This is a genomic window from Pelagibius marinus, assembly GCF_014925385.1.
Lineage (GTDB): Bacteria > Pseudomonadota > Alphaproteobacteria > Kiloniellales > Kiloniellaceae > Pelagibius > Pelagibius marinus.
Genome location: NZ_JACSDK010000015.1, coordinates 1 through 223,264, shown reverse-complemented (window position 1 = coordinate 223,264; position 223,264 = coordinate 1). Strand labels below are relative to the sequence as shown.

General features: G+C 66.1%; 208 protein-coding genes, 4 tRNA genes and 1 pseudogene. 120 read left to right on the top strand and 93 right to left on the bottom strand.

Annotated elements, in window-relative coordinates; translation table 11 throughout:
• Positions 1-83: 83 nt before the first annotated feature.
• The 3 genes from H7X47_RS18820 to H7X47_RS18810 all read right to left on the bottom strand — a co-directional run bounded on the left by H7X47_RS18820 (position 84) and on the right by H7X47_RS18810 (position 2,910).
• Entirely contained in the window at positions 84-308 is a 225-nt protein-coding gene (locus H7X47_RS18820; protein WP_193370275.1) for a hypothetical protein, read from the bottom strand.
• 148 nt (positions 309-456) lie between these two features.
• Entirely contained in the window at positions 457-975 is a 519-nt protein-coding gene (locus H7X47_RS18815; protein WP_193370274.1) for an acyloxyacyl hydrolase, read from the bottom strand.
• Between the two features lie 150 nt (positions 976-1,125).
• The gene (locus H7X47_RS18810; protein WP_193370273.1) at positions 1,126-2,910 is read right to left on the bottom strand and encodes an AMP-dependent synthetase/ligase; all 1,785 of its coding nucleotides are present in this window, start codon (positions 2,908-2,910) and stop codon (positions 1,126-1,128) included.
• 233 nt (positions 2,911-3,143) lie between these two features.
• Here H7X47_RS18810 and H7X47_RS18805 point away from each other — a divergent pair, with 233 nt between their 5' ends.
• From H7X47_RS18805 to H7X47_RS18795, 3 genes are all read left to right on the top strand, one after another.
• Complete coding sequence (locus H7X47_RS18805; RefSeq protein ID WP_193370272.1) at positions 3,144-4,934, top strand: M3 family oligoendopeptidase; 1,791 nt, start codon at positions 3,144-3,146, stop codon at positions 4,932-4,934.
• Positions 4,935-5,084: 150 nt separating this feature from the next.
• Positions 5,085-6,974 (top strand): PHA/PHB synthase family protein, encoded by a 1,890-nt coding sequence (locus H7X47_RS18800; RefSeq protein ID WP_193370271.1) that lies wholly within the window; start codon positions 5,085-5,087, stop codon positions 6,972-6,974.
• A 50-nt stretch (positions 6,975-7,024) separates the two neighbouring features.
• On the top strand, positions 7,025-8,458 hold the full coding sequence (locus H7X47_RS18795; RefSeq protein ID WP_193370270.1) for an ABC1 kinase family protein: 1,434 nt from the start codon (positions 7,025-7,027) through the stop codon (positions 8,456-8,458).
• Positions 8,459-8,468: 10 nt separating this feature from the next.
• On the opposite strand, the gene H7X47_RS18790 is transcribed toward H7X47_RS18795, so the two are convergent.
• The 3 genes from H7X47_RS18790 to H7X47_RS18780 form a co-directional block, all read right to left on the bottom strand.
• A complete protein-coding gene (locus tag H7X47_RS18790; RefSeq protein WP_193370269.1) occupies positions 8,469-8,999 on the bottom strand; it encodes a hypothetical protein in 531 nt (176 codons plus the stop codon).
• Positions 9,000-9,077: 78 nt separating this feature from the next.
• Positions 9,078-10,598: a pyridoxal-phosphate dependent enzyme gene (locus H7X47_RS26465; RefSeq protein ID WP_193370268.1), complete on the bottom strand. Its 1,521-nt coding sequence runs from the start codon at positions 10,596-10,598 to the stop codon at positions 9,078-9,080.
• 200 nt (positions 10,599-10,798) lie between these two features.
• Entirely contained in the window at positions 10,799-11,122 is a 324-nt protein-coding gene (locus tag H7X47_RS18780; protein WP_193370267.1) for a hypothetical protein, read from the bottom strand.
• On the opposite strand from H7X47_RS18780, the gene H7X47_RS26565 reads away from it, so the two are divergent.
• Entirely contained in the window at positions 11,106-11,255 is a 150-nt protein-coding gene (locus H7X47_RS26565) for a response regulator transcription factor (protein WP_193370266.1), read from the top strand. The two genes, H7X47_RS18780 and H7X47_RS26565, sit on opposite strands and share 17 nt — an antisense overlap.
• A gap of 156 nt (positions 11,256-11,411) precedes the next feature.
• Positions 11,412-11,687: a hypothetical protein gene (locus H7X47_RS18770; RefSeq protein WP_193370265.1), complete on the top strand. Its 276-nt coding sequence runs from the start codon at positions 11,412-11,414 to the stop codon at positions 11,685-11,687.
• Here the strand turns inward: H7X47_RS18770 and H7X47_RS18765 are convergent.
• Both H7X47_RS18765 and H7X47_RS18760 read right to left on the bottom strand, forming a co-directional pair.
• A complete protein-coding gene (locus tag H7X47_RS18765) occupies positions 11,665-12,291 on the bottom strand; it encodes a 3'-5' exonuclease family protein (RefSeq protein ID WP_193370264.1) in 627 nt (208 codons plus the stop codon). The two genes, H7X47_RS18770 and H7X47_RS18765, sit on opposite strands and share 23 nt — an antisense overlap.
• The gene (locus H7X47_RS18760) at positions 12,288-13,193 is read right to left on the bottom strand and encodes a sulfotransferase family protein (protein ID WP_193370263.1); all 906 of its coding nucleotides are present in this window, start codon (positions 13,191-13,193) and stop codon (positions 12,288-12,290) included. The genes H7X47_RS18765 and H7X47_RS18760 overlap by 4 nt, the downstream gene beginning before the upstream one ends.
• Positions 13,194-13,526: 333 nt before the next feature.
• Here H7X47_RS18760 and H7X47_RS18755 point away from each other — a divergent pair, with 333 nt between their 5' ends.
• The 15 genes from H7X47_RS18755 (at position 13,527) to H7X47_RS18685 (ending at position 31,672) form a co-directional block, all read left to right on the top strand.
• Positions 13,527-14,744, top strand: a complete 1,218-nt coding sequence (locus H7X47_RS18755; protein WP_193370262.1) for a Re/Si-specific NAD(P)(+) transhydrogenase subunit alpha — start codon at positions 13,527-13,529, stop codon at positions 14,742-14,744.
• A gap of 5 nt (positions 14,745-14,749) precedes the next feature.
• Entirely contained in the window at positions 14,750-15,160 is a 411-nt protein-coding gene (locus H7X47_RS18750) for an NAD(P) transhydrogenase subunit alpha part 2 (protein WP_193370261.1), read from the top strand.
• Positions 15,161-15,175: 15 nt separating this feature from the next.
• Positions 15,176-16,576, top strand: coding sequence for an NAD(P)(+) transhydrogenase (Re/Si-specific) subunit beta (locus H7X47_RS18745; RefSeq protein ID WP_193370260.1), 1,401 nt, complete (start codon positions 15,176-15,178; stop codon positions 16,574-16,576).
• Positions 16,577-16,739: 163 nt separating this feature from the next.
• Positions 16,740-17,789 (top strand): cobalamin biosynthesis protein CobW, encoded by a 1,050-nt coding sequence (gene cobW, locus H7X47_RS18740; protein ID WP_193370259.1) that lies wholly within the window; start codon positions 16,740-16,742, stop codon positions 17,787-17,789.
• A gap of 11 nt (positions 17,790-17,800) precedes the next feature.
• Complete coding sequence (gene cobN / locus H7X47_RS18735; protein ID WP_193370258.1) at positions 17,801-21,571, top strand: cobaltochelatase subunit CobN; 3,771 nt, start codon at positions 17,801-17,803, stop codon at positions 21,569-21,571.
• Positions 21,571-22,206 carry a cob(I)yrinic acid a,c-diamide adenosyltransferase gene (gene cobO / locus H7X47_RS18730; protein ID WP_319633634.1) on the top strand — a complete coding sequence of 212 codons (636 nt, stop codon included), beginning with the start codon at positions 21,571-21,573 and terminating at the stop codon, positions 22,204-22,206. The genes cobN and cobO overlap by 1 nt, the downstream gene beginning before the upstream one ends.
• The gene (locus H7X47_RS18725) at positions 22,206-23,747 is read left to right on the top strand and encodes a cobyric acid synthase (protein WP_227010608.1); all 1,542 of its coding nucleotides are present in this window, start codon (positions 22,206-22,208) and stop codon (positions 23,745-23,747) included. The genes cobO and H7X47_RS18725 overlap by 1 nt, the downstream gene beginning before the upstream one ends.
• Positions 23,748-23,812: 65 nt before the next feature.
• Positions 23,813-24,859, top strand: a complete 1,047-nt coding sequence (locus H7X47_RS18720) for a sirohydrochlorin chelatase (protein WP_193370257.1) — start codon at positions 23,813-23,815, stop codon at positions 24,857-24,859.
• Positions 24,856-25,506 (top strand): precorrin-8X methylmutase, encoded by a 651-nt coding sequence (locus tag H7X47_RS18715; RefSeq protein ID WP_193370256.1) that lies wholly within the window; start codon positions 24,856-24,858, stop codon positions 25,504-25,506. The genes H7X47_RS18720 and H7X47_RS18715 overlap by 4 nt, the downstream gene beginning before the upstream one ends.
• Positions 25,507-25,511: 5 nt before the next feature.
• Complete coding sequence (cbiE, locus tag H7X47_RS18710) at positions 25,512-26,729, top strand: precorrin-6y C5,15-methyltransferase (decarboxylating) subunit CbiE (RefSeq protein ID WP_193370255.1); 1,218 nt, start codon at positions 25,512-25,514, stop codon at positions 26,727-26,729.
• The gene (cobI, locus tag H7X47_RS18705; RefSeq protein ID WP_193370254.1) at positions 26,726-27,433 is read left to right on the top strand and encodes a precorrin-2 C(20)-methyltransferase; all 708 of its coding nucleotides are present in this window, start codon (positions 26,726-26,728) and stop codon (positions 27,431-27,433) included. The genes cbiE and cobI overlap by 4 nt, the downstream gene beginning before the upstream one ends.
• Entirely contained in the window at positions 27,427-29,265 is a 1,839-nt protein-coding gene (gene cobJ, locus H7X47_RS18700) for a precorrin-3B C(17)-methyltransferase (RefSeq protein ID WP_193370253.1), read from the top strand. Before cobI ends, cobJ begins: the two co-directional genes overlap by 7 nt.
• Positions 29,262-30,026, top strand: coding sequence for a precorrin-4 C(11)-methyltransferase (gene cobM / locus H7X47_RS18695; RefSeq protein ID WP_193370252.1), 765 nt, complete (start codon positions 29,262-29,264; stop codon positions 30,024-30,026). Before cobJ ends, cobM begins: the two co-directional genes overlap by 4 nt.
• 134 nt (positions 30,027-30,160) lie before the next feature.
• Positions 30,161-30,694: a universal stress protein gene (locus H7X47_RS18690; RefSeq protein ID WP_193370251.1), complete on the top strand. Its 534-nt coding sequence runs from the start codon at positions 30,161-30,163 to the stop codon at positions 30,692-30,694.
• Between the two features lie 171 nt (positions 30,695-30,865).
• Complete coding sequence (locus H7X47_RS18685; RefSeq protein ID WP_227010607.1) at positions 30,866-31,672, top strand: MBL fold metallo-hydrolase; 807 nt, start codon at positions 30,866-30,868, stop codon at positions 31,670-31,672.
• An 8-nt stretch (positions 31,673-31,680) separates the two neighbouring features.
• Here the strand turns inward: H7X47_RS18685 and H7X47_RS18680 are convergent, their stop codons facing one another.
• The 4 genes from H7X47_RS18680 to H7X47_RS18665 form a co-directional block, all read right to left on the bottom strand.
• Positions 31,681-32,955 carry an LssY C-terminal domain-containing protein gene (locus H7X47_RS18680; protein ID WP_193370250.1) on the bottom strand — a complete coding sequence of 425 codons (1,275 nt, stop codon included), beginning with the start codon at positions 32,953-32,955 and terminating at the stop codon, positions 31,681-31,683.
• A 78-nt stretch (positions 32,956-33,033) separates the two neighbouring features.
• The gene (locus H7X47_RS18675; protein WP_193370249.1) at positions 33,034-34,116 is read right to left on the bottom strand and encodes an adenylate/guanylate cyclase domain-containing protein; all 1,083 of its coding nucleotides are present in this window, start codon (positions 34,114-34,116) and stop codon (positions 33,034-33,036) included.
• 14 nt (positions 34,117-34,130) lie between these two features.
• Positions 34,131-34,493 (bottom strand): group I truncated hemoglobin, encoded by a 363-nt coding sequence (locus tag H7X47_RS18670; RefSeq protein ID WP_193370248.1) that lies wholly within the window; start codon positions 34,491-34,493, stop codon positions 34,131-34,133.
• A 78-nt stretch (positions 34,494-34,571) separates the two neighbouring features.
• Positions 34,572-34,943, bottom strand: coding sequence for a cyclic nucleotide-binding domain-containing protein (locus H7X47_RS18665; RefSeq protein ID WP_193370247.1), 372 nt, complete (start codon positions 34,941-34,943; stop codon positions 34,572-34,574).
• A gap of 200 nt (positions 34,944-35,143) precedes the next feature.
• On the opposite strand from H7X47_RS18665, the gene H7X47_RS18660 reads away from it, so the two are divergent.
• Entirely contained in the window at positions 35,144-35,617 is a 474-nt protein-coding gene (locus H7X47_RS18660; RefSeq protein WP_193370246.1) for a GreA/GreB family elongation factor, read from the top strand.
• Positions 35,618-35,635: 18 nt separating this feature from the next.
• Here the strand turns inward: H7X47_RS18660 and H7X47_RS18655 are convergent, their stop codons facing one another.
• Together H7X47_RS18655 and H7X47_RS18650 are read right to left on the bottom strand one after the other, a co-directional pair.
• Complete coding sequence (locus tag H7X47_RS18655; RefSeq protein WP_193370245.1) at positions 35,636-36,490, bottom strand: universal stress protein; 855 nt, start codon at positions 36,488-36,490, stop codon at positions 35,636-35,638.
• Between the two features lie 15 nt (positions 36,491-36,505).
• The gene (locus H7X47_RS18650) at positions 36,506-37,990 is read right to left on the bottom strand and encodes a SulP family inorganic anion transporter (protein WP_193370244.1); all 1,485 of its coding nucleotides are present in this window, start codon (positions 37,988-37,990) and stop codon (positions 36,506-36,508) included.
• Between the two features lie 505 nt (positions 37,991-38,495).
• Here H7X47_RS18650 and H7X47_RS18645 point away from each other — a divergent pair.
• Positions 38,496-39,761 (top strand): ATP-grasp domain-containing protein, encoded by a 1,266-nt coding sequence (locus H7X47_RS18645; RefSeq protein WP_193370243.1) that lies wholly within the window; start codon positions 38,496-38,498, stop codon positions 39,759-39,761.
• A 36-nt stretch (positions 39,762-39,797) separates the two neighbouring features.
• Entirely contained in the window at positions 39,798-41,780 is a 1,983-nt protein-coding gene (locus H7X47_RS18640) for a hypothetical protein (protein ID WP_193370242.1), read from the top strand.
• A 9-nt stretch (positions 41,781-41,789) separates the two neighbouring features.
• Here H7X47_RS18640 and H7X47_RS18635 read toward each other — a convergent pair whose 3' ends face one another.
• From H7X47_RS18635 to H7X47_RS18625, 3 genes are all read right to left on the bottom strand, one after another.
• Positions 41,790-43,646 carry an adenylate/guanylate cyclase domain-containing protein gene (locus tag H7X47_RS18635; protein ID WP_193370241.1) on the bottom strand — a complete coding sequence of 619 codons (1,857 nt, stop codon included), beginning with the start codon at positions 43,644-43,646 and terminating at the stop codon, positions 41,790-41,792.
• Positions 43,647-43,802: 156 nt separating this feature from the next.
• The gene (locus H7X47_RS18630; RefSeq protein ID WP_227010606.1) at positions 43,803-44,567 is read right to left on the bottom strand and encodes a cobalt-precorrin-6A reductase; all 765 of its coding nucleotides are present in this window, start codon (positions 44,565-44,567) and stop codon (positions 43,803-43,805) included.
• Complete coding sequence (locus tag H7X47_RS18625) at positions 44,564-45,673, bottom strand: cobalt-precorrin-5B (C(1))-methyltransferase (protein ID WP_193370240.1); 1,110 nt, start codon at positions 45,671-45,673, stop codon at positions 44,564-44,566. Before H7X47_RS18625 ends, H7X47_RS18630 begins: the two co-directional genes overlap by 4 nt.
• Positions 45,674-45,743: 70 nt before the next feature.
• Here H7X47_RS18625 and cobA point away from each other — a divergent pair, with 70 nt between their 5' ends.
• The 6 genes from cobA (at position 45,744) to H7X47_RS18595 (ending at position 52,795) form a co-directional block, all read left to right on the top strand.
• Positions 45,744-46,583 carry a uroporphyrinogen-III C-methyltransferase gene (gene cobA / locus H7X47_RS18620; protein ID WP_193370239.1) on the top strand — a complete coding sequence of 280 codons (840 nt, stop codon included), beginning with the start codon at positions 45,744-45,746 and terminating at the stop codon, positions 46,581-46,583.
• A complete protein-coding gene (locus H7X47_RS18615; RefSeq protein ID WP_193370238.1) occupies positions 46,580-47,935 on the top strand; it encodes a cobyrinic acid a,c-diamide synthase CobB in 1,356 nt (451 codons plus the stop codon). The genes cobA and H7X47_RS18615 overlap by 4 nt, the downstream gene beginning before the upstream one ends.
• Positions 47,936-48,252: 317 nt before the next feature.
• Positions 48,253-49,098 (top strand): mechanosensitive ion channel family protein, encoded by an 846-nt coding sequence (locus H7X47_RS18610; RefSeq protein ID WP_193370237.1) that lies wholly within the window; start codon positions 48,253-48,255, stop codon positions 49,096-49,098.
• 145 nt (positions 49,099-49,243) lie between these two features.
• Positions 49,244-51,280 carry an AsmA family protein gene (locus H7X47_RS18605; RefSeq protein WP_193370236.1) on the top strand — a complete coding sequence of 679 codons (2,037 nt, stop codon included), beginning with the start codon at positions 49,244-49,246 and terminating at the stop codon, positions 51,278-51,280.
• The gene (locus H7X47_RS18600; protein WP_193370235.1) at positions 51,277-51,789 is read left to right on the top strand and encodes an LEA/WHy family protein; all 513 of its coding nucleotides are present in this window, start codon (positions 51,277-51,279) and stop codon (positions 51,787-51,789) included. The genes H7X47_RS18605 and H7X47_RS18600 overlap by 4 nt, the downstream gene beginning before the upstream one ends.
• Positions 51,790-52,015: 226 nt before the next feature.
• Entirely contained in the window at positions 52,016-52,795 is a 780-nt protein-coding gene (locus H7X47_RS18595) for a DUF2189 domain-containing protein (protein WP_227010605.1), read from the top strand.
• Here H7X47_RS18595 and ccoS read toward each other — a convergent pair.
• From ccoS to ccoN, 8 genes are read right to left on the bottom strand one after another with little or no spacing between them, the layout of a single operon-like run.
• A complete protein-coding gene (gene ccoS, locus H7X47_RS18590; RefSeq protein WP_193370234.1) occupies positions 52,792-52,998 on the bottom strand; it encodes a cbb3-type cytochrome oxidase assembly protein CcoS in 207 nt (68 codons plus the stop codon). The two genes, H7X47_RS18595 and ccoS, sit on opposite strands and share 4 nt — an antisense overlap.
• Positions 52,995-55,394 carry a heavy metal translocating P-type ATPase gene (locus H7X47_RS18585; protein WP_227010604.1) on the bottom strand — a complete coding sequence of 800 codons (2,400 nt, stop codon included), beginning with the start codon at positions 55,392-55,394 and terminating at the stop codon, positions 52,995-52,997. Before H7X47_RS18585 ends, ccoS begins: the two co-directional genes overlap by 4 nt.
• Entirely contained in the window at positions 55,382-55,879 is a 498-nt protein-coding gene (locus tag H7X47_RS18580; RefSeq protein ID WP_193370233.1) for a FixH family protein, read from the bottom strand. Before H7X47_RS18580 ends, H7X47_RS18585 begins: the two co-directional genes overlap by 13 nt.
• Positions 55,876-57,372: a cytochrome c oxidase accessory protein CcoG gene (ccoG, locus tag H7X47_RS18575; RefSeq protein ID WP_193370232.1), complete on the bottom strand. Its 1,497-nt coding sequence runs from the start codon at positions 57,370-57,372 to the stop codon at positions 55,876-55,878. The genes H7X47_RS18580 and ccoG overlap by 4 nt, the downstream gene beginning before the upstream one ends.
• 25 nt (positions 57,373-57,397) lie before the next feature.
• On the bottom strand, positions 57,398-58,267 hold the full coding sequence (gene ccoP, locus H7X47_RS18570) for a cytochrome-c oxidase, cbb3-type subunit III (protein ID WP_193370231.1): 870 nt from the start codon (positions 58,265-58,267) through the stop codon (positions 57,398-57,400).
• A gap of 2 nt (positions 58,268-58,269) precedes the next feature.
• Complete coding sequence (locus H7X47_RS18565; protein WP_193370230.1) at positions 58,270-58,419, bottom strand: cbb3-type cytochrome c oxidase subunit 3; 150 nt, start codon at positions 58,417-58,419, stop codon at positions 58,270-58,272.
• Between the two features lie 12 nt (positions 58,420-58,431).
• The gene (gene ccoO, locus H7X47_RS18560) at positions 58,432-59,160 is read right to left on the bottom strand and encodes a cytochrome-c oxidase, cbb3-type subunit II (protein WP_193370229.1); all 729 of its coding nucleotides are present in this window, start codon (positions 59,158-59,160) and stop codon (positions 58,432-58,434) included.
• 13 nt (positions 59,161-59,173) lie between these two features.
• Positions 59,174-60,667, bottom strand: a complete 1,494-nt coding sequence (ccoN, locus tag H7X47_RS18555) for a cytochrome-c oxidase, cbb3-type subunit I (protein ID WP_322096517.1) — start codon at positions 60,665-60,667, stop codon at positions 59,174-59,176.
• Between the two features lie 578 nt (positions 60,668-61,245).
• Here ccoN and H7X47_RS18550 point away from each other — a divergent pair.
• Both H7X47_RS18550 and H7X47_RS18545 read left to right on the top strand, forming a co-directional pair.
• Positions 61,246-63,387, top strand: coding sequence for a S9 family peptidase (locus H7X47_RS18550; RefSeq protein ID WP_319633633.1), 2,142 nt, complete (start codon positions 61,246-61,248; stop codon positions 63,385-63,387).
• A gap of 4 nt (positions 63,388-63,391) precedes the next feature.
• Positions 63,392-64,090 (top strand): glutathione S-transferase family protein, encoded by a 699-nt coding sequence (locus H7X47_RS18545; RefSeq protein ID WP_193370227.1) that lies wholly within the window; start codon positions 63,392-63,394, stop codon positions 64,088-64,090.
• Positions 64,091-64,105: 15 nt separating this feature from the next.
• On the opposite strand, the gene H7X47_RS18540 is transcribed toward H7X47_RS18545, so the two are convergent.
• Positions 64,106-65,017, bottom strand: coding sequence for a LysR substrate-binding domain-containing protein (locus H7X47_RS18540; RefSeq protein WP_193370226.1), 912 nt, complete (start codon positions 65,015-65,017; stop codon positions 64,106-64,108).
• Between the two features lie 122 nt (positions 65,018-65,139).
• Here H7X47_RS18540 and H7X47_RS18535 point away from each other — a divergent pair, with 122 nt between their 5' ends.
• Positions 65,140-65,364, top strand: a complete 225-nt coding sequence (locus H7X47_RS18535) for a hypothetical protein (RefSeq protein ID WP_227010603.1) — start codon at positions 65,140-65,142, stop codon at positions 65,362-65,364.
• A gap of 11 nt (positions 65,365-65,375) precedes the next feature.
• Here the strand turns inward: H7X47_RS18535 and H7X47_RS18530 are convergent, their stop codons facing one another.
• Complete coding sequence (locus H7X47_RS18530) at positions 65,376-65,906, bottom strand: winged helix-turn-helix transcriptional regulator (protein ID WP_193370225.1); 531 nt, start codon at positions 65,904-65,906, stop codon at positions 65,376-65,378.
• A 91-nt stretch (positions 65,907-65,997) separates the two neighbouring features.
• Here H7X47_RS18530 and H7X47_RS18525 point away from each other — a divergent pair, with 91 nt between their 5' ends.
• Positions 65,998-66,396 carry a nuclear transport factor 2 family protein gene (locus tag H7X47_RS18525; protein ID WP_193370224.1) on the top strand — a complete coding sequence of 133 codons (399 nt, stop codon included), beginning with the start codon at positions 65,998-66,000 and terminating at the stop codon, positions 66,394-66,396.
• 203 nt (positions 66,397-66,599) lie between these two features.
• Here the strand turns inward: H7X47_RS18525 and H7X47_RS18520 are convergent, their stop codons facing one another.
• From H7X47_RS18520 to H7X47_RS18510, 3 genes are all read right to left on the bottom strand, one after another.
• Complete coding sequence (locus H7X47_RS18520; RefSeq protein WP_193370223.1) at positions 66,600-67,631, bottom strand: anti-sigma factor family protein; 1,032 nt, start codon at positions 67,629-67,631, stop codon at positions 66,600-66,602.
• Positions 67,628-68,221 carry a sigma-70 family RNA polymerase sigma factor gene (locus H7X47_RS18515; protein WP_319633632.1) on the bottom strand — a complete coding sequence of 198 codons (594 nt, stop codon included), beginning with the start codon at positions 68,219-68,221 and terminating at the stop codon, positions 67,628-67,630. Before H7X47_RS18515 ends, H7X47_RS18520 begins: the two co-directional genes overlap by 4 nt.
• A 279-nt stretch (positions 68,222-68,500) precedes the next feature.
• Positions 68,501-68,767, bottom strand: a complete 267-nt coding sequence (locus tag H7X47_RS18510) for a hypothetical protein (RefSeq protein ID WP_193370221.1) — start codon at positions 68,765-68,767, stop codon at positions 68,501-68,503.
• 401 nt (positions 68,768-69,168) lie between these two features.
• On the opposite strand from H7X47_RS18510, the gene H7X47_RS18505 reads away from it, so the two are divergent.
• Complete coding sequence (locus H7X47_RS18505; RefSeq protein ID WP_193370220.1) at positions 69,169-70,458, top strand: CHASE2 domain-containing protein; 1,290 nt, start codon at positions 69,169-69,171, stop codon at positions 70,456-70,458.
• A gap of 127 nt (positions 70,459-70,585) precedes the next feature.
• Entirely contained in the window at positions 70,586-70,891 is a 306-nt protein-coding gene (locus tag H7X47_RS18500) for a hypothetical protein (protein ID WP_193370219.1), read from the top strand.
• A gap of 37 nt (positions 70,892-70,928) precedes the next feature.
• Here H7X47_RS18500 and H7X47_RS18495 read toward each other — a convergent pair whose 3' ends face one another.
• The 3 genes from H7X47_RS18495 to H7X47_RS18485 form a co-directional block, all read right to left on the bottom strand.
• Entirely contained in the window at positions 70,929-71,498 is a 570-nt protein-coding gene (locus tag H7X47_RS18495) for a queuosine precursor transporter (RefSeq protein WP_193370218.1), read from the bottom strand.
• A gap of 128 nt (positions 71,499-71,626) precedes the next feature.
• The gene (locus H7X47_RS18490) at positions 71,627-72,796 is read right to left on the bottom strand and encodes a DUF1501 domain-containing protein (protein WP_227010602.1); all 1,170 of its coding nucleotides are present in this window, start codon (positions 72,794-72,796) and stop codon (positions 71,627-71,629) included.
• 7 nt (positions 72,797-72,803) lie between these two features.
• Positions 72,804-74,261 carry a DUF1800 domain-containing protein gene (locus tag H7X47_RS18485; protein WP_227010601.1) on the bottom strand — a complete coding sequence of 486 codons (1,458 nt, stop codon included), beginning with the start codon at positions 74,259-74,261 and terminating at the stop codon, positions 72,804-72,806.
• A gap of 134 nt (positions 74,262-74,395) precedes the next feature.
• Here H7X47_RS18485 and H7X47_RS18480 point away from each other — a divergent pair, with 134 nt between their 5' ends.
• Both H7X47_RS18480 and H7X47_RS18475 read left to right on the top strand, forming a co-directional pair.
• Complete coding sequence (locus tag H7X47_RS18480; protein WP_193370217.1) at positions 74,396-74,989, top strand: TapB family protein; 594 nt, start codon at positions 74,396-74,398, stop codon at positions 74,987-74,989.
• A 219-nt stretch (positions 74,990-75,208) separates the two neighbouring features.
• Entirely contained in the window at positions 75,209-75,670 is a 462-nt protein-coding gene (locus H7X47_RS18475) for a GcrA family cell cycle regulator (protein WP_193370216.1), read from the top strand.
• 57 nt (positions 75,671-75,727) lie between these two features.
• Here H7X47_RS18475 and H7X47_RS18470 read toward each other — a convergent pair whose 3' ends face one another.
• Positions 75,728-77,308: a gamma-glutamyltransferase family protein gene (locus H7X47_RS18470; RefSeq protein WP_193370215.1), complete on the bottom strand. Its 1,581-nt coding sequence runs from the start codon at positions 77,306-77,308 to the stop codon at positions 75,728-75,730.
• Between the two features lie 184 nt (positions 77,309-77,492).
• On the opposite strand from H7X47_RS18470, the gene H7X47_RS18465 reads away from it, so the two are divergent.
• Entirely contained in the window at positions 77,493-78,050 is a 558-nt protein-coding gene (locus H7X47_RS18465) for a retropepsin-like aspartic protease family protein (RefSeq protein ID WP_193370214.1), read from the top strand.
• 25 nt (positions 78,051-78,075) lie between these two features.
• Here H7X47_RS18465 and H7X47_RS18460 read toward each other — a convergent pair whose 3' ends face one another.
• Positions 78,076-79,488 (bottom strand): amidase, encoded by a 1,413-nt coding sequence (locus tag H7X47_RS18460; protein ID WP_193370213.1) that lies wholly within the window; start codon positions 79,486-79,488, stop codon positions 78,076-78,078.
• A gap of 220 nt (positions 79,489-79,708) precedes the next feature.
• On the opposite strand from H7X47_RS18460, the gene H7X47_RS18455 reads away from it, so the two are divergent.
• Positions 79,709-80,002, top strand: coding sequence for a hypothetical protein (locus tag H7X47_RS18455; RefSeq protein ID WP_193370212.1), 294 nt, complete (start codon positions 79,709-79,711; stop codon positions 80,000-80,002).
• Positions 80,003-80,059: 57 nt separating this feature from the next.
• Positions 80,060-81,331 carry an amidase gene (locus H7X47_RS18450; protein WP_193370211.1) on the top strand — a complete coding sequence of 424 codons (1,272 nt, stop codon included), beginning with the start codon at positions 80,060-80,062 and terminating at the stop codon, positions 81,329-81,331.
• A 15-nt stretch (positions 81,332-81,346) separates the two neighbouring features.
• Here the strand turns inward: H7X47_RS18450 and H7X47_RS18445 are convergent, their stop codons facing one another.
• Positions 81,347-83,548, bottom strand: a complete 2,202-nt coding sequence (locus H7X47_RS18445) for a PAS-domain containing protein (protein ID WP_193370210.1) — start codon at positions 83,546-83,548, stop codon at positions 81,347-81,349.
• Between the two features lie 224 nt (positions 83,549-83,772).
• Positions 83,773-84,288 carry an adenine phosphoribosyltransferase gene (locus H7X47_RS18440; RefSeq protein WP_193370209.1) on the bottom strand — a complete coding sequence of 172 codons (516 nt, stop codon included), beginning with the start codon at positions 84,286-84,288 and terminating at the stop codon, positions 83,773-83,775.
• Positions 84,289-84,564: 276 nt separating this feature from the next.
• Between H7X47_RS18440 and H7X47_RS18435 the strand changes: the two genes are divergently transcribed.
• On the top strand, positions 84,565-85,905 hold the full coding sequence (locus tag H7X47_RS18435) for an aspartate aminotransferase family protein (protein ID WP_193370208.1): 1,341 nt from the start codon (positions 84,565-84,567) through the stop codon (positions 85,903-85,905).
• Entirely contained in the window at positions 85,902-86,753 is an 852-nt protein-coding gene (locus H7X47_RS18430) for a beta-keto acid cleavage family enzyme (protein ID WP_193370207.1), read from the top strand. The genes H7X47_RS18435 and H7X47_RS18430 overlap by 4 nt, the downstream gene beginning before the upstream one ends.
• 174 nt (positions 86,754-86,927) lie before the next feature.
• Here H7X47_RS18430 and H7X47_RS18425 read toward each other — a convergent pair whose 3' ends face one another.
• Positions 86,928-87,461 carry a copper chaperone PCu(A)C gene (locus tag H7X47_RS18425; protein WP_193370206.1) on the bottom strand — a complete coding sequence of 178 codons (534 nt, stop codon included), beginning with the start codon at positions 87,459-87,461 and terminating at the stop codon, positions 86,928-86,930.
• Between the two features lie 110 nt (positions 87,462-87,571).
• The gene (locus H7X47_RS18420) at positions 87,572-88,006 is read right to left on the bottom strand and encodes a DUF2946 family protein (RefSeq protein WP_193370205.1); all 435 of its coding nucleotides are present in this window, start codon (positions 88,004-88,006) and stop codon (positions 87,572-87,574) included.
• 401 nt (positions 88,007-88,407) lie between these two features.
• Here H7X47_RS18420 and H7X47_RS18415 point away from each other — a divergent pair, with 401 nt between their 5' ends.
• The 6 genes from H7X47_RS18415 (at position 88,408) to spbR (ending at position 95,652) form a co-directional block, all read left to right on the top strand.
• Positions 88,408-89,388 carry a TAXI family TRAP transporter solute-binding subunit gene (locus H7X47_RS18415; RefSeq protein WP_227010600.1) on the top strand — a complete coding sequence of 327 codons (981 nt, stop codon included), beginning with the start codon at positions 88,408-88,410 and terminating at the stop codon, positions 89,386-89,388.
• 96 nt (positions 89,389-89,484) lie between these two features.
• Positions 89,485-92,082: a TRAP transporter permease gene (locus tag H7X47_RS18410; protein WP_193370204.1), complete on the top strand. Its 2,598-nt coding sequence runs from the start codon at positions 89,485-89,487 to the stop codon at positions 92,080-92,082.
• Positions 92,083-92,097: 15 nt separating this feature from the next.
• Positions 92,098-92,526, top strand: coding sequence for a universal stress protein (locus H7X47_RS18405; protein ID WP_193370203.1), 429 nt, complete (start codon positions 92,098-92,100; stop codon positions 92,524-92,526).
• A gap of 64 nt (positions 92,527-92,590) precedes the next feature.
• A complete protein-coding gene (locus H7X47_RS18400) occupies positions 92,591-93,478 on the top strand; it encodes a formylglycine-generating enzyme family protein (protein WP_193370202.1) in 888 nt (295 codons plus the stop codon).
• Positions 93,479-93,550: 72 nt separating this feature from the next.
• A complete protein-coding gene (locus tag H7X47_RS18395; protein WP_193370201.1) occupies positions 93,551-94,309 on the top strand; it encodes a DUF6969 family protein in 759 nt (252 codons plus the stop codon).
• A gap of 218 nt (positions 94,310-94,527) precedes the next feature.
• Entirely contained in the window at positions 94,528-95,652 is a 1,125-nt protein-coding gene (gene spbR, locus H7X47_RS18390; RefSeq protein WP_193370200.1) for a SpbR family protein, read from the top strand.
• A gap of 92 nt (positions 95,653-95,744) precedes the next feature.
• Here the strand turns inward: spbR and H7X47_RS18385 are convergent, their stop codons facing one another.
• The 4 genes from H7X47_RS18385 to H7X47_RS18370 form a co-directional block, all read right to left on the bottom strand.
• Positions 95,745-97,115: a TRAP transporter large permease gene (locus H7X47_RS18385; RefSeq protein ID WP_193370199.1), complete on the bottom strand. Its 1,371-nt coding sequence runs from the start codon at positions 97,113-97,115 to the stop codon at positions 95,745-95,747.
• Positions 97,115-97,735: a TRAP transporter small permease subunit gene (locus H7X47_RS18380; protein ID WP_193370198.1), complete on the bottom strand. Its 621-nt coding sequence runs from the start codon at positions 97,733-97,735 to the stop codon at positions 97,115-97,117. Before H7X47_RS18380 ends, H7X47_RS18385 begins: the two co-directional genes overlap by 1 nt.
• Before the next feature lie 153 nt (positions 97,736-97,888).
• Positions 97,889-98,950, bottom strand: coding sequence for a TRAP transporter substrate-binding protein (locus H7X47_RS18375; protein ID WP_193370197.1), 1,062 nt, complete (start codon positions 98,948-98,950; stop codon positions 97,889-97,891).
• Between the two features lie 224 nt (positions 98,951-99,174).
• Positions 99,175-100,227 carry a TAXI family TRAP transporter solute-binding subunit gene (locus tag H7X47_RS18370; protein ID WP_193370196.1) on the bottom strand — a complete coding sequence of 351 codons (1,053 nt, stop codon included), beginning with the start codon at positions 100,225-100,227 and terminating at the stop codon, positions 99,175-99,177.
• A gap of 314 nt (positions 100,228-100,541) precedes the next feature.
• On the opposite strand from H7X47_RS18370, the gene H7X47_RS18365 reads away from it, so the two are divergent.
• Positions 100,542-100,618: transfer RNA gene (locus tag H7X47_RS18365), tRNA-Pro, on the top strand.
• A 122-nt stretch (positions 100,619-100,740) separates the two neighbouring features.
• Here the strand turns inward: H7X47_RS18365 and H7X47_RS18360 are convergent.
• Complete coding sequence (locus H7X47_RS18360) at positions 100,741-101,910, bottom strand: 2Fe-2S iron-sulfur cluster-binding protein (RefSeq protein ID WP_193370195.1); 1,170 nt, start codon at positions 101,908-101,910, stop codon at positions 100,741-100,743.
• Between the two features lie 22 nt (positions 101,911-101,932).
• Complete coding sequence (locus H7X47_RS18355) at positions 101,933-103,612, bottom strand: ethylbenzene dehydrogenase-related protein (RefSeq protein ID WP_193370194.1); 1,680 nt, start codon at positions 103,610-103,612, stop codon at positions 101,933-101,935.
• On the opposite strand from H7X47_RS18355, the gene H7X47_RS26560 reads away from it, so the two are divergent.
• A complete protein-coding gene (locus H7X47_RS26560) occupies positions 103,562-103,741 on the top strand; it encodes a (2Fe-2S)-binding protein (protein ID WP_367575731.1) in 180 nt (59 codons plus the stop codon). The two genes, H7X47_RS18355 and H7X47_RS26560, sit on opposite strands and share 51 nt — an antisense overlap.
• Here the strand turns inward: H7X47_RS26560 and H7X47_RS18350 are convergent.
• The 3 genes and pseudogenes from H7X47_RS18350 to H7X47_RS18340 all read right to left on the bottom strand — a co-directional run.
• Positions 103,737-104,972 (bottom strand): annotated as a pseudogene (locus tag H7X47_RS18350) (sensor histidine kinase); the annotation flags it as partial. The gene H7X47_RS26560 and the pseudogene H7X47_RS18350 overlap by 5 nt on opposite strands.
• A 384-nt stretch (positions 104,973-105,356) precedes the next feature.
• The gene (locus H7X47_RS18345; RefSeq protein ID WP_193370192.1) at positions 105,357-105,788 is read right to left on the bottom strand and encodes a rhodanese-like domain-containing protein; all 432 of its coding nucleotides are present in this window, start codon (positions 105,786-105,788) and stop codon (positions 105,357-105,359) included.
• A 152-nt stretch (positions 105,789-105,940) separates the two neighbouring features.
• Positions 105,941-106,444, bottom strand: coding sequence for a pentapeptide repeat-containing protein (locus tag H7X47_RS18340; RefSeq protein WP_193370190.1), 504 nt, complete (start codon positions 106,442-106,444; stop codon positions 105,941-105,943).
• Positions 106,445-106,948: 504 nt separating this feature from the next.
• Here H7X47_RS18340 and H7X47_RS18335 point away from each other — a divergent pair.
• A complete protein-coding gene (locus H7X47_RS18335) occupies positions 106,949-107,218 on the top strand; it encodes a hypothetical protein (RefSeq protein ID WP_193370188.1) in 270 nt (89 codons plus the stop codon).
• Positions 107,219-107,261: 43 nt separating this feature from the next.
• Here the strand turns inward: H7X47_RS18335 and H7X47_RS18330 are convergent, their stop codons facing one another.
• Positions 107,262-108,284, bottom strand: a complete 1,023-nt coding sequence (locus H7X47_RS18330; protein WP_227010599.1) for a polyprenyl synthetase family protein — start codon at positions 108,282-108,284, stop codon at positions 107,262-107,264.
• A 241-nt stretch (positions 108,285-108,525) separates the two neighbouring features.
• Between H7X47_RS18330 and H7X47_RS18325 the strand changes: the two genes are divergently transcribed.
• The 4 genes from H7X47_RS18325 (at position 108,526) to H7X47_RS18310 (ending at position 110,822) form a co-directional block, all read left to right on the top strand.
• Entirely contained in the window at positions 108,526-108,744 is a 219-nt protein-coding gene (locus tag H7X47_RS18325) for a putative signal transducing protein (RefSeq protein ID WP_193370187.1), read from the top strand.
• Positions 108,741-109,487 carry a tRNA1(Val) (adenine(37)-N6)-methyltransferase gene (locus tag H7X47_RS18320; protein ID WP_193370185.1) on the top strand — a complete coding sequence of 249 codons (747 nt, stop codon included), beginning with the start codon at positions 108,741-108,743 and terminating at the stop codon, positions 109,485-109,487. Before H7X47_RS18325 ends, H7X47_RS18320 begins: the two co-directional genes overlap by 4 nt.
• Before the next feature lie 123 nt (positions 109,488-109,610).
• The gene (locus H7X47_RS18315) at positions 109,611-110,498 is read left to right on the top strand and encodes a S49 family peptidase (RefSeq protein ID WP_193370184.1); all 888 of its coding nucleotides are present in this window, start codon (positions 109,611-109,613) and stop codon (positions 110,496-110,498) included.
• Positions 110,499-110,552: 54 nt separating this feature from the next.
• Positions 110,553-110,822, top strand: coding sequence for a hypothetical protein (locus tag H7X47_RS18310; protein WP_193370182.1), 270 nt, complete (start codon positions 110,553-110,555; stop codon positions 110,820-110,822).
• 17 nt (positions 110,823-110,839) lie between these two features.
• Here the strand turns inward: H7X47_RS18310 and H7X47_RS18305 are convergent, their stop codons facing one another.
• A complete protein-coding gene (locus H7X47_RS18305; RefSeq protein ID WP_322096512.1) occupies positions 110,840-111,475 on the bottom strand; it encodes a LysE family translocator in 636 nt (211 codons plus the stop codon).
• A gap of 206 nt (positions 111,476-111,681) precedes the next feature.
• Here H7X47_RS18305 and H7X47_RS18300 point away from each other — a divergent pair, with 206 nt between their 5' ends.
• The 3 genes from H7X47_RS18300 to ppdK all read left to right on the top strand — a co-directional run bounded on the left by H7X47_RS18300 (position 111,682) and on the right by ppdK (position 117,498).
• Positions 111,682-112,605, top strand: coding sequence for a glycine--tRNA ligase subunit alpha (locus H7X47_RS18300; RefSeq protein WP_193370181.1), 924 nt, complete (start codon positions 111,682-111,684; stop codon positions 112,603-112,605).
• Entirely contained in the window at positions 112,605-114,743 is a 2,139-nt protein-coding gene (glyS, locus tag H7X47_RS18295; protein WP_193370180.1) for a glycine--tRNA ligase subunit beta, read from the top strand. The genes H7X47_RS18300 and glyS overlap by 1 nt, the downstream gene beginning before the upstream one ends.
• A gap of 85 nt (positions 114,744-114,828) precedes the next feature.
• Positions 114,829-117,498: a pyruvate, phosphate dikinase gene (gene ppdK, locus H7X47_RS18290; RefSeq protein ID WP_193370178.1), complete on the top strand. Its 2,670-nt coding sequence runs from the start codon at positions 114,829-114,831 to the stop codon at positions 117,496-117,498.
• 172 nt (positions 117,499-117,670) lie between these two features.
• Here ppdK and H7X47_RS18285 read toward each other — a convergent pair whose 3' ends face one another.
• The 4 genes from H7X47_RS18285 to H7X47_RS18270 form a co-directional block, all read right to left on the bottom strand.
• Positions 117,671-118,042, bottom strand: a complete 372-nt coding sequence (locus tag H7X47_RS18285) for an ankyrin repeat domain-containing protein (protein WP_193370177.1) — start codon at positions 118,040-118,042, stop codon at positions 117,671-117,673.
• A gap of 306 nt (positions 118,043-118,348) precedes the next feature.
• Positions 118,349-119,179, bottom strand: coding sequence for a peptidoglycan-binding protein (locus H7X47_RS18280; protein ID WP_193370176.1), 831 nt, complete (start codon positions 119,177-119,179; stop codon positions 118,349-118,351).
• 150 nt (positions 119,180-119,329) lie between these two features.
• Positions 119,330-120,160 (bottom strand): class I SAM-dependent methyltransferase, encoded by an 831-nt coding sequence (locus tag H7X47_RS18275; protein WP_193370175.1) that lies wholly within the window; start codon positions 120,158-120,160, stop codon positions 119,330-119,332.
• Between the two features lie 92 nt (positions 120,161-120,252).
• Entirely contained in the window at positions 120,253-120,480 is a 228-nt protein-coding gene (locus H7X47_RS18270; RefSeq protein WP_193370174.1) for a histidine kinase, read from the bottom strand.
• Positions 120,481-120,641: 161 nt separating this feature from the next.
• Here H7X47_RS18270 and H7X47_RS18265 point away from each other — a divergent pair, with 161 nt between their 5' ends.
• Positions 120,642-121,727 (top strand): AlbA family DNA-binding domain-containing protein, encoded by a 1,086-nt coding sequence (locus H7X47_RS18265; RefSeq protein ID WP_193370173.1) that lies wholly within the window; start codon positions 120,642-120,644, stop codon positions 121,725-121,727.
• Between the two features lie 84 nt (positions 121,728-121,811).
• On the opposite strand, the gene H7X47_RS18260 is transcribed toward H7X47_RS18265, so the two are convergent.
• Positions 121,812-122,300 carry an Hsp20/alpha crystallin family protein gene (locus H7X47_RS18260; protein ID WP_193370172.1) on the bottom strand — a complete coding sequence of 163 codons (489 nt, stop codon included), beginning with the start codon at positions 122,298-122,300 and terminating at the stop codon, positions 121,812-121,814.
• 212 nt (positions 122,301-122,512) lie between these two features.
• On the opposite strand from H7X47_RS18260, the gene meaB reads away from it, so the two are divergent.
• Entirely contained in the window at positions 122,513-123,433 is a 921-nt protein-coding gene (gene meaB / locus H7X47_RS18255) for a methylmalonyl Co-A mutase-associated GTPase MeaB (protein ID WP_193370171.1), read from the top strand.
• Positions 123,434-123,546: 113 nt separating this feature from the next.
• Here meaB and ygfZ read toward each other — a convergent pair whose 3' ends face one another.
• Positions 123,547-124,458: a CAF17-like 4Fe-4S cluster assembly/insertion protein YgfZ gene (gene ygfZ / locus H7X47_RS18250; RefSeq protein ID WP_193370169.1), complete on the bottom strand. Its 912-nt coding sequence runs from the start codon at positions 124,456-124,458 to the stop codon at positions 123,547-123,549.
• A gap of 159 nt (positions 124,459-124,617) precedes the next feature.
• Here ygfZ and H7X47_RS18245 point away from each other — a divergent pair, with 159 nt between their 5' ends.
• Together H7X47_RS18245 and H7X47_RS18240 are read left to right on the top strand one after the other, a co-directional pair.
• Positions 124,618-125,574: a glycosyltransferase family 9 protein gene (locus H7X47_RS18245; protein ID WP_193370167.1), complete on the top strand. Its 957-nt coding sequence runs from the start codon at positions 124,618-124,620 to the stop codon at positions 125,572-125,574.
• A 126-nt stretch (positions 125,575-125,700) separates the two neighbouring features.
• On the top strand, positions 125,701-126,468 hold the full coding sequence (locus H7X47_RS18240; protein WP_193370166.1) for an NYN domain-containing protein: 768 nt from the start codon (positions 125,701-125,703) through the stop codon (positions 126,466-126,468).
• A 26-nt stretch (positions 126,469-126,494) separates the two neighbouring features.
• Here H7X47_RS18240 and H7X47_RS18235 read toward each other — a convergent pair whose 3' ends face one another.
• Entirely contained in the window at positions 126,495-127,430 is a 936-nt protein-coding gene (locus tag H7X47_RS18235) for a glycosyltransferase family 9 protein (RefSeq protein WP_193370165.1), read from the bottom strand.
• Positions 127,431-127,653: 223 nt separating this feature from the next.
• Between H7X47_RS18235 and H7X47_RS18230 the strand changes: the two genes are divergently transcribed.
• From H7X47_RS18230 to H7X47_RS18205, 6 genes are all read left to right on the top strand, one after another.
• Entirely contained in the window at positions 127,654-128,433 is a 780-nt protein-coding gene (locus tag H7X47_RS18230) for a hypothetical protein (RefSeq protein ID WP_193370163.1), read from the top strand.
• 41 nt (positions 128,434-128,474) lie between these two features.
• Positions 128,475-129,527: a glycosyltransferase gene (locus H7X47_RS18225; RefSeq protein WP_193370162.1), complete on the top strand. Its 1,053-nt coding sequence runs from the start codon at positions 128,475-128,477 to the stop codon at positions 129,525-129,527.
• A gap of 23 nt (positions 129,528-129,550) precedes the next feature.
• Positions 129,551-130,900 carry a dihydroorotase gene (locus tag H7X47_RS18220; RefSeq protein ID WP_193370161.1) on the top strand — a complete coding sequence of 450 codons (1,350 nt, stop codon included), beginning with the start codon at positions 129,551-129,553 and terminating at the stop codon, positions 130,898-130,900.
• Positions 130,901-131,089: 189 nt separating this feature from the next.
• On the top strand, positions 131,090-131,947 hold the full coding sequence (locus tag H7X47_RS18215; protein ID WP_193370160.1) for a hypothetical protein: 858 nt from the start codon (positions 131,090-131,092) through the stop codon (positions 131,945-131,947).
• 283 nt (positions 131,948-132,230) lie between these two features.
• Complete coding sequence (locus H7X47_RS18210; RefSeq protein ID WP_193370159.1) at positions 132,231-132,920, top strand: DUF6345 domain-containing protein; 690 nt, start codon at positions 132,231-132,233, stop codon at positions 132,918-132,920.
• A 13-nt stretch (positions 132,921-132,933) separates the two neighbouring features.
• Positions 132,934-133,881 (top strand): hypothetical protein, encoded by a 948-nt coding sequence (locus H7X47_RS18205; RefSeq protein ID WP_193370158.1) that lies wholly within the window; start codon positions 132,934-132,936, stop codon positions 133,879-133,881.
• Positions 133,882-133,935: 54 nt separating this feature from the next.
• Here the strand turns inward: H7X47_RS18205 and H7X47_RS18200 are convergent, their stop codons facing one another.
• Positions 133,936-134,997 (bottom strand): lipid A deacylase LpxR family protein, encoded by a 1,062-nt coding sequence (locus tag H7X47_RS18200; protein WP_227010598.1) that lies wholly within the window; start codon positions 134,995-134,997, stop codon positions 133,936-133,938.
• Positions 134,998-135,364: 367 nt separating this feature from the next.
• Here H7X47_RS18200 and H7X47_RS18195 point away from each other — a divergent pair, with 367 nt between their 5' ends.
• The 11 genes from H7X47_RS18195 (at position 135,365) to H7X47_RS18145 (ending at position 144,161) form a co-directional block, all read left to right on the top strand.
• The gene (locus tag H7X47_RS18195) at positions 135,365-136,480 is read left to right on the top strand and encodes a porin (RefSeq protein WP_193370157.1); all 1,116 of its coding nucleotides are present in this window, start codon (positions 135,365-135,367) and stop codon (positions 136,478-136,480) included.
• A gap of 144 nt (positions 136,481-136,624) precedes the next feature.
• Positions 136,625-137,794 carry an acetyl-CoA acetyltransferase gene (locus tag H7X47_RS18190; protein WP_193370155.1) on the top strand — a complete coding sequence of 390 codons (1,170 nt, stop codon included), beginning with the start codon at positions 136,625-136,627 and terminating at the stop codon, positions 137,792-137,794.
• Between the two features lie 9 nt (positions 137,795-137,803).
• Positions 137,804-139,390, top strand: coding sequence for an acyl-CoA synthetase (locus H7X47_RS18185; protein WP_193370154.1), 1,587 nt, complete (start codon positions 137,804-137,806; stop codon positions 139,388-139,390).
• The gene (locus H7X47_RS18180; protein WP_193370153.1) at positions 139,387-139,905 is read left to right on the top strand and encodes a PCC domain-containing protein; all 519 of its coding nucleotides are present in this window, start codon (positions 139,387-139,389) and stop codon (positions 139,903-139,905) included. The genes H7X47_RS18185 and H7X47_RS18180 overlap by 4 nt, the downstream gene beginning before the upstream one ends.
• A complete protein-coding gene (locus H7X47_RS18175) occupies positions 139,902-140,288 on the top strand; it encodes a PCC domain-containing protein (RefSeq protein WP_193370151.1) in 387 nt (128 codons plus the stop codon). Before H7X47_RS18180 ends, H7X47_RS18175 begins: the two co-directional genes overlap by 4 nt.
• Positions 140,289-140,317: 29 nt before the next feature.
• Entirely contained in the window at positions 140,318-141,304 is a 987-nt protein-coding gene (acuI, locus tag H7X47_RS18170) for an acrylyl-CoA reductase (NADPH) (RefSeq protein WP_193370150.1), read from the top strand.
• Positions 141,305-141,308: 4 nt separating this feature from the next.
• Entirely contained in the window at positions 141,309-141,983 is a 675-nt protein-coding gene (locus H7X47_RS18165; protein ID WP_193370148.1) for a class I SAM-dependent methyltransferase, read from the top strand.
• 18 nt (positions 141,984-142,001) lie between these two features.
• The gene (locus tag H7X47_RS18160; RefSeq protein WP_193370146.1) at positions 142,002-142,910 is read left to right on the top strand and encodes a lipid kinase; all 909 of its coding nucleotides are present in this window, start codon (positions 142,002-142,004) and stop codon (positions 142,908-142,910) included.
• Complete coding sequence (locus H7X47_RS18155; RefSeq protein WP_193370145.1) at positions 142,907-143,341, top strand: hypothetical protein; 435 nt, start codon at positions 142,907-142,909, stop codon at positions 143,339-143,341. Before H7X47_RS18160 ends, H7X47_RS18155 begins: the two co-directional genes overlap by 4 nt.
• 128 nt (positions 143,342-143,469) lie before the next feature.
• Positions 143,470-143,649, top strand: coding sequence for a PLDc N-terminal domain-containing protein (locus H7X47_RS18150; protein ID WP_193370143.1), 180 nt, complete (start codon positions 143,470-143,472; stop codon positions 143,647-143,649).
• Between the two features lie 143 nt (positions 143,650-143,792).
• Positions 143,793-144,161: a hypothetical protein gene (locus H7X47_RS18145; protein ID WP_193370141.1), complete on the top strand. Its 369-nt coding sequence runs from the start codon at positions 143,793-143,795 to the stop codon at positions 144,159-144,161.
• Positions 144,162-144,165: 4 nt separating this feature from the next.
• On the opposite strand, the gene H7X47_RS18140 is transcribed toward H7X47_RS18145, so the two are convergent.
• Positions 144,166-145,419, bottom strand: a complete 1,254-nt coding sequence (locus H7X47_RS18140; RefSeq protein WP_193370140.1) for a winged helix-turn-helix domain-containing protein — start codon at positions 145,417-145,419, stop codon at positions 144,166-144,168.
• A 299-nt stretch (positions 145,420-145,718) separates the two neighbouring features.
• Between H7X47_RS18140 and H7X47_RS18135 the strand changes: the two genes are divergently transcribed.
• From H7X47_RS18135 to H7X47_RS18125, 3 genes are all read left to right on the top strand, one after another.
• Positions 145,719-146,378 carry a peroxiredoxin gene (locus tag H7X47_RS18135; protein ID WP_193370139.1) on the top strand — a complete coding sequence of 220 codons (660 nt, stop codon included), beginning with the start codon at positions 145,719-145,721 and terminating at the stop codon, positions 146,376-146,378.
• A gap of 37 nt (positions 146,379-146,415) precedes the next feature.
• Positions 146,416-147,306, top strand: a complete 891-nt coding sequence (locus H7X47_RS18130) for a sulfurtransferase (protein ID WP_193370137.1) — start codon at positions 146,416-146,418, stop codon at positions 147,304-147,306.
• A gap of 86 nt (positions 147,307-147,392) precedes the next feature.
• Complete coding sequence (locus tag H7X47_RS18125; protein ID WP_193370136.1) at positions 147,393-148,121, top strand: MBL fold metallo-hydrolase; 729 nt, start codon at positions 147,393-147,395, stop codon at positions 148,119-148,121.
• Positions 148,122-148,176: 55 nt separating this feature from the next.
• Here H7X47_RS18125 and H7X47_RS18120 read toward each other — a convergent pair whose 3' ends face one another.
• Positions 148,177-148,575 carry a response regulator transcription factor gene (locus H7X47_RS18120; RefSeq protein ID WP_227010597.1) on the bottom strand — a complete coding sequence of 133 codons (399 nt, stop codon included), beginning with the start codon at positions 148,573-148,575 and terminating at the stop codon, positions 148,177-148,179.
• A 157-nt stretch (positions 148,576-148,732) separates the two neighbouring features.
• Complete coding sequence (locus H7X47_RS18115; RefSeq protein WP_193370134.1) at positions 148,733-150,343, bottom strand: helix-turn-helix domain-containing protein; 1,611 nt, start codon at positions 150,341-150,343, stop codon at positions 148,733-148,735.
• A 234-nt stretch (positions 150,344-150,577) separates the two neighbouring features.
• Here H7X47_RS18115 and H7X47_RS18110 point away from each other — a divergent pair, with 234 nt between their 5' ends.
• From H7X47_RS18110 to H7X47_RS18080, 7 genes are all read left to right on the top strand, one after another.
• Positions 150,578-151,921 (top strand): substrate-binding protein, encoded by a 1,344-nt coding sequence (locus tag H7X47_RS18110; protein WP_193370133.1) that lies wholly within the window; start codon positions 150,578-150,580, stop codon positions 151,919-151,921.
• Between the two features lie 117 nt (positions 151,922-152,038).
• A complete protein-coding gene (locus H7X47_RS18105; protein ID WP_193370132.1) occupies positions 152,039-153,055 on the top strand; it encodes a branched-chain amino acid ABC transporter permease in 1,017 nt (338 codons plus the stop codon).
• Between the two features lies 1 nt (position 153,056).
• A complete protein-coding gene (locus H7X47_RS18100) occupies positions 153,057-154,205 on the top strand; it encodes a branched-chain amino acid ABC transporter permease (RefSeq protein ID WP_193370131.1) in 1,149 nt (382 codons plus the stop codon).
• Positions 154,206-154,215: 10 nt separating this feature from the next.
• Positions 154,216-154,971 (top strand): ABC transporter ATP-binding protein, encoded by a 756-nt coding sequence (locus H7X47_RS18095; RefSeq protein ID WP_193370130.1) that lies wholly within the window; start codon positions 154,216-154,218, stop codon positions 154,969-154,971.
• Positions 154,968-155,729: an ABC transporter ATP-binding protein gene (locus tag H7X47_RS18090; RefSeq protein WP_193370129.1), complete on the top strand. Its 762-nt coding sequence runs from the start codon at positions 154,968-154,970 to the stop codon at positions 155,727-155,729. The genes H7X47_RS18095 and H7X47_RS18090 overlap by 4 nt, the downstream gene beginning before the upstream one ends.
• A gap of 191 nt (positions 155,730-155,920) precedes the next feature.
• Positions 155,921-156,157, top strand: a complete 237-nt coding sequence (locus tag H7X47_RS18085; RefSeq protein ID WP_193370128.1) for a hypothetical protein — start codon at positions 155,921-155,923, stop codon at positions 156,155-156,157.
• A complete protein-coding gene (locus H7X47_RS18080) occupies positions 156,136-157,179 on the top strand; it encodes a proline racemase family protein (RefSeq protein WP_227010596.1) in 1,044 nt (347 codons plus the stop codon). Before H7X47_RS18085 ends, H7X47_RS18080 begins: the two co-directional genes overlap by 22 nt.
• A 251-nt stretch (positions 157,180-157,430) precedes the next feature.
• Here the strand turns inward: H7X47_RS18080 and H7X47_RS18075 are convergent, their stop codons facing one another.
• The 14 genes from H7X47_RS18075 to H7X47_RS18010 form a co-directional block, all read right to left on the bottom strand.
• Complete coding sequence (locus H7X47_RS18075) at positions 157,431-157,619, bottom strand: hypothetical protein (protein WP_193370127.1); 189 nt, start codon at positions 157,617-157,619, stop codon at positions 157,431-157,433.
• A 227-nt stretch (positions 157,620-157,846) separates the two neighbouring features.
• Complete coding sequence (locus H7X47_RS18070; protein WP_193370126.1) at positions 157,847-159,094, bottom strand: calcium-binding protein; 1,248 nt, start codon at positions 159,092-159,094, stop codon at positions 157,847-157,849.
• A gap of 595 nt (positions 159,095-159,689) precedes the next feature.
• Positions 159,690-159,899 (bottom strand): hypothetical protein, encoded by a 210-nt coding sequence (locus H7X47_RS18065; protein WP_193370125.1) that lies wholly within the window; start codon positions 159,897-159,899, stop codon positions 159,690-159,692.
• 237 nt (positions 159,900-160,136) lie between these two features.
• Entirely contained in the window at positions 160,137-161,711 is a 1,575-nt protein-coding gene (locus tag H7X47_RS18060) for a bifunctional aminoglycoside phosphotransferase/ATP-binding protein (RefSeq protein ID WP_227010595.1), read from the bottom strand.
• A gap of 109 nt (positions 161,712-161,820) precedes the next feature.
• Positions 161,821-162,354 carry a peroxiredoxin gene (locus H7X47_RS18055; protein ID WP_193370123.1) on the bottom strand — a complete coding sequence of 178 codons (534 nt, stop codon included), beginning with the start codon at positions 162,352-162,354 and terminating at the stop codon, positions 161,821-161,823.
• Between the two features lie 32 nt (positions 162,355-162,386).
• The gene (locus H7X47_RS18050) at positions 162,387-163,490 is read right to left on the bottom strand and encodes a hypothetical protein (RefSeq protein ID WP_193370122.1); all 1,104 of its coding nucleotides are present in this window, start codon (positions 163,488-163,490) and stop codon (positions 162,387-162,389) included.
• Positions 163,491-163,625: 135 nt separating this feature from the next.
• On the bottom strand, positions 163,626-164,417 hold the full coding sequence (locus H7X47_RS18045) for an enoyl-CoA hydratase/isomerase family protein (protein WP_193370121.1): 792 nt from the start codon (positions 164,415-164,417) through the stop codon (positions 163,626-163,628).
• A 161-nt stretch (positions 164,418-164,578) separates the two neighbouring features.
• Positions 164,579-165,208 carry a hypothetical protein gene (locus tag H7X47_RS18040; protein ID WP_193370120.1) on the bottom strand — a complete coding sequence of 210 codons (630 nt, stop codon included), beginning with the start codon at positions 165,206-165,208 and terminating at the stop codon, positions 164,579-164,581.
• Positions 165,209-165,587: 379 nt separating this feature from the next.
• Complete coding sequence (locus H7X47_RS18035) at positions 165,588-166,520, bottom strand: DMT family transporter (protein WP_193370119.1); 933 nt, start codon at positions 166,518-166,520, stop codon at positions 165,588-165,590.
• 154 nt (positions 166,521-166,674) lie between these two features.
• Positions 166,675-167,067: a GFA family protein gene (locus H7X47_RS18030; protein ID WP_193370118.1), complete on the bottom strand. Its 393-nt coding sequence runs from the start codon at positions 167,065-167,067 to the stop codon at positions 166,675-166,677.
• Between the two features lie 97 nt (positions 167,068-167,164).
• Positions 167,165-167,965: an NAD-dependent epimerase/dehydratase family protein gene (locus tag H7X47_RS18025; RefSeq protein WP_322096511.1), complete on the bottom strand. Its 801-nt coding sequence runs from the start codon at positions 167,963-167,965 to the stop codon at positions 167,165-167,167.
• Between the two features lie 84 nt (positions 167,966-168,049).
• Positions 168,050-169,330: a TRAP transporter large permease gene (locus H7X47_RS18020; protein WP_193370117.1), complete on the bottom strand. Its 1,281-nt coding sequence runs from the start codon at positions 169,328-169,330 to the stop codon at positions 168,050-168,052.
• A gap of 6 nt (positions 169,331-169,336) precedes the next feature.
• Positions 169,337-169,888 carry a TRAP transporter small permease gene (locus H7X47_RS18015; RefSeq protein WP_193370116.1) on the bottom strand — a complete coding sequence of 184 codons (552 nt, stop codon included), beginning with the start codon at positions 169,886-169,888 and terminating at the stop codon, positions 169,337-169,339.
• Positions 169,889-169,968: 80 nt separating this feature from the next.
• The gene (locus tag H7X47_RS18010; RefSeq protein ID WP_193370115.1) at positions 169,969-170,973 is read right to left on the bottom strand and encodes a TRAP transporter substrate-binding protein; all 1,005 of its coding nucleotides are present in this window, start codon (positions 170,971-170,973) and stop codon (positions 169,969-169,971) included.
• Positions 170,974-171,167: 194 nt separating this feature from the next.
• Between H7X47_RS18010 and H7X47_RS18005 the strand changes: the two genes are divergently transcribed.
• The 6 genes from H7X47_RS18005 to H7X47_RS17980 all read left to right on the top strand — a co-directional run bounded on the left by H7X47_RS18005 (position 171,168) and on the right by H7X47_RS17980 (position 177,040).
• Positions 171,168-171,902, top strand: a complete 735-nt coding sequence (locus H7X47_RS18005; RefSeq protein ID WP_193370114.1) for a FadR/GntR family transcriptional regulator — start codon at positions 171,168-171,170, stop codon at positions 171,900-171,902.
• 127 nt (positions 171,903-172,029) lie between these two features.
• Entirely contained in the window at positions 172,030-172,935 is a 906-nt protein-coding gene (kdgD, locus tag H7X47_RS18000) for a 5-dehydro-4-deoxyglucarate dehydratase (RefSeq protein ID WP_193370113.1), read from the top strand.
• Between the two features lie 25 nt (positions 172,936-172,960).
• Positions 172,961-174,088 (top strand): mandelate racemase/muconate lactonizing enzyme family protein, encoded by a 1,128-nt coding sequence (locus H7X47_RS17995; protein ID WP_193370112.1) that lies wholly within the window; start codon positions 172,961-172,963, stop codon positions 174,086-174,088.
• On the top strand, positions 174,085-174,984 hold the full coding sequence (locus tag H7X47_RS17990) for an amidohydrolase family protein (protein ID WP_193370111.1): 900 nt from the start codon (positions 174,085-174,087) through the stop codon (positions 174,982-174,984). Before H7X47_RS17995 ends, H7X47_RS17990 begins: the two co-directional genes overlap by 4 nt.
• A gap of 110 nt (positions 174,985-175,094) precedes the next feature.
• Positions 175,095-176,741, top strand: a complete 1,647-nt coding sequence (locus H7X47_RS17985) for a S41 family peptidase (RefSeq protein WP_193370110.1) — start codon at positions 175,095-175,097, stop codon at positions 176,739-176,741.
• An 89-nt stretch (positions 176,742-176,830) separates the two neighbouring features.
• Entirely contained in the window at positions 176,831-177,040 is a 210-nt protein-coding gene (locus H7X47_RS17980) for a dodecin (protein WP_193370109.1), read from the top strand.
• Positions 177,041-177,047: 7 nt separating this feature from the next.
• On the opposite strand, the gene H7X47_RS17975 is transcribed toward H7X47_RS17980, so the two are convergent.
• Entirely contained in the window at positions 177,048-178,283 is a 1,236-nt protein-coding gene (locus tag H7X47_RS17975) for an MFS transporter (RefSeq protein WP_193370108.1), read from the bottom strand.
• A gap of 673 nt (positions 178,284-178,956) precedes the next feature.
• On the opposite strand from H7X47_RS17975, the gene H7X47_RS17970 reads away from it, so the two are divergent.
• Positions 178,957-179,814, top strand: a complete 858-nt coding sequence (locus H7X47_RS17970) for an OmpA family protein (protein WP_193370107.1) — start codon at positions 178,957-178,959, stop codon at positions 179,812-179,814.
• Positions 179,815-179,938: 124 nt separating this feature from the next.
• Complete coding sequence (locus H7X47_RS17965; RefSeq protein ID WP_193370106.1) at positions 179,939-180,799, top strand: OmpA family protein; 861 nt, start codon at positions 179,939-179,941, stop codon at positions 180,797-180,799.
• A 38-nt stretch (positions 180,800-180,837) separates the two neighbouring features.
• Here the strand turns inward: H7X47_RS17965 and H7X47_RS17960 are convergent, their stop codons facing one another.
• Genes H7X47_RS17960 through H7X47_RS17950 form a run of 3 tightly spaced genes read right to left on the bottom strand, consistent with a single transcriptional unit; the run spans position 180,838 to position 182,980 of the window.
• Positions 180,838-181,698: a hypothetical protein gene (locus tag H7X47_RS17960; RefSeq protein WP_193370105.1), complete on the bottom strand. Its 861-nt coding sequence runs from the start codon at positions 181,696-181,698 to the stop codon at positions 180,838-180,840.
• Positions 181,698-182,777: a hypothetical protein gene (locus tag H7X47_RS17955; RefSeq protein ID WP_193370104.1), complete on the bottom strand. Its 1,080-nt coding sequence runs from the start codon at positions 182,775-182,777 to the stop codon at positions 181,698-181,700. Before H7X47_RS17955 ends, H7X47_RS17960 begins: the two co-directional genes overlap by 1 nt.
• Positions 182,774-182,980 carry a hypothetical protein gene (locus H7X47_RS17950; protein WP_193370103.1) on the bottom strand — a complete coding sequence of 69 codons (207 nt, stop codon included), beginning with the start codon at positions 182,978-182,980 and terminating at the stop codon, positions 182,774-182,776. The genes H7X47_RS17955 and H7X47_RS17950 overlap by 4 nt, the downstream gene beginning before the upstream one ends.
• A 105-nt stretch (positions 182,981-183,085) precedes the next feature.
• On the opposite strand from H7X47_RS17950, the gene H7X47_RS17945 reads away from it, so the two are divergent.
• On the top strand, positions 183,086-183,298 hold the full coding sequence (locus H7X47_RS17945) for a hypothetical protein (protein WP_193370102.1): 213 nt from the start codon (positions 183,086-183,088) through the stop codon (positions 183,296-183,298).
• A 398-nt stretch (positions 183,299-183,696) separates the two neighbouring features.
• The gene (locus H7X47_RS17940) at positions 183,697-184,254 is read left to right on the top strand and encodes a hypothetical protein (protein ID WP_193370101.1); all 558 of its coding nucleotides are present in this window, start codon (positions 183,697-183,699) and stop codon (positions 184,252-184,254) included.
• Between the two features lie 151 nt (positions 184,255-184,405).
• Here H7X47_RS17940 and H7X47_RS17935 read toward each other — a convergent pair whose 3' ends face one another.
• Both H7X47_RS17935 and H7X47_RS17930 read right to left on the bottom strand, forming a co-directional pair.
• Positions 184,406-185,257, bottom strand: a complete 852-nt coding sequence (locus tag H7X47_RS17935; RefSeq protein WP_193370100.1) for a papain-like cysteine protease family protein — start codon at positions 185,255-185,257, stop codon at positions 184,406-184,408.
• A tRNA-Thr gene (locus H7X47_RS17930) sits at positions 185,232-185,306 on the bottom strand. Before H7X47_RS17930 ends, H7X47_RS17935 begins: the two co-directional genes overlap by 26 nt.
• Positions 185,307-185,518: 212 nt before the next feature.
• Between H7X47_RS17930 and H7X47_RS17925 the strand changes: the two genes are divergently transcribed.
• From H7X47_RS17925 to H7X47_RS17860, 14 genes are all read left to right on the top strand, one after another.
• Entirely contained in the window at positions 185,519-185,704 is a 186-nt protein-coding gene (locus tag H7X47_RS17925) for a hypothetical protein (protein WP_193370426.1), read from the top strand.
• 163 nt (positions 185,705-185,867) lie between these two features.
• On the top strand, positions 185,868-186,422 hold the full coding sequence (gene dcd, locus H7X47_RS17920) for a dCTP deaminase (RefSeq protein ID WP_193370099.1): 555 nt from the start codon (positions 185,868-185,870) through the stop codon (positions 186,420-186,422).
• A 27-nt stretch (positions 186,423-186,449) separates the two neighbouring features.
• Positions 186,450-187,739, top strand: coding sequence for a UDP-N-acetylglucosamine 1-carboxyvinyltransferase (murA, locus tag H7X47_RS17915; RefSeq protein ID WP_193370098.1), 1,290 nt, complete (start codon positions 186,450-186,452; stop codon positions 187,737-187,739).
• A 37-nt stretch (positions 187,740-187,776) separates the two neighbouring features.
• Entirely contained in the window at positions 187,777-188,316 is a 540-nt protein-coding gene (locus H7X47_RS17910; protein WP_193370097.1) for a DUF2948 family protein, read from the top strand.
• A gap of 151 nt (positions 188,317-188,467) precedes the next feature.
• Positions 188,468-189,142, top strand: coding sequence for an ATP phosphoribosyltransferase (gene hisG / locus H7X47_RS17905; RefSeq protein WP_437126585.1), 675 nt, complete (start codon positions 188,468-188,470; stop codon positions 189,140-189,142).
• Complete coding sequence (gene hisD / locus H7X47_RS17900; RefSeq protein WP_193370096.1) at positions 189,132-190,439, top strand: histidinol dehydrogenase; 1,308 nt, start codon at positions 189,132-189,134, stop codon at positions 190,437-190,439. Before hisG ends, hisD begins: the two co-directional genes overlap by 11 nt.
• A 42-nt stretch (positions 190,440-190,481) precedes the next feature.
• Entirely contained in the window at positions 190,482-190,979 is a 498-nt protein-coding gene (locus tag H7X47_RS17895) for a UPF0262 family protein (protein ID WP_193370095.1), read from the top strand.
• A 6-nt stretch (positions 190,980-190,985) separates the two neighbouring features.
• Positions 190,986-191,429, top strand: coding sequence for an arsenate reductase ArsC (locus H7X47_RS17890; protein WP_193370094.1), 444 nt, complete (start codon positions 190,986-190,988; stop codon positions 191,427-191,429).
• A gap of 216 nt (positions 191,430-191,645) precedes the next feature.
• Positions 191,646-191,864, top strand: coding sequence for a translation initiation factor IF-1 (infA, locus tag H7X47_RS17885; protein ID WP_193370093.1), 219 nt, complete (start codon positions 191,646-191,648; stop codon positions 191,862-191,864).
• 16 nt (positions 191,865-191,880) lie between these two features.
• The gene (locus H7X47_RS17880; protein ID WP_227010594.1) at positions 191,881-192,501 is read left to right on the top strand and encodes a Maf family protein; all 621 of its coding nucleotides are present in this window, start codon (positions 191,881-191,883) and stop codon (positions 192,499-192,501) included.
• A gap of 8 nt (positions 192,502-192,509) precedes the next feature.
• Positions 192,510-193,703 carry a ribonuclease E/G gene (locus tag H7X47_RS17875; RefSeq protein ID WP_193370092.1) on the top strand — a complete coding sequence of 398 codons (1,194 nt, stop codon included), beginning with the start codon at positions 192,510-192,512 and terminating at the stop codon, positions 193,701-193,703.
• Between the two features lie 4 nt (positions 193,704-193,707).
• Positions 193,708-193,941 (top strand): DNA gyrase inhibitor YacG, encoded by a 234-nt coding sequence (locus H7X47_RS17870; RefSeq protein ID WP_193370091.1) that lies wholly within the window; start codon positions 193,708-193,710, stop codon positions 193,939-193,941.
• Between the two features lie 2 nt (positions 193,942-193,943).
• Positions 193,944-194,900, top strand: a complete 957-nt coding sequence (locus tag H7X47_RS17865; protein WP_193370090.1) for a S1C family serine protease — start codon at positions 193,944-193,946, stop codon at positions 194,898-194,900.
• 215 nt (positions 194,901-195,115) lie between these two features.
• Positions 195,116-195,191: transfer RNA gene (locus H7X47_RS17860), tRNA-Phe, on the top strand.
• Positions 195,192-195,213: 22 nt separating this feature from the next.
• On the opposite strand, the gene H7X47_RS17855 is transcribed toward H7X47_RS17860, so the two are convergent.
• Entirely contained in the window at positions 195,214-196,356 is a 1,143-nt protein-coding gene (locus H7X47_RS17855) for a tyrosine-type recombinase/integrase (RefSeq protein WP_193370089.1), read from the bottom strand.
• Between the two features lie 551 nt (positions 196,357-196,907).
• On the opposite strand from H7X47_RS17855, the gene H7X47_RS17850 reads away from it, so the two are divergent.
• The 3 genes from H7X47_RS17850 to H7X47_RS17840 all read left to right on the top strand — a co-directional run bounded on the left by H7X47_RS17850 (position 196,908) and on the right by H7X47_RS17840 (position 199,612).
• On the top strand, positions 196,908-198,014 hold the full coding sequence (locus H7X47_RS17850; RefSeq protein WP_193370088.1) for a Fic family protein: 1,107 nt from the start codon (positions 196,908-196,910) through the stop codon (positions 198,012-198,014).
• A 61-nt stretch (positions 198,015-198,075) separates the two neighbouring features.
• Positions 198,076-198,306 carry a hypothetical protein gene (locus H7X47_RS17845; RefSeq protein ID WP_193370087.1) on the top strand — a complete coding sequence of 77 codons (231 nt, stop codon included), beginning with the start codon at positions 198,076-198,078 and terminating at the stop codon, positions 198,304-198,306.
• A gap of 217 nt (positions 198,307-198,523) precedes the next feature.
• On the top strand, positions 198,524-199,612 hold the full coding sequence (locus tag H7X47_RS17840) for a DUF4238 domain-containing protein (RefSeq protein WP_193370086.1): 1,089 nt from the start codon (positions 198,524-198,526) through the stop codon (positions 199,610-199,612).
• Between the two features lie 398 nt (positions 199,613-200,010).
• Here H7X47_RS17840 and H7X47_RS17835 read toward each other — a convergent pair whose 3' ends face one another.
• The 3 genes from H7X47_RS17835 to H7X47_RS17825 all read right to left on the bottom strand — a co-directional run bounded on the left by H7X47_RS17835 (position 200,011) and on the right by H7X47_RS17825 (position 204,123).
• A complete protein-coding gene (locus tag H7X47_RS17835; protein WP_193370085.1) occupies positions 200,011-201,486 on the bottom strand; it encodes a UvrD-helicase domain-containing protein in 1,476 nt (491 codons plus the stop codon).
• Positions 201,476-203,230 carry an ATP-dependent nuclease gene (locus H7X47_RS17830; protein WP_193370084.1) on the bottom strand — a complete coding sequence of 585 codons (1,755 nt, stop codon included), beginning with the start codon at positions 203,228-203,230 and terminating at the stop codon, positions 201,476-201,478. Before H7X47_RS17830 ends, H7X47_RS17835 begins: the two co-directional genes overlap by 11 nt.
• A 545-nt stretch (positions 203,231-203,775) precedes the next feature.
• Positions 203,776-204,123, bottom strand: coding sequence for a plasmid mobilization protein (locus H7X47_RS17825; RefSeq protein WP_227010592.1), 348 nt, complete (start codon positions 204,121-204,123; stop codon positions 203,776-203,778).
• A gap of 684 nt (positions 204,124-204,807) precedes the next feature.
• Between H7X47_RS17825 and H7X47_RS17820 the strand changes: the two genes are divergently transcribed.
• Positions 204,808-205,722: a nucleotidyltransferase and HEPN domain-containing protein gene (locus H7X47_RS17820; protein WP_193370082.1), complete on the top strand. Its 915-nt coding sequence runs from the start codon at positions 204,808-204,810 to the stop codon at positions 205,720-205,722.
• A 19-nt stretch (positions 205,723-205,741) separates the two neighbouring features.
• Positions 205,742-207,064: a hypothetical protein gene (locus H7X47_RS17815; protein ID WP_193370081.1), complete on the top strand. Its 1,323-nt coding sequence runs from the start codon at positions 205,742-205,744 to the stop codon at positions 207,062-207,064.
• Positions 207,065-207,334: 270 nt separating this feature from the next.
• Here the strand turns inward: H7X47_RS17815 and H7X47_RS26150 are convergent, their stop codons facing one another.
• Both H7X47_RS26150 and H7X47_RS17810 read right to left on the bottom strand, forming a co-directional pair.
• Positions 207,335-207,469, bottom strand: a complete 135-nt coding sequence (locus H7X47_RS26150; RefSeq protein ID WP_264373101.1) for a hypothetical protein — start codon at positions 207,467-207,469, stop codon at positions 207,335-207,337.
• Between the two features lie 285 nt (positions 207,470-207,754).
• Complete coding sequence (locus tag H7X47_RS17810; RefSeq protein ID WP_193370080.1) at positions 207,755-211,378, bottom strand: P-loop NTPase fold protein; 3,624 nt, start codon at positions 211,376-211,378, stop codon at positions 207,755-207,757.
• A gap of 501 nt (positions 211,379-211,879) precedes the next feature.
• Here H7X47_RS17810 and H7X47_RS17805 point away from each other — a divergent pair.
• Positions 211,880-212,302, top strand: coding sequence for an endonuclease domain-containing protein (locus H7X47_RS17805; protein ID WP_193370079.1), 423 nt, complete (start codon positions 211,880-211,882; stop codon positions 212,300-212,302).
• A 191-nt stretch (positions 212,303-212,493) separates the two neighbouring features.
• Here H7X47_RS17805 and H7X47_RS17800 read toward each other — a convergent pair whose 3' ends face one another.
• The 3 genes from H7X47_RS17800 to H7X47_RS17790 are packed head-to-tail and all read right to left on the bottom strand — an operon-like array spanning position 212,494 to position 214,211.
• The gene (locus H7X47_RS17800) at positions 212,494-213,183 is read right to left on the bottom strand and encodes a hypothetical protein (protein WP_193370078.1); all 690 of its coding nucleotides are present in this window, start codon (positions 213,181-213,183) and stop codon (positions 212,494-212,496) included.
• A complete protein-coding gene (locus H7X47_RS17795) occupies positions 213,170-213,817 on the bottom strand; it encodes a helix-turn-helix domain-containing protein (RefSeq protein WP_193370077.1) in 648 nt (215 codons plus the stop codon). The genes H7X47_RS17800 and H7X47_RS17795 overlap by 14 nt, the downstream gene beginning before the upstream one ends.
• The gene (locus tag H7X47_RS17790; protein WP_193370076.1) at positions 213,801-214,211 is read right to left on the bottom strand and encodes a type II toxin-antitoxin system RelE/ParE family toxin; all 411 of its coding nucleotides are present in this window, start codon (positions 214,209-214,211) and stop codon (positions 213,801-213,803) included. Before H7X47_RS17790 ends, H7X47_RS17795 begins: the two co-directional genes overlap by 17 nt.
• A 94-nt stretch (positions 214,212-214,305) precedes the next feature.
• Between H7X47_RS17790 and H7X47_RS17785 the strand changes: the two genes are divergently transcribed.
• Positions 214,306-214,381: transfer RNA gene (locus tag H7X47_RS17785), tRNA-Thr, on the top strand.
• Positions 214,382-214,535: 154 nt separating this feature from the next.
• Here the strand turns inward: H7X47_RS17785 and H7X47_RS26555 are convergent.
• The 3 genes from H7X47_RS26555 to H7X47_RS17770 form a co-directional block, all read right to left on the bottom strand.
• Positions 214,536-214,799, bottom strand: coding sequence for a DUF3892 domain-containing protein (locus H7X47_RS26555; RefSeq protein WP_319633639.1), 264 nt, complete (start codon positions 214,797-214,799; stop codon positions 214,536-214,538).
• Between the two features lie 451 nt (positions 214,800-215,250).
• Positions 215,251-219,768, bottom strand: a complete 4,518-nt coding sequence (locus H7X47_RS17775) for a hypothetical protein (RefSeq protein WP_227010590.1) — start codon at positions 219,766-219,768, stop codon at positions 215,251-215,253.
• A 524-nt stretch (positions 219,769-220,292) separates the two neighbouring features.
• Positions 220,293-221,438, bottom strand: a complete 1,146-nt coding sequence (locus H7X47_RS17770) for a hypothetical protein (RefSeq protein WP_193370074.1) — start codon at positions 221,436-221,438, stop codon at positions 220,293-220,295.
• Between the last annotated feature and the right edge of the window lie 1,826 nt (positions 221,439-223,264).

Sequence of the window (223,264 nt, the reverse complement as noted above, 5' to 3'; positions counted from 1 at the left end):
CCGCTTATCCGGGCCGCGGTCGCGCAGCGTCCCAGGGCCAAGAAAGAGGCTGATTTTGCTTGGAGGCAGCAGGGCGGCGCCGGTCAGCCGACGGTCTTGCCGATCGCCGTGCGGGAGCACTTGACCTTGACGTACTCGTCTTCGTGCCTGGCGGCGAGGGCGGTGCCGGCGAGATAGGCCTGGCCGTTGAGGCCACAGAGCCGTGCGTCCGGGGCTTCAGGGCCGTTGATGACGCTGACGGCGCTGTCGACCTGGCACTCGGACGGCGCCAGGGCTGTGGAACACACCAGAATCAAGACTTTGAACATCTATCGATCTCCCGGCGGGCCGGGGGGACTCCCAGGGTGTGAAGGGCCACACAACCGCAGGTCCCACGGATTCAGCCGGATTTGGCTGCTCGAAACCGCCTTTTCTGCGGGTTCCAGGTAATCGCCCCGGCGGGCGACTTCAAGGAGTCTAGAACAGCACGTCCAGCGGCAGGTGGTAGTAGAGGTTCAGCACCTCGACGCCCGGGTTGTCGTCGGCGACGCTGGCGTTGGAGGTGTGGCTGAAGGAGACGGCGAGGCGTGACTGGTTCTCGAACTGGTAGCCGAGCTCCACCTGGCTGCGGATCTCGAAGACGCTGCCCAGGTCCTTGCCGTCGCCGTCCTCGTAGAGGCCGGGCGCGATGCTGCCGGTCAGCACCACGGTGTCGAAGAAGGTGATGTCCATCAGCACGCCGATGCCGCCCCAGACGCTGCCGTCCGATGTCGCTTCGATGCCGCCCCAGGGCTTCAGCCAGAGGAAATCCTCGCCGTGGCGGTACTCCAGGCGGAAATCCACCGCCTGGTCGTCCTGCTGGACGATGTCGTACCAGCCGACGCCGCCGCTGATCACTGCGGGCGTCTCGTTGAGGGCGACCTGTGCCGCCGCGCGTTCACTGGTGGTCAACAGAACAGCGCAAAGCAGCGCACTCAAGAGCGCCAAGCGTTTCATCACCTTAGGATTCCCCCGAACCAGAAATGACCTAAACTCGCGCGATTCTCGCCGAAAACGCCCTTGAGGGCAAGGTTCACATCGGTGACGGCGGCAACTTTGGCGGGCCTATGCCGGGGCTCGTCCGCGCAGCGCGCTATTTACCAGGCGCTAATACAGGCTCTCCAACACCTCGCCATAGGCGTCGTTGATCTTGTGGCGGCGGATTTTCATGGTCGGCGTCATCATGCCGTTCTCCACCGAGAAGGGCTCGGCGAGCACCGCGAATCGGCGCACCTTTTCCAGGGAGGAGAGGGAGGCGTTCACCCGGTCTACCACTTCCGATAGGGCGGCGCGGAAGTCCGGGTCCTCCCGCAGGGCGTGGGGGTCCCGCTTCTTGCCGTTGCTGCGGCACCACTGGGCCGTGAACTCCTCGTCGGGCACCAGCAGCGCCACCAGGTGGGGGTGCTTGTCCCCGAAGACCATGGCCTGCTGGATCTCGCGCTGCAGGGTGAGGAATCCCTCGACCCGGGCCGGCGAGACGTTGTCGCCGCCGGAAAAGACGATGATGTCCTTCTTGCGGTCGGTGATCTTCAGGTAGCCGTCCTCGTCGAACTCGCCGATGTCGCCCGTGTGCAGCCAGCCGTCCTGCAGCGCCTGATAGGTGGCATCCTCGTCGTTCCAGTAGCCGGTCATCACCAGCTCGCCGCGCACCAGGATCTCGCCGTCCTCGGCGATCCTCACCTCAACGCCCTCGAAGGGCGGGCCGACGGTCTCCAGCTTCACGTTCCAGGGCGTATTGACGGAGACCACCGGCGCTGTCTCGGTCTGCCCGTAGCCCTGCAGGATCGGCAGGCCGAGGGCGGTGAAGAACAGGCCGATGTCGTAGTTCAAGGCGGCGCCGCCGGAGACGATGGCCTTGATGCGCCCGCCGAAGCGCTTGCGGACCTTGTCGCGCACCAGGCGCTCCAGCGCCAGGTCCTGCAGGCGTTCCCACAGGGTCAGGCTCTTGGGGTCGAGATAGCGTTTCTGGCCCAGCTCGACAGCCTTGTAGAACAGCTTGGCGCTGAGGCCGCCTTCCTTGTCGATCCGACGGCGCATGCGCAGATGCATCGTCTCGTAGAGGCGCGGCACGGCGGTCATGATGGTGGGCCGTGCTTCGGCCAGGTTCTTCTGCAGATGCTCGATGCCCTCGGCGTAGTAGATCTCGGCGCCGATGGTGATGGGGAAGAACTGTCCGGCGGTGTGCTCGTAGGAGTGCGACAGCGGCAGGAACGACAGGAAGACTTCGCGCCCCAGGCCCAGGCGCTCCAGCACCTTGTAGGCCCCCATGCAATTGCAGAGGATGGCGCCGTGGCTGAGCATCACGCCGCGCGGCACCCCGCCGGTGCCGGAGGTGTAGATGATGCAGGCGGTGTCGCCGCGCTCGGCGCGCCCGGCCACCTCGGCCACGTCGTCGGGCTGCTCGCGGCCCTGGGCCAGCAGTTCTTCCCAGAGGTGCAGCGGCACGGCCCCGGCCTGGGCGCGGCGCAGGTCTTCCATGCCCACCACCCACTTGCAGTTCGCCGCGTCCAGTACCGCGGGCAGCAGCCGCTCGGCCAGCGCGCGGGTCGAGACGATGGCGCCGACGGCGCCGCTGTCGGTCAGCACGTGGCGGTGGTCGCTCGCCAGGGAGGTGGTATAGGCCGGCACCGTGATCGCGCCGGCGGCCATGATGGCCAGGTCGGCGATCAGCCATTCCGGGCGGTTCTCGGCCACCAGGACCACCCGGTCGCCCGGCTGCAGGCCCAGCGCGCGCAGGCCGCGCGACAGGGCGCCCACCTGCTCGGCGATCTCGCCCCAGCTCTGCGGGCGGAAGCGGCCGTCTTCTTTGTGCCAGAGAAAAGGCGCGTCACGCCGCTTCGCTGCCTGGTCGAAAAACACCGTGGTCAGCGAACGGCAGGCCTCAAAATCCATAACTTCTCCCCTTGTGGTTCCGGATTCCCTGAGCGGGATTCTGGTCCGGAACCGCCGATTACTGCGTCTCGATGTCGCGGCGATATGCCCCGGGCGGCGCGGCTTTGCTCTTGGCGATCCAGTATTTGCGGCCTATATCGCAGAGGGTCAAGACGGTCTGGCCCGCATCTTAACCTTTTCCTGCGAATGTTGGACCGGCCGACAGCCCAGCGAGCAGACCTGAAGGTGCGTTCTTGAACCTGAAATCCGTGACCGACGAAAACCTGGGCGAGTTGCCCGCCTGGAACCTGGCGGACCTCTACGCCGACCTCGACTCCCCGGCGCTTCAGGCCGATCTGGAGAACGCCGCCGAGCAGGCCAAGGCTTTCCACGCGCGCCACGCCGGCAAGCTGGCCGGTCTGGACGGGGCCGCGCTGGGCGCAGCCATTGCCGACTACGAGGCGATCCAGGAAACCCTGGGCCGGGTCATGAGCTTCGCGCAGCTGGTCTACTCCGGCGACATGAGCGATCCCAAGATCGGGCGATTCTTCCAGTCGATGCAGGAGCGCTGCACGGCGGTATCCACCGAGCTGGTTTTCTTCACCCTGGAACTGAACCGCATCGACGAGGCGGAGCTGAAGGAGAAGTTGAGGTCGCCGGAACTGGGCCGCTATGCGCCCTGGCTGCGCGACCTGCGCGCCATGCGCCCGCACCAACTCTCCGACGAGATGGAGCGCCTGCTGCACGAGAAGTACGTGGCCGGGCGCGCCGCTTGGACGCGTCTCTTCGACGAGACCATGGCTGGCCTGCGCTTTCCCTTTCAGGACGAGCAGCTCACCTCCGCCGAGATCCTCAACCGGCTGACCGAACGCGAGCCGGCGGCGCGGCGCGAAGCGGCGAAGTCCCTGGGCAAGGTGCTCGGCGACAACGCCCGCGTCTTCGCGCTGATCACCAACACCCTGTCCAAGGACAAGGAGATCGAGGACAAGTGGCGCAAATTCCCGCGCCCGGTGTCCTCGCGCAACCTGGCGAACTTCGTCGAGGACGAAGTGGTCGACGCCCTGGTCGGCTCGGTCCACGAGGCCTATCCGCGGCTCTCGCACCGCTACTACGCGCTGAAGGCCAAGTGGTTCGGCGGCGACACGCTGCCCTACTGGGACCGCAACGCGCCGCTGCCCGACGACGACGACCGGATCATCCCCTGGCAGGATGCGCAGCGCCTGGTGCTGGACGCCTACAACGACTTCTCGCCGGCCCTGGCGGCCATCGGCAAGCAGTTCTTCGAGAAGTCGTGGATCGACGCCCCCGTGCGCCCGGGCAAGGCGCCGGGCGCCTTCGCCCACCCCACGGTGCCCTCGGCGCATCCCTATCTGCTGCTGAACTACCAGGGCCGCGCGCGCGACGTCATGACCCTGGCCCACGAGCTGGGCCACGGCGTCCACCAGGTGCTGGCCGGCCCGCAGGGTCACCTGATGGCGGACACGCCGCTGACCCTGGCCGAGACCGCCTCGGTCTTCGGCGAGATGCTGACCTTCCAGTCCATGCTGAGGGCCGAGACCGACCCCAAGCTGCGCAAGGTCATGCTGGCCTCCAAGGTGGAGGACATGCTCAACACCGTGGTGCGGCAGATCGCCATGCACGAGTTCGAAACCCGGGTGCACGACGAGCGCCGCTCCGGCGAACTGCTGCCCGAGCGCCTGGGGGAGATCTGGCTGGAGACACAGAAGTCGAGCCTCGGCCCGGCCATCGCCTTCGACGACGACTATCGCAACTACTGGGCCTACATCCCGCACTTCATCCACGTGCCGTTCTACGTCTACGCCTATGCCTTCGGCGACTGCCTGGTGAACTCGCTCTATGCGGTCTACGAGGGCGCTGCGGCGGGCTTCGCGGAGAAGTACCTGGACATGCTGCGCGCCGGCGGCAGCAAGCGCCACAAGGAACTGCTGGCCCCCTTCGGGCTCGATGCTTCCGATCCGGCCTTCTGGGCGCGGGGCCTGCAGCTCGTCGAGCGCTTCATCGGCGAACTGGAAGCGATGGACTAGGCCGGCGACCCGTTCGTGTGCGAACGGAGCCGGTGCTCGGTTGAAGTGATCTGGCTCAAGGAGCCGGTCGCAGTATTGCCATCTACTGTCCCTAAACTAGGCCCGGAGCCGACTATCGGGCATCCTGCTTTCTGTGCTTAGGAGGCCGCCATGGCGGCGAAGAAACCTTCCCTGAAACTGGCCGCCGAGGGCGGCAAGGCCCTGCCGGGGCCTTGTGTGCCGGATACGCCGACCGAAGCGCCGGATCTCGCGCGCCTGCCGGACGTGGCCGGGCACCAGACCGGCGTCGAGGTGGCGCCCAGCCCGCCGCCGCTGCCCGGCGTGCTGGGCGGCGACGCCCTGGACCGCATGCTGCACGCGGGCCTGGCCCGGATGACGGCGGGGATCTCGCCGGCGGCCCTCGGCCTGGCCTACACCGACTGGTGGATGCACTTGGCCGGGGCGCCCGGCAAGCAGGCGCAGCTCATGCAGGAGGCCTGGTCCGAAATGGTGCGTCTGGCCCTGAGCGCGGCGCGGACGGCCAGCGGCCAGGCCTGCGAGCCCTGCATCCAGCCGGAGCACGGCGACAAGCGCTTCCAGGACGAAGCCTGGTGCCAGCCGCCCTTCGACATGATCGCCCAGGGCTTCCTGCTGACCCAGAAGTGGTGGCAGCAGGCCACCACCGGCGTGCGCGGCGTCTCCAAGCACCACGAGGCGGTGGTGTCCTTCGCCACGCGCCAGCTGCTGGACGTCTTCTCGCCCTCCAACTATGTGCCGACCAACCCGCTGCTGCTGCGCGAGACCCTGGAGCAGGGCGGCGCCAACCTCTACCAGGGCTGGCTGAACGCCCTGGAGGACATGGAACGGCGCCTCACCGGGCGCGGCCCGGCGGGCACGGAGAACTTCCGTCCTGGCAAGGAGCTGGCGGTGACGCCGGGGCGGGTCGTCTACCGCAACGAGCTGATCGAGCTGATTCAGTACAGTCCGCAGAGCGGGCAGGTGCATCCGGAGCCGGTGCTGATTGTCCCGGCCTGGATCATGAAATACTACATCCTCGATCTCTCGCCGGAGAATTCGCTGATCCGCTTCCTGGTCTCCCAGGGCCACACGGTCTTCGCGATCTCCTGGAAGAACCCCGGCGCCGAGGACCGCGACCTGGACATGGACGACTACCGGCGCCTGGGCGTCATGGCGGCGCTCGACGCGGTTGGCGCCATCGTGCCCGACCACAAGGTCCACGCCGCGGGCTACTGCCTGGGCGGCACGCTGCTGTCCATCGCCGCGGCGGCCATGGCGCGCGACAAGGACGACCGCCTGAAGACAGTGACCCTGCTGGCCGCGCAGACCGACTTCACCGAGGCCGGCGAGCTGATGCTCTTCATCGACGAGAGCCAGCTCACCTACCTGGAAGACATCATGTGGTCGCAGGGCTATCTGGACACCACGCAGATGGCCGGCGCCTTCCAGCTCTTGCGCTCCAACGACCTCATCTGGTCGCGCCTGATCCACGACTATTACCTGGGCCGGCGCAGCAACCAGACCGACCTCATGGCCTGGAACGCCGATGCAACGCGCATGCCCTACCGGATGCATTCGGAATACCTGCGCCGCCTCTTCCTCAACAACGATCTGGCCGAGGGCCGCTTCGAGGTGGAAGGGCGGCCGGTGGCTCTGACAGATATCCGCCAGCCGATCTTCGCGGTCGGCACCGCCAAGGATCACGTCGCCCCCTGGCGCTCGGTCTACAAGATCGTGCTGCTGACCGACACCGAGGTGACCTTCCTGCTGACCAGCGGCGGCCACAACGCCGGCATCGTGACCCCGCCGGGCCATCCGCGCCGCATCTACCAGACCGCCCGGCTGCGCGACCACGAGGGCTACATCGACCCCGACCGCTGGCGCGAGTCGGCGCCGGTGCACAAGGGCTCCTGGTGGCCGGAGTGGCAGGCCTGGCTGGCGAAAAACTCGGGAGCGCCGGTCGATCCGCCGCAGATGGGCAAGGCCGAGGCCGGCTATCCGGCGCTGGAGGCCGCCCCCGGCCGCTACGTGCTGCAGCCCTGACACGCTGAGGGCCCTGGACTTCCGGGGCCGGCGCGCCCACCTTCTAGGGCATGCCCAAGCACGAAAGCCAAGAGCAGGACATCGAAGAAACCGAGGCCGACAGCCCCGAGACGGACGGTGAGGCCGGCGAGGACTTCGGCGCGGAGGACTCGCGCCTTTCCGGCCGGGTGCGTCGCTACGCCAAGGTCGGCAGCTCCGTCGGCGGCCTCGCCGCCCAGGTGGTGGGCGCCCGCTATCTCGGGATGGGTCTCGACCGCGGCAAGCATTCCTCGGAGCTGAAGGCGGCGCTGGGCGGCCTCAAGGGACCGCTGATGAAGGCGGCGCAGATTCTCGCCACCATCCCCGACGCCCTGCCGCGCGAATACGCCGAGGAGCTGCGCCAGTTGCAGTCCAACGCGCCCTCCATGGGCTGGCCCTTCGTCAAGCGGCGCATGCGCAGCGAGCTGGGCGCGGACTGGGAGAAGAAGTTCACGTCTTTCGAGCGCGAGGCCGCGGCCGCGGCCTCCCTGGGGCAGGTGCACCGCGCCGTCGCCCTGGACGGCCGTCTCCTGGCCTGCAAGCTGCAGTACCCGGACATGCTCTCGGCCGTGGAGGCCGACCTGCAGCAGCTGAAGATCCTCTTCGGCATCTACCGGCGCTATGACCGCGCCATCGACCCCTCGAACATCTACCACGAGCTGTCGGAGCGCCTGCGCGAGGAGCTGGACTACGAGCGCGAAGGCCGCCACATGCAGCTCTACCAGGACATGCTGCGCGACGAGAAGGGCGTGCACGTGGCCGACCTGCTGCCGGAGCTCTCGACCAAGCGCCTGCTGACCATGACCTGGCTGGAAGGCCGCCCGCTGCTCGACTTCGTGAAGGGCGAGGTCTCGGTGGAGCAGCGCAACGCCGTCGCCATGAACATGTTCCGCTGCTGGTACGTGCCGTTCTATTTCTTCGGCATCATCCACGGCGACCCGCACCTGGGCAACTACACCATCCGCGAGGACGGCACGGTGAACCTGCTGGACTTCGGCTGCATCCGCGTCTTCCCGCCGAAGTTCGTCAAGGGCGTCATCGACCTTTACTTCGCGCTGGAGCGCGACGACCCGGAGCTTGCGGTGGAGGCCTACCGCACCTGGGGCTTCACCGACCTGTCAAAGGACCTGCTGGCGGCGCTCAATCTCTGGGCGGCGTTTCTCTACGCCCCGCTGCTGGAGGACAAGCCGCAGAAGATCATGGGCGAGCAGGGCAGCCTCTACGGCGCCAAGGTAGCCGGCGAGGTGCACAGGGAACTGCGCCGCCTGGGCGGCGTGAAGCCGCCGCGCGAGTTCGTGCTCATGGACCGCGCCGCTGTCGGCCTCGGCTCGGTCTTCATGCACCTGGACGCCGAGATCAACTGGCACCAGATGTTCCACGACCTGATCCGCGACTTCGACGTCAAGCAGCTGGAAAAGCGCCAGAAGAAGGTGCTGAAAGCCCGCGACCTGCCGCTGCCGAGTTAGCAGGCGCTTTCTAGTTCGTGATCTGAAGGGCAGCGCATTCGGTGTGGGGCGGCAATCCGAAGGGGCCTTTATGCTTATCCGAGGGCTCAGGTGGCCAACGGCTACCTGGTTCGCCCAGCGCTTTTGCGTCTTTGCAGGACATCTTCACGATCGCACTCGAGCACGTAAGGCCTATGAAATCGTTGTTGGCGTCGAAGTCGATCGAAATGAACTCATGAGTCCTTGTCGCAAAGGGAAAGCACTTTATCTCGCTTTCCTTCAAAGGCAGCCACTCAGAGACGTAAATTGCACATCCCGGATCGATGCCATCCGCTATGTACGCCTTCACGCGCGGCTCGTAGGCGTGATCCACGAGTTCAACGGAGTCGAAGCTTAGGCCTTTGCCTCTTAGGAAGCCGACTGTCTGATTGAGATCACTATCTTCTCTCATTCCCGCTTCGATCTTCCGCCAGGCCTCCCCGTGGCAATCGCTTGCGGACTCGGCCCGCGCGCCCAGGGGGTGAAGAGCCATAAAGCAGGCAAGCAGAAGTATACGGAGCATGGTTCTCACCCGATTGAATTGCAGCCGGGAGATGATACCTCAAATTGCGTCGCTGGCCAGCCTGCGCGGGCGTGGCGCTTACTCCGCCGCTTCGTCGCTCTGCGCCACGGCCTGGCGGGACTGTAGCCAGGCCGGGAAGAAGCCGTAGGGGTCGAGCTGGGCCTTCCTGTCGTAGGCGGCCCCGCTTTCGTCCAGCAGCTTCTGCAGTTCGCCTGACTTGTAGGCGTCGAAGACCTCCGTGCAGCCGCCGACCAGGGTGCCGCCGACGAAGATCTGCGGGATGGTGCGGATGCCGGTCCGGGCGCTCACCGCGGCGCGGATGCGTCCGCCCATGTTGTTCTCCTGCAGCGCCACCGAATCGAGGTCGACCGAGCGGTAGTCGATGCCGAGACGCGCGAAGAAGCGCCGCACCGACCAGCAGAACTCGCACCATTCCAGGGCAAACATGACCACCGGCTTGTCCTTGTCGCCCAGGACCTCGGCCAGGTAGGCCTCGGCCTCGGCGTCGTCCGTTGCCGCGGCGGCGGCCGGCTTCGCCTCTTCGGGCTTGGCGGCCGGCGGGGCGGAGGGCTGGTCGAAGCGGGCCGTCGGCGTCGACTTGGAGATCTCGATCTCCTCGGCCGTCATGTCGACGGAGATGTGCTCGAAGAGGACCGTGCTCAGGTAGCGCTCGCCGGTGTCCGGCAGCATGCAGAGGATGGTGCTGCCTTGCGGCGCTTCCTTGGCGATCTGCAGGGCGCCGGCCAGGGTGGCGCCGCCGGTGATGCCGCAGAGGATGCCTTCCTTCAGCGCCAGCTCGCGCGCCAGGCGCAGCGAGACCTCGCCGCCGACCGGGACGATGCGGTCGACGTGGTGCTCGGCCAGGGCGTCACCGGTCAGGCGCGGGATGAAGTCCGGCGTCCAGCCCTGCATGAGGTGCGGACGGAACAGGGGGTGGCTCTCGCCCGGCGTTTCCGGCATGGGGATGCCGCTGCCCAGGATCGGCACGTTGTCCGGTTCGCAGACGATGATCTGTGTATTCGGGCTCTCCGCCTTCAGCACGCGCGAGACGCCCTTCAGGGTGCCGCCGGTGCCCGAGCCGGTGACCCAGTAGTCGAGCGGCGTCTCGGCGAAGTCCTCAAGGATCTCGCGCGCCGTGGTGCGCGAGTGGAAGTCGGCGTTGGCCTCGTTCTCGAACTGGCGGCAGAGGAACCAGCCGTGCTTCTCGGAAAGCTCGACCGCCTTGTTCAGCATGCCGGTGCCTTTTTCCGCCGCGGGGGTCAGCACCACCTTGGCGCCGAGGAAGCGCATCAGCTTGCGGCGCTCGACGCTGAAGTTCTCGGCCATGACGATGACCAGGGGATAGCCCTTCTCGGCGCAGACCATGGCCAGGCCGATGCCGGTGTTGCCGCTGGTCGCCTCGACCACCGTCTGGCCGGGCTTCAGGGCACCGCTGCGTTCGGCGTCCTCGATCACGCCCAGGGCCAGGCGGTCCTTTACCGAGCCCATGGGGTTGAAGGCTTCCAGCTTGGCGTAGAGGTTCACGCCCTCGGGCGCCAGCTTGTTGATGCGCACAGCCGGCGTGCCGCCCACGGTCTCCAGGATGCTTTCGTATTTCATTGGCGACTTGGTCCTTCTTCGGGTCAGAGGCGCCGCAGCGGCGGCAGGCCGACAGAGCGCTATCAGGCGACGTCCCGCGGCGGCTGGCAAGGTTTCAATTGAAACAGTTTTTCGGCGCTGCGGCGGCACAAAAGAAACAAGCTGCGCCAAGGCCGCGGCACGCTTGACGTACCGCGGCCCGGCGTTGGCTGCGCAGAGGTTCAGGCGGCCATGAGCGGCTGCAGCGCCTGGTTGATGCGCTGGGCCTGTTGCTCGTTGACGAGATTGCCGAGGATGCGCAGGAAGGGCCGGTGCTGTGCGCCGGAGAGGATGTACTGCCAGCGGTAGGCCGCGAGAATGCCAGCGAAATGCCGGATGCGGAGTTCGTCGAGCTGGACCCGCGCAACCACATCGTCCTGAAGCAGGAACCAGCCTGGGCGCGCTTCAAGGAGGCGGTGCTGGACTTCACCGGCCGCGCGCCGGCCCAACCTCGCGGCGCTGTCCCGGCGCGAGCGGGAGATCCTGGAAATGATCTGTGCCGCCAAGTCCAACCGGGAGGTCGCCGCTGCACTGAACCTCTCCGAACCTACGGTGCGCAACCACGCCTCCAACCTCTTCAGGAAACTGGGGGTTAAGTCGTGCGCCGAGGCAATGCTCTATGTGGGATCACGGAGCTAGGCGCAGCCGGCTTTTCCATAATTCTCGTATTGTTATCTAAGATTTAACCCAGGTTTGCGAGACTGTCGCATCGCAAGCGATTGAAGCGGCGGACTCTGCCCGATGTCTCTGGTTTTTCCCATCGAGCGAGAAACGCGGACCGCAAGGCGATTCCGCGTGATCCTCAGAGGTGACGACTTTCTGGTGCCGGGACCCGAGGCCGGCGATCAGCCCGAACGCGTGGGCTTCTACATCGTGCGCACCTCGGTGGCCGATGACCTGGCGACTGCCGGGAAGCTGGCCCTCTTCGACTTCGAGACCGAACTGCGGGTCTCGCAGAAGATCGACAGATGCTTTCTCGAACTCGGGTCGCTCGCGATCGAAGAAACGCGTCCCCTCGCTGACGACGAAGAAGACGTCGCCAGCGGCTTCATCTTCTATTCGATGACGTGACGGTCTCGTCCGGTGCATTCATCTGCAGCAAGGTGCGCAGCAGGTTGGCGTAGCCGCGAGCGTCGTCGATGGCGAAGTGGCTGTGCGGTACGTGGCCCAGCCATTCCGGCGGATAGCCGCCGGTGAAGCAGGCGCTGAACTCTCGCCCGCTGCGCCCGGCGGCGAAGGCCTGCAGGCAGAGCCCGGCGGTGTAGAACAGCGGTTCGCCTTCCCAGGGGCCTTTCAGCATGCGGATCCCCTGGAAGCGTCGCAGGTAGTGGTCGATCCAGGCGCCGTCGAAGGCCAGGGGGTGGGCGGCGAAGATTGGCTGACCCGGCAGGCCCCGCAGCCAGTCGACGTAGTCTTCCATCACGGTCTGCGGCGGCTGGGGGTTCGTCGTCGCGGCGGCCCAGGCTTCCGGGAAGCTCTTGAACCAATCCATCGTGGTGGCGTTCTCCCCCGCGTCGGGCAGGGTTTCCAGCACCGCTTCAAAGGTGTCGATCTCGCCGCCACCCGCATCTACGGCGACGGAGGCGAAGGCCAGCATTGAATGCTCGCCCGGCGTCGGCCCGTTCACCTCGATGTCGGTGACGACGTAGACGGGGTTGGGCAGCGGATATCTCATACTTCGTAGCCGGCGGCGGCGAGGGCCTCGCCCGCGACCTCGCAGTAGAGCCTGTTGCACTCCTCGTCGAAGTGGTTCTTCCAGTCGCCGGCGATGCCCTTGCGCAGGAAGCTCTTGGGGTCGGCCTCGCCGGGCCGGCGCCCGCCGGAGGCGACGGTGAAGGCGTTGCGCGCGACCACGTCGGCCACGGTGGCTTCGGAAGCGTCGCAGCCGAACCATTCGAAGAGCCGGGTCATCTCCCCTTGCGCATCTTCCAGCAGGCTCTCGTAGCGCACGGCGAAGTGGCGGCCCGGGAAGTCGGCCGCGTCCTTCCGGAACTTCGCCATGGTATCGCGCCAGGTAGCGGCGTGGCCCTGGATGCGCCCCAGGAAGTCGTCGCGGTTCTCCGCGGCCAGGGGCTCGCGCTCCGGGTAGAGGTGGAACCAGAGGGAGACGTAGCAGTCACGCCCGTCACGGGTGGTGGAAACCATGCGCATCTCCGGCAGGATGGCCCGCCAGGCGACCAGCTCGCGCTTGTAGTCCGGGTCCTTGTCGCCGATCCACTTCAGGGCGCCCAGCTTGCCCGCGGCCTCGGCCGCGGCGCGCAGGGCGCCCAGGCGGTCGAGGAAGAGGTACTGCATGACGGCCCGCGCCTGGGCCTGGGTGAGGGGTTGGTAGACCGCCTCCTCCTTGTAGATCTTGGCGTTGGTCTTGGTCAGCGCCTCGTTGTAGGCGCGCATCGCCGGGCCCAGCTGAGTCAGGAAGACATTCAGCTTGCTCTCGCCGCCGCAGGCGATTTCCGGGTGGCTGTCCAGCATGCGCTGCAGCCAGGTGGTGCCGGACTTGGTGACCCCCGTCACGATGAAGGTGCCGATACCCTCCAGCAGGTTCTGGAGCTCCTCGGCCCCTGACAGCAGTTTCACGTCGCCGGTCCTCACCCTCTGGTGGACTATTCGCTGTTCCTCTTATCGGCCGGACCGCCGGTTGTCCACCGCCCGCCGGGCCGCTCCGGTCTGGCCGTCAGTCCGCCACTGCGTCAAGAGGTCGCCTAACCGGTCTGATTGGTCGCCCACAAGCAAAATAAGGTTGAATCAAGCCGTTCTGGCCGTCATTAACATGGGCCGCCTTAGATCAAAGTACCGATTGCTTTGACTAGGGGGGACTTCGTACTAGTTCTTGGCGGTCCGAGGGCCTCTCGGGCGGCATTTTGGGTATAATCGGGCACATTTCGGGGCACACAAGGGGACAATCCAGGTATGAAGATCGCTATTCCCAAGGAACAGCGCCCGGACGAGTCACGCGTCGCGGCGTCGCCTGAGACAGTGAAGAAGCTCATCAACCTGGGCTTCGAGGTCGCTGTCGAGAAGGGCGCCGGGCTGGGCGCGGCCATTCCCGACGAGGCATACGAGAAGGCCGGCGCGACCATCGCCGCCGACGCCACCGTCGCCTTCGGCTCGGCCGACGTGGTCGCCAAGGTGCGCCGGCCGCTGCCCGAGGAGACCAAGGGCCTGAAATCCGGTACCCTGGTCATCTCCATCATGGATCCCTTCCGCGCCGGCGACGAGTTGAAGCCGCTGCAGGAGGCCGGCGTCACCAGCTTCGCCATGGACCTGATCCCGCGCATCACCCGCGCCCAGTCCATGGACGTGCTGTCCTCGCAGTCGAACCTGGCCGGCTACAAGGCGGTGCTGGACGCCGCGGCGGTCTACGGCTCGGCCTTCCCGCAGAGGATGCCGCCGCCCGGCACCGTGCCGCGGGCCAGGGCCCTGGTCATGGGCGCCGGCGTCGCCGGCCTGCAGGCCATCGCCACCGCCAAGCGCCTGGGCGCCATCGTCTCGGCGACCGACGTGCGCCCGGCGGCCAAGGAGCAGGTGGAGAGCCTGGGCGGCAAGTTCGTCGCGGTCGAGGACGAAGAGTTCAAGCAGGCCGAGACCGCCGGCGGCTACGCCAAGGAAATGAGCGACGAGTACAAGAAGAAGCAGGCCGCGCTGACCGCCGAGACCATTGCCAAGATGGACATCGTCATCACCACCGCGCTGATCCCGGGCCGCCCGGCGCCGAAGCTGATCTCCAAGGAGATGGTGGAATCGATGAAGCCCGGGTCGGTGATCGTCGACCTGGCGGTGGAGACCGGCGGCAACTGCGAACTGTCTGAGCCCGGCAAGGTCGTGGACCACAATGGCGTGAAAATTGTCGGCTACGTCAACGTGCCGAGCCGCCTGGCCGCCGACGCTTCGGCGCTCTATGCCCGCAACATCTACAACTTCATCGAGCTGCTGGTCGACAAGGAAGAGAAGAAGCTGGCGGTGAACTGGGAGGACCAGATCGTCGCCGAGACCTGCGTCATCCGCGACGGCAAGCTCGTGCATCCTGCTCTCGGTGGCGAAATAGAGACTCCCAAGGAGGAGGCTCCCGCCGAGCCGGCAGCCGAAGAGGAAAAATCCGATGACTCTAGCGACGGACAGGGAGGCTGACGTCCATGGCCAACCAAACCTTCTCTGAACACGCCGCAGAGGTTGCCAACCAGGCGCGCGACCTTGCCGACGAGGTGGCGTCCCTGGCGGTCGAGGCCGGCCGCATCACGGCGGAAAGCACCGCCGGTCAAGGCTCCGGCACCCTGGTGGTGGGCCTGACCGTCTTCGTGCTGGCGGTCTTCGTCGGTTACCACGTGGTCTGGCGGGTCACCCCGGCGCTGCACTCGCCGCTCATGGCGGTGACCAACGCCATCTCCTCGGTGATCATCGTCGGCGCCCTGATCGCCGCCGGTCCGGCGGAGTTCGGCTTCAGCGAGGTCATGGGCTTCCTGGCTGTGATCCTGGCCTCGGTGAACATCTTCGGCGGCTTCATCGTCACCCAGCGCATGCTGTCCATGTTCAAGAAGAAGAAATAAGGGGGCTGGACAATCATGAACGCTGATCTCGCAGCGCTGCTGTATCTCGTCGCCTCTGTCTGCTTCATCCTGGCGTTGCGCGGCCTGTCGCACCCGACGACCAGCCGCATGGGCAACATCTACGGCATGGTCGGCATGACCATTGCCATCCTCACCACCCTGGCCCTGCCGGGGGTGGTCAGCTATTCGCTGATCGTCGCCGGCATCCTCATCGGCGGCGCCATCGGCACGGTCATCGCCCTGAAGATCCAGATGACGGCCCTGCCGCAGCTGGTGGCGGCCTTCCACTCCCTGGTCGGTCTCGCCGCGGTCTTCGTGGCGGCGGCGGCCTTCTTCCGGCCGGAGGCCTACGGCATCGGCGTGCCCGGCGACATCAAGGTGGCCAGCCTCATCGAGATGTCGCTCGGCGTGGCCATCGGCGCCATCACCTTCACCGGCTCGCTGGTCGCTTTCGCCAAGCTCCAGGCCCTGCTGAGCGGCAAGCCGCTGGTCTTCCCCTTGCAGCATCCGCTGAACGCCGGCCTCGGTATTCTGCTGGTGGTGCTCATCGTCTGGCTCTGCATCGGCCAGTCGCCGGCGGTTTTCTGGCTCATCGTCATTGTGGCCCTGGTGCTCGGCTTCCTGCTGATCCTGCCGATCGGCGGCGCCGACATGCCGGTCGTGGTGTCGATGCTGAACTCCTACTCCGGCTGGGCGGCCTGCGGCATCGGCTTCACGCTGCACAACAACCTGCTGATCATCACCGGCGCGCTGGTCGGTTCCTCGGGCGCCATCCTCAGCTACATCATGTGCAAGGGGATGAACCGCTCGATCTTCAATGTCATCCTGGGCGGCTTCGGCGGCGAGACCGCCGGGGCGGCTGCCGGGGCCGGCGACGACGACCGCCAGGTGAAGTCGGGCGCCGCCGACGACGCGGCCTTCCTGATGGGCAATGCCGAGAAGGTGATCATCATCCCGGGCTACGGCATGGCCGTCGCCCAGGCCCAGCACGCCCTGCGCGAGATGGCCGACCTCTTGAAGGCCAAGGGCGTCGACGTGCGCTACGCCATCCACCCGGTGGCCGGGCGCATGCCGGGGCACATGAACGTGCTGCTGGCCGAGGCCAACGTGCCTTACGACGAGGTCTTCGAGATGGACGAGATCAACCGTGATTTCGCCGGCACCGACGTGGCCTTCGTCATCGGCGCCAACGACATCACCAACCCGGCGGCCAAGACCGATCCGACCTCGCCGATCTACGGCATGCCGATCTTGGACGTCGATAAGTCCGGGCAGGTGCTCTTCGTCAAGCGCTCCATGGCCAGCGGCTACGCGGGCGTGCAGAACGAGCTGTTCTTCCGCGACAACACCATGATGCTGTTCGGCGACGCCAAGAAGATGTGCGAAGACATCGTGAAGGCCCTGGAACAGGACTAGGGAAACAGGACTGGGTATCCGGCTGTAAGCCGGAAACCGTCGCTGCCGGGACAGCCCGGCCGCGGCCTCCAGCCTCAAAATCGACCCTGAAGGAGCGGCTCCGGACTTGATCCGGGGCCGCTTCCGGTTCACCCTCCGGGCAAAGCTCGAAAACAGGCAGGCCATGTCAGAAAACCCCAGAGTTTCTGCGGGAAAGATCCCCGCAACCGTGATCACCGGCTTCCTCGGCGCCGGCAAGACCAGCGCCATCCGCCACCTGCTGCAGAACGCCAAGGGCCGGCGTATCGCCCTGGTGATCAACGAGTTCGGGGACTTAGGGGTCGACGGCGAGATCCTGAAGGGCTGCGGCATCGAGGATTGCGGTGAGGACGACGTCGTGGAACTGGCCAACGGCTGCATCTGCTGCACCGTGGCCGACGACTTCCTGCCCACCATCCAGGCCCTGCTGGACCGCCCGGAGCCGCCCGACCACATCGTCATCGAGACCTCCGGCCTGGCCCTGCCCAAGCCGCTGGTCAAAGCCTTCGCCTGGCCGGAGGTGCGCACCCGCACCACGGTCGACGGGGTGATCACGGTGATCGACGGTCCCGCCGTGGCCGATGGCCTCTTCGCCGGCGATCCCGAGGCCGTGGCCGCCCAGCGCGAAGCCGACGAGACCCTCGACCACGACACGCCGCTGGAGGAGCTCTTCGAGGAGCAGCTCGCCTGCGCCGACATGGTCGTCATCAACAAGGCCGACCTGCTGGACGAGGCCCTGCTGGCGGAGGTGGAGGCCACTATCGCCCGCCACCTGCGCCCGGCGGTGAAGACCCTGCGCGCCAGCCACGGCGCCATCGACGTCGCGGTGCTGCTGGGCCTCGACGCGGCGGCGGAGGACGACCTGGACAGCCGCTGGTCGCACCACGATGCGGCTGGTGAGCACGACCACGACGACTTTACCTCCTTCTCCGTCGAACTGGGCGAGACGGAGCATCCCGACGCGCTGCTGGAGCGCCTGCGCCCGGTCATCGCCGCCCACGGCGTGCTGCGGGTGAAGGGCTTCGCCGCCGTCACCGGCAAGGCCATGCGCCTGGTGGTGCAGGGCGTGGGAGAACGCCTGCAGCACTACTACGACCGTGACTGGCGCCCCGAGGAGGCCCGCGCCACGCGCCTCGTCTTCATCGGCGAGACCGGCCTGGACGAGGCGGCGATCCGCGCGGCCGTCGCCGGCTAGGAAGCAGGGTCATGCATCTCCTCCAGGCCACGCCCGGCGCCGTCACCGACGGCTCGGAGGCGGTCGACCTGGGCCAGGACCCCGGCGACATCGTCTTCCTCTCGGCGGCCGACACCGAGCTGGCGGCGCTCTCCGCCGCGCAAGCCACGCTGGGCGGGGACGCGCCCAGCCTGCGCCTCGCCAACCTCATGCAGCTCGGCCACAACATGTCGGTCGACCTCTATGTCGAGCAGGTGATATCCGGGGCGAAGCTGGTGGTGGTGCGCCTGCTGGGTGGGGAGAGCTACTGGCCCTACGGCGTCGAGCAGATCCACGCCGCCTGCCGGGCCAAGGGCATCAAGCTCGCCATGCTGCCCGGCGACGAGCAGCCTGACCCGGGCCTCTCGGCTTTCTCGACCCTGGAGGAGGAGGCGGCCTTTCGCCTGTGGCGCTACTGCATCGAGGGCGGGCCGGAGAACGCCCGCAACCTGCTGGCCTACGCCGCCAGTCTCCTCGGGCACGACAGCGACTGGCAGGAGCCGCGCCCGCTGCTGCGCGCCGGGCTCTACTGGCCGGGCAGGACCCAGCCGGGCCTGGACGACCTGCGTGCCGAGTGGCGCACGGCGGCCCCCGTGGCGGCCATCGTCTTCTACCGGGCGCTGCTGCAGGCCGGCAACCTGGCGCCGGTCGACGCCCTCATCGCCGCGCTGCGCCAGCAAGGCATCAACCCGCTGCCGCTCTACTGCAACTCTCTGAAGGACGCCCAGTCGGCGGAGGTGGTGCGCGGCCTGCTGACGGAATCCTCCTGCGAGATCGTCTTGAACGCCACCGGCTTCGCGCTCTCGGCGCCGGGTGCGGCGCGGGCCGACACGCCCTTCGACGCCTGTGACGGCCCGGTGCTGCAGGTGGTCTTCTCCGGCGGCAACGCCGAGGCCTGGGGGAAGGGCACCACCGGCCTCTCGGCGCGCGACATCGCCATGAACGTCGCCCTGCCGGAGGTCGACGGCCGGGTGCTGAGCCGCGCCGTCTCCTTCAAGGGCGAAGCGCGCTGGGACCCGGCGACCCAGACCTCCGTGGTGGCCTACGAGCCGCTGGCCGACCGCATCGACTTCGTCGCCGCGCTGGCCGCCAACTGGCTGCGCCTGCGCCGCCTGCCCGCGGCCAAGCGCCGCCTCGCGGTGGTGCTGGCCAACTACCCCAACCGCGACGGGCGCCTGGGCAACGGGGTGGGCCTGGATACGCCGGCCGGCACCATGAACCTGCTGCGCGCCTTGCAGGCCGAGGGCTATGACTGCGGCGAGCTGCCGCCCGACGGCCAGGCCCTGATCGAGCGTCTGGCGGCGGGGCCGACCAACGACCTGACCGACCGTGCCCGGCGCCCCGGCGGCGAGCTCTATGACCTTGCCGCCTACAAGCGCTTCTTCTCGAAGCTTCCGGAACAAGTGCAGGAGGCGGTCACCGTCCGCTGGGGCGCGCCGGAGAGCGATCCCTTCGTCGAGGGCGACAGTTTCCGTCTCGCCGCCTTCAGCCTCGGCAAGGTGGTGATCGGCCTGCAACCTGCGCGCGGCTACAACATTGATCCCGTTGCCAGCTATCACGACCCGGACCTGGTGCCGCCGCATGGCTACCTCGCTTTCTATGCCTGGCTGCGCGAGGCGGCCGGTGCGGGAGGGGGCGTACAGGCGGTGGTCCACATGGGCAAGCACGGCAACATGGAATGGCTGCCGGGCAAGGCCCTGGCGCTCAGTGCGGCCTGCTTCCCGGAAGCGGTCTTCGGGCCGCTGCCGCATCTCTATCCCTTCATCGTCAACGATCCGGGCGAGGGCACCCAGGCCAAGCGCCGCGCCCAGGCGGTGATCGTCGACCACCTGACCCCGCCGCTGACCCGCGCCGAGAGCTACGGGCCGCTGGCCGAGCTGGAGCGCCTGGTGGACGAGTACTACGAAGCCTCCGGGCTCGACCCGCGCCGCCTCAAGGTGCTGCGCGAGGAGATCCTGGAGCTTTCCGCCACGACCGGCCTCGACAAGGACTGCGGCATCGCGGCCGGGGACGATCCGGATACGGCGCTGGGCAAGCTCGACAACCACCTCTGCGAGCTGAAGGAACTGCAGATCCGCGACGGCCTGCACATCTTCGGGCAGGCGCCGGAGGGCCGGCAGCTCAGCGACCTGCTGGTCGCTTTAACCCGCCTGCCGCGCGGCAAGGGGGAGGGCGGCGACGCCTCCTTGATCCGCGCGCTGGCGGCGGACCTCAATCTGTCGAAGGGGGGCCTCGAGAACTTCGACCCGCTGGATTGCGTCCTGGGCGAGTCCTGGACCGGCCCGCGCCCGGCGGCGCTGGGCGAGGCGAAAGGCTGGCGCACGCAGGGCGACACCGTGGAGCGCCTGGAAGACCTGGCGCAGGCCCTGGTGGAGGGCGCGCGCAAGGCCGACCCGGCCTGGACCCGCACGGCGGCGGTATTGGCGAAGATCGACAGCGTCGTGCGCCCTGCCGTGCTGTCGTCGGGTGACGCCGAGATCGCCGGCATCCTGACCGGCCTCAAGGGCCGCTTCGTCGAACCGGGGCCGTCGGGGGCGCCGACCCGCGGACGCCTCGACGTGCTGCCGACGGGCCGCAACTTCTACTCCGTCGATACCCGCACGGTGCCGACCCCGGCGGCCTGGCAACTCGGTTGGGCTTCCGCCGAACGACTGCTGCTGCGCCATAGGCAGGAGGAAGGCGCCTGGCCGCGCCGCCTGGCGCTTTCCGCCTGGGGCACCGCCAATATGCGCACCGGCGGCGACGACATCGCCCAGGCGTTGGCCCTCATGGGGGTGAAGCCGACCTGGGAGACCGCCTCGCGGCGCATCACCGGCTTCGAGATCCTGCCGCTGTCGGTCCTCGACCGGCCGCGCGTCGACGTGACCCTAAGGGTCTCCGGCTTCTTCCGCGACGCCTTCCCGGCGCAGATCGACCTGGTGGACTCGGCGGCCCGCGCCGTCGCCGCCCTCGACGAACCGCCGGAGCAGAACCCCCTGGCGGCGCAAGTGGCCGAGGACAAGGCGAAGATGGTTGCCGAAGGTGCCTCGGAGGAGGAGGCCGCGCGGCGCGCCGGCTTCCGCGTCTTCGGCTCCAAGCCCGGGGCCTACGGGGCGGGCCTGCAGGCCCTCATCGACGAGCGCGGCTGGCGCGAGGCGGCGGACCTCGCCAAGGCCTACCTTGCCTGGGGCGGCTATGCCTACGGGGCGGGGGCCGGCGGCCAGGCGGCGCAAGGGCTGTTCGAGGACCGCCTCGGCAAGGTGGAGGCCGTGGTCCACAACCAGGACAACCGCGAGCACGACCTGCTGGACTCCGACGACTACTACCAATTCGAAGGCGGTCTCACGGCGGCGGTGGAGCATCTCTCCGGCGCGCGGCCCGTCATCTACCACAACGATCACTCGCGGCCCGAGAGCCCGAAGATCCGCACCCTGGAGGAGGAGATCGCCCGCGTGGTGCGCGCCCGCGTGGTCAATCCCAAGTGGATCGCCGGCGTCATGCGCCACGGCTACAAAGGCGCCTTCGAGATGGCGGCGACGGTGGACTACCTCTTCGCCTTCGCCGCCACCACCGGCGCGGTCGCCGACCACCACTTCGACGCGGTCTATGCGGCTTACCTGGAGGACGCGGCTGTGCGAGACTTCCTGGAAGCCCACAATCCGGCGGCGCTCACGGAGATGGCCGAGCGGCTGAACGAGGCGCAGGAACGCGGCCTCTGGCGCCCGCGCTCCAACTCCGCCGCCGCCGAGCTGAACACCCTGAGAAAATTGGAGGTCGCCGAATAGTGCCAGAGCTCACCGAAGAGGAAGTCAACGCCCGCGCCAACGAGAAGGCCAAGAAGCGCAAGGCCGCGCGGGAGAAGATGCTGGCCGACAAGACCAAGGAGAAGGGCCTGCTGATCGTCCATACCGGCAAGGGCAAGGGCAAGTCGACGGCGGCCTTCGGCCTGGTGTTCCGCGCACTGGGCAACGGCATGAAGGTCGGCATCGTGCAGTTCGTGAAGGGCAAGTGGGAGACCGGTGAGCGTCACGCTCTGGAGAAGTTCGGCGACCAGGTGACCATCAAGGCCATGGGCGAGGGCTTCACCTGGGACACCCAGGACCGCGCCCGTGACATCGCCGCCGCCAAGGGCGCCTGGGAGATGGCCAAGGAAATGATCGACGCCTGCCGGGGCGAAGACCGTCCCTACGACATGATCCTGCTGGACGAGCTGAACATCGTGCTGCGCTACGACTACCTGCCGCTGCAGGAGGTCGTCGAGTTCCTGGAGGGCCGTCCGGAGATGCTGCACGTCATCGTCACCGGCCGCAACGCCAAGGAGCCGCTGATCGAGGCCGCGGACCTGGTGACCGAGATGACCCAGGTGAAGCATCCCTTCCGCGAGCAGGGTGTGAAGGCCCAACTGGGCATCGAGTTCTGATGGAGAAGACTCCGGCCATCATGGTGCAGGGAACCGGCTCCGATGTCGGCAAGTCCCTGCTGGTGGCCGGGCTTTGCCGCGCCTTCACCAAGCGCGGCCTCAGCGTGCGGCCCTTCAAGCCGCAGAACATGTCCAACAACGCCGCGGTGACGGCGGACGGCGGCGAGATCGGCCGCGCCCAGGCGCTGCAGGCGCGCGCCTGCGGGGTGCCCGCCACCACCGACATGAACCCGGTGTTGCTGAAGCCGCAGAGCGAGGTCGGCGCCCAGGTGGTGGTGCAGGGCAGGATTCTCGGCAACGCCAAGGCGCGCGATTATCAGGCGATGAAGGGCGAACTGCTGCCCAAGGTGCTGGAAAGCTTCCGGCGCCTCGGGGATGAGGCCGACCTGGTGATCGTCGAAGGCGCGGGCAGCCCGGCGGAGGTGAATCTGCGCAATGGCGACATCGCCAACATGGGCTTCGCCGAGGCCGCGGACCTGCCGGTCATCCTGGTCGCCGACATCGACCGCGGCGGCGTCATCGCCACCCTGGTGGGCAGCCACGTCGTCTTGGGCGAGGCCGAGGCGGCCCGCATCGCCGGCTACGTGGTGAACAAGTTCCGCGGTGACGTCAGCCTCTTCGACGAGGGCCTGGCGATCATCACCGCGCGCACCGGCTGGCCGTCGCTGGGCGTGGTGCCTTTCTTCCCGGCAGCATCGAAGCTGCCGGCGGAGGACGCGGTGGCCCTGTCGCGCGCGGAAGCGGCGCAAGGCCGCGCCATCAAGGTGGCGGTGCCGCAGCTCGCGCGCATCGCCAACTTCGACGACCTGGACCCCCTGATCGCCGAGCCCGACGTGGCGGTGGACTTCGTCGAGGCGGGGCGCGCCCTGCCGGGCGACGCCGACCTCGTCGTCCTGCCGGGCTCCAAGGCGACCCTGGCCGACCTCGCCTTCCTGCGCGCGCAGGGCTGGGATATCGACCTGGCCGCGCACCTGCGCCGCGGCGGGCGGGTGCTCGGGATCTGCGGCGGTTACCAGATGCTGGGCCGCAGGGTCGCGGACCCCGAGGGCATCGAGGGGCCCAGGGGCCGGGAAGCCGAGGGCCTGGGCCTGCTCGACGTGGAGACGGTGCTCACTGGCGACAAGGCTCTCAAGGAAGTGCGGGGCATCCACTTGGAGAGCGCCGCCGCTCTGCAGGGCTACGAGATGCACGTCGGGGTCACCCAGGGGGCCGGCCTGACGCGGCCCTTCCTCGATCTGGCCAACGAGGCGGGGGGCAGCCGCCGGGAAGGCGCCGTCTCGGCCGACGGCAAGGTGGCCGGCTGCTACCTGCACGGCCTCTTCGCCGCCGACGCCTTCCGTGCCGCCTTCCTGGGCGCCCTGAAGGACCGCGCGGCCTCGGGCCTCGCCTATGACACCCAGGTAGAGGCGGTGCTGGACCAGCTCGCGGCGCATCTGGAGGCGCACCTGGACCTCGACCGGGTCTTGGATATCGCGCGGGGGGCCAGGAGAGCAGGGGAGGTGGCCGATTTCCCTTTGCCCCGCCCCCGGATGGCCCCGTAAAGTCCGCCGCGACGAAGAAAAGAGCCCCTCCAGGCTAGGCGAGGGCAGGCGTAGAGGAGAAGCACATGAGCAAGATCGGCGTAATGGTCTGCGGGCACGGCAGCCGCGACGAGGGCGCGGTGCGCGAGTTCGAGGCCGTCGCCCGAGGCATCCGCGAACGCCTGCCCCAGTACGAGGTCGAGAGCGGCTTCCTGGAGTTCGCCACGCCAATCATCCGTACCGGGCTCGACAAGCTGCGCGAGAAGGGCGTCACCCGCTGCCTCGCGGTGCCGGGCATGCTCTTCGCCGCCGGCCATGCCAAGAACGACATCCCCTCGGTGCTGAACACCTACCAGGCCCAGCACCCGGAGATGATCATCGACTACGGTCGCGAGCTGGCCATCGATCCCAAGCTGATCAAGGCCGCCGGCGCGCGTATCGAAGCGGCTCTTGAGGCGGCCGATCGCTCCGGGGGCGACGACGTGCCGCGCCACGAGACCCTGCTGATGGTGGTGGGCCGCGGCGCCTCCGACCCCGACGCCAACTCCAACGTCGCCAAGGTCATGCGCCTGCTGTGGGAAGGCTTCGGCTTCGGCTGGGGCGAGACCTGCTATTCCGGGGTCACCTTCCCCCTGGTCGAGCCGGGTTTGGAGCATGCGGCGCGCCTCGGCTATAGGCGCATCGTCGTCTTCCCCTACTTCCTCTTCACCGGCATCCTGGTGAAGCGCATCTACGATTTCACCGACCAGGTCGCCGCGCGCCATCCGGAGATCGAGTTCGTCAAGGCTGGCTACCTGAACGACCACCCGGCGGTGCTGGACGCCTTCGCCGAGCGGGTGCAGGAGATCCTGGACGGCGAGAACCTGATGAACTGCAAGCTCTGCAAGTACCGCGAGCAGGTGCTGGGCTTCGAGGCGGAGGTCGGCCTGGCCCAGGAAAGCCACCACCACCACGTGGAGGGCATCGGCACCGGACAGGCGGAGCACAGCCACAATCACGACCATGGCCACACGCATGATCACGACCATCATCATCGCCATGATCACGGGCATTCGCACGATCACCACCATCACCCCTATCCCCACGCCGACCATCCCCATGGGCCGGTCAGCATGAAGAAGAAGACGGCGTGACCTCCACCCTCGACGACAACGGTCAGGACTACATCCGTGACCCGCGGGAGATCACCCGGCGCTCCTTCGAGATCGTGCGCGCGGAGACCGACCTTTCGGCCCTGCCGGAAGACCTCGGCGAGATCGCGCTCAGGGTGGTGCATGCCTGCGGCATGCCGGAGATCACGCCGGACCTGGCCTATTCGGGCGACGTGGTGGGCGCCGGAAGGGCGGCGCTCCAGGCGGGCGCGACCGTGCTGGCCGACTGCGAGATGGTGGCCGACGGGGTCACCCGCGCACGCCTGCCGGCCGGCAACCGCGTCCTCTGCACCTTGAACGATCCGCGCACGCCCGACCTGGCCAAGCGCCTCGGCACCACGCGTTCGGCCGCCGCCGTCGATCTCTGGGCGGATGAGGTGCGCGGCGCGGTGGTCGCCATCGGCAATGCACCGACGGCGCTTTACCGCCTGATGGAAACACTCGCCCAGGGTGCGCCGCGCCCGGCGGTGATCCTGGCCTTCCCCGTCGGCTTCGTCGGCGCCGCCGAATCCAAAGACGCGCTGATCGCCGGTGACCTTGAGGTGCCCTACCTCACGCTGCGCGGCCGGCGCGGCGGCAGCGCCATGGCGGCGGCGGCGGTGAACGCGCTGGCGCGCGCGGGACTCTGATCGTCATGTTGGACGAGGCGAAACCCTGGCTTTCCATCGTCGGCATCGGCGAAGACGGTCTTGCCGGACTCACCGCGCCGGCGCGCGCTCTGGTCGAGGATGCGGAGGTTCTCGTCGGCGGCGAGCGTCACCTGGCGATGCTGCCGCAGGACGAACGCGAGCGTCTCGTCTGGCCGTCACCCCTCTCCGCGCTGCTCGACGAAATCGAATCTCGTCGCGGTACGCGCGTTTGCGTTTTGGCATCCGGCGATCCTTTGTGGTATGGGGTCGGTGTCTCGCTGCTTAAACGAATCCGGCGTAGCGAGATTGCCATCCTGCCCGGGCGGTCGGCGTTCACTTTGTCGGCCGCCCGGATCGGCTGGCCCCTGGCGGAGGTCGACTGCCTCACGCTGCACGGCCGCCCCCTCGCGATGCTGCATCCCTACATCCAACCGAACGCCAAGCTGCTCATCCTCAGCGAGGACGCCGCGACGCCCGCCGCCGTCGCTAGCCTGCTGACCGAACGCGGCTACGGAGATTCGCCCGTCACCGTGCTCGAGCATTTGGACGGCGAAAAGGAACGGCGACTCGACGGTACGGCGGCGCAGTGGAGCGCCAACGACCTTGCCGATCTCAACACCATCGCCGTCGACTGCATCGCTACTCCGGACGCGCCTCTGCTGCCGCGCACGCCGGGTCTGCCCGACGACGCCTTCCGACACGACGGCCAGATGACCAAGCGCGAAGTGCGCGCGGCCACGCTCTCGGCGCTCATGCCCGTCCCGGGGCAGTTGCTGTGGGACGTCGGCGCCGGCTGCGGCTCGGTCGCGGTGGAGTGGATGCGCGCCGCGCCGCGCGCCCGCGCCGTGGCCGTCGAGCGCAAGGCGGAGCGCCGCGCCATGATCGCCGAGAACGCCGAGGGCCTGGGCACGCCCCTGCTGCAGATCGTCGCCGGGGAGGCGCCGGAGGCGCTCTACGGGCTGGAAGCGCCCGACGCCGTCTTCATCGGCGGCGGCGTCTCCAACCCCGGCCTGATCGAGGTCTGCTGGACCAAGCTGAAACCCGGCGGTCGCCTGGTCGCCAATGCCGTGACCCTGGAGGGGGAGGCGGCGCTGCTGGACTGGCAGAAGCAGCACGGCGGCAGCCTCACGCGGATCGCCGTTTCCCGCGCCGAGCCGGTCGGCCCCTTTCGGGGCTGGCGGCCGATGATGCCGGTGACCCAGTATTCGAGTACGAAGACATGACCGGCACCCTCTACGGCCTCGGCATCGGCCCCGGCGATCCAGAGCTCATCACCCTGAAGGCGCTGCGCCTGCTGCGGGCCGCGCCGGTGCTGGCCTATCCGGCGCCGGAGGAGGGCGACAGCCTGGCGCGCGCCATCGTCGCCCAACACCTGCCCGGCGGGCAGACCGAGATCGCGATCCGCATGCCCATGGTGGCGGCGCGTTTCCCCGCGCAGGAAGTTTACGACTGGGCGGCGGAGGAGATCGGCGGGCATCTGGCCGCAGGCCGCGACGTGGTGGCGCTCTGCGAGGGCGATCCTTTCTTCTACGGCTCCTTCATGTACCTCTTCGGGCGCGTCGCCGAGACCCACAAGGTCGAGGTGGTGCCCGGCGTGTCGTCGCTCACCGCCTGCGCCGCCGTGCTGGGCGCGCCGCTGGCCGCGCGCAACGACGTGCTGAACGTGGTGCCCGCGACCCTGGAGCCGCAGGTGCTGGCCGGGCTGCTGCGCGACACCGAGGCGGCGGCCATCATCAAGGTCGGCCGCCACCTGCAGAAGGTGCGCAAGGTTCTGGGCCTTCTGGGCCTACTGGATCGCGCCCGCTACGTGGAGCGCGCCACCCTGGAGGAGCAGCGTATCCTGCCGCTGGCCGAGCTGGCCGAGGAGTCTGCGCCCTATTTCTCCATGATCCTGGTGCACCGGCGCGGGGAGGCCTGGACATGCTGAATCTCTCTCCCGCCATTATCGTGCTGACGCCGGGCGGCGCGGCCCTGGCCGCGCGCCTCAAGACCGCCTTGCCCCAGGCCCTGGTCCATGCAAAACGCGGGCGGGTCGAGACGGCCGATGTCTTCTTCGACGACTTCACCTCGGCGGTGCAGGCCGCCTTCCTGGAGGGACGGCCCGTCATCGGCTGCTGCGCGGCGGGCACGCTGATCCGCGCCCTGGCGCCGCTGATCGCCGACAAGCGCGCCGAACCGCCGGTGGTGGCCGTGGCCGAGGACGGCGGCGCGGTGGTGCCCCTGCTGGGCGGCCACCGGGGCGCTAACGACCTGGCGAAGTCCATCGCGGAGGTGCTGGGCGTCGAGGCGGCCGTCACCACCGCCGGCGACCGCCGCTTCGCCGTGGCCCTGGACGCGCCGCCAACCGGCTGGCGCCTCGGCAATCCCGCGGACTACAAGGGCTTCTCCGCGGCGCTGCTGGGCGGCAAGACGGTGCGCCTGGAGGGCGAGGCACCCTGGCTGTCCGACAGCGGCCTGCCCCTGGCGGCAGACGGGCCGCTGGCGATCGAGGTGACCGAGAAGACCGGCTGCCCGGCCCCCGAGCGCCTCGTTTATCACCCGGCCCGGCTCTGCCTGGGCGTCGGCTGCGAACGCCATGCCGCGCCGGAGGAACTGGAAACCCTGGTGCGCGACAGCCTGGCGAAAGCCGGCCTCTCGCCGCTGGCCGTCGCCGGCGTCTTCTCCCTCGACGTGAAGGCCGACGAGGCGGCGGTGCTGGCCCTGGCCGAGACCTTGGGTGTGCCGGCGCGCTTCTTCGAGTCCGCGACCCTGGAGGCGGAGACGCCGCGGCTCGCCAATCCCTCCGACCTGGTGTTCCGCGAGGTCGGCTGCCACGGCGTCGCCGAGGGCGCGGCCCTGGCCGCCGCCGGCCCGCAGGGCGAGCTGCTGGTCGCCAAGACCAAGTCCAAGCGCGCCACCTGCGCCGTCGCTCTGGCGCCGCAGATCGTTGAGGCGGAGCAGCTCGGACGCGGGCGCGGCACCTTGAGCGTCATCGGCACCGGCCCCGGCGATGCGGTCTGGCGCACGCCGGAGGCGGAGGCCGCGGTGCTGCGCGCCAGTGACCTGGTCGGCTACGGCCTCTATCTCGACCTGCTGGGGCCGCTGGCCGCCGGCAAGGCGCGCCACGGCTACGAGCTGGGCGAAGAGGAAAAGCGCGTGCGCGTGGCCCTTGACCTCGCCGCCGAGGGGCGCGACGTGGCGCTGGTCTGCTCCGGCGATCCCGGCATCTACGCCATGGCGACCCTGGTCTTCGAACTGCTGGAGCGCGGCGGGCGCGCCGACTGGGCCCGTGTCGGCGTTACCGTCATGCCCGGCGTCTCGGCCCTGCAGGCGGCGGCGGCGCGCGCCGGGGCGCCCATCGGCCACGACTTCTGCACCATCTCGCTCTCCGACCTGCTGACCCCCTGGGAGGCGATCCAGCGCCGCCTCACGGCCGCGGCCGAGGGCGACTTCGTCATTGCCTTCTACAATCCCGTCTCCAAGCGCCGCACGCGGCAACTGGCCGAGGCGGTGGAGATCCTGCGCGCGCACCGCCCCGACGACACGCCGGTGGTGCTGGCGCGCAACCTGGGCCGCGACGGCGAGACGATCACCGTGGTGGATCTGGCCGAGCTGACGCCCGACAGGGTCGACATGCTGACCGTGGTGCTGGTCGGCTCCAGCGAGACGAAGCGCGTCGCGCGGTCGGATGGCGGTGCCTGGGTCTACACGCCCCGAGGTTACGCCAATAAGGGGGGCTATGCGGGAAAAGCCCAAAAGAACTCTGAGGACGCGGCATGACCGTCTATTTCATCGGCGCCGGCCCCGGCGCGCCCGATCTCATCACCCTGCGCGGCCGCGATCTCATCGCGCGCTGCCCCGTGGTGCTCTACGCCGGCTCCCTGGTGCCGGAAGAGGTGGTGGCCTTCGCACCCGAAGGCGCGACGGTGAAGGATACCGCGCCCATGACCCTGGACGAGATCCTCGCCGAGATCGAGAAAGCTCACGCAGCGGGCAAGGACGTGGCGCGGGTGCACTCCGGCGATCCCTCGCTCTACGGCGCTATCGCCGAACAGATGCGTCGCCTGCGCGCGCTCGACATTCCCTTCGAGATCGTGCCCGGCGTGCCGGCCTACGCGGCGGCGGCGGCGGCGCTGGAGAGCGAGCTGACGCTGCCGGAGGTGAGCCAGACGGTGATCCTGACGCGCACCACCATGAAGGCTTCGGCCATGCCGGAAGGCGAGGACCTGGCGACGCTGGGCAAGTCGGGCGCGACGCTCGCCATCCACCTCTCGATCCGCAACCTGAAGCACATCGAGGCGGAGCTGACGCCCCACTACGGCGCCGACTGCCCCGTGGCGGTGGTCTACCGCGCCTCCTGGCCCGACCAGCAGATCATCCGCGGGACGTTGAGCGACATCCGCGAGAAGGTGCGCGCCGCCAAGATCACGCGCACGGCCCTCATCCTGGTCGGCCGCGTCCTGGGCGAGACCGACTTCATCGACTCCAAGCTCTACGATCCCAAGCACGTCCACGTGCTGCGGCCCAAGCGCAGCGCCTGAACGCAGGCTTTGCGGCGCTTTCCGCGCCCTTCTCGCTTGCAGGTAGAACGCCGCATCTTGCTGCTTGAGGTGGGTCAATGCGGGGCCTTGCTCTTGCGCCGAGACTGGCAATCCGGTGGCAAGGGAGGAAGGCAATGATCAAGAAGATTCTCATCGCCACGGACGGTTCGGAACATGCACGCAAGGCCGTGGCGCTCGGCGCCGACATCGCGGCGAAATACGGGGCCGAGGTGTTGCTGGTTCACGTGCTGCTGCGCAACGAACTGACGGACGACCTTCGGCGCATGGCGCGGATCGAGCATCTGACCGGCGAGGGCGGTGCGCCGCTCACTGAGTCGCTCGCAGAAGTGCCGGCGGGGCGCTTCCCCGCCTATGTCACCTTCTCGGAGTCCTCCGCGGGCACGCCGGAGAGCCTGCTGCGGGGTGTCGGCGCCCAGATCCTCGATCACGCGGAGGACCTGGCGCGCGAGCATGGGGCCGAAAAGGTGGCGAAGCGCCTGGAGGGCGGCAAGCCGGTCGACTGCATCCTGGCCGTTGCCAGGGATGAAAAGGTCGATCTCATCGTCAGCGGTGCGCGGGGTCTGTCCGGCCTGCAAGCCCTCATGCTCGGCAGCACGTCGCAGAGATTGTCGCACCTGGCGCCGGTGACCTGCCTGACGGTGCGCTGAGCCGCAGCGCGGGTCCCTAGGTTCCGTTCTCGTGAAGGGTTGCCGGGCGTTAAAGGCCCTGGCGCGGCTTGCCGTGTGCTGACACAATCAGTGGCGACGGCGGGAGGCCTTCGGCCGCGTGCGAACGAAGACGCTCTCTCCGCACAACAAGGGCCCGCAAGGAGGGATGGTATGACCAGGCTCCTTTACGGCGTGACCATGTTCCTCGCCGTGCTGTCGTCCTTCGTTCTCTTGCCGGCATCTCCAGCGCGGGCCAGCAAGTGCATCGCCTTCGTCGAGCAGCAGCCCTCGGTCATTCCGGCGACCTACACCGGGGTGCAGTCAGGCGGCGCGGTCGAGATCACCTATATCACCCACTCGACTTTCCGTCTGCGCACCCCCGCAGGCGTGGAGATCGCTACGGACTACGCCGGCTATGCCGGGCCCGGCCCGGCGCCGACGGTGGTCACCATGAACCACGCCCACGAGACCCACTTCACGGCCTTTCCGGATCCCGAGATCGAGCATGTGCTGCGCGGCTGGAACCCGCAAGGCGGGCCCGCGGTCCACAAGTTGACCATCGACGACGTCTTCATCCGCAATGTCTCGACGGATATCCGCGCCTGGGGCGGCGGCGTGGAGCCGCAGGGCAATTCGATCTTTATCTTCGAGGTGGCAGACCTCTGCATCGGACACCTCGGCCATCTGCATCACAAGCTGACGCCGGAGCACCTCGCCCTGATCGGGCGCCTGGACGTGGTCTTCGCCCCGGTCGACGGCGGCAATACCCTGGACCTGCCCTCGATGATCCAGGTGCTGAAGGACCTGCGCGCCAGCCTGGTGATCCCCATGCACTTCTTCGGCAGCGGCTCCCTCAACATCTTCCTGGCCGGCATGGCGGAGGAATTCAACATCCGCGTGGCGCGCGAGCCCACCATCCGGGTTTCGCTGCGCAACCTGCCGAAGCAGCCGACGGTGCTGGTGCTCGGCGGCGGGTGAGCCTGATCCTATTCCGCGGTGTGCCAGCGGAAGCGCTCGATCTTGTCCAGCGGCACCGGTGTCGGGGAAAGCTGCAGGACGATGCGCCGGCCGTCGGAATAAAAGACATTGCGCTCTTCCAGGGAACTGCGCGGGGACTCCGGCGTCGAGACCGCCCCGCCGTCGACGTAGGCGAAGCGTTTCAGGGCCTGGGCCCGCGCCAGGCTCTGCGCCAGGTACCAGCGCTCGTCGTCCACATTGGGATCGATCTTGTGGGTGGTGCCGAAGCCGCTGCGGATGACGCCGATGTCGCGGCTGATGGCGCCGATCCACACCGGCGTGCCGCGGAAGGTGAGCGGCGCCAGCCAGACGCGCAGGTGATTGCGCTCGTGGATGTCCTCGCGGGCGATCTGGAAGGCCGCGTCCTGCTTGCGTCCGAAGACGTAGAGGTCGCTGACCGGTGAGTAGCGGTAGGCCGAGCCGAAGAGAAAGGATCCCAGCGTTTTCAGGGCCGAGCTGCCGGTTACGTCCTCCGTCGGGTCCCAGCCGCCGGCGATGAGGGCAGCGCGGCCGAGACTTTCTTCGGCGAGGACCACGAAATTCAAGGGGTCGGCCTCGACCTCGCCGGCCTTATCGGTGACGCAGCAGGGCAGGGTTTCCAGGGCCGCGCGCAATTCCGCGGCGGTGGTCAGATTGCGGACCTCGTCCGGCTCGTAGAGGCTGCCAAGGTCGACCGGCTGCTTGGCCAGGCCGGGCACCGGCACCACGAAGGTGGAACGGAAGCTGCGCCCATCGCCGACATAGATCAGGTTCAGGGCCTTCTGTCCCAGGTCGGGCGTGCCGAAGATGAAGCCTTCGGCGGTCTGCCCAGCCTCGACACGCAGGGGCAGGGCCCGCTCGTTGAACAGCCGGTCGATCTCTGCATTGGTGGCGCCGGAGAACCAGCCGTGATTGATGAAGGCGGCCTCGCCGGGGGTATAGTAGAGGGCGTCGAAAAACAGCGGCAGCAGCGTGATCGCGGCATCGCGGCTGTTGGTGACCTTCAGCCAGACCGGCTGGATGCCGCGTTCGATGAGCGGCAGCCCGAAGGCGGCGCGGGACTCCTCCGGTCCCAGCGCGGCGGCCGAGATCGTCAGGCCGTCCTCGGCGCGTGTCGCCGCGCGGGCCTGGAATCCGATGTCCTGGGGCGCTTGGGGCGGGGTAAAGCTGGCACAGGCGGCCAGCAGGCATAAGGCCAGGAGCGCGGCCTGCCAGCGCAGGATCCGGGGCAGCCTTCCCGCAGGAACACCTCTTGCCGCCGCCATGCCCCCCCCTTTTTCAAAACCGAGCGAGCAATTCTAGGACAGGATTCAATCTTGCGGCAATCGGCGAAGGGCAGGGCCTCAATCGCCGAGGATCGTCGGGTCGCTTTGCAGGTGGAGGTCGTCGGCGCCCAGCAGCTTGTAGATCCGGCGCGGTCCGAAACCGCGCACTTCGGCCGCGCCGCGTTCCTCGATCTGGAACTGGGCATGCAGGCGCGGGTGCATTTCCTCGCTGAACAGGATCTCCATGGGGCCGGCGAGGGCTTCCAGGCGGGCGGCCAGGTTGATGCCCGGCCCGAAGATGTCATAGACGTACTTCTGGATGCCGACGACAGAGCCGATCACCGGGCCCGGCGCCAGGCCGATCCGGCAGCGCCACTTGATCTTCTGGCTCTCGTTGCGCCGCTTCAGGTAGCGCAGGCAAAGCAGCGCCAGGCGGGCGATGGCCTGGGCGTGATCCGGGTTGGCTTCGGGCAGTCCGGAGACCGCCACATAGGCATCGCCCATGGTCTTGATGCGCTCGCAGCCCTGGTGCTCGGCGATGCGGTCGAAGGCGGTGAAGATGTCGTTCAGCTCCGACACGATGGTCGTGGGGTCGTGCTCCACCGACATGGTGGTGAAACCGACGAAGTCGAGCATCAGGATCGAGGCCTCGTCGAATCGCTGCGGCGTGGTCACGCCGAAGGTCTTGAGCTCCTGGTAGACCGACTCCGGCATGATGTTGAGCAGCAGCTTCTCGGCCCGCTCCTTCTCCTTCTTCAGCATGCGGTTCTGCCGCTCGACCATGCCGGAGTAGGAGGAAATCATCGATTCGAGCTCCTGTACCTTGGTGACGTTGTGCAGCTCGATGATGACCCAGGAGCCGTCGTCCATGTCGGCCCGTGTGGCGGCCAGGGAGAGGGCGTGAATACGCCGTTTCACCTTGACCTCCAGGGGCGCCTTGTAGGTCTTGCCTGCTTCCAGCGCCGCGCGCAGCGCCAGCGCGTCGAGCTCGGGGATCTGTGCCTCCAGGCTCTGGGCGCCGCTTTCTTCCCTGCCCGGGAACCACTCCAGCACCAGGTGGTTGCGGAAGACCGGCCGCAGATCGGGATAGGTGGCGATCACCAGGCCGACGCCTACGGTCTCCAGCAGCAGTTTGTTGAAGGTATCGAGTTGGAAACTCATGAGGGGCAGGCCGCCTATTTGCGGGAAACGATGTAGGAGCGGCGGCTGTTGATGTCGGCGATGACGCTGTGCACGTCCTCGTCCCTGAACTCGAACTCCTCCAGCGTCCGCCGCAGGATGCCCGCCATCTCGTCGAAAGCTTCGTCGGTCACGCCAATATTGCGGTGGACCTGCTCCAACACTTCATTGGTGTAGGATGCCGGGCCGCCCATGACCTGTGAGATGAATTTGGTCTGGTGATCGACCAGGGCCGCCATGTCGACGTCGTCGAAGTAAGGTCCGACGATATCGGAATCGAGCATCTTGTCGTAGAAGGACAAGACAACGCGATGCACGGTGCCGAAGCCCCCGTAGCGGTCGAACATCGTCGCTTTCATTAACCTATTTCCCGCCCCCTCTTCCTGAAGCGTGAAAAGCCTAGCACGTCTGTTCGGCCCAGACGATAGAGCGGCGCGCTAGCCCTGGTTTCCGGCCTCTTCCAGCAGCAGCAGCCTGTCGTTGGCCTTGCGCAGGCGCGCGAAGAGGACCTTCAGCAGCTCGATGGATTCCTGGGGGCGATTGAGCAGCATGTCCATGAACTCCTCCTGGCTCACCGACATGCAGGATGTCTCTCCCTTGGCGCGGGCCGTGGCGGAGCGCGGCTTGTCGTCGATCACGCCCATCTCGCCGAAATACTCACCGCGGCCGAGCGTGGCGACGGTTGTATTTTGGTCACGTTTGCGCTCATGGATAATCTCGACCTGGCCCTCCATGATGAGATAGGCCGAATCGCTGGGATCGTTCTCGCGGAATATGACCTCACCGTCCTTGAAACTATGGCGTTTCATGGTTTTTCCCCGGCAGCTTTGTCCCCCCGATAACCCGGGCGTGCACGAGGCTCGCCGCAGGCTTGAGCGAACCTTAGCCAGAAAGTGGCGGCGGGGCCAGCCGGAGTATCGGGGGTCTTTGCATCTTTTTGTTGCCGCTCCAAGGCGTTAACCTTGGTGCCGGTACCTTTCCCAGCCTGCAAGGAGTGGCCGGCACCCCCATGGCAGCGGATATCCGCACCCTGATCACCCCCGAGGGCCTAGCCCGTTTCCAGGCGGAACTGAAGCAATTGCAGGCCGAGCGCCACGAGGTCTGCGCCATTGTCTCCTGGGCCGCCGGCAACGGCGACCGCAGCGAGAACGGCGACTACATCTACAACAAGCAGCGGCTGCGCCAGATCGACAAGCGCTGCGGCTGGCTGGCGCGGCGCCTGAAGAACGCGACGCTGGTGCGCCCGGAAGATCAGACGGCGAACGGCAAGGTGCGTTTCGGCTCGCGCGTCACCTACATCGACGAGGAAGATCGCAGTCACGCGGTGCGCATCGTCGGCTACGACGAGGCAGACATGGCGCGCGGCGAGATCTCCATCGGCTCGCCGGTGGCCCGCGCCCTCATGGGCAAGGCCGCCGGAGACGGCGTCGAGGTGCAGACGCCGCAGGGCGTCAAATACTTCGACATCGAAGCGGTGGAGTGAAGCGGCGCCCCGCCGGCCTCAGCGGAACAGCACCACCGGCACCTTGCAGGAACGGAGCATCTCCGTCGTCGTCGAGCCGATGATGAGGGTGCGGATGCGCGAGTGGCCGTAGGCCCCCATGACCAGGAGGTCGATGCCCTCCGCCTCGACGGCCTCGGCGATGGCGCGATCCGGCTGACCGGCCAGGATGCCGGTTTCGACCCTGTAGCCGCCGCCTTCCAGCAGGGCCTTGGCGTCGTCCAGGCGCTTGCGATTCTCCGGACTGTCGCCGCCCACGGAGATCAGGCGGCACTCCAGGCCGGCGAAGAGGTCGCTGCGCGCGATGTAGTCGATCGCCTTCATGGCGCTGGTGCCGCCGTCGTAGGCGATGAGGAAGCGCTTGATGGGCTTGAAGGCGCGCGACGCGACGAAGACCGGCTTGTGGCTGGCCCGCACCACTCGTTCCAGGTTGGAGCCGAGGTGCAGCTTGGCGAAGTCGGCGGCTTCGCCGCGCTTGCCGACGACGATCATCTCGGCCCCGGGCTCCAGCTCTGCGACGGTTTCCACGAAATCGCCGATCCGCAGCTTCGAAGTCACGCGGCCGGCGCCGCCGGCGGCCAAACGCGCCGCGGCATCTTCCAGGATCGCGCGGCCTCGCTTTTGCGCCAGCTTGGCGCGCTGCTCGTCCAGTGCGCTCAGTTCCTCCAGCAGGGCCGTGCGGGCACCGAGCGTGATGTTGCCGCTGAGGTTGGCGGGCTCGCTTGAGGTTTCCCGCCGGCCCAGCACATGCAGCAGCTCGATCTCCGCGCCGCCGCGCCCGGCAATCCAGGCCGCGTGGTCGCAGACGCTTTCCGAGTAGATGGAACCGTCCACCAGGGCGATGAGTTTTGCCATCGGTCTTGCTTCCCCCTAATGCCCCATGAGGCGTTCCAGCGCCCCGGGTTTGTCGTGGATCGCCAGGCGGTCGACGATGGTCTCGCTGGCCCGGTTGAGGCCGACGATCTCGACCTCGGCGCCTTCGCGGCGGAACTTCAGGACGATCATATCCAGCGCGGCGACGCTGGAAATATCCCAGATGTGCGCGCGGCTGACGTCGATGGTGACCTTCTCCAGGGCTTCCTTGAAGTCGAAAGCGGCGGTGAAGTCCTCGGCCGAGGCGAAGAAGACCTGGCCCTCGACCCGATAGGTCCGCGCCCGGCCGTCTTCGGAAAGGGTCGAGGTGACGCGGAAGATCTGGGCGATCTTCCAGGAGAAGAAGATGCCGGAGAGCAGCACCCCGGCCAGCACGCCGATGGCCAGGTTGTGGGTCAGGACGACGCAGACCACCGTCGCCAGCATGACGAGCGAGGAGCTGCGCGGATGGCTCTTCAGGTTCTTGATCGACGACCAGCTGAAGGTGCCGATGGAGACCATGATCATGATGGCGACCAGGGCGGCCATGGGAATGCGGCTGACCCAGTCGCCCAGCACGACGATGAGGAACAGCAGGAAGATGCCGGCGCAGAAGGTGGAGAGGCGACCGCGGCCACCGGACTTCACGTTGATCATCGACTGGCCGATCATGGCGCAGCCCGCCATGCCGCCGATGAAGCCGGTCAGGCCGTTGGCGATGCCCTGGCCGATGCACTCCTGGTTCTTGTTGCTGGGCGTGTCGGTCAGGTCGTCGACGATGGTGGCCGTCATCAGCGATTCCAGCAGACCCACCGCCGCCACGGCGACCGAATAGGGCAGGATGATCATCAGGGTCTCGAAGGTGAAGGGCACCTGGGGCAGCGCGAAGACCGGGAAGGTGGACGGCAGCTCGCCCATGTCGCCGACCGTGCGCAGGTCCAGGCCCAGGGCGAGGGTGACGGCGGTCAGCGCCAGGATGCAGATCAGCGGCGAGGGGATCGACTTGGTGACGAAGGGAAAGAGATAGATGATGGCGAGCCCGGCGGCGACCATCACGTAGGTCAGCCAGGGCACGCCGATCAGCTCCGGCAGCTGGGCCATGAAGATCAGGATGGCGAGCGCGTTCACGAAGCCGGTCATCACCGAGCGCGAGACGAAGCGCATGAGGTAGCCGAGCCTCAGGAAGCCGGCGGCGATCTGCAGGATGCCGGTCAGCACCGTGGCGGCCAGCAGGTATTCCAGGCCGTGGTCCTTCACCAGGGTGACCATGACCACGGCGGTGGCCGCCGTGGCCGCGGAGATCATGCCCGGCCGCCCGCCTGTGATGGCCGCCAGCACGGCGATGGAGAAGGAGGCGTAGAGCCCCACCTTGGGGTCGACCCCGGCGATGATGGAAAAGGCAATGGCCTCGGGAATGAGGGCCAGGGCGACGACCAGCCCGGAGAGGACGTCGCCGCGGATATTGCCGAGCCATTGGCCGCGGTAGGCGCTGAGCGAGGGCATTCAGGGGTCCGGAACAGTTGGCGGCACCGCGCGGACCGGCCGGGCCGCAGCAGGAAGTGCTCAGGTTTCAGGGGTGAGCCGCGCCGCGGCCTGTCGCCGGACGTCGCGGGGGGCATAGATAGACCGCTTTATGCTGCAACGCAACATAAAGCGGTCCGGGTGAGGAGTCGGCGGCTAGGTCTCTCTCTTAAATTGTATTGCTCCACAAATCGATCTACTTCAGGGCGGCGATTGGACAGCTGGGGGGCTGCTGCGTTATGGTCCCGCCGATGCTGAAAGGCAGTGGCAGACAATCACACTGGCGTTCGCCTAAGTCTCCCGTACCTCTCATTGCCAGCCGGGCACAACGTTGCTGCGCCCGCTCAGCAGTCTTCTTGTCCCTGTCAGAGACACCTTTCTGACCATCGCGTCCGACGGGAGCGCTGCCTGCTACGCCGGTTCCTACCGGCATCCCGACAGGCCTGCTGACGCGCGCCATCCATCCGATCACAGGAAGGAAGCAAGCATGACTACTTTGGAGGTCGTTGAAGAAGAAGAGCGGACTCAAACAGACTACAACCCGGACAAGGGCTACGTCGCGATTCTCGGCTGGAGCCTGCGGGCGATTGACGCCATCGACCGCTTCGACCGGCGCTACATCGTCGTCGCGCCGGACTGGGCCGAGGACTACGCGCGCGAGCACGATATCCCTTTCATCCCCTGGAATTTCGAGCGCCTCAACGAACGTTCGCACGAGCTCGCCATGCGCCTGAAGAAAGAGGGCGTGGACGTCGCCATCCCGCTGTTCGAGGAAGTCGTCGAATGGGCCGGAGCGATCAACGCCGTGCTGCTGGAGAACCCGCGCCTGCTCGGCCAGTCGATGCTGTTCCGCGACAAGTCGCTGATGAAGCGCCGCGCGCAGCTGGGCGGCATCCGCGTCGGCATCTTCGAGGAGGGCCGCGACAAGGGGGACGTCATCCGCTTTCTCAAGCGCGTCAATCAGGCGCTGCTGAAGCTCGACGGCGATCCCAACGATCCGATCCACCTGAAGGCCTTCGACAAGGCCGGCTGTCTGGGCCACCGCATGATCCAAACGCCCGACGACGTGGAGAACATCCCCGACGACGAGTTCCCCTGTCTCATGGAAAGCCACCTCGACGGCTTCGAGTTCGCCTGCGAGGCTTTCATCCACGACCGCAAGGTCCGTTTCCTGAATATCTCCGAGTACGTCACCCTGGGGTATTCGGTGTTCATCCCGGCTTCGCCGGAGCTGGAGAAGTGGCGCTCCCGCGTGACCGAGGAAATCGAGAAGCTGATCGAGACCTTCGACATCGACTTCGGCTTCATCCATCCCGAATACTTCGTCACCAACGACGGCAAGATGTACTTCGGCGAGGTCGCTTACCGTCCGCCGGGCTTCAACGCCTTCGAGCTGATGGAGCGCGCCTACGGTTTCAACGCCTATCAGGGGCTGGTCCTGATGTTCGACCCCAAGACCACGGAGGAAGAAATAGAAGCCTTCTTCCCGCGCGAGGTGGTCGACGCCAAGGGACACGCCGGCTGCTTCGGCGTCTATCCGCGCCGCCGCGTGATCAGCCACCTGGAGATTCCGGAGGAAACCGAGAACGACCCCTATTTCGAGTTTCACGAGCTCATGTCGCCGGTCGAGGCCAAGGTGCCCAAGCGCACGGCCTTCGGCACGCACTGGGGTCTGGTATACTTCTTCGGCGATGATCCGCACCGGATGCGCGAGTTGCTGAAGCACCAGGAGGAGGTGGATTTCTATGTCTGATCCGGAGCCTAAGTCCGACGGCGCGCGGGAGATTCTATGACCGTGGAAGTGGAGCCGCTGCCCGAGGCGACGTCGGGTCGGCATTTGGAAGAGCTTCTGGACCAGGCGCTGGGCCGCCTGGAGTCCGCCCGCCCTTTCGCCAAGGCCAGCTACCAGGGGGCGGTTCTGGACGTGGCCCGCCGCCTGGCGGCCTTGCCGGGCGGCGTGGAGGCGCTCTACCAGCGCATCGGCCGGCTGGAGGCGGCCGGGATCTTCGCCGGCAGCGACTGGGCGCATCCCGAAACCCTGCAGCCCATTCTGGCGGCCAACACCCTGTGGTACGGCGACAAGCAGACGGCGGCGCTCGAGTACCTGAGCGAGATCCGCTTTCTGGCCGTGGCCGGCGGCGACCTGCTGTCGACCGAGCTGACCGCGGAGCAGGCGCAGCACTTCCTGTCGCAGGTCCTGGCGCTGAACCTGAACGTTCTGTTCGGGGCGGCGACAGAGGCGCAGCGGGTGCGCCAGTCGATGCCGGAGGCCGTGGTACGCAACCTCTATGTCTATCTCGCCGAGCGCATCGGCTACGAGAATATCCTGGACCGGCTGATCGAGGAGATCTGGCGGATTCTCGCCCAGCGGCCCATCCAGGTCGATGGCGTCAAGGCGATGATCGGCCAGATCGCCGCCTGCATGTTCAATCCCGAGGTGGACCTGGGCGCCGCCGGGCGTGGGGCTGACCGTCTGATCAGCGCACTCTACGGCCCCACCCTGGGCTGCCGCGAGGATCCCGGCCTCGGCGTCTATGCCGAGCGTCTGGCCAGCATGGACGCCAACGCCCTGGCCCAGGAGGCCGGGGGTTTCGCCCGGGCCATGTACGACACCGGGCTGGTGTCGCCCTACCACCCCGTCTTCCTGCGCCATATCGTGGAACGCAACGAGGAGCTGCTGCCCCAGGCCTTCGGGCTCAGCAGCACCGGAAAGGACGCCCTGCTCTGCTACCAGGGTCTGGTGCGTAGCCTCATCCGGGAAGCGGTTCATCCGGAGACCAGCCAGGCGGTCTACGGGCTGGCCCTGCTGCTGGAGCGCGGGATCCTCTACAGCCCGCCGATCGCGCCCGCCCTCTGGGGACAGATCGCCCTGCCGCTGTCCACCGGCAACGAGTCGGTCCTGACCTCGGTCCACGGCACGGCGCATCCGCCGCGGGTCTTCCTGCTCGCCGGGCTGCTTTGCGTCCTGGGGCAGCCCTTCGGCATCGGCCAGGGCAATAACCCGACCTGCCAGACGGCGCGTGCCCTTTCCATGTGGGCCTACAACGACCCGGATTACCTCATGCAGATGCTGGTCTGGGCGGCGCGCGATGAAGAGGTCGTCATGCATTTCGAAGGCCAGGCCCTGTCGTCGAAGGCGATCGCCGCCGATACCGCGCGGCTGCCGCCGCTGGATGTCGATCCGGTCTCACTGGTGCTGGTGCCGCACCTCGACCGCATCTACATGGAGATGGGACGCCGCTGCGCCGACCGTGGGCAGGATCCGCATATCTGGATCAATCCGGAGTTCCACGGCTGGTGGGTTGGCCGCGGCTGCCGCATCGCCGTCGACGTCGCCAGCGGCAAGCTGTCGGACTACCCGGACTTCGTGCGCGAGTTTCTGGCGGTCTATCATCCGCTCTACAACGGCAACCGTCCGCTGATCCATCCGCAGCCTGCGGGCATCGCCGTCACCGACAGCCAGGGCCGCTTCGTCGGCTGGCACGCCATCGCCATCACGCGGGTGGCCCTGGACCAGGACGGCGGGATGCGTGTCTTCTTCTTCAACCCCAACAACGACAGCGGCCAGGACTGGGGGCAGGGCGTGCGGGTTTCGACCCACGGACGCGGCGAGCGCTACGGCGAATCCTCCCTGCCGGTCGAGGAGTTCGCCTCCCGACTCTACCTCTTTCATTTCGATACCCTGGAGCCGCGCTCGCCGCAGGCGGTGCCCGCTGAGCTGGTGACCTCGATCGTCGAACGCGGGCGGCAGAGCTGGGGTGAAAAGCGCTGAGGCGGCGGCCTAGGACGTCTTCGGCGGAACGTCCAGGCCGGCCTTGCGCAGGCCCTCCATCAGACCTTCGATAAGCTCTTCGGGCATGCCACGGGTGCGGAAGGGCGCGCGCGGGTCCTCGGGGTAGTCGGGGCGGATCTCAAGGAGGTGCGCCAGGGCTTCCCCGGCCTTCTCTTCTTCGCCGTTCATGGCAAACGCGGCGGTGAGGCTCGCTTGGACCATGTAGTTGTCCGGGAGGTTCATCTTGAGGGCGACGGCGACCGCTTCCGCGTAGTCGCCCTGCAGGTAGGCGTGAAGATGCCAGATGTAGTCCACCCAGCTCTGATGCTTGGGATTGATCAGCTTGGCGCGCGTCACCCACTCCTTGCCCTTCTCCCAGGCCCCCGAGTAGCCCATCCAGAGACCGAGATCGGCCAGGACGAAGGCGTCGTTCGGGTTCAGCGCGATGGCCTTTTCGGCGAAGTTGCGGAATACGGTGCGATCCTCGCGGGTCACCTGGCTGAGGATGGCGAGCGCGTAGTAGGCGTCGGGATTGTCGGGATCGATTTCGAGCGCCTGCTCGGCGGCGGAACGGCTGAGCTCGGCCCAATCGGGCGGCGTGTCGATGGCGTACTTCTTCGATTCGATGTAGCTGAAGGCCAGGCGCGACCAGGCCAGCGAATAGTCGGGCTCGATCTTGACGGCGCGCTCCAGGCAGGCGCGCGCCCGGCGATGGCGCTCCGCCTCGAAGGTCTCATAGAACCAGTAGGACAGCAGCACGCATTCGTAGGCCTCCAGGCTTTCCGGCCCCTTGCGCCGGACCTCGTTCTGGATGCGGGCGTTGAAAAGGGGCGCATCGGCCGAGCCGATCTCCGCGACGACCTTCTTGGCGATCTCCAACTGCACGTCGAGAACGTTCTGCGCGCTGAGGTCGCGGTCGAAGGGCCCGGGGGCGTCGAGCTGGCGGCAGGTCTCGGCATCGGTGAAGGACGTGGTGACGCGCAGCTGGTCCTGGGAGCGGCGCACGGTGCCGCCGAGGATGTAGTCGGCGCCCACTTCGCGGCGCACCTGCGCGCAGTCCATCTGCCCGCTGAAGCCCTTCACCGAATGGGGGGCGATGACGAAGAGGTTGGAGAACTTCGACAGCAGGGTGTTGATGTCGTTGGTCAGTCCGGCGCTGAAGTAGGCGTCTTCCGTTTCGGCGCCGATGTTGCTGAACGGCAGCACCGCGATCTTCGGCCCGGTGGGCAGGCCGCGGTCCGCGGGCTCCTCCAGGTACAGCACGACGACCGCAAGGGCCGCTGCGGCGACCAGCGCGGCGGCGAGCAGCTGCCCCTGCTTCGCCGTGGCCGCCTTGCGGCGCAGCGCGCCGGCGCGCTGCGCCGGCCAGCACCAGACCTCGACGGGCTTGGGCAGGTTCTTGAGGCGATGTCGTCCGGCCTTGGCGAAGGCCGTGGCCAGCGGGCCGGAGAGCTGCTCGGCGACCGGGGCCGAGAGGCAGACGCCGCCGGGCGGCGCCAGGCTTTCCAGCCGCGCGGCCAGGTTCACGCCGTCGCCGAAGAAGTCACCGTCTTCCTCCATGATGTCGCCGAAGCTGACGCCGATGCGGAACAGCATCCGCTGGCCTTCCGGCAGGCCGTCGTTGAGTGCCTTGAGACGCTCCTGGATCTCCACCGCGCAGCGGGCGGCTTCGACGGAACTGGGGAACTCCGCGATGACGCTGTCGCCCGCCGATCCGAAGATCGCGCCGCCGTGCGCGGCGATGAGCGCGTCGATGATGCTCCGCCGTTCGGAGAGCGCCGCCAGCGCGGCCTCCTCGTCCCGGGCCATCAACTGGCTGTAGCCGGCGGCGTCTGCGGCCAGAATCGCGGCCAAACGTCGTTCCATGAGCCCTCCCTGGGGCCGAGTCTAGAGCAGGCGAGGCTGCGAATCCACGTGAAGCGGTTGGGATGAGGCGCCACAGCCTGCCTGCGCGACCCTCGCGTGCAGGCGGATTGGGCGGTCAACGTTTGGATTGGGTGATGCGATGCCGCGGTGCTGGGCTTAGAGCTGCGCCTCGATCCAGGTGAGCGCTTCCTCGACCGAGTGGGCGGTCTCGCCGTCCGCATGCGCCGGGCGCTCGATCATCACCACCGGCAGGCCCAGTTCGCGGGCCACGGCGATCTTGGCGTAGGTCGCCTCGCCGCCGGAGTTCTTGGTCACCAGGGCCTGGATGCCGTGCAGCAGGAAGAGCGCGCGCTCGCCGTTGGCCTCAAAGGGGCCGCGGCCCAGCACCACCTCGCAGTTTTCCAGCGGCAGCTTGTCGCCGGGCGGATCGACCGTGCGCACCAGGAACCAGATGTCGGCCAAGCCCGCGAAGGCATCCAGCTCGCCGCGGCCGACGGCGAGAAAGACGCGCTTGGCCAGTCCCGGCAGAGCCTTGGCCGCGGTCTCGGTGTCGGGCACCGAGATCCAGTTATCGCCGGGCCGCTTCTCCCAGGGCGGGCGCTCGACCAGCAGGCGCGGCGTGCCGGCGCGCTGGCAGGCGGCGGCGGCGTTGTCGGTGATGCGCGCGGCATAGGGGTGGGTGGCGTCGACCAGCAGGTCGATGCCCTCACGCGTCAGGAAATCGGCCAGGGCCTCGACGCCGCCGAAGCCGCCGATGCGCAGGGCGCCGGGCAGGGGCAGCGGGCTCTCGGTGCGCCCGGCGAGGGAGGAGATCACCTCCACGTCGTCGCGGCCGGCCAGCCGCTCAGCCAGGGCGCGGGAGTCGCCGGTGCCGCCGAGCAGCAGGATGCGCCGTGGCTTGGTGATTGTCGCTTCACTCATTGGGGCCAGCCTGCCGCCTTGCCGGCGAGATTTCCAGCCCGATCGAAGACCAGCACCTCCACCGCCGTCTCGCTGTTGGCGTTGCGCCTGGACAGCACGCCCAGCGCCGTCTCGCGGGCCCGCGCGGCCACGGCGTCGGCCAGCGGCAAGCCGGCGGCCGTGGCCAGGTCGAGCACCTGCTTGGCGGTGTTGGCGGCGCGGGCCTGGGCGGCCAGCTCCGGCGCCGCGCCCAATTCCCCCAGCAGGGCCGCCAGCAGGTCGAAGTCGACCTGGCTGCGCCCCGAATGCAGATCCAGGTGGCCGGCGGCCAGTTTGCACAGCTTGCCGAATCCGCCTGCCAGTGTCAGGCGCGGCAGCGGATGCAGCCGCAGGTACTTCAGCAGGCCGCCGGCAAAGTCGCCCATGTCCAGCAGGGCGGCCTCGGGCAGGCCGTAGAGCTGCTGCACCGCCGCTTCGGAGGTGGAGCCCGTGCAGCCGGCGGCATGGGTAATGCCGGTCGCCCGCGCCACATCGATGCCGCGGTGAATGGAGTGAATCCAGGCGGAGCAGGAGAAGGGCACCACCACCCCGGTGGTGCCCAGGATCGAGAGGCCGCCCAGGATCCCCAGGCGCGGATTCCAGGTCTTCTTGGCCAGGTCCTCGCCGCCGTCGACGGATATCTCGATCTCGACGTCGCCGCTGCCGCCGTGATCGATGGCAACCTCGGCCACCACCGCCTGCATCATGCGGCGCGGCACCGGGTTGATGGCCGGCTCGCCCACCGCCAGCGGCAGGCCCGGCTTGGTGACGGTGCCGACGCCGGGGCCGGCCGTGAAGGTGACGCCGCTGCCTTGCGGGCCCGGCCGCAGGGTGGCCTGCACCAGGGCCAGGTGAGTCACGTCGGGGTCGTCGCCGGCGTCCTTGACGATGGCGGCGCTGGCCTGCCCCTCCGCCAGGGTCTCGCGGGCCAGGGCGAAGGCCGGCTGCTCGCCCTTGGGCAGGGTGATGGTCACCGGATCGGGAAAGTGTCCGGTCAGCAGCGCGGTGTAGGCGGCCTTGGTGGCCGCCGTGGCGCAGGCTCCCGTGGTCCACCCGCGCCGTAACGCGCCTTCCGGTTTGCGTGTCATGTCGCTATTTTACAAGTAGAGGCTTTTCACTGACTAGGACAGCCGGGCCCCGGCGTCTAGGGTAGTTTCCATGGTAACAGACGATCTTTCCCTGCCGGTCTTCGAAGCCGGAAGCGTATGGCTGGTCGGCGCCGGTCCGGGCGACCCGGGCCTGCTGACCCTGCATGCCGTCAACGGCCTGAAACAGGCCGATGCCCTGGTTTACGACGCCCTGGTGGGGCCGGCCATCCTCGATATGGCGCGTCCCGACTGCGAGAAGATCTACGCCGGCAAGCGCGGCGGCAAGCCTTCGCCGGTGCAGGCCGACATCTCTCAGCGGCTGGTGCGCCTGGCCCAGGACGGCAAACGGGTGCTGCGCCTGAAAGGCGGCGATCCCTTCGTTTTCGGGCGCGGCGGGGAGGAGGCCCTGGCCCTGGTCGCCGCGGGCGTGCCCTTCCGCATCATTCCCGGCATCTCCGCGGGCCTGGGCGGCCTGGCCTACGCCGGTATTCCGCTGACCCATCGCGACACCAATTCGGCCGTCACTTTCGTCACCGGCCACGGCGTCGGCGGCTCGGTGCCTGACGGCATCGACTGGGCGGGGCTGGCCAAGGGTTCCCCGGTCATCGTCCTCTACATGGCCTTGAAGCACATCGCCGCCATCGCCGGGGCGCTCATGGAGCACGGCCGAGCGCCCGGGGAGCCGGTGGCCGTGGTCAGTCAGGCGACGCTGCCGGAGCAGGCGATCCTGGAGACCAGCCTCGGCGCCTGTGCCGAGGACATCGCCGCGGCGGGCATCGAGCCGCCTTGCATTGTGGTGGTGGGCGACGTGGTGCGGCTGCGCGCCGGCCTCGACTGGCAGGGCGCGGCGAAGGGCCGTGCGCTCGACCCCAATCCCCTGGGCCTGAGCCGGCGCCAGGAGACAGGATGACACCCGGTCTGCTGGTCGCGGCCCCGGCTTCGGGCAGCGGCAAGACGACGCTGACCCTGGCGCTGCTGCGCTGCCTGCGCAACCAGGGCCGGGCCGTCGCCTCGGTGAAGACCGGCCCGGACTACATCGACCCCGCCTTCCACCAGGCCGCCAGCGGGCGGCCCTGCTTCAACCTCGACCCCTGGGCCATGCGCCCGGAAACCCTGGCCGCGGCGGTCGCGCGGGCCGGCGAAGCGGCGGAACTGGTGCTGGGGGAAGGGGTCATGGGCCTCTTCGACGGCGCGCCGGTCACCGACGCACGGGGCCTGGCGGGCGGTTCCACCGCGCAGCTGGCGGCGCTGACCGGCTGGCCGGTGGTGCTGGTGATCGACTGCAAGGGCATGGGCGCCTCGGTCGCCGCGCTGGCGGCGGGCTTCGCCGGCTTCCATGCCGCCGTGCCCCTGGCCGGGGTGATCCTCAACAATGTCGCCAGCCCGCGCCATGAGGCCCTGCTGCGGACCGCCTGCGAGGCGGCAGGGCAGATTGTTTTCGGAGCGTTTGCCCGCGACGCGGCGCTGGCGCGGCCGTCACGCCACCTGGGCCTGGTACAGGCGGGAGAGGACGGCGATCTGGAGGATTTCCTGGAAGCCGCGGCGGCGGCGGTCGCGGAGCAGGTCGACGTGGCAGCGCTCTGCCGGGCGGCGCGCCCGGCGAGGATCCCCGGCGCCGAGGCCGCTGATTCCGCTTCCCTGGTTCCCCCCCTCGCCCCCTTGGGCCAGCGCATCGCCGTGGCGCAGGACCTCGCCTTCGCCTTCGCCTATCCGCTGCTGCTCGATGCCTGGCGCCGGGCGGGGGCCGAGGTTTCCTGCTTCTCGCCGCTGGCCGACGAGGCCCCCGATCCTGCGGCCGACGCCGTCTACCTGCCCGGCGGCTACCCGGAACTGCATGCCGCACGCTTGGCGGGCAACGGCCGCTTTCTGGCCGGCCTGCGCGCCGCGGCGGGGCGCGATGCCGCGGTCTACGGGGAGTGCGGCGGCTACATGGTGCTCGGCCAGGGCCTGGAGGACGCTGAAGGGCGGCGTCACGCCATGGCCGGGCTGCTGCCGCTGGAGAGCTCCTTCCGGGAACCCGCACGCCATCTCGGCTACCGCCGGGTTTGTTTGTTGGCGAACGGACCTCTGGGCGCCGGCGGCGCGGCTTTCCGCGCCCACGAGTTCCACTACGCCCGGGTGCTGGGCGAGGAAGGACCGCCGGAAAAGGCGCTTTTCGAGGCGCAGGCGGCGGAGGGCGGCGGTGACGCCCGGGTCGGACAGCGCCAGGGCAGCGTTTTCGGGTCCTTTCTGCACCTGATCGACGGCGAGGCCACCTCCTAGGGTTGCAATTCGTCACAGAATTGTTTTTGGATCGGCTCGGCCGTCCAGGCTCTAGTTCTGTCGCAAGAGGCTGCGGCAAAAGGGCAAGATTCCTGGCTCCATCTAAGCGCGCTATTCAAACTTACCTATTTCTTTGTTTAGAATGACGGCGGGATAACTGCTGCGTGTATTGACCGGAGTTGTGGTCGGGGCGGCGGCGGTCGGGCAGGTTGCCGCGAGTACGGTGGCATGGCCGATGTGTGGTCCCGGGGTGCTGGTTCGCGCGCCTGGATCGGGACTTCAGCATGGCGGAGGCCATGCCAATACGGGGACGTTAGATGGAACAATCCGCAGAAGAAGTTTGGGGCATGGTGGTCGGGCTGGTGACCAGCTACGGGCTGAGCGTGGTCGGCGCCATTGTCATACTGATCGTCGGCTTCGTGATTGCCGGCTGGGTGCGGGGGAGAGTCAAATCGGCACTCTCGCGGGTGCGGAAGGTCGACGAGACCCTCAGGGACTTCTTCTCCAGCCTCGCCTACTACGCGGTGGTCGTCTTCACCATCGTTGCGGTGCTGGCCCAGTTCGGGGTTCAGACGACCAGCTTCATCGCCGTCATCGGCGCCGCCGGCCTGGCCATCGGACTGGCCCTGCAGGGCACGCTCAGCAATGTCGCCGCCGGCGTCATGCTGCTGCTGTTCCGGCCCTTCAAGATCGGCGACTACATCGAAGGCGGCGGACTGGCCGGGACGGTGAAGGGGGTCACTCTCTTCGTCACCGAGCTGGCGACCCCCGACAATGTGCAGATCATCGCGCCGAACTCCCAACTCTGGGGCTCGGCCATCAAGAACTACTCGTTCCATGCGACGCGCCGCGTCGACATCGTCATCGGCATTGCCTACGAGGACGAGATCGACCAGGCGCTGGCCGCCATCGTCGACGAGTGCAAGAAGGACTCGCGCGTGCAGGCCGACCCTGCCCCCATGGCCGCGGTAACGGACCTGGGCGACAGCTCGGTCAACTTCACCGTGCGTGTCTGGTGCAACGCCGCCGACTACTGGGGGCTGAAGTTCGATCTGACCAAGAACCTGAAGAACCGCATGGATGCGGAAAACATCTCCATTCCTTATCCGCAGCGTACGGTTCACATGAGCGCGTCTCCGGCGGCCCAGGGGGCGGCACAGTAGATTTGCGCAGGCGGGGAAGGCGCACGCGGGATCGCGGCGCCTTCCCGGAATCGCTTGCAAAACAAGTTATTAAGCGTATTCCGTTTCCGGGGGACAACGGTGCGGCCGCTTCGAGAGTCGCGCCCCGATAGGAGGTCTTACAGGTATGAAGAAGCTGCTCATCGGTCTCGGCGTGGTCGTGCTGCTGCTGATCGTCGCGATCATCGTCGTCCCCATGCTCATTCCGCTGGAGCGCTACAAGAGCGAGATCCAGGCGCAGGCAAAGTCGGCGACCGGCCGCGACCTGCGCATCGACGGCGACATCTCGCTGTCGCTCCTGCCGACCATCGCCATCTCGGTGGAAAACGTCGGCTTCGCCAACGCGCCCGGTGCCTCCACGCCTGAGATGGCGACGATCGACCGCCTCGACGTCGCCCTGCAGATCCTGCCGCTGATCAGTGGCGAGGTCGCGATCGATCGCTTCATTCTCGATAAGCCGGTCATCACCCTGGAGGTCGACAAGGACGGCCGGCCCAACTGGCAGTTCGACACTGCGGCGGCTGCGCCGGCGCCTTCGGGTGACGCCGGCGGCGGCTCGAGTGGCGACGCGGCCGGCGCCCTGAAGGAACTGCGCCTCGGCGAGGTGCGCCTGGTGGACGGCACCTTGACCTACATCGACCACCAGAGCGGCCAGGAGGTCAAGGTCAGCGACGTGAACATGGAGCTTTCGCTGCCCAGCCTGTCTTCGCCCTTCGCGGCCGACGGCTCGGCCACCTGGAACAGCCAGACGGTATCGCTGGAAGTCGACGCGGAGAGCCCGCAGGCGCTGATGTCCGGCGAGACCAGCAAGCTGGCCATGAAGGTGGACTCGGAGCCGGTGACCTTTTCCTTCGACGGCGCGGCGCGCAATGCCGGCGCCTTGGGGCTGCAGGGCGCCCTGGCGCTGGACGTGCCCTCGATCCGCGAGCTTGCGGCCTGGACCGGCCAGCCGCTGGACTTCCCCGGTGAAGGCCTGGGCCCCTTCAACATCGCGGGTGATCTGGAGATGGTGGGGGCCAAGGTCGCCCTGACCGACGCCAAGATCAGGTTGGACGAGATCAACGGCAATGGGCTCTTCTCCGTCGATGCGACCGGCGCCAAGCCCTTCATCAAGGCCGAGCTGAGCGTTGAGGAGCTGAACCTCAACCCCTATCTGCCGCCGGAACAGGAAGGCGCGGCGGCCGGCGGTTCGGGTGGCGGCTCGGGCGGCGGCAGCGGTGGCGGAGAGGCCGGCGGCGGTGACTGGAGCGACGAGCCCATCGACGTCTCGGCCCTGGGCCTGCTGAACGCCGACCTGGCCTTCAACGCCGGCGGCATCCTGTTCAAGGACGTAAAGATCGGCAAGAGCAGCCTCACGGTGGTGCTGAAGGACAGCAAGCTGACCGCGGATCTGGCGGAAATGCAGCTTTACGACGGCGCCGGCAAGGGCAAGATCACCGTCGACGGCAGCAGCGGCAAGCCGTCCCTGACCGCCGACTTCGACCTGGCGAACTTTCAGGCCGGTCCCTTCCTCAACGATCTCGCCAAGTTCGACCGCATCCTCGGCACCACCGAGAGCAAGCTCTCGGTGAAGTCGAGCGGCGGCACTCAGCGCGAGCTGGTCTCCAACCTGAGCGGCAACGGCGCGGTGGTCTTCCGCGACGGCGCCATCAAGGGGGTCAACCTGGCGGCCATGATGCGCAACATCTCGGTGGCCGCGATCGAGAGTTCCTTCGACGAGGCCCAGGCCACCGATTTTGCGGAGCTCTCCGGCACCTTCAAGATCGCCAAGGGCATCGTCACCAACGACGACCTCAACATGGTGGCGCCGCTGGTGCGCATGACCGGCGCCGGCACGGTGCCGCTGCCGCCGCGCACCGTCGACTACACCGTGAAGCCGAAGCTTGTCGGCTCCCTGGAAGGGCAGGGTGGCCAGTCCGACCTGGCCGGCGTGGCGGTGCCGATCAAGGTCTCCGGGCCCTGGAGCGACATCTCCTACAAGCCCGATCTGGCGGGGGCCCTGGAGGAGCAGATCAAGGACCCCAGCGCGGTCATGGAGAAGCTGCAGGACGAGGAGGGCGCCAAGGGCCTGCTCGAGGGCCTGGTGCCCGGTGGCTCGAGTGGCGGCGACAGCGGCGGCTCCACCTCGCCGCTGGATCTGAAGAAGGGCCTCTTCGGGAATTGAGCCCGGCCTTCACCAGCGTGGTCCGGGCGGCAGGCCGCGCTTGCGGCGGTTGGGCGGCGGCGGCGATGCTGCTGGCGCCCGCCGCCTGCAGCGGCGCCGAGCCGGTGGCCCCGGAGGTCCACGTGGTCGACCTGCGCCTGCTGGAGAGCAGCGTCTTCGAGCAGCGTTTCGAGATCGATCTCAGGATCGGCAATCCCAACGACTTCGACCTGCCGCTGGACGGCCTGACCTTCGATCTGGAGGTCAACGGCGAGGGCTTCGCCCGTGGCTTCTCCAGCGAGAAGATCACGGTGCCGCGCCTCGGCGAGGCGCGGCTCTCGGTGGTCGCCTCGACAACCCTGATCGAGCTCGTCCGCCAGATGCAGCTCCTGGCCGAGCGCGGCGACCTGGACTACCGGATTTCGGGGATAGCCTACTTCGACAGCCTGGTCCGGCGCAGCGCCCCCTACGAATCCGAGGGAACCTTCGCCCTGCGCGGTTCGCGCGGGGGCCTCAGCCGGGGAATCTAGGCCGTCCGGGCCGCCGGGCGGGCCCGGAAGCGCCCGGAATCCCTGGGACTCGGGGGCTTCCGGTCACCCCCCTTGCGCGCTATCATATCCCAGGGCTTGGTAGGGCGCTTATCTGCCGCGTGTCGGGCGCGGCCTCTTGCCGGGGTATGGACCGCCGGGGCAAGGGAAGAGCGACGTGGGAGAAAACCCGCGCGCTGAACAAAGAACAGGTGTCCGGAGGAAGCTCATGGTAGCGACAGGTAAAGAGTTTCATCAGATGTTTCCGCCGGTGAACCGGCTGCCGCTTGACCGGCCCTGGGCCTGGCTGGCGGCGGGCTGGGAGGATATGAAGCGCGCGCCGGGCGTCAGCCTGGCCTATGGCGCGATCTTCACGGCGATCAGCTTCGCCGTCACCGCGGGGGTCTTCTTCGTCGGGCTGGAATACCTGCTTTTCCCGCTGATGGCCGGCTTCATGCTGGTCGGCCCCATGCTGGCCGTCGGCCTCTACGAGACCAGCCGGCGGCTCGAGAGCGGGGAACCGGTCTCCCTCTTCTCGGCGCTCTTCGTCGCCACCCGCTCGCCCATGCGTCTCGCCTTTGTCGGCATCGTGCTCATGGCGCTGCTGCTCATCTGGATGCGCGCGGCGACGCTGCTGCTGGCGCTCTTCCTGGGCACCACGGAATTCCCGCCTCTGGCGGAGGCGGTCCCGACCCTGCTGCTCACCTCCCAGGGTGTGTCGCTGCTGGTGGTCGGCACCGGCGCCGGCGCGATCCTGGCCGCGGCGGTCTTCGCCATCAGCGTGGTCTCGGTGCCCATGCTGATGGACCGCCAGGTGGACTTCATGACCGCCATCATGACCAGCCTCATCGCTGTGTGGCGCAATCTGAAGCCGATGCTGCTCTGGGCCTGGCTGATCGCCTTCCTGACCGCCTGCGGCCTGGTGACGCTTTACCTGGGGCTGATCATCACCTTCCCGCTGGTCGGCCATGCCACCTGGCACGCCTACCGCGACACGGTGGGCCGCTAGCGGGACTGATTCTCTGAAGCAGGAGTCTTGTGGCTGCCGCCCTCGGGCGGCAGCGGCGCATCCTCGTCGTCGTCCAGGAGGATGCGGTGGGCGGCGCCGTCCAGGTCGTCGAACTGGCCGCTCTTCAGCGACCAGAGGAAGGCCCCCAGGCCCAGGAGGCCCAGCAGCAGCGCCGCGGGGATGAGGTAGATGAGGGCGCTCATTCCGCCGCCTCCGGGGCGCAGGCCGCGGCGCCGCTGTCGGCGCGCGGCGCCGCGATCTTCAGGCTGCCCAGATTGAGGCGCATGGCATTGGCGGTGACCACGATGGAGGAGGCCGACATGGCCACGGCGGCGATCAGCGGCGTCACCAGGCCGGCGACGGCGATGGGCACGGCGATGACGTTGTAGAGGAAGGCGAGGCCGAAGTTCTGCAGCACCAGGCGGCGCGAGCGGCGCGCGGTGTCCAGGGCCTCGGCGATGGGCGCCAGGCGCTCGCCCTGGAAGATGATGTCGGCGGCGATCTGGCTGACGTCGGCGGCCTCGGCCGGCGACAGCGAGGCGAAGGCGGCGGCCAGCGCCGGGGCGTCGTTGAGGCCGTCGCCGATCATCGCGGTCTTGCGGCCCTCGGCGGCCAGTTCGCGCAGGCGGGCGATCTTGTCGGCCGGGCGGCAGTCGCCCTGCCAGGCGGTGATGCCGAGCTGCCCGGCCAGGTCGGCGACCACCGCGCTGCGGTCGCCGGACAGCAGCTCCACCCGGAAGCCGCGGTCCTGCAAGTGGGCGATCACCCGGGCGGCGTCGCTGCGCGGGGCGTCGCGGAAGGCGAAACGCCGCGGCGTCCGGCCGGGGCCTGCCAGCCAAAGCTCCATGGCGGCGCTTTCGATGCCGCTGTCGTCCGCGTCTTCGGCGACGCCGCACCAGCCGCGGCGGCCCAGGCGCAGGCTCTCTCCCGCGACCACCGCCTCCAGGCCGTCGCCCGGATGCTCGGTCACGCTGACCTGGCGCGGCTCGGTCTCGCCGGCGGCCCGGCAGAGGGCGCGGGCCAGGGGGTGACGGCTCTCGGCGGCGATGGCGGCGGCCAGGCCCAGCTCTTCGGCCGGGATATCCTGGCGGTTCTGCAGTTCCGGGCGGCCGCTGGTCAGCGTGCCGGTCTTGTCGAAGACCAGGGTGTCGACGGCGGCCAGGCGCTCCAGGGCGTCGGCGGACTTCACCAGCACGCCGCGCTTCAAGAGACGCCCCACCGCGGCGACCTGCACGGCGGGGACCGCCAGGCCCAGGGCGCAGGGGCAGGTGATGATCAGCACGGCGATGGCGTGCAGCAGCGCGCCCTGCCAGGCGATGTCGGTCAAGACCAGCCAGCCGGCCAGCGTCACGCCGGCCAGGATGTGCACCGCCGGCGCGTAGACGCGCGCCACCCGGTCGGCCAGGCGCACGTAGCGGTCGCGGCTCTGCTCGGCGGTCTCCATGAGGCGCACGATCTCGGCCAGCAGGCTCGCGTCGGCGGTCTTGGTGACGGTGACACGCAAGGCGCCGTCGCCGTTGACGGTGCCGGCGAAGACCTCGCTGCCGGGCACCGCGGGGCGCGGCAGGCTCTCGCCGGTCAGGAGCGAGGTGTCGACCTCGGAGCGGCCGAGGCTCACCAGTCCGTCGACGGGAATGCGCTCGCCAGGGGCCACGGCGACGGTCATGCCGGGCTGCAGGCGGTTGAGGGGCAGGCTGCTGAGCCGTCCCTCGGCATCGACCACCGTGGCGGCGGTGGCGCGCAGGGCGGTCAGGTTCTCCGCCGCCGAGCGGGCGCGCCCGCGCAGCCGCAGGTCCAGGAAGCGGCCGATCAGCAGGAAGAACAGCAGCGTGACCGAGGCGTCGAAAAACACCTGGTCGCCGCCGCGCAGGGTCTCCGAGAGGCTCATGCCGGCGGCCAGGATGACGGCCAGGGAGATCGGCACGTCCATGTTCATGGTGCCGCCGCGCAGCGCCGCCAGGGCGGAGCGGAAGAAGGGCCGCCCGGCGTAGGCCACGGCGGGCAGGGCAATCAAGGCCGAGACCCAGTGCATCAGCCCGCGCGTCGCCGGGCCCATGTCCTCGGCCAGGCCGCTCCACACCGAGACCGAGAGCAGCATGACGTTGCCGGCGGCGAAACCGGCCACCGCCAGGGCGCGCAGCAGCTCGCGGGTCTCGCCGGCTTCGGCGCTTTCCATCTGTTCGGCGTCCAGCGGGATCAGGCGGTAGCCCTTGGCGGCCACGGCGGCCAGCAGCGGTTCGGCGTCGGTCTCGGCCGGGTTCCACTGCAGCTTCAGGCGCCGGGTGCTGAGATTGACCCGTGCCTTCTCCAGGCCCGGCCTGCCCTCGACGGCGCTCTCGATCGAGCGAATGCAGCTCGGGCAATGCAGGTTCTGCACGATGAGCGTCAGTTCCGCGCTGCCGTCTGGTTGCTGGACGATGTGGTCGGCGAAGTCCTCCAGGCGCAGGCTCGGCGCCGCTTCCTCGGCGGCCGCGGCGATGCCGCCGCCGGGGCAGCAGCCCAGCATGGCGGCGGCCCCGACGTCATCCGGCCTGGGCCGGGCCGGGGCGTTGAGGCCCCCGTCGCTTCTTGGGTCTGCCTGCGGGCTTACTTGAGCCATAGCCTTGTCTTCATCTCGAAGGGCGGGTTGCTGCCGTCGTCGGCGGTGATCTCCAGGTCCCAGTTGCCGCGCCGGGGCAGCGTCACCACGGCACTGTAGGCGCCGGGGCTTTCCTCGCGCCAGTTCAACTCCTGGTCCATGCCCTCGTGGGTCGGACGGCGCAGGCTGCCTTCCAGGTCCAGGCCGCTGAGCGGCCCGCCTTCGCCGTCGGTCAGGGTGACGGTGATGCTGTCCTCGCCGCTGCTGACCTTGGTGAAGCTGACGTCGCCCCGCCAGCCCAGGTCGCGCAGGGTCTCGCGCGCTTCCAGCACCTTGTTGTAGGCGAGGCCCTCCTGGTAGGGATTCTCCCGCGTCACCCCGGTGAAGGTGTCGATCGCCAGATAGACGAAGACCAGATTCACCGCGACGATCACGCCGAACATCGCCAGCACGCCGATGAGGACATGCTTGCCGCTGAGCACGAAGCCGCCGTTCTGCGCCATCATTTAGGTCCCCTGAAAACGGAGTCGTAGGTCACCCGGGTGCCGTCGGCCTTGTCGGTGATGAGGAAGCGCAGGTCGAGGGAATCGTCCTCCAGGCTGTCGCGCGGCGCCGAAACGAAGACCCGGTAGCTTTCCAGGTCGTCGGGATCGACCTGCAGATCCGCTGCCGTGACGTCGTTGCCGACGATGTCGATGCTGGCGCCGGGCAGGCCTTCCACCGCCAGGGTGAAGTGGCGCTCGGCATGCTGCTTGTTGATGATCTTCACGGTGTAGCCGTTGCGGATCGAGCCGTCCGACAGGGTGACGAAGAGCGGATTGCGGTCGCGCAGGATGTTCACGTCCAAGTCGCTTCGGGTCACCAGGGTGAACAGCATGATCAGGGTGACCAGTGCGATGATGCCGGTGTAGATCAGCGTGCGCGGCCGGATGAGGCGCAGGCGCGGCTTCTCGCCGGCGCGCACCCGCTCCACGTTGGCCAGGGTGTCGTAGGAGATGAGGTTGCGCGGCAGGCCGACCTTGTCCATCACGCCGTTGCAGGCGTCGATGCAGAGCGCGCAGGTGATGCACTCCAGTTGCTGGCCGTCGCGGATGTCGATGCCCATGGGGCAGACCGCGACGCACTGGTTGCAGTCGATGCAGTCGCCCAGCTCCGTCGGATGGGTGCCCTTCTTGCGCGCGCCGCGCGGTTCGCCGCGGTCCTCGTGGTAGGTGATGACCAGGGACTCTTCGTCCAGCAGGCCGCCCTGGATGCGTGGCCAGGGGCACATGTAGGTGCAGACCTGCTCGCGGGCCAGGCCGCCCAGCAGGTAGGTGGTGAAGGTCAGGGTGGCGATGGTGACGTAGGCCACGGCCGGGGCGTCGAAGGTGACCAGCTGCTGCGCCAGGGTCGGTGCGTCGGCGAAGTAGAAGACCCAGGCGCCGCCGGTGCCGGCGGCGATCACCACCCAGGTGACGTGGGTCGCCGCCTTGCGCCAGACCTTGTTGCCGGTCCAGGGCATCTTGTCCATACGGATGCGCGAGGCGCGGTCACCTTGGAAGAAGCGCTCCACGGCGATGAAAAGGTCGGTCCAGACCGTCTGCGGGCAGGTGTAGCCGCACCATACCCGCCCGGCCAGGGAGGTGACCAGGAACAGGCCGATGGCCGCCAGGATCAGCAGGCCGGTGAGGTAGTAGACCTCCTGCGGCCAGATTTCGATGAAGAAGAAATAGAACCGCCGGCCCGGGAAGTCGATCAGCACCGCCTGGTCGGGCGCGTTCGGCCCGCGGTCCCAGCGGATCCAGGGCGTGAGGTAGTAGATGGCGAGCGTCACCGCCATGACGCCCCATTTGAGGCGGCGGAAGCCCCCCCTGGCCAGCCGCGGATAGATCTTTATCCGCTTCTGGTAGAGGGAGCGCCGCTCTTTCTTGTTGACCGGTTCAGCGTCTGAGCGTTCTACGCCTTCTCTTTTATCTGCCGGTTTCGCGGTGGCATCCTGCACAACCGCTTGATCAACCATTGCTGTCCCTACCCTTTCTAGAGACTTACTCGCCGCCACCCAGTGAGTGGACGTAAACGGCCAACTGCTTGATCGTCGTTTCGTCGAGGCGGCCGGTCCAGGCGGGCATCATGCCCGAACGGCTGTTGGCGATGGTCTGCACCACGTCGGCCTTGTCGCCGCCGTAGAGCCAGATGGCGTCGGTCAGGTTGGGGGCGCCCAGGTCCTGGTTTCCCGTGCCGTCCTCGCCGTGGCAGGCGGCGCACTGCTCGGCGAAGATCTCCGAACCGCGCTGGGCCGCGGCGGGGTCGGTCTCCGAACCCGAAAGCGACAGCACGTATTCGGCCACGTCGCCGACCTGTTCCCGATCCAGGATCTCGTCCCGACCGAAGGCCGGCATCTCGTTGAAGCGGGTCTCGTCGTGGTCGGAGCGGATGCCGTAGAGGATCGTCTGGTGAATCGCCTCCAGGGTGCCGCCCCAGATCCAGTTGTCGTCGTTCAGGTTCGGGAAGCCGGTGGAACCGGCGGCGCCGAGCCCGTGGCACTGGGAGCAGTTGACCGCGAAGGCCGAGCCCCCGCCCGCCTGGGCGAAGTCCAGCAGCTCACGGTCATTGACGATTTCCTCCAGGGAGGCCTGCTCGATGCGGTCCAGATAGACCGCCTGCGCGGCCCTCGCCTCGGCCATGGTGTTGGCGAGCTGTTCACGCGAGGAGTAGCCGATGACGCCCTTGGTGTAGCTGCTGACCAGCGGCCAGGCCGGCATGACGACCCAGTAGGCCAGCGCCCAGAGGCAGGTGGCGTAGAAGGTCCACAACCACCAGCGCGGCAGCGGGGTGTTCAGCTCTTTGATGCCATCCCATTCGTGGCCGGTGGTTTCGGTGCCCGAAACCTGATCGATTTCCTTGTCGTGTGCCACGATCAGTCCTCCTCCAGCGGCCGGCGGGCCGCTTCCTCGAATTTCTCCTTGTTCTTCGGCCAGAAGGCATAGGCCAGCACGCCGGCGAACAGGATGATGAAATAGATCAGGCCGTAGGTGGACGCGAAGTGCGCGACTTGCTCGTAATGCATTTTCCGGCCCTCCTAACGATAGTTGGCTTCGGGCTGGTAGGCCTCGAAGTCCACCAGGGTGCCCAACACCTGCAGGTAGGCGATGACCGCGTCCAGCTCGGTCAGCTCTTCGGCGTTGCCGTCGAAGTTGGAGACCAGGGCCCCGGGATAGCGCTCCAGCACGCCGTCGGCGCCCTCGGAGTCCGGATTGGCCTGGGCGGCCAGATCCTGCTCGGCCATCTCGATCATCTCGTCGTTGTAGGGAACGCCGACGGTGCGGTTGGTGCTGAGGTGTCCGGCGACGTCATGCATCACCAGCGGCGTTTCCGCCAGGAAGGGATAACCCGGCATGATCGACTCGGGCACCACGCTGCGCGGGTCGGCCATGTGCGCGACGTGCCAACTGTCCGAGTAGCGCCCGCCGACACGAGCCAGGTCCGGCCCGGTGCGCTTGGAGCCCCACTGGAAGGGGTGGTCGTACATGCTCTCCGCCGCCAGGGAGTAGTGGCCGTAGCGCTCCTCTTCGTCGCGCAGCGGACGCACCATCTGGCTGTGGCAGTTGTAGCAGCCTTCGCGGATGTAGATGTTCCGCCCGGCCAGCTCCAGCGGGGTGTAGGGACGCATGCCCTTCACCTTCTCGATGGTGCTCTCCAGGTAAAACAGCGGGGCGATCTCCACCAGGCCGCCGATCGAGACCACGACCAGCGTCAGAACCAGGAGGAGGATCGAGTTCTTCTCGATAACGTCGTGTTTGAAAGCCATGATGCGCTCCCCCTTACTCGGCCGCGGTGACGGTAGCCGGGCCGGCCGCCGGGGCGCCGATGCGACGCTCCTCACGCAGGTCGCCGCGGATCGTCCGCCAGCAGTTGTAGACCATGATCACCGCTCCCAGCAGGTAGAGCAGTCCCCCCAGGGCGCGGATCACATAGAAGGGATGCATCGCCTCCACGGTCTCCACGAAGGAGTATTCCAGGAAGCCGAGGCTGTCGTAGGCCCGCCACATCAGGCCCTGCAGGATGCCCGAGACCCACATCGCGGTGATGTAAAGCACGATGCCGATGGTCGCGGTCCAGAAGTGCAGGCTGACCAGGGCCAGGGAGTAGAGCCGCTCGCGGTTCCACAGCTTGGGCACCAGGTAGTAGATGGCGCCGAAGCTGACGAAGCCGACCCAGCCCAGCGCGCCGGAATGCACGTGGCCGACGGTCCAGTCGGTGTAGTGGCTGAGCGAGTTCACCGCCTTGATCGACATGACCGGCCCTTCGAAGGTGCTCATGCCGTAGAAGGCGACGGAGACGGCCAGCATGCGCAGGATCGGGTCGGTGCGCAGCTTGTCCCAGGCGCCCGAGAGCGTCATCAGGCCGTTGATCATGCCGCCCCAGGAGGGCATCCACAGCATGATCGAGAAAGTCATCCCCAGGGTCTGGGCCCAGTCCGGCAGCGCCGTGTAGTGCAGGTGGTGCGGGCCGGCCCAGATGTAGAGGAAGATCAGCGACCAGAAGTGCACGATCGACAGGCGGTAGGAATAGACCGGGCGGTTCGCCTGCTTCGGTACGAAGTAGTACATGATGCCGAGGAAGCCGGCGGTGAGGAAGAAGCCCACCGCGTTATGGCCGTACCACCACTGGGTCAGCGCGTCCTGGACGCCGGAGAACAACTGGTAGCTCTTGGAGCCGCTCAGTGAAACCGGGATCGCCAGGTTGTTGACGATGTGCAGCATCGCGATGGTCACGATGAAGGCCAGGTAGAACCAGTTGGCCACGTAGATGTGCGGCTCGCGGCGCTTCATCAGGGTGCCCAGGAAGACCAGCAGGTAAACCACCCAGACGATGGTCAGCCAGAGGTCGATGTACCACTCAGGCTCGGCGTATTCCTTGGACTGGGTGACGCCCAGAACGTAGCCGCTGGCCGCCAGCACGATGAACAGCTGATAGCCCCAGAAGATGAACCAGGGCGCCCATTCGCCGGCCAGGCGGGCGCGGCAGGTCCGCTGCACCACGTGGAAGGAGGTGGCGATCAGCACGTTGCCGCCGAAGGCGAAGATCACCGCCGAGGTGTGGACCGGCCGCAAGCGGCCGAAGTTGGTCCAGGGCAGATGGAAGTTCAGCTCCGGAAAGGCGAGTTGCAGGGCGATGGTCAGGCCGGCGAGAAAACCGACCACGCCCCAGAACAGCGAGGCGATGACACCCGCTCTCACTACGGCGTTGTTGTAACGGACCTCGCCCTCGACTTCGACCAGCCCCGCCGCCTCGTCGTAGTGCCGCTTGATCATCCAGAAGATGCCGAGCGCGCAGAACGCGACGAAGAGGTAGCCGTGGAACGCCATGGCGCCGTCCTGCGCATTGGCGACGAGGAACAGCCCCATGATGCCGGCGATCGCCAAGACCAGCCCCATAAGGAGGGTCGTGGCCGATGTGCCGGATGCCTCGGTTGAATTGCTCATCAGATGCCCCAGTTAAGGTTCCCGGTTCAGATTACCGGTTCAGGTTCCCGATACGGATAACACTATAACAAACAAGCAGATTGGCGTGGTCGGATCAGCGCGGTCCGGTGAACCGGGTCGGCGGCGAGCCACGCGACCTTGCCCATTCTGCAGGTATCCCCAGTGGCCCTTCTCATGGCAGCCCGCCGGGCGGTTGCCATTGATCCAGGTCAAACGCCCAGGATCCGCGTTTTCGGTGCTTTTCGCCCCGGCAGCCCCGGTCCCTCGGAAAACCACGCTTTGCCCGGCGCGACCATAGAATGCTACATCGGAAAAGACCGCTGCGACAGAAAGCCGCGCGACGTCTTGGCATACCAAGATCGGCGCCGTGGTTGAGCGCGTACTAATAGAAAATGAGAGCCCATCCCGTGCCGTCCGATAGAGCTGCCCCGACCGTTTCCGCCGAAGCCCCCGTCGCCCCCCGCAAGCCCAAGCGAATCGAGCTGCACGGCATCGTGCGCGAAGATCCCTACGCCTGGCTGCGCGACGACAACTGGCGCGAGGTGATGCGCGACCCGGCCGTCCTGGACCCGGAGATTCGCGCCTACCTGGAGGCGGAGAACGCCTACACCAAGGCGGCCATGGCGCCCACCGAGGCGCTGCAGAAGCGGCTCTTCGAGGAAATGAAGGGGCGCATCAAGGAAGACGACAGCTCCGTGCCCAGCCCGGACGGGCCCTATGCCTACTACCAGCGCTTCGAGGTCGGCGGCCAGCATCCGGTGTTCTGCCGCTGCCCGGCCGGCGCCGCGCCGGTGGGGCGGCAGGACGGGAAGCGGGAAGGCGAAGAGGTGCTGCTGGACGGCAACCGCGAGGCCGAGGGCGAGTCTTATTTCCGCGTGGCGGGCTGCGAGCACAGCCCCGACCACCGCCTGCTGGCCTACGCCGTCGACCGCAACGGCTCGGAACGCTACCGCATCACCGTGAAGGACCTGGCCTCGGGCGAGCTGCTGCCCGACGCCATCGAAGAGGCGCAGGGCAGCCTGGTCTGGGCCAACGACGGTCGGACCCTTTTCTACGTCACCCTGGATGCCGAGCACCGGCCGTCGAAGGTCTTCCGCCACCGCCTGGGCGACGATCCGTCCGCCGACACCCTGGTCTACGAGGAGCCGGATCCGGGCTTCTTCGTCGGCCTGGACAAGACCGAGAGCGACCGCTTCATCGTCCTCTCGGCGCACGACCATACCACCTCGGAGGTGCGGGTGATCGACGCGGCAAAGCCGGAGAGCGCGCCCGAGCTCATCGCTCTCCGGGAGCGCGACATCGAATACGAGGTCACCGACCACGGTGAACGCTTCCTGGTTCTCACCAACGCCGGCGGCGCCATCGACTTCAAGATCGCCGAGGCGCCCCTCGATGCGCCGGGGCGGGAGAACTGGCGCGACCTGGTGCCTCACAAGGAAGGGCGCCTGATCCTCAGCCTGCTGGTCTTCAAGGACTACATGGTCCGCCTGGAGCGCGAGAACAGTCTGCCGCGCATCATCGTTACCGCGCTGCCGTCAGGCGAGGAGCACGCCATCGCCTTCGACGAGGAGGCCTATTCCCTGGCCCTGGTGCCGGGCTACCTCTACGACACCGCGACCCTGCGCTTTGCCTATTCCTCGCTGACCACGCCGCAGCAGGTCTATGACTACGACATGGCCGGACGGAGCCGCGAGCTGCTGAAGGAGCAGGAGGTGCCCAGCGGGCACAACCCGGCCGACTACGAGGCGCGGCGCGTCCTGGCGCGCGGCCACGACGGCGAGGAGGTGCCGGTCTCGCTGGTCTACCGCAGGACCACGCCCCTGGACGGCTCGGCGCCGCTGCTGCTCTACGGCTATGGCTCCTACGGCATGAGCACTCCGGCAGGCTTCTCGACCAACCGCTTCAGCCTCATCGACCGCGGCTTCATCTATGCCATCGCCCACATCCGCGGCGGCACCGACAAGGGCTACGGCTGGTATCTGCACGGCAAGCGGGAGAAGAAGGTCAACACCTTCCACGACTTCATCTCCGCCGCCGAGGGGCTGATCGACGCCGGCTTCACCAGGGCGGGCCAGATCGTCGGCCACGGCGGTTCGGCCGGCGGCATGCTGATGGGGGCCGTCGCCAACATGCGCCCGGACCTCTTCCGCGGCATCGTCGCCGAGGTGCCCTTCGTCGATGTCCTGACCACCATGTGCGACAAGGACCTGCCGCTGACCCCGCCGGAATGGCCGGAGTGGGGCAATCCCCTGGAAAGCCTCGAAGCCTACAAGACCATCGCCGCCTATTCGCCCTACGACAACGTCGAGGCCAAGGACTATCCGGCGATCCTCGCGACCGCGGGCCTCACCGACCCGCGCGTCACCTACTGGGAGCCGGCCAAGTGGGTGGCCCGGCTGCGCGCCACCAAGACCGACGGCAACCTGCTGCTGCTCAACACCATCATGACCGGCGGCCACGGCGGGTCCTCGGGCCGCTTCGACAAGCTGCACGAAGTGGCGCTGTCCTACGCCTTTGCTCTGCTGGTCTGCGGCAAGGCGGAGAATTAGGGAGATGAGTTTGAAGATGTACGACCTGGCGGGCGCCGACCCGCTGCTGCGGTTCAGCCCCTACTGCTGGCGCACCAAGATGGCCCTGGCCCACAAGGGCCTGGAGGTGGAGACCATTCCCTGGCGCTTCACCGAAAAGGACGCCATCGCCTCCTCCGGGCAGGGCCGGGTGCCGGTGCTGCTGGACGGGGACAAGGTGATTTCGGATTCCTGGGACATCGCCTGCTACCTGGAAGAGGTCTACCGCGACCGCCCGGCGCTGTTCGGCAGCGCCGACGCCAAGGGCGCGGCCTTCTTCATCAAGCGCTGGACCGAGGCGGTGGTGCACCCGGCGCTGGTGCGGCTCATCATCGCCGACATCGTGAAGATCATCGATCCCAAGGACGTCGACTACTTCCGCGGCAGCCGCGAGAAGGCCCTGGGCGCCGGCTTGGAAGACTACGTGGCCGATCGCGACGCGCATCTGAAGGCGCTCCACGCCGCGCTGACGCCGCTGCGCCTCAGCGTGAAGGACTTCGCCTTTCTGGGCGGCGAGACGCCGTCCTACGCCGACTACATCGTCTTCGGCGCCCTGCAGTGGGCGCGTTGCTCCTCGCCGCAGAACCTGCTGCCCGAAGACGACCCCGTCGCCGCCTGGTTCGACCGCTTGGCACAGCTCTACGGCGGCCTCGGCGCCAAGGCGCCGCGTCCCGCGGCGGCGTGACCGCCGCCGGGCGCGCTAGAGGGACATCGCCCGGCGGTCTTCCTCGGCGACCTCCAGGACCCAGGCCTTGAAGGCCTCGACCTTCGGTTCGTGCCATCTCTCCGTGGGTCCCATCAGGCAGAGATCACCCCAGTCGGTGCCGCAGCGCAGCTCCGGGAAGGGCATCACCAGCTGGCCGGTCTGGAATTCCTGGTGGGTGAGCAGCAGGTCGCCCATGACCACGCCGGCGCCCATGACGGCGGCCGTCACCGCCATGTCCAGGTTGGGAAAGACATCGCCGCTTTCCGGATCGACGCCCGCGACACCGAAGGTGTTCAGCCAGCTTTTCCAGTCGTGGCGGCTCGCCGTCTCGTGCAGCAGGGTGAAGTTGGCGAGGTCGCTCGGTTGCTTGAGGGGAGTGCCGCCTTCCAGCAGCTGCGGCGCGCAGGCCGGCACGATGGACATGGGCAGGAAGGTCAGCACCTCCATGCCGGGCCGCTGCTTGCGATAGGTTGAGAGGCCGAAGCCGAGGTCGAAGTCCTCGCTCCGGAAATCATTGATCTCGAAGAACTCGGTCGTCAGCCGGACGCGGATGTCCGGACAGCGGGCGCGGAACTTCGGCAGGCGGGGGATCAGCCAGCGGATCGAGGTGGTCGGCGGGCAGATGATGTGCAGGTCGGTCCGCTCGGCGGCGATGCGCTGGGCGCCGTGCTGAATGGTCTCGAAGGCGCCGGTCAGCACCGGCAGAAAGCGACGGCCGGCCTCGGTCAGCTCGATGCCCTTGGGCAGACGGCGGAACAGGGCGACGCCCAGGTGCTCCTCCAGCAGCTTCACATGGCGGCTGACGGCGCCGCGGGTCACGCAGAGCTCGTCGGCCGCCCCGGCGAAGCCGCCGTGCCGGGCGGCCGCCTCGAAGGCGCGCAGGGCGTTCAGTGGGGGCAGCCGCATGGCCTTCCTTGAGGATCAGTTTTCCTGATCCTAGCATTCAAATAGCTTGATTTGAAGCCTGCCGCTGATTGGCGTCATATAGGGGGCGTTGCTATCCCTTAAACTGAAGTGAGGTGGAGATCATGAGCCGAGCGCTGCCCCTTCACGTGGTGCCCAGCCAGGGCCGCCGGCCCGTCACCACGTTGCTCAGGAAAATTGACGCTGGGTTGGCAGAGCTGCGGCGCCGGCGGCAGCGGCGCGCGGAACTGCGGCGGCTCCTGCGGATCGGCCCGCATATGCTCGCCGACGTCGGGATGGACTCCGCGACGGCGCTGGCGGAGTCCCGCAAGCCGCTGTGGCGGGCGTGAGATCGACGGATCTAAGGGGCCGTTGAGGCCCGCTTGCGGCTTTTTACCTGCTTCGCGCAGACCTCCTCGTAGGCCCGCTGCAGGCGCTCGCGGACGGTCGGGCCGCGGCGCCGTCGCGCCGGGGCTTCGCCCAGGTGCGCTTCGCGCAATTCGGCCATGAAATCCTCCCACATCGGCGGGCCGCCCTCGGCCAGCAGCTGCGCGCGGATGCTCAGCTCCGGCGTCACCGGCAGGTGCCGCGTGCCCCAGGCGCCGATCTGGGCGAAGACCGGCAGCAACTCTATGGCCTTGGCGGTCAGGGAGTAGATGGCCTTCTGCTTGTGGCTCGGGTCGTCGGCCTTGGTGATCAGGCCTTCCGCCTGCAGACGCTTCAGACGGTCGGCCAGGATGTTGGAGGAGATGCCTTCCTCCGAGCGCAGCAGCTCGCGGAAATGCCGCCGGTCGCCGAACATCATGTCGCGCAGGATCAGCAGCGACCAGCGGTCGCCCAGGACTTCCAGTGTCAGGTTGATCGGGCAACCCGATCTGTGCGCTTCGGCCATGCCCCAGCCCCACGTAAAACCGGTTGCATTATCGAAGCAGTCTGCCTAACCTGCAACCAGTTGCAAAATGAAAGCAGTTTGAGGAGGCAAAATGGAGCAGGCAAACGGCATTGCCGCACTCGTCCGCCGCTATTTCTCAGCCTACGAATCGGGAGATCGCGCAGTGATCGAAGAGCTTCTGGCTGAAGACTTCCGGTTCCGCAGCCCGCTCGACGAGCCGCCGATCGGGAAGGCGCGTTACCTGGAGCGCTGCTGGCCCGGCCACGAGAAAATCAAAAGCGTCGACTTTCAGGATCTTTTTGTCGACGGCGAAGCGGTTGTGGTGCGCTACCTCAGCACGCTGTATTCCGGCGCCCAGTACCGCGGTTGTGAGTACATGCGCGCCGAGGGCGGGCGCATCGTCGAGGTCGATGTCTACTTCGGCAACACGCCGGACTATCTCTTCTCGATCTTCGGTGTCGCCCCCAACGGCGAATCTCCGCAGGCCTGACGAGAAGACGATGAGTGACTGTTCAGCGATGCACGCGACCTTCGTGATTGAGCGCGACCTTGCGGCAAGTCCGCGCGAGGTCTTCGCCGCTGTCAAAACGCGCTAGAAGGACTGGACGGCAGTCCAATTGGCACGCTCGGATTTACGGTGGGGTGAAGAACCAATTCTTAGATTGAGTCGGGCTGCGCCGACTCAAAGTCGCCTCAGGTTTCCTTGGGCGTCTCCGCACTGCGCTCGGGCAGGGGCAGGGGCGATTCCGGCGCCAGGGTGCCGTCGTTCGATGGGGGGATGGGCAGGGGCGCGACGGGCTTGTCGCTGTCGGACTGCACCGCCGGCTCCAGAGGCGCCATTGGCGCGGTCCCCGGCGCGGCGGGCTCCTCGGTGCTTTGCTGCAGGCTGCGGCTCACCGCCTCGGCGATGCGCAGCAGCTGGTCCTGCGCCATCTTGCCGACCAGGCTGTAGGCCATGTGGCTGTCCTGCCAGAAGAACTGCGCGGCCTCACCCTCACGGGTGAAGGTGAAGCTGGTCTTGCCCGCCTTGCCGCCGGCGCGCATGTAGAGCGTGACGCGCTGGCCCTCGTCGTTCTGATAGAGCAGCTGCGCGGCCGGCTGGCCGCTGCTGGTGGTGATGACGCGCTCGGCCACCAGTTCGAAGCCGAGGGCTTCGAGGTCCGGCAGGCGGGTCGGCGCCTTGCCCGGCTGGGCGGCCAGCCAGGTGACGACCTGGCGCGTCCCGTCCTCGGCGGCGCTGGTCTGGATCTCGGCGCCGGACTGCGGCGCGGAACTGGCGAGCTGCAGGGGCGTGTCGCTCACGGCCTGGCGGGTGAAGGCGACCAGGGGATCGTGGTTCCAGCCGCTCTGCAAGAGGGCCAGTCCGCCCGCGGTGCCGGCGGTGAGCAGCAGCGCGAGCGAAGCGGCGATGGCGCGATGGCCACGCAAGAAGCCGCTGCGCCGGGGATGCTTCGCGTTTCCGCGCAGCTCCGCATCGAGCTGCTGGGCAAGTTCTGTGATCCGCGGCGGCGCGGCGCTGTCGTCGCTGTGCCGCGCCGGGTCGAAGAGGGCGTGCAGCCCGATGTTCTGCGCGCGATAGGCGGCGACGCGCGCGGCCTCCGCGCTGTTGGTGGCCAGATAGGCCTCGATGGCCGCGCGCCGGCGGCCGTCGAGCTCGCCGTCGACGTAGGCCTGCAGCTCCTCCTCGGGGATGCCGTTGTCGTTATCGTGCCATGTGGGCGTCATCTCGCCTTCCGTAGGTTTCCTTGCCGGGCGGCCGCCGCCTTCGTTTCCGCGCCCTGCCTCGTGCCCCGGCCGGCGACCGGCCGCAGATTCGCCAGCGGCGCGCCCGCCATCATGCGGCGCAGCGCCTCGCGGCCGCGCGACAGACGCGACATCACCGTGCCGATGGGCACTTCCAGCACCTGTGCGGCGTCCTTGTAGGCCATGCCCTCATAGCCGACCAGCAGGACCGCCTGGCGCTGCTCCTCGGGCAGACGCTGCAAGGCCGCCGCCAGGTCGTTCAGCTCCAGCTGCCCGTACTGCGGCGCCGGCTGCGCGAGGCGGTTCTCCAACACCTCGGCGGGAATGCTGTAGGTCCAGCGGCGCCGCTCGCCCAGGCGGTCGACGTGGGCGTTGTGCAGGATGGTGAAGAGATAGGCCCGCAGATTGCGGATCTCGTTCGCCTTCGCGCCCTGTTTTTGCCGCCGGGCCAGGGCCCGGCTCAAGCTCTCCTGCACCAGATCGTCCGCTTCCACGGCGTCGCCGGTCAGGGAGCGCGCATAGCGGCGCAGGGCGGGAATATGTTCCAGAACCGTCTCGTCCGCTTTTGCCACGCTTTTCGCCTCCGTTGTTGCAACCTTCTTGGTTCCTGCGGCCGGCATCGCGCCGTCCCGCAGGATCGGAAGGTAGGCAGGCCGCCGGAGACTGTCGTGGAACCTTAAGGGGGCCGATTTGTGGCGAATTATGTCGGTCGCTGCCGCAATCATGGCAAATCTCTTTGTTGCTTTTGACGGCGGTTCCGATGGGCGCAGCACCGGCCCAACTGGGCCTGCATCAGGCCGGTGTTTCCCGCGCTTTGCAGCTTCGCCACGCCCCCTCGGGCGCTTTGGCGGTTACTGGCTGGTAGCCGGCTCTTCGCCCTCCGGTGTCACCGTCTCGGGCTCCGTCGGCATGGGCTCCATGGCCTGGGGCTCCATGGCCTGGGGCTCGCCGGCCTCCGGCATCGCCGGCGTGGCGGCGCTTTCCCCGCTGGGCATGGCGCCCTGCTGCTGCATCGGTACGGAAGTGCTGCTGTCGGTGGCCTGCTGCTCGTCGCAGGCGGCGAGCGTGAAGGCCACGGTGGCGGCGGCGAAGGAGGAAAGAAGAAGCGATTTGGTCATTGGTCAATTCTCCGGTTACGAAAAACGGGCTGTTCCGGGGCGGGGAGGCGGCCGGCGCTAGGGGAGAGAGCCGCACCGGCCGCCATTACGGGCTGTGAGGGAAGGGCACGCCCGCAAAGACATGGTCCCGGAAAGGCGAAAGCTTTTCCTCGATAGACCCGCACCTGGCGGCTTTATTCCCGGTTGCGCCGATTCGTCCCCCGGGCGCCTCCCGGGGCCACCAAGTCCTTGCTGTGTCGCGGTTTCCTGCGCCCGGGACCCGCGGCTTAACACTCCGGTAAGCTTCTCTGGGGCATTTAGAGATTCACCCCAGATTTGTTTTCTCCCAGTGGCCTGTTTTAATTCAGAATTATGTTTCGCGACTGGCGGCGGGGGCGGTCCCAAGGGGGGGCCTACAGGCAATGCGTTGGATTGACGGGCTTGCGGCACTGGTGATTGCTTGCCTGGCGGCTTATCTGGCCGTCCAGCCGCCGCTGCGCGGCCTGGAGGGCGGCGCCTACGACCTGCTGCTGCGCGCGCGCCAGGAGATCTACGGCCAGAGCGCCCATCCCAGCCCGCCGGGCGGCTCGCCCGTGGTGGTGGTGGCGCTGGACCGCGAGACGGCGCTGCGCCCGCCCTTCGATCGCCTGCCCCAGGAACTCTGGACGCCGCAGATCGCCGCCGTGATGGACCGTGTCCTCACGGGCGGCGCCCTGGTCGTCGCCCAGCACGAGAGCTTCGCCACCTCCGGCGAGGGCCTGCAGGAAGGCTATGACGCCGACTACCTGGCCGTGCTGGCGCGCGCCGGCAAGGAGGGGCGCATCGTGCTCGGCCGCCGCGCCCCCGCCCCCGAGCGGCTCGGCCCGCTGCCCGACTATGTCGAGGCCGTGGGCGGCGACCGTAATCTGCGCCGCATCGCGCTGCGTGCCGACGGCGACGGCGTGCTGCGCCGCGCGGCCCTGTATGAGAGCAGCCGCGACAGCACCGGCACCGTCAGCCTCAACCCCTCCCTGGCGCTGGAACTGGCGGCCCGCGTCGTCGGCGAGCGGCCGCATCTGCTGAACGGCGATGCCCTGATGCTGGGGCGCTATGCGGTGCCGGGCTCGGACGACAACGCCATGCTGCTGAACTTCCAGGGTGGCGACGGCGGCATCCCGATGTTCTCCCTGGGCGATCTCTATGCCTGTGCCGAGGAGGGCGAGGAGACCTTCTTCCGCAAGCACTTCGACAACCGTGTGGTGCTCTTCGGGCGCAGCGACGCGCCGCGCGTCCGCAAGGTGACGGCGGCCCGCTTTCTCGACGTGCACAACGCCGACCGTGCCGCCGCGCGCTGCCGCCTGCCGGTGATGCAGAGCCTGCTCGGGGTCGACGACGGCGCCACCACGCCGGAGGTGGTCGTGACCGCGTTGGCGGTGCGCAATCTCCTGCAGCGCGATGCGGTCAAGACGCTGCCGCTTTACGCCGCCGCCCTGGTCAGCGGCCTGCTCGCCATGGCCGCGGCCTTCGCCGTGCTGCGGGTTCCCGGCGTGCTGGTGATCCCGGCGCTGCCCGTCTTCCTCGTCGGCTGGGCCTATCTGGCTGTGGTCATGCTGGCGCAGGAGAATTGGCTGATGCCGCTGGCCCAGCCCTTGGCGGCCATCGCCATCGCCATCGCCGGGGCTTTGAGCTACCGCGGCGCCAAGCGCCTGCGCCCGCGTCTGCGCGCCGCCTGACGCGCCGCTTCCCCAAAAACCTGCGCGGGGGGCGCTTGAGGCAGGTCAATGCCCGGCAGGCGGCGGCGGTGGATGCTGTCCTACCTTTCCTTGGATCGCCGGCCTTTGAGAAGGAGGAACCGCGGCCATGGCAGAAAGATTGATTTCCTTGCTCGCAGGCTTGGCCTTGTGCCTGGCGCTGCCGTTCGCCGCGCAGCCGGTGCAGGCGCAGGAGGAGGGCTGGCAGAGCGAACTGACCGCCCAGATGGCGCGTGACTACGACTGCGAGGTGGCCTTCTTCAGCCAGGTGGTCGAGCGGGAGGTGAACGGCGATCTCGTGATCCTCGCCAAGGTGCACTGCCTCGACAAGCGCACCTTCGACGCCTATCGCGACAGCGCTTTCCAGCCCTTCGAGATTCACCCCTGCGAAAACCCGGAGAACCGGGCGTGCTGACCGGGCCTTGCCGGCCTGGTGCCCGGTTGTCCGAAGTCTAGCTGGACGCGTTCGGCAGGTCGCCGGGGGCGAAGTGCGGGCGCAGCGCAGGCATCAGCAGGCGGAAGGGGATCAGCAGGCAGCCGGCCATCGCCATCTTGGCGCCGAAATCACCCAACGCCCAGGTAACCCAGGGCAGGCCGGTGCCGGCGAAGGCGATGGAGAAGAACAGCGCCGTGTCGACGATCGAGCCCAGCGTGGAGGAAACGACCGGCGCGCGCCACCACACGCCCGCGCGCAGGCGGTTGAACACCGCGACATCCAGCAGCTGGGCGACCAGGAAGGCGCCGCCCGAGGCGATGGCGATGCGCGGCGTGGCGAGCCAGACCGACAGCACCACGGCCAGGGCGAAGCCCGCGTAGATCACCTGGCGGGCGGCCTTGGGTCCCAGGCTGCGGTTGGTCAGGTCGGTCACCAGGAAGGCGACGGGATAGGTGAGCGCCCCCCAGGTCAGCCAGTCGTTGATGGGGAACTGCACCGCATAGTTCGACAGGCCGACGATGAACACCATGGCGGCGACGCCGACGGCGATCCCGAGAGGCGAAGAAGCAAAGCGCGGTTCGGTCATATCCCTGGTTTCCTGGCTGGCTGAAAGGGCCGGCGCCCGCGCGCCGGCAGCGGCGGTTTCCTATCAGATGCGGGCCCCCAAAGCCAGGGCCAAGGCCGGCGGCAAGGTTTCCCGGGATTTCCGCCCCGTCAGGCGATCAGCGGCAGGGGGGCGTGGCGCCCCAGGCTGGCCGGGGCCGGCGGCAGGCCGAGCCAATCCCCGGCCACGGCGGCATAGAGCCGGCGGAAATCCAGACTGGGCTTCAGGTCGCCGCCCTCCAGGTTGCCGAGGGGCGGCTGCTCCCCCAGGAAGCCGCCTTGGAGGCGGCCGCCGAGCAGGAAATGCGGTGCGGCGGTCCCGTGGTCGCTGCCGCCGCTGGCGTTCTCGGCCACCCGGCGTCCGAATTCCGCGTAGGTCATCACCAGGGTGCGCCGCCAGGCGCCGGCCTCGATCATGGCCGCGCGGAAGGCGGCGAGGCCCGCGGCCAGCTCGCCCAGCAAGGCCGCATGGGCTTCGGCCTGCCGGGCGTGGGTGTCATAGCCGCTGTGCTGGACCTTGATCACCGAAGCGGGGGCTCCGGCGGCGATGAGCGATGCTGCCTGCTGCAGCTGGCGGCCCAGCGCGGTCCTGGGAAATTCGGTGGTGAGCGGCGGGGCGTCCTTCAGCCGGCGGGCGATGTCCCGGGCGGCGCCCTGCATGCGGGCGCGCTCGGCCAGGATGTGGGCGAGGGCGGGATTGGCCAGCGGCGCATCGCGACCCTTCAGCAACGCGGCGGCCCGGCTGAGCTGGCGCGGGTCGCGCAGCACCACGGTGGTCATGGCCGGCCCGGACAGCGGGCCCTCCGGCCCGCCGAGGACGATGCCCCGGGGAAGGAAGTCCGTGCCGCCGCCGGTCTCCGTCACCACCCGGTGCAGCCAGCCCTCCCGCAGGGTCTCCCCGGCGCTGGAGGCGCTGTTCCAGATCTCGATGGAGCGGAAGTGGGAGCGGTTGGGCCGTTCATAGCCGACGCCCAGGGCCAGGGTCATCTCGCGCGCCTGCCACAGGGGCATCAGCGGTGCCAGCGCCGGGTGCAGGCCCAGGCGCGCGTCGAGCTGCAGCACCCGGTCGCGCGCCACGGCCAGCGTCGGCCGCGCCGCCGCGTAGGCGGGGTCGGCATAGGGCACCACGCTGTTCAGGCCGTCATTGCCGCCGTTCAGCTCAACCAGCACCAGCACCCGCGGCGCTTCACCGGCGCGCGCCAGGCCTGCCGGCAGGCCGGCGGCAAGCGGAACCGCGCCGGCGGCGGTCAGTAGGCGGCGGCGGGTGATCTCGAAGCTCATGGCCGCCTCATTTTACGTGGTAGGCCGGGTCGGCCAGCAGGCTGCGGACCAGCGCGCCGCTGGCGCGGCGGTCCAGGACTTGCACGTCCACCGGGGGCACCGCCAGCACCAGCAGGGTCACCGCCCGGGCGTCTTGCCAATCCTCCGGCAACTGCGCCGCCCAGCGGTCGAAGAAGGCGGCGCGGCGGTTCTGCCCCGCCCCGGTCTTCGTCATGGCGGCGTTTTCTGCGGCGCCGGTCACCCGCGCGATGAGGGCCTGGCGGTCCAGCAGGGTGGCGCCGGTGATCCAGTGGGTGCCGCCGGGCCAGCCCTTCACGTCGGGGGGATCGAAGAGATCCTGGCCCAGGCGGCGGACCATCCAGGCCAGGTCGCGGTCCTCGCGCACTGGCAGGTCGAAGAGGCGCAGGCTCCCGACCACGAAGTCCACCGGCGATTTCACGAGGCGGCCGCGGTTCTCCTCCGCCCAGAAGGCTTCGCTGGTGAAAAGCGCGGCCAGCAGCGGCTTGATCTCGTAGCCGGCGTCGCGGAAGACCGCCGCCAGGCGCCTCACCTCGGCCGGGTCCGGCGTTTCCGAAATGAAGGCGCGCCACAGCTTGGTGACGATCAGCTCCGCCGTTTCGGGGCGCGCCAGCAGCAGGCCGACGACGTCGTCGCCGTCGAAGGCGCCCCGGCGGCCGAGGATCCGCTTCTCGCCGCCGTCGTGCCAGCGCGGGCGGAAGGTGAACTCTCCGCTGTCGGGATCCAGGCTCCAGCCGGTGAAGGCGCGCGCGGCCTCCTTCAGGTCGGCTTCCGTGTAGTGGCCCTCGCCCAGGGTGAAGAGCTCCATCAGCTCGCGGGCGAAGTTCTCGTTGGGCGCCTGTCGGCGGCTGCGCGCGTTGTCCAGGTAGATCAGCATTGCCGGGTCGCGGGCGACGGCGCGCAGCAGCTCGGCGAAGTTGCCGAGCGCGTGGCGGCGCAGCAGCACGTTCTGGCGGTAGAGCAGCGCGGGGGCCTTCACCTTCTCCAGGCTGGAGGTGAAGTGACTGTGCCAGAACAGCGTCATCACCTCGGTGATCGGCGTCGGCGTTTCCAGCATCTCGCGCAGCCACCAGGTCTTCAGCTCGGCGGCCTCATCGCGCAGCGTGGCGCGCAGGGCCAGGCGCTGGGTCTCGCTCATCTGTTTCACGCGCGGCGGGGTCCAGTCCGCCACCCAGGCCGGCGGCGGCGTCACCGCGCGTTCGCCGGCCCCGGACAGCAGGGCGACCACCGCCGCGTCGCGGCCGAGGCCGGCCGGGGTCCCGACCCCGCCGGGGGGGGCGGCAAAGCCGCGGCGCGCCAGCAGGGGGCGGGCGCCCGCAGTGTTCAGGGGGGCGTCCTGGGCGGCCGCCGGCCGCGACGGGGCGCCGGCGGCGGCCAGGATCAGGCTGCAAAGCAGGACCGCTCTGCGCAGCAAGGGTAGGGCCTCGATCGTCTGTCTATGGCTCATCTGCCAATATCTACGTAGGTCGGCCTTGAATCGATACGCCCTTTGCGAGGCTTTCATCCTCCGCCCGCGATGGGCTAGTCTCCAGCCGCCGCGACCGCCCGTTCCGGTGGCGGTGCCTGCTTCGGGGAGTTTTCTTGCGCTCAGTACGTTTCCCGGCCCTCTGCGGCCTTTTGATGCTGGTCCTGGCGGCCTTCGCCGGTGCCGGGCCGCGCGCCGCGCTGGCCCAAAGTCTCGAGCTTCCGCCGGCGGCTTTCAAGGCCCTGCCGGAGGGTACCCGCATGGTCTGGGAGAACATGGACAACGGCAAGCGGGTCGAGGGGGTCGTCGGGCGCACCAACGGCCTGATCGTCTCCTGGATCTGGGAAGGCCGCAGCTTTGCCAGCTTCGCGCACATCTGCATGGATTGCGTGGCCGCCGGCATCCCGCCCGACGGCGGCGTCCTGGGCCAGCTCTTCCCCCTGCAGAAGGGTAAGGCGGTGAACTTCACCCGGCGCTGGGCGGGAGAGGCTTGGCGCGACCGCATCGAGGTGCTGGGGGGCGAGCGAGTCACCGTGCCGGCCGGCACCTTCGACACTTACGTGCTGCTGCGCCGCTCCGAACTGCTGGGCAAGGACTGGCGGGCCGAGCAGCGCACCTGGTACGCCCCCGGACTGGGCTGGGTGGTGAAGTTCGAAGGCTATAACAACAAAGGCGCCGGCGAGCGCTGGCAGGCGCTCGAATTCGACTGAATCCGGGACCGGGCAGGGGCTCGGCGCCTGCCCTTGTTAGCGGTTGCAGTAAGCAGTTGGGGAACAAGGCAACAGCGCCGCAACCCACAGAAAACCGCAGTTTTCCACAGATTTCAGCCTAGACAGTCATGCTGCGCCGCTATATTGTGTGCATCGTCGTCTTACCGACGATATATAGTATATGCCGCAAGATATAGCCATTAGCATAGAGGCAATCGCATGACTTGGACAGAAGAACGCGTTGCAGAACTCATGCGGCTCTGGGAAGCAGGGCGGAGCGCGTCGGAAATCGGCCGCCTGCTGGGGGTTTCCAAGAATTCCGTTGTCGGCAAAGCCCACAGAATGAAGTTGAAGGCCCGTCCGTCGCCCATCAAGCGCGGCGCGACGCCTCAGGTGCGCCGGAGCGCGGTGGCGGCCATGCCGAAGCCGACGACCCAGGCGCCTGCAGCGCCCAAGCAGGTGCAGGAGCGCACGGCGGCACCGGCCCCGGCGCCACGTCCTTCCCGTCCGGTAGCGCGGTCCAACGGCAAGGGGCCGAGCTGCCTCTGGCCGATCGGCGATCCCGGCGACCAGGATTTTCATTTCTGCGGGGAGCCGGCGGTTCCCGGCAAGCCCTACTGCGACGAGCACTGCGCGCGGGCCTACATCGTGCGCAACCGCAGCGACTCCGAAGCGGCTTAGTCGTCGCGCAGCGTTTTCCGGCGTCCGGCCCACAAGGCTGGACGCTGGCTGCTGCGCTTAAGCGTCCTTTGCTGACCTGACCAGGGCGGCGCCGCCCCGGCGCGGGTCGCCGGCGGCGGAAAGCACGCCTTGCGCGCTGAGCGCGACGCCGTGCACGCCGCCGAAGAAGAGGTTGTGCCGGGGCCAGGCGATGGTCCGGTAGCCCTGCTGCTCCAGGGCCGCCGCCGCCGCTTCCGACAGACCGCCTTCCAGGTTGGCGATCTCCCCCTCCACATGCAGGCGTGGCGCCTCGGTCGCCGCGGCCATCTCCATGCGGTGGTCCAGCAGATTGCGCAGCACCTGCAGCACGGCGGTGCGGATCCGGTTGGAGCCGCCGGAGCCTATGGCGAAGAGCGCGCCCTCGGCGCTGGTCGCCAGGCTGGGCGCCATCATGGAGGAGAGGCGGCTGTCCTCCGGCCAGCGATGGAAGCCGCCGTGGTTCAAGTCCTCCTCGCCCAGCATGTTGTTCATCATGATGCCACAGCCGGGCAGCAGGGTGCCGCAGCCCTCGCCGTTGGAAAGGCTCATGGCGGCGAGATTGCCGTCGCCGTCGACGACGCTGATGTGGGTGGTGCCACGGCTGAACCCGGCGTGGCCGCTGACCTCTTCCTGGTAACGTTGCAGCAGGGCGGGATCGAACAGCCGCTCGGCGGCGAGATCGGCGCCTTCGGCCAGGCGCGCCTCGATGCGGGCCTTGTTGGTGAGATCCATGACCCGGGCCAGCAATCGCAGGTCCTCGACCGTGCCGGGGCCGCCCTGCGCCGGCGCCGTCTCGGCCAGCAGCGCCAGGGCGAAGGCGATGAGGATGCCGCCGCAAGACGGTGGCGGGTTGGTCATCACCCGGTGGCCGCGGTAGTCGCAGACGAAGGGTTTGCGGCGCTGCACCTGGTACTCAGCCAGATCGGCCTCGCCCAGCAGGCCGCCCGACTCCCGGCACAGCCGCACCAGGCGCTGGGCGAAGTCGCCTTCGTAGAACAGGCGCGCGCCCTCGGCGGCCAGGGCCTCCAGGCTGTCGGCCAGCAGCGGCTGGCGGAGGCGCTCGCCAGGGGCGAGCAGCCGGCCGTCGTCGTTAAGGAACAGGCTGCGGGCTTCCGGCGTGGCTTTCAGGATGTGCGAGACGACGTCGAAGAGGTAGCCGTCGATGGAGCGCAGTTCGACGCCCTCGCGCGCCAGGCGCGTTGCCGGCTCGATGATGCGCGCCATCGGCAGGCTGGCCAGGTCGTCGTGGATGGCGAAAAGGCCCCCCACCGCCCCGGGCACCGCCACGGCGCCGACGCCGATGTGGAATTCCTGGGTCGCCGTGCCGAAGTCGGCGAGGATCGGATAGAAGTCCAGCGCGCCGGGGTCCGGACGCTGCTTGGGAGTCTGCACGAAGAAGTCGTAGAGCAGCGGCTCCCGGCCCGCCGGCTGGGCCAGCAGGAAGCCGCCGCCGCCCAGGGAGGCCAGCACCGGCTCGGCGGCGCAGGCGGCGCAGAAGGCGGCCAGCACCGCATCGAAGGCATTGCCGCCCTCGGCCAGGATCTCGTCGGCCGCCGCCGCCGTCGCCGGATGGCCGCAGGCCACGGCGCCGCGCCGCTGGGTTTGCCCCTCTTTGCCCATGAAGTTCCGTGCTCTTCCCGCGAAGTCAGGCCAGAGGTTGGCGATTTTCCGCCGCTCTTGCAACGGTTCAAGCCCCTGCCGGCCTTCCGGCCCGCGTTAACCAAGAAGCTAAGAAAAGCGTTAAGGGCTTGGCGCCACCATGACCAGGCCGGGGCAGCCCGGCGAGCGATCAGGGATCAGGATCATGAGCAGCTTGCACGAAGACGGTGGCGCGTCCAGCGGCCTGCTGACCCACAGCCTGCGGCTGGCGGTGGCGGTGGTCGTCACCGGCCTGGTGGTGATGTTCGTCGTCGAGGAGGAACAGCCCGGCGGCGCGCGGGTCGTCGCCGTCGAGGACGTGACTCCGGGCAGCGGCGGCGGCACGGCGGGCGCCTACTCGGAGTTGGTGCTGCGCGCCGGCGCGCACGGTCACTTCATGGTCGATGCCACGGTGAACGGCGAGCCCCTGCGCTTCATGGTCGACACCGGGGCCAGTTCCATCTATCTGACCCCGGAGGACGCGGTGCGGCTTGGTTGGCCGCCGCAGCGCCTAACCTTTTCGGAGCGCTACGGCACTGCGGCCGGGGAAGTGCGCGCCGCGCCGGTAACCCTGCGCTCCCTGCGCATCGGCCAGCTGGAGCTCTACGACCTGCCCGCCTCGGTCGGCGAGCAGTCCTCCGGCATCTCGCTGCTCGGCATGTCCTTCCTGAAGCGCCTGGAGAGCTACCAGGTGCGCGGCGATACCCTCATCCTCTCCTACTGATACCCGGGACCCTCCGGTCCCGGCCTCAATCCTTCAACGTCTGTTCCAGGTCCGGGAAGGACCAGGGCGCGGCCTGCTCGTAGGCGCGCGCCGCGCGCAGCACCAGCGCGTCGGCAAAGCGCGGCCCGACGATCTGCAGGCCGGCGGGCAGGCCCGCGCCGGTGAGGCCGCAGGGAACACTGGCGGCCGGCTGCGTGGTGAGGTTGAAGGGATAGGTGAAGGGCGTCCACTCCGGCCAGCGCGTCATGCCGCTGCCCGGCGGCACTTCCTCGCCGGCCTCGAAGGCGGGGATCGGCAGGCTGGGCGTCACCAGCAGATCGTAGTCCTGGTGGAAGCGGTTGGCCGCCGCCGTCAGGGCCTCGCGCCGCGCTACCGCCCCCATGTAGTGCAGCAGGCTGTAGCCGCGGCCCTCCTCGGCGACTTCCTGCAGGCCCGGGTCCATGCCGGCGATGGCCGCGGCGTCGAAGCGTTGCAGCAGGTTGGCGGCGCCGGCGTACCAGTGGATGCGGAAGACCTCGTCGGCCCCCGTGAAGTCCGGCTCGGCCTCGGTGACCTCGGCGCCGAGGTCGGCCAGGACCTGCACGGCCCTGGCGACCAGGGCGGCGATCTCCGGATCCACCTTCTGGCCGCCCAGGGTCGGGCTGTAGGCGATCTTCAGGCCCTCGATCCCGTCCTCCAGGCCGTTGGTGTAGTCGGTGCCGTGGTAAGGCAGGCCGTAGGGGTCGCGCGGGTCCGGCTCGCTCATCACGTTCAGCAGCAGGGCCGCGTCGGTGACGCTGCGGGTCATGGGGCCGATGTTGGCCAGAGTGCCGAAGGGGCTGAGCGGCCAGGCCGGCACCCGCCCGAATGTGGCCTTGATCGCGAAGACCCCGGTGAAGCCCGCGGGGATGCGCACCGAGCCGCCGGCGTCGCTGCCCAGCGCCAGGGCGCCCATGCCCGCGGCCAGCGCCGCCGAGGCGCCGCCGCTGGAGCCGCCGGGCGTGGTGGCGGGGTTCCAGGGATTGCGGGTGATGCCGGTGAGCGGCGAGTCGGTGATGCCCTTCCAGCCGAACTCCGGCGTGGTCGTCTTGCCGAGCATCACCACGCCGTGCTCGCGCAGGCGCGCCACCGAGGGCGCGTCCTCCTCCCAGGGCTGGTCGGGGTCGATCGCCTTGGAGCCGCGCAGCATCGGCCAGCCCTTGGTCAGCAGCACGTCCTTGATGGAGGTCGGCACGCCGTCCAATGGGCCGCGCGGCGCGCCCAGACGCCAGCGCTCCTCCGATTCCGCGGCGGCGGCCAAGGCGCTTTCCGCCGCCACCAGGTTGAAGGCGTTGAGCTTGCCGTTGTAGCGCTCGATGCGCGCCAGGGCCGCCCGCGCCGCTTCCACCGGCGACAGCTCTCCGGCGCGGTAGAGTTTCACCAGCTGGCTCGCGGTCATCAGGGCGATGTCGTCACTCATGGATAGCGGGTGCCTCGCGGATCGAAGGAAGGAGGGGGACTCGAAAGGGAAGCGGATTCCTCGCATGCCGCCGCTCCGCTGTCGAGAGGCGGCGGCCGGGGCGCCGAGGCTTGCCGCAATGCGGCCACTTTCGCGGTCATAATGGTGTGTTAGCTTGGTTCAGGGCCAGTGCGTCCCCATCTTCGGGATAGCCCCGTCGGGGACAGTGAGGAGCGACAAGATGCGAAGCTTACGGAAAGCGCGGATGCCGGCGGTCCTGCTGGGCGCGACGCTGATGCTGGCGCCGCCGGCGGTTCTGGCGGACGATTTGCAGTCGGGCGAGTCGCCGCAGGACTCTCCCGAAGAGTTGGCGCGCGAGGGCCTGGAGCAGATGATGCGGGCCTTGCGCTTGCTGGTGGAGAGCATTCCGCAGTACGAATTGCCCGAAGTACTCGACAACGGCGACATCATCATCCGGCGCAAGCATTCGAAGCCCGAAAGCCAGGAGCCGGAGTTCGACGAGACGGCGACCTAGTCCCTGTGGGGGCTGCTTATGGCCGGTGCGGAGACGCGCCGGCGGTGGGGAAAAACGATGACCGATCAGCACGACGCAGTCCGTGACGAGGGTGCGGCCGATCCTTTTGCCGCCCTGGATGCCGGGCGGCCGGCGTGGGACGCGCTGGGCGCCTTCGTGCCGGCGCCGCAGCCGCAGATCCCGGGCCGGGAAGGCGGCCCGCTGAGCGGACTGCGCTTCGCCGCCAAGGATATCTTCGACGTCGCCGGCTACGTCACCGGCTGCGGCAACCCGGACTGGGCGCGCACGCACGCACCCGCGACGGCCCATGCCGCGGCGGTGCAGGCGTTGCTGGACGCCGGGGCGGAGCTGGCCGGCAAGACCATCACCGATGCGCTGGCTTACAGCCTCAACGGCCAGAACTTCCACTACGGCACGCCGACCAACGTGAACGCGCCCGGCCGCATCCCCGGCGGCTCCTCCTCCGGCTCCGCCGCCGCGGTGGCCGGCGGCCTGGTCGACTTTGCGCTGGGCAGCGACACCGGCGGCTCGGTGCGCGTCCCCGCCAGCTACTGCGGCATCTTCGGCCTGCGGCCGACCCATGGGCGCGTTTCGCTCGAAGGCGTCATGCCGCTGTCGCCCAGCTTCGACACCGTCGGCTGGTTCGCACGCGAGGCCGGCCTGCTGCGCCGCGTGGGCCGGGTGCTGCTTGGCGGCACGAGGGAAGGTGAGGCGGGACGCTGGCGCCGCCTGCTGGTCGCCGAGGACGCCTTCGCCCTGGCGAGCCCGGCGGCCGCCGCCGCCCTGGCGCCGCTGGTCGAGCGCCTGGAGCAGCGTCTGACGCCCGCCGAAAAGGTCGAGGTGATCGACAACGACCCGGAAACCTGGATGCTCTGTTTCCGTCACATCCAGGCGCGCGAAGCCATCGACTCGCACGGCGCCTGGATCGAGGAAGTGCGGCCAGCCTTCGGGCCGGAAACGCAGGAGCGTTTCGACTGGGCGGCGTCGATCACCGAGGCGGTGGCCGCCCCGGCGCGCGAGGCGCGCGAGGTCTTCGCCGCGCGGCTGACGGAGACGCTGGGGGAGGACACCCTGCTCTGCCTGCCGGTGGCGCCGGGCATCGCGCCGCTCTGCGAGAGCACCGCGGAAGACCTGAAGGCCCACCGCAGCGCCGTGCTGAGCCTTACCGCCGTGGCCGGTCTCGCCCGCCTGCCGCAGATCTCGATGCCGCTGGCGCGGGTCGAGGGCTGCCCGCTGGCCCTCTCGCTGATCGCGCCGTCCGGCGCCGACGAGGATCTGCTGGCCTTCGCTGAAGCCTTCTGCGCGGCGGAAGAACGCCAGGATCTGTAGGGAGGGGGAGGCGCCTCAGGCGGCGTCGACGGACTTCTCGGTAACGCGCGCCTGCGGCAGGGCCACGGTGATGGTGGTGCCCTCGCCGAGCGTGCTTTCCAGCTTCAATTCGCCGCCGTGCACCTCGATGAGGGCGCGGCTCAGCGGCAGGCCCAGGCCGGTGCCCTCGTGCTTGCGGCTGAGGCCGGACTCGACCTGGGTGAAGGGTTCGAGCATGCGCTCCAGGTCGTCCTCGGCGATGCCGATGCCGGTGTCGGCGACCTGGAATCCGGCGCCCAGGCCGGGGGTGGCCCAGGCGCGCACGGTGATGCGGCCGCCCGAGTGGGTGAACTTCACCGCGTTGGACAAGAGGTTGATGAGGATCTGCTTCAGGCGCCGCGCGTCGGCGGTGACCAAGGACAGCGGCTCGTCGTAGTCGGTGGTCAGCGCGATGTTGCTCTCGCGCGCCCGCGGTCCGATGAGGCGCAGCCCCGAAGCGATGACCTCGCGCAGGTCCACGTCTTCCTCGTAGAGGTCGATCATGCCGGCCTCGGCCTTGGAGACATCCAGAATGTCGTTGATGATGGTGAGCAGGTGGTTGCCGCTCTCGTGGATGTTCTTGATGTAGTCGCGGTAGTTGTCGTGGCCGATGGCGCCGAAGACCTCCTGGATGATCAGCTCCGAGAAGCCGATGATCGCGTTCAGCGGCGTGCGCAGTTCGTGGCTCATGGTGGCCAGGAACTCGCCCTTGGTGCGGTTGGCCATCTCGGCGGATTCCTTGGCGCGCAGCAGCTCGTGCTCGGCCAGCTTACGCTCCGTGACGTCGCTCAGCGAGCCTGCCATGCGGTAGACGCGACCGCTTTCGTCGCGCACGCCCAGTCCGCGGGAGTGCACCCAGCGGTAGACCCCGTCGTCGCCACGCATGCGGTATTCATGGTCGTAGTATTCGATGTGGCCGCGCAGGTGCTCGCGCATGCGCTCCTGCATCTCCTCCAGGTCTTCAGGATGGATGCGGCCCAGCCAGGCGTCGACGGGAATCACCGGATCGCTGCCCTTGATGCCGACGATTTCGCGCAGACGCCGCGACACGTAGACGCCGTCGACGTTGTCGCCCCACTCCCAGATGCCCTCGTTGGCGCCGCTCAGAGCCAGGGCGTAGCGTTGCTCGCTCTGCCGCAGGGCCGCCTCGATCCGTTTGGTCTCCGTGATGTCGGTGTAGACCATGACGTAGCCGCCGTTGGGCAGCTCGCGGTTCCGGTTTTCCAGCACCGTGCCGTCGGGACGGATGCGCTCCATGCGCGCCTGAAGGCTGGTCATCAGGATATCTGTGCGGCGCTCGACCTCTTGTTCGGTCAGGCCGGGGCCGTACTCGCCGCGCGCGGCGTTGTAGCGCACCAAGTCCTGGAAGGTGGCGCCGCTCTCCAGCAGGTCGCGTGGAATGCCGAGCAGCTTCGAGAACTCGCTGTTGGAGGCGACCAGCTTCAGGTCCTTGTCGAAAAGGCAGACGCCGACCGGGATGTTCTCGACGATGGCGTTCATCAGGCGGGCCTGGCCTTCCGCCTTTTTTTCCGCGCTGGCCTTGGCTTCCTGGGCGGCGTTCAGCGCCGCGAAGATCATGCAGATCATGCAGGACAGCACCAGCCCGGTGTGCAGCACCACCCGCCAGTCGCCGTTGGGATCTAAGGCCCGCATGCTCGGGTCGAAGAGCTCGCGGCCCAGCTGCGAGATCAGATAGGTCCCGAAAATCAGCAGCGTACCGGCGCAGAGGATGCAGACCGAGCGGCGCTGCTGGCGGTAGTGGCGCCAGAACAGAATGCCCGCGGCCCCGACGCCGCCGGCGGCGCAGAGGTTCAGCGCCACGATGATGATCAGCGGCACCGTCGGGTTGATGAGGCAGCTGGCCGTGCCCGCGGCGATCGCCGCGACGGCGGCCAGCAGGGCGCGCAGGTGGTCGTTGTAGCCGAGGAAGCGCAGCGTGCCGCCCAGCAGCAGCAGGGCGATGATGGCCTGGCCGCCTTCGTGTACGGCCTGGAAGCAGGCGGGGTCGAAGGTCGTGGCGATGCTGAGGGCGCTGAGGCGCAGGGCCTCGCAGCCCAGGCTGGCCGCCCACCACATCAGGGCCGGGCGCTCCTCCACCTGACGGGCGGTGGACAGCGCCATGACCGCCAGCATCGCCGGCGCCATGGCCGCAACCAGCATGACCGCGGCGAAGGAAAAGGTGGTGGTCGCTTCTGCCATTACCCCGGCGAATCCAAAACTCTCGCCCCCCGGTGGGGGCCGGACACCTGACGGGCGAAGCACCACAACCTGCCGGTGTTGCCGGCGGTGGCGGAAGGCGTGCTCGCCCGCCAAGACGCGCAAGCAAGCACTGATAGACTAGTAGAGTTAACTCATCCTAAAGAGAACGCCCCGGTTGAGATGTTCTGGCGGTCCCAAGAACCCGGGCCCAGGGCAGCCGCGCCCTAGCTGTCGTAGGCCAGCAGCGTGGAAATCGGGATGTCGAGGTTGTCGCGGCCCTTGAGGAAGGTCAGCTCGATGATGCAGGCGGCGCCGGTCACCTCCGCCCCGGCGGAGCGCAGCAGCTGGGCGGCGGCGTTCATGGTGCCGCCGGTGGCCAGCAGGTCGTCCAGCAGGAAGACCTTCTGGCCCGGCTGCACGGCATCGGCCTGGATCTCGATGGTGTCGCTGCCGTATTCCAGGTCATAGGTGTAGGGCAGGGTGGCGCCGGGCAGCTTGCCCTTCTTGCGCACCATGACGAAGCCCTTGCTGAGCTTCAGGGCCAGCGGGGCGGCGACCAGGAAGCCGCGGGATTCGATCCCGGCCAGCACGTCGGGCTCGTGCTCGTGGACGATCTCGGCCAGGCGGTCCACGGTGGCCTGCCAGGCCTGGGCGTGCGCCAGCAGCGGCGAGATGTCGTAGAACAGGATGCCGGGGCTCGGAAAATCCGGAATGCCGCGGATGTGCTCTTTCAGGTTCATTGAACTACCAGCCCCCTTGCCAGTTCCCCGTTGCTCGGCCCGCCGTGGTACCGGCGGCCCGGCGCATCCTACTGGCCCGCCGGGGCGAGGACAATGCGAAGACGGGTGGCTGCCGGCGGCGGCGCCAGACACGAAGCGGTGAGGTGATCCGCGCGCGGTGCAGGGGTGGCCTTCACGATCTGCACGGCCGGCCACCGTGACAGTTCGTTCGATATCGTCCTAAACTGCCGGTCCAGTCGCCAGACACCTCTTCCTCAGGCATTGAGAGCAGCAACCGTGAGCTACGTCTTTCCGCGCCACAGCAAGGCCAGCTATCCCGTCGCCGTCGGCGGCGAGGGCCCCTATCTCTTCGACAGCGAGGGCAAGCGCTATATCGACGCCTCGGGCGGCGCGGCGGTGTCCTGCCTGGGCCACGGCCATCCGGCGGTGATCCAGGCGATCAAGGATCAGGTCGACAAGATCGCCTACGCTCACAGCGCCTTCTTCACCACCGAGGCCTCGGAGGCCCTGGCCGAATACCTGATCAAGCGCGCGCCCGGCGACCTGGCCCGGGTCTATTTCGTCTCCGGCGGCTCGGAGGCCAACGAGACCGCGTTGAAACTCGCCCGCCAGTTCCATTTGGAGAACGGGGAGCCGGACCGCTACCACTTCATCGCCCGCCGCCAGAGCTACCACGGCAACACGCTGGGCGCCCTCTCGGTCGGCGGCAACGCGGCGCGGCGCGCGCCCTATCAGCCGCTGCTCAGCCCGGCCAGCCACATCGATCCCTGCTACGCCTACCGCGAGCAGGCGCACGACGAGAGCGAGGAGGCCTACGGCCGCCGCGTCGCCGACAGCCTGGAAGCTGAGATCCTGCGGGTCGGGCCGGAGAAGGTCGCCGCCTTCATCGCCGAGCCCGTGGTCGGCGCCACCCTGGGCGCGGTACCCTCGGTCACCGGCTACTTCAAACGCATCCGCGAGATCTGCGACAATTACGGCGTGCTGCTGATCCTCGACGAGGTGATGTGCGGCATGGGCCGCACCGGCAGCCTCTACGCCTGCGAGCAGGATGGCATCTCCCCCGACATCCTGACCTGCGCCAAGGGCCTGGGCGGCGGCTACCAGCCGATCGGCGCGACACTCTGCTCGGGGCGGATTTACGACACTATCGCCCAGGGCTCCGGCGCCTTCGAGCACGGCTTCACCTACATCGGCCACGCCACGGCCTGCGCCGCGGCCCTGGCCGTGCAGCACACCATCGAGTCCGAGAAGCTGCTGGACAACGTGAAGCGCCAGGGCGCGGCCCTGCGCGAGGCGCTGGAGGCGCGCTTCGGCAACCACCACCATGTCGGCGACATCCGCGGGCGTGGCCTTTTCATTGGGCTGGAGCTGGTCGCCGACCGCGCGACCAAGGAGCCCTTCGATCCGGCCCTCAAGGTCAACGCGCTGATCAAGAAGCAGGCGATGGCCGAAGGCATGGTCTGCTATCCCAACGGCGGCAGTGTCGACGGCCGGCGCGGCGATCACATCCTGCTGGCGCCCTCCTTCATCGTGCAGCAGCCGCACCTCGACGAGATCGTCGACAAGCTGGGCCGCGCGGTCGACAGCGTGCTGGCCGAAGTGGGGGCGGCGGCGTGAACGACAGCCTTTCCGTCGACTGGCCGCCGCTGATCCTGGCCGTGGCGCCCAACGGCGCGCGCAAGACCCAGGCCGACCACCCGGCGGTACCGATCTCGCCCGCCGAGATCGCCGCCACCGCGGCGGCGGCGCAGGCCGCCGGTGCCTCGATGATCCATCTGCACGTGCGCGACGCCGAGCAGAAGCACAGCCTGGACGTCGGCGCCTACCGCGAGGCCACGGCGGCGGTGCGCGAGGCGGTGGGCGACGGGATGGTCATCCAGGTGACCAGCGAGGCGGTGGGCATCTTCACCGCTGAGCAGCAGATGGCCATGGTGCGCGAGCTGCAGCCGGAAGCGGTCAGCCTGGCGATCCGCGAACTCGTGCCGGTGGGCGGCGAGGAGGAGGCGCGCGAGTTCCTCGCCTGGCTGGTCGGCGCGGGCATCCTGCCGCAGTACATCCTCTACGCGGCCGAGGACGTCGAACGCTTCGCCAAGCTGCAGGCCGACGGCGTCATTCCGCCGGGCCCGGCCTTCCTGCTGTTCGTGCTGGGGCGCTACACGGCGGGCCAGCGCTCGGTGCCGAATGACCTGCTGCCCTTTCTGAGCGAGATCGAGGCCTGGCCGGAGGCGGCCAAGCTGCCCTGGGCGATCTGCGCCTTCGGGCCGAAGGAGACCGCCTGCGTGACCGCGGCGGCGACGCTGGGCGGCCATGCCAGGGTCGGTTTCGAGAATAATCTCTTCCTGCCGAGCGGCGAGCAGGCGCATGACAACGCGCAGCTGGTGGCCGCCAGCGCGGCGGCGGCGGCGGCCTTCGGCCGTCCTCTGGCCGATGCCGCCACCGCGCGCCGACTGATGGGCGCCGCCTGATGGGCGCCGACTGAGGGGGCGGAGTGTTGTAGCGACACCCACGTCAATCGCCCCGCCCGTCGAGACGGGCCTGCGGCCCTCCTCAGGGTGAGGCTCCTGAAATATCCGGTCGACCTCATGCTGAGGAGCAAGCGATAGCTTGCGTCTCGAAGCACGAGGTCGACTGTCGGCGCCCTAGTTCGATTTCGGCATCTCGCCGTGGTTCATCGACCCTTGGCCCATGCCGCCCTGCATGCCCTGCGGGCCCATGCTGCCGATCGCTTCGACGGCGACCTCCAGGGTCACCTCGCCGGCCTTCTCGAAGGTCAGGGTGAGGGGGAAGCTGTCGCCTTCCTTCAGGGGTTCCTTGAGGCCGATCAGCATGACGTGGAAGCCACCGGGCTGCAGGGCTGCCATGCCGCCGGCGGGGACGTCGACGGCCTCGACCTGGCGCATCTTCATCACATCACCCTCCATCAGATGGGTGTGCAACTCGACCCGCGCGGCGACGTCGCCGGCGGCTGCGACCAGGCGGTCGGCCGCGCCGCTGTTGTGGATGGTCATGAAGGCGGCGCTGTTGCGCGCCGGGCCGGCGGAGGCCCGCGCCCAGGGATGCTCGATGGTAAAAGTGGCGAACTTGACCTCCTGCGCCGCCACGGGGGGCGCGGCGAAGAGGCTGCCAGCGAGGAGAAGAGCCGCGCCGAAGGCGGCAGAGAGAAAACGCTGCATTCGAAGTTTTCCTTATCGTTCTGTCGCGGCGCCGCGCCCGGCCGTCGGGTGAGGCGGGGCGTCGGTCGCCGGCGGTGTTGTCACGGTGCGAGGGGAGCGGCGGGATCCGCTCAGGCCGTCGCGGGCGGTCCGCGCGACAGCGCCCGCAGCCGCTCCGGAGCCACGGCGGCCACCTGATGCGGCGGGCGCGGGGCGGCGGCGCGCAGGCTGCGGCACGTCGGCGCCACGGCGACCGGCAGGTCCGCCGGGCCGTTCTGGGCGAAGGCGGTGCAGACCGGGCAGGCGTCGATCTTGCCGTGGCGCGGGGCCGCCGGAGTCTCGTCTTCTTCGCCGGGCAGGTCGGCGCGGGCCAACCTGCGCAAGCCGTCGGCAGTGCAGATCTCGACGAAGGCAGGGTAGGCTTGTTGCGCCGCAACAGAACTTGAGGGGCTTTGCGCCAGCTGACCGACAAGCAGCATCGCCAAGCCGTGGCCAAGCAGTCCCACCACCGCCAGGAAACTGGCGGCGAGGCGCGGAAATCTAAAGTTTTGACCACGGCGACGCATCTGCGCGGAACATAGATCACAACAGGCGACAGTTCTAGCGCCGCGGCTGCGACAGAGCGCCGCCGCCGCGCAGCCAGCCCTTTTGATTGCGCTATCGGACCAGAACGGGGTGGACAATCCGCTAAGGGTAAGTCTTCAATAACCAAAATAACGGTGGTCTAAACACCGAGCCAAAGGCACAGGGAATCGCGTTCTGACTAGCTATGCTTTGCACGCCAGGCCGGAATGGCATGACGGACCCCCACGTTTGGGCGTCCGTGACGGCTGTTTTGCGCCAGGCCGTCGGCGGTATTTCCTGGGCCGGACTAGCTGTCGTCTTCTGGAGGAGAGCGACCGGCCGTCATAACGGCGGCTGCCGTAACATTTCAATTTACAGTGATAAAACTGGGAGTGAACAACCCATGAAATTCATGCCTTTGAAAGCTACTGTCGCCGGCCTGTCGGTGGCGGCCCTTCTGGCGGGCGCCGCGGGGACGGCCCAAGCGGACGAAACCTTCGTCACCATCGGCACCGGCGGGCAGACCGGCGTCTACTACGTGGTCGGCGGCTCCATCTGCAAGCTGGTCAATCGCGGCACCAAGGACCACAACATCAAGTGTACCCACACCACCGGCGGCTCCGTGGCCAACATCAACGGCATCCGCGCCGGCGATCTCGACATGGGCGTGGCCCAGTCGGACTGGCAGTATCACGCCTACAACGGTGATACGCCGGACAAGTTCCCGGACGGCGCCTTCAAGGAACTGCGCGCGGTCTTCTCGGTGCATCCCGAGCCCTTCACAGTGGTGGCCCGCAAGGACTCCGGCATCAAGACCTTCGACGACCTGAAGGGCAAGCGCGTCAATATCGGCAATCCCGGCTCCGGCCAGCGTGGCACCATGGAAGTGGTGATGGAGGAAATGGGCTGGTCCATGGACGACTTCAAGCTGGCCTCCGAGTTGAAGTCCGCCGAGCAGGCGCAGGCGCTTTGCGACAACAAGATCGACGCCATGATCTTCACCGTCGGCCATCCCAGCGGCTCGATCAAGGAAGCCACGACCTCCTGCGAGTCGGTGCTGGTGCCGGTGACCGGCCCCGCCATCGACAAGCTGGTGAACGAGAACGCCTACTATGCCACGGCGACCATTCCCGGCGGCATGTACACCGGCACGGATAGCGACACCCAGACCTTCGGCGTCGGCGCGACCTTCGTCACTTCGACGAACACCGACGAGGAAACCGTCTATCAGATCGTCAAGGCGGTCTTCGACAACTTCGATCGTTTCAAGCGGCTGCACCCGGCTTTCTCCAACCTGGAGCCGTCCAAGATGATCACCAACAATCTCTCTGCGCCGCTGCACCCCGGTGCCGTGCGCTACTACAAGGAAAAGGGCTGGATGTAATCAGCCGTGCTTGGGCGGGGCCTCGGTCCCGCCCATTTCTTTTTCTACGGGGATTGAAGCGCCGGCGATTCAAGTCGGTCGACTTTGGGGGACAGCATGAGTGAGGAAAAGGCCACCGGCACCCAGTTGTCGGAGGAGGAACTTCAAGATCTTGTCGCATCGACCGACACTGGCGGCCGCAATCCTGTCGGCTCGGCCGGCAAGGTCATTCTAGGGGCAGCGCTTCTCTGGTCGCTGTTTCAGGTCTGGATCGCCTCGCCGCTGCCATTCATTGTCGGTGTCGGTGTCTTCAACGACACTGAGGCGCGTTCCATCCATCTCGCCTTTTCGGTCTTCCTGGCATTTCTCGCTTTCCCGGCGCTGAAGCGTTCTCCGCGCGACCACATTCCCGTGCAGGATTGGGTGCTGGCGGTGGTCGCGGCCTTGGCGGCGGCCTACAATTTCATTCTCTACACAGAGCTGTCGGCGCGCCCCAACAACCCCAACATGACGGACATCGTCGTGTTCTGTGTCGGCATCGTGCTGTTGCTGGAGGCCACAAGGCGGGCGCTTGGGCCGCCCTTGATGATTGTTGCCATGGTCTTCCTGCTCTACACCTTCGGCGGCCCGCACATGCCGGGCATCCTGGCCTGGAAGGGCGCCAGCTTCGGCGCGGTCGCCTATCACCAATGGCTTTCGTCCGAAGGCGTTTTCGGCATCGCGCTGGGCGTGTCGACCAGCTTTGTCTTCCTCTTCGTTCTCTTCGGCGCCCTGCTCGACAAGGCCGGGGCCGGCAACTACTTCATCAAGGTCGCCTTCTCGCTGCTCGGTCACTACCGCGGCGGCCCGGCCAAGGCGGCGGTGGTCGCCTCGGCCATGACCGGCCTCATCTCCGGTTCCTCCATCGCCAACGTGGTGACCACCGGCACCTTCACCATTCCGATGATGAAGCGGGTCGGTTTCTCGCCGGAGAAGGCGGGTGCCGTCGAGGTGGCCTCCTCGGTGAACGGCCAGATCATGCCGCCGGTCATGGGCGCCGCCGCCTTCCTGATGGTTGAGTACGTCGGCATCTCCTACTTCGAGGTGGTGACGAACGCCTTTGTACCGGCGCTGATCTCCTACATCGCGCTGGTCTACATCGTACACCTGGAGGCCATGAAGGCTGACATGCTGGGGCTGCCGCGCGCCTCCGCACCGAAGCCCTGGATGGTCGCCATCATGGGCTTCCTCATCGGCTTCATCGGCATCGCCGTGCTGGCGGTCGCCGTCTACTACGGCATCGGCTGGATCAAGCTCTTCGCCGGCGATTCGTCCGGCTGGGTGATCGCCGCCGCCTTGACGGTGGTGTATATCGGTCTCGTGAAGTTCTGCGCCGGCTATCCGGAGCTCGAACTCGACGACCCGAACTCGCCTGTCGTCTCGCTGCCGCTGGTCGGACCGACGGTCAAGTCGGGGCTGCAGTTCATCCTGCCGGTGGTCGTCCTGGTCTGGTGCCTGATGGTGGAGCGCCTCTCGCCGGGCCTCTCGGCCTTCTGGGCCACGGCCTTCATGCTGTTCATCCTGATCACCCAGCGTCCGCTCTTCGCCTTTTTCCGCGGCGCGGGCGACCTTGCCGCGGAGACGCGGCGCGGCTGGAACGAGATGATCGACGGCCTGATCACCGGCGCCCGCAACATGATCGGCATCGGCATCGCCACGGCCACCGCCGGCATCATCGTCGGCGCGGTGTCGCAGACCGGCGTCGGCCTGGTGCTGGCCGAACTGGTCGAGGTCCTCTCCTTCGGCAACATCATGCTGATCCTGATCTGGACCGCGGTCCTGAGCCTCATTCTCGGCATGGGCCTGCCGACGACGGCGAACTACATCGTCGTCTCCTCGCTGCTGGCCCCGGTCATCGTGCAGCTGGGACAGGACGCCGGCCTCATCGTGCCGCTGATCGCCGTGCACCTCTTCGTCTTCTACTTCGGCATCATGGCCGACGTGACGCCGCCGGTGGGGCTTGCCTCCTTCGCGGCCGCGGCGGTGTCCGGCGGCGACCCGATCAAGACCGGCTTCGTCGCCTTTTTCTACAGCCTGCGCACGGCGGCCCTGCCGTTCCTCTTCATCTTCAACACCGACCTGCTGCTGATCGACGTGGGCTGGATCGGCGGCATCGCCGTCTTCATCGTGGCCACGGTCGCGATGTTGATATTCGCGGCGGCGACACAGGGATTCTTCCTGGCGCGGAACAGGGTCTACGAAACCGTGGCGCTGCTGCTCATCGCCTTCACGCTGTTCCGTCCCGGCTTCTGGATGGACATGATCTCGCCGCCGACCCGCGACGTGGCGCCGGCGCAGATCGTCGAGATCGCCGACCGCCTGCAGGCGGGCGACGAGCTGCGCCTGCGGGTCGACGGCCAGGACGCGGTCGGCAACCCCAGGAGCTTCGTCGCCATCCTGCCGCTGGGCGAGGGCGAGACCGGGGAAGACCGCCTGGTCGCGGCGGGTCTGGAGCTCTACATCGACGGCGACGTGGTCGAGGTCGACAACGCGATCTACGACTCGGACGCCAAGGCGGCCGGGCTCGACTTCGGCCAGAAGATCGTCGTGGTCAAGGAGCCGATCGACCAGCTGCCCAAGGAACTGATGTACATCCCGGCGCTGCTGGTGCTGGGGCTTATCGTTTTCATGCAGCGCGGTCGGCGGGCCAGGCAGCTCGCCGGGGCGACCGCGTAGGGGGGAAGCACAGCTATGTTCAAGGATATCCTCTTGCCGGTCGATCTCGGCAATCCCGAGACCCAGGAGAAGGCCGTCAGCACCGCCATCGAGCTGGCCAAGGCCTTCGGCAGCCGCCTGCACGTCATGACCATCGTGCCGGACTTCGGGGAAAGTTTCGTGTCTTCCTTCTTTCCGGTCGACTACCAGGAGAAGGCCGTGGAGGCCGCGAACCAAAGCCTGCACGCCTTCGTCAAGGAGCGGGTGCCCGAGGGCATTCCGGTGCAGCACATCGTGGCGCACGGCACGATCTACGAAGAGATCCTGGGCTTCGCCAAGGAGCACAGCATCGACATGATCGTCATGGCTTCGCACCGGCCCGAGCTGCAGGACTATCTCCTCGGCCCCAACGCCTCCCGGGTGGTGCGCCATGCCGACTGCTCGGTTACCGTGGTACGTAACTGAGGCCTGCGCCTGAGCACCGAAACGTGATGCGCCCTTGAGCGAAGCGTGGCTTAGGCTCGCGGTCATGAACCGCCGTGTCCTGGGCCTGCTCTGCCTGCTCGCCGCCGCTACTCCGCTGCCGGCCCCGGCCGCCGAGCTGGCGCCCGAACTGGTCCCTGAGGTCGTCGAGGTGCCGGCGGGCCCCTTTGTCGCCGGCTCCGACAGGACCGAGCGCGAGGCCGCTTATCGCCTGGATGAAGCCGCCTACGGCCACAGCGTTACCCGAAAGCAGCGCTGGTACGAGGCGGAGGGCGCGCGGCGCGAGGTCGAGCTGCCGGCCTTCTCGATCATGCGCGCCCCGGTCACCAACCGCCTCTACGCCGCCTTCGTCGCCGCCACCGGTCATCGCCCGCCCGACGTCAGCGCTGAGGAGTGGCAAGGCTATGGTCTGATCCATCCCTACGAGCGCACCCGACGCCACGCCTGGCGCGGCGGGCAGCCGCCGCAGGGGCGGGAGGCGCACCCGGTGGTCCTGGTCTCCCACGGCGATGCCAAGGCCTTCGCCGCCTGGCTCTCCGCCGAGACCGGGCGGCGCTGGCGCCTGCCGACGGCCCTGGAGTGGGAAAAGGCCGCGCGCGGGACCGAGGGGCGCCGCTTCCCCTGGGGCGACGCCTGGGACCCTCGCAAGCTCAACAGCCACGACGGCTCTGGCGAGGAGCGGGGAGCCTTCGACACCCTGCCGGTGGGCAGCTTCCCGGCCGGGTCCAGCCCCTACGGCCTGCTGGACGCGGCGGGCCAGGTGTTCGAGTGGACGGCCACGCCGGCCGGCTCATCGGCAAAGGGGGACCGCTTCCTGGTCAAGGGCGGCTCCTGGGACGACCGCGGCTGCGGGGTCTGCCGCCCGGCGGCGGGCCACGGCCGGCCGGCCGGCCTTAAACATATCCTCATCGGTTTCCGGCTAGTGATGGACTAGGCGAAAAATCACGGTGACGTGAAAGAGAGTTTGCTGGCAAGAACCGGCAAGTCTCCTTAGGTTAGCGACGTTATGCGAAGCGAAGCGACAATCCGGGATGCCGCGCTGGACGGCGACTACGCGCTGGAAAGCCTGCCGACCGAGGCCTTGGAGGACATGGCCGAGGCGGGGGCCGAGGTCATGGAGGTCCACCGCGTGCTCTCCAAGACCGGCGACAACATCGTCGGCGAGCTGCTGAAGAACAACGGCACCTTCTACGAGTGGGACCACTACCCGCCGGGCGACGTCTACGACCACGAGACCCACGGGCAGTACTACTACCACGCCCATGCCTCCGATCAGCGCTTCGAGGGCGAGCATGGTCACTTCCACACCTTCGTGCGCCCCAAGGGCATGCCGGCCGGCATCAAGCCGGCCAGGGTGCCCGGCTACGAGGCGCCGGAGGACCCCAACGACGCCCTCAGCCACCTGGTCGCCATTGCCATGACCCCGGCGGGCCTGCCGTTCCGCCTCTTCACCGTGAACCGCTGGGTGACCGGCGAGGTCTGGTACAAGGCCGAGGACGTGATCCGCCTGCTGGACGTCTTCAAGATCGACCACGCCCAGCCGTCCTGGCCAGTGAATCGCTGGGTCTCGGCCATGATCCGGCTCTACAAGCCGCAGATCGCCGATCTGCTGCAGGCCCGCGACCGCAAGGTCGAGGCCTGGCAGCAACGTCTGCCGGACGTCGACGTCTATGAAGACCGCGATCTGGAAGTGACGTCTTTCCTGGATATTTCCCTGGACGAGCAGATCCAGGGTGTCGCCCGCGCCCTGTTGGAGCGGCAGTAGCCGGCCCGGCCCCCGGCGGCGCTCCCCGGCGCGCTTAACCTCGCTTTTACCCTGTCCCGCCTTGCTGGCCGGGGCTTTTCCGGCAGTCCCCAAGCCTACGAATTTTAAGCATGAATTAACGCAGGTCCCCGATAATCATCCTGTTGGGGCACTTCCAAGTAGGGCGGATTCCGCTCCCTGCTGCGTGCCACATTCGTTGAGGCTTGACCGAGAGAGACATGACAGGAAGCCTTTCCCAGGAAGACGTCGCCCGCCTGATGGCGGACCCGTCGCCGGACGTCCGAGCTGAGACGACTTCGAAGATCGCGGCGCAGTACGATCGCAAATACCCGCGCATGACCGAGGCCGAGCGCCGCCTGGCGGAGGAGATCTTCCGCAAGCTGGCTCATGACGCCGAGGTGCTGGTGCGCGAAGCGCTGGCCGCCAACCTGAAGAGCACCCCGGACCTGCCGCACGACCTGGCCCTTGCGCTGGCCAAGGACGTCGACAGCGTGTCCCTGCCGGTGCTGAAGTATTCCGAAGTGCTGACCGACGACGACTTGATCGAGATCGTGCGCAGCGAAAACGCCGCCGCCAAGCAGGTCGCCATCGCCCAGCGCGCCACCGTTTCCACGGCCGTGGCCGATGCCCTCATCGACACCGGCAACGAGACCGCCGTCGCCCGTCTGGTCGCCAACGAAGGCGCCGAGCTGACGGAAGAGGCCCTGGGGCGCGTGCTGACCGACTACAACTCCAGCGAAGAGGTCGCCGAGTCGATCTCGCGGCGGCCCGTCCTGCCGCCGGCCATTTCCGAGCAGCTCGTCTCGGCCATGGCCCAGAAGCTGGAGAACTATCTGGTCAGCAAGCACGACCTGCCGGCCGACGCGGCCGCCAACCTGATCCTGCAGACCCGCGAGCGGGCCACCGTCAGCCTGTTGAGCCGCGGCGCCTCCGGCGCCGACCTGGAGGAGCTGGTCTACCAGATCCACGTCAACGGCCGCCTGACCCCCTCGCTGATCATTCGTGCGCTCTGCGTCGGCGACATGGCGTTCTTCGAGACCGCCCTGGCGCGTCTCGCCAATGTGCCGGTGAAGAACGCCCAGAAGCTGATCCACGACGGCGGTGACCTCGGCCTCAGCTCGATCTACGAGAAGGCCAAGATGCCCGAGCGTCTCTACAGCGCGGTGCGCGCCGCGGTGCAGATTCTGGAGGAAGAGGACTACGACGGCGGCCGCAACGACCGCGAGCGCTTCGTGGCCCGCATCATCGAGCGGCTGCTGACGCAGTTCGAGGATCCGGCCTCCAAGATGTCCCAGGACGACATCGACTATCTGATGAACAAGCTGCGCCAGCTCGCTGCCTGAGGCGGCGCGGCAACCGACTTCGCAGGGGAATGCGAAGCGGCGCCGGTCTTGAGGGACCGGCGCCGTTTTTTTGCCTGCGAGGGAAGTCCCTACTAGTTCAGCAGGACCCTGGGCAGCCAGAGGGCGATGTCGGGGAAGGCCATGATCAGGCCCAACCCGGCGAGCTGCAGGAGTACGAAGGGAATGATCCCCTTGTAGATCTGCTGAATCTTCACCTCTGGCGGCGCCACGCCCTTCATATAGAACAAGGCGAAGCCGAAGGGCGGCGTCAGGAAGGAGGTCTGCAGGTTCACCGCCAGCAGAATGGCGAACCAGTAGGTGATCTCCAAGGACTCGACGTGGTTTCCGAAATCGAGCGCCCCGATGATCGGCGAGAACACCGGCAGCACGATCAGCGTGATCTCGATCCAGTCGAAGAAGAAGCCAAGGAAGAACACGATGGCCATGAGCATCAGCAGCAGCCCCCAGGAGCCGAGGCCGAGGCTTTCCACCAGGTCGATGACAATGTCGTCGCCGCCCAGCGCCCGGAAGACGTAGGAGAAGCAGGTCGCGCCGAGGAAGATGCCGAACAGCATGCCGCCGGTCAGCGCCGAGCGCTCGAGCACGTCTTTCAGCACGGAGAAGTTCAGGCGCCTGTTGACCGCCGCCAGAAGGATGGCGCCGGCGCCGCCGACGCCGGCGGCCTCGGTGGGCGTCGCCCAGCCGAAGAGGATCGAGCCGAGTACCAGGAACACCAGGAACAGCGGCGGGATGAAGGAGCGCACCACCAGCAGCAGAATGCCGCCGGCGCTATCGGGTCCTTCTTCCTTGGGCAAGGGCGGCGCCAGCTTCGGCTTGAAGCCGCAGAGCACCAGAATGTAGAGCATGTAAAAGACGGCGAGCATGAAACCGGGAATGATCGCCGCGACGAAGAGGTTGCCGACCGAACGGGCCAGCAGGTCAGCCATGATCACCAGCATGATCGAGGGCGGGATCAGGATGCCCAGGGTGCCGGAAGCGGCGATGGTGCCCGTCGCCAGGGGAACGTTGTAGTCCCGCTTCAGCATCACCGGCAGGGCCAGCAGGGTCATCATCACCACCGAAGCGCCGATGATGCCGGTGGTCGCGGCCATGATGGTGCCCATCAGGGTCACCGAGAGCGCCAGGCCGCCGGGCACGCGGCGCAGCAGCACCTGCAGGCAGTGCAGCAGGTCGCTGGCCACGCCTGAGCGTTCCAGCATGGTGCCCATGAAGATGAACATGGGAATCGCGGTCAGCACCAGGTTCTCGGCAATGCCGCCCCAGATGCGCGGCACGATGTTGAAGAACTGGATGAAGCTGAAGACGTCGAAGAACATGCCGATGAAGCCGAAGGCCAGGCCGATGCCGCCCAGGATGAAAGCCACCGGGTAGCCGCTGAACAGCAGAATGCCCAGCGCCGCGAACATGAAGAGCGGAAGAAAATCTTCGATATAGAAGTCCATTAGTTCTGCCCCCCGTCGCGCTGGTCGTCGTACCTGCGCAGCTCGGGCGGGACGACGTCGACTAGGTGTTCGATTTCCGCTTCTTCGATCTCATGCACTTTCTGGCGCAGCTCTTCGGGGCCGAAGAGTTCGATCAGCTTGCGCAGCAGCACGGTGATGCCGCTCAAGGCCAGGAAGCCGAACCCGATCGGGATCACAATCTTGATGAGCCAGCGGTGGGTCAGGCCGGTGGCCGAGGCCGAAATCTCCTGGGTGGCGTAGGAGCGTTCGGTGAAGTCGATGCCGAACCAGATGACCAGCCCGCAGTAGGGCAGCAGGAACAAGAGGCAGCCGGCGACCTCGATCCACCATTGGGTGCGCTCGCTGAGGTTCTCGCGCAGCAGGTCGATGCGCACGTGGGCGTCCTTCAGGTAGGCGTAACCCAGGCAGAAAGCGAAGAGGATCACGTGCAGGTGCCATTCGGCCTCCTGCAGCTTCGTCGACCCGAGCACCAGGAAGCGCCGTGTCACCACGTCGAAAATCGTCACCAGGATGAGGAAAAGCCCCGCCCAGGCGGCGAGCCTGCCGACTTTGATGATGACGCGGTCCAGCACGTCGCTGACGCGTATCAGGAGTTCCATGCCACTGTTCCCAATCTTGCGGACTTCAGCTTTTTGCAGAAATGGGCTGAAAAGAAAAGCGCCGGAGCCTCGTGGAAGAGCCTCCGGCGCTAATCAATCCAGGACCTGTCGGTCAAAGACCTATAGCCGGTCCGGAACGCTTAAGCGTCCGGATCACAGATAACCCAGGTCGCCCCAGATCTTGTACTGCTCACGATAAGCGGTGAGCGAGTCCCAGACCTTCTTGAAGGTGGGGTTGGAGGCAGCCAGTTCGGCGGCGACCTCGTTCCAGGCGCCCCGCAGCTCGTCCAGGACTTCCGGCGGCCAGCGGTGGATGGTCACGCCTTTTTCCTTCAGCTCGGCCAGGGCCGCACCCTGGATGGCTTCACCCTCGGCCAGACCGGCGGTGATGTTGGCGCCGCAGACGGCGTCGATCTGCGCCTTCTGGGTGTCGGAAAGCGCGTCGTACTTCTCCTTGTTCATCATCAGGTCGAACAGGGTCGACTGCTGATGCCAGCCCGGGAAGTAGTAGTGCTTGGCGACCTGGTAGAAGCCCAGGTTCAGATCGATGGCAGGCATGGAGAACTCGGTGGCATCGATGGAGCCGCGCTCAAGCGCCGGGAAGATGTCGCCGCCCGCCAGCAGCTGCGTGGAAACGCCCATCTTCTCCATGACCTTGGCGCCCAGGCCGAAGAAACGCATCTTCAGGCCCTTGAGGTCGTCGGTGCTGTTGATCTCCTTGCGGAACCAGCCGGAGGCCTCCGGCGCGATGACGCCGCACATCACCGACTTGATGCCGTATTCGGCGTAAAGCTCGTCGAAGAGCTCCTTGCCGCCGCCGTGGTAGTACCAGCCCAGGTACTCACCGGCGCGGGGGCCAAAGGGAACGGCGGCGAAGAGGGCGAAAGCCTCGTTCTTGCCGGTCCAGTATCCGGGGGTCGACCAGCCGGCGTCGATGGAGCCGGCCGAGATGGCGTCGAACATTTCGAGGGCGGGCACCAGGGCGCCGGGCTCAAAGAACTTGAAGCGGAGCGAGCCGCCGGAGACGGCCTCCAACTCATCGGACAGCCGCACGCCAAGGGTGCCAAGCTGAGTCAGTTTGCTACCGTAGGCGCTCGCCATGTTCCAGCGGACACGCTTGTCCTGAGCCGCGGCGTCGCCGACGGTTCCGAGAGCCATGACGGCCCCCAGCGCCAGCGCCGAGACGGCGAGCTTCATCGTTCTGCGGATGCGCATTCGAATAAGTCCTCCCGTTCACTTCGCACCCGCCATCGCTGCTGACGGGCATTGTTGATTCCCCCTTTGGCGCAGCCAGAGGTGCTTTCGCAGTTGCACCAAAGTGCATCGAAGCTAGCCCATGGCTTCGCCCTGAACAAGTCCAAAGCACAGTAACTCAATGGTGTTTGGCGGGCCGCGGCAGAAGCGTGAATTCTGCGCCAATTGCCGGGGCGCTGCGGCCCTCAGCTCGGAGCGCGGCTCGCGCTGCCGCTGCGGCGAATGAGGCCGATTTCGCGATAAAACCGCAGGGCGCCCTCGTGCAGCGGGATGCCGATGCCCTCCAAAGCCGTTTCCAGACGAATGACCCGGCCCTTGGCGTGGCCGCGGTCGAGCAGGCGGCGCGCATCGCTGCGCCACAGCGACTGGAGAATGCCGTAGACGGTCTCCGCGCTGACGTCGTCGCGGGTGATCCACTGCGCCGCCACCGATAGCGTCTTGACCTCGCTGACGCCGTGGTAGACGCCGGCGGGGATCTTGTCGATGTGCAGGAAGGGATTGCCCTCGACCAGCGCGTCGATCTCGGCGCCGGTGATCGGCACCAGGCTGATCGCCGTGTTCTCGTTGGCCCACTGGATGACCTTCGCCGGATAACCGGCGATGAGGAAGAAGGCGTCGAGTTCCCCGGCGACGAGCTTCTCGATGGCGTCGTCGGATTTCAGGTAGGCGACGTCGATAGTGTCCTCCGTCAGGCCGAAGGTGCTCAGCACGAGCTGGGCGCCCACCAGGGTGCCGGAGCCGACTTCGTCCAGGGCCACGCGCTTGCCGAGCAGGCCGGCGACGGACTCGATGCCGCTGTCGCGGCGCACGACGATGTGGAAGGACTCGGGATAGAGGTTGGCGATGGCGCGCAGGTTGCCCTGGCGGCCTTCCTCCTGGAAGGCGTTGGTTCCGCTGTAGGCCCAGAAGGCGACGTCGGACTGGACGAAGCCCGACTCGATCCGCCCGGCGGCGATGTCTTTCACGTTGGCGACCGAGCCGCTGGACGACTGGGCGACGGCGACCAGGCCGGGCACGCCGCAGACCTCATCGCCCTCGCAGCTGCCCGAGGGGTTGCTGATCGCCTGGGCGACAAGCCCGGCGATGGGATAGTAGGTGCCGCCGATGCCGCCGGTGCCGATCCGGAACAGCGACAGGTCCTGCGCCGCTGCCGTCCCGAAGGCCCCGAGTCCCCAGGCACCGGTCATGCAGGCCGCCGCAACCAGCAGGGCGGCGGCCGTCCAGTGAACCACCTTCATACGGCCTCACGAGCACAATTGTGGTCTGGCACCGGACCCTCGTTTGCGATCTTGCTTTCCCCCGACGCTCGCGGCCCAGGTCTGGGTGGGCCGCCACGGCGGTCCGGAGCCGCCAGCATCCCGCCCGATTATCGTCCCCAGGTCAACAGGGCAGTGGCCCCAAATGGCGGAAAGCGGCAAAGCGCGGCGCAGCGGCGTTCTGGCTAACCCGCGTTAACCATAATAAGGAGGGGAAAGCCCTGGGCCGGTGAAATGAGCGCAGGCTGTTCGGCGGGATTGCATTGCGCCAGGGGAGCCGCTATAACCCGCCGCGCCGGGGAGTAGCTCAGCCTGGTAGAGCACTACGTTCGGGACGTAGGGGCCGGAGGTTCGAATCCTCTCTCCCCGACCAATCCGGCACTGAGAACGGCGTTGCCCGGACGCCGTTTCGCGCCGGCCTGCTCCACAACGGGAGCAGGCCGGAACTGCGAATCGGGAATTTTTTCCTTTAAATCGGACGATAGCCCTTCCGGCTTATCCCAGGCGGCGCCTGTTCGCCGGCGTGGCGGCCGGCGGAGGGGATTCCTCCATGGCCTTCTCGGGTGAATAGCGCTCGCGGCTCTTCGGGTGGCGCAGCCGGCCCACGGTGAGCAGGCCGCGCACCCCATTCAGCAACTTGTTGAAGCCGTCGGCGGACACCTGCTCGGCGGCGTCCTGGCCCTGCGCGTGGAAAGGATCGGCGTGAACCTGGTCGCGGCCGATACCGCGATCGGTCAACGTCTTGGAGACCGCGTCCACCATTGCCGGCGGGCCGGCCACATAGAACTGGGCCCTGCGGTGGCGCTCCAGATCATCGGAGATCACCTGGTCCAGGCTTCCGGTGCGCCGCGCGGTCTCGCCCTCGGGTTTCGAAAGTACCGTGTCGACGTGCAGGTTCCTGTATCGCGAAATCAGGACCTTGAACTCATTCTCATCATAGACATGGACCTCATCACGCACGCCGAAATAGAGGTGCACGCGGCGATCCGGCTGATTGCGCAGGGCGGTGCGCATGATCGACTTGGCAGGAGCCAGGCCTGAGCTGCCGGCCACCAGCACCAGGGGACCCTCGTCGTCCGGGCGCAGGTGGGCGCTGCCATAGGGGCCTTCGACCTCTACCGTGTCGCCGACCTGCAACGCCGTGTCGATGTGTTCGCTGATCCGCCCCCCGGGGATCAGGCGGATGTGGAACTCCAGCACCTCCTCGCCCGGCGTGTTGGCGAAGGAATAGGCGCGCGCCGGAAGGTTCGCGAATTTCAGGCGGGCGAACTGGCCGGCGGCAAATTGCAGGGACTGCTCCGGCCAGAGGTAGAGGCGCTTGATGATCGGGCTCACCTGCTCGATGTTCGTGACCTGCGCGCGCAGGCGGCGCACCGGCAATTCGACGGAGACCGTTCCGCCCATCCAGGAGACATGCACGTCCGAACGCGGCTTGGCGCGGCAGGCCAGCACGAAACCGGCGGCCTTCTCCGGATCCGGCAGCACCTGCTTGTCGTAGTTCCTCATGCCGACCTCGCCGGACAGCAACAGGCATTTGCAGGTGCCGCACTCGCCCGTGCGGCATCCGTGCGGGAAAGGCACGCCGCTTTCCAGGGCGGCTTCCAGAATGGTTGCTTTGCCGGTTTCGATGGAAAGAGGCCACTGTCGGATGGTGAGTTTCGGCATGGTCTGCTTCCCGGAGGGGTCCTCAACGAATCTGGATCTGGAGCGGACGGAGGTGATAGCTGTGGCGCGTCTGGGTGTGGTCGAAGACCGAGACCCAGAGGAAGGTGCCGTCGCCGATGGCGACATCGAAGTCGGAAGCCGTGTCCAGCTCGCGCTTCACCTCCAGGCGCCACCAGCCGTCCGACCACTCGGCAACGGCGCTGACGTCGCCGCGGTCGCCGGTGAAAGGAGCCTCGGCGATGACGCTGGGCATGATCGTGCCCAGCGGAAAGCGCGCGTCGAGCTCAGGCGTCGCCGGCTCCATCAGACTGCGCGGCATCCACCACAGACCCTGGTCGCCGACTTGGGGGTCGGTGTCGATGCTGCCCATGCGCTCGGCCAGCACTTCCGGCGAGCGGGGCAGCCAGCGCGGCTTGACCGTCTCCGTATCGAACTTCTCCCAGTTCATGGTGAAGCCGCCGCCGGTCGCCGGGTCTTTGCTGTAGCCGGCGGTATAGCGCTTTGCGGGATCGTCCGGCGGGCTCAACGGCGGGCCGAAGTGGTTGTCGTCGATCTGGCCGAGCGGGCCAGTGCGCACGGATTTCCAGTGCCAGACGTCGACCAGGGAATCGTCGGTGGTGTAGTGCAGGCCGCGCCCGTTCGGCCCCCCGGGCTTGTCCTTCAGGGGTTGCGGGCCGAGGTGCGAGGTGCTGAGCGCGGCAAGGTGGGAGTCGCGGGACAGCATCACCGCGAACTTGTCCTCGTAGTAGGCCCCCTCGTCCTGGCGGCTGTACTGGCTCTGCATCACGCGCCAGCCCGTGGCTGTCTTCTGCAGCGGCAGGTGCTTCTGGCTTCTGGTACGGTCGGGCCATTCAAACAGCAGATAGATGTACTCGCCGTCGTGGACACCGCGCACCAGGACCGGGGTGCTGCCCTCAGGCAGGTTCTGGCCGTTGTGGGTGTTTACTTGCGCCACCGCGGCATCTCGCCATGCCGCGTCCTCGGTGCTCCCGTCCAGACGCGGCGGCGTGTCGGTCTTCTCCAGCACCAGTGGCTGCAGGGTTGCCTGGTCGACCGCAAAGATGCCGGCGCCGAGGGCGCCGGCGGCGCCCAGGGCGATGCAGGCGGAGGCCACGTAGGCAATGCGCGGGGAGAGGATCTTCAGCAGGCCGCGCCAGCCCGCCATGGCCCACTGCGCGGCAATGTGCAGGACAACATAGGCGGTCAGGCTCCAAGCCAGGATGCGGTGGACCGTGGCCAGCACCGCCTGCGACTGGTCCATGAGATTGAAATACAGCAGGCTGCCAGAAGCGACGGCGGCGAACACCAGCAGAAAGGCGATCCAGTAGATCAGCACGTTGATCGACTGCCAGCGGGTGCGGCGGTCGTGCGAGGAGAGCGCCCGCAGCCGACTGGAGTCGAAGACCACGCGCTGACCGAGCTGGGCGAAAAGCAGGAAGACGATGTAGCCGGCGCAGGCGGCGCCAAGCGCCCAGGCTGAATAGAGGTGCAGGGTATAGACGTTACCCTGGGGCAGGATGCCGGAGAGGGCGCGTGACCACGAAGCGTCGGGTGCGTCCCCGGCTATGCGCAGGCCGGTAACAAGGTTAACGGCAAAGAGTAAAACAATCGTCCAGTGAAGTAAGGAGGTCGCAAAATCGCTTCTAAGACGTTGGCGCCCTGCCCCCGATGGCGAGGACGCCGGCGTATCTGCTGCTTCCACTACCGAATTCCCTCCGCTGCAACCTCCCCTGAAATCAACCGCTCTTCAATTGCGCCATCTTTGACCCCTTTGGGGGCGCTTGCAGCGCTCCGGCCTGTCTTGTTCCTCCGACCGGTTGCGGCAAAGTGACCGTGGCGGTTGTTCCGCTGCCTCGATCACTACTCAACTCTAACTCACCAGAATGCAGTTCCACTAGCGCTTTTGTAAGGGGTAGGCCCAGACCGGTTCCTTCGTACTTTCGCGCCAGAGAGTTGTCGATCTGGGTAAAGGGCTGCATTGCAAGCGAAATTTCCTGCTCCGTCATGCCGATGCCGTTGTCCTCCACATGGAATTGCGGGCGCCCATTCGGGCTGATGGAGGTGCGCAGCACCACCTCTCCGCCCTGCGGCGTGAACTTGATGGCATTGGAAAGAAGGTTAAGAAGGATCTGGCGCAGGCGGGTATCGTCGCCGATTAACACGGGAAGATCTTCCGATGGCTCGATAATAAGGGTCACCCCGGCGCTGTCCGCGCGCTCGCCCATCAGCCGGTGGCAGGATTCGAAGAGCTCCTGGACCTGGATGACGTTTTCGCGCAGTTCCAGCCTTCCGGCCTCCACCTTGGCGATGTCGAGGATATCGTTAATGATCTCCAGCAGGTGGCGGCCGCTCTGGTGAATGTCGTTGGCGTACTCTTCGTAACGCTCGCTGCCGAGGCCGCCGTGCAACTGGTGGACCATGATCTCTGAGAAGCCGATGATGGCGTTGAGCGGCGTGCGCAGCTCGTGGCTCATATTCGCCAGGAAGTCGGACTTCGCGCGGTTGGCGGCCTGTGCCTCGTCGCGGGCACTTGCCAGTTCTTCCCTGCGTTTGTCGTCCTCGGCCTGCAGGTGCCGGTTCTCGAGCGACTTCTCTTTGAACACCTGCACCGCGCGTGCCATGGCGCCGACTTCGTTGACGCGGTCCAGGTTACGAATTTCGGAGGAGAGATCGCCGGTCGCGATGCGCCGCATGGAGGTGACCAGGTCGGTCACCGGGCGGGCGATCCGGAAGATCAGGATGTACCAGATCACGCCAAGGGCCACGATGCCGCTTGCGAAAGCGGTCGCCGCCCAGATCAGGAGCTGGGACTGGATGTCCTTGAGCTCATGGAAATTGGCTGCCGAACGCGCGGCCACCCGCTTACGGACGACATCCGTGAAGATGATCAGAGAGGTGCGGTAGTCGAGCCATTCATCGTGGTTGCGCTCCAGCAGCTTCAACTCATCGCGGGTGGGAACGGGTCCGATCTCGGCGAAGAGTTTGCTCGTCTTCTCCAGGAAGGCGGGCAAGCCGTCGATGGCTTCGGCGGCACGCTTGCGCGTCTTTTCATCGGACAGCATCGACAGGCGATTTTCGACACTGTTCCAGCCGTTGATAAGCCGATCACCCAGTTCCGGCAGCTCGAAGGAGATGCTCTGGGCGGCGTAGATCCCGCCGCTGACGCCGATGATGCGGTAGCTGAGGGCGGCCAGATCATCGGAGAAAGTGTCGATGATCCGGCGCGAGGACTCGTTTTCCTCGACGATGTCCCTCATCAGCGCATGATCGCGCTGCAGGGCGAAGGACAGCGCGGTCATCTGGGCAACGAGGACGAGCAGGAACACCACCATGGCGATCTGCGCCTGGGTGCTAATGCGTCTGAACCAACCCAGTCCTCGAGTCCAGCGATCCACCTGCGAGCCCTTTCATTCTGGCACGGCGATCTCTAGAACCGCCAGCAGGTGTCAGCGAGCGACTGGATGATCTCCGGCCGACCACTCGGCAAAGCCGCCGCGCATCCACAGGACGTTCGAATAGCCGGCTTCTACCGCGCTGTGCGCGGCCCAATAGCTTTTCCAGCCAGTGGTCCCATGGCTGTAAAAGACGATGCGATCGGATTTGTTCGGCCCGAGAATGCTCGTATCGAGGGTGGTATCCGTGGCGTTGTAGGAGCTTGCGGCGCTTTCGGCGCCAGGCACATGGCCGTCCACATAGGACGCTTTCTTGCGCAAATCGTAGATCCGAATCCCTTGATCCAGCATCTGGCGCAATTCGTCGGGTGTGACGATGGTCACGCCTTCCAAATGAGTCGGCGTTTCTTCAGCGGCATGTGAGTCGGCTGCGGGCCAGGCCCACAACGCGGCGAACAGAGAGAATGCGATTATGACCCAGCGCATAATGGTCCACTCCAGGTAGTCAAATTTGGTTATTGAAAAGTTTATGGAGTGAAAACTAACGATGGCTTAACAGGATTCCCAATTCTGCACGCAATAATTGAGTATCTCCTGCTGTTTCGGTCAGGCAGGAGTCCCAGCGGGCCGGTGGTGCCCTAGTGGCGCCAGCGCCGGGCCATGACGCGGTCGAGAACCCGGGTGTCGATGGTGGTCGGCAGGCCCGATTCCGGGCTGGTGCCCAGGGCCGCCGTCTCCAGGCGTGCTTCCGCCAGATTGGCCTCGCTGAGGTCGCTGCCGCGCAGGTCGGCCATATGGAAGTCGGCGCGCGCCAGGTCGGCGCCGGCGAAGCGGGCCGCGTTCAGCAGGCTGTCGACGAAGCGCGAGCCGCTCAGCGTGGCTTCCTCGAAGCGGGCGCCGGTCAGGTTGCAGCCCTCGAAGTCACATTCGACCAGATCGGCGCCGCTCAAATCCGTCCCGCAGAGATCCAGGCCGCTGAGGTCGCAGCGCAGCAGCACCGCCCGGCGGCCGTCGGCGCGCCCGGCGCGGTAGCGGGCGTGGGCCTCGAGGATCGGCCGCAGTGTCTCCACCGTCAGGCGGGCCCCGATCAGCACCTTCTGCGGCGGCCGGTCCCGGGTCACGGTCTCAGAAAGGTTGGTCATTACCTATGTCCTCACCTGTCGTCGCCTGGCCGTGCCAGGGGGATGAAACGTTTGCCGGACGAAAGCCGCTGTATTTCCCACCGTCAGGTCAAAAAAAGGGGGTCGAATAAATCGACCCCCAATTCTTGAATATGCGATGTCGGTCGGCTTCAAGTAAGAGACAAAAGATGCGATGCGGAGTACTTAGATCAGGAATGCGATATGGGTTTGTCTCTGTGCCCGAACGATGATTAGAATATACACAGGACCAGGGCGCCAGTCAATGAAAAAATGTCAATCCAAGCAGAATTACTTCGATGTGATCGCGATATGCTCCGAAAAATAGGGCAATATAGCCTGATATGGTCTTAGCTGGTCAATTCTGTACCGAAAATTAGGGCATAATAGCCAATCCAGCGCTGAAAGGCTGGACAAAATGCCCGAATCGCCTTGCGTCATTGGCTAAAATGCCCTAGCCTCTTCGCAGGTCGAACCGGCGCCGAGGTCGTTGGAGGGAAAATTTCCATGGTGGCAGACGACGAAGACGAGATGTCCGCCGAGCAGCTGCGGGAGCTCTGCACCCGCCTTTATGGGGCCGGGCGCTGGCAAACCGCCTTGTCGCGGGAACTAAAGGTGAACGACCGGACGGTGCGGCGCTGGGCCTCCGGGAAAGCGCGGATCCCGCAGCCCGTGGCGCTCTGCGTGAAGCTGATGGTGTTCCTCGACGAACTGAGCTGGCTCGGCGAGTGGCGCCAGGCCCTGGAGGAGGATCTCCTGGGGCAGGAGGAACACTAAGGACGATTTTCCTGTTTAGGCGCGGGCAGGGGGGCCTGGGGCCTCAATAGGCCCGGTCGACGCAGAACTCCACCACCTCCAGCAGGGCCTGCCTGGCCGGGCCGTCGGCGAAGCCGTCCAGGGCGCGGCGGGAGGTTTCGCCGTATTCGCGGGCCCGGGCCATGGCGTCGGCCAGGGCGTCGTGGCGCTGCATGTATTCGATGGCCTGCTCCAGGTCGCCGTCCTGGTGGTCCTGCTCCTCCAGACAACGCCGCCAGAAGGCGCGCTCGCCCTCATCGGCCCGCTGGAAGGCCAGGACAACCGGCAGGGTGATCTTGCCGTCGCGGAAGTCGTCGCCCACGGACTTGCCGAGTTCGCCCTGCAGGGCGGAGTAGTCCAGGATATCGTCGACCAGCTGGAAGGCGATGCCGAAGCAGCTGCCGAAACGCTCCAGCGCCTCTTCCTCCGCCGCCGGTCGCCCGGCGACCACGGCGCCGACCCGGCAGGCCGCGGCGAAGAGGGCGGCCGTCTTGGCCTCGATGACCTGCATATAGGCGGTCTCGTCGGAGGTGGTGTCGTTGGCGGTCATGAGTTGCAGCACCTCGCCCTCGGCGATCACCGCCGAGGCGTTGGAAAGGATGCGCAGCACGTCCAGGGAGCCGTCGGCCACCATCAACTGGAAGGCCCGGCTGAACAGGAAATCGCCGACCAGCACGCTGGGCTTGTTGCCCCAGACCGCGTTGGCCGTTGCCAGCCCGCGGCGCAGGTCGCTGGCGTCGACCACGTCGTCGTGCAGCAGGGTGGCGGTATGGATGAATTCCACGCAGGCGGCCAGGCCCAGGTGGCGCTCGCCCTCGTAGTCGCAGAGCCTGGCCGAGGCCAGGGTCAGCATGGGGCGCAAGCGCTTGCCGCCGGCCGCGATGATGTGGCTGGCGAGCTGCGGGATCAGGGCGACCGGGGACTGCATATGCTCGACGATCAGGCGGTTCACCGCCTGCAGATCGTCCGCCACCAGGGCGCTTAGCGGCTCCAGGCCGCTTTTCGCCGGCCCTTTCGCCTGTTTGTCGAGTTCGGCGGCTAGCGCCAAGACGATCCCCTCACGCTTATCTTGATCCCTACAGGGCCTTGTTTCCTGCGCCCGCAGCTTCTCACGACAGCCGCCGGCCGCCAAGCATTCCGCCCTGCAATCCGGCCCGAGGACGCCCAGGCAGCTTCCGCTAAGCAAGCGGCAGACCTTTGTGGCAGCATAGGATTAACCGCGGGGCGGTCAAGCCCGATACCCTTAGGAGGTACTGGCTGCGACGAAAGGCGCTATAACGTCTCTTGCCATGAAAGAACTGTTACGCACCAACGACATCGTCAAGCTCTCCTGGCTGGAGGCCCTGCTGGCCGACGCCGGGATCGAGACGCTGGTGCTCGATCTCCACACCAGCATCATCGAGGGCTCGATCGGCATCCTGCCGCGCCGCCTGATGGTCAGCGACGACGACTACCTGCGCGCCCGGCTGGTGCTGCGCGACGCCGGGGAGGAGGTCTTCAGCCCGTGACCCCGCTGCACCCCCTGACCGAGGACGCCTTTCTGGGCGGGCGCCTGCGCCTGCGCCAGCCCGCCGACGGCTACCGCGCGGCCATCGACCCGGTGCTGCTGGCCGCCGCCGTGCCGGCTCAGGCGGGCGAGAGCGTGGCCGACCTGGGCTGCGGGGTGGCCACGGCGGGCCTCTGCCTCTTGGTGCGGATACCCGGCATTCGGGTGACCGGCCTGGAGCTGCAGCCTCTGCTGGCCGAGCTGGCGCAGAAGAACGCTGCCCTCAACGGCTACGCGGCGCAGGTCCGTATCCTCTCCGGCGACGTGGCGGCCCCACCGAAGGCGCTGCCCCCGGGCGGCTTCGACCATGTCATGCTGAACCCGCCTTACCTGGAGGCGGGCTCGACGCGGGTCTCGGCCCACGAGCTGCGCCGTCTCGCGACGGTGGAGGGGCCGGCCGGGCTCGATACCTGGCTGGACTGCGCCCTGTCGCGCCTGCGCCCGCGCGGCAGCCTTACGGTGATCCACCGCGCCGACCGGCTGGACCGCCTGCTCGCCTGCCTGTCGCAGAGCTGCGGCGACCTGACGGTCTTTCCGCTCTGGCCGCGCCAGGGGGAGGGCGCCAAGCGGGTCCTTGTCCAGGGCCTGAAAGGCAGCGGCGGCCCGCTGCGGGTGCTGCCCGGCCTGGCGCTGCACGACGCCGAGGGCTGCTACACCGCCGCCGCCGAGGCGGTGCTGCGCGACGCCCGGGGCCTCGCCCTGTAAAGCGGCGGCAGACTGTTCTTGGCATTTCCGGCCCGGGCTGAGATTCTTGCAGGTGAAATCGCAGGGGCTGCGCGCCGCGCAGTCCATTGTTCGGATCCGAGTATTGAGGACGTTGTTACTGGTATGTTTCGCACGATCTGGAGCCTGGTGACTTTCGAATGGCTGCGCCGGCCGCGCCCGGAGGTGGCGGTGCTGCGGCTCAGCGGCGTGATCGGCGGCTTCGGTCCGCTGCGCAGCGGTATGAGCCTGGCCAGCCTGGAGCCGCTGATCGAGCGCGCCTTCGCCCAGCCGCGCCTCAAGGCGGTGGCTCTGGTGATCAACTCGCCGGGCGGCTCGCCCGCCCAGTCGGCCCTCATATCCAAGCGGGTGCGCGACCTGGCGCAGGAGAAGGACATGCCGGTCCTGGCCTTCTGCGAGGACGTGGCGGCCTCCGGCGGCTACTGGCTGGCCTGCGCCGCCGACGAGATCTTCGTGCAGCCGACTTCCATCGTCGGCTCCATCGGCGTCATCACCTCCGGCTTCGGCTTTCCCGAACTGCTGGAGAAGGTCGGCGTTGAGCGGCGCGTCTATACAGCCGGCGAGCACAAGTCGACCCTGGACCCCTTCAAGCCGGAGAACCCGGAGGACGTGGCGCGGCTGAAGGCGCTGCAGCTGGAACTGCACGAGATATTCAAGGAAATGGTGCGCGACCGCCGCGGCCAGCGCCTGAAGGCCGAGGAGGCGGAGCTGTTCAGCGGCGAGTTCTGGGCCGGCGGCAAGGCGGTGGAACTGGGTCTCGCCGATTCCCTGGGGGACCTCCGCCAGGTGCTGCGCGACCGCTTCGGCAAGCGGGTGCGCCTGCGCCGCATCCAGGGGCCCAAGCGCCTGCTGCGCCGCCTGGGCCTGGGGCGCGGCCGCGCCGATGCGGGCTTGGCACTCTGGGCCGATGGCTTTCCGGCGCCCGAGGACTGGGCCGCCGGCCTGCTCGCCGCCGCGGAGGAGCGCGCCCTGTGGTCACGATTTGGTCTGTAAGGCGCGATATCGCGCTTGTTGACCTGACGGCCGCCGCGCCGCATTAATGCCGCCATGTTCGGATTGCCCTCGATTCAAAAGCTCATTGTCCTCGCCGCGGTCGTTGCCGCGGTGTGGTACGGCTTCAAATTCCTCGGCCGCCTGCAGGCGGCCCGCAAGGAAGAGGCGCGGCTGCGTGAAAAACAGGGCGGCAGGCCGGCGCGCAAGGCCGAGGCGCCGAAGGCCGAGGCCAAGGGCGGAGAGGTGGAAGACCTGGTGCAGTGCCCCTCCTGCGGCGCCTACATCCAGGCCGGCACCACCTGCGACTGCGGCCGTAAGGGCTGACCCTCAGCCGCTGATCTTCAGCGTTCCGCGAAGGCCAGGCGCAGGCCCAGGCCGGCAAGGGCAAGGGCGAATCCGCGCCGCAGCAGGGTCATGACGCTGGGCCGCTCGACGACCTGGCGGCGGGCGACGGCGGCCAGCAGCCCGTAGCCGATGAAGACCACCAGCGTCAGCCCCATGAAGACCAGGCCGAGCCCGGCCATCTGCCAGGCGAGACCGCCCGCGGCGGCGTCGACGAATTGCGGCAGAAAGGCCAGGAAGAAGATCGACAGCTTGGGGTTCAGCAGGTTGACCGTGATGCCCCGGCCGAGGATGCGCCCTGCCCGCCGCGAGACCTCCTGGGCCCGGGCCTGATCGGGCAGCGGCAGGGCGCCGCTCTCCCGCCAGGCGCTCCAGGCCAGATAGAGCAGATAGGCGACGCCGGCGTACTTCAGCAGCTGGAAGGCCAGGGCGCTGGCATGGACCACCGCGGCCAGGCCCAGGATCGAGGCGGCGATGTGCGGCACGATGCCCAGGGTGCAGCCCAGCGCGGCGATGACGCTGGCCCGCGCCCCCAGGCTCAGGCCGTTGGCCAGGGTGTAGATTACCCCCGTGCCCGGGGCGATGACGACGATGAGGGAGGTGATGAGGAACTCGGGGGACAGTTCGGGGGACATGGGGCGGCGGCTCCGGGCAGGGTAAAGCGCCACCTTGGCGTCTTGCGGCGGCGGAATCCAGGGCCTTGTCTGGGCCCCCGGAATGCGCCGGTCTCCCGGGGGGAAACCGTGGAATCCCACCGCTTGATTCGGGGTGGACCCCCCGCTAAGGTGCGCCGCGCTTCGCGGTGCAGCAATCCGCGGCGCTCCAAACCGCCTGAGCCCAGATGCCACACGCCAACCCGGAAACCTGCTTTCAGCGCCTGATCCTCCGCCTGCAGGACTTCTGGGCGCGCCAGGGCTGCGTGATTCTGCAGCCCTACGACATGGAGGTCGGGGCCGGCACCTTCCACCCGGCGACCACCCTGCGCGCGCTGGGGCCGGGCAGCTGGAAGGCGGCCTACGTGCAGCCCTCGCGCCGGCCCACCGACGGGCGCTACGGCGAGAACCCCAACCGGCTGCAGCACTACTACCAGTTCCAGGTCATCCTGAAGCCCTCGCCGGCCGACAGCCAGGAGCTTTACTTGGACTCGCTCAGGGCCATCGGCATCGACCCCCTGGCGCACGACATCCGCTTCGTCGAGGACGACTGGGAGAGCCCCACCCTGGGCGCCTGGGGCCTGGGCTGGGAAGTCTGGTGCGACGGCATGGAGGTCAGCCAGTTCACCTATTTCCAGCAGGTCGGCGGCATCGACTGCAACCCGGTCTCCACCGAGCTGACCTACGGGCTGGAGCGCCTCATCATGTACGTGCAGGGCGTGGAGAACGTTTACGACCTGGACTGGGACGGCGTGCCCAAGGATCAGGGCGGCAAGACCTACGGCGACGTCTACCTGGCCGCCGAGCAGCAGTTCTCCGCCTTCAACTTCGAGGCCGCGTCCACCGACATCCTGTTCCGGCACTTCAAGGACGCCGAGGCGGAGTGCCAGGCGATCCTGGACTTCGCCGGGCGCGAGGGCCGGCCCATGCCGCTGCCGGCCTATGACCAGTGCATGAAGGCCAGCCACGTCTTCAACCTGCTGGACGCGCGCGGCGTGATCTCGGTCACCGAGCGCCAGGCCTACATCGGGCGCGTGCGCGCGCTGGCCAAGGCCTGCTGCGAGGCCTGGGTCGCGACCCAGACCCCCGGCCAGACCGGAGAGGCGGGCTGATGGCCGAACTCCTGGTCGAACTTTTCTCCGAAGAGATCCCCGCGCGCATGCAGGCGCGCGCCGCCGAGGACCTGAAGCGTCTCGTCACCGAAGGTCTGAAGACCGCCAACCTTTCCTTCGACAAGGCCGAGGCCTATGCGACGCCGCGCCGCCTGGCGCTGGTCGTCGACGGCCTGCCCGCCCAGCAGCCGGACCTCACAGAGGAGAAGAAGGGGCCGAAATACGGCGCCCCGGCCAAGGCGATCCAGGGCTTCATGAAGGCCAACGGCATCAAGTCGCTGGATCAAGAGGCCGAGCTGCGTAGCACCGACAAGGGCGACTTCTATTTCGTCGTGCGCCACATCGCCGGGCGGCCCAGCGCCGAGGTGCTGCCGGAGATCCTCACTTCTGCAATCTGGGACCTGCCGTGGCCGAAGTCGATGCGCTGGGGTGAAGACAACCGGCTAGCATGGGTTCGGCCCCTACACAGCGTTTTGGCCATTTTTGATGGGAAGGGACTCCCCTTTCCGCTGCAACGAGGAATTGGTAAGGCCGCAATTGCAGTGGATAGTACGGTCGGTACTTCACCAGCTCATGGCATTACCTCGACAACGAAGAGCAGAGGCCACCGCTTCCTGGCGCCGGATGCCTTCGAGGTATCCGGCTTCGCGGACTACCGCGCCAAGCTGGCCGAGGCCAAGGTGGTGCTCGATCCCGCCGAGCGCCGCGCGACAATCGCCGCTGAGGCGGCGGCGCTGGCGGACAAGGCGGGCGTGGCGCTGAAGGAAGACGCCGGCCTGCTGGACGAGGTGACCGGCCTGGTCGAGTGGCCGCAGGTGCTGATCGGCCGCATCGATGCAGGTTTCATGGACCTGCCGGCCGAGGTGCTCTCGACCTCCATGCGCGCGCACCAGAAATACTTCTCGACGGAGAAGCCGGACGGCAGCCTGGCCGACCGCTTCCTGGTGGTCGCCAACATGGAGGCGCCGGAGGGCAGCGAGCGCGCCAGGACCATCGTTGCCGGCAACGAACGCGTCTTGCGCGCGCGCCTCGCCGACGCGCGCTTCTTCTGGGACCAGGATCGCCAGCAGCCGCTGTCGGCGCGCGTGCCGGCGCTGAAGGACATCGTCTTCCACGCCAGGCTCGGCACCGTGGCGGAGAAGGTCTCGCGCCTGGAAAGCCTGGCCGCCGAGATCAGCAACTATGTGCCCGGCGCCGACCGCGACGAGGCGCGCTCGGCCGCGCGGCTCGCCAAGGCGGACCTCGTCACCGGCATGGTCGGCGAGTTCCCCGAGCTGCAGGGCGTCATGGGCCGCTACTACGCGCTGAACGACGGCGAGGCGCCGGCGGTGGCCGAGGCGGTGGCCGAGCATTATGCCCCGCTGGGCCCCAACGACGCCTGCCCCTCGGCGCCGGTCAGCGTCTGCGTCGCCCTGGCCGACAAGATCGATACCCTCGTCGGCTTCTGGATGATCGACGAGAAGCCGACCGGCTCGAAAGACCCCTACGCGCTGCGCCGCGCTGCGCTGGGCGTCATCCGCCTGGTCGTCGAGAACAAGCTGCGCCTGCCGTTGACGAAGGTCTTCGCCGCGGCCCAGGGCGAATACGCCGGGCTCTCGGCGCCGGACGTCGCCGGCGATCTGCTCGACTTCTTCGGCGAGCGCCTGAAGGTGGTATTGCGCGACCAGGGCGTGCGTCATGACCTCATCACCGCGGTCATGGCGCGCGGCGGCGAGGACGATCTCGTGCGCCTCCTGGCCAGGGTCGAGGCGCTCGGCTCCTTCCTCGACAGCGACGACGGCGCCAACCTACTGGTCGCCTACCGCCGGGCCGCCAATATCGTGCGTATCGAGGAGAAAAAAGATAAGCGTGCCTATGAAGGCGCGGTCGAAGCGGGCGCTCTGGCGCAGGAAGAGGAGAAGACCCTTTTTTCTCACCTCTCCGATGCTGCCAAAGGGGCGCAAAGCGCGCTAGGCTCCGAGGACTTCACCGGCGCCATGGCGGCCATGGCGCGGCTGCGCCAGCCGGTCGACGCTTTCTTCGACGAGGTGACGGTGAACGCGGAGGACGCGTCCTTGCGGGAGAACCGCCTGCAGCTGTTGAGCGCCATCGGCGCCACGCTGGCGGAGGTGGCGGACTTCTCCAAGATCGAAGGCTAATCACAAAGAGGCGGCGCCAAAGCCGCCCTTAAGCGATGGGGCCAACCCCTGAAGGCACAAACTGGCAGGAAACGGAAAGCGCAAGATGACCAAGTGGGTGTACAGCTTCGGCGGCGGAACCGCCGACGGCCGGGCCGATATGAAGGAACTGCTGGGCGGCAAGGGCGCCAACCTGGCGGAGATGTCCTCTCTCGGGCTGCCGGTGCCGCCCGGCTTTACCATCACCACCGAAGTCTGCACCTATTTCTACGCCAACGACCGGCGCTATCCCGAGGACCTGGAAGCCCAGGTCAACGAGGCCCTGGCGCAGGTCGAGAAGACGGTGGGCACCAGGTTCGGCGACACCAAGGCTCCGCTGCTGATCTCCGTGCGCTCCGGCGCCCGAGCCTCCATGCCGGGCATGATGGACACGGTCCTCAACCTGGGCCTCAATGACGAGACCGTGCAGGGCCTGGCCAAGGCCGCCAACGACCAGCGCTTCGCCTACGACAGCTACCGCCGCTTCATCCAGATGTTCGGCGACGTGGTGCTGGGCGTCGACCATCACCACTTCGAGGAGATCCTCGAGCTGGCCAAGGAAGACCGCGGCTACATGCTGGACACCGAGCTCTCCGCCGACGACTGGGCCAAGGTCATCGAGGACTACAAGGCCAAGGTGCTGGAGGAGACCGGCAAGCCCTTCCCGCAGGACCCCAAGGACCAGGTCTGGGCCGCAATCGGCGCCGTCTTCGGTTCCTGGATGAACCAGCGCGCCATCACCTACCGCCGCCTGAACGGCATTCCTGCCGAATGGGGCACGGCGGTGAACCTGCAGGCCATGGTCTTCGGCAACATGGGCGACGACTGCGCCACCGGCGTGGCCTTCACCCGCGACCCCTCCACCGGCGACAACGCCTTCTACGGCGAGTACCTGGTCAACGCCCAGGGCGAGGACGTGGTCGCCGGCATCCGCACTCCGCAGAACCTCACCCTGCGCGGCAAGGAGATGAACAACTCCAAGCTGCCGGCCATGGAAGAGGTCATGCCGGAGGTCTTCAAGCAGCTCGACGATGTGCGCCACACGCTGGAAAAGCACTACAAGGAGATGCAGGACGTCGAGTTCACGGTGCAGCGCGGCACCCTCTACATGCTGCAGACCCGCACCGGCAAGCGCACCGCGCCGGCGGCGCTGAAGATCGCCGTTGACATGGTCGCCGAGGGCCTCATTACCGAGGCCGAAGCGGTCCAGCGTCTCGATCCCAACTCGCTGGACCAGCTGCTGCACCCGACGCTCGACCCCAAGGCCGAGCGCAAGGTCATCGCCCGCGGCCTGCCGGCCTCGCCGGGCGCCGCCTCGGGCAAGATCGTCTTCACTGCCGACGCCGCCGAGCTGCAGGCCAACGATGGCGAGCGCGTCATCCTCTGCCGCACCGAGACCTCGCCGGAGGACATCCACGGCATGCACGCCGCCGCCGGCATTCTGACCACCCGCGGCGGCATGACCAGCCACGCCGCCGTGGTGGCGCGCGGCATGGGCCGCGCCTGCGTGGCCGGCGCCGGCGAGCTGCGCATCGATTACAAGAGCGGCGTCATGCGGGTGCGCGACCTGGAGTTCAAGGAAGGCGACCTCATCACCCTCGACGGCTCGACCGGCGAAGTCATGCAGGGCGCCGTGGAGACGGTCCAGCCGGAGCTCTCCGGCGATTTCGCCAAGGTGATGGAGTGGGCCGACAAGTTCCGCACCATGGGCGTGCGCGTGAACTGCGACACCCCGCAGGAGGCCAAGGTGGCGGTGAAGTTCGGCTGCGAGGGCATCGGTCTGTGCCGCACCGAGCACATGTTCTTCGACGCCGGGCGTATCGTCGCCATGCGCGAGATGATCCTGGCCGACAGCGTCGAGCAGCGCCGCCGCGCCCTCGACAAGCTGTTGCCCTACCAGCGCGAGGACTTCGTCGCCCTGTTCAAGGAGATGGCCGGCCGTCCGGTCACCATCCGCCTGCTCGACCCGCCGCTGCACGAGTTCCTGCCGCACGAGGACGACGCGGTGGCCGAGGTGGCCGCCGCCGCCGGCGTGCCGATGGAACAGGTGCGCGCGCGCTCACTGAACCTGGTCGAGACCAACCCCATGCTCGGCCATCGCGGCTGCCGCCTGGGCATCACCTATCCGGAAATCTACGAGATGCAGGCCCGCGCCATCTTCGAGGCGGTGGCCACGGTCGAGAAGGAGACCGGCAAGACCGTGAAGCCGGAGGTGATGATCCCGCTGATCTCCGTGAAGAAGGAGTTCGAGGTGCTGCGCGAGCTGGTCGACAAGGTGGCCGAGGAGGTGCGCAAGGAGCAGGGCGTCGAGATCGATTACATCGTCGGCACCATGATCGAGCTGCCGCGCGCCTGCCTGCGCGCCGCCGAGATCGCCGAGGGCGCCGAGTTCTTCTCCTTCGGCACCAACGACCTGACGCAGACCGCCTTCGGCCTGTCGCGCGACGACGCCGGCAATTTCCTGGGCGCCTACGAGCAGCGCGGCATCATCGACCAGGACCCCTTCATCTCGCTGGACCCCGAGGGCGTCGGCGAGCTGATGCTGATCGGCGCCGAGCGCGGCCGCTCCACCCGCCCGGACATCAAGCTGGGCATCTGCGGCGAGCACGGCGGCGACCCGGCCTCCATCGCCTTCTGCCAGACCGTGCCGCTGGACTACGTCTCCTGCTCGCCCTACCGCGTGCCCATCGCCCGCCTCGCGGCGGCGCAGGCCGCGTTGGCCAGGAAGAACGCGTAGTCGTAGTTGATGTCACCCTCGGGCTTGTCCCGAGGGTCCAGGGGCGCTGGTCGATCGCTTGTCCTGGATGCTCGGAACAAGTCCGAGCATGACAGTCTTTATCTGCGCGCGCGGGAACAGTGCCCGGGTTTCAGGCAATTTCCGTCAGAGCTCTGTTCCGACTTTTCGCTCGCTACGTCCGCGTGGCCCGTGCGGCGATATAGTCTGCAACTTCGCCGTACCCGATATTCCGAAGAAATTTCTCCGCGGTGCCGCCCAATTCACTGATGACCGTCGGGTCGACCCCCGCCGTAAGCAGCAGGTCGGCGACTTTGATTGAAGTGGCATAGAACAGCGGCGTCATCCCCTTGTCGCCGCGCGCGTTGACCTTGGCGCCGGCTGCCACCAGCTTGGCCACGGCCTCGACGTCACCCCAGCCGGTAACAAGGTGCAAGGGCGTGTCGTCGAAGATGTCGGTGTCATTGACAGTCAGGGGCGGCTCTTGAAGAAAGAGCCCGGTGCTATGGCACTCATCCAAGATGTCATCGATTCCGTTGTCGGACATGCTTCCGGAAATTCCCCGCATTGTCACCCGGCGCAAGCGCTGACTGCGCAGGTGCGGCCGCCGGTCATCCTGGCGTGGAAGGGTAGCGCCAAGCCGCGCGTGCGTCGAGAGATCCGGAGACAATGGTGCTGGCCGGGAAGAACGCGTAAGGATCGGCTGCGCCGTTCACCCCCACCCTAACCCTCCCCCATCAAGGGGGAGGGGATTGATATTCCGGCTGCTGCGATGGAACCCCCTTCCCCCTTGATGGGGGAAGGATGGGTAGGGGGCGGCCGCCCGATCCCAGCCGTCAGGCGATCCCGGTCTTTACGCCAACCCCTCGCGCCACATCGCCGCTTCCTTGTCGCGGCGCTTGCGCAGGCCCTCGCTGTCGGGCCAGAGGCGCTTCATGCTCTCGAACTCGGCGGCGACCTTGTCCAGTTCGCCGGCGGCGATGTGGTCGCGGATCGCCTTCATCTCGCGCCGGCTGTCGCCGGACAGCTTGGTGCCGCGGTTGTAGACCAAGCTGACCAGGGCGCCGCGGCACAGCGGCGGCAGGTTCGCCATGTCGCCGTAGCAGTCCTCGGTCTGATCGATGCCGCGCGGCAGGGCGCGCTTCACGAAGACCTTCCAGGCGGCGTGGAAGGGGATGCGCATGTCCGACAGGGCGGCGACGGCGGCGGCGCTGCCCTTCTTGCCCAGGTGCGGGCGCAGGGCGTCCATCTGCGCCGGCGTCAGGATGCCGGCCCAGTCGGCCTCGAAGTCCTGCGGCTCCTGGAAGCGCAGGTCGTAGCCGACGCCGATGGTGACGCCGCTGGCCTCGCCCGGGAAATGCGGCATGGCGACGTGCTGGTCGTAGAACTTCCTGCCGCCGACCTCCTCGCGCACGATGAAGGTCACCGCCTCGGTGGGGATGACGTCGGAGGGGTCGGGCTGGTCTTCCAGCCAGGCCCAGGTGGCGACGTCGGCGATACCGGTCACCGGCAGGCCGGCGAGCATCTGGGCTTCACGCAGAGCCCCTTCGGTGCCGCCGCCGAAGTCGCCGTCGGTGCTCAACAGGGCGCCGACGCGGTTCAAGAGATCCTGCAGGACCTCGACCTCGGCGCCCTTGGCGCCGCGTTCCAACTGGTTGTGGGGTTCGGTAGCGGGTAGGGCCATGACGCGTTCCTCCCATCTGGTGTCGGCACAGGATGATCCTTGCCTGAGGCGTCATTTAACACCGCCGATTGCAGTTTTCGCAATATCTCGGTGGTGGCAGGAGAAGGTCAAAGAAGAGGTAGGGCTCTTGGGCACCGGTCCCGGCGGGCCTCAGCCCGCCTTCTCGAAGACCGCCTGGACCACGGTGATGCGGTCCTCGAAGAGGCTGCGCCGCAGGTTGGCGACCATCTCCGCGAAGGAGGGGCCGAGGATGATGGCCGGGCCGGAGGGACCCTTGCCGGCGGTCTGCGCGGCCACGGCCTTCTCGCTCCAGGCTTTTGATTCGGCGGTCAGGTCGCGCCAGTGGCGCTGCTTCAGGCCGGTGGCGAGGATGGCCTCGCGCACGCCTTCCGGCGCCGTCAGGTGGCTCCATTCGGCGCTGGCCGACCAGGGCACCGGGAAGTAGGGATCGCCGGCCGGCCCGGCCATGACGTCGTAGAGCCCGAAGCGCCCGCCGGGTTTCAGCACGCGGGCGACCTCGCGGTAAAGGCGTGCCTTGTCGGCGATGTTCATCGCCGCGTGCTGGGTCCAGATCACATCGAAGCTGGCGGTGGCGAAGGGCAGGGCCAGGCCGTTGGCGCAGACGAAGGCGGTCTGCCCGGACAGCCCGACGCGGGCGCTGAGCTCGCCGGCGGTGCGGCAGTAGACTTCGGTCAGGTCCAGGCCGACCACGCGGCAGCCGTGCCGGGCCGCGAGCCAGCGCGCCGGCCCGCCGATGCCGCAGCCGAGGTCCAGCACCAGCTGCCCGGCCTGGGGGTTCAGCAGCTGCGCCAACTCGGCCGTGGCCTGCTGGCCGCGGCTGTGAAACTGATCGTAGGGGGAGAGGTCTTCGGCGGTGAGCCGGTCTAGGTCCTTACCCTCGGCCGTAAGCGTGGAGAGGATGCGGCCTGTCAGCTCGCCTTCCCGGGCGTAGTGCTGTGCGGCGGAGGGTAACTGGCTCATCGGTGAGGCGAGCATGGCACCGGCGGGGCAAAGCCTGCAAGCCCTTGCGCTTGCCGCGCTTCATTTGGTCGCGTCTCATCGTTTGCCTGCCTCTAGATATCTTCTGCAAGGGTATTGGTGTTGACCTCGGCCAGGTGGATGGCCTCGGTGAGCAGCTGGGCGATCTCCAGGTTGTTCTCCATGACCGCCTTGGCCTCGGGGCGCGGATCGTCGCCGTAGTTCGCCATGCGCACCAGGATCTCGGCGCGGATCTCCGCGAGGATCTCCTCGGTGCGCTTGCCGTCCGGGTTGTCGTGCGACACCAGGTGCTTGAAGGTCATGAGCTCCATCCTTGCGCCCTCGGCGCTCTGTACTGCCGCGCAGTATCCGCCCTTAAGACTTAACAAAGGTTAACGTAGGCCACGCATATGGTTGCAAAGTATTGCGTAAATTTACGCGATAGTCGTACCGTAGCAGCGCCTTTTAGTGTGGACCATGAACGATGATTTTTGATCGTTTGAAAGAGAATGGTGAAGTCGCGCTGCAAGAACTGATTTCTGAATCGTTCGAGGAAGGTTTGGGGTTGGAGTTCAAGTGTAAGGATGATCCATCCAAACCGGAATTGTCTAAGAACGACAGGAAGAACTTAGGCGCCGTACTGAGTGGATTTAGCAATGCTGATGGCGGCACAGTCGTGTTTGGAATCGAGACTACGAAGGTAGATGGGATCGATGTCGCAGCGGGTGTTACTCCCATTTCGAAGATCGACAGATTTAGAGCGCTAGTTGACGCCTTAATTGGGGAGATCTTGCGCCCCGAAAATCCTGATATTGAAACACTGGCAATTCCTGCGGCCGCCGGAAGCGATTCCGGGTTTCTTGCTATTCGGATCGGAAAATCCGAGTCGCGACCTCATATGAGCCTGGCTCCGGATCACCAGAAGTATTTCCGCCGTGGCGTTGATTCCACGCGCGCGATGGATCACAGCCAGGTTAGGGATATGATGCTTGCGCCGAAACAAGCGCAGCTAGATGTGTCTTGGGCGGTGAGTGTACGGTCAAAGACTGAACGTGGCTCACTGGGAATCATTACTCTTTCAATCGATTTGTACTTGGAGAATCGCGGCAAAGTGCCCGCGGTAGCGCCTTTTCTGAGGTGTTTTGTGACGAATAAGCTCCTGAAGTGTGTCGCAAGCATGGACTTCGACAGTCGAAGCCATCGCAATGGCAGCCTCGGAATCTACACCTCTCGAAATACCTTGCTGCATACCTCCGATGAGCTATGTCTTGGGCGAATTGAGGTCGCTGGTGGCATTTTCATTGAAGGTCTTCGTGATCGATTCTCCAAGGAAGGAGTAGAAGCCTTTAAAAGGCCGGAACTTTGGGATTTCAGAGCGGAAACCAAGTTTCATGATCTGTCTTCTCTCGGCGTTGATCTTGAGCCATTCGAATTGGACATTATTACGGGCGCCGAGAATGCGTTCGCGACACAGCATCACTTCATTTGGACAAGGACCGATCTGATTCGCTTCATGACAGAGGGCGCAAGCGACCGACTTCTCGCACTTGCCAAGTGGGACAATAAATGAGCCAAAGAAACGGGGCCGCCATAGAGGCGGCCCGAGGTCTGGGCTTGGGAAATGAAAAACGTTGAAGGCCAGCGCCCGCGCCGGCTACTTGCCGCGCGAGATGGTGATCTTCTTGGCCTTCTTCTGCGCGGACTTCGCCTTGGGCAGGTCGATGGTCATGACGCCGTCCTTGAAGGCGGCGCTGATCTTGCCTTCGTCGACCTCGCTGGGCAGGGAGAAGGAGCGGCGGAAGCTGCCGAAGGAGCGCTCGCGGCGGTGATAGTTCTCCTCCTTGACCTCCTTCTCCTCTCTCTTCTCGCCGGAAATGGTCAGCATGTTGTCGGCGAAGGTGACCTCGATGTCCTTCTCGGTCATGCCGGGCAGCTCGGCGGTCACGTGATAGGCCTTGTCGTCCTCGCTGGTGTCGACGCGTACGTCGAGGGCCATCGCGCCGCCGTTCTCGCGCAGCAGCGAGGGGGTGCCCAGGCCGTTCCAGAAGCTTTCGAAAACGCGGTCGACCTCGCGCTGCAGATCGCTCAGCGCCGGAGTTCCACTCTTGCCGTGATGCCAAGGGGCTAAATCTCTGAGAGCCATTCCTAACCTCCTGTGAAAACAAAGGACGTCTTTGGATGACGTTCGATTGAGCCTAGGCCTCCCAGATAGGTGGCGCCTTGAGGCAGATCAACCCTTGTGGGTAGACCGTCGGCGTCCGATTTCCGGGTGTTTTACGGGGTTTGGTAACATCTTCGCCCTTGACCCTAGGGGCGAGACGCGGCCAACTTGAGGGCATGGCACTCGGGCGCAGCATGACCTTCCAAGACCTGACCGACGGCGGCAAGGCCGCCATGGCGGAGGCCCTGGCCGTGCTGGAATCCGCCCCCGACGCGCCCCAGACCATCGGCTTGCTGGACACCGCCTACGCGGCGCCGCGCGCCCAGGTGGTCGGCATCACCGGCCCGCCGGGCGTCGGCAAGTCGACCCTGCTGGGGGCGCTGATCCCGAAGCTGCGCGAAAGCGGGCGGACGGTCGGCGTCATCGCCGTCGATCCTTCCTCGCGCCAGACCGGCGGCGCCCTGCTGGGCGACCGACTGCGCCTCATGACCGATCCGGAGGATACGGGCGTCTTCGTGCGCTCCATGGCCGCGCGCGACCGCCTGGGCGGCCTGGCGGAGCTGACCGTCGGCGGCATGCTGCTGATGCGCGCTGTCTTCGACGTGGTGCTGATCGAGACCGTGGGCGTCGGCCAGTCGGAAACCGACGTGGCCTGGGTCGCCGACACCGTCGTGTTCTGCGTGCAGCCGGGCTCCGGCGATTCCCTGCAGTTCATGAAAGCCGGCATCATGGAGATTCCGGACCTGGCCGTGGTCACCAAGGCCGACATGGAGGCCGCCCAGCGCACCAAGGCCGACCTGAAGGCCGCCCTGGCCCACCAGCGCCGCCGCGACGGCTGGACCGTGCCGATCCTGCCGGTGGGCGCCCAGAAGGGCTCCGGCATCGCGCCGCTGATGGAAGCGATCGACCGCCACCGGGACTGGCTCGGCGAGGCCGGCCGCCTGGAGGCGCGCCGCCACGCCAACGCCAAGCTGTGGTTCCGCGAGGCGCTCACCACCCGTTTCGGGCGCGAAGGCGTGAAGCGCGCGGAGATGCTGGGCTGCCGCATGAACCTGGACCGCGGCGACGCTCCCTACGAGCGCCTCGCCGACCTCTCCGCGGCCATCGTCGACTGACAGAGTCCCCCTCACCCAGCTCCGTCTAAGCGGGCATTGCCCGCTAAGACTTCGCAACCCTCTCCCACCTGGGGAGAGGGTTTGTTTTTTTTTAGGGTGAGGGGGCGTACCGCTTAGAAACTCGCCCAAGCAGGTTTCTTCGGCGTGACCTCGGCGTCGCCGGCGAGCAGCGGTTCGCCGTCTTCCAGGGCGTCGAGGCGCAAGAGGGCGAGGCCGATGGAGCCGCCGTTGTGTGCAACGGCGGAGCGCAGGGTGCCGCTCTCCTTGCCGGCGCGGGTCAAGGGGGTGCCGGGCTCCGGGGCCGGACCGGCGATGACCACCGGGATCAGGCGCTTCTTGGTGAGGCCGCGGTAGCGCATGCGCGCGGTCAGTTCCTGGCCCATGTAGCAGCCCTTGTCCCAGTCGATGCCGTGCAGCTCGTCGAAGCCGCTTTCCAGCAGGGTCGCCTTCTCGACCTCCAGGTCGCGGCTGCCGTCGGGCACCCCGGCGGCGATCCTCAGGGCGTCGTAGTCGGCCAAGGTTCCCATCGAAAAGCCGGCCTCGCCGAGGGCCGCCTCCGCGCCGTCTTTCGGCAGGAGGGCGCGGGCGCCGAGGCTCGGCAGGCGCGGGTCGACGAAGGCTCGGCCGCCGGCGAAGGGGCGGGCGCGCCCCGGCTCGGCGGGCAGCTCCAGCTTCGCCAGTGCCCCGGCGCCGAAGAGGGCGGCGACGGCCAGGTCGTCGGCCGCCTCGACGCTGACCTGGGCACGCAGCTTGTAGAGCTTCAGGCGGCGGGCCAGGTCGGCGCTCCGTTCGGCCTCGCAGTCGGCAAGGAAACTCTCGCCCTCTTCGACCAGGAAGAACTCGTGCAGGAACTTGCCCTGGGGCGTCAGGAAGGCGCTCCAGACCGCGCTCTCCGGCGTGACCCGCGTCACGTCGTTGGAAACGATGCCCTGCAGGAAGTCACGCCGGTCGGCGCCGCCGATCCGCAGCACGCCACGGTGCGCCAGGATGACAGCCCTTGCCTCGTTGTCGGGGCTTTCCGCCATATCTCGCCGAATCCTACCCAGTTGTTCAGCACCTTAGAGGTGGCATCCTGCCGGCTTTCGCGCAAGGGGGCGCGCGAAGGCGGCCTTTGCCAAGCCCCGGCGGCGGCCCTATAACGCGGATAAGCCCCTTTTCCCGGACGAGTCGCCCGCCCAAGCCTCATGCGCCTGCTTTTCATCACCGCGACCCGCATCGGCGATGCCGTGCTCTCCACCGGCCTGCTGGGCGAGATGATCGCGCGCCGCCCGGGGATCAAGGTGACCGTCGCCGTAGGGCGGCTTTCGGCGCCGCTCTTCGCCGCCGTACCGGGGCTGGAGCGGATCATCCTCATCGACAAGCAGAGCTACAACCGCCACTGGCTGAAGGTCTGGCGGCGCACGGCCTTCCGCTACTGGGACGTGGTCATCGACCTGCGCGGCTCGGCGGTGTCTTACCTTGTGCCGGCGGGGCGGCGCTACGTCATCGGCAGGCGCAAGCCGGGCCGCCACCGGGTGGAGGAGCTGGGCGACCTCATCGGGATGGACCCGCCGCCGGCGCCGCGCCTCTGGCTGGCCGAGGCGGTGCGCGCGCGGGCGGCGGACCTGCTGCCCGACGACGGCACGCCGGTGCTGGCCGTGGCGCCGGCCGCCAACTGGCAGGGCAAGACCTGGCCGGCCGAGCGCTTCGCCGAGCTGGCCCTGCGCCTCACCGCCGAGGACGGCATCCTGCCCGGCGCGCGCATCGCCGTGCTGGCGGCGCCGCACGAGATGTTCCAGGCCCGCCCGGTGTTGCAGGCGGCCGGCGAGCGCGGCGTGAACCTTTTCGAGAAAAGCGATCTGCTGATGGCCGCCGGCTGCCTGGAGCGCGCGGACTTCTTCGTCGGCAACGATTCGGGCTTGATGCATCTCGCCGCGGCGGCGGGCACGCCGACCCTCGGTCTCTTCGGGCCCAGCCCCGAGGCGCGCTACCGGCCCTGGGGGCCGAAAGCCGCCTTCCTGCGCACGCCGGAAAGCTTTGAGGAGTTGACCGGCGCGCCGGACTTCGACTTCGCCGCCCACCAATGCTTCATGGAAAGCCTCAGCGTCGACGCGGCCGAGACCGCCGCGCGCAACCTCTGGGCCCGGATTTCAGCGAGCTAGGCGGCGCCCGGACATTCCCAGCCTATCCCAAAGAGCGGCACGGCCGTCGCGTCTTCCGGTTGAAGGGCCGCACCGGATGGCTCACTCTTGAGTGGGGTCAGCAGATAAACTCTAAAAGGCGCTCCTATGTCAGATTGGCGCTCGCCCCGTCTTGCCGTGCTCATCGATGCGGACAATTCCTCCTCCAAGATCGCCGACGGTCTCTTCGAGGAGATCGCCGCTATCGGTGAGGCCAGCGTCCGGCGCATCTACGGCGATTTTTCCCACAGCCGCTCGAAAGGCTGGAAGGAGGTTCTGCCGAAGTACGCCATCATCCCGCACCAGCAGTTTCCTTACACAGTCGGGAAGAACGCCTCTGACGTGGCCATGGTCATCGACGCGATGGACCTGCTGCACAGTGGCCGCTTCGATGCCTTTTGCCTGGTCTCCTCCGACAGCGACTTCACGCGCCTGGCCGCCCGCATCCGCGAGGAAGGCCTGGATGTTTACGGTTTCGGAGAGCAGAAGACGCCAGAGAGCTTCCGGCAGGCCTGCCACCGCTTCATCTACACCGAGAACCTGCTGCCCGAGCCGGTGGTCGATAACAGCGCGCTAGTTGCGCGGAAGCCGCTTCGCCCGGCAAGCGCCGCGACGCCCCTTATCCGGCGGGCCATGGCGCAACTCGGCAGCGAAGACGGATGGGCGCATCTCAGCCCGGTGGGCAAGCAGCTGGGAATCCTCGCACCGGACTTCGACCCTCGCACCTACGGCTGCCGAAAGCTCAGTGACCTGGTGCGCAGCACGGGGGCCTTTCAGGTGGAAGCGGCAGCGGATGGGGGCCGTGTGCGGATTCGTTTCAAGCCGTCATCGAAACCCACGAAGAAGGCCGCAACGAAGAAGGCAAAGAAGAAATAGGGGACGGTGCTGGCAGGTCCTGACTGTCAGGTTTTCGCCGGCAAGGCTTCCAGCACTTCTTCGAGCGACAGCTCCGCCAGGCGCTCGCGGCGCAGGGTGGCGACGCTGGGGCCGCGCGGGGCGATCTTGGCCGGGTCGGAATCGTGGGAATAGAGCACCAGCGAGGGCGCGCCCGCCGCGGCGATGAGGTGCATGGGCCCGGTGTCGTTGCCGACGGCAAGCTCTGCACGGCGGCCGAGCGCGGCGAGGGCCTCCAGGCTGGTCCTGCCGCAGAGGTCGCGGGCGCCCGGTGCCGCTGCGGCGATTTCGGCGATCTCCGCGCGTTCGGCCTCGGCGCCGAGCAGCAGCGGCACCAGGCCGCGCGCCAGCAGGTGGCGGGCCAGGGCGGCGTAGTGCGCTGCCGGCCAGCGCTTGCCCGGCCGGTGCGCTGAGCCGCCGGGGACCAGCAGGGCGAAGCGCTCCGGTAGCTCAAGGCCGCTCACATCGGCATCCAGGAAGGAGAGGTCGGGCAGGCCGGGAATGGGCACCCCGGCAAGGGCCAGTTGCTGGCCTTCGCGCTCGCAGATGTGCAGCACCTGGTCGCTTGGCTGGATGTAGCGGTGCGAGCAGCCGGGCACCACGCCCACCCACTCGGGCTTCGGCGACGGCAGCAGGCGGAAGTAGCCGCCGCTGCGGTCGGAACGCTGCAGGTCGTAGACCCGCTGGAAGCGGCCGCCGGCGAGCTGCCGGCGCAGGGCCAGCCAGGCGCCGGGCTGCCACCAGGCCGGGCGCCGGTCGATCCAGACCCGGTCGAAGCAGCCGCTGGCCTCGGCCATGCGTTCGAAGGGCGCTGTGGTCAGCAGAGTGATCTCCGCTTGCGGGTGATGGGCGCGGATCGCCTGGAAACTGGCGATCGACAGGATGAAATCGCCGAAGGCCGACAGCTTGATGACCAGGATGCGGGAAGGGGAGCCTGAGGACATGGATTTCCACTGCGGGAAGGGGCGGTCGGGATACAGGCCGCCGGAGGTCGGGTGCTGGCGACAGTCTAGCAATCTTCGCGGCACCGTCACAAAGCCGCAAGGCCGTCGGCCCCTCAAGCCGGCAGCGGCTGTCACGAGATTGAAATTTTTCATCCAGGTGACATAGTGGCGTCTCATTCCTGCAAGGCGTCTCAGCGCCCAGGCACAGCCGAATCGGGAAAGCATGTCTCAACTCAGCGATACCAGCGCCGACACCGCCGGAAGGCAGACCGTGCAGCGTCTGCAGGCGGCGGAGCGTCTGCCCGTGCTGCTCTACCTCTGGCTGCCGCTGGTGATCGCCGGGGTGCTGTCGTTCACCTGGCACCTGAACCCGGACTTCTACAGAAGCTACGTGGTCGGCGAGATCGGTCTGCTGGAGGCGACTCACGTCATCGTCCCGATCATTTCCGTGATCGTAGCGCTGCGCATCCTGCTGCTGGCGGAGGTGCGGCGCGACCGCCTGGTCTTTGTCTGGATTCTGCTGGGCCTGCTGGGCAGCGTCTACATGGCGGGCGAAGAGGCGAGCTGGGGCCAGCACTACGCCGGCTGGCTGACGCCGGAGAGCTGGCAGGCGATCAACGATCAAGGCGAGACCAACCTGCACAACACCTCCTCCTGGCTCGACCAGAAGCCGCGCACCCTGCTGGAGATCGGGGTCATCGTCGGCGGGATCATCATTCCGCTGCTGGCACTGCGCCGTCCGGCGATCCGCGCAGGTCGCTTTGCAGTCTTTCTGCCGCCGCTGGTCTGCCTGCCGGTGGCCTTGATCGGAGAGACCGCGAAGTTCTCGGAGCGTCTGCAGTCGAAGGGCCTTTGGGATCCGGTGATCTTCTACCAGGCCAGCGAGGTGCAGGAGCTTTACTTATCGCTCTTCATCCTTTTCTATCTGATCGTGTTCCGCAATCGACTGCTGGCCCGGCGGAAGGCGGGGCTGCCGGCGCGTTCCCAGGCCGCCGGCCGCTGAATTCGCCGCCGGGCGCAATCCAAGGGAGTTTCACCGGTTCCATGCCGCGCCTGCTGCAAGCCCTGGCGGGCGCTCCGCAAGGCGGCGCCGAGATGCACTTCCTGCGTCTTTGTCTTGCGCTGAAGCGGGCTGGTGTCGAGCAGCGCGTGGTGATTCGCCCCCACGAAAAAAGCCTGGAAGTACTGCGCGCCGGCGGGATCGAGCCGGTGACCGCGCCCTTCGGCGGCCTCTTCGACTGGCAGACCAGGAAGATTCTGCAGCGTGAGATCGCCGGGTTCCGGCCGGAACTGGCGCTGACATACATGAACCGCGCCTCGGCGGCCATGCCCAAGGGCGATTTTCTGCACCTGGCGCGGCTCGGCGGCTACTACAGCATGAAGTACTACCGCAACTGCGATCACCTGGTCTGCATCACGCCGGACATCAAGGCGCACTGCGTAAAGCACGGCTTTGCCGAGGAGCGCGTGCACGTCATCCCCAACTTCGTCGAGGACAAGAGCGCGACTCCGCCGGCCGACCGCGCGAGCCTGGACACGCCCGCCGAGGCGCCGCTGATTTTCGCGCTGGGCCGGCTGCACGAGAACAAGGCCTTCGACATCCTGCTGCAGGCGGTGGCGCGGCTGCCCGGCGCCTACCTCTGGCTGGCCGGCGAGGGACCGCTGCGCGAGAAGCTGGAGCGCCAGGCCGCCGACCTGGGCATCGGCGGGCGGGTGCGTTTCCTCGGCTGGCAGCACGACGCCGCGCCCTATTTCGCCGCCGCCGATCTCTACGTGGTACCGTCGCGCCACGAGCCCCTGGGCAGCGTGGTGCTGGAAGGCTGGATGCACCGCCTGCCGATGGTCTCGGCGGCCAGCCAGGGGCCGTCCTGGTTGATCAAGGACGGGGAGAACGGCCTGCTGGTGCCCATCGACGACGCAGCGGCCATGGCGGCGGCCCTGCGGCGCCTGATCGACGACCCGCAGACCGCCGAACGTCTGGCCCAGGCCGGCCGGACGGCCTTTGAGCAAGGCTTCACCGAGGACGTCGCCGTGCGGCGCTACCTTGACCTCTTCGAGCGCCTGCTGGCGGGGCGGCCCGCCGCTGCGGCGTCGTAGCCCTAGATAAGAAAGACTGAGCGATGGCCAAGGACTGGGATCTCATTGTCACCGGCGGCGACGTCTTCACGCCCTCCGGGCTGGTCTCCGCCGACGTGGCGGTGGCCGAGGGGCGCATCGTCGACATCGGCGCACTGGACCGCGCCCGCGCCGACGAGGTCTTCGACGCCAAGGGCCTGACGGTGCTGCCGGGCGTCATCGACACCCAGGTGCACTTCCGTGAGCCCGGCCTGGAGCACAAGGAAGACCTGGAAAGCGGCACCCGTGCGGCGGTCATGGGCGGCGTCACCGCGGTCTTCGAGATGCCGAACACCAGCCCGGCGACCATCGACGAAGCGGCGATCAACGACAAGCTGACCCGCGCGGAAGGGCGGGCCTGGTGCGACCACGCCTTCTTCGCGGGCGCGGCGGCGGAGAACGCCGAGCGCCTGGGCGAGCTGGAGCGCCTGCCCGGGGTCTGCGGGGTGAAGATCTTCATGGGGTCCTCCACCGGTTCGCTGCTGGTGCACGAGGACGAGGATCTGCGCCGCATCCTGAAGCACGTCAATCGCCGCGTCGCCGTGCACTCCGAGGACGAGGTGCGCCTGCGCGAGCGCTTCGAGCTGATCCGCGAGGGCGGCAAGGTCTCCCAGCACCCCGAATGGCGCGACGTGGAGACCGCCGTGCGCTCGACGAAGCGCCTCTTGAAGCTGGCGCGCGAGGCGGGCAAGCGCATCCACGTGCTGCACGTGACCACGGCGGAGGAGGTGCCGATCCTGGCCGCCGCCAAGGACATCGCCACCATGGAGGTGACGCCGCAGCACCTGACCCTGGCGGCGCCCTATTGCTACGAGGAGATCGGCAGCTTCGCGCAGATGAACCCGCCGATCCGCGAGGCGCGCCACCGCGAGGCGCTGTGGGAGGCGGTGCGCCTGGGCATCGTCGACGTGGTCGGCTCCGACCACGCGCCCCACACCCGCGAAGAAAAGGCCGCGCCCTATCCGCGCTCGCCCTCGGGCATGCCCGGCGTGCAGACCCTGCTGCCGCTGCTGCTGGACCACATGAACGCCGGCAAGCTGACCCTGGAACGCCTGGTCGACCTTACCTCGGCGGGCGCCCAGCGCATCTACAACATCGCCGGCAAGGGCCGCATCGCCGTCGGCTACGACGGCGACTTCACCGTCGTGGACCTGAAGGCCAAGACCCACATCGAGCAGGCCTGGCTGCAGTCCAAGTGCGGCTGGTCCCCTTTCGAGGGCAAGCCCATCACCGGCTGGCCGATGGCCACCATCATCCGCGGCCACGTCGCCATGCGCGACGGCGAACTGCGCGGCGGCCCCACCGGCCGGCCCGTGCGCTTCATGGAAACCCTGCCGCACGGCGGCGGGGAGTAGGGCTTCAGGCCGTTTCGGCGGCCGTCTTCGCCTGGCAATTTCGGGTAGACGTGACCCTTCCGGGGAGCCTGTGCGCTTTGCCACAGCTTCCGGGCGATGCTTCAATGTTGTCTGATGCCGTGGAAGCGAAGGTGCGGCCATCGCTTCTCAGTGAACCCAGTTGCAACTCACCCGACGTGGAGAGAGACGATGACGGTTACGCTGTTTACGGATACGGATTTCAAAGGCGGCAGCCAGAGCTTCGCCCGCAACAAATCCAGCCTGAAGGACACCAAGGTCGGCAACAACCCTTCCTCCATCAAGATCACCGGCGGCGAGCCGGTGCTGCTGTTCAAGAAGGAAGACTGGAAGGGTGGCGTCCTCTATGTGAAGGGGCCGAAGAACGTCAGCAACCTCGGCTCGAAGAAGGCGGGCGGCAAGTCGGGCTTCAAGAACGGCATCACTTCCCTGCGCCGCACCCCTTTCGACCTGGACCTCAACGTCACCATCGTGAAGAACTCCAAGGGCGAGTTTCCCGGTGACTGGAACTCCTCCAGCACCGCCGAGAAGGCCGTGCTGACGATCGTCAATCACGTGAACAGGTTCTACGAGGACTGCGGTGCGCTGCTGAAGCTGTCGGTCGCGCACTGCACCTTCCGCACCGACGACAACAAGTTCGTCGTCAAGCGCGGCGGCGCCGATTACCCGGCATCCTGGAAGCGTTCCGGCGAGATCGACGTGGTCTTCGTGCACGATTTCAAGAAGGTCGGCACCCAGGCCAAGAGCAAGCCGCCGGGCTTCGGCAAGTCGATCACCGTGGCGGCCATGGCCGACTTCGTCGGCGGCGGCTCGGGGGCTCGCACGACCGAGGAATTGGCGCGCTCCCTGGCCCACGAGCTGGGCCACTATTGCGGCATCCATCATCCCTCGGCGAACAATTCCAAGAAGAACATCATGTTCAAGGAAGGCAACGGCGATTCGATCTTCGACCGCGTGATCAGCGCCGACCAGATCGAGGAGATGCACACCACCTTGTCGAAGAACGTCTTCCGCAAGGGTGATCGCTGAAGTCTTTCGTTCAACCGCACGCGGCGCCGACGGCTGTCGGCGTCGTGACGGCGCAGTGAACACTGTGTCACTTGATGGGTACCAAGGAATTCCCATCGGAATCGGCTGCGGCATGGGTCTAGGATAGCGGCATTCAGGCTGCTTCAGACTACCTGCAAGGTATTGAACGTCCGGCTCGCAGCCTGCCGAAAGAGCGCGCGGAACCAGTCTGCGCCGACGGTAAGCCGGGCCTTTTGGAGATGCATGTCTCCACGCGACATCTGGAAAATTGGAGGAAAGAACCATGGCTAAGCGCATGGGCTCCTGGTGGATCAAAGACGGTATCGACGGACGCCGCAAAGAGGCCCAGGGCTTCCCCGCGACCTTCGCCCTGGCATCCGGGTTCGACTGGACCGAGGACCACGGCGATTCAGGCGTCCTCGAAAAGGATTTCGTCGTCACATCCAACTATCAGGAGAAGAGCGAGAAGGTCGACTGCCTGATGATGTCCTCGCACGGGAATCCCAACGGGTTCTCCACGTCCGACGGGTCGGTCTCCACGGGTGACAACGTGGATTTCGGCATCGGCGACCTCGAGGTCTTCGCCACCCACGCCTGTGCTCTGCTGGAGCACACCTCGTCGAATTCGGTCGGCCGCTGGATCCCGGCCTTCGAGCGGCTGCACTATATGTGCGGCTTCCACAACAGCTCCTACTCGGGCGGCGGGCAGGACCCGCGCGGCCAGTACTTCGCGATGTACGGCGGAGCTCTGCACTATCTGGTTTCGTTCTTCCCGCACTACACCATTCGTGATGCCTGGAAGAAGGCGAACCAGCTCGTCGAAGGCTCGAACGTGCAGTGGGCCTATCTGCGCGCGGAGGGCAAGACCTCCGGCGGGTCCAACGTCTCGACCTACAACGAGAAGATCACGAAATCGGAACCGTCCGATCCGAGCCAGAACCGGACCTTCTGGACGGCCCGCGGCTCCTGCTGAGGAGAGCACGAAGATGACCATCGACATGAAGCAGATCAAGTTTCGGACCAAGATGCCGGAGATCCCCGCGGCCCTCCACGCCGTGCGCGTGGCCGCGCCGCCGCTGGAGGAGCGCCGTGAAGGCATCTCCCGCCTGGCCGGCCGCCTCGGCCTCGGCAAGTTGCGCGAGATGGAGACGGAGAACAGCCGGGTCTGGGCCGGGCGTGACGGCGATGTGGAGTTCTTCCCGGCCTCCGGCGCGGTGTGGTCGCGCAACCTCTCCGCCTCCGAGGCCCATCCCAACGAGCTGCGCGAATGGCCGGACCTGGCCGAAGAAAGCGACGACAATGGCGACACGGTGTTCACGCTCGGCAAGAAATCGTCGCGGGCCGTGACCGGCTACGCGCATGAGGTCCTCAGGGAAGCGGGTTTCGACCTTGCCCACGTGGCGACCGAGCGCGCCGAGCTGATCCAGGTCGCCCAGCTTTCCGAAAAGGGCGAGGTCCTGTCGCGCGGTGCGGGCGATGCGACGCTGAAGCTGAACTACGCTCTCGACGGCATGCCGGTGATCGGACCGGGCGCCAAGACGGAGATCGACCTGGAGCCGGACCCGGACAACGACGCCGGCGTGCGCACCGTCGGCGTGTTCCACGTCTGGCGGCGCCCGCTGGAGCGGCGCAAGGTGGAGGTCGGCAGCGCCGAGGCGGCGCTGGCGGCCGGCCTGCTGAAGGACCCCGACCTGACCCTCGCGGTGAAGCAGGGCGGCCGGGTGACGGTGGAGGAACTGCAGCTTGGCCTCATGGCCCTGCCGGCGCCGGCGCGCCAGGCTTATCTCTTCCCCGCGCTGGCGGTTGCCGGGCGGGTCGATCTGCCCAAGGGCAAGCTGGAGTACTACAACTTCGGCCGCTACTGCCACGTCGCGACCCCCAAGGCCTACGCGGCGGCGGAAATCTACGCCGACTACGTCGCGCGCCCGAACTGAACCGGACCTTTGTGAGGCCGTCCGAGCCCTGCACCGCGCAGCGGCCGGGCGGCCTCAGAAGCGCAGCGACACACTGAAGGTGCCGAACTGGTCCGGAGCGTCCTGCTCGCGGAATTCCTTGGTCCGCCACAGGTGGGTGTAAGCGAGGCGCACGCGCTCGCCCAGCATCACGGCGATCCCGGCCTGCAGGTCCGCCACCAGCGGGTATTTGTCGACGCTGTGGCTGTCCTGGAAGGTGTTGCCGTCCAGGAAGATGTTGCGCAGCACGACGCGCCCTTCGGCGCCGGCGAAGAGATACCAGCCGAACCAGTCGTCGGGGCGGAAGTAGTCGGAGCCGGGCAGGGCGGGCCGGATACGCGGCGGGCCGTAGTCGGCGGGCAGGTCGTCGCCGATGCGCAGGGTCAGGCCGCCGGCGCCGTAAGTGTAGACGTTGCCCAGAGCGCCGCCCAGATGCGGCGTGACGTCGAACTGCAGCTGGTCGAGCAGCGGCAGGTCGCGCAGCAGCGGCACGTCTCCTTCCTCGGCCTTCCACAGGTTGCGCCACTTGTGCTCGTAGTAGAGAACGATACCGGGCTCATTCTTCAGCTGGTTGTCCCACCCCTCCGGCGTCTGCACGCCGATCAGCTTGTGATATTCGGTCTGCGTCTGCTCGGCCAGCGAGGCCGGTCCGACCACGCCGAGGTTCAGTTCCAGGTTGTCGAGCCGGTCTTCGGTGGCGGAGACCAGGCCGACCCCGGCGTAGAGCCAGCCGGCGTAGGGGCGGTCGTCCTCGATCAGCTCGTGAACTTCGATGCGTTCCGGCGTGAACATCTCCTGGCCCAGGCTGTAGGTGACCCGCAGGCTGCCGTCGTCCGGGAAGATCGGCAGGGCCTTGCCCGCGTCCTCGATGAACTCCGGCACGATCCCGTCCGGCGAGAGGGCGCTGAGGCGCATGCCGTGGGTAAAGTGCTGGTCGGAGCCGCCAAAGAGGTCGTTGCTGAATTGTCCGGTGATGATCCAGGCGGGGTCGGGGTCGCCGTCGCGGCCTTCCTCGGCGCGGCAGACCGCGGCCAGGGGCGGCAGTGAAACCGTCAGGAGCAGAAGGGCGAGTGCTTTGAATATTCGGGGAGTTATCAAGGTTGTTGCCGGGACGGGTTGGGAGGTTGCCGGGTGATTGCCTGCGCGCGATCCGGTCGCCAGTGTGCCATGCGATCCGCCCCCGCTGAAACACCTGTTCCGCGGCCAAGCCCGGGAAACCGCCAAGAAGCGGCGCCCGCGCAGGCAGGAGGCCCGGGAAAGACCGCGCTTCGCGCTTTGTAGTCCCTTGTAATGACTGTTTGCAGCGGCCAGTCGTCCCCTGTCACCGGAAAAAATTGGTTGCTTGACTCACGATACAGCTTAATCGACTGTTTTGATTAGAATTAACCGCTAAAGGTGTGGTTGTTTAGGGGCGGCGCAGACCGTAGTGGAGACCGAATGGCAGAAGCCGGGGAATTCTGAAGGCATGGGACGTTCGCAGGCCGTGCCTGGCACCTCGGCCGGCGCCGCCGGCGCGCCGCGCTGCCGGCGGGTCAAAGCCGCTCTGCTGACCAGCAGCGCCGTGGGAGTTGCCGTAGCCACGGCGCAACCGGCCGGCGCGCAGGAACTGGAGCTCTCGGGGTTCCAGCAGTTCTTTGCGTCCGCCGGCGATTCGGACGGGGACACTTCCGACCGCGGCTTCGGCTTCACCACCGACACCGAGGTGCACGTCAACGGTTCGATGATGGCCGATAACGGCATCACTTTCGGGTTTCATGTCGAGTTCGAGGCCGATTCCGGCGCCACCAACAACGTGGACGAGAACAGCATCTGGGCGAGCGGTGACTTCGGCAAGCTGGAGTTCGGCAACAACGACGGCGTCGAGGACACGTTCCTCATCAACGGAACCTCCACCGGCGTGAACTATGGCTCGGTGGGGAATCCGACCTCGACCTTCCTGAGCAGCGCCTTCACGGGAGAGGCGCGGACCTCCGACGAACTGCGGATCGGCAGCCTGGAAACCGCTGACGCGACCAAGCTCTCCTACATCTCCCCCACCTTCGGCGGGTTCAACTTGGGCTTCAGCTACACCCCGGACACCGCGGACGGCGCCAGCGGCAACGACTTCCACGGCGCCCAAGTCACCGGCTTTCACGACAATGTTTCCTTTGGTCTGGGCTACGACGGCACGTTCGACGGCGTCAGCCTGGAGGCCGCGGTCGTCGGCGCCTTTGCGCACGCGGATGTGGAGCCGCAGGACGACATCTACGGAGTAGGAGGCGGCCTGGCGCTCGGCGTCTCGGGCTTTACGGTGGCCGCGGGCGCCATTTGGGACGACCTCAACGGCAACGGCGGGGAGGGCTGGTCCACCGACCTGGGCCTCGCCTACGGCAGCGGGCCATGGTTTTTCTCGCTCAACGGCATCTACTCGAAGGATGAAGATTCCGGTGACGAGCTGCTCGGTTCCTCCGCCAACGTCCGCTACAACCTGGCGCCGGGTGTCAGTATCTTCGCGGTCGGCTACCTCGGCGAGGAAGACCTGGGCGCCAACGACACCAACGATATTCTGGCGATTTCGAGCGGGATCAGGCTCTCCTTCTAGTGCCGCGGCCCGGCGGAATGCTTGGGCTTGCGCCGCTGTGGCAAGGCTGCGCCCACCCTGTACCCCTGGGGGGCGCTTTGCTATGCTGCGCCGCAAGAACTCACCGCTTGAACAGCGGGTGACGCACCCTTAGGGAGAATCGAGATGACCGCCTGTATTGTCGGCTGGAGCCACACGCCTTTCGGCAAGCACGAGAACGACGACATCGAGTCCCTGGTCGGCCGGGTGGCCGTGCAGGCGCTGGAGGATGCCGGTATCGGCCCGGACGAGGTCGACGAGATCTTTGTCGGCAACTTCAACGAGGGGTTCTCGCGCCAGGCCTTCCCGTCCTCCCTGGCGCTGCAGTTCAGCGACCACTTCCGTTTCAAGCCGGCCACGCGCGTGGAAAACGCCTGCGCCTCCGGCTCCGCCGCCGTATACCAGGGCCTGAAGTCGATCGCCGCCAGGAAGGCGCGCTTCGTGCTGGTCATCGGCGTGGAGAAGATGACCGCCATCTCCGGCAAGGAGATCGGCGACGTGCTGCTGAAGGCGTCCTACCAGAAGGAGGACGGCGAAATTGAGGGCGGCTTCGCCGGGGTCTTCGGCCTCATCGCCCAGAAGTACTTCCAGAAGCACGGCGACCAGTCCGATGCCCTGGCGGGCATCGCCGCGAAGAACCACAAGAACGGCGTGGAGAACCCCCTGGCGCAGATGCGCAAGGACCTGGGTTTCGACTTCTGCCGCAACGTCTCGGAGAAGAACCCGCTGGTCGCCGGCCCGCTGAAGCGCACCGACTGCTCGCTGGTCTCCGACGGCGCGGCAGCCCTGGTGCTGAGCGACGTGGAAAGCGCCCTCAGCCTGAAGAAGGCGGTGGCCTTCCGCGCCGCCGAGCACGTCAACGACTACCTGCCCATGAGCAAGCGCGACATCACCCTCTTCGAGGGCTGCGAGCAGGCCTGGGGCCAGGCGCTGGAGTCGGCCGCGGTGAAACTGGACGACCTGAGCTTCGTGGAGACCCACGACTGCTTCACCATCGCCGAGCTGCTGGAATACGAGGCCATGGGCCTGACCAAGCGCGGCCAGGGCGCCCGCGCCGTCGCCGAGGGTTGGACCGAGAAGGACGGCAAGCTGCCGGTCAATCCCTCGGGCGGCCTCAAGGCCAAGGGCCATCCGGTCGGCGCCACCGGCGTTTCCATGCACGTCCTCTCCGCCATGCAGCTGACCGGCACGGCCGGCGGCATCCAGGTGAAGGACGCCAAGCTGGGCGGCATCTTCAACATGGGCGGCGCCGCCGTGGCCAACTACGTCTCGATCCTCGAACCCCTGCGGTCATAAGTGCCCGCCATGGGCGATGCGATGAACCTGGGGCGCCTGCTGTCCGACACGGCACGGCGTCTGCCCGACGCGACGGCGCTGGTCTGGGGCGACAGGACCTGGACCTGGGCGCAGACCAACGCCCGCGTCGACGCCCTGGTCGCCGCTTTGCGCCGCCGCGGTCTCGGCAAGGGCGATCCGATCCTGGTGCAGGCCAAGAACTCCAACCAGATGTTCGAGAGCATGTGGGCGGCCTTCAAGCTGGGCGGCGTCTGGGTGCCGACCAACTACCGCCTGACCCCGGCCGAGGTCGCCTATCTCGGCTCTTCCTCCGGCGCCAAGGCGATGATCGTCGACGACAGCTTTCCGCAGCACGCCGCGGCGGTGCGCGAAGCCTCCCAGGCGCTGGAGCGTGTCATCGTCATCGGGGAAGCGCCCGACGGCGAGGAGTCCTACGAGGCCCTGGTGACCGAGGATAACGGCGGTGACGTGGAGGAGGCCGAGGTCGATTACGACGACCCCTGCTGGTTCTTCTACACCTCCGGCACCACGGGGCGGCCCAAGGCGGCGGTGCTGACCCACGGCCAGCTCGCCTTCGTCACCAACAACCACCTGGCCGATCTCATGCCCGGCACCACGCACTGGGGCGACGCCTCGCTGGTGGTGGCGCCGCTCAGCCACGGCGCGGGGGCGCATGCCCTCTCGCAGGTGGCGCGGGGCACCAAGTCGGTGCTGCTGGCCGGTGAGAAGTTCGACGAGGAAGAGATCTGGCGGCTGGTCGAGGAACACCGCATCACCAACATGTTCACCGTGCCGACCATCCTGACGCGCCTGGTGCGCCACCCGGCGGCCGATCGCGTCGACCATTCCTCGCTGCGCTACGTCATCTATGCGGGCGCGCCCATGTACCGCGCCGACCAGAAGGAAGCGCTGCAGAAGCTCGGCAAGGTGATCGTGCAGTACTACGGCCTGGGCGAGGTGACGGGGAACATCACCGTGCTGCCGCGCGAGGCGCACAGCCTGGACGACGACGAGATGCCGCTCGGCTCCTGCGGCTATGCCCGCACCGGCATGGAGGTCGCCATCAAGGACGCCGAGGGCAGGCGCCTGCCCGCCGGGGAGCAGGGCGAGATCTGCGTGCGCGGTCCCGCCGTCTTCGCCGGCTACCACAACAACCCGGAAGCCAACGCCAAGGCCCTGAGGGACGGGTGGTTCCACACCGGCGACCTGGGCAGGCTGGACGAAAGGGGCTTCCTCTACATCACCGGGCGCGCCTCCGACATGTACATCTCCGGCGGCTCCAACGTCTATCCGCGCGAGGCCGAAGAGGTACTGCTGACCCACCCCGCCGTCGCCGAGGTGGCGGTGCTGGGCGTGCCCGACCCGGAATGGGGCGAGACCGGCGTCGCCGTCGTCGTGCTGGAGGCGGGTCAGAGCGCCGGCGCCGAGGAACTGCTCGGCTTCCTGAAGGACAAGCTGGCCCGCTACAAGCAGCCGCGCCGCGTGTTCTTCTGGGACGAACTGCCCAAGTCCGGCTACGGCAAGGTGCCCAAGCACCTGATCCGCGAGGAACTTTACGCGCGCGGCGACCTGGCATCGGAGACGGCGGCACAATGAGAAGGCTCGTACAGCCCGGCGCAGCATTGCAGCCGCGCCGCCTCCTGGAATGGGCGGCGCCGGTGAGCGATCTGCGCGTGACGCTGACGGGCGGCCAGGACCTGTTGCGCGGCCTCGTGGCGGCGCTGGCGGGCAAGGGCGTCGCCCATGCCGCCGTGCAGATTGTCGCGGCCGAGATCGAGCGCATGGCCTATCTGACCGGTGCCGAGGACCCCAGCGGCGAAAGGGTCGCCACCTACGGAGCGCCGACCTGGCTGGAGGGGCCGGTGACCCTGTTGGGCGCCAACGGCATCCTGGGACCCGGCCCGGACGGCGACACCCTGTTGCACTGTCATGCGGTGGTGGTTGACGCCGAAGGGCGGCTGCACGGCGGCCACCTGCCGCCGGGCGACGTGCTGCTCGGCAGCGGCGGCGCGGTGGCGCTGGTGACGCCGCTGCGCGAGGCGGCCTTCGCCGCCAGCTACGACAGCGAGACCAACTACCCGCTGTTCCAACCGACAAAGCTACCGGCATGAGCGAGGCGGCGACCTTCGAGGAAGGCAAGCTGGGCCGCATCGCCGTGGTGCGCCTGCGCCCCAACGAGGACCTGGTGGGCGCGGTGGAGGCGGCCTGCGGCGAGCACGGGCTCAGCCACGCGGTGGTGCGCTCGGCGGTCGGCAGCCTAGTCGACGCGGTGCTGGAGGCCGGCGACAGGGTCATCCAGGTGCCGGGCCCGGGCATCGAGATCCTGACCCTGGCCGGCGAGGTCCGTCCCGACGCCGGCGGCAGGCCGCGGGCCGAGCTGCGCGGCACCATCGCCGACGGCAAGGCCCAGGTCTACGGTGGGCGCTTCCGGCGCGGCGCCAACCCCATCTGCATCACCTTGGAACTGGTCCTGCAGGAGTGGCTTCCGGCCTAGGCCGACGAGAAAACACAGGGAGAAAGACGATGTTCAAGGCGATCCTCCTGGAGGAAAGCGACGGTAAGGTTTCAGCCGGGCTCACCGAGCTGGAGGAGTCTCAACTCCCCGAGGGCGACGTCACCGTCGCCGTCGAATATTCGACGCTGAACTACAAGGACGGCATGGTGCTGAACGGCCTCGGCCGCCTGGTGCGCAGCTATCCGCATGTGCCCGGCGTCGACTTCGCCGGGACCGTCGAAGAGAGCTCGCACCCCGACTACAAGCCCGGCGACAAGGTGATCCTCACCGGCTGGCGGGTCGGTGAGCACCACTGGGGCGGCTATGCCGAGAAGGCCCGCGTGAAGGGCGACTGGCTGGTGCCGCTGCCCGAGGGACTGACGACAAAACGCGCCATGGCCATCGGCACCGCCGGGTTCACCGCCATGCTGGCGATCATGGCGCTCGAGGCCCATGGCGCTTCCCCGGACAAGGGTGAGGTGCTGGTGACCGGCGCCGCCGGCGGCGTCGGCTCGGTCGCCGTCGCGGTGCTGGCGAAGCTCGGCTACCACGTGGCGGCCTCCACCGGGCGGGCGGAGACCCACGCCTATCTGAAGGACCTGGGCGCCGCGACTCTCATCGACCGGCAGGAGATCGCCGAGCCCAGCGGCCGCCCGCTGGACAAGGAGCGCTGGCAGGGCTGCATCGATGCCGTCGGCGGGGCGACCCTGGCCTGCGTGCTGCCGCAGATCGCCTACCGCGGCTCGGTCGCCTCCGTGGGGCTGGCCGGCGGCAATAAGCTGGAGACCACGGTGATCCCCTTCCTGCTGCGCGGGGTTAACCTGCTGGGCATCGATTCCGTGCTGTCGCCGCCGCCCGAGCGCAGGGAAGCCTGGGCCCGCCTTGTGCACGAGCTGCCCATGGACAAGTTGGACGGCATGATCAACGACGCCAAGCTGGCCGACCTGCTGACGCTGGGCGGCGACATCCTGAAGGGCCAGGTGCGCGGCCGCGTCGTGGTCGATGTCCGGGCCTGACCGCATGACCCAACCGCACGCCGTTTCGGCGCAGAGCGATACCTGGGCGGGGCAGGCGGCCTATACCCCGTTCAGCCTCAGGATCTACGACGCCCTGGTGCTGGGGCTCTCCAGCCGCTGCTTCTGGCGCTGCCCGTCTTCGGAGATGCTGGCGGTCTACGACGCCAATGTCAGCGCCAACCACCTGGATGTCGGCGTCGCCACCGGCTACTACCTGGATGCCTGCCGCTTCCCGGTGGCCCAGCCGCGCCTGGGACTGCTGGACCTCAACCCGCTGTGCCTGGAAACGGCGGCGCAGCGGGTCGCGCGCTATCGACCTGAGACCTACCAGGCCGACGTGCTGGCGCCCATCGACCTGCCGGTCGAACCCTTCGATTCCCTCGGCATCACCTTCCTGCTGCACTGCCTGCCCGGACCGATGGCGCGCAAGGCGGCGGCCTTCGCCAACCTGAAGCCGCTGCTCAATCCCGGCGCCCGCGTTTTCGGCAGCACCATCCTGGGGCGCGGCGTGCCGCACAACGCGCTGGGCCGGCGGCTCATGGCTCTCTACAACAGCAAGGGCATTTTCGGGAATGCGGAGGACGACCCGGAGGGGCTGCGCGCGGCGCTGAGCGCCTACTTCGACGATGTCGAACTGCGGCTGCAGGGCGCCGTCGCGCTCTTTACGGCCCGCGCGTGAGACGCGGTGGGACGAGACTTGGCAGAGGCTGACCGCTCGGCCCTGGTGCTGACCAACAAAAACAGCGGCGGCGACGACAGTACGCTGGAGCCGGCGCTGGCGCGCCTGGAAGCGGGTGGCTTTAACGTCACCCTGGAAGCGCCCGACAGCGTCGAGGATCTGCGCCGGCGGATCCGCGACAGCGGCGCCAGCACAGTGATTCTCGCCGGCGGCGACGGCACCATGAGCGCGGCGGCGCCGGCCCTCATGGGGCTGGAGCGGCCCTTCGGGATCTTGCCGCTGGGCACCGCCAACGACCTTGCCCGCACCCTCGACATTCCCTTCGATACCGCCCAGGCGGCGGAGGTGATCGTGGCGGGGCGGACACGCCGCATCGACCTGGGTCTCGTCGACAGGCGGCCCTTCTTCAACGTCGCCAGCGTCGGCCTCAGCGCCGAGGTGGCGCGCGAGCACGAGGGCGAGCGCAAAGAGCGCCTGGGCGTGCTGAGCTATCCCTTGAGCGCCTGGCAGGCCTTCCGCCGTCACCGGCCGTTCCGCGCCGAACTGGTGATCGACGGTAAGTCGCTGGAGTGCCACTGCATTCAGGTGGCCGTCGGCAATGGACGCCACTACGGCGGCGGCATGACCATCGACGAAGAGGCGGAGATCGACGACGGCTGGCTGCGGGTCTACTACTTGCGGCCGGCGGGCCTGCTCGCCATGCTGTGGGTCCTGCCGGCCCTGCGTTTCGGCTGGTTGCGCCGTGCGCCGGAAGCGGAAGTGAAGCGGGCCAAGCGGGTCGAGCTGCGCACCCGGCGTCCGCGCGCCGTCAATGTGGACGGCGAGTTGGACGGCATGACGCCGGTGGTCTTCGAGGTGCTGCCCGGCGCCGTCGAGGTTTTCGCCCCGCCGCGTGCGGCCGGCGCAGAGGGAGGAGGCGAGGATTGAGCATCCTGCGTGACGAACGCCTGGTCGCCTTGCACGACCTGGTCGAGGCCTGCCGGGCCTCGGCGAGCCACTGCGATCTGGTGGCCGAGGCGATGGCGGAGGACCCCCGCGCAGAGTCCTTGCGGGACCTGGCCGAACAGCGCAATCGCGAAGCCGATTTCTTTGGCAAGCGTATGATCGCCGAAGACGATATCCCCGAAGGTCCGCCGGAGGAGCGCAGCCTGCTGCAGGCGGCCCTGGCGCGCGGCAAGGCGGCCCTGGCCGAGGACGGCGAGGACGCGCTGCTGGCGGACTGCCGGACCCGGGAGGAGGAAGTCCTGCACCAGGCGGAGGCGGCCGGGAGCGCCCCTCTGCGCGACGACGAAAAGGCCGCCGCCACGGCGCTGGCCGCGGACGCGCGGCGCCGCCTGGACGGCCTCTTTAAGGCGTAGAAAGTCGGAATTCCGCGAACTCCGGACGTTCGGCGGCAAGTGTGACGCTTTTGGGTGCAACCATTGCATTTGCGCCGCTGGCCCCACATGTCATCTTGGATATTTGACGAGCAGAAAAGAGACGAAAAATGGGTATTGAAGTCGGTGGAATATTCGGCCTCCTGCTGCTGGTGGCCGACATCTGGGCCATCGTGAAGACCGTCCAGAGCGGCGCTTCGACCGGCGCCAAGGTCCTCTGGATCGTCCTGATTCTCATCCTGCCGCTGCTGGGCCTGATCATCTGGCTCATCGCCGGGCCGAAGGGCTGACGCGGCCGCTTCGCGGAGCGTATTCAAGGAGCGGCGGTCTCCCAAAAAAGGGGCAGGAGCCCCGTGGATTTGCGCGCGGCATCGTGTAAACTCCCCGCAGCGACAAGCTGTCTGTTTCGCGAGGATATCGGAGGGTGCAGGGCGTGAAAAAGTTCATTATGAGAGGCTTCGCGGCCGCCGTTGTGCTGGCAGCCCTGGGAGCCCCGGTCCAGGCACAGCTCAACCCCTTCACCCGGGCTGGCTTCGAGCTTTCACCCGAAGACATCGAAATGGTCAAGGGTGCCGCACAGAAGCTCTACATCGATGAGTCCGTTCCTGTGGGCACGGTGGAAACCTGGTCGAATCCGAAGTCGGGCAACACCGGCTCGGTGCAGCTGATCGGCACCTTCGAGCACAAGGGCCTGCCCTGCCGGCGCCTGCAGCACGACATCAAGGTCAAGGATGTCGCCAATCCCTTCCGCTACATCTTCGATCGCTGCAAGGTTCCCAGCGGCGAGTGGAAGCTCCTCTAGCCGGCTAACCGGCCTGAAGACGCTGTTCGACACGGCGGAAGCGCAGCTCGCCGCGTAGCGGATCTATGTCCGGGTCGTTGCGCAGCACCGGCGCGTGCGACCAGCCTGCTTCGACGATCTCCTCCAGGACCTCGATGGCCTGCGGCACCTCGCCGGCACGCGCCAGGAAGCAGACGAGGTAGTAGCCCATGGGGTCGTGGTGTTGCAGCAGCGACGTCGCGCTCTCGAGCGCCACGTCCTTCTGACCCAGCTCGATCAGGCAGCAGGCCTTGTCGCAGAGCGCCCGGAAATCATCCGGATAGGCCAGCAGGTGCTGGTCGATCCGCTGCTCGGCGCGCACCAGGTCCGCGTAGGCGCCGCGCTCGTCGCCGATCCGCCGGCGCGACTTGGCGGCCAGCAGCAGGGAATGAAAGTCGTCCGGGTTCAGCTGCGCGGCATGCTCCTGCATCACCGCGGCGGAATGGAACTCGCCTTCGGCGAAGAGGGCACGGCCCAGCAGGTAGTGGGTGGGGCCGCAGTCCGGCCGGCGGCGCAGCGCCGCCGCGAAGCTGGCAAAGGCGCGCTGCCCATCCCCCGCGGCGGAGAAGGCGGTGCCCTGGGCGGCCAGCACCTCGTGGGACTGGGGATCGACGCGCAAGCCCGCCTCGCAGGCTTCGAGCGCCCGCGCCAGATGGTCCCCGCGCGGTCCGTAGTACATGTCGATGAAGGCCAGGGAGCGGGCAAGGCCCGCGTAGGCCGGCGCGAAGCCGGGCTGCGCGCGGATCACTTCACCGAAGCCCTGGGCGGCGGCGTAGATGTTTATGCTGCCGCCGCAGTCGAAGGCCCGGCAGGACTGCAGGTGAAGCGCATAGGCGCTGAGATCGAAGCCCTGCACCTCGGCGCGCAGCAGTGTCGCCAGGTCGGGCGCCGGTTCCACGGCGTCACAGGTCTGCGCCGCCAGCAGCAGGCGGTAACCGGACTTGTGCACCGTCTCGATGCAGCGCGGCGCCCGCGCCGTGTCGCAGAGGGCGCGGCGCAGTTCGGCGATGGCCTGGGTCAGCACTTCCTCGCCCACCGTCACCTCGGACCAGACCCGGTCCAGCAGGTCGTCGCGCGTCACGACGTTGCCCGCCGCGGCGGCGAGGGCCGTGAGCACCCGCATGGCTTTAGGTGAGACGCGGCGCGGGCCGCTTTTTCCGGTGATGGTCCGTGTGGCCGGATCCACCAGGGCATCGCCGAGGCGGAACCTGCGCCCCGGAAATTCACGATCTCTTTCCATTGAACCTCCCAAAGTCGGCTGTCCTTTGGGGCGCGTATCTTGGTGAGGCATTGTTTCAGCCGGATTTCACCGCAGCGCTTTCTCACCACTCCGGGTCACAAGTCTGTGAAGTGGCCACACCTGAGAGGTAGTGCGCGGCGCGGAGGGGGTGGTGCGCCGGGTTTCACAATTTCTTTCTGATTTCCTCAGGTTTTCCGGCGCCGGCGCCGCCTAGTCTCCGGCCCCGGACCGCAGGCTGCCGCCGGCGTCTGCGCTCCCCTGCCCGCAGCAAGCAACCTGAAAGCAAGAAGGAAAGCATTATGGCGTTACGACTAGGCGAGACGGCCCCCGACTTCACGGCCGAAAGCACCGAAGGCACGATCCGCTTCCACGAGTGGATCGGTGACAGTTGGGCCATCCTCTTTTCCCACCCCAAGGATTTCACGCCGGTCTGCACCACCGAGTTGGGCTACATGGCCCGGCTGAAGCCGGAGTTCGAAAAGCGCAACGTGAAGGTGGTCGGGCTCAGCATCGATCCCGTCGAGGATCACCGGCGCTGGCTGGCTGACATCGAGGAGACCCAGGGACAGGCGCTCAATTACCCGCTGATCGGTGACAGCGACCTGCAGGTCGCGAAGCTCTACGACATGCTGCCGGCCGGGGCCGGCGAGACGTCGAAGGGCCGGACGGCGGTGGACAACGCCACGGTCCGGACGGTTTTCGTCATCGGCCCCGACAAGAAGATCAAGCTGATGCTGACCTATCCGATGAGCACCGGCCGCAATTTCGACGAGGTGCTTCGCGTCGTCGACTCTCTCCAGCTCACCGCCAATCACGCGGTGGCGACCCCTGTGAACTGGAAGCGGGGCGAGGACGTGATCATCGTACCGGCGCTGTCCGACGACGACGCGCGCAAGAAGTTCCCCGACGGCTGGCACGCGCCCAAGCCCTACCTGCGCATCGTCGCCGCGCCGGTCTGACCGGCGCCCCGGCATAGCTGAAAAGGAAAGCATCATCATGAACCTGAAAAAGCTGCGCCGGGGCCTCGCCCTGGCGCTGGTCGCGATGGGGCTCGGCGCCTGCGCCGGCCCCGTGGCGGCCCAAGACTACGCCAATTCGCATCTGCTGACCGGCACCGGCGATCTTGCCAAGATGATCGCGGCGGAGCAGGTGCGTGTCGTCGACGTGCGGCCGCGCGAAGCCTATGACGCCGGCCACATCCCCGGCGCCGTCCACCTGGGTGCAGACGACGTGATCGATCCCGACAGCGCCGTCGAGGGTAGCCTGCTGATGCCGGAGGTCCTGACCCAGATGCTGGGCTGGCGCGGCATCGATAAGGAAACGCCCGTCGTCTTCTATGACGACAAGGGCGGCTTTCACGCGGCCCGGCTGTTCTGGCTGCTCGAGTACTTCGGGCACCGCCAGGCCAGCGTGCTGAACGGCGGCTTCCCGAAGTGGCAGGCCGAGGGGCGCAGCGTCAGCACCCTGGAGCCCGAAGTCGCGGCCAAGGCCTTTTCTTTCACGCCCATGCCGCGGCGCCTGGCTACGGCGGACTGGCTGCTGGACCGCCGCGACGACGCCTCGGTCGTGGTCATCGACGTGCGGCCGGAGAAGCTCTACCAGGCCGGCCACATTCCCTGGGCCAAGTCCATCCCCTGGAAGCTGAACCTGGCGCAGGACGGCACAATGCGCCCCGCGACGGAGCTCAACCTGCATTTCGCGTCCCGCGGCGTGACGCCGGACAAGAACGTCGCCGTGCACTGCCAGAACGGCAAAGCCGCCGCCCACACCTACTTCACGCTGCGCCTGCTGGGCTACCCGCGGGTGCGCAGCTACGACCGCTCCTGGGCGGAGTGGGGTCTGGCCGACGACCTGCCGAAGTCGGTTGCGGCGGGCAAGAAAGGTTAGCCCGCGTCTTTCCGGCACCCTGGCCCGGCGCTGCCGCCGGGCCAGGGCGGCCGCAGCTGTCGCCGCAAGCCAGACAGGAGGGATCCATGATCTTCCAGCAATATTTTGAACCGGTTACCTGCAGCTTCAGCTATCTGATCGCGCGACGCCGGGGCGGCGAGGCCCTGCTGGTCGACCCGCTGCGCGATCAGATGGACCTCTATCTGGATCGCCTCGCGAGGCTGGACCTGAGGCTGGTCAAGGCCGTCGACACGCATTTGCACGCCGACCACGTCACCGCGCTGGGCGGCCTGCGCCGGCGGACCGGCTGCACCACCATGATGGGCGCTCCCACGCGCTGCGAACTCGTCGACCTCAGGCTGCAGGACGAGGAGGTCATCGACGTCGACGGCCTCAAGCTCCGCGCCCTGCACACGCCGGGCCATACGGCCGATTCATTCTGCTTCGTGGCGGCGGACTTCGTACTGACCGGCGACACACTGCTGATCCACGGCACCGGTCGCACCGATTTTGAGGACGGCGACGCCGGCGCGCAGTACGACTCCCTGCACGGCAAGCTGCTGCACTTGCCGGAGGAGACGCTGGTCTATCCCGGACACGACTACAAGGGACGCAAGATCAGCAGCATTGCCGAGGAGCGGGCGCTGAACCCGCGCCTCAACGTCGGCTCGCGGGAGGCCTATATCGAGCTCATGGCCGGCCTCGACCTGCCGCCGCCGCGCCAGATGGCTGTGGCGGTGCCGGCCAACCTGATGCTGGGACTGCCGGCCCGCCGCCGCGGGGCCGTAGGCGGAGCCGGGCGGGCGCGCGCCTAGAGCAACCGGCGTCCGGGCGGACGCGGACAGGTTGCTCCAACCAATCAAGATAGATCTAGACGCCGCTGCCCGGCGGCTCTGCGGCGGAGCCGTTGACGCCCGCCAGTTCGCGTACGTGCTGCACGATATCGCGGTTGGAGAAGGGCTTGGTGACGAAGGCGTCGGCGCCGAGACGCAGCGCCGTGTGGCGGTCCTGCTCCTGGCCCTTGGCGGTGAGCACCAGGACCGGCAGGGCTTTCAGGGACGCCTCGCTGCGTACCCGCTTCAGCACCTCGAAGCCGCTGTGCGGCGGAATCATCACGTCCAGCACCAGGACGTCCGGCGGCTCGCTGAGCAGACGTTCGATGGCGGTGTCGCCGTCCAGCGCCGCGGCTACCTGCCAGCCTTCCCGGCTGAATACGAAGCTCAAGGACTCGACGATATTCGGCTCGTCCTCGACGATCATCACACGCATCGACACAACTTCCCCAGACTTGGCAGTGCCTTTTTGCGGCCCCTGCATCTTTATTATTACGTTCCGCCCCCTGACGCGCCTGCCGGGGCCTCGGCCCTGATGTAGCACAGGCCGCGGCCGGCGGGGGCAACATTCGTCTGCGCCCTTCCGGGCGTGGTTACTCGGCGGCCAGGCCAGGCCCGCCGCGACCGGCGGACTGCGATTTGATGATCACATCTTCCTGGCGCTGCGGGCAATCGTCGCGCGCGCAGAGGCGACAGGTGGCGCCCACCCGGTCGGCTGGTGCCGCTGCGGAGAGGTCGAGGCGGTCGCCGTAAACCGTCTGGTCGGCGTAGAGCGCCTCGCAGGCCAGCATGATCGACAGCAGGTGGCGTGGCTGGCCGTAAGCGGCGTCGCCCTTGGCCACGGCCCGGGCAACGAAGAGGAAACGGTCGCCGCTGGGGAACTCGGCAAGCTGGCTGACCACCGTCTCCGGCATCTGGAAGGCCCGGTAGACCGCCCACAGCGGGCAGGTACCGCCATAGCGCGGCAGCGGCAGGTTGGGCAGGGGAAAGCGCTTGGTCACATAGCCGGCGGGGTCAGAACGCAGGAAGGCGAAGGGAAGGCCCTCGCTGCCGGGCCGGCGCAGCGTCACCAGACGGTGGCAGACCTGCTCCACGCTGGTGCTGTAGGCCCGCCGCAGCAGGTCGATGTCGTAGCGCGCCTTGACGGCATCTTCCAGAAAGCGGTCATAGGGCATAAGGGCCGCCCCGGCGCAGTAGGACTGCAGCGCGATGGCCGCCCTCTCGCGCGCCGCCGGGGTGGTCAGCGTGGCGCTGGCGGAGATGATACCTTCGACCTCGCCGGCGAAGCTGAGCCGCGCCAGCAGGCGCGCCACGGCGAAGCGGCGGCTGGCGGCGGGGGCGCTGTCCAGCAGCAGCAGGCGCTTGTTGTGCGGGCTGTAGCGCAGCGGCGCGCGCGAGGCGTAGTGCGCCTCGTTCTCTGGCGCGGCGCGGGTGATGCGCAGGCCGTGATCCTCGGCCAGCGCCTCCAGCATGCGCTCCTCCATGACACGCGGAGTCTCGCCCAGGCGCAGGCGCAGCCGCCCGGCGGCTTCCTCCAGGATCGGGAAGTGGTTGCCGTTCTCCAGGACGAAGTCATCGACCTCCTCGGCCGGGGTGGTCGAGCGCGTCGCCGTGTGCGCCTTGTCGAAGAAGGTCGACAGCCCCTGGGCGGCGCTCGACAGGCGGGCGCTCTCCTCGGAGAGGATGGTGTGGAAGCGGTGCTGCTGCTCGGCATCGACGTCTTCCACCGAGGTCAGGATCTCCGAGATCGAACGGATCGCCGAGACGTTGGTGAGGATGCGGTGGATGGCGTCACCCAGAAAGGGGTCCTGGTTCAGGCGGTCGGCGAGGGCGTGCATGGCCTGGGATCGGTCCAGGAAGGCGCGATGCAGGGTGATCAGCGCCTGGGCCCAGCCGGGATGGCGGCCGACCAGGTCGCCGGTACTGCCCGGGTCGAGGCGCAGCCGGTCGAACAGCGGGTCGGCCAGCACTTCGTTGAGATCGCTGACCAGGCGGCGCTCGGTGGCGCCGTCCAGAACCTCCAGGCCGACGTCCAGTTCCTCGGCGATCTGCTGCAGGAGGCGGCCGCCGATGCTGCGTTTGTTGTGCTCGATGAGGTTCAGGTAGGAGACCGAGATGCCGATACGTCCGGCCAGCTCGGTCTGGGTCAGGCCGATCTCCTTGCGGCGGTCCCGGATTTTCAGCCCGATGAGGGGGGTGGCCATGGCTTAAGCCTCTCAATTCGCGGATTTTTGTGCGCCGCAATGTAAACTTTTGACAAGATCGAATTTTATCGATGGGTCATTTTTACAGAAAATATCATGAAGAACAATGACTTATTGTAGCATTGACTAAACTCGGGTACTTCTCTTTACGGAATAGTTGCGCGTTAGCCCCGCGCTCCGCCCACCGGAAACCTCTGGCGGGCCACCCAAGAAGAAGAAACTGGGAGGAATAGTATGGTCAAATTTCCCAATGGCTTTAGCCGTCGTACGGTGCTGAAGGGCGGCGCGGCTCTGACCGGCGCCGCGATGGCGCCGACGGTTTTCGTGCGTCACGCTTTCGGCGCCGAATTCCGTAACAATCCGGGCAGCAATGCCACCGTGCCTTTCGGCTTCAATGTGCCGCAGACCGGCGCCTACGCCGACGAGGGTGCGGACGAGCTGCGCGCCTATCAGCTGGCGGTGAAGCACATCAACGGCGAAGGTGACGGCGGCATGCTGAACACCATGACGCCGAAGGCGCTCAAGGGTAACGGCATCCTGGGCAAGAAGGTCACCTACGTGACCGGTGACACCCAGACCAAGTCCGACGCGGCCCGCGCTTCGGCCCGCCGCATGATCGAGAAGGACGGTGTCATCATGTACTCCGGCGGCTCGTCCTCCGGCGTCGCCATTGCCCAGCAGTCGCTGGCGCAGGAGATGGGCATCGTCTTCATGTGCGGCCTGACGCACTCCAATGACACCACCGGCAAGGACAAGCGCCGCTACGGTTTCCGTCACTTCTTCAACGCCTATATGTCGGGCGCCGCGCTCGGCCCGGTGCTGGAGAAGGAGATGGGCGCCGACCGCCGCGCCTATCACCTGACCGCCGACTACACCTGGGGCTGGACCCAGGAAGAGTCGATCAAGAACACCACCGAAGGCCTGGGCTGGGAGACCGTTGCGGCGGTCAAGACCCCGCTGGGCGCCGGTGACTTCTCGCAGTACATCACGCCGGTGCTGAACTCCGGCGCCGACGTGCTGATCCTGAACCACTACGGCAAGGACATGGTCAACTCCCTGACCCAGGCGGTTCAGTTCGGTCTGCGCGACAAGCAGGCGAACGGCAAGAACTTCGAGATCGTGGTTCCGCTGTTCTCCCGCCTCATGGCGCAGGGCGCGGGCGAGAACATCAAGGGCATCCTCGGTTCGACCAACTGGAACTGGTCGCTGCAGGACGCGGGCTCTCAGGCCTTCGTGAAGTCCTTCGGTCAGGAGTACGGCTTCCCGCCGTCGCAGGCCGCGCACACCTGCTACGTGCAGGCGCTGCTCTACGCCAACGCTTGCGAGACCGCCGGCACCTTCTATCCGCCGGAAGTCATCAAGGCTCTGGAAGGCTTCGAGTTCGACGGCATGGGCAACGGCAAGACGCTGTACCGCGCCGAGGATCACCAGTGCTTCAAGGATGTGCTGGTGGTGCGTGGCAACCAGAACCCGACCAGCCAGTTTGACCTGCTGGAAGTGGTGCAGGAAGTGCCGCGCAGCCAGGTCGAGTACGATCCGTCGATCTTCGGCGGCGAGCTCGGCCCCTACGAGGCTTAAGTAGCGTTGAAAGTTGTGCGTGCCGGCTGCCCTCCAAGGCAGTCGGCATGCACTGTATCTTGTTCCCTCTTCGGCAGCTGCCCGCCGGGGAGGGAACAAGACAATGGGTGATTCGCTATGGACGCAATCTTACTGCAAATCCTGAACGGCCTGGACAAGGGTGGGGCCTATGCCCTCATCGCTCTCGGGCTGACATTGATCTTCGGCACCCTGGGCGTTGTGAACTTCGCTCACGGTGCGCTCTTCATGTTGGGCGCCTTCTGCGCGGTTAGCCTGCAGCAGCTCCTGACGCTGTCCAAGCGGATCAAGGACGAAAGCGTCACCTTCTTCGACGCTTACAAGGAAGTGCCCTACCTGAAGATCTGGTTCGGCGACTTCGGTGACACGATCATCGACTATTCGGTGCCGCTGGCCATTATTCTCGCCATTCCGGTCATGCTGTTGATCGGCCTCGCCATGGAGCGCGGCCTGATCCGGTTCTTCTACAAGCGCAGCCACGCCGAGCAGATCCTGGTCACCTTCGGCCTGGCGATCGTACTGCAGGAAATCATCAAGGCGATTTTCGGCGCGAACCCCATTCCTCAGCCACCGCCCGACGTGGTCGCCGGCAGCGCCGACATCGGCCTGCTCTTCGGGCTCGGCCAGGGTGTGGTCTATCCCTGGTGGCGTCTGGTCTATCTCGCCTTCTCGCTGGTCGTCATCGGCCTGGTCTTCGCCTTCCTGCAGTTCACGACCTTCGGCATGGTGGTGCGCGCGGGCATGCAGGACCGCGAGACCGTCGGGCTGCTCGGCATCAATATCGAGCGCCGCTTCACGATCGTCTTCGGCATCGCCGCGGTGGTGGCCGGCCTTGCCGGTGTGATGTACACGCCCATCCTGCCGCCGGACTATCACATGGGCATGGACTTCCTGGTGCTGTCCTTCGTCGTCGTCGTGGTAGGTGGCATGGGCTCGCTGCCCGGCGCGGTCACCGCCGGCTTCCTGCTGGGCATCCTGCAGTCCTTCGCCTCGATGACTGAAGTCAAAGCGATTATTCCCGGCATCGACCAGATCATCATCTATCTGGTCGCCGTGGTCATCCTGCTGGTTCGCCCGCGTGGCCTGCTGGGCCGCAAGGGTGTGATGGAGAGCTGACATGCAGTCACAGAACGCACGGCAGGACATTATCCTGAGCGCCCTCTTTTCGGTGGCGGTGCTGACCATGCCGATCTGGCTTCAGCCGATCGGGGCAGCCTATCCAGATCTGATGCAGAAGTTCGCAATCTTCGGGCTCTTCGCCATCGGCTTCAACATCCTCTTCGGCTTCACCGGCTACCTCTCCTTCGGCCACGCCGCCTTCCTGGGCGTCGGCTCCTACACGGCGGTGTGGTCGTTCAAGCTGCTGACCATGAACGTCATCCCGGCGGTCATCTTCGGCACTCTGATGGCCGGCATCTTCGCGGCGCTGATCGGATTCATCAGCCTGCGCCGCTCGGGCATCTACTTCTCGATCCTGACGCTGGCCTTCGCGCAGATGTCGTACAACTTGGCCTACTCGGTCCTCACGCCTATCACCAATGGCGAGACCGGCCTGCAACTGCGCCAGCAAGACCCGCGGGTCATCGACCAAGCTCTAGGCGTGGTGCCTGAAGCGGGTCTGCCGGTGACGAATCTCTTCGGCTTCGAGATGCAGGGCTACACGGGCTTTTACTTCTGCGCCATCCTGCTGATCATCGGCTTCATTATCGCTCTGCGCATCGCGCGCTCGCCCTTCGGCATGATGCTCTCGGCGATCAAGTCGAACCAGAACCGGCTCAACTACATCGGCGTCAACACGCGGCCCTATACCCTGGCGGCTTTCGTCATCTCCGGCATGTATGCGGGTCTGGCCGGCTCGCTGATGGCGGTGACCGACCCGCTGGCGGGCGCCGAGCGCATGCAGTGGACAGCCTCCGGCGAGGTCGTGCTCATGACCATTCTGGGCGGCGCCGGCACGCTGCTGGGGCCGGTCCTGGGCGCGGCCATCATCAAGTACTTCGAGAATATCTTCTCGTCGTTCCACGAGGCGGCGCTGCTCAGCGCCTTCGACTTCCTGCCCGACTGGCTGGCCGAACCGGTTGCCAGCGTGCTCGGCCTCTTCGTCGGCGAAGGCTGGCACCTGACTCTCGGCGCGGTCTTCATGCTGATCGTCATCTTCATGCCGGGTGGCGTGATCGAAGGGCTGAATAAGCTGGTCAGCCTGGTCCGCCGGCGACCGGACGACACCGCGCCGGCCGCGGTCCAGCAACCGCATTCCGCCGAGTGAGGGGGCCGCGATGAGCATTCTTCAAGTCAAAGGCGTTCATAAGAACTTCGCCGGCCTGCGCGCCCTCAACGACGTCAACCTGACGGTGGAAGAGGGCAGCGTGCACGCCATCATCGGGCCCAACGGCGCCGGCAAGTCGACCCTGCTGAACTGCTTCGTCGGGCGTTTGGAGCCCGACACCGGCAGCGTCGACTTCAACGGCACTTCGCTGCTGGGTCTGGCGCCGCACGAGATCAACCAGGCCGGTGTCTGCCGCGTGTTTCAGACGCCGGAGATCTTCGGCGATCTGACCCTGGTGGAGAACGTCATGATCCCGACCCTGGCGACGCGCGATGGTGCCTTCAAGCTGAACGGCTGGGACCGGGTGGACCACCAGGCCGAGATCACCGAGAAGGCCGAGCATCTTCTGGAAGACGTTAACCTGATCGACAAGAAGGACATGAAGGCCGACTTCCTGTCGCGCGGCGACAAGCGGCGCCTGGAACTGGCCATGTGCCTGGTGCAGGACCCCAAGCTGCTGCTGCTCGACGAGCCGACTGCCGGCATGTCGCGCGGCGACACCAATGACACCATCGACCTGCTGAAGCGCATCGGCGAGCGCGGTATCACCAAGATCGTGATCGAGCACGACATGCACGTGGTGTTCTCGCTGGCGCACCGTATCTCGGTCATGGCCCAGGGCACCATCATCGCCGAGGGCGCGCCTGAGGAGATCAAGGGCGACCAGCGCGTGCGCGACGCCTATCTGGGAGGGGCCCACTTATGAGTCTGCAGAGCGAATTCCAATCCGCGGCCCTGGCGTCGCGCGCCGCCTCGCAGCCGGCATATTTCTCGGCTTGGGGCCTCAAGGCCTATTACGGCGAGAGCTACATCGTCCAAGACGTCAGCTTCAACATCCACGAGGGCGAGATCGTCGCCCTGCTGGGCCGCAACGGTGCCGGCAAGACCTCGACCCTGCGTGCCATCGCGCGCCTTGCGGCGCCGCAGCTCACCCACGGCGAGGTCTGGCTGGACCACCAGCCGCTGCACGAGATGGAGGCCTATCAGGCTTCCCGCGTCGGTGTCGGGCTGGTGCCGGAGGACCGGCGCATCATTCCCGGCCTGACGGTGGAGGAGAACCTGCAGCTGGCGCAGATCGAAAAGCCGCACGGCTGGACCATCGAGCGCCTCTTCGAACATTTCCCGCGCCTGGCCGAGCGCCGCAAGCAGGAAGGCGTGACGCTTTCCGGCGGCGAGCAGCAGATGCTGGCGGTGGCCCGCACCCTGGCGCGCGACGTGAAGCTGCTGCTGCTGGACGAGCCCTACGAGGGCCTGGCGCCCGTCATCGTGCAGGAAATCGAAAGGATCGTCGAAGAGATCAAGTCCCTCGGCCTCACGACCATCATCGTCGAGCAGAACGCCATCGCGGCGCTGCACCTAGCCGACCGGGCGATTATTCTCGACATGGGCCAGGTGGTCTTCGACGGCACCGCCCAGGCGGTGCTGGACGACGAGGACCTGCGTCACCAGTACCTGGCCATCTGACCAGCGGCTTCCCCCCCGCGGGGGAGCCGATTCTGGGGGGAGGAGGCGCGCCGCGCAGGAAGCACGGCGCGCCTCGCTCATTCTTGATCCCTTGAACTCCGCCCCGGCGCTTTCCGGGCTTGCCTCCCGTCACCCGGGTTGGGCTATGCTGTGAGAGGCTCTCTTGAACCCTCGCAGAAGGAGAACGCAAGGTGGCCAACAATTTCCTGGTACTGACGGCCGCGGCCGCGGCGGCGCTGCTGCTGGCCGGCTGCGCGGCCAAGCCCTTCCCAACCCTCAGCTATGCGGAGCGGCCCTGCTACCGCACCCTGGCGGAGGTTGACTGCCATGCCCGTCCGCTGGTCGGTGAGGAGAGCCGCAGGGTCGGCTTCTACGACGCGCCCATCGCCGTCGAGCAGGAAGAAGCATGGCCTCAACGCCTTTTCTAGCCGGCGCCTTCGAAGTCACCACCATCGAGATGCATACCGGCGGCGAGCCGCTGCGCATCGTCACTTCGGGCTACCCCAAGCTGAAGGGCCGCCGCCTGCTCGACAAGCGGCGTGACGCCCTGGCCAACCACGACACCTTTCGCCGCCTGCTGATGCACGAGCCGCGCGGCCATGCCGACATGTACGGGGCAGTGCTGGTGGAGCCGGATGATCCGGAGGCGGATCTGGCGGTGCTGTTCCTGCACGGCGAGGGCTATTCCACCATGTGCGGCCACGCCGTCATGGCCCTGGGGCGCTGGGCGGTGGACTCGGGCCTGGTGGAAGTGCGCGAGCCGGAGACCGAGGTGGCGATCCAGACGCCCTGCGGGCTGGTACGGGCGCGCGTCGCGGTGGAGAGCGCCGAAGCCGGGCGCCGCAGCGGGGCCGTCAGCTTCCGCTCGGTGCCTGCCTTCGTCTTCGCACGGGAACTGGTGGTCGACACGGTGGAGTGGGGACCGCTGCAGGTCGACATCGCCTACGGCGGCGCCTTCTACGCCGTCCTCGCGGCGGACAGCATCGGCCTGGATCTCTACAACTGCCCGGCGCGCCTGCTGGCCGACGCCGGCGAGGCGATCACCCGGGCCGCGGCGATGCAGGTGCGCCTCTCCCATCCCGACGACATGGATCTGGCCTTCCTCTACGGCACCATCTTCACCGACGGGCGCGACACCTACGACGACGAGGCGCCGACGCGCAATGCCTGCGTCTTCGCCGGGCGCCAGGTGGACCGCAGCCCGACCGGCTCCGGCGTCGCCGCGCGGCTGGCTTTGCAATGGACCCGCGGCGAGATCGGCCTGGGCCAGGCGCGGCGCTTCGAGAGCCTGACGGGCGCGCGCTTCACCGGCACAGCGGTGGAGGAGACCCGCGCCGGCCCCTACCGCGCGGTTACGGTGGAAGTCGCCGGCCAGGCGCATTACCACGGCCAGGCCCGCTTCACCCTGGAGCCGGACGACCCTCTCGCCGAGGGCTTCCTGCTGGACTGAGCTCCCCGGCTGAGCAGCCGAAAAGAAAACCCCCGGCGCGGCTGCGCCGGGGGAGTCGTCGAAACAGGGAGTGTCAGGCAAAATCGGACACGCCGAAGAAGGTGTTCGATGAGGGCTCATCGCGTTCGGCGTGGGGACCAGTCTGCGTTGTCCGGCCTGTGGCCACAAGGCGGGCAGAGGGAGTAGCCCGGAGTGGGAGAGACTGCCTCTAAAGTGCCGCCGAAGCGCCGGACGGCAGGTTTGGTTCGGCGCTAGTGAGTGCCGCGCAGCAGTTCGACCTGGGCCAGCACGCCGCCCCAGCCGAGGCCGCGGCAGTAGCTTGCGGCGCCGTCGACCCCGACCTTTTCCACCAGGTCGTGCGCCAATTTGAAGAGGTCGCTCTGCCCCTGGGCAGGGGAAAATGCGGGTTCGCTGCGGATAGGATTGGATGCCGGTGACATTGGACTGCGCCTCTGGTTGTCGCTCTTTTCACCATCATCGACGCGGGTGACAGCGTCTTGTTCCTGTGTCGCCCGTGTCCTTCCAAAGGTTCAATTGCGGCCTGAAAAAGGCGACCTGCCCTGGCGCCCTCGGGCCGGTTGTGCCCGGCTGCGCCGTCACCCTTCGGAGGGAGGGGACAGCCCGGGGGTGGGGAGGGCAGCCTCGAAAGCGCGGCTGCCCAGGATGCTTAGGCAATGTCGATGGTCACCTTCATATCCAGCAGGTCGGCGAAGGAATTGACGCCGGTGCCGTCGAGCCCGTCGAGGGTCACGACGCCGCCGCTCGCGAAGGCGATCACCACGGAGGCCGCTGTCCCGGCGACAGTGCCAGCCCCGGCGTCCAGGTCGTCGATGTCGATCGCCTCGTCGCCGTTCAGGTCCGTGAGATCGGAGATCCGCAGCGTGTCGCCACCCTTGCCGGTGGCGAAGTCGAGGATCACGTCGTCGCCTTCGTCGCTTGCCAGGGAGAAGACGAAGCAGTCCTTGCCGTTGCCGCCGGAGAGGGTGTCATCGCCGCCGCCGCCGTGGATCTCGTCCTTGCCGTTGCCGCCGTCGATCCTGTCCGCGAGGCCGCCGCCGAGAACCGTGTCGTTGCCGTTGCCGGCTTCGAACTGCGTGCCTGGAGAGAAGCCGGATGCGCTCGCCGCGGCAGCGCCGTCGGGCAGGATGACGAAGTCGTTGCCGTTCAGGGCGTTGTATTGCGAGGCGGCGACATAGTCGCCGGACGAGAGGTCGTTGAAGTCGACGGAATCCGCCTGCTGCGTGAACAGCGCTTCGGCGCCGCTGCCGGCCTCGTCACCGCCGCCGGCCCCGTCGCCGTCTTCCGTTCCATCGCCTTCGTTCTCCGCGTTCTTGTTGCCGCCGGTGCCGACCTGGCTGCTGGAGAAGAAACTGTTGCCGGCGAAGAAGCCGTTGTTGTCAAAGGCGCTTCTCCCACCAGGGAAGCCGTCGTCAGCCGGACGGCCGCCGCCGCCCGCGCCGCCGTCGTCGCTGCCGCTGTCGACTGCGGGGAGCACAGTTGCGGCGATGACCGACGTCCGGGCATCGCCGGCCAGGAGGATGGCGTCCGCTTCGCCAAGGCCGAGGGTGGCGAAGAGCGTTTTCGGGACCATGGTGTCCGCTATGCCCGCGGTCGGCTGAAGGCCTGCGGTGATCAGGGCACCGAAGTCGGCGCCGTAGCTGCTGGCGCCGCCGCCGCTCGGCGCGGGAGCGGCCTCCGTAATCAGCGGCTGTTCCTCCGCGCCTTCGAGGAGCTTCAACGCCGGCATGAACTGCTCGTCGGCGTGATCCTGCTGGGCCAGGGGGGGCAGGACGTCGTCGTACTGTGGGACCGGCGCGGGCGCGGTTGCCGATGACGGCTCCGCGCCACCCGCGAGGACCTCCAGCACCAGCATGATCTGCTCGTCAGTAAGCTCCGGCTGCGCTGAGGGTTGCAAGCTGCCGCCGGCGTCCTGCGGGATAGGCCTGGCTTGCGCAATCTTGCTTGCCGCGGCGGCGGCATCGAGATTGCTCTCTTCTGCTTGCTCGGAGTGGTTGTCTTGGAGAAGGAACTCGGACCTCATTGGTACTCTCTCATCGACGGGTGCTTTGCCTCAGGAGGCGCCGAAGCCGGAAACCTGAGGGTGTAAGGCAGGTGGTTTTACTGATAGGACATTCGAGTAGAAGATGTAAACGTTTTACTTATTTTTTCTTTTGAGAATCAAGCTATAATTGTCGGTCGAACAGTTAAACGACAGACGAACGAAATTTGTACTGTATTGGTTGATGAGTTTTATCTATTGGTGAGTTTTTTATTCTTTCGGGAAAATCTGTTTTCTCTCCCGGTAAAATTGTAAGCGCAAACGGCAAGGCGCCCTCTGGCTGCAGCCAGGGCGGCCGTGCGCAACAGCGGTTCTTGCCTTATTTCAGGGGGAGACCGAGGACCAGGGTCTCAGTGCCGGTGACGGCCGGCTGTGGCGGGGGGCTGCCTACGGTGGTCCAGGCGAAGCGGGCCGGCGTTTCGTATGTCGGGCCCTTCGCAGATCGTGAGGTTCAGGACTTCGGCGGCTTCAGCAGCTCGACCTGGTCAAGGACACCGCGCCAACCGAGACTGCGGCAATAGCGGACGGCGCCGTCGATGCCGACCTTGTCCACGAGATCGCGGGCCAGGGCGGCGAGGTCGCCGGGGCGGGGCCGCTCTTCTTGCTCTGCTTCCTCGGGGTCCTGGCTGGCGTAATCGCTACCTGCCGCTATGGAAGTCATCCTGACGTTGCTCCTGATACTGCCGTTGCTGTCCTTGAACCGACGGCGGACGGCGAACTTTGTTCCCGGGAGACGGTCCTCCACCGGCGGGGCCGTTCCCTACGGAATGGCGGCAGCGGCGGCAAGCTCCCTTTGCGCGACCCGCCTCTGCAATTTCCGCATGGGAAGGCGGGCGGTGCGGCGCTGACTCCGACCGTCGCACGGTGAAGTTAACAAGCGGCAAATGAACGGTGGAAATCAGGAGGTAGAGGACAACAGCCGCGCCGCGGCGTCCTGCAGCTCGGCGAGCGGGCGGCCGGCGTCCAGCCGCGGCCAGTCGATGTTCCCCAGGTCGTAGGTGAGCTGCTGTTCCACCACGGCGGCGTCGGCGTCGGAGGCGTCGCCGCGGCGCTGCGTCACCCGGGCGGCCAGGGTCTCGGGCGTTGCGTCCAGCCAGAGGCCGGTAAAGGCGACCCCCGCCCGGGCGGCGATCTGCGCCAGGGCGGCCCGCTCGGCGGGCTTGGCGAAGACCGCGTCGACGACGACCGACTGGCCGCTCTGCAGGGCGGCGGCGGCCCGGTCGCGCAGCTCGGCATAGACCCGGTCGCTGGCTTCCTGGGTATAGGCTTCGGCGGGGAGCCGCTCCAGCTCCGACACCCCGGCCAGTTGCTTGCGCAGCACGTCGCTGCGCAGGTGCAGGGCACCGGGGGCGCGGCCCAGCGCCGGGGCCAGGGCGCGGGCGAGGGTCGTTTTGCCGGTTCCCGAGAGCCCGCCGACGGCAACCAGGCACGCCTTGCCCGGCGCCAGGTAGTCGCGGGCGCGCCGGAGGTAGGCGGCGGCCTCGGCGCGGCGCTGTAGCTTCACCGGCTCCGTCCCGGCGACCGCTTCCAGACTGGCCGCCACCTTGGCCCGCACCGCCGCGCGGGTGGAGAGGAAGAGGGGCAGCAGGGCCAAGGCCTCCGCTGTGTCCGCCTGCTGCAGGTAGCGGTTCAGCACCAGGTTGGCGAAGGGCCTGAGACCGCGGTGGTCCAGATCCATCAGCAGGAAGGCGAGGTCGTAGAGGACGTCGATGCAGGCGATGGCGTCGTTGAACTCGATGGCGTCGAAAAGGGCCGGCCCGCCATCCAGCAGCACCACGTTGCGCAGGTGCAGGTCGCCGTGGCAGAGCCGCACGCGGCCGGCTTCGGCACGGTCGTCCAGCAGCGGCCCCAGGCGGTCGAGCTGTGCCAGGGCCGCCTCGGTGAGCCGTTCCGCGTCGCCGCGATTGAAGAGGTCCTGGCGCTCGAGGAACTCCTCGCCGTTCTCGCGCACCACCCAGCTCATGGCCTCGGTCCCGGCGGCGCGGTCGCGGCGCTGCTCCGCCTTGTCATGAAAGGCGGCGATGGCGTCGGCCAGGGCGGTCATGATCTCCGGCGTCAGCCGCCCTGCTTCCGCCAGGGAGCTCAGCAGGCGGTCCTGCGCGAAGCGGCGCATGACCAGGACCCACTCGACCGGCGTTCCGTCTCCGCCCAGGCGCAAGGTGCCGTCGCTTTCGGTGACCGGCACCACGTCGAGGTAGAGGTCCGGCGCACTGCGTCCGTTGATCTCGCGCTCGCGCAGGCAGAAGCGGTGGCGCTTCTCCAGGGTCGAAAAATCCATGTAAGGGTAGGCGACGGCGCGCTTGATCTTGTAGGCGCGCGTCCCGGCCAGGAAGACCACGGCGCCGTGGGTGTCGATACGTTCGACGGTCTCCACCTCCGGGCCGTAGGTCGCCGGATCGGCGAGCAGGCTCAGGACCGCGCTCTGGTCGCCGGTCACGTGGTTTGCCGCTTTCGGCGCCGTGTTGCTCGGCAAGGGCCCTCTCCGCGCTTGTCGTCCTGCCCGCAGGCAGCCTAGCAGCGGCCGCCGCCAAGGCATTGAGATGCCTCAAGCGATGTGCGTCAAGGCCTGCGGCGGGAGGGGACTATTCGGCGGCGAGGCGGGCCCGGCCGTCCAGCCGCCGGGCTTCCAGGTGGTCCAGCATGGTGACGGCGTCGCTGACGTCCAGCGAGTCGATGCCGCCGTTCCGGCCTTCCACGAAGATCTGCTCGATGACGCCATCCTCGGCCAGCAGGGAGTAGCGCCAGGAGCGCAGGCCGAAGCCCTGGGCGCTGCAGTCGACCATCATGCCCATCTCGCGCGTGAAGACGCCGTTGCCGTCGGGCAGCAGGGTGACCTCGTCGGCAATACCCTGGTCGCGCGCCCAGGCGTTCATGACGAAGGCGTCGTTGACGGAAAGGCCGAACACCTCGTCGACGCCCATGGCCCGGATGTTGCGCGCCAGGGCGACGTAGCCCGCCAGGTGGCGCGCGGCGCAGGTGGTGGAGAAGGCCGCCGGCAGGGCGAAAAGCACCACACGGCGGCCGCGAAAGAGGCTGTCGCCGGTCTGCTCCAGCCAGGCGCCGTCCCGGCGCAGCCTGAAGGAGACCTGGGGAAGGCGGTCGCCGGCCAGGCGCATGTTCTTCGTTCCTTGGCTTGGCTGCCTGGGCATCAGTGCAGGGTCGGGGTACGGGCCGGCGCGCCGGCCTGTTGGGTCGCGGCGGTGGTCTCCGTCGGCCGCCGCGGCTCGGTCGCAGCGGCTTCCAGCGCCGCCAGGTCCCAGGCGCGCAGAGGCAGCAGCTGTTCGGCCGCCAGCAGGCTCTGGGCGAGACCGCGCGCCGGGGCCAGCGAGAGGCGCAGAGCGGCCGGCGGCAGCCAGTCGCCCAGCGCCGTGGCGGCGGGTTCGCCGAGATCGCGCTGCAGCCAGGCGAGCGCCTCCAGCAGCCGGGCCTCGTCCGGCGAAAGTCCGGGGCAAGTCGGGCAGCGCACGTCGACCGGGCGGTGTGCCGCCAGGGTGGTGTTGCGCAGGATGGCGTGCAGGCTGAGCCCGGCATCCTCGCCGCTGCGCGGGTCGCCCCACAGCGCGCCGGCGGCGTTGAACTGGCACCCGAAATGCCGCCGCGCCGCGGCCAGGGCGTCCTCGTTCTGGCGGTAGGCGGAAACCCAGAGGCGGACGGCCGTCACCACCCCGCGTTCCTGCTCCTCAAGGGCTGCGAGATCGGGCGCCGAAGCCAGCAGCTCGGCGTCCTCTCCTTTGTCGCCCAGAACCAGTTCGCGGCGGCGCGGCGCCTGGTAGGGAATCAGCTGCGCGGCCGCGCGCAGGCTCCGCGCCAGGCGTTCGGCGCCCTCGACGAAGCGCCGGCGTCCGACCGGCAGCAGGCACCATTCACTGAGCGCGCGGGCCTGCGCCGTTTCGCCTTGCTGGAAGGCGGCAAGCACGGAGAGCAGGGCCTCCTCGGTGGCGTTGATGCGGTCGTCGTCGATGACCGAGAGCGCCTGCGGCAGGCGGGCCGCGGCCATCAGGCCGTCGGCCACCGCCGAGAAGGCGGCGAGGGTCTCTTCCAGGTGCGCCAAGCCGAGCGCGCGGGAGAACTCCGGCGCGATGACGGCGCTGCGCGCCTCCCGCGGCTGGCGGCAGTTGGTGTAGCGGCGCAGCGCCCAGATCACCAGAACCTCGGGGAAGGCCAGGTTGGCGACATGGCGCGGGGCCACACCCTTGGCGCGGGGGGCTTGCGGCCCGGCAAGGCCGTCGGGCAGGTCGGAAATAGCTGACATCTCGGCATCCATCGACGAAGTGATGCGAATGAGAATGACTCGCAGTTACAGTAACGTCAAGGACCGATTGGGGGGTGGCCGGGCGGTGGCGATGGCGGCTGTGGGGACGGCCGTGGGGGCCGGCGGCGCCCGCGCTCAGGCGCCGGTGAAGCGGGGCGGACGCTTCTCCAGGAAGGCCCGGATGCCCTCCTGCCCGTCGGCGCTGGCGCCGGCGGCGGCAATGGCCAGGGATTCCTGCTCCATTTGGGTCTCCAGGCCGGCGCCGGCGGCGCTCTCCAGCAGCCGTTTGACGCTGCCGTGGGCTTCTGTGGGCCCCTCGGCCAGCTGCCGGGCCAGGGCGCCGGCCTCCTCGGCCAGCCTCTCGGCGGGCACCACCCGGTTCACCAGGCCCCAGTCGAGGGCCTCGGCCGAGGAGAGCACGCGGTTGGTGAGGAACAACTCCATGGCCCGGCGCGGCCCGAGCAGGCGGTTGAGGAAGTAGGTCGAGCTGCCGTCGGGGGCCAGGCCGATGCGGGTATAGGCGCTGGTGAAGGTTGCGCTCTCGGCGGCGACGACCAGGTCGCAGCAGGCGACGAGGCCCAGGCCCGCCCCGGCGGCGACGCCGTTCACCGCGCCGATCAGGGGTGCGCGCATGCGGGCGAAGCGCGAGACCGCGGCGTGCAGATAGGTGGTGATCTCCTTGACCAGCAGGTCGAGCGCCTCCAGGTGCTCGCCGAAGACGCTGACGTCGCCGCCGGCGCAAAAGGCCTGTTCGCCGCTCCCGGTCAGCACCGCCGCGCGCACGCCCCGGTCGCTGCTGCAGCGGTTGGCCACGTCGCAGAACTCGCGCGCCATGACCTGATCCAGGGCGTTGAAGCGGTCCGGACGCTTGAAGGTGATCCAGGCGACGGCGTCGCGAACGTCGTAGTCGAGGGTGCTGTAGGTCATCAGGCCGTTCCCGCTGTATTTTCGTCCGTGGCCTCTTCTACCGCGAAGACCGGCCGCGCGATAGCGGAACGAAACGGAAGGCGGGCGGGTCAAAAAAAATGGCGGAGCCCGGGGGCCCCGCCATTTCAATTCTTCCTCGGATGGAAGATCGGAGAAAACGCTTACTGCGCCTCGTCGCCGAGCAGTTCTTCGGCGGCCTGGGCGATCTCATCCGGCTCTTCCTCCGGATCGCCCTCTTCGCCTTCACCCTCCGCCAACTCCTCGCCTTCCTCGGGCTCGCCTTCGGCCTCGACCGCTCCGGAGCGGATCGCTTCCGCCTGGGCTGCCAAGTCGGCCTCTTCTTCCGGCGAGAGCTCGATGCCCAGGTTGTTGTTCACCATCCCGAGCCTTTCGGGCGTGATCTCCTTGTTGGAGGCTGCGGCCAGGGCCGCGGCCGCGGCGTCCGGGTCCCCCGCCGCCATCGCCGCCTCGTAGTCGGCAATGTTGTTGACCTGGGAGCCCTCTGCCGCCATCTCGCGCGCGCGCTGAGAGGCGTTGCTGGCGCTCAGACTACCCCAGCCTTTTGACTTGGCGGTCTCGGTATCCTCGACTTCCGTCTCCTCGTCGGTGGCATCCAGCGAAGAGTTGGACTTGCCGGCATTGGCCGACTTGTCACCCTTGCCGCCTTTGTCGTTGCCGTTGCCGCCGCCGTTACCGCCGCCGTTACCGCCGCCATTGCCGCCCCCGTTGCCGCCCTTAGCGAAGGCGGCCGCGGAATCGAGGCCAAGGTCGTCGGATACGGAAAGTGGCATCGCCGTCATACCGGCGGCAAACAGGGCCGCCAGAGCAAGCTTCGTTGCGCTACTGCGCATACTGTATCGGGTCATACGCATCTCCCTTTCTTGTCGTCTCCGCTGCCTGCGGAGACCCATACCTGAAGCCGACGCTTCTCACGGCGAAAGCTTCCCATTTTGGCATTAATCGCCGGTGAAAAGTTGATTCAAACCGTGTCAACTTCACGGCATTGGAGGCAGAGAAGGGACCTATGCCGCTCGACGGTTGCACTTCCAGGTTTGATCTCAGCCTTGCGTCGCTGGGCGCGTCAAGGCGAAGTGAAGACTGTTGAAATCAACCCGAAATACTCTCGGCAAAGTTGCCGTAGCCGTGTTCCCCCGGCCGCCGTGCCAGCGGTCAGGGAATGGGGCCGCCGGCGGAAGGCGGCGCGGCGGGCGGCGCCGGCGGACGCCCGCGGCGGGTCTCATAGCGCAGGCTGATGTAATTGCCGGAGAAAATGATCAGGGCGCCCAGCAGCGTGAACAGCTCGAAGGGCTCGGCGTAGAGCAGGAAGCCGGCCACCGCGACCACGGGCAGGCGCAGGAAATCCAGAGGCATGATGAAGGTGGCGTCGGCCGCCGCCAGGGCGGAGGTCAGGCAGTAGTGCGCCGAGAGCCCGGTCACCGCCATGAGCAGCAGCCAGGGCAGATGTTCGGCAAAGACCGGCTGCCAGACGAAAGTCGAGGCGACAGCGCCGAAGACCGCCTGCATCAGCACCATGTAGAAGGTGATCGACAGCGCCGTCTCGCGCCGGGTCAGCCACTTGGTGACCGCCCCGGTGGCGCCGAAGAAGAAGGCGCAGAGCAGCATGATGAGAATGCCGTCGCTGACCTCCGTGAGTCCGGGGCGCACGATGACCAGGATACCGGCGAAGCCCAGGGCAAAGGCGGCGAGGCGGCCGCGGTTCATGCGTTCGCCCAGGAACAGCAGCGCCAGGAAGCCACCCCACAGCGGCGAGGTGAACTCGATGGCCGAGACCGTGGCCAGCGGCAAGAGGCCGATGCCGAAAATCCACAGGACCTGACCGGTGAAGTGGATGACGTTGCGCAGCCCGTGCCCGGCCAGGTAGGTGAAGCGGATCTGGCGCCAGCGCGTGCCGCCGTATCTCTTGCTTGGCTGGCTGAGGACCGGCAGCAGGATCAGGACGCCCAGAGTGCTGCGGATGAACAGCATCTGAAAGGCGTGCATCTCTCCCGTAAGCTCGCGCACCGACACTGCCATGGCCGCAAAGGACAGCAGCGAGGCGATCATCCAGGCGATGGCCTTGAAGGGGCTGGCGTCGGGCTGCATGGAAGATGAATCCGGGGGAAGGAAGGATGTTGGAAGGAAGTCGGGCGCCGCCGTGGCGGACGGCCGGACAGCATGCCACGCTGCCGCGCCCGGAAGCCAGCGGAATAGCCCCTCTCGTTGTCTGGCAACGGCGCCTTAGCGCCCCTCGCGCGACCTACGCCTCGGAGCGGCCCGCCGCCTCACGATTGCGGTCGTATCGTCTCTTGAGCGGAAACGGCGGCAACCAGGACTCGCGACGGATGGTCCAGAGTTCATAGGTTGGCCGCAGTTGGTCGGGGGCATCCAGGGACCCCAGGTTCACTTCGATTTCGTCTGCGCTGCGTCCGAAAACGGTGGAGCCGCAGCGCGGACAGAAGAACCGCCCGGCGTAGTCGCGTGTTTCGCCCTCGATCGTCACCGCATCCTGCGGGAAGACCGCGGAAGCGTGGAATAGAGCCCCATGATGCTTGCGGCAGTCGATACAGTGACAAAGGCCGACCCGGTAGGGGGGACCCGACGCCACGATTCGGACGTTGCCGCACAGGCAACCGCCGGTGAAGCGGTCCATGCTGCGCCTCCTCTGAAATCAAGCGGTCGGCATGGGTACAACGAACGGCACTGCCATTGCAATTGCCCGCTTGCGGGCGGGCTTCAGGGCACGCCCGCTAGTCGACGCGCAGGCCGCACCAGAAGCCGCCCTGGAAGCGGCTTTCGACGTCGTCGGGGCCGGGCTTCTCGTGGCGCTGATCGATCAGATCGCGGAACTGCTCGGAGCTGTCCCTGGGCTGCCAGCCGAGGAAGCCGGCGTGGCTGTTGTCCCACCATTTCTCCAGGTTGTCGGAGACGCCGTAGAGGGTGGTGTAGCCGACGCGCTGGGCCAGGAAGACGCGCTCCATCAAGGCCACGAGGTCGTCCTCGGAAAGCCAGGTCACCATCATGCGGTGGTCCTTGGGCTCGGGAAAGCAGGAACCGATGCGCACCGCCGCCGTCTCGATGCCGTACTTGTCGTAGTAGTAGCGCGCCAGCGCCTCGCCGAAGCACTTGGAGACGCCGTAGAGGCTGTCGGGGCGAACCGGTGCGGTCACGTCGATGCGGGTCTCGCGCGGGTAGAAGCCGGTGGCGTGGTTGGAACTGGGATAGAAGATGCGCGGCACCCCGGCCTGGCGCGCGGCCTCGTAGATGTTGTAGGTGCCCTGGATGTTGGCCGGCAGGATCTCCTCCCAGGGCTGCTCTACCGAGATGCCGCCATAGTGGATGATGCCGTCGCAGCCGTCGACCAGCGCGCGCACCGCCGCGAAGTCGGAGAGGTCGCAGGGCGTGACCTCCTCGCGCGGGCCGGCGGCACCCAACTCGGCGATGTCGGAAAGGCGCAGGATCTCGGCGAGGCCCGTCAGGCGGCGGCGCGCGATCGAGCCCAGGCCGCCGGCCGCGCCGGTGATGAGAAGTCGCTTCAAAGGATAAGCCAAGGGGGATACTCCAACTGCTACGCGGTCTTGAGACTCTAGCCGGGCGGCTGCCTGCCGTCTCCAGCCGGACGGGTTTATCAGGTCCTACTTTATCAGGCTGGGCAGCAGCAGCGAGGCCGACGGCACGAAGGTGACGATCATCAGCGCCAGCAGAATCGCCAGGTAGAAGGGCCAGATGGTGCGGACCGCCCGGTCGATGGGTACGCTGCCGATGGCGCAGCCGACGAAGAGGCAGGCACCCACCGGCGGCGTGCAGAGGCCGAGGCCCAGGTTCATCATCAGGAGGACGCCGAACTGCACCGGATCCATGCCGAGGGCGGTGACCACGGGCAGGAAGATCGGCGTGCAGATCAGGATGAGGGCCGCCATGTCCATGATCATCCCCAGCACCAGCAGCATGAGGTTGAGGATCAGCAGGATGACGATCGGGTTGTCGGAGATGGCGGTCAGCAGGGCCGTCAACTGTTCGGGCACACGGTAGAGGGCCAGCAGGTAGGCGAAGGCGGTGGCGCTGCCGACCAGGATCATCACCATGGCGGTGGTGCGCACCGACTGGGCGACCGCGGCACAGAAGTCGGGGAAGGAAAGGCTGCGGTAGGCGAGGGCGGTGATGACGAAGGCGTAGATCACACCGATGGCGCCGGACTCGGTGACGGTGAAGACGCCGGAAAGCGCGCCGCCGACGATGATGACGGCGGTGAAAAGGCCGGGCACCGCGGCGACGGCAGCGGCGAGCAACGCCGTCAGGCCGGGAAAGGCTTCCGCGGGATAGTTCTTGCGCAGCGCCACCCAGTAGGCCGCGACGGCCAGGCAGAGGCACATGATGATGCCGGGGATGACGCCGGCGATGAACATCTTGGCCACCGAGATGCCGCCGCCGGCGGCCACCACGTAGAGGATCATGTTGTGGCTGGGGGGGATCATGATGCCGGCGATGGAGGAGGTGACGGTGACGTTCACCGCGTAGTCGGCGCCGAAGCCCTTTTTCTTCATCACCGGGATGAGCAGGGAGCCCAGCGCCGAGACGTCGGCCACGGCCGAGCCGGAGATGCCGCCGAACAGCATGGAGGAGAAGACGTTGACCATGCCCAGGCCGCCGCGCATCCAGCCGACGGCGGCGGCGGCCAGGTTGATGAGGCGCGTGGCGATGCCGCCACGCAGCATGAGCTCCCCGGCGAAGATGAAGAAGGGAATGGCCAGCAGCGAGAAGACCGAGATGCCGGAGACGATGCGCTTGAAGCCGATCAGCAGCGGCAGGCCTTCATAGGCGAAGGTGGCGATGGCGGCGACGGCCAGGGCGAAGGCCACCGGCACGCCGATGACGACACAGAGGGCGAAGATCCCGAGAAGCAGCAGTAGACCCATGGAGACTTACTCGACCCCCCGGGCGGGTGTCGCGGGGGTGTCTGTATCGGCTGGCGGCGCCGGCTCGCCCTCGGTGAAGCGCTTGGCGGCGTTGGTGGCGCAGAACAGCACCAGCAGGGTCCCGCAGACCACCAGCGGCAGGGAACGCAGGCCTTCCGGCAGGTTGATCATCGGCACCTTGGTGGTCCAGGCGAAGAGGGCGAGGTCGTAGCCCTTCAACGCCATCAGCAGGCCGAAACCGCCGAGGATCGCGTCGATCAGCGCCAGCAGCCAGCGCCTCCAGCGCCAGGGCAGCATCAGCGGCAGGATGTCGACGCTGAGGTTGGCGCCCGCGCGCACGTTGGACGCGGTGGAGAAGAAGGTGATGACGACGATGAGCAGCAGCGCCACCTGCTCGACCCAGGTCGGGGTGGCGTTCAGCACGTAGCGTCCGAAGACCAGCCAGCCGAAGGAAGCGACCAGGAACACCAGGCTGGCGCCGGAGAGAAAGGTCGCCGCGCGGGAGACCAGCCCCAGCGCGCTGTCGAGTTTGCGGATGGCGGCGGGGAAGAGGGACATGGCAGGAGCCCGCGGGAAAAGGAAAGCGGAAAAAGACGCCGGCCCGGCCAGGGAGGTCGGGCCGGCGTGCAGGTCCCGGGTCAGTCCACGGCCTGGATGGCCTTGACCAGGCCTTCGAGGTCGGGGTTCTCAGCAATGAACTTGTCGTAGACCGGCTTCATGGCCGCCTGGAAGGGGGCCTTGTCGGCGATCTCGTTGAACTTCACACCGGCGGAAATGACCTTTTCGCGGCTGGCGCTGGAACGCTTGGCCCAGAGCTCGCGCTGGGTCTCGGCGCTGCGCCGCGCGGCGGACTTGACGGTCTCCTTGTCGTCGTCCGAGAGGCCGTCCCACAGCGCCTTGCTGACGCAGAAGCACTCCGGAATGATCAGGTGCTCGGTGCTGGAGTAGTAGCCGGCGACCTCGTAGTGGCCGGTCGACTCGTAGGACGGCCAGTTGTTCTCCGCGCCGTCGACCACGCCGGTCTTGATCGAGGAGTAGACCTCCGAGAAGGCCATGGGCGTGGCGTTGCCGCCCATGGAGGCGACCATGTTGACGAAGAGGTCGTTGTTCATCACGCGAACCTTCATGCCCTTCACGTCGTCGGGCGTGGTGATCGGCTTCTTGGAATTGTAGAAGGAGCGCGCGCCGGAGTCGTACCAGGCCAGGGCGACGATACCCTTTTCCGCCATGGCGTCGCTCAGCTGCTCGCCGACCGGGCCGTCGAGCACGCGGTGCATGTGGTCCATGCTTTTGAAGATGAAGGGCAGGGAGACCACGTTGGTCGCCGGGATGACCTGGCCCATGGGGCCGAGGTTGAAGACGGCGTAGTCGATGGAGCCGAGGCGCATCTGCTCGATGGCGTCGGGCTGGCTGCCCAGCACGCCGGAGTGATAGGTCTTGCCGGTCAGCTTACCGCCGCTCTTCTCGGCGATCTCGGCGGTGAACTGGTCCATGCCCAGGGACACGGGGTAGTCGGGCACGTGGATGTTCCAGCCGCGCCATTCGGCCTGCGCGCTGCCGGGCAGGGCGGTGAGGCCGGCGGTGAGCAGGGCCGCGGTGGCCGCCGCTGCGGCGAATTTCCGGAACTGGATCGGGCTTGTCATGGTGATGGTTCCTCCCAAGGACCGGGACGATTGATATGATGTCCCAGGTTGTAATGGCGGCTATTGTCATATAATTCATATGATGACTGGTCAATGGCTTTGTGCGCCGCGCCGCGGAATCGCCTGGACAGTGGCCGCCTCCCGGCCGATAGAGGGAGGGGGAAGCCGTTGATAGCTTTGGGGTTGCCAGACTGATGGAGCAGATCGAGGAACGCCGGCCGCGTCAGGGCTTGACCCACAAGGTCACCGCCGCCCTGCGCCAGCAGATCGAGGGCGGGGCGCTGAAACCCGGCGACAAGCTGCCCACCGAGCAGGCGCTCATCAAGGCGTTCGGGGTCAGCCGCACGGTGATCCGCGAGGCCATCGCGGGCCTGCGCGCCGACGGCCTGGTGGAGCCGCGCCAGGGGGTGGGGGTTTTCGTGCTGGAGCCGCCGGCGGCCAACCGCGAGCTGCCGCTGCTCACCCTGCCGACCCGCAAGATCTCCGACATCATCGAGTCGCTGGAGCTGCGCACGGCGGTCGAGGTGGAGGCCGCCGGTCTGGCCGCGGTGCGCTGCTCGCCCGCCCAGGAAGCGGAGATTCACAGCCGCCTCAAGGACTTCGAGGCCAGGGTCAAGGCCGGCGAGTCGACCGAGGCGGAGGATTTCGCCTTCCACGTCGCCGTGGCCGAGGCGGCCAACAATCAGCAGTTCAAGGAATTCCTGGCCTTCCTGGGGCGGCGCACCATCCCGCGCTCCCAGCTGCGCCGGGCGGTGGGCGATTCCCTCGGGGCGCCGGCCAGCGACGCGGAGCTCTACCAGGAGCACTGCGCCATCTTCGAGGCGATTCTCGCCCGCGACCCGGAGGCCGCCCGCGACGCCATGCGCCGCCATCTCTCCGGCTCCATGGAGCGCTACCGCGCCCTCATGCGCCCGGCCGTGACCTCCTGACCGGACCGTCCCTGCCTCAAGTCATATGATGAGTTGACAGCTCTGAAGGTCATCATATGATGTGGCCGCGTCCCGCTGGTGCCTCGGCGGGAACGCTGCAATCGATCTTCTGCTGAAGGCCACGCGTATGACCCCCCAAGAAATCAAGGCGCAGATTGGCGCCGGCCTGCTGTCCTTTCCCGTCACCACCTTCGATGAGGCCGGAGACTTCGATCCCGCGAAGTACCGTGAGCACGTCGGCTGGCTGGCCGACTACCCCGCCGCCGCGCTCTTCGCCGCCGGCGGCACCGGCGAGTTCTTCTCGCTGAGCCGCGGCGAGATCGTCGAAGTGATCCGCACCGCCAAGCAGGCGGCCCGGGACGTGCCGATCATCTCCGGCTGCGGCTACGGCACGCGCATGGCCATCGAGATCGCCCAGGACGCGGAGGCGGCCGGGGCCGACGCCCTCCTGCTGTTGCCGCACTACCTCATGCGGGTGCCGCAGGACGGCATCTTCGAGCATGTCAGAGCGGTCTGCGAGGCGGTGGAGATCGGCGTCATCGTCTACAACCGCGACAACTCGCAGGTGACGGCGGAGACCCTGGAGATGCTCTGCGAGGCCTGCCCCAACCTCATCGGCTTCAAGGACGGCAGCGGCGACATCGCCACGGTGCGCGAGATCACCAGCCGCCTGGGCGACCGCCTGGTCTACGTCGGCGGCATGCCGACCCACGAGCTCTATGCCGAGGCCTACGACGGCGCCGGGGTCTCCACCTATTCCTCGGCGGTGTTCAACTTCGCGCCCAAGGCGGCGCTGGAGTTCTATGCGGCCCTGCGCGCCGGCGACAAGGCGAAGATGCAGGCCATCCTCACCGATTTCTTCTATCCCTTCGCCCGCATCCGCGACCGCCGGCCCGGCTATCCGGTCTCCATCATCAAGGCGGGGCTGCGGCTCATCGGGCGCGATCCGGGCCCGGTGCGCGCGCCGCTGACCGATCTCACCGAAGAGGAGATGGAGATGCTGGGGCCGCTGGTGCGGAAGTTCGCGGCCTGACGCATTTTCCCGTACAGTCGTTGCCATGAAAATCACAGCTGTCCGCCCCCACGTCCTGCGCTACGAGCTGGAAGACCACTTCCAGTCGGCCTTTTCCACCTTCATCGACCGCTGGGCCTGCCTGGTGGAGATCCAGTGCGACGACGGCACCGTCGGCTGGGGCGAGTGCCTCGGCCCCTCCACCGCCAACGCGGCGGTGGTGGAGGCCATGGCCTCCCTGGTCGTCGGCCGCGACCCGCTGGAGATCGAGCCGATCTGGCTGGAGCTCTACAACCAGTTCCGCGACCAGGGCCAGCGCGGGCTCACCCTTACGGCGCTGAGCGGCATCGACATCGCGCTGTGGGACATCGCCGGCAAGCACTTCGGGGTGCCGGTCCATGTGCTGCTGGGCGGCGCTTTCCGCAAAGAGATCCCGGCCTACGCCACCGGCGGCTTCCGCCCGGTGGGGCGTGACCGCCGCGCCGCCCTGGAGGAGGAGACCGCCGGCTACATGGCCGAGGGTTTCACCGCCACCAAGATCAAGATCGGCTTCGGCGTCGAGGAGGATGCCGAGGTCATCGCCGCGGTGCGCGCGGCCATCGGGCCGGACGCGCGCCTGATGATCGATGCCAACCACGGCTATGACGCCATCGAGGCGGTGGCGCTCGGCAACCGGGTCGCCGACCTGGACATCGATTGGTTCGAGGAGCCGGTGACGCCCGAGCTGCTGGACGCCTACTGCGAGGTCAGGGCGGGCCAGCCCCTGCCGGTGGCGGCGGGCGAGACCTGGCACGGGCGCTGGGCCTTCGCCGAGGCGATTCAGCGCCGCGCCGTCGACATCCTGCAGCCCGACGTCTGCGGCTGCGGCGGCCTGACGGAGATGAAGAAGATCATCTCCCTGGCCGAGGTGGCGGGCTTGCGCCTGGTGCCGCACGTCTGGGGCACGGCGGTGCAGATCGCCGCCTCGCTGCAGGTCCACGCCATCCTGCCGCCCAGCCCGCCGCGCCACGAACGCTACCAGCCGCAACTGGAGTTCGACCGCACCCCCAATCCCTACCGCCAGGCCATCGTCACCCGGCCCATCGAGCACGAGAAGGGCATGGTGGCGGTGCCCGAGGGCCCGGGCCTGGGCATCGAGATCAATCGGGACATGGTCGAGAAATACAGCGTATGACGGTCGATGACTCGCAGGGCCGCGAGCCGACCCGGAAGCTGGCCCGGAAGCTGAGCGGCGCGCCGCCGCGCCTGAAGCTGCCGCCCAAGGCGACCGACACCCACATGCATATCTACGACGACCGCTTCCCGGGCCGCGACGGCGGGCCGCCGAAGCCGCCGCTGCCGGCGACGCTGGACGACTACCGGCAACTGCAGCAGTGGCTGGGGCTGGAGCGCACGGTTTTCGTGCAGGGCGCCGCCTACCAGTTCGACAATGCCTGCCTGCTGGACGCGCTGGAGCGCTTCTCGGCCGAGGGCGGCGAGGCCCGCGCCATCGCCGTGGTCGGCCCCAGGGCGGAAGAGGCGATGCTGGAGGACATGACCCGGCGCGGCGTGCGCGGCGCGCGCCACATGCACCTGCCCGGCGGCGCCGTCGGCTTCGACGACCTGCTGGCCATCAACGCCCGGGTGCGGCCCTTCGGCTGGCACATGATCGTGCAGTTCGACGGCCGCGACATGATCGAACGCACGCCCGTGCTGGAGGCCCTCCGGGGCGACTACATCATCGACCATGCCGGCAAGTTCCTGGAGCCGGTCGGCGTCGACGCGCCCGCGTTCAAGGCGCTCCTGAAGCTCATCGACCGCGGCAACTGCTATGTGAAGATCTCGGCCTGCTACGAGACCTCCAAGTCCGGCCCGCCGGGCTACGACGACGTCGGCGCGCTCTGCAAGGCGCTGATCGCCCACGCGCCCGAGCGCATGCTCTTCGCCACCAACTGGCCGCACGTCTCCGCCCCGATCGACAAGCAGCCCGACGACGGCCAGCTGCTCGACCTCCTGCTCGACTGGGCGCCCGACGCGGCGGTGCGGCAGCAGATCTTCGTCGACAACCCGGCGCGGCTCTACGGGTTCTAAAGTCCACATTCCCGTTCATAGAATTGACAGGTTGCATTGACCCAAATGTGGTCGCCTTACGCCTGCACCTAAGCTATGCTTCAGGTTTTATAGGAATGAGGCAAGATTACATGATGGTTGTGCTGCGCACATTGGCGTTGTTGATGGCTATGGCATCCCTAGGGGGATGTGTCGCGCCGTTTCCGCCTGAGTTGCAGGCAGAAAACGCCGATCGAGTCGAAGAGGTGCTCGCCGATGCTTATGAGGAGGTTGGCCAAGCTTACAACGGGGAAGTGGCGGTCTCCGAAATGGCGTTGGCCGGCCTTGCCAATCTTGCGTCTGTCGAACCTAGTCTCGCTCTCGAGCAATCCGGCGACACTGTTACGATGTCTCTCGGCACAGAATCGGTCTATCGGTTCGACAAGCCCGCTGGTGAGAGCGCTCATGAGTGGGCCGAAGCCGTCAGCGCGGCGCTGATTGCCGTGCATGGACGCTCTGAGCGGCTCCGGCAGATCGAACCCCGGCGCCTCTACGACAGCTACATGAACGGGTTGACGAGCGCCCTGGGCGGCGATTCGCAGTACTTCCCCTCGGAGGAGTTCTACGCTTACCTCTATGCTTCCATAGATGGACTCGTCGACCTGACTTATATGCCGGTCGCGGAGGGACTGCGGTTGGTATCGCTAGACCGCGACAGCCATTTGGATGCGGTTGGCCTGAAGACGAACGATGTCATCACCCACATCGACGGCAAGGCAACAGCAGGCCGTTCGCGTTTCGAGGTATATTCTCTTCTACGAGGCCCGGTGGACACGAAGATTGTTTTCAATGTTCTGCGCGATGGCAAGGCGCTGCCATCCACAATCGTGGTGCAGCGGTGGTTGGTCGAGCCACGCAACTTCACCTTCAGGCGTACGCGCGGCGTTGCGGTCTACGACCTGCCGGTTCTTAACGAGTTTGCTGCCTTTGCGCTCGCAAAGAGCCTGGCAGTAGAAACCAAAAGAACAGACGCGCGGAGCCAGCTGCCACATGGCATTCTGCTTGATTTGCGCGGTGAGCCTCCGGTGGCATCGAACGTGGTGCGTACTCCTTCCGTCGCTCTAGGGCCGAATCGACGCGACTGGTCCAGTCTTGGTAGCTACATCCATGCCGGTTTCATGGCAGGGCCGGGAGGGTCCCCGGAGGCCGCCCGCGGTCTTGTTACCGCCTTCATGAGCGATGGCGTTGTGGTCCTGCAGCGCGGCAGACAGAGTGGAGCCGACACTGTGATCGAAGCCGGTGGGATCGATCCGTCGGATCAATTGCCCTTGGTAGTGGTCGTTGACTCTTTCACCATTGGCGGTGCTGAGATTGCTGCCGCTGCGCTTCAGGATTCCGGGCGCGCTCTTGTCATAGGCGCCGGCACCGCAGGTTCCGGCACCATCCGGCGGAATGTCTCGCTTAACAATCTGGGTATTGTCAATCTTCCTTGGGCTTTTGCTCACGCGCCTTCGGGCTACGGGATCGAGGGACGCGGCGTGACGCCACAGATCTGCACGTCATTGCCAGGGGGAACGCTGCAAGGATTGCTGAACACTCTGCGCCGGGGAGAGGGATTGATTCCGGATGCCCAGCTTACACGTGTCATGGAGCCTGACGATACAGTAGCAATCGCCGAGCAGCGCGCGCTCTGCCCGCCTGCCCCGGACTCCGGTGACTTGGCTTACGAGCTGGGCATGGCCCTTCTGAAGGAGCCAGAGCTTTACGCGCGTCTGATAAATCAGGCCCGCCGCTCCTGAGCTGGCTGAACGACTCGCCGCCCGCGACGGCTGGCGCCGCTTTCGCTAGACTGGCGGTGATATCAACCAGCAGAAAGCGGAGCCCGGCCATGTCCGATCACGTCTATTCCGTCACCGAGGTCTACGGCTCGTCGCCGAAGTCCCTCGATGCCGCCATCCGTAATGCCATCAAGACGGCCTCCAAGAGCCTCCGGAACCTGGAGTGGTTCGAGGTCTCTGAGATCCGCGGCCACATCGTCGATGGCGACGTCGGCCACTACCAGGTCGGGGTGAAGCTCGGCTTCCGCTACGAGAACTGACGACAGTTCAGCCCTTGCCGTTCCTGCCGTTCGCACCTTTGAACATGCGGCCCAGCAGCATGGAGGTGCGCGGGACGTAGCGGTAGGGCGTGCGCGGCTCGGTGCCGGCGCGCCGGGTCATGCGGTAGAGCGTGAAGACGACCAGCGCCACGTGGACCGAGGCCATGAAGACGAACATGGCCGAGGGGCCTGCCAGGGCGATCAGCCAGGCGGAGATCGTCGGGCTGACGATGGCGCCCAGGGAATAGAAGAAGATCAGGGCGGCGTTCAGTTCCACCATGAAGTCAGCCTCCGCCAGGTCGTTGGCGTAGGCGGCGGAGACCGAGTAGATCGGGTAGGCCGTGACCCCGAAGATGAAGGCGCCGAGGTAGAGGCTCCCGGCGTCGCCGGGCGGCACCAGGGTGGCGATGCCCAGGCAGCTGCCCGCGGCCAGCACCGAGAGGCCGAGCAGCACGTGGCGCCGGTCGGTCTTGTCGGCGACCCAGCCGACGGGATACTGCGCCGCCACCCCGCCGAGGATGGCCGAGGCCAGGAAGACGGCGATCTGGCCCTGGCTCAGGTCGTTCTCGACACCGTAGATCGGCCCCACCATGCGGAAGCCGGCGCCGGTCACCCCGGCGACGATGATGCCCAGGGCCGCGGCCGGCGACAGCAGCAGCGCTTTGATCGGGCGCAGGCGCGGCGCCTTGGGCGTGTCGGGCGCCACGCGCTGCGACAGCGCCAGGGGCAGCAGGCAGAGGCAGCAGAACATGGCGATGAGGTTGTAGGCGGCATAGCTCGCCGGCTCCAGGAAGGCGATGAGGCCCTGGGCGCAGAGCGCGCCGGCCAGGTCGACCACGCGGAAGACGCCGTAGACCCGGCCGCGGTTGTCATTGCCGGTCTTGGCGTGCAGCCAGCTCTCCACCACCGTGTAGGCGGCGGCGATCGCCAGGCCGGTGAAGACGCGCAGCAGCGCCCAGACGTAGGGCCCCTGCAGGACCGGGTGCAGCAGCGCGCCGATGGCGCCGATGGCGGCGGCGGCCGCGAAGGCGCGTGAATGCCCGATGTTGCCGATCAGGCGCGGCGTCACGTAGCAGCCCAGGAAGAAGCCGAAGAAGTGCGCCGAGCCCAGCAGGCCGATCTGTTCGGTGCTGAAGCCGATGACCGCGCCGGAGAGGGCGTCCAACGGCCCCAGCGAGCCGGAGCCCAACTGCACCAGGTAGATCGACACGAAGAGGGCGGTGAAGGAGAGGAGGGTCCCCATGGGATACTCGCGGAATCTCTAGGCGGCTCTCGAAGGACCCGCTGAGGGGACCGGCAGGAGTCATCCCACATAGCACCATCCGACAATGGGAGGGATGCCCATTGCTCGGGCCTGTCACCCTATGCATGCAGGGCTGGGGGCCGCGGGGTCGGGGCGCCTGCGTGACGGATATCGCCCGGAGGGCGACGGCGCCCGGTCCGGTGGCGGGCGCAAAACTCGTCCTTTAGTTGTGATCGAATTCGACCCGATCGGACGAAGAAAGGAAACAATTCTTCTTCTGGCGGCCCGGCGATGTCCATTTTTGTCCCTTGCTCCCTTGTTCTCCAGAGATTTAGCTGTGCCAGGGTTGAATGGGAGAGGCCTGGATAAGCGGCCAAGTAGGACAGGCATTTTTCACCTGCACAGGTGAAGAAATAGTCGAATAGACTACTATGCTCAGTATGATGGATTAGCTGAAGTCTGGGGGCACCGTGCTGGTCATGCGGCGGCCTCAGGGGCCGGGGCGTTCAAGCGGACAACGGCCAGGAAGGTTCGGCTAAAACGTCAGGTTGTAACCGAGAAGGCAAAGCGCCCCGGTGTCATGGGTATCAACACAGAGAGGGGGCAGGCGGCCGCGAGGCTGTAGCGCCGATGGCCCTGCCAGAGAACGAGATAACAACGGGAGCATCAGACAATGAATGGAGCATTTCGCATGGCCCTGGCCGCGGCTGGGGTTGCATTGCTGGCCGGTTGCAGCGGTACCGAGCTGCAGAAGGCCGAAACCATGTCGCCCCAGGGTTCGAGTTACGACCGCAGTCTCTACGATGGTTACTTGGCGCTTTCGGAAGGTGAGTACAAGGAAGGCGACTATAGCGATTCCGACAACTTCGCAATGAAGGCGATGGAAGCGGGCAGCGGCAAGGCGGTGCAGCCGGACATGATCGCCTCGCGCAGCCTGCCGGACGACAAGGTCGACGAACTGACGGCGGCGCGCCTGCGCCTGATGACGGCGAAGTCCGCCGGCGCGGCGGAGGCCAAGCCCATGGAAGCCGCCGATGCGCAGATCGCCTTCGACTGCTGGATGCAGGAGCAGGAGGAGAATTTCCAGGCGGACGACATCGCCGCCTGTAAGAACAACTTCATGATGGCGATGGCGAAGCTGGAGGAGCAGCCGAAGGTCGCCGTCGCACCGCCGCCCCCGGCGCCCGCGCCGATGATGGCGAAGCCCCAGGCCTTCACCGTGCACTTCGAGTTCGATGACTCCGGCCTGACGCCGGACGCGCGGACCGCGCTGGCCGACGTGGTCTCGGCGGCGAAGAAGGACGACTACGGGGTCATCGACATCAGCGGCTACACCGATCTGGTGGGTGCGGATACCTATAATCAGGTGCTCTCCGAGCAGCGCGCCAACGCGGTGATCAACTTCCTGGTCGAAAGCGGTATCGAGGCCGGCAAGATCGTGGGCCGCGGCCTTGGCAAGGCAGATCCTGTCGTCGACGTACAGGCGCCGGAGATGGCCAACCGGCGCGTCGAAATCAAGCTGGAGCCCTGATCGACAGATACTGATCCCGCCACGCGGCGTGATGGGAGAACGCCGCGCGGGCGGGGAAGTTGGAACGGTGCCGGCGTCCCAACGGCAGCCGGTGCTCTAAAAACAAGAAACGGGAGCGTCAATAATGAATCGTACGATACGTATTTTCCTGGCCGCGGCCGGGCTCGCCCTGCTGTCCGGCTGTGCCGGCTTCGGCCTGCAGGAAGCGCAGATGGTTCCACAGCAGGGGAACGCCTTCGACCGCGCCCTCTCCAGCGGCTATCTGGACCTCTCCCAGAAAGAGTTCGACGAGGCGGACTATATCGACTCCGACCGCTTCGCGGAGCGCTCGATGGCGGCGGCCCGGGGCGAGAGCGTCCAGCCGGAGGAGATTGCCGCACGCGAACTACCGTCCAACAAGGTCGGCACCCTGACCGGCGCGCGCGAGCGCCTGGTCACCGCGCTGTCCGGTGGCGCGGCAGGCAGGCAGCCCGCCGACGCGGCGGAAGCCCAGGTGAGCTTCGATTGCTGGATGCAGGAGCAGGAGGAAAACTTCCAGCTGGATGACATCGCGGCCTGCCAGAACCGCTTCATCGCGGCGATGGAGCGGCTGGAGCCGAAGCCGATGGCCGCCCCGGCGCCGCCGCCGCCGCCCCCGGCGCCCGCGCCGATGGCGTTGCCCGGTCCCTTCGTCGTCTACTTCGACTTCGACAGTGCCGCCCTGACGCCGCAGGCTCAGACGGAACTCGCCGACGTGGTCGAGGCGGCGGGGAAGACCGGTGAGGGAGCGATCAACATCACCGGCTATACCGACCTCTCGGGCGCCGAGGCCTACAACCAGGTCCTCTCCGAACGGCGGGCCAACTCGGTCATCGAGTTGCTCGTCGGCAGCGGCGTCGACGCCGCCAGGATTGTCGGTCGCGGCCTGGGTGAAGCCAACCCGGTCGTCATGACCGAGGCCCCTGAACAGCGCAACCGGCGCGTGGAGATCGAGTTCCAGCGCTAGGCGTCTTTGCCGTAGCGGCCTGCGCCGCCGCGTTCGCCCTATTCCAGGGCGGCGCGGCGGCCGAGCCGTTCCATGATGTCGAACTGGATTGCAAGCAGGCGGTACTCGGCCGTCAGCAGGGCGTCACGCAGCCGGGTGGCGTCGCGCCAGCGGTCCTGCAGCGTGGCCGTGCTGACCTGGCCGATGTCGTACTGCTGACGCGTCGCACCAGCCAGGGTGCGGGCGAAGGACTCCATCGGCTGCAGCAGGTCGTAGTCCCGGCGCGCGGCTTCGTAGTCGATCCAGGCGCGCTGCAGCGCGATCTGCACTTCGGGCAGCTGTTTTTCGGGGATATCTTCCTGCTGGGCCAGGGCCGCCAGGGCGACCGCTTCGTCGCGCGGCCAGGCCGAAGGCGCTAGGCGCGGCTTGACGAACTCCGAGGGCTCGCTCTCCATCACCGCCCTGAAGAACAGCTCGGCATGCAGCAGCGACGCGATCAGCGCGGTCTCCTGGCGTTGCCAGTATTTCAGCTCGATCTCCGCCAGCAGGGAGTCGCCGGTGCTCAAGACGCCGCTGTTGACGCCTTGTTGTACCGCCGAGAGCAGGTCGCGCTGGCGCGCGATGGCGCCACGAATGTTGTCGAGCCGCGCGCGGTCGCGCAGCAGGTCGAGGTAGAGGACACCCACCAGGTTGGCCGCACAGCGCCCGAGCGGCCGTCGGTCCGGCACGGCGACAGGACCCAGCGAGGCAAGGCAGACTTCGCGGTGTCCGGGATTGCGCTCCAGCTTGCTCAGAACCTGTTTCAGGTCCGCCGCTTCGGCGGCCGGGGCGCCGAGACAGGCCGCCAGGGCGATCAGCAGGCCCCTGCCGAAGCGGGAGATGGGTACCGCTGAAGCTCCTCTGGGGCTGCCGGGGCGCATCAGTTGCCGTCTTCCGACGCGTCCTGGGGTTCTTCGAACATCTCCGCGACCGCCGACTTGGTGATGGCGAAGGCTTCGGCGAGCACGGCGATGCGCGTGCGCAGGTTGAGGGCGAGACGGCGCAGATGCTCCGGCGTCTCCGTGGCCTCCTGTACGACCTGGCGCTTGAACTCGTCGACCCAGAGCGCGACCAGCTCGGGCGGCACGCCGGAGAGGTCCTGCACCAGGAAGGCTTCGTCCTGGCGCACCGCTTCCCGGGTCAGCGGGCGCAGCACCGAAACGATGAAGGGCCCGTTGCCGCTCAGCTGCAGGCGCCCCTTCAGCACGTCTGCGCGGGCCTGGTCGTAGTGCTGCAACAGCAGGTCGACCTGTTCCTCGGGGCTGCGCTGGGCGAAGTCGACACGCAGGTTGTCCGGCGTGGTGTCGGTGAAATAGGCGCGCATCGGTGCATAGAAGATATTGATCTCTTCGCGCGCGGCGCCGGCTTCTTCCAGGTCTTCGGCGCTGCGCACCTGGCCGACGAAGGCCTCGATCGCGGCGCGGAAGCGCAGGCGCTCCTCCCGCTCGCCCTCGCGGGCGCCGGAATAGAGGAGATAGCTGTAGAGGGGATGGCCGGGGCGCTCTTCCTCGCCGGGGAACAGCAGGCTGCGCCCGGTATGCCGCAGGCCGGCGAGCTCCGGCGGGCCCGGATCGCCATTGTGGCCGCCGTTGCCGGCTGCCGGATCTCCACCAATGGTCGCCTCATTGGCGAAGAGTACGATCGCCGGCCTCGCAATGCCCTCGAAGACGACCTCCACCACGTAGGGACGGTCGTCCAGCAGCAGGTTGCGCAGGATCACCCTGGCGCCGTCGTCAAAGCGCAACACCAGATCCGGGTAGGACTCTTCGGGGGTCGGCTCGAGGGGCAGGAAGGCGAAGATCAGCCGTGCTTCCGCCGGCACCTCGATCTCCAGCGTCTCGCCGGGCGCCGGGCGCGGCACCGGGATCTCGGCCGGCTGGCCGCGTGCGTGAGAGACGCCGCCCAGCAGGAATATGGCGCAGAGCAGGAAAGGACCGAGGCTGCGCGGGAAGGCGCTCATTTCGGGGCCGACTTTCCGGAGATCAGCGCCGCGCCCCAGCGGCTCCAGGCCCAGTGGCCGAGCTTGGTGAGGCCGTAGAGCACCACCAGGACGAAGACCGTCTCCATGGCGCTGAAGGGCTCGCTGGGGAAAGTGAAATAAAAGCCGGTCCACACCACGACGGTCAGCGCCACGGCAATCGCCAGGTCAAGGCTCCACTTCACCCTTCGCCTCCCCCTAAGAAGGGCCGCTTTGCGCGGCTCGCGCGCAAGCCTAGCACGTCCAAAATGCTCGAGGGACCGACAATCTTTGCTACAGATATGCGATTCTTGACCTATACGGCGGCACGCTTCGGCAGGATGATGGCTTTTTTCGTGCTGGACCTGGCCAGCCTGCTGCTGACCGGCGGGAACTTTGACGCTTTATTCGGAGACGTTCGACCGCGGCGGGACATCTTGTTGATCGGCGATGGTGGCAGCCGGATCGTCTTTGGCTATCCCGACGCATTGGGGGCGGCTGCGGGGCGTGCACGATTTGGGTAAATATGCTATAGTGCGACCATGAAAAAAGACGATTTCATTCTACCGGACGGCCTAACGATCATCCGCGGAACAGTGATAGTTCTCGGCGTGGCGACCAATTGGCCGACCGTGCATTACATCGATGCCCCTTTGGGCCCGGCGCAGCACCTTGTTGAGACCGGCGACGGAGGTCATTACGGGCCTATCGAGGCTACAGAGATGGCCTCCGCGTCATCGACCTCGGCCCTCAGCTTACCTGTACAAAGTTTCCCGCTTGAGCGTGGCTGATCTCGACATCTGCCGATCCGCCGCGGCACGTTGAATACCGCGCAATTCATTTCAAAACGTGCTTCGCTGGGATAGGCCGGGAAAACCCGAGCCGCCTTCGACAGTCGTTGGCCTGGAAACAGAGAGAACGGATGCCGGAATACGTGCCGCCGGGTAAGCGAAAGAAAGCATCCCCGGGTGCGATGCTAGATAATTCCGTTGTGCGCCTCGACCTGTTCTTCCTTGCCGCAATCTTCCTCGCCGACCAGCGGGTCAACGCCCTCCCTGAGGGCCGGCAGGCAGACCGAATACAGGACCTATGGAACGAGTTCGAAGAGCACGAGATAACGGTGCGCCTCGCGTCGACGGCCTCGTTTCTACGCGCCCGCGACGACTATGTGCTGGCTGAGGTTGATCGACAGGGCACCGATGAGGTTCGCGCATGGGCCGCATTATTGCGGAATCAGGAGTGCGGAACGCTGCAGCCGGACCTCGGCCACGACAGGGTGATCGGGCTGACGTTGCGCGAGGCGTGCAGCAAGATCATTCATTCTAACGAATACCACTTCGATGTCGTTGGCGAGCCGCCGCACGCGCACATCCTGCCGACGATGTACCTGTACGGCATCCAGAACGGGCGTAAGTGGCGGACGGTCCTGGACGTGCTGCGCTACATCGAGGTCGGCATCACCTACACCGACTTCACCTGACGTTGATCCTCGACGCGTGAATTGGGGATCAAACGGGACGGTACGAGAGCGACCCCAGGCACGCTAAAACCCACATAAAACCAGAAGAAGCGGGACTAGCCGGGATAAGGCGGTATGATCCGAACCGCCTTTGAATCCCGTTGGTGTGCGCTCAGATTTGGCTGCCGGGCATTGGCCCGAAACAACTCGGGCACCCTATACCCACCCACATTCGACCAGTACAATCTGCGCTCATGCAACCGAGTAGTTGAGGCAAGTCGAGCGTGAGGATGTAGCCACAATTTTCACATGCTATTGTCTCTGCTATCTGAGAACCGCATGTCGCGCACGAGTGCGGAGCTTTGTCGGTATTGGATACTGCTACCAACCAGTTGCCGAAAATCTCGCCGCCGTCCTTCGTGGATGTGAGAGAGCGCAGCATGGCGATCGTTAACAGTTTATTCTCGCCGTGCAGCGGGTCGTGAAGTCGAACTTTGTTGAAGCGCGGCGGTTCGAAACCAAGAAAGAGCCTAAAGTGGCCAAGGTTGCGAAAATTCTTGGAGGGCTTAAGGCTGCCCGGTATCACAGCCGGAATTGCTGCTTCGTCACATTGCTTCAAACTGGCGATTAGGTCTCGGGCGCCAAAAGCAATAGCCTGCAAGCCTTGCTCTTGTGCGTCTAGCGCAACGGAGACCGTTGGGATAACGAGCTCGTCGTATCCGTTGGTTCTGGGCTTCTTTCGATCATCCCAGATTTGGCCTTGCGTCCGTGCCACATCGAAGTGGGAATAGATCATTTCGAGACAGGCTGCGCCGCAATGCGTTTCGCCTACCTGGTTCACATATGGGAGAGACAGCATCACCTGTGCCCGGATTCGGTTTTGATTGATTATAGTGACTTGCACGCGGGAGTAGATGCCATTGTCCCAACGCGCTACCGGCCTCTGCCATTTGGCAGCAGAAGCAGTAGCGGGCGATTCGAGGATTTCTGGGAAGAAATGGTGCCGCCGGGGTGAATTGAACACCCGACCCCACCCTTACCAAGGGTGTGCTCTACCCCTGAGCTACGGCGGCACGCGCAAGCCTGACGGCCTGATGGGGGCGGAACATGCCACCGGCGGCCGGGCTTGGCAAGGCTAATCCCGGGCGTTTTGGCGGCAATTTTCGGCCCCGGGGGATGTTCTTAGAGCGGGGGCCTTAATGGCCGCTTAATGCGGGGCGCGGCGCCCGAAACCGCCCCCCAGCGGCCTTGACCTCGCCACAATCGGGCGGCAGTGTCGCGGGCCATGCCGAACGACCGCAAATCCCTTCCCAATTCCGGCCCTGATTCCGGCCCCGAATCGCCCGCCAGAGCACCGGATTCCGGCGCCAAGGGGGCGGATTCCCGCCAGGAGCGCCTGGCCCGGGCCCTGCGCGACAATCTGAGGAAGCGCAAGGCCCAGCAGCGCCAGCGCCAGGAGGGCGGCGCTTGAGCCGCCGGGGGACCGGCGGCGCCGGCGGGGCCAAGGCGCGCGGCAGGGGCGCCGGCGGCTTGAGAATCCCCCCGCATTTCAGTAGAAACGCGCGTTCCGCCGAAGCTTCTTCGGGCGCCGACGGGGACACAGGTAACCTCAAACAGACGGGAGCGTGACGGCCATGTCCATCATGCCGGACAGCTGGATTCGCGAAATGGCCGAAACCCAGGGCATGATCGAGCCCTTCGTCGAGGCCCAGCGCCGCGAGGGCGTGATCTCCTACGGCGTCAGTTCCTACGGCTACGACGCGCGCGTGGCGACCGAGTTCAAGATCTTCACCAACGTCGACAACGCCATCGTCGACCCCAAGAACTTTTCGGACCAGAGCTTCGTCGAGCGCGACACTGAGGTCTGCATCATCCCGCCGAATTCCTTCGTGCTGGCCCGGACGGTGGAATACTTCCGCATCCCGCGCGACGTTCTGGTGATCTGCCTGGGCAAGTCGACCTACGCGCGCTGCGGCATTATCGTCAACGTGACGCCGCTGGAGCCGGAGTGGGAGGGCCACGTGACCCTGGAGTTCTCCAACACCACGCCGCTGCCGGCCAAGGTCTACGCCAACGAGGGCGCCTGCCAGTTCCTCTTCCTGAAGGGCGCCACGCCGCCGGAGGTGTCCTACGCGGACCGGGCCGGCAAGTACATGGGCCAGCGCGGCGTCACCCTGCCGCGGCTCTAGCAGCCAGGTAACAAGCAAAGAGACCGGATGGACCAGATCGTTATCCAGGGCGGACGGCGCCTGAAAGGCGAGATCCGCATCAGCGGCGCCAAGAACGCGGCCCTGCCGCTGATGGCGGCGAGCCTGCTGACCGCCGACACCCTCAGCCTGTCCAACGTGCCGCACCTGGCCGACATCGCCACAATGGCCCGCCTGCTGGCGCAGCACGGCGTCGAGGTGCACATGAACGGCGGCGCCGAGAACGGCTTTGACGGAGGGGTCCTGGACCTCAAGGCCGGGACCATCTCCTCCGTGGTCGCGCCCTACGACCTGGTGCGCAAGATGCGCGCCTCGGTCCTGGTGCTGGGCCCGCTGCTGGCCCGGGTCGGCGAGGCCAAGGTCTCGCTGCCGGGCGGCTGCGCCATCGGCACCCGGCCGGTCGACCTGCACCTGCACGGCCTGGAACTGCTGGGCGCCGAGATCGTCCTGGAAGAGGGCTATATCCACGCCTCCGCACCCAAGGGCCTGACCGGCGCCGCGGTCGTCTTTCCCAAGGTCTCGGTGGGGGCGACGGAGAACCTGCTGATGGCCGCCTGCCTGGCCAGGGGCGAGACCCAGCTGATCAACGCCGCGCGCGAGCCGGAGGTCACCGACCTGGGCGAGTGCCTCATCAAGATGGGCGCCGAGATCGAGGGCCTGGGCAGCGACAAGATCACCATCCGCGGCGTGGAGAAGCTGCATGGCGCCGAGCACGCCGTGGTGGCCGACCGCATCGAGACCGGCACCTACGCCATGGCCGCGGCCATCACCGACGGCGAGCTGGACCTCATCGGCGCGCGCGCCGACCACCTGGACGCCGTCATCAAGGTGCTGGAGGAGGCCGGGGTCACCGTCGAGGAGACCAACCGCGGCCTGCACGTGAAACGCACCAACGGGCCGGTGCGCGGGGTCGACGTGATGACCGAGCCCTATCCCGGCTTCCCCACGGACTTGCAGGCCCAGACCATGGCGCTTATGTCCACGGCGGAAGGCGCCGCCATGATCACCGAGTCGATCTTCGAGAACCGCTTCATGCACGTGCCGGAACTGGCGCGCATGGGCGCCAACGTGAACGTTCACGGCGCCTCCGCCATGGTCCGCGGCCAGCCGCAGCTGACCGGCGCCGAGGTCATGGCCACCGACCTGCGCGCCTCGGTCTCGCTGGTGCTGGCGGGCCTGGCCGCCCAGGGTGAGACGGTGCTGAACCGCGTCTACCACTTGGACCGCGGCTACGAGCAGCTGGAGCAGAAGCTGGCCGCCTGCGGCGCCGCCATTACCCGGCGCCGGGCGCCGCAGTAAGCCTGGCCGAGGGAAGAGGGGACGAGGAAAGAGAGGCATGGTCGAGCAAGAGGCATCGGACGACAAGCCGCTGAAGCTGCGCGCCCACGACCCGCAGGACATGGACGTGCTGGCGGCGCTGCTGCAGGACGCGCTGGTACCCCTGGGGGACATGAAATACCTGCCCGAGGAAAAGCGCTTCGTCCTGGTGGCCAACCGCTTCCGCTGGCACGGCGACCCGGCCGAGGACGAGCGTCCCGCGGCGCCCGAAGCCCTGCCGGAAGGCGCGGACGTCGCCTTCGACGACGAGGGCCAGCCGCCCTTCGAGCGGGTCAACAGCGGCCTCTGCTTCGACAAGGTGGCGCGGGTGCGCTACCGGGGCCTCAAGCCCGGCGGCGACGACGAGATCCTCAGCCTCCTCACCATCACCTCCGATCCCGGCTCGGTGACCCTGATCTTCGCCGGGGAGGCGGCCGTGCGCCTGGAGGTGGAGGCCATCCGCTGCCATATGGAGGACCTGGGCCGGCCCTGGCCGACCCGCTGGCGCCCCCATCACGACGAGGGCCCCGGCTCGGAAGGCGGCGGCGAGCAGCCCTAGAAGCTCCCGTGCCGCTGCCGCGGTGAGTCAAAAAAGGCGGTGGCAATTCCGGGGAAAAATCGCCATACCAAGGCCCGAGACCGAGACCTGAACCCGCAGCCCCCGGCTGCCGGGCCGTCGAGATTTTGTGTGTAGCTGCGGAGCCAAACCGGTGACTTCCCCCGTGACGTCCAACGAGCCCTTGATCCTGGCGGTCCCCAAAGGCCGCATCTTGAAGGAATTAAGTCCTTTGCTGGCGCACGTCGGTATCGAGCCGGAGGCGGCCTTCAACGATGACGACGCCCGACAGCTGCGCTTTTCCACCAACCATCCGGGCCTGGACATCATCCGGGTGCGCAGCTTCGACGTGGCGACCTTCGTGGCTTTCGGCGCCGCCCATCTGGGCGTGGCCGGCAACGATGTGCTGATGGAGTTCGACTACCCGGAGCTCTATGCCCCGGTCGACCTGAAGATCGGCGGCTGCCGCCTCTCCGTGGCCGCGCCGCGCCGTCTGGCCGAGAGCGACGACCCCAGCCGCTGGAGCCACATCCGCGTGGCCACCAAGTATCCGGGCATCACCCGGCGCCACTTCGCCGCGCGCGGCGTGCAGGCCGAGTGCATCAAGCTGAACGGCGCCATGGAGTTGGCCCCGGGCCTGGGGCTGTGCCGGCGCATCGTCGACCTGGTCTCCACCGGCTCGACACTGAAGGCCAACGACCTGGTGGAGGTGGAGACCATCGCCGAGGTCACCTCGCGCCTGATCGTCAACCGCGCCGCCCTGAAGACCCGCTCCGAGGAGCTGACCGGTTGGGTCGAGAGCTTCCGCGAGGCCGCAGATGCCGCTTAGGTTGGATGCCGCCGCCGCCGGCTTCGAGGAAGACTTCACCGCCCTTCTGAACAGCAAGCGCGAGGCCGCCGCCGACGTCGACGCCACGGTGGCCGAGATCATCGCCGATGTGCGCCGGCGCGGCGACGCGGCCCTGCTGGACTACACCCAGCGCTTCGACCGGCTGCACTTGGCGGCCGAGCAGCTACGCATTCCGCAAAGCCAGCTCGACGCCGCGGTCGAGGACTGCGAGCCCGAAACCATCGCGGCGCTGGAGCTGGCGGCCGAACGTATCACCGACTACCACCGCCGCCAGAAACCCGAAGACCTGGACTACCGCGATGCGGCCGGCGTGCGCTTGGGACACCGCTGGACGGCGGTGGAGGCCGCCGGCCTCTATGTCCCCGGCGGCACCGCGGCCTATCCTTCCTCGGTGCTGATGAACGCCCTGCCGGCCAAGGTCGCCGGGGTGGAGCGCCTGGTCATGGTGGTGCCGACGCCCGACGGCGTGGTGGTGCCCCTGGTGCTGGCCGCCGCGAAGCTGGCCGGCGTCACCGAGGTCTACCGCGTCGGCGGCGCCCAGGCGGTGGCGGCCCTGGCCTTCGGCACCGAGACCATCGCCAAGGTCGACAAGATCGTCGGCCCCGGCAACGCCTTTGTGGCCGCGGCCAAGCGCCAGGTCTTCGGCACCGTGGGCATCGACATGATCGCCGGCCCCTCGGAGATCCTGGTGGTGGCCGACGCCGGCAACCGGCCGGACTTCATCGCCGCCGACCTGCTGTCCCAGGCCGAGCACGACACCGCCGCCCAGTCGATCCTCATCACCGACGACGCCGGCTTCGCCGACGCGGTGGAGGCCGAGGTGGCCAAGCAGCTGGAGGCGCTGCCGCGCAGCGCCATCGCGCGGGAGAGCTGGCGGGCCCACGGCGCGGTCATCACCGTCGCCGGGCTGGAAGCCGCCCTGCCGCTGATCGACCGCATCGCGCCGGAGCACCTGGAACTGGCGGTCGCCGATCCCGATGCCCTGGCCGTGCAGGTGCGCAACGCCGGAGCCATCTTCCTGGGCCGCTATACGCCGGAGGCCATCGGCGACTATCTGGCCGGACCCAACCACGTGCTGCCCACCGCGCGTTCCGCGCGGTTCTCGTCGGGTCTTTCGGTGCTGGACTTCATGAAGCGCTCCTCGCTGATCTCCTGCGATGCCGAGTCGCTGGCCAAGATCGGCCCGGCCGCCGTGCGCCTGGCCGAGGCCGAGGGTCTGGACGCGCACGCCAAGTCGGTCGCCCTGCGCCTGGCGGCCAACCCGGAGCCATCCTGACTCCGGCGCGACCTTATTGAGGGGGGGAGCGGTCCCGCGGGCATGAACGACGACAGCCATAAGGAAGCTCCGCCGAGGGAGCGGCTGACCAACGTCACGCTGGACGACAGCGCCGTGATCCGGCGTAGCCCGGAGGTCGAGCACGAGCGCGCGGTGGCCATCTACGACCTGCTGGAGGACAACACCTTCCGTCCGGTGGGCGACTACGGCGGGCCCTATCACCTGCACCTCTCGATTACCGAGAACCGCCTGCTGCTCGACATCCGCAGCGAGGAGGAGGAGAGCCTCGGCACCGTCACCCTGCCGCTGCTGCCCTTCCGCCGGGTCATCCGCGACTACTTCGGCGTCTGCGAGAGCTACTACGAGGCGATCAAGACCGCCAGCCCGGCAAGAATCGAAGCCATCGACATGGGCCGGCGCGGCCTGCACAACGAGGGTTCGGAGCTGCTGCAGGAGCGTCTGGAGGGCAAGGTCGAGATCGACTTCGACACCGCGCGCCGCCTCTTCACGCTGATCTGCGTTCTGCATATCCGGGGCTAGCCGCAGGTGAGCGATCTTCCCGACGCGGTCCTCTTTGCCTGCACGCAGAACTCGGTGCGCTCGCCCATGGGCGAGGCCTTGCTGAAGCACCTGCTGGGCCACCGCATCTACGTGGACTCCGTCGGCGTGCGCTCCGGGGCGATCGATCCCTTCGTCATCGAGGTGATGGACGAGCTCGGCATCGACGTCTCCAAGCACCGCGCCAAGTCGTTCGACGACCTGGAGGACACCTCCTTCGACCTCATCATCTCGCTGTCGCCGGAGGCTCAGCACAAGGCTGTGGACCTGACCCGGACCATGGCCTGCGACGTGGAATTCTGGAACACCTTCGACCCCACCCTGATCGAGGGCAGCCGGGAAACCCGCCTCCAGGCCTACCGGGATGTGCGCGACCAGCTGAAGAAGCGCATCGAGGAACGCTTCACCCTGGACCTGAAACCGCCGCACTGAGGGAGCCGTTCCGGCCCTAAACCGCGGAAATCCGCGATTTTTCGGGGGCTTCCCACCCCCTGACGCGGGTGTTTGTCCTCTTCTGCGCTTTTCTGTATGATCCGCGCGCTCTCTCGCCGTCCGGGGAACCCCAGGAGACAAGGGCGGGAGATAAGGAGTTTAACCCGGCCGGCGCGATAAAACGCGACGGCCGCTGCACCGAGATAAGAAGGACAGATGGCCAAGGAAGATCTACTGGAATTCCAAGGTACCGTCGTTGAGCTGCTGCCCAACGCGATGTTTCGCGTGAAGCTGGACAACGACCACGAAGTGCTGGCGCATACCGCCGGCAAGATGCGCAAGCACCGTATTCGCGTTCTGGCGGGCGACCGCGTGAACGTCGAGATGACGCCCTACGACCTGACCAAGGGCCGCATCACCTTCCGCTACAAGTAAACCGACGGGCCAGGTCATGGCCGTAGTTCCTGCCGGGCAACCTCCGCTGGCCGAAATGCAGCCGGCGCCGCCGCTTGTGCTCGCCTCGGCTTCGCCGCGGCGGCTGCAGCTGCTGCACCAGGTCGGCATCCTGCCCAGCGACGTCGATCCCGCCGACATCGACGAGACGCCGCGCCGCCGCGAACTGCCGCACCACTACGCGCGCCGTGTCGCCCTCGACAAGCTGGGCGCCGTGGCCGCGCGCCATCCGGACAGCTTCCTGCTGGCCGCCGATACCGTGGTGGCCGTCGGGCGGCGCATCCTGCCGAAGCCGGAGGACGAGGCAGAGGCGCGGGCCTGTCTGGAGCTGCTCTCCGGGCGGCGGCACCGGGTGCTGGGCGGCGTCGCCGTGCAGGCTCCGGACGGACGGCGCGTCGATACCCTGGTCACCACCGCCGTCGTCTTCAAGCGCCTCTCGGAAGAGGAGCTGCGCCGCTACCTGGCCGGCGGCGAGTGGCGCGGCAAGGCCGGCGGCTACGCCATCCAGGGCGCGGCGGCGGCCTTCATCCCCAAGATCATCGGCTCCTATCCCAACGTGGTCGGCCTGCCCCTGGTGGAGACCTGCAATCTCCTGACCGGGCTGGGCTACCGCATCTGAGGCCGGCCGTGACGGCTGAACTCTTCGTCTCCGTCCTGCCCGGCGAGACCCGCGGCGCGCTGCTGCGGGACGATCTTCTCGACGAGCTGCTGATCCTGCGCGATGACGCACCGCCCCAGGCGGGCGACCTCTTCCTCGCCCGGGTGCAGCGTTTCGACAAGGGTCTGGACGGCGCCTTCGTCGACCTGGGCCTGGAGCGGCCCGGCCTGCTGCCGCGCCGCGAGATGCCGGAGGGCCCGGGAGGCGGCGTGCCGCCGGAAGGCACTGCCCTGGCGGTGAAGGTGCTGCGCGCGCCGGCCGAGGACAAAGGCGCGCGGGTCAGCGCCAAGGGGATCAGCGCCTTGGCGATCAAGGACCTGAAGGCCCCGGCGCGTCTGGGCGGCGGTGCTCTTGTGGCAGTCCAGGGGCCGCTGGCGACCCTGGTCGCGCGGGCGGCGCCGCAGCGGGTGGTCTGCGACGACGCGGCCCTGCTAAAGCAGCTGAAGGACCTTGTCGAGGGGGACTGCGACTTCGACCTGCACAGCAGCGGAACCCCGCTGTTCGAGGCCGAAGGCCTGGAGGCGGAGATCGAGGGCCTGTTGAGCCCGCGCGCCGAGTTGCCGAGCGGCGGCTTCCTGCTCGTCGAGCCGGGCCGGACGCTGACCGCCATCGACGTCAACGCAGGAGCCAGCGACGGGCGCGGCGGGGCCGAAGCCCAGGCCAAGGCGGTGAACCTGGCGGCGGTGCCGGTCATTGCGCGGCAACTTCGCCTGCGCGGGCTTTCCGGCCTTATCGTCGTCGACTTCCTGGCCATGAAGAACCCGCTGGACCGCAAGGCGGTGGCGGCGGCGCTGCGCCAGGCGGTGGCCGACGATCCGGAGCCCTGCCAGGTCTTCGGCGTCTCGCCCTCGGGCCTCTTGGAGATGACCCGGCGGCGCGGCCGCCTGCCGCTGCACGAGATCCTCTGCCGGCCCTGCGGGTTTGCCGGGAGCGGGCGCGAGAAGACGCCGGAGACCCTGGCCTACGAGGCGCTGCGCGCCACCGTGGCCGGTGCCCTGGGCCAGGCGGTGAGCAAGATCACCCTGCGCGCCGCCCCGCCGGTGGCCGCGGCGCTGAAGGCGGGGCAGGCCGGCGCCCTGGCCGCGGTGGAGCGCCGCCTGGGCCGCCCCGTTCACGTCGCCGCCGACCCCTTGGTCGAGACTTACGAGCTCGTGCTAGGCTGAACCGATGAGTGACGAAACCGACGATCTGGACAAAGTGGTGCCGCTGCCGCGCAAGGACGGCGGGCGGCGCAAGTGTCCCATCTGCAAGGCGCCGGCGGTGCACCGCTACCGCCCCTTCTGTTCGCAGCGCTGCGCCGATATCGACCTCGGCCGCTGGGTGAAGGGCAACTACGCCATCCCGACCGAGGAAGGGCCCGACGCCGAGGCTCCGGTGGACCCCTCCGAGGAGGACTATTGAACATGCGCCGCTCCGCCGTTGCGGCGCTGACGGCCCTGCTGCTGGTGACGGCCGCGCCGCCGGCCGCCCGCGCCTTCGATGCTCGCGTGCTGGACTCCGTGGTCTCGGTGCTGCCGCTGTGGCCGGGCCAGCCCCAGGGCGGCCAGCCGGACCTGCCGCCCGGCGTGGCGCCGGAGGGCACGGCGGTGGCCATCGCCCCCGGCGGCTACCTGGCGACGGCCCTGCACGTGGTCGACCAGGCGCTGGAGGTGACGGTGCGCCTGCCCGACGGCCGCCTGGTCCCGGCGGAGGTGCTGGGCAGGGACCCGGCCAGCGACCTGGCGCTCTTGGGGATCGAGGCCGACCTGCCGCCCTTGCCCTACGCGCCGGAGCCGGCCCTGGGCGCGCCGGTCTGTGCCGTCGGCAACCAGTTCGGGCTCGACATCTCGGTCACCTGCGGCGTGGTCTCGGCCCTGCACCGGGCGGGCACCGGCTTCAACCCCATCGAGGACTTCGTGCAGACCGACGCGGTGGTGAACCCCGGCGCCTCCGGCGGCGCCCTGGTGGACGCCGAGGGGCGGCTGGTCGGCCTGCTCTCGGCCATCTTCACCATGGAGAGCGACGCCAACATCGGCGTGAACTTCGCCGCCTCGGCCGAACTGCTGCGCCGGGTCATGGTGGATTTGAAGACTTACGGCCGGGTGCGCCGGGCCAAGGCCGGCCTGGGCCTGGAGGAGCTGGATCCGGAGGAGCGGGCGAGCGAGGTGGGCCTCAGGGTGCACGGCGTGCTGCCCGGCGGCGCGGCGGAGGCGGCCGGAATCCGCGCCGGCGACCTGCTGACCGCCGTGGAGGGCCGCCGCGTCACCAAGGTGGCCGAGGCCATCGCCGCCCTGCAGATGAAGCGCCCCGGCGAGGCCGTCCGCCTGAACCTCGCCCGGGACGGCCGGACCCTGGAACTGGACCTCGTCCTGGCGCCCTAGCAGGGGTGCCGGTCGCGGGCCGCGGAACCCGGGAAATCCCGGAAAACTTAAGATTTTCCGGGAAAAATCCGCCAAGAAATATGCCCGGGGGGCTGGACAGAGCCGGGCGCAGGGCCTATAAGCCTGCGTCGCCGCTCAACGCGGCGCGACAAGGGGCCCGGGACCTTCCCGGAGCGGCCGCCCGGCCGCAGAATACCAACAGCCCCGCCCAGTGTGCCCAGGTAGCTCAGTTGGTAGAGCACATGACTGAAAATCATGGTGTCGGTGGTTCGATTCCGCCCCTGGGCACCACCTATCTCTTAAAATATTGAAATTATTTCTTTTTCTCGGCGCGTGTTGCACCTTGGATGTGAGGTGCAACACAACTGTTCTCATTCTGGTCTGTCATCAGCAAATGCATTGATGCGCCGGCCAGCCGCTTTCGGTCTGCTTTACGCGTGTACAGGGCCGCCTGCTTCGGGCTTTCCCAGCCGTAAATGGCCATTAGCTGATGCTCGGTGGCGCCATTCTCCGCTGCGATGGTGGCCCCTGCTTTGCGGAGCCCGTGGGCGGAGCAGTGGGGCAGACCGGCTTCATTGCAGCGTTTGCGAAACCAGTTTCCCAGACCGTTGGACGTGAAGGGCTTGCCAAACTCCGTGACCAGATAAGACAGGTGCCCGGAGGGGGTGGCCTCGATCGATTGGCGCAGTGGCGGGAGGATCGGCACGACACGGGCCTTGACCTTGAGGCTGCGGCCCTTTGCCTCGGTGAAGTGCAGCTCGTTGCCCCGCTCCATCTGTGGGCCCAGCCTCACAGCGTCGGAGCGGCGCACGCCGGTGTAGAGGAACAGATCCAGCGCCAAGCGGGCTTTGGTTCCCACGGGGTGGCGCTCCTGGAACTGCTGAATTTCCTCGACCGACCAGGTGTGAAAACCATCGGGGTTGTTGCTGGAGAGGTAGGGGACATCGCGAGCGGGGTTGTCTTCGGTCCGCTCGGTGTCGACGGCCCACTTGAATACCTGGCGCAGCGCTTTGACCATGCCGTTGGCGGCTTCCGGGCGGTCTGACATCTCGTCGCGCCACATCCGCACGTGTCGGCGCTCGATGTAGCCGGCGCCTTTGTCGCCTGTTTCAATGCCCTTCTGGTCCGTGCGCTTGCACAGCCGTTCCAGGATGAGCTGGCGGACGTGGCGGGTCGACTTGGAGAGCCGCTTGAATTCCGGGCTTCGGTAGTATTCCTGGCAGAGGTCACGAAGCGTGCCCGAAAGGGGCGTGTCGACTTCTCGGGGCTCGCCGTCAGGCGGCAAGCCCAACTCCTTCAGAGCCGCCAAATACTCGCTTATGAACTCCGGGGTTCCCGGCGAAGCCTTAAGCCGAATCCACCTTCCGGTTCGTCGACGAACATAAAGGCACAGCTTGCCGTGGCGCGAGCGCGTGCGGGTCACATAAGGGGGAAGCTTCATCGGCTCAGTCGTCATGAGGGTTTCTACTCATCCTATCCGACAGTCGATCGAAGGCTTCGTCAATCATCCTGAGGTCCCATCGCGGATGGCCGATGTAGCGCAGTGGCCTTGGCATCCGCCCGTCAGACACCATCTGATCGAACTTGCTAGCCGATACGCCTACGTAGGCCGCCGCTTGAGTTTTTGACAGACCTCGCGGCGCAAGCGACGGCGGCAGGTCGCTGTTTCGTCTTGCGATGGACATTGGCATCTACCGGTTTGAACGCATGGTCCCTGGACGAAGGATGTTCTAAGGATGGGCTGGGCTACCTAGAGTCGAGTCGCCGCCAGCCTATGCGGCTTGGAATAAGGATGCCGCCCAGTTCTTAACAGCAGGTTGATAGCAACCATATGTAGTGGGTAGTTCGGCGCTCTTAGCCCCATATGTTGTGTTTCTGGCTCGGTCGGCGACCGCGGCGCCGCTGAATGCGGAGATTGACCCTGGTTTTCTCCGCATATCATGCGGAGAATAGCCTTGACCGATGCGGAGAAAGGAGGGCATATTCTCCGCAAGGAGTGCGGAGAATATGCCCTATATCCATGAATTACCGAACTGGCCGGATTTACGCTGGGACCACGAGGTTCTGGTGGAACCGCTTGCCACCGTCCGTCACCGGCAGGGGCGGCTGATCGGCCGTATGGAGGGGCTCGGCTTTGACCTGCGCGGTGAGGCGATGCTCCGGACCATGACCGAGGACGTCATGAAGACCAGCGAAATCGAGGGAGAAATCCTCGATCGCGACCAAGTGCGCTCATCCATTGCCCGGAGCCTCGGCATGGACATCGGCGGCCTTGTCCCAACGGATCGTGATGTGGAGGGCGTTGTCGAGATGATGCTCGACGCGACCCAGAACTATGGCCAGAAATTGACCGACGAGAGGCTGTTCGGCTGGCACGCGGCGTTGTTCCCGACCGGGCGCAGCGGGATGCAGCGGATCACGGTCGGCGCCTGGCGCGACGATAACTCGGGACCGATGCAGGTGATCTCCGGGCCGGTCGGGCGTGAGCGCGTTCACTACGAAGCGCCGCAGGCGGCACGCGTTGCCGGCGCCATGAAAGCTTTCCTTGACTGGTTCAACAACGAGGGCGGCATTGATCCCGTGCTCAAGGCGGGCGTTGCCCATCTTTGGTTTGTGACCATTCACCCGTTCGAAGACGGCAACGGACGGATCGCTCGCGCCATCGCCGACATGCAGCTTGCCCGCTCTGAGCAAAGCGCCCAACGCTTCTACAGCATGTCCGCGCAAATCCAGCAGGAGCGAAAAGCATACTACGAGATCCTCGAAATGACGCAGAAGGGCGATCTCGACATAACCGAATGGCTGACTTGGTTTCTGGCGTGTCTGTCACGGGCATTTGAGGGCGCGGAGCACGTCCTGGCTGGCGTACTGAAGAAAGCGCGCTTCTGGGAAAGGAATGCCGCCAACCCACTGAACGAGCGGCAGCGCAACATGTTGAACCGGCTACTCGATGGATTCGACGGCAAGCTCACATCGTCCAAGTGGGCAAAGATCGAGAAGTGTTCGCCCGATACGGCGTTGCGTGACATCACCGATCTGTTGAACCGCGGAATTCTCACCAGAGACGAGGGAGGGGGACGTAGCACCAGCTATTCGCTGGTGGATGTCGCGTGACGGAAATGTCCGTCTTTTTGCATAGTTGATCTTGCCCATGCTTCGTTGAAAGGAAGCATGCATGACGACCCACATGGAAATGCTGGGCGAACGGCTGAGTGGCGTAGAGCGCCCCGAGGGCTTTCTGGCGCGGGGCCTGAAAATGTCAGCTTCTAGGACATTCCAGACATTTGAAACCCAGGCTCCGATCGGGCGGTGTCTCAAGTTGACCCAAGGCGTAAGTACGACGGATGCCGCTCTACGTCAGCAATGCGGTAAAAGCGGCTTTCGCGCCAACCAGCACTATCCGTAGCCTGTGGCCGGATGAGGACGTTGGCGGTTTTCGCGAAGCAAAGACTTGGATTCCACAAAAAATCTGACATTCAAAGTCAGGACGCGATGGTTCGCTGCGGTGTAGATCAGGAATATCCACTTAGTGTTGCACTGGTTAGTGAGTCCTACATCATCGAAACTAGCGGAATGCCCTATTTGGAGCTCCCCTAAGAGCCTCGCGTTAGGAAATATCTTCGATGGCCGAAAAGAAAAACCAACATTTTGTTCCGAAAGTTCATCTAAAAAATTTTTCTACGGATAGTCAAAAACGGCAAGTCAACATCTGGATTCCAAAGCTTGATAAGTTGGTTTTTGGCGCTTCGATCAGAGATCAGTGCTCAAAGAGCTATTTGTACGGCAAGGATTTAAGAATCGAGGAATTCTTCAATACCCCTGAGGGGATGTTCGGAGATGTTGTCAATAAGCTGACTGAGTCTCAAACACCGGCGAAAGAAGATCTCGATAAACTGTTGTTTCTCTGGCTTTTACAGCATCTGCGAGCCGAAAAGGCGATAAAGGACCGGTTGCTGATGATGTCCTCTATGCGTGAGAAGGTTGCTTTAGGGCAAAAAGAAAATGACGAACTCGAAGACTTCCTCGGCCCGCCTATGGAGGGTCCGGAAGCAATGGAAATGGTCTTAGACAGTGCAAGGGTTTTCTTTGACACCATTTCAGACCTTCGGTGTGTTCTGCTAGTCAACAAATCCAAGACTGGCTTTGTGATGTCTGATAACCCAGCTGTTTCATCAAACAAACTAGTGTTGAAAAGGTACATGAAGTACCGAAACTGGGGGCTTGGTGGTGCAGGCTTGTATGTTTATCTGCCATTGACGCCCAAGCTAGGCTTTTTCGCGTTCGATCGCCATGTCTATGAGTTGAATGGTCGAGAAGGTATGACATGCAAGCTTAAGGAAAAAGACGCCATCGCTTTGAACCAACTTGTTTATCTGTTCAGCAACGACGTAGTCGTTCTATCGCCTTATGGAGATACAACGCAAACCGTCGAAGCGCTAAAGGAAGTGGAAAACTCAAAGCCTGAGAGCACCCTGCGAGTAAATATTGCAGTTGAGGACGAAGAACAAAAATTCGAAGGAAGCAAAAGGTTTTCAGTCGCTACAGATGAAGAGTTTGCCGCTTCGACGAAGGGTGGCCTGATCCACGTCGAAAGTGTCCCCCCGATTGTTCCGCGGCATCTTCCGAAACTTCGGATAAGGCAAAGGCCCAGGTTTATAGACACTATGTCGGGAGCTGGACTAAGACGCTATGGTGGCATTCAGCCAAGTTGAATATCTCCGATTCTGCTTTTAATGCGCTGCAAGCAGAGATGGCGCGCGTCGACAATGGTAGATATGGGCCAGAGGCACCAGACCACCTAGCTAGGCAGCACGTTGGCTCTGGGCTCAAAGCGCTCAATCGCTTCAACGCTTGGATTTTCCGCTTCTGGCACCAAAGCTGTCGTGTGCCGGGCTACTCAGCAAATGCCGCTTCTGTCCCGTTTGCAGACTCTTGGGTCATACGAGACTTACCTTCTAAGATTGTTCTGGATGGTAGGAGGTGCCGGATAAACTAAGTGCTGGGGCACTTGCCTCTCAGTGAATCTCGGAAAAGTGCGTTTATGAGTTTTTCTATTCTTCCGAGAAGATATCTCAAGATTTTGCGGGCGAGGGTCTGGACTCTCCACGCATCAAGAACTCTTAGAACGCTTGGGTGCAAACTGCGGCGAAGAAGAGAGAATCGTGAGCGAACGAACTGGCCGGGTCAGTGCGACGTACAGGTGCTTTCGGTCAAGGCCTTGCGCGTCAATAACCAGGGCGTGGTCAAATTCAAGACCCTTCACAAGAAGTGTGCTGCCGACATTTCGCGTGCCAAGAACTCGGCCGCGATGCCTGGTCCGATTCTGGGCCTGCCATACCGCATCCGTCAGGCTCGCAAGTTGCCCTGTGCCCATGAGCCTGAGCGCGGTGCACATGGAATAGAACATCTCACGGCGGTATGCGCGGGTCTGCGCCCGTCCGTGCAACGCGGTGAGCAAGGCGAGAACAAGGTGGTAGCCGCCCGCCCGCGTGATTTCAACACATAGTGGAATGAGATCGGCAAACTTCTTTGCCCCGGCTTTTCCGCCTGCTAGGTGCGAGTTGACCGAACTGAGAAGCGGCGCCTTCTCCACGCCTGTCATGCAGGTCGCCGCAAATTCGAGCACGGCTTCGAGCCGTGCCATGCCGGCGCAACCCTCAAGGCCAGCGGCAGCCTTAAAAAGGTCCGGACAGTCGATCGCCTCGATATTGGAACAGCCCCACTTGGAAAAATGCTTTGCAAGTGATGCGCGTGATTTCGGATTCGCGCTGTCGGCCATAATCACGAGATTTTCATCGCTGTCCAATTCGATGCCGCGGAACGCCTCGGTGATGATCTGCCGGCGCTGCGCCTGAATCGGATTGGATTTGGAAGGAGGCGGTATCTGGAACCAGTGCACGCAAGGGGTTGTGTTGGAAAAATCCAAGTTGGCGCCGTTGTCCAGAACAGTACGGACGCCTTTCAGCCAGCCGGCCATACCCTCGTTTCCCGCGTTCTTCCAGCGCCAGGGCGTGGTGAGTTCATGGCATTTTGGAAAAGCCGGGAAAACGTCCTTGTCCCACTCGACAGGCTTCTGGCCTTTGAAATCGAAGATCGCCTGTAAATGATCGCCAAAGACGCAGGTCGGGAAATGAGACGCGAGCGCGCAAATGATCTCGTGCTGGTCCGCCGTGCAGTCCTGGTATTCATCAACAAAGAGCCCGTCATATGAGGCTTTGAGCACGCGCGAAACGGCGCCGCTGCGCACGAGTGCCGCCGCGCTCTGGTAAATACCGTTCCATTCTTTGCCCGACGGCTCGGCAACCGGAATGGCAGAGCGCTGCGGATAGGAAGCGGCGAACCGGAGCGCCCATCCGGCAATCGTATCGATCCGATATTTGGCCTCCGGCACCTTTCGCTTCTTCAGTCGAGCTCTGAGCGCATCGACGCCAGCGTGGGTATGGGTCAGGATAAGGCGACAGCCTGTCGATGCCTGCGTCGCTCGGGCGATCTGCTCGGTTTTGCCGCAGCCGGCGGCAGCGACGATACTGCCGCGTTCGATGCTCGCGGCAATCTTGGCGGCCTCTTCATCTATGTCATCCGCCATCGATCCACTGCCGGAGCTTGGTTATGCCGGCGGCAAATGGTGTGCCGGCGGTCGCGCCGAGGTCGGCGCCAATCATGTACCCGATGGCTTCGGCGCGTCCCAAGTCTTTAATCCACGAGGCGCGCTTTTGTCCTTTCTTGGCGACAGCGGCTGCCGCGAGCGTTTGCCGGAAAGCCTTGGTGTCCAGTGCTGCCGGAAAGGTGAGATCGCCAAGAGGTGGAGATTGCGATTCGGCCAGAACGTTGTTGATGTGGGCGCGGATCGCGTCTTCACCGAGTTCGCTGGTGAGGTAGTCCATGACCTCGCGCACGGCTTCCCATTTGAGATCGGCAAACAACCGGCCCTCGGTGGAAACGTCTCCTTCCCATTGGACGATCTTGCCGCCTTTGGAGCGCACACGGTCAAGAGTTTGCGGATTTGGGGCTTCGTCCGAATCGAGCAGCAAGGCGGCTTGATAGCCGAGGTCAAGCAGAGACTCAGCGATATCGGGACCCGAATCTTTGCCGTCGCCGTGAATGATAACCGCGCCCTGATAAGCGCATGACGGCTTGCCGTTATCAGTCCACCAGCTATCAAGCCCGCGGAGCAAACCTGCTTCTGTCCGCCCTTCGCCGACAAGCACGCGTCTTGCGAGAAAGGCTTCAGGAGAGACGCGCAGATGGGCCTGGATTTTCTTTGCGTTCTCCGGGGTCGAAGCGGCGGAGCGCACGCCTACATCGCCGCCCGTCTCGCGGACGGTGAAAATATCGCCAGCATCAAGTTCACGAACGACCACCGGGGAATGGGTGGTCAGGAATATCTGTGAGCGCACGTCGCCGGAGGGCGTCGTCTTCTTGCCCTTCAGAAATTTGAGAAGCCTTGCGATGCGGTGAGGCTCGAGCCCGTGTTCAACTTCGTCGATCAGCGCAACGTGGGAGCTGCTCGCGGCTTCGTGCTGGAGGGCAGACACCAGGAGCCGTGAGGAGCCGGTTCCCAGCCGGCGCAGCGGCAGCGCGCCGTCGTGCAACGCGATGCCGCCAGTACTGACGCTGACGGATTGTACGTCGAGTTCAGCCTTGTACTTGTCTCTCACCGGAACGGAAAAATCAGCGCTGAGCTTTTGCACCTTTTCGACCGTCGCGCTGAATACGTCCGTGCCGCTCTCCTTGAATGCCGAGCGCGCCGCGCGGCCGGCCTCCGCCAGCCTGAGATTGACGCTTTCACCGGACTCTTCGATCTGGCTTAAGACGGATTGGCGACCCCAGCCCAGATGGCGTTTTGCATAGGGGCCGAGCCGCGATGTGGCAAGCGTCTGCATGTCCTTGTAGCGGATCATCGGTGGATCGCCTTCGGCCTGCGCGATGCGCTCATTGAAAAGCGACCACCGGGCCTCGAGTGATTTATCGATCGTGACCCTGAGCGAGAGCACTTCTTCAAGCGTGCCGTCCGGTTCGTCGTGCAATTGTTCCGCAGCCGCATCCCAGCCGCGCAGGTGAAGCCCGTATTTGTTTTCCGCGAGGAATTCGACCGGAAGATCACCCATTGTAAGCGTGATTTTGACGGGCTGTTCCACATCGAGATTGTGGAAGTCGGCGTCATCGCCAAGGAAGTAACTGCGCGGATTTAAGGCGAGCTCGATAGCATCAAGCACCGTCGTTTTCGTTGAGTCGCCCGGTCCAATCAAACAATTCATACTCTGCCCTGGAGCCCAGCAGAGGGATTGGATGCCGCGAAAATTTTTGATTTCGATGTGTCGGATGCGCATGACCCATCTATGCCGTCAGGAGAAAGGAAGCAATAATGCCCATCATCTGTGTTTCCTACGCGGCCAGGAGCCACTGACTCCAAAACGGCTGCGGGCAAGAATTCCCCAAATGCACAACGTTTAGCTCCACATACTGCGATATGGAGCGCCGGGACCCAAACCACATAGTGGCAGAGTGAGTCCGAGTAGTCGACCTATCCGTGCAGCTGCCCGCATGTTTGGGATCCGCCCGATATGGATTTTCTTACCGGGCCATCGCATTCGGGCCATCTTGCGCAAGCGGTGGCACCCGCTAGTCCCGATTTCGTGGGCGCGGTTGAGCACGAACCAGAGCGCTAAGAAACGGAGGCAACGCTGCTTACTAGGGTCGTCGCCTTTTGGCACATCGCGGACGACGGTGGATCGCTATCTGAAGGTCTTTAGCCTTTGAGCAGCGGGCATGAAACCTGCTAGGCCCGGAACAGGGTCACCGCTCCATGTTGCCGTCCCGGGCACGCTTCTCGAACTCGAAGTCTTCGTCGTGCTCGGAGAAGGGCAGCATTTGTCTAAACCTTCGTCTGGAGCCAGGCGCGGATCTGGCCCAGCGCGGCGTCGAGGTCGGCTTTGACCTCCGCGAAATGCTCCTCGGTCGGCGCCCGGCGGCTGGAGCCCCGGTTGTAGGCCTGCAGCTCGCGCAGGAGGGTATTGAGGTTGATGCCGGCGCGGCGGAGCTGTTCGCGGTTGAGATCGAGCGCGTTGATCTCCTCTCGGGTCAGGAAGGGCTGGCGGTTCACCGCGGATTTGATCAGCGCCAGCACATAGCCCGACATGGTGAGCCGCTCGGCCGCGGCGGCGGCCTTCAGCTCGTCCTTCTGTGCAGGCGTCAACCGGACTTCAAATCTGGACGTTTGCATGCGCACTCCCGTACCTGGTTCGCCTCAGCACCGGCCCCGCAGGGGGCGGTAAGCTACCCGCCTGGCGCCGCTGCCTGCGGCGATCTTGGCGGGTCTGGCCGGCAGCCCCTGCGGGGCAGCCGACCTGGCATTTTGTACGTACAAAATGCGTATCCTGCCCCACATGTTGATTGTTGTTGGCCATGGAATAACAAGGACTTAACGAGGGCCATCTCGGAAAACTCGATGGCACTGGCTTCGTCGTGCCCCGAAATTCGATGGCACCCCCTGCGAAACCCGATGGCACCCTCCTGAAAATCCGATGGCACTCCGGATTTACCTGATGGCACCGCTCGGAAACCCGATGGCACGTCCAAGAGGGGAGGCCGGCGCCCAAGTCAGAAAAAATGGAAAGCGGACGCCCTTCGGGCGCACCTTGTCCCTCGCGGACTGCCTTTCGGCGGCCCGTCTTGAAGGGCCGGTCGGCAAGAAGATCGAATGTCAGACAAGGCGAAGGCACGTCCGACACACAGGATGTGATGGGCGCGCCTTTTCCGTAGAATACCTTTGCATGCTCCGAGTCTCCGGCCCGTCCTGACGGTTCGGCTCGCTGGCTGTCTTTGACCTCTTCCCCCATCTCCGTCTGCTGTATACAATCGAAGGTCGAAATTGGCTCCTCCCGATAACCCGGCCCCCCTCCCGAAGATGAAGTTCAGCCTGGATCACCTGCCGCCGAAGAAGCAGCGCGAACTGGAGCGGGCGCTGGAGATCCTGCACGAGGAGTTCGAGGACGCCCTCAAGGGCTCCAGCGCCGACTGGAAGAAGCGCGGGCGCATCCTCAAGGTCATCCTCTTCGGGTCCTATGCCCGGGGCTCCTGGGTAGACGAGCCCCACACCACCAAGGGCTACCGCTCCGACTTCGATCTGCTGATCATCGTCAACAACAAGAAGCTGGCCGAGTTCGAGCCCTACTGGCACAAGGCCAGCGACCGCTTCATGCACGACCGCGCTATCAAGACCCCGGTCAGCTTCATCGTGCACAGCCGGCGGGAGGTGAACGAGGCCATCCGCAAAGGGCAGTATTTCTTCACCGACATCCGCAAGGAGGGCGTCGTCCTCTACGAGCTGGATGACGAGCCGCTCACCGATCCCCAGCCGTGCTCGCCTAGGGAGGCGTATGAGACCGCCAAGGAGCACTTCGAGGATCGGATCCCAACAGCAGAGGATTTCCTCGATACCGCACGCTATTTGCTAGACAAAGGCCGGACAAAGCAACCTGCCTTCTTGTTGCATCAGGCGGTTGAGAATGCCTATACGGGGCTGCTTCTGACGCTAACCAACTACACGCCGCCAGCGCACAACATCAAGTTCCTGCGATCGCTCGCCGAAGACCAAGACCGAAGCCTTGTGGAGGCCTGGCCGCGCGAGCTGGCCGCTCACCGCGCCTGGTTCAATCTGCTCGTCGAGGCCTACGTGAAAGCGCGCTACTCAAAGCACTACAAGATCGAGCGGGAGGCCTTGCTTTGGCTCGGAGAGTGCACGCAGCGACTTCACAAGCTGGTCGAAGCCGCTTGCAAGAAGCATCTCGCCAAGCTCGCCCGCAACGCCGGCAAACGCTAGGCCGTCCGCATCGGATGCCATGATGACACAGACGGTCTTCTATTCCTGGCAAAGTGATCTGCCGAACAGCACAAACCGCGGCTTCATTGGCGACTGTATTGACCGTGCAATCAAGAGCCTTCACGCAGAACTCGGTCGCGAAAACGCACTGAGGGCGGAGGATGGTGTTCGGGGGGCGCCCGGGAACGTCGATGTTGCACGGACTATCTTCGAGCGTATCGACGGATGCGGAATCTTCGTTCCCGACATCTCGATTGTCACTCAGGCCGGCGCCAAACGGCCGATGCCTAATCCGAATGTGATGATTGAATACGGGCGTGCGACCGCGACCGTAGGAGACAGCAGGATCCTGCCCGTCTTCAACACCGCGTACGGCAATTGGGAGACCGACCGGCCATTCGACATGCGGCATAAGAATAGACCGCTTACCTACCACCTCCCTGAGAATCCCGATCAAGATCAACGAGACAAAGCCAGAAAGGCGCTGGTCAAAAGCCTTGAACGGGCGTTCGGCGAGATTATCTCGGCTGGCCTTCTCGAAAGCGAACAAGACAAACCGCCGACCTCTGACTTCGGAACAGTCTTTAGCCGTCAAGATGACAACGTCTTTCCAGTGTCGCTGTTAGGTCGGATCGACCCGCAACATCCGTTGCAGGAGGGTGACACGAAGGTCTGGCTTTGTCCTGGTCCGCAAATGTTTCTGCGACTGATCCCGGCAGAGCAAACTGGAAGCTTTGACCCGCTTGACCTCCGCGCATGGCTACCGTCGGGAAACGTCCGGGACCTTATGGGCCATCAGACAAAAGGCGCGTTCTATTATGCGAGAAATCAAGAGGGTGCGGCGGCTTTCACAATCGATCTGAGCAAGACAGCTGAGAATAGGAAGGATGCTTACGCCTTTGGTGCGACGCAGGCGTTCACGAATGGAGAGCTTTGGGGTGTCGACACCTGGCTTCTTGATCCCGAAAGAACTAGGGGGAGAGAGGAAAACTCTCGTCCGACTATCGCCCCCCACATGCTCGAGGAAGGCTTAGTGGTCACCTTGTCCCAGTACCTGAGGTTCGCGCGCGACGTTCTAATGCTCCCCCTCCCATTGAGATGTGTTGCAGGACTTCGGGAGATCAGAGACTATTCCTTTGACTTCGGTGACGGCACATTTGGCACAAACTTCGGTCATGAGTGCATTGAGGACTACCTTATCGATCACTACGAGATACGCATCTATCGCGTCCTCGAACCTTTCTTCGAAAAACTTTGGAGTGATTTCGGTCGCCGCCGGCCGCGGGCGGCCTCTGACAAATGGGAACAAGCCGTCGGATTCGACCTTGATGCAAAGCCTTGAGATAGCGAGTTTACTCTCAACGCAGTTCCTGGCGCTTGCAGGCCGCCCTGTCGGGCTGCGCCGGGCCGTCTCAAGGGGCCTCCGCCCGCCTCCGGAGGCGACCACCCGGTCAACGATCGTTCGGCCTCCTTGCCGGATTGTTTCCCCTCCTTTTGAAGTCTTCCGGAAAAGGAATTGTCATGACCGACAGCAAGGACCGCCCGCAGGAAGCTCCGCCAAGACGGTCGCGGCCGCCGAGGTCAAAATCGACGCCGCGGTGCACGCCGTCGCTCAGCTGATGCGATCCGGGCCCTCCTCCAGGATGCGCGGCGTCAAGAGTTCGACGTCCTCCTCGCGGAGGGCCCGGATCGCATCAGCCGCGACCAGGTCAACGCGGATCACCGTCGAGGGTCCCGAGCTACACATCGTCAAGGATGCCCTCTGGCAGGCCGTCAAGCCCCGCCAGGAGCAGCTTACCGAGACCTTTGCCAAGACCATCATCGCCACCCGCGCCGGCCACGCTAGGACCATGCTCAAGCTGCGTCGGCCGGTCACTCCGCTCTCTCGGGTCTGGTCTTCTGCGGCTGCTGCGGGAGCGCCTAAACGGGTCGTCAAATACGATTATTCGGTCGGCCCTGTGCGGGTCGTGGTACAGCTTAGCCAAGAAGGATGCGAGCAAGGGCAAAGTCAAAGTGCTCAACGCCCTGGCTGCTACCAGAAGCCCTTTCCTGCTCCTGCCGCCAACGAGGCCTCGTGTCCCGCATTCGCGACACGCTGAAAGAAGCGGAAGAGGCGTTCGTCCGATAACCAAGGGGTCTCCTTGGAAAGACCGCTTCGGCTTTCTAGCCCGCTCGTCCAGTCCTCCAAAGTTGGCTCAACCATCTCTGACTTCTCGTTCGTCCCGTTCAACTTTTCGATTGGCTTGATGGCCAGATCTTCCAACTCTTTAAGAAGTCGCCCGGTCTCTGCAGCCTCCAAGTCACTTGCTTCAGCTTCCCATTCCGTATGGCTGCGCCGAATCCATCGATAGAACTCCGGCCAAGCCAGCATCATCATTACCCAATTTCGAGTCTGCTCAATGGTCGGGATTGATTGGCCACGCGACTCGCGCGCCAAGCGTAGATTCATGTAGAACCGATACACGTTTACTAAGCGTTTGAGCTCTCTCGGGTTATTGGAGAACTCAGCATGGGCCTGTTGCAGCAATGCCTCAATCTCACTGCTGTCCTGGCTCAAAAGTTCCGCACGCGCGTCGATGAACTCCAGCCGCTGGTCCCGTTCCATGATCTCTCGAGCCAGGGCCTCGCCAACTTGGCCCTCGAGCCCATGCTTCTCTGCGAGTCGCTGTGCGACTTGCTCATCCTCCTCGACCTCGTGCTGAATTTCGGCAATCGAGTCCTCAAGACTTCGACGATCGAGTGCCGCTGCTCGGACTTGGGCCTGGTTCGCTGCCAAGTTCTCTCGGGCGGCCAGGTGGACCGCATAGAGTTTGACGGCTTCCGGATCGATCGGAGGAATAACAAACGGCAATTGGACGAATTTGTCCATATAACGCCAGCCTACCGCCGTCTGCCGACTATAGGCCGGCAGGCGAGCAACAACCTCCTTGTGGGCCTCCTCCAAAGCTGCGGCCACAATCTCTGAGTCCATGCCTAGAACAACGTAGCAATTCGGGAACTCGCCTGCGATGAAGAGATTTATCGCCTCAAAAACCTCGGCGACTTTAACTGGTGAGCATCGATCCAGGTCATCGATGAACAGCACGATGGGGACGCGGAGAGGCTCACCATCGGCCCCCTCGACAAAGGGTAGGATGTCTAAGATTCGGCGTAGGTCATCGTTCACTTGATGTACAAAGCCTTGCTCACCCGAATAGTTGGGAATGTCAAGGAAGTCGGAAAGGCTGAACTGCGCCGGCTCGGCTTTGGCCTTGAACAGTGCTCTGGCATACCCCACAAGAGCGGTTCCCAAACCAGCGAGTGCCGAACCCGAGACGGTCCAGCCGAGGAGCTCCTGACTAAGATCGTATGCTAAACCAATACCGGCAATTATAGCCGCCGTAAGAAGTACGACGATGGCTAACACCCACTTGAGGCCACTACGCAGGAAATTGAGGAAGTGCTGAGCTGCTGCCGCGTAGACCTTTCGACGAATGGCATGCGGATCAACGCGAGCGAGGTGCAGTCGCAAGAGGAACTTCTCACGCTGGACAGGATCAAGCCGCATGGTCAGCCCACGAACGATCGCCTCCCCAAGACCAGCCCAGAACTGGTTGCCGCTCTGGTAGGTCCACGCGTTAAACCAGATAGTCGGAAATGTGCCTCCCTCGCCCAAGTTCATCCGTATCTCACTGGCCCTACCATTCGCCATTTCCCGGAGCTCATCAAGGAGCGTCTCCGCTGAGGCGCCTTTTGCAGGCGCGCTCGCTGGTAGCGAGCTGGGTTGGGCACGCGCATAGCCTACAGGATCCAACTCGCGCTGAATCATCCGCATCAGCGAGGTCTTGCCGCCGCCCCATGGCGCTTGAATTGAGATAGTTAGCGGTGGATGCGTCCGCGGATCCCTCAAGAAATGGAAGATAGCTCTTGCGTATTCAGCATAGCCGAGCTTGTCATCGACGGTCCACAGATCGCTAGCTGCATGGGTGGAGGCGCCGGGAAGAAGAGTCATCTCCAGTAGGGACGGTGATACTTCGAGTTTCTCAAGCCGATCTCGAAACCAGGTACCGGTGTAAGCAGGAGACGCAGCGTGGCGGAGCAAGGACCGCACCAGTGCGGTCGCGGTGACGGATCCTTCAGCAGCAGCGTCTCGATACGCTTGTTTGAAGTTGCTTGAAAGATCAAAGGATGGAATTTCCTCTCCTCCAATCTCAAGCTTTATAGTCGGGGGATTTGTCTGAAAGAATTCGGTGCGGAGTTCGTCGTAAGGTCCTTCCCTCGACGAGACGAGCGCGTGAGCCAGACTAGCTAGGGGCTTAGGCGGCTCTCGGACACCAGCCCGACCCAGCCCCCATTCGACTGCCGCGAGGAACAGGGTGGAAGTGGACAGGACATCGTTCTCCGCCCTCTTCTGTGGAAGAAGTGCGACTGCCGCCGCCAGTAGGCCTTCGCCATCTGTCGTAATATCCGCGTCAATTCCTGCTGCTGCAGCCACGACATCCGCAACTGATATCGGGCGTGCGCGGTCCACGTCAGACTGTGTTTCCGGCTCTTCCTCTGTGGAATCACTGTTACTTGTTGCTTGCCTGTCCCGCCGGCGGCTTTCTGCAGAGGCCCTCGAGAACTCTACCTGCTGCGATAGAGAGTCGACTACATTAGACAATTCGCCCTCGATAACTGTCACCCCGAATCGCGTGAAGACCTCGTTGCTCGCCACATCACTAAGCGGAAGGACAGCCCAACTCGTTGGGCTTGAGGTCGCGCGATCTCTGAGCAGTGAGCTCAGAGTCATCTGAGTAGCCATTCCGGTCGCCGATAAGCCGAGGAACAGAAGGGATGATGTCCTGATGCGAGCGAGAACATGGCTTGGGATGATCTCGGGCAGCGACTTCGCCAGATGAACTAGTTCGCTTTCAGTCACGACGAAGCGTGGCTCGTACGATCGTGATACCCCTCCCCCGAACAATCTGATCACCAAAGGCGTGAACGGCTCAAGCTTACTTAGCTCCGGGTCATTCCTGCGCAGGACATGACGCTCCCCTTTTACGGAAACATAAACGGCCTCGAGTTCTTCACTCTCTTGGAAGCTAATGGTTTCGTACTGTCTGCCTTCCGCGTCCAGCGCCCTTTCAAGAAGATCGTCGTACCCAGTCGAGATGAATATCTGAACGCCCGATAGCCGGGCTAGGTGCTGGTGAATCGGTGTGGGTCGTCGAGGCCCGGAGAATATTTCTGCCAGCCTGCGCTCCAGCGCTTGCTTGCTGGTCCTCGCCACAAACATCTCGGAAACTGTCGAAAGATCGATGGCGCGGTCTTCGTCGGCGATCCCTATCTCCTCGGCAAGTAATTGTGTGATTTCACGAGAACTAGGAAGTCCCGCCACCACACCGACACCCGACCCCAGAACGGGGATGAGGCGGCCTTCGTGGGTCCGTCCGACTAGGCTTCTGAGATCGCTGTGCTCGCTTGCCATGAGACTGTACCTCGAGGGAGTGCTGTCGCCGACGACAGAAGGAGGATAGCTTCCCAAATTTTCACAATCTACACCATTCGCGGCCAGAACCGCTTCGCCTGCTCCACCCACTCCCCCGACTTCAACCCAGAAATTGCCGACATCTACCGCCGCAAGGTGGTTCGCCTTGCAAAGGCCCTGGCTCGGCCCGAGGAGCGCGGCCAAGCCGTCATACCAAAAAAACTGAGAAGCCTGCCAGGAGCCGCGCTCTGAGCGGCGGGAAGCGGCGATCGGAGGAGCGAGGTTCCTGGCGGCCCCGCAGGAGCGTAGCGAGGAACGAGCGCAGCGGGACCGAGGACGCCCTCGCGCAGCCGTCAATATTGGGCCTTGCCAGAATCTACGCGCGAGGGATCGAAGCCGGACGGCCGGACCTCTGCATCGCCAAAGGCCATGCAGAGATCCGGTTTACGAGAGCCCAGTCATGCGTAGCCTGCAACGAAGGAGGACGCGCCCGCCTACGATCAGGGATTACGATTGCATTCACAGCGTTAACGTAGGGGCAACGTCAGCCATGTTTGATGGAATCTCGCGTACTCGACCCGCTGAAATTTGATTCAAACTGTACTGACTATGCGTAATCCAAGACGTGGAACTTCCAGAAGGCGCACCGGTCGGCGGCGACAGCGCAAGGGACGTGATGGCGTCACTCCTAGTCCGGTGGGCCAGGTGGCGGCTGTCGACGAGCATGAGTACTCCGAAAGCTACATCATTGCGCATGCGAGGCATCAACGTGCCAATCCCACGCCCGCGGAAGCGGCATTCGAACAGTTTCTCCTAGAGTTGGGCGGCGGTGTCCTGAAAGGGGAGTTCAAGTCCCAACACGTGGCATCCGGAAAGTGGATACTGGACTTCTTTTTCCCGAAGATCAGGCTGGCCGTCGAAATTGACGGATCTATTCACCGGAAACCCGAACAGATGGTGCGCGACCGCCAGAAGGACGAGGACTGCGCGCGTTTTGACATCACGCTCATCAGAATCACGAATGAGGAAGCCTTCGGCGACAAGGAAGTGCTGGCTGCAAAACTGCGAGACGGATGGCGGCAGGCACGGAGGCGGGAGAACAAGATTATAGGCAAAGCAAGCTATTGACCTCATGACCCAGCATGCTGAAACGCAACAAACCCACCGACAGCGATGAAGGTCGGCCGGAGCTACAGCACGGCCTCGGCAATCCGGAACCAAGAACAAGAAGCGATAGCGGTCACGAGATGGACTGACGCCACGAACTTCCATACACGCGATCTCATCCCGTCGAATTCATAGCTTTGAGATCTTCCGTTCTACGACCCGCGTCCGGTCTTCAAGAGTGCCTCGAATGTCTTCAAAAGCTCAACATGGTCTAGGGTTGGAAGCGGTGCGTCGCAGAAGAACCTATTGCTATCGTGTGGACAATTGACCCGCCGTTCGATGATAAAATCAGCACCCAACTGTCGCGATGTCAGACGAGTGGGGTCAACGCCCAGCTGAATTTTCGTCACGTTCACGGTTTCGTCTATTGCGCGGAACCGTCGCATAGCAGCCGTATAAGCGGCACTGACCTGTTCAAATGCTGCAAGGGAATAGTTGACATCAAGATCGAACTCAACAACTACCGAGCTCGTATACACTCTTCGCATTGACGCTTCAGAAAACCTGAATCCGAATTGCTCCTCCGCCCAGGACAAAAGATCGTCAGCAACAATCTCTGCGTAGTCGGTGGAAGTGGCCTCGACAACAACACCATCTCGATAGACATCCATCAGATGGATATATATCGGAGTATTGCTATGGACAAATCTTCCGGTTTTGAACCTGAGTGGTCCTTCCTGGGAGTCCCCAGATAGTCTCTTGTCCTCGGGGAATGAAGCAAAGAGATATCGAGCCACAATTCCTTCAACGATATCCGGCAGATGGTAGCCCATCTGTGGCTGGATGTCGTCCTGCGAGAACAACGACAAGACGCGTCCATTCTCAGCATTAATGAGTCGCATGGTCCAAAAGGTATCCTGCACGGGTGAGCGTAGGGAAGCGATTAGCGGAACCAACAATGGAATCTGTTTGAATTGCGGATGAGCCTCTCTGCAGACTCAAAGCGTTTCGCTCTCGCTCCGATTGAGTAATTGTTGCCTGACCTTGCCTGCGCCGTTCTGGGTCATCGAGAGTCAGTGAATACAGAGTATTGCGGGACCATGTCGATTGCTCTGTTCCAGACCGTGCCCCTTCCGATGCCGCCGAAGTACCCTGAACAGCTTTGTACGTAACAGGCGCACTTTCTTCTTCATCAAAGCTTGGTGCGAGCAACGCGGCCGGTGAAAGGTCACTGGTTCTCTCCAACAACTCCCTGTAACCGACAAAGCGCACCAAGACTCCCACGTCAAATACGTCGGCTACTTCAATGAGCGTCTGAAGACTAACGCGCCCATAGTCTGGGTCTTCCAAACGTGAAACCACACTCTGTGGCTTCTTCAGATGCCGCCCCATCTCCTGCTGCGACCATCCACGCTTGTCCCGTAGCGCGCGTATTTGGTAGGCGATGCCAGTTCTGATGTGTTCGGCCATGTATTCATGCCGAAACGCTTTGTCGCGCAGTTTCTCAACCAGCGACTGCCTAAGGTTTCCACTCATGGGCTCGCTCCGGTTCTATTTTCAATTCCTTCCAACGATCCTGTGCTGTTGAACAACTGCTTGGCGGCCGAAACTTGCCGCCGCGTTCTTCAGCAACGAGCAGCAACGTAAAGTCCTGTCTGTTCGGTCCGAAATTGCCGATCAATCTGACCTCGACCTTCTCGACTTTGCACCGCACCTCGTAGAGGCCACTGCATTCTCCATGCAGCGGCGCAAAATGGGGGCGTTGCCAACCGCTCCGCGGCTGTTGTGCCAGATACTCCAGGCGAACCAAGACCTTAGCCTGCGCCTTTGGCGTGAGCGAATCGTACCACTCTTCAACTTCGCAGCGCCCGCTTCGAGACGCATAGGTGCGGAATGTCCAAGAAGGTATAGCATTATTGCTATCGGTCAAGGTTGATCTACCATCGCAAAATTGCTATAATCTTAAAATCTGGCAAAAAAGCCCGCTGCTGAGGCGTCAGCAGCGGGCCCTTTCAGAAGCGGTACCCCCGGTCGTCTATCGGCTAAGGACGCCCGACTTGTAATCGGGAGAAGCGGGTTCGAAACCCGTCCGGGGGACCACTACCGCCCAGGTCCAAATTCAACCATGTTGCGGCTAATCAGGAACTCTAACCCAAGAACGTGTCCTACGCCAATAGTGAGCCTACTTTGCTGGGGAACTCAAAATCAACCGCTGCGTGCTTTACCTGGCGGACAGAATAGTTGGCCCAAACAATCAGGCCCGGCACTCCGGAAGGCTCAACAGGTTATTCGGCTGCTCCCCACCAGGCTCTGTCTTTAGGTACCTATTGCCATGCTGGCTGACGGCAATTTCGACCCAAACGGATTGTCTGTTCACCTGTACGTAGAACCTGTTCACCCCTGCCTCAATTTCCCGAATTACTTCTTCCTGTGTCTTGCGCCACGATCCCAATATTGTCTGCCCGTCGCCGATCCGGAGAATTCGCTCGTACGGGTTCATTCGGTCGGACTTGTTCACGCAGATGACCTGTAGGTCTGGCACTGCCACTCCCTTCCTGGTTTAACTTCTCTGCCACCATACTCTCGTTCGGCGCAGTGCTCAAACCACGGAATGTAGGGGAGTCACCTGATCCGCTGGCGCTGCCGCGAGCGCCTTGGAGGCTCTGGATGGGCTTCCATCCTTCGGACCTCGCGGTTCAATTCGAGGCCCACCGAGACGGTTGCTGCAATTGCTTCACCTCCGCCAAAATCACCCGGGCATCCGCAATGACATCCTGAATGCGCCGTACTAAGCCTTGAGAGAGACGAGGCGCGCCGATCCCTGCACCTACTGCGGTCACGTTCTCAACACAATCGGCCTGAAAGAGGCGGCAACTTGAAGTAAGCAGCACAAGAAACCCGGTCCACGCAAGGATTTGTGCTATTGGACCTCCCCGGGCACGAGCCACATCGGTCGAATAGGACCTACATCAACTCCGTGACACAAAAATGCTTGGAGGTGCCTTTCTGCCAAATAGCTGGTCGCGACGCTTGTCGCTCCATCTCTTGATGCGTTTCTTTATCCCGTCCTCTATGGTCACGTAAAAGGTGCTGAGTAGCGTATCGTCCGCCACCTCACCTGCCCATAGTTCAAATCGCACATCGACTATCTTCGTTAGAAGAACTGAGTAGCGCCAGAAATCGAGCCGATCGGTTGCGGCCCCCATCTTCTCCCACCAGTGGCGTGACCACACATTTCGATCATATGCACGCCTGGCAGCGCGATGGGCTGCACCAATGAATCCGCTAGATGTCCTATATCTAAGTAATATCTGGTCGGCAAACTCGGACTGATCGCAGAAGCCCGCGACTGCAATTCCGCGGGCAATCGATGCTGGCCTCCCCGTAGCAATGAGATTCTTTATATGGCTTTCAACAATTGCAGCCTGACCCGCACGGAATGCAGCCACGACCTCGAGGGCCAATTCGCGATCGGTACTGGCTTGATCAAGCCGATTTACACATTCGGCGGCGATTTCAGGAATATCCGCATGGCGCCATAACGCCTCTATTTCCGCTGGAATCTTTGCTAGCCCGGTTACGTGCCGCACGAGTGGATCGACCTTGGCGTAGGCACGAAATAGCTCAATAGCTTCTTTAGTATTGTCCTTCGCGATAGCGCTTGCAAACTGTACCGCGAACCGGCAGAGGCCTCTCTTCTTTGAGTCATCCGCGCACAAGAGCCAGGAACACCACCGCTCAACAACATCTGGTCTGGAAGCTACGACTACCTCAAGCCCATCAAATGTCAGATCTTCCAGAACAAGACGAGCGTCGGCATTGGTAAGATCCTTACTGAAGCGACTATACGCTTGACGAAGGCGCTGCTGTCGCTCCTCGAATTGCTCGTCGGACTCCGCCATTCTTTCAAAAACTGCTTGTGGGTCTGTCGGCATTGCTTCGTCCCGCACGCCGACTAGAGGTGGCGACGAAGTAGGACCGGACGGAGCATCGCGCTCCATTCCCGGCAAATCGGAAAGCTCTGGCAGCCTCATGACCTTCGCAAGAGCCAACTCAATCCTATCTGCTACCAGGTTCGCCCTGCCAACGCCAAGTCGTGCAGCAGTAAACCCATAGTGACTCAATGCCATTCGATCCAGTGCGTCGGGAAGTTCTATTAGTCCGACGTCGACCGCAGCAACCAGCGCCGCTGACCCATACCAGACCTCGAAGTGATCACTCTCCGGCACCAGACGACCAGCGTCCCAGCCACTATCAACAACAGCCCGCAATAATGTTGGGTCCTCAGTGCTCGCTGCAATTCCGAGTGCCGGCGCCCGAACGCTGCCAGTCTCTGAACACAAAAGCTCGACAACAATTTCTCTTGCACGCTGTGTCAGAAGGCAATTCGTGTATTCGACAGCTGCCAGGATACGGGCAATCTTTTCATCATTGCCTTCAGCTACCGCCTGCTCTAAAAGCGATTCGACCAACGCGCCATCGGCCGGTTTAAGCGAAGCTACGATTTTTAGAAGAGTATTGCCTGTTCTCTTGTCGGCCAGCGCGCGAAACTGCTCATCGCCGGAAAGATGGGGAAGTGCAAATAGCAGCGAGTACTGCGATACAATCCAATCATCGCGCGCGATCTCATTCTTTTCTCCCGAGGCGCCAGCCTTAAAGGATATTGCTGCCAAGACAAAGGCATCTATCGTAGCTCTATCCAGAAGAATGCTATGCCGCAGAAGGCTCAACACTGCCTGCCTCCGCTGTAATCCCTCCCTTTGCAACGTCTGTGCTGCAAAACGCCGTATTGTGTTTGCCCCAACCTCTGGCGCAAAGCGGGCCATTCCAGGCATGGCCGCTTGAAAGAAGTGATCCTCGGTCGATGCCCCCAGCGAGAGACACAACTTATCCACGTCAATCTCTCGAAATCTCTTTGCAGTCTGATCGATATTCTCTGGTCGCACGGCAGCTGGATCGCATGGATCTGTCGCACAGTATGTTTCGACTAAACGCCAAGAACCTATCTTCTCTCGGTCCCTCGTAAGATGCTCGAACAATTCGTGGCCTCTGGCCGCATCGACTTCATTTCCAGTGCCATGGAGTATGGCTACTACTGCCCAATCGCCCACCTCCGACCTGGACACTGAAAATGTCTCCACGACTTCAAGCAAGGCTGTCCGGGTCGCCTCCCAGTCAAGATTATTAGACTGAATGAGCCAACCGAACTCCTGATTTGGCGCATAAAGTGATGTATTTAGTGCATCTGCGAAGGCCCACGCGAACAGAGATGGAGCGAACGGCGCCAGGGGCATCCCGGCAAGCAGAAAGAGCGCTTGCCTATGGAGGTGATCCAGATCCCCATCGTCATGACGGATTAGGTGCTTCTCAATATAGCTGCGTTCCCCCTTAGTCAGATTTTCCATTTTTTTTTCGAGCCGCTTTGTCGCCTTCTGGCGCTCGGCCTCAATTTGCTCTGCCGAACCGCTCACTGGAACACCCCCCAACATCCGCTCTGGTGCAAGAGAGTAGTACGAAAGCCACTCAGCTAACTCACGGGAAAGAACACCTTGCACGCTTGCATCATCTCGCGCAGCAAGAATAACACTAGTGAGCCACTCCAAGCGATCAACATGCTCTTGGGCAAGAGAGGCATCCTTAACGGCTCGAATGAAAGCCTCCGGCTTTTTTTTCACCAATGCGCCAATTGACGCAAGGCTCACCTCCGATGCATTTTGCATGTTGGCGTAGTGGCCTATAAGACTAGCGGCGACCAACACTGGACAAGGATCGCGCAAACACGCTATCTCGGCTGCGGATGCCACCACTTCAGCAGTCATATCGAGTGGGGTAACGGGTTCTAGAATCGCTTCGAGCTGGGCCGACGGATCGCGATTATTTCGCTCTTCCTTCTCGAGAGCCTCGACAAGCCAAAGACCCAGTGCGATTTGCAGCCCTTCTTCTACAATCTCATTTCGATCAGGGTCGTCGCCGACAGGCTTAAAGAAGAGACTAGAGGCAACGTCTGAAAGCCTTTCATGGAGCCTCGCATCAAAGAGCCTGAGATCATCTTTGTCATGCGATTTTAAACGCTCCACAAGCTCCGCAGCCATTTCCTGCAAGGCTTTCGCGAACTCCTCCGGAGAAATTACTGAAGCCCCTGTGACGTTGGACTGCCTTAAATGTTCGAACAGAAGCCGCCCCACACTGAGATCCTCCATCCTTTCGATCTCGCGAGCATCGAGCAATTTGACAGCGATTCCGAGAATTCGCGGATTCTTTAGCGTGCTGAAGACGTCTTCGCTCAGCACATCGGGATCGACGCCGCGCTTTCGAAGGATCTCTTCCAACTCTGCCTTCGTCCACTCCGGAACGGTCACACGTTTTATTGCGGGCGCAGTTGCCCTTCGTATCGTCGGGAAGTGTGTGATGCGCGTAGTGACTACGAGCTGCCCTCCAAGCTTATCCAGTAGAAGCGAGGCCGCATCAATAAAGCGCGGCCATGGAAACTTAGGAGACTGATTGAGGCCATCGACGCACAAAGTGATGCGGATGTTTTCAGGATTGGGATTGGCGCACCATGCCGCAAAGCGGCGGCGCCACCGTTTTTCGCTTGCTTCATCAAAGATGCTACTCGTCTGATGAATTAGCTTTCGAATGAGAAATTTCTCTGGCTCGAGTATATCCTCCGGATCTTGAAGCTCGCCCGCTGTCGCTAGAACCAGAAGTGAGGCAGGAGTCGTGCTAAGCCACGTGTCAGCGACCAACCATGATTTGCCAGCACCTTCGGTGCCAATGACCGCAAAGATACTGGTAGAGGGTGAACCAGTGAATGCAGGCTGAAGCTCTTTGATCAAGCTTCCTCTTGGATAATCGCATATGCCACCTGGATCTCTGGGGGCAAGAGGCTGACCAAAATGCTGCCGCGCGAGTCTTTGGTTCGAAAATACCGACCATAGCCAGTCGTGACTCGCCGCTTTGGCGAGCCCCAAGCCAGTGGACGGTTTCCTAAGTTCAGCCTGCAGATTTTCTGCGAACGTTCCAAAGTTCGGAAGTGCTGCTATGAGGTCGATCGCGTCGAGGGCCGCTTGTAAGTCGGACTCATTTACCAAGCTAGCTAGGTTATCATGCAGAAATTGCTTTGCCGCCTGCCCCGCCATCGCTACTGCTAGCGCGAGAGGCGGCAGCGTTGTCGCATCGGCCCAGTCCAGAAGGACAATTCCAATGCCTTCATTTTCTGCTAGAGACCGGAAATCCTTGGCGTCTAGAGCTGGAACTGGGGCCGTAGCGCCCATCACCCAAAGATCGACTTGGCCTTGGTTGTCGACCTTTAGATCCATTAGCTTGTCAGCGATTTCCCGTTTCGGCACAGACTTCTCGTAGCGCTTTCCCTCAAAAAGAGTTGCACCATCGTCGAATGCAGAATCGCCATCACGACCTCGTTGCGATCCACCAGAGGCAAGGCGGAATGGCTGGCCGCAGACTTCAGACAAGACTAAAGCGAGCATCCCTTCAAATCCCGCATCTCCTGTAGGTCGGAGTGCAAGAAGGGCTTTCCGCAGAGCCGCCAGATGAGTTGTTGTCGAGGAGGACATAGCGAATCGACAATACTGGAAACAGCAGCAATTCGATACCAGCACGCGCTTTAATTTTCACCCATAGTTGCGGTAGCACGGGTGCTGGTGAGGGAAGGGCCAGCGATCTACTGGCTGTAGTTCGGTCAGAAAATGTACATATTCCCATGCGTCAGGTTTATGAGAGAACACGACCTAATGCATTGTTTAGAATAGGCGCTCACCTACGAAACTAGACAGTTGGCATGTCCGACAGACTACGTCCCGATCAACTACTCCTGCTGAACTTGGCCTCGAGATCAAAAGCATTGTTGGGACTGAGCAGGCTTAATGCAGCCTTCGATAGCGTATCGGGTTTGAGCAACTCTCCCTTCCGGCGGAATACCTTAGTATGTCTGGAGTCCTGGGCCGGCGACGTCGGACGCGCCATGTGAGTCGTGCGAATAAGCTGCAAGGTATCAGTCGTCCGCAGGACTGGTCGACAGGGCTTCAATCATTGACCGTGCGAGTTCGATACTCCGCTGCACATCGCCGCTCTTCCAGTCGGCAACGCTGTGAGAAATGTCAAACGACGGAAGCCGCGTAAAAGCTCGTCGCATCGCATTCGGCAAGCGTTCTGGTGCCGCCGGATTCTCATACAGTACTGTTGCCTTCTGAAGACAAATGACGGCCGCGGAATACCGGCTACTCGTTTGTGCGTCCGAATGAAACCGCCCATCGTGCCCCATCGGCGTAATTGAATTGAAATCCGAACTGTGCCCTTCGAGAACCGGAGCGTCTTTCCAGCCGTAGAAGCCATACCAGAACAGCCCTGAGGTAAGTGCACCAGCATGGCCGCTGATAATCGGAGATGTGTGCTCAACAGTGAGAAATCCCGGCCACTTTCCGAGATCGCGGCAGTCAATCCATAGGATGCTGGGTTGGCCTTCGACGGTTTGAGTTTCTTTACCCTTGATCGCGCATATCCGGCTGATCGCATTGGTTTGGGCTGTATCGCCTGCTTTGTTCGGGTCGGGCGCACCGAACGGGTGCATCTCGTTAACGGTCAACTCGATCTTCCCAGAGGGCGCTAAGAATGTCGATCGCTCAACGCCATCGGGGGTAGCGCCAGCCGCGATCTTCCTCGCCCTATCAACCTGGTCTGTGTGCTCCAACTTTGTCGCGACTTCGACCGCACCGGTGTATCCGTGAATGTCGTACTGAAAATCAGGGGTCGGCGTGCTTTTCGCTGGTATAGGATGGATGCTGAATCCGGCCTCTAGCATGGCGCCGTAGCAACGAATTTCGGCCAGTGCTGAAGCGCATTCCTCGAAATTTGCGGTTTGAGCGATCCTTTTCTTAGCGGCCTGGAGCCAGTGATGGCCTCCATCTTTGCCCCAAATCAGCGCCACAGCCTCGTTGACGAGGTAGTCTTTCGGGGAGCGCTCGTAGTCTACGTGAGGTTCATGTGCATGTAGCGCCGTCCATGCCGGGTGCCGCCCTCTTGCAGCATCGGTAAATTCATCTATCGCCTTAATTTCGCACTTCTTCAAAAGCGAGATTAAATTAGACACCGGTGGCATTTCCAAATTTGCGGCAGGAATATCCTTGATACATTTTGCCAATCGCACCTCTTACTCAGAAAAAGCAGCTGATCGGCTCATGCGAGAATCGGTACTTCAGCGCCCCCGCACGCGAGGGATGAAATGCGGATGGCCGAAACATGCTGGAGGCGGGGTTTGGTTCACGAACGTCCGGTCGGGGCACGTCGGACGCGCCCGAAATGGCCTTACGCGATGACTCGATCCAGAGGGTTCGGTAGCTGCCACCGCCTTCGGCCTGGACCGCCAGGTTGTCCTTTCGGCGTGCGAGGCCGTGAAGCCGGTCGTATTCCGCTGTTGAGAGGACCACAACAAAGGTCCTTCCTGGTTCCTCGATCACCACGGGGTTCAGCCCGTGCAGTGTCAAGCAACAAACCAAAGCCGTTCTTGGCTTCCTTGGCTGACATCCTCTTCATGGCGTTTCCTTGCGAGCCAGTTGGGCTATTTTGGTCATCTTAGACGTTGCTCGCAAGAGTTGATTATCTAGTCTAAGCGATGTTGCGAATGTTAGCTTAGCGTCCCGTCCGAATTTTCAAATACAGTGAAAGTAATAAAATGACGGACCACCATCTAAACAACCGTCTTTTCAAGAACCTATCACCGGATAATTGGCGTAAACTTGACTGTACTGGCAGCCATATTGTTCGCGTCAAAAGTGACGGTACGTCGGAGGGCTTGAACGAGGACGATTGGGCATCTCGGTTTCTGGGATATGAGCTTTCCCAAAAGGTCCCAGAAGACATCCGCAACTTGTTTGAAGTCGCACAAGGCGTGCTCTGCTATGGCTGCTACTTTTATCCACTCTATACATTAGGAAGCGAACAATTGTTTCGTGTGCAGGAGGCAGCACTTTTGAGCAAGTGCGCTCAGATGGGGGCGCCCAAAATAAGAAAGTACGTGGACGCAATAGGCTGGATGAACGTTTGCGACTTCGAATGCTACGAATTTAGCTAAAGCGACTGTTGGACCCTACGAAAGTAAAATTCGCGCAATATCGAATGGTGGTGCGGCTGCACTTGGAGCTATTGACTACTCTCAGTTGCCCAACGTTTCTCAGAAGGCCCGCCAACCATTCTAATTAGAAAGGACCTCTGATTTTGGTAGGTCGTCAGGCGCTTCTTTTGGCTGTGGCATACACGTTTTTGGGTGTGTTAGGTGGCTTGATAGTCTCTCATGGCATCTACTTGGCTCTTTGGTTGGCTGGCAATAGACCTAGCTACTCAGACTGGATTCCCGTTGTCATCTTTTTTTGCACTGCAATGAGTTTGGCTGGTATTGGAAGTGTTGTTGTTCAGTATGTTAAGTGGAAGAGAAAATATGGATTGAAGAAGTGACCGGCTCTGATGTGTGCTTGGCGAGTTACCAGTTCGGGTAACTTGAGCACAAGAATTAAGCTCATCGCCTCCGGCACTACTGGAGTTTCCCCGGTTTGATGGACACACTTTGACCTATAGAGGAGAGTGTCCTAATGCCGAGAACGAGGAACCCGTACCCTGCGGAATTCAGGGAACAGATCGTGGCGCCGGCCCGGGAGTTTGAGCCGTGCGCAGCGACAATCCATGGCTGAATCAAGCAGGCTGATCGCGACGGTGGCCGTCGGGTCGATGGCCTGACCAGCGAGGAACACGACGAGCTTCGCCGTCTGCGCCGTAAGAACCGCCAACTTCGCCAGGAGAGAGATATCCTGGCAAAGGCCGCGGCTTGGTTCGCTCAGAGCGACGCGATGTCGTCTCGGTCTTCAAGTTCATGACGGCGAACCGAGAGCGTCCGGCAAAGGCCCTCTGGCGTTTCAGTGCGACAGCCAGCTACGCTGCGGTTGCAGCGTAGCGCCAGGGCAGCAGTTCGTCGAG

What these genes read in the sequence shown, in the direction of transcription:
- H7X47_RS18415 (WP_227010600.1), top strand. Translation starts at nt 88,408, where the DNA reads ATGAAATTCATGCCTTTGAAAGCTACTGTCGCCGGCCTGTCGGTGGCG.
- H7X47_RS18765 (WP_193370264.1), bottom strand. Translation starts at nt 12,291, where the DNA reads ATGAGATATCCGCTGCCCAACCCCGTCTACGTCGTCACCGACATCGAG.
- H7X47_RS17820 (WP_193370082.1), top strand. Translation starts at nt 204,808, where the DNA reads ATGAAGTTCAGCCTGGATCACCTGCCGCCGAAGAAGCAGCGCGAACTG.
- H7X47_RS18470 (WP_193370215.1), bottom strand. Translation starts at nt 77,308, where the DNA reads ATGGGCAAAGAGGGGCAAACCCAGCGGCGCGGCGCCGTGGCCTGCGGC.
- H7X47_RS18440 (WP_193370209.1), bottom strand. Translation starts at nt 84,288, where the DNA reads ATGAACCTGAAAGAGCACATCCGCGGCATTCCGGATTTTCCGAGCCCC.
- H7X47_RS18385 (WP_193370199.1), bottom strand. Translation starts at nt 97,115, where the DNA reads ATGGACTTCTATATCGAAGATTTTCTTCCGCTCTTCATGTTCGCGGCG.
- H7X47_RS18795 (WP_193370270.1), top strand. Translation starts at nt 7,025, where the DNA reads ATGCCCAAGCACGAAAGCCAAGAGCAGGACATCGAAGAAACCGAGGCC.
- H7X47_RS18225 (WP_193370162.1), top strand. Translation starts at nt 128,475, where the DNA reads ATGCCGCGCCTGCTGCAAGCCCTGGCGGGCGCTCCGCAAGGCGGCGCC.
- H7X47_RS18655 (WP_193370245.1), bottom strand. Translation starts at nt 36,490, where the DNA reads ATGGCAAAACTCATCGCCCTGGTGGACGGTTCCATCTACTCGGAAAGC.
- H7X47_RS17955 (WP_193370104.1), bottom strand. Translation starts at nt 182,777, where the DNA reads ATGAGCGCCTTCCCGCGCAGCCTCGGTCCTTTCCTGCTCTGCGCCATA.
- H7X47_RS18485 (WP_227010601.1), bottom strand. Translation starts at nt 74,261, where the DNA reads ATGAGCCATAGACAGACGATCGAGGCCCTACCCTTGCTGCGCAGAGCG.
- H7X47_RS18530 (WP_193370225.1), bottom strand. Translation starts at nt 65,906, where the DNA reads ATGGCCGAAGCGCACAGATCGGGTTGCCCGATCAACCTGACACTGGAA.
- H7X47_RS18420 (WP_193370205.1), bottom strand. Translation starts at nt 88,006, where the DNA reads ATGCGTCGCCGTGGTCAAAACTTTAGATTTCCGCGCCTCGCCGCCAGT.
- H7X47_RS18180 (WP_193370153.1), top strand. Translation starts at nt 139,387, where the DNA reads ATGAGAAGGCTCGTACAGCCCGGCGCAGCATTGCAGCCGCGCCGCCTC.
- H7X47_RS18140 (WP_193370140.1), bottom strand. Translation starts at nt 145,419, where the DNA reads ATGGAAAGAGATCGTGAATTTCCGGGGCGCAGGTTCCGCCTCGGCGAT.
- H7X47_RS18675 (WP_193370249.1), bottom strand. Translation starts at nt 34,116, where the DNA reads ATGAGTTTCCAACTCGATACCTTCAACAAACTGCTGCTGGAGACCGTA.
- H7X47_RS18625 (WP_193370240.1), bottom strand. Translation starts at nt 45,673, where the DNA reads ATGACACGCAAACCGGAAGGCGCGTTACGGCGCGGGTGGACCACGGGA.
- H7X47_RS17850 (WP_193370088.1), top strand. Translation starts at nt 196,908, where the DNA reads ATGCCCTATATCCATGAATTACCGAACTGGCCGGATTTACGCTGGGAC.
- H7X47_RS18260 (WP_193370172.1), bottom strand. Translation starts at nt 122,300, where the DNA reads ATGGCTCTCAGAGATTTAGCCCCTTGGCATCACGGCAAGAGTGGAACT.
- H7X47_RS18745 (WP_193370260.1), top strand. Translation starts at nt 15,176, where the DNA reads ATGAACGCTGATCTCGCAGCGCTGCTGTATCTCGTCGCCTCTGTCTGC.
- H7X47_RS18215 (WP_193370160.1), top strand. Translation starts at nt 131,090, where the DNA reads ATGACGGTTACGCTGTTTACGGATACGGATTTCAAAGGCGGCAGCCAG.
- H7X47_RS18815 (WP_193370274.1), bottom strand. Translation starts at nt 975, where the DNA reads ATGAAACGCTTGGCGCTCTTGAGTGCGCTGCTTTGCGCTGTTCTGTTG.
- H7X47_RS18790 (WP_193370269.1), bottom strand. Translation starts at nt 8,999, where the DNA reads ATGCTCCGTATACTTCTGCTTGCCTGCTTTATGGCTCTTCACCCCCTG.
- H7X47_RS18100 (WP_193370131.1), top strand. Translation starts at nt 153,057, where the DNA reads ATGCAGTCACAGAACGCACGGCAGGACATTATCCTGAGCGCCCTCTTT.
- hisD (WP_193370096.1), top strand. Translation starts at nt 189,132, where the DNA reads ATGCCGCTTAGGTTGGATGCCGCCGCCGCCGGCTTCGAGGAAGACTTC.
- H7X47_RS18510 (WP_193370221.1), bottom strand. Translation starts at nt 68,767, where the DNA reads ATGACCAAATCGCTTCTTCTTTCCTCCTTCGCCGCCGCCACCGTGGCC.
- ygfZ (WP_193370169.1), bottom strand. Translation starts at nt 124,458, where the DNA reads ATGGCGGAAAGCCCCGACAACGAGGCAAGGGCTGTCATCCTGGCGCAC.
- H7X47_RS18015 (WP_193370116.1), bottom strand. Translation starts at nt 169,888, where the DNA reads ATGTCCCTCTTCCCCGCCGCCATCCGCAAACTCGACAGCGCGCTGGGG.
- H7X47_RS17895 (WP_193370095.1), top strand. Translation starts at nt 190,482, where the DNA reads ATGAACGACGACAGCCATAAGGAAGCTCCGCCGAGGGAGCGGCTGACC.
- H7X47_RS18670 (WP_193370248.1), bottom strand. Translation starts at nt 34,493, where the DNA reads ATGAAAGCGACGATGTTCGACCGCTACGGGGGCTTCGGCACCGTGCAT.
- H7X47_RS17880 (WP_227010594.1), top strand. Translation starts at nt 191,881, where the DNA reads ATGGCCGTAGTTCCTGCCGGGCAACCTCCGCTGGCCGAAATGCAGCCG.
- H7X47_RS18115 (WP_193370134.1), bottom strand. Translation starts at nt 150,343, where the DNA reads ATGGCCACCCCCCTCATCGGGCTGAAAATCCGGGACCGCCGCAAGGAG.
- H7X47_RS18495 (WP_193370218.1), bottom strand. Translation starts at nt 71,498, where the DNA reads ATGACCGAACCGCGCTTTGCTTCTTCGCCTCTCGGGATCGCCGTCGGC.
- cobW (WP_193370259.1), top strand. Translation starts at nt 16,740, where the DNA reads ATGTCAGAAAACCCCAGAGTTTCTGCGGGAAAGATCCCCGCAACCGTG.
- H7X47_RS18375 (WP_193370197.1), bottom strand. Translation starts at nt 98,950, where the DNA reads ATGCGCATCCGCAGAACGATGAAGCTCGCCGTCTCGGCGCTGGCGCTG.
- H7X47_RS18150 (WP_193370143.1), top strand. Translation starts at nt 143,470, where the DNA reads ATGGGTATTGAAGTCGGTGGAATATTCGGCCTCCTGCTGCTGGTGGCC.
- H7X47_RS17990 (WP_193370111.1), top strand. Translation starts at nt 174,085, where the DNA reads ATGACGGTCGATGACTCGCAGGGCCGCGAGCCGACCCGGAAGCTGGCC.
- H7X47_RS18685 (WP_227010607.1), top strand. Translation starts at nt 30,866, where the DNA reads ATGACCAGGCTCCTTTACGGCGTGACCATGTTCCTCGCCGTGCTGTCG.
- H7X47_RS26465 (WP_193370268.1), bottom strand. Translation starts at nt 10,598, where the DNA reads ATGAAATACGAAAGCATCCTGGAGACCGTGGGCGGCACGCCGGCTGTG.
- H7X47_RS18725 (WP_227010608.1), top strand. Translation starts at nt 22,206, where the DNA reads ATGGAGAAGACTCCGGCCATCATGGTGCAGGGAACCGGCTCCGATGTC.
- H7X47_RS18665 (WP_193370247.1), bottom strand. Translation starts at nt 34,943, where the DNA reads ATGAAACGCCATAGTTTCAAGGACGGTGAGGTCATATTCCGCGAGAAC.
- H7X47_RS18610 (WP_193370237.1), top strand. Translation starts at nt 48,253, where the DNA reads ATGGAACAATCCGCAGAAGAAGTTTGGGGCATGGTGGTCGGGCTGGTG.
- ccoS (WP_193370234.1), bottom strand. Translation starts at nt 52,998, where the DNA reads ATGAGCGCCCTCATCTACCTCATCCCCGCGGCGCTGCTGCTGGGCCTC.
- H7X47_RS18405 (WP_193370203.1), top strand. Translation starts at nt 92,098, where the DNA reads ATGTTCAAGGATATCCTCTTGCCGGTCGATCTCGGCAATCCCGAGACC.
- H7X47_RS18450 (WP_193370211.1), top strand. Translation starts at nt 80,060, where the DNA reads ATGACCGATCAGCACGACGCAGTCCGTGACGAGGGTGCGGCCGATCCT.
- H7X47_RS17995 (WP_193370112.1), top strand. Translation starts at nt 172,961, where the DNA reads ATGAAAATCACAGCTGTCCGCCCCCACGTCCTGCGCTACGAGCTGGAA.
- H7X47_RS18520 (WP_193370223.1), bottom strand. Translation starts at nt 67,631, where the DNA reads ATGACGCCCACATGGCACGATAACGACAACGGCATCCCCGAGGAGGAG.
- H7X47_RS18080 (WP_227010596.1), top strand. Translation starts at nt 156,136, where the DNA reads ATGGCCTCAACGCCTTTTCTAGCCGGCGCCTTCGAAGTCACCACCATC.
- spbR (WP_193370200.1), top strand. Translation starts at nt 94,528, where the DNA reads ATGACAGGAAGCCTTTCCCAGGAAGACGTCGCCCGCCTGATGGCGGAC.
- H7X47_RS18105 (WP_193370132.1), top strand. Translation starts at nt 152,039, where the DNA reads ATGGACGCAATCTTACTGCAAATCCTGAACGGCCTGGACAAGGGTGGG.
- H7X47_RS18265 (WP_193370173.1), top strand. Translation starts at nt 120,642, where the DNA reads ATGATTTTTGATCGTTTGAAAGAGAATGGTGAAGTCGCGCTGCAAGAA.
- H7X47_RS18525 (WP_193370224.1), top strand. Translation starts at nt 65,998, where the DNA reads ATGGAGCAGGCAAACGGCATTGCCGCACTCGTCCGCCGCTATTTCTCA.
- ccoN (WP_322096517.1), bottom strand. Translation starts at nt 60,667, where the DNA reads ATGATCAAGCGGCACTACGACGAGGCGGCGGGGCTGGTCGAAGTCGAG.
- H7X47_RS18635 (WP_193370241.1), bottom strand. Translation starts at nt 43,646, where the DNA reads ATGGAACGACGTTTGGCCGCGATTCTGGCCGCAGACGCCGCCGGCTAC.
- cobJ (WP_193370253.1), top strand. Translation starts at nt 27,427, where the DNA reads ATGCTGAATCTCTCTCCCGCCATTATCGTGCTGACGCCGGGCGGCGCG.
- H7X47_RS18490 (WP_227010602.1), bottom strand. Translation starts at nt 72,796, where the DNA reads ATGAGCTTCGAGATCACCCGCCGCCGCCTACTGACCGCCGCCGGCGCG.
- H7X47_RS18035 (WP_193370119.1), bottom strand. Translation starts at nt 166,520, where the DNA reads ATGCAGCCCGACGCCAGCCCCTTCAAGGCCATCGCCTGGATGATCGCC.
- H7X47_RS18340 (WP_193370190.1), bottom strand. Translation starts at nt 106,444, where the DNA reads ATGACCAACCTTTCTGAGACCGTGACCCGGGACCGGCCGCCGCAGAAG.
- H7X47_RS18185 (WP_193370154.1), top strand. Translation starts at nt 137,804, where the DNA reads ATGGGCGATGCGATGAACCTGGGGCGCCTGCTGTCCGACACGGCACGG.
- H7X47_RS17980 (WP_193370109.1), top strand. Translation starts at nt 176,831, where the DNA reads ATGTCCGATCACGTCTATTCCGTCACCGAGGTCTACGGCTCGTCGCCG.
- H7X47_RS17970 (WP_193370107.1), top strand. Translation starts at nt 178,957, where the DNA reads ATGAATGGAGCATTTCGCATGGCCCTGGCCGCGGCTGGGGTTGCATTG.
- murA (WP_193370098.1), top strand. Translation starts at nt 186,450, where the DNA reads ATGGACCAGATCGTTATCCAGGGCGGACGGCGCCTGAAAGGCGAGATC.
- H7X47_RS18240 (WP_193370166.1), top strand. Translation starts at nt 125,701, where the DNA reads ATGTCAGATTGGCGCTCGCCCCGTCTTGCCGTGCTCATCGATGCGGAC.
- H7X47_RS18565 (WP_193370230.1), bottom strand. Translation starts at nt 58,419, where the DNA reads ATGCATTACGAGCAAGTCGCGCACTTCGCGTCCACCTACGGCCTGATC.
- H7X47_RS17795 (WP_193370077.1), bottom strand. Translation starts at nt 213,817, where the DNA reads ATGAGTGGAAACCTTAGGCAGTCGCTGGTTGAGAAACTGCGCGACAAA.
- H7X47_RS18230 (WP_193370163.1), top strand. Translation starts at nt 127,654, where the DNA reads ATGTCTCAACTCAGCGATACCAGCGCCGACACCGCCGGAAGGCAGACC.
- cobI (WP_193370254.1), top strand. Translation starts at nt 26,726, where the DNA reads ATGACCGGCACCCTCTACGGCCTCGGCATCGGCCCCGGCGATCCAGAG.
- H7X47_RS17940 (WP_193370101.1), top strand. Translation starts at nt 183,697, where the DNA reads ATGCCGGAATACGTGCCGCCGGGTAAGCGAAAGAAAGCATCCCCGGGT.
- H7X47_RS17865 (WP_193370090.1), top strand. Translation starts at nt 193,944, where the DNA reads ATGCGCCGCTCCGCCGTTGCGGCGCTGACGGCCCTGCTGCTGGTGACG.
- H7X47_RS18505 (WP_193370220.1), top strand. Translation starts at nt 69,169, where the DNA reads ATGCGTTGGATTGACGGGCTTGCGGCACTGGTGATTGCTTGCCTGGCG.
- H7X47_RS17775 (WP_227010590.1), bottom strand. Translation starts at nt 219,768, where the DNA reads ATGCTCGCTTTAGTCTTGTCTGAAGTCTGCGGCCAGCCATTCCGCCTT.
- H7X47_RS18660 (WP_193370246.1), top strand. Translation starts at nt 35,144, where the DNA reads ATGGCAGCGGATATCCGCACCCTGATCACCCCCGAGGGCCTAGCCCGT.
- H7X47_RS18595 (WP_227010605.1), top strand. Translation starts at nt 52,016, where the DNA reads ATGGTAGCGACAGGTAAAGAGTTTCATCAGATGTTTCCGCCGGTGAAC.
- H7X47_RS17870 (WP_193370091.1), top strand. Translation starts at nt 193,708, where the DNA reads ATGAGTGACGAAACCGACGATCTGGACAAAGTGGTGCCGCTGCCGCGC.
- H7X47_RS18500 (WP_193370219.1), top strand. Translation starts at nt 70,586, where the DNA reads ATGGCAGAAAGATTGATTTCCTTGCTCGCAGGCTTGGCCTTGTGCCTG.
- H7X47_RS17800 (WP_193370078.1), bottom strand. Translation starts at nt 213,183, where the DNA reads ATGCGACTCATTAATGCTGAGAATGGACGCGTCTTGTCGTTGTTCTCG.
- H7X47_RS18235 (WP_193370165.1), bottom strand. Translation starts at nt 127,430, where the DNA reads ATGTCCTCAGGCTCCCCTTCCCGCATCCTGGTCATCAAGCTGTCGGCC.
- H7X47_RS18680 (WP_193370250.1), bottom strand. Translation starts at nt 32,955, where the DNA reads ATGGCGGCGGCAAGAGGTGTTCCTGCGGGAAGGCTGCCCCGGATCCTG.
- H7X47_RS18010 (WP_193370115.1), bottom strand. Translation starts at nt 170,973, where the DNA reads ATGACAAGCCCGATCCAGTTCCGGAAATTCGCCGCAGCGGCGGCCACC.
- H7X47_RS18130 (WP_193370137.1), top strand. Translation starts at nt 146,416, where the DNA reads ATGAACCTGAAAAAGCTGCGCCGGGGCCTCGCCCTGGCGCTGGTCGCG.
- H7X47_RS18605 (WP_193370236.1), top strand. Translation starts at nt 49,244, where the DNA reads ATGAAGAAGCTGCTCATCGGTCTCGGCGTGGTCGTGCTGCTGCTGATC.
- dcd (WP_193370099.1), top strand. Translation starts at nt 185,868, where the DNA reads ATGTCCATCATGCCGGACAGCTGGATTCGCGAAATGGCCGAAACCCAG.
- cbiE (WP_193370255.1), top strand. Translation starts at nt 25,512, where the DNA reads ATGTTGGACGAGGCGAAACCCTGGCTTTCCATCGTCGGCATCGGCGAA.
- H7X47_RS18380 (WP_193370198.1), bottom strand. Translation starts at nt 97,735, where the DNA reads ATGGAACTCCTGATACGCGTCAGCGACGTGCTGGACCGCGTCATCATC.
- H7X47_RS17985 (WP_193370110.1), top strand. Translation starts at nt 175,095, where the DNA reads ATGATGGTTGTGCTGCGCACATTGGCGTTGTTGATGGCTATGGCATCC.
- H7X47_RS18425 (WP_193370206.1), bottom strand. Translation starts at nt 87,461, where the DNA reads ATGCAGCGTTTTCTCTCTGCCGCCTTCGGCGCGGCTCTTCTCCTCGCT.
- H7X47_RS18075 (WP_193370127.1), bottom strand. Translation starts at nt 157,619, where the DNA reads ATGTCACCGGCATCCAATCCTATCCGCAGCGAACCCGCATTTTCCCCT.
- H7X47_RS18205 (WP_193370158.1), top strand. Translation starts at nt 132,934, where the DNA reads ATGACCATCGACATGAAGCAGATCAAGTTTCGGACCAAGATGCCGGAG.
- H7X47_RS18630 (WP_227010606.1), bottom strand. Translation starts at nt 44,567, where the DNA reads ATGAGTGAAGCGACAATCACCAAGCCACGGCGCATCCTGCTGCTCGGC.
- H7X47_RS18810 (WP_193370273.1), bottom strand. Translation starts at nt 2,910, where the DNA reads ATGGATTTTGAGGCCTGCCGTTCGCTGACCACGGTGTTTTTCGACCAG.
- H7X47_RS17825 (WP_227010592.1), bottom strand. Translation starts at nt 204,123, where the DNA reads ATGCAAACGTCCAGATTTGAAGTCCGGTTGACGCCTGCACAGAAGGAC.
- H7X47_RS18750 (WP_193370261.1), top strand. Translation starts at nt 14,750, where the DNA reads ATGGCCAACCAAACCTTCTCTGAACACGCCGCAGAGGTTGCCAACCAG.
- H7X47_RS17925 (WP_193370426.1), top strand. Translation starts at nt 185,519, where the DNA reads ATGCCGAACGACCGCAAATCCCTTCCCAATTCCGGCCCTGATTCCGGC.
- H7X47_RS18690 (WP_193370251.1), top strand. Translation starts at nt 30,161, where the DNA reads ATGATCAAGAAGATTCTCATCGCCACGGACGGTTCGGAACATGCACGC.
- H7X47_RS17855 (WP_193370089.1), bottom strand. Translation starts at nt 196,356, where the DNA reads ATGACGACTGAGCCGATGAAGCTTCCCCCTTATGTGACCCGCACGCGC.
- H7X47_RS18110 (WP_193370133.1), top strand. Translation starts at nt 150,578, where the DNA reads ATGGTCAAATTTCCCAATGGCTTTAGCCGTCGTACGGTGCTGAAGGGC.
- cobM (WP_193370252.1), top strand. Translation starts at nt 29,262, where the DNA reads ATGACCGTCTATTTCATCGGCGCCGGCCCCGGCGCGCCCGATCTCATC.
- H7X47_RS18210 (WP_193370159.1), top strand. Translation starts at nt 132,231, where the DNA reads ATGGCTAAGCGCATGGGCTCCTGGTGGATCAAAGACGGTATCGACGGA.
- H7X47_RS18195 (WP_193370157.1), top strand. Translation starts at nt 135,365, where the DNA reads ATGGGACGTTCGCAGGCCGTGCCTGGCACCTCGGCCGGCGCCGCCGGC.
- H7X47_RS18335 (WP_193370188.1), top strand. Translation starts at nt 106,949, where the DNA reads ATGGTGGCAGACGACGAAGACGAGATGTCCGCCGAGCAGCTGCGGGAG.
- ccoO (WP_193370229.1), bottom strand. Translation starts at nt 59,160, where the DNA reads ATGGCTTTCAAACACGACGTTATCGAGAAGAACTCGATCCTCCTCCTG.
- H7X47_RS18165 (WP_193370148.1), top strand. Translation starts at nt 141,309, where the DNA reads ATGACCCAACCGCACGCCGTTTCGGCGCAGAGCGATACCTGGGCGGGG.
- H7X47_RS18220 (WP_193370161.1), top strand. Translation starts at nt 129,551, where the DNA reads ATGGCCAAGGACTGGGATCTCATTGTCACCGGCGGCGACGTCTTCACG.
- H7X47_RS18360 (WP_193370195.1), bottom strand. Translation starts at nt 101,910, where the DNA reads ATGCCGAAACTCACCATCCGACAGTGGCCTCTTTCCATCGAAACCGGC.
- ppdK (WP_193370178.1), top strand. Translation starts at nt 114,829, where the DNA reads ATGACCAAGTGGGTGTACAGCTTCGGCGGCGGAACCGCCGACGGCCGG.
- cobN (WP_193370258.1), top strand. Translation starts at nt 17,801, where the DNA reads ATGCATCTCCTCCAGGCCACGCCCGGCGCCGTCACCGACGGCTCGGAG.
- H7X47_RS18615 (WP_193370238.1), top strand. Translation starts at nt 46,580, where the DNA reads ATGACACCCGGTCTGCTGGTCGCGGCCCCGGCTTCGGGCAGCGGCAAG.
- H7X47_RS17815 (WP_193370081.1), top strand. Translation starts at nt 205,742, where the DNA reads ATGATGACACAGACGGTCTTCTATTCCTGGCAAAGTGATCTGCCGAAC.
- H7X47_RS18005 (WP_193370114.1), top strand. Translation starts at nt 171,168, where the DNA reads ATGGAGCAGATCGAGGAACGCCGGCCGCGTCAGGGCTTGACCCACAAG.
- H7X47_RS18065 (WP_193370125.1), bottom strand. Translation starts at nt 159,899, where the DNA reads ATGACTTCCATAGCGGCAGGTAGCGATTACGCCAGCCAGGACCCCGAG.
- H7X47_RS18310 (WP_193370182.1), top strand. Translation starts at nt 110,553, where the DNA reads ATGTTCGGATTGCCCTCGATTCAAAAGCTCATTGTCCTCGCCGCGGTC.
- H7X47_RS18045 (WP_193370121.1), bottom strand. Translation starts at nt 164,417, where the DNA reads ATGACCTACAGCACCCTCGACTACGACGTTCGCGACGCCGTCGCCTGG.
- H7X47_RS18175 (WP_193370151.1), top strand. Translation starts at nt 139,902, where the DNA reads ATGAGCGAGGCGGCGACCTTCGAGGAAGGCAAGCTGGGCCGCATCGCC.
- glyS (WP_193370180.1), top strand. Translation starts at nt 112,605, where the DNA reads ATGGCCGAACTCCTGGTCGAACTTTTCTCCGAAGAGATCCCCGCGCGC.
- acuI (WP_193370150.1), top strand. Translation starts at nt 140,318, where the DNA reads ATGTTCAAGGCGATCCTCCTGGAGGAAAGCGACGGTAAGGTTTCAGCC.
- H7X47_RS18055 (WP_193370123.1), bottom strand. Translation starts at nt 162,354, where the DNA reads ATGCGCCTGGCCGGCGACCGCCTTCCCCAGGTCTCCTTCAGGCTGCGC.
- H7X47_RS18300 (WP_193370181.1), top strand. Translation starts at nt 111,682, where the DNA reads ATGCCACACGCCAACCCGGAAACCTGCTTTCAGCGCCTGATCCTCCGC.
- H7X47_RS18640 (WP_193370242.1), top strand. Translation starts at nt 39,798, where the DNA reads ATGACCGTGGAAGTGGAGCCGCTGCCCGAGGCGACGTCGGGTCGGCAT.
- H7X47_RS18245 (WP_193370167.1), top strand. Translation starts at nt 124,618, where the DNA reads ATGCGCCTGCTTTTCATCACCGCGACCCGCATCGGCGATGCCGTGCTC.
- H7X47_RS18650 (WP_193370244.1), bottom strand. Translation starts at nt 37,990, where the DNA reads ATGCCCTCGCTCAGCGCCTACCGCGGCCAATGGCTCGGCAATATCCGC.
- H7X47_RS18040 (WP_193370120.1), bottom strand. Translation starts at nt 165,208, where the DNA reads ATGCCACTTTCCGTATCCGACGACCTTGGCCTCGATTCCGCGGCCGCC.
- H7X47_RS18800 (WP_193370271.1), top strand. Translation starts at nt 5,085, where the DNA reads ATGGCGGCGAAGAAACCTTCCCTGAAACTGGCCGCCGAGGGCGGCAAG.
- H7X47_RS18280 (WP_193370176.1), bottom strand. Translation starts at nt 119,179, where the DNA reads ATGGCCCTACCCGCTACCGAACCCCACAACCAGTTGGAACGCGGCGCC.
- H7X47_RS18135 (WP_193370139.1), top strand. Translation starts at nt 145,719, where the DNA reads ATGGCGTTACGACTAGGCGAGACGGCCCCCGACTTCACGGCCGAAAGC.
- H7X47_RS18345 (WP_193370192.1), bottom strand. Translation starts at nt 105,788, where the DNA reads ATGCGCTGGGTCATAATCGCATTCTCTCTGTTCGCCGCGTTGTGGGCC.
- H7X47_RS18465 (WP_193370214.1), top strand. Translation starts at nt 77,493, where the DNA reads ATGAGCAGCTTGCACGAAGACGGTGGCGCGTCCAGCGGCCTGCTGACC.
- H7X47_RS18120 (WP_227010597.1), bottom strand. Translation starts at nt 148,575, where the DNA reads ATGCGTGTGATGATCGTCGAGGACGAGCCGAATATCGTCGAGTCCTTG.
- H7X47_RS18540 (WP_193370226.1), bottom strand. Translation starts at nt 65,017, where the DNA reads ATGCGGCTGCCCCCACTGAACGCCCTGCGCGCCTTCGAGGCGGCCGCC.
- H7X47_RS17845 (WP_193370087.1), top strand. Translation starts at nt 198,076, where the DNA reads ATGACGACCCACATGGAAATGCTGGGCGAACGGCTGAGTGGCGTAGAG.
- ccoG (WP_193370232.1), bottom strand. Translation starts at nt 57,372, where the DNA reads ATGGTTGATCAAGCGGTTGTGCAGGATGCCACCGCGAAACCGGCAGAT.
- H7X47_RS18370 (WP_193370196.1), bottom strand. Translation starts at nt 100,227, where the DNA reads ATGAAGGTGGTTCACTGGACGGCCGCCGCCCTGCTGGTTGCGGCGGCC.
- H7X47_RS18050 (WP_193370122.1), bottom strand. Translation starts at nt 163,490, where the DNA reads ATGTCAGCTATTTCCGACCTGCCCGACGGCCTTGCCGGGCCGCAAGCC.
- infA (WP_193370093.1), top strand. Translation starts at nt 191,646, where the DNA reads ATGGCCAAGGAAGATCTACTGGAATTCCAAGGTACCGTCGTTGAGCTG.
- H7X47_RS18755 (WP_193370262.1), top strand. Translation starts at nt 13,527, where the DNA reads ATGAAGATCGCTATTCCCAAGGAACAGCGCCCGGACGAGTCACGCGTC.
- H7X47_RS18125 (WP_193370136.1), top strand. Translation starts at nt 147,393, where the DNA reads ATGATCTTCCAGCAATATTTTGAACCGGTTACCTGCAGCTTCAGCTAT.
- H7X47_RS18400 (WP_193370202.1), top strand. Translation starts at nt 92,591, where the DNA reads ATGAACCGCCGTGTCCTGGGCCTGCTCTGCCTGCTCGCCGCCGCTACT.
- H7X47_RS18095 (WP_193370130.1), top strand. Translation starts at nt 154,216, where the DNA reads ATGAGCATTCTTCAAGTCAAAGGCGTTCATAAGAACTTCGCCGGCCTG.
- H7X47_RS18395 (WP_193370201.1), top strand. Translation starts at nt 93,551, where the DNA reads ATGCGAAGCGAAGCGACAATCCGGGATGCCGCGCTGGACGGCGACTAC.
- H7X47_RS17965 (WP_193370106.1), top strand. Translation starts at nt 179,939, where the DNA reads ATGAATCGTACGATACGTATTTTCCTGGCCGCGGCCGGGCTCGCCCTG.
- H7X47_RS18820 (WP_193370275.1), bottom strand. Translation starts at nt 308, where the DNA reads ATGTTCAAAGTCTTGATTCTGGTGTGTTCCACAGCCCTGGCGCCGTCC.
- kdgD (WP_193370113.1), top strand. Translation starts at nt 172,030, where the DNA reads ATGACCCCCCAAGAAATCAAGGCGCAGATTGGCGCCGGCCTGCTGTCC.
- H7X47_RS18445 (WP_193370210.1), bottom strand. Translation starts at nt 83,548, where the DNA reads ATGGCAGAAGCGACCACCACCTTTTCCTTCGCCGCGGTCATGCTGGTT.
- H7X47_RS18305 (WP_322096512.1), bottom strand. Translation starts at nt 111,475, where the DNA reads ATGTCCCCCGAACTGTCCCCCGAGTTCCTCATCACCTCCCTCATCGTC.
- H7X47_RS18285 (WP_193370177.1), bottom strand. Translation starts at nt 118,042, where the DNA reads ATGTCCGACAACGGAATCGATGACATCTTGGATGAGTGCCATAGCACC.
- H7X47_RS18460 (WP_193370213.1), bottom strand. Translation starts at nt 79,488, where the DNA reads ATGAGTGACGACATCGCCCTGATGACCGCGAGCCAGCTGGTGAAACTC.
- H7X47_RS26150 (WP_264373101.1), bottom strand. Translation starts at nt 207,469, where the DNA reads ATGTGTAGCTCGGGACCCTCGACGGTGATCCGCGTTGACCTGGTCGCG.
- H7X47_RS18030 (WP_193370118.1), bottom strand. Translation starts at nt 167,067, where the DNA reads ATGGACCGCTTCACCGGCGGTTGCCTGTGCGGCAACGTCCGAATCGTG.
- H7X47_RS17830 (WP_193370084.1), bottom strand. Translation starts at nt 203,230, where the DNA reads ATGCGCATCCGACACATCGAAATCAAAAATTTTCGCGGCATCCAATCC.
- H7X47_RS18455 (WP_193370212.1), top strand. Translation starts at nt 79,709, where the DNA reads ATGCGAAGCTTACGGAAAGCGCGGATGCCGGCGGTCCTGCTGGGCGCG.
- H7X47_RS18020 (WP_193370117.1), bottom strand. Translation starts at nt 169,330, where the DNA reads ATGGGTCTACTGCTGCTTCTCGGGATCTTCGCCCTCTGTGTCGTCATC.
- H7X47_RS17975 (WP_193370108.1), bottom strand. Translation starts at nt 178,283, where the DNA reads ATGGGGACCCTCCTCTCCTTCACCGCCCTCTTCGTGTCGATCTACCTG.
- H7X47_RS18585 (WP_227010604.1), bottom strand. Translation starts at nt 55,394, where the DNA reads ATGGCTCAAGTAAGCCCGCAGGCAGACCCAAGAAGCGACGGGGGCCTC.
- H7X47_RS26565 (WP_193370266.1), top strand. Translation starts at nt 11,106, where the DNA reads ATGATCTGTGCCGCCAAGTCCAACCGGGAGGTCGCCGCTGCACTGAAC.
- H7X47_RS18190 (WP_193370155.1), top strand. Translation starts at nt 136,625, where the DNA reads ATGACCGCCTGTATTGTCGGCTGGAGCCACACGCCTTTCGGCAAGCAC.
- H7X47_RS18475 (WP_193370216.1), top strand. Translation starts at nt 75,209, where the DNA reads ATGACTTGGACAGAAGAACGCGTTGCAGAACTCATGCGGCTCTGGGAA.
- H7X47_RS18090 (WP_193370129.1), top strand. Translation starts at nt 154,968, where the DNA reads ATGAGTCTGCAGAGCGAATTCCAATCCGCGGCCCTGGCGTCGCGCGCC.
- H7X47_RS17840 (WP_193370086.1), top strand. Translation starts at nt 198,524, where the DNA reads ATGGCCGAAAAGAAAAACCAACATTTTGTTCCGAAAGTTCATCTAAAA.
- H7X47_RS18410 (WP_193370204.1), top strand. Translation starts at nt 89,485, where the DNA reads ATGAGTGAGGAAAAGGCCACCGGCACCCAGTTGTCGGAGGAGGAACTT.
- H7X47_RS18270 (WP_193370174.1), bottom strand. Translation starts at nt 120,480, where the DNA reads ATGACCTTCAAGCACCTGGTGTCGCACGACAACCCGGACGGCAAGCGC.
- H7X47_RS18315 (WP_193370184.1), top strand. Translation starts at nt 109,611, where the DNA reads ATGTTTCGCACGATCTGGAGCCTGGTGACTTTCGAATGGCTGCGCCGG.
- H7X47_RS18545 (WP_193370227.1), top strand. Translation starts at nt 63,392, where the DNA reads ATGAGTTTGAAGATGTACGACCTGGCGGGCGCCGACCCGCTGCTGCGG.
- meaB (WP_193370171.1), top strand. Translation starts at nt 122,513, where the DNA reads ATGACCTTCCAAGACCTGACCGACGGCGGCAAGGCCGCCATGGCGGAG.
- H7X47_RS18325 (WP_193370187.1), top strand. Translation starts at nt 108,526, where the DNA reads ATGAAAGAACTGTTACGCACCAACGACATCGTCAAGCTCTCCTGGCTG.
- H7X47_RS18720 (WP_193370257.1), top strand. Translation starts at nt 23,813, where the DNA reads ATGAGCAAGATCGGCGTAATGGTCTGCGGGCACGGCAGCCGCGACGAG.
- H7X47_RS17960 (WP_193370105.1), bottom strand. Translation starts at nt 181,698, where the DNA reads ATGCGCCCCGGCAGCCCCAGAGGAGCTTCAGCGGTACCCATCTCCCGC.
- H7X47_RS18275 (WP_193370175.1), bottom strand. Translation starts at nt 120,160, where the DNA reads ATGAGCCAGTTACCCTCCGCCGCACAGCACTACGCCCGGGAAGGCGAG.
- H7X47_RS17835 (WP_193370085.1), bottom strand. Translation starts at nt 201,486, where the DNA reads ATGGCGGATGACATAGATGAAGAGGCCGCCAAGATTGCCGCGAGCATC.
- H7X47_RS17910 (WP_193370097.1), top strand. Translation starts at nt 187,777, where the DNA reads ATGGTCGAGCAAGAGGCATCGGACGACAAGCCGCTGAAGCTGCGCGCC.
- H7X47_RS18535 (WP_227010603.1), top strand. Translation starts at nt 65,140, where the DNA reads ATGAGCCGAGCGCTGCCCCTTCACGTGGTGCCCAGCCAGGGCCGCCGG.
- H7X47_RS18580 (WP_193370233.1), bottom strand. Translation starts at nt 55,879, where the DNA reads ATGATGGCGCAGAACGGCGGCTTCGTGCTCAGCGGCAAGCATGTCCTC.
- H7X47_RS18645 (WP_193370243.1), top strand. Translation starts at nt 38,496, where the DNA reads ATGACTACTTTGGAGGTCGTTGAAGAAGAAGAGCGGACTCAAACAGAC.
- cobA (WP_193370239.1), top strand. Translation starts at nt 45,744, where the DNA reads ATGGTAACAGACGATCTTTCCCTGCCGGTCTTCGAAGCCGGAAGCGTA.